The organism is Prevotella sp. tf2-5, from assembly GCF_900115435.1.
Taxonomy (GTDB): Bacteria; Bacteroidota; Bacteroidia; order Bacteroidales; family Bacteroidaceae; genus Prevotella.
The window spans coordinates 57,672-248,002 of record NZ_FOWK01000005.1; the positions used below are offsets into that span (position 1 = coordinate 57,672).

Genomic DNA, 190,331 nt, shown 5'->3' on the forward strand with positions numbered 1-190,331 from the left:
CAACAAGCATCACCCATACAGGCGTTACAACAACAACGGCTGCTGCTCGAGCTGGAGTACCAGACGGAAAAAGAGACTTTCCGCAAGCAGACCGAGGAGATGGGTGTGCAACGAAAGGTAAAAAGGGGGGATGCATGGTATCCCCTGAAGGTCGACAAGAGTTATTATAACTCGTTGAACCAACTCGCCGTTGAGGTGATCCGCACTTCCGATCAGGAGATAGAACATACTTTCGAGTTCGGAAAGACCGTCATGTTCTTCTCCTGTGAGGACAACAAGATCAAATACCTCCCCTTTACGGCTACTGTCAGCTATGTGGATGGAGACCGTATGGTGTGTATCATCCCCAACAACGGATACCTGGTCACTCTGCAGAACACACAGAACTTGGGGGTGCAGCTATCCTTCGACGAGACTTCTTATCGACTCATGATGGAAGCCCTCGACCGTGCCATCAAGGGAAAAAGTCGTTTGGGCTATCTACGTGACCTCTTCTACACCCATCAGAAGGCAGAGACTTTTGTCTTTCCTCCCATGCATTTTCCTTATCTGAACCAGACACAGGAAGATGCTGTCAATATGGTATTGAGGGCTAAGGATGTCGCCATCGTCCATGGTCCTCCTGGTACTGGTAAGACGACAACCCTCGTAGAAGCCATCCGTGAGACACTGATGCGTGAGAGTCAGGTGCTGGTATGTGCACAGAGTAATATGGCTGTCGACTGGATCTCTGAGAAACTGGTTGACAGAGGTATCAATGTGTTACGTATTGGCAACCCTACCCGTGTCAACGACAAGATGCTGTCATTTACCTATGAGCGACGCTTCGAGGCGCATCCTGACTACCCCCATCTGTGGGCGATCCGCAAGGCTATCCGGGAACTGCGAGCCCATCGTAAACGAGGGGATGAGAAATTCCATCAGAAGCTGGAGAGTCTGAAAGGCAGAGCCACAGAGCTGGAGATTCGCATCAACAACGAATTATTCGGAGAGGCACGAGTCATCGCCTGTACCTTGGTAGGAGCCGCCAACCGCCTGTTGGACGGACAGAAATACGGCACCTTGTTTATCGACGAGGCAGCACAAGCTTTAGAGGCTGCCTGTTGGATTCCTATTCGCCGTGTCAGTCGTGTCATCCTTGCAGGTGACCATTGTCAGTTGCCTCCCACCGTCAAGAGCATCGCTGCCCTGAAGGCAGGACTCGACAAGACCCTCATGGAGCGTATCGTGGAGATGAAACCAGAGGTCGTTACCTTGTTGAAGATGCAGTATCGTATGAACGACGATATTATGCGTTTCTCTTCGAACTATTTCTATGACGGACAGGTAGAGAGTGCCCCGAATGTAAAGTATCGCGGCATCCTCGACCTCGATGTAGCAATGGAATGGGTTAATCCCTCAGAGAACTCGGAGTACTCAGAGTACTCTGATAAATCCTTCAAAGAAACCTTCATCGGGGAGTCGTTCGGACGTATCAACAAAGACGAGGCAGAACTGACCCTCAATACCCTCCAACAGTATTTCGAGCGTATCAGTAAACAACGCCTATTGGATGAGCGTATCGATGTGGGGATCATCTCACCCTATCGTGCCCAAGTACAATACCTCCGTCGGTTGTTGATGAAACGTGAGTTCTTCAAGCCCTTCCGTCGCCAGATCAGTATCAATACCGTGGACGGTTTCCAAGGACAAGAGCGAGATATCATCGTCCTCTCCATGGTACGCTCGAATGACGACGGACAGATAGGCTTCTTGCGTGACCTTCGTCGTATGAACGTCGCCATAACCAGAGCCCGCATGAAAGTCATTATCCTCGGGGATGTTGCCACCTTGACCCGTCATCCGTTCTATCGACAGCTTTGGCAATATATCCAGTCACTTTCTAACGCATAGCGAGAGCTTTGTTCTCTGCTGCCTCCATCATTTCACGCTCCCCAGGACCCTTGTCGTTGATTCCACAAAGGTGAAGGATACCATGAATGATGACACGATGCAATTCCTCATCATACTCCTTATGAAAGAGCTCGGCATTGGAGCGTACAGTATCCAGTGAGATAACGAGATCACCATTGAGCACATCACCCTCGTCATAGTCGAAAGTGATGATATCCGTATAATAGTCGTGGCCCAGGTACTGCCTGTTGACCTCCAGGATATGCTCATCATCACAGAAGAGGTAGCCCACCTCTCCCACTTTCTTCCCATAGGTGGCTGCTACCCGACGAATCCAGGCGGTCGTCTCCCGACGTTTGATATTCGGGAAACGGACATTCTCTATGTTATATGTTACCATAGTTTCTTATTAGCAGATTGGGCTTCTACTATCACACGGCGGAAATTCATTCCCCATATTTTCTTGATTTCCGCATCTGAATAGCCTCGTTTCAGCAACAGACGTGTGAAGTTGATGACCTCAGAAGCGTTGGCAAAGCCGCGAATACCACCATCGCCATCGAAGTCACTACCTATTCCGACATGGTCAATACCCATGATCTCAATAGCATGTTCCAGATGGGCAATGGCATCCTCAACGGTTGCCTCTCCATCAGAACGCAGGAAACCATGATAGAGCGTTATTTGCATGACACCACCCTTCTCAGCAAGAGCACGCATCTGGTCGTCTGTGAGGTTACGGGGATGGTCGCAGAGGGCACGACAGTTGCTATGGCTGCACACAATAGGATATTTGCTCATCTTCAGGGCGTCATAGAAACTTTTCTCGGAAGCATGGCTAAGATCCACCACAATACCCAACTTGTTCATCTTCTTGATGACTTTCTCACCAAACTTGCTGACGCCATTATGCGTCTGGTTACCTTTTGCGGAGTCACAGATGTCGTTGTCGCCATTGTGACAAAGCGTCATATACACAATACCACGATCTGCAAAATGCTTCAGGTTGTCCAGGTTGCCATCAAGGGCTATACCGTTCTCTATGCCCAACATGATGGTCTTTTTATGAGCAGACTTATTATATAAAATCTCCAAAGGATTTCTTGAAATAGTCAGATCTTCCTTATGCTGCTCGACAATCTCTTCTATCTTGTCGAAAATCTGATCAGCATAGGCTGTAGGATTCTCTGTAGGCTGAGGAAGGTAGGCTACCATGATGGTAGCATCCAGACGCCCCTCCGTCATCTTATGCAAATCAACAAGTATCCGTTCGTCACGACTGCTGAAATCAATATTCTGGGGGAAGAACATCGGGGTATCACAATGGGAGTCAAGCGTCACCATTTCGTCATGAAGGCTGCAAGCCTCACGGAACAACGCTGCCTCATGGATGAGCCACTCAAAAACAGGCAGTCCGTCAGCAAGACACTCAGGATGCCACTGCACACCCATGATGGCTTTGAACTCCGTACTCTCCATTGCCTCGATGATACCATCCTCTGACTTCGCTGTGACACGGAAACGTTTTCCACAGTCACATACAGCCTGATGGTGGAAGGAGTTGACGCGGAGAGGACTCTGGTCTGTGACCTCTGGATAGAGCTGGGAGAGGATAGAGTCTTTCTCTAAGAGTACCGGATGGGTCGCCACACTACGTTCCTCCGTCTGGGAATGGTTAATAGTGGCGATATCCGTGATGTCCTGTTTGACCTTTCCGTCCAATGCCATAGCAAGGGTCTGGATACCACGACAGATGCCCAGCATCGGGATCTGACGGTTATAGGCAAGACGGGTAATAAACAACTCTGGAAGGTCACGCTCCTCGTTGATCTCTCCCAGTTTGGGATCAGGCTCTTCATTCGCATAACGGGGGTCATAGTCACCACCGCCACTGAGTATCAGAGCATCAATATTCTCCAGCGTATTGATGATCACATCTGTATCAGCAACAGGTGGAATAATAACAGGTACACCTCCTGCTTTAACGACAGACTTATAATAACCTTCTGCCAGTTTACTGGTCAGGTCACCATAATTACCTGTGATACCAATAACAGGACGTTTTGTTGCCTCAGGAAATGTCGCATACACTCGTTGAGCCAATTGCGACTGCCAATCAAATGGATTCATAGTCTATTCACTTATACTAACAGGTATCTCACGTTTGATACTCTGTTCCAAAGAGATCAAGGTCTCTGTAGCGACAACACCAGGAATATCTTGCAGACGACCATTGAGCAGATGCATCAGTTGTTCATTGTCACGGGCATACAGTTTCACCATCATAGTGTATGGTCCTGTGGTGAAATGACATTCCACAATCTCAGGGATATGCTGGAGACAGTCTACCACATCCTTGTACATAGAACCACGCTCCAACGTTATACCCACATAGGTACAGGTGCTGTATCCCAGACTCTTAGGATTGACATCGAACCCACTACCCATAATCACATTAGCTTCTATCAAATGCTGTACTCGCTGATGTATGGCGGCACGTGACACACCACATTCTGCTGCTACATCCTTGAAAGGGATGCGTGCGTTTTTCGACAGAATATTCAGGATTTTCTTGTCGAGCTGATCAATTTTTTCTGTTGTTGCCATATTAAAAATAAGGTCTTTGTTTACAAACTGTAAGCAAAAGTAGGTATTTTTATCGATATGAGCAACATTTTGACAATAAATTTGCAGTATTTTAAACAAAAAGAGCAGATTTTTGTCTGCTCTCCTTGTTTTTTATTTATCTATAATCTCCAAAAGTTCTATTTTGAAGATGAGCATCGAGAACGGCTTGATATCATTGCCAGCACCATTTTCACCATAGGCAAGTTCATAGGGGATATACACCTCCCACTCTGAACCGAGAGGCATGTGGGTAAGTGCCTCCGTCCATCCTTTAATGACTTGGTTGCAACGGAACTCTGTAGGTTGACCACGCTGATAGGAGCTGTCGAAGACATGTCCGTCGACAGTACGCCCCTCATAGTTGACCTTCACTTTCTGCGAGGATGTAGGAAGTGCTCCCTTGCCTTCTTTCAGAACCTTATACTGGACACCACACGGCAGAGTCTTCACGTCCTTCTTCTTGGCATTCGTCTTGAGGAAATCCTCACCGGCCTTCTTGTTGTCACCGTATTTGAGCAGTGCCTGCTCCGTCTTCACTTCTTTCATGAGGGTCTGGGCTTTCTCATTAGCCTCCTTTACCGTCACCAGTCCACCTCTTCCATTGGTACCACTGATAAAGCCTGACAAAAAGAGGTCTGTGGAGATACTCTTGGTGGAGTCGTTGCCATAGATCTCCTTATTGATACCCGGCAGCATCTGGTTGGCTATCTGCTGACCAATCTGCGTACCCATAAAATACGCTGCTTTGTGATGGTCACTACTACTGGCAAACGCCTCACGAAGTCCCAGTATGAAGTCGTCCATACAGTCGATATCCATATGCTGGCGGTTCTTCAGGTAGTCTAGCAGTCCCTGTGTCTGTGCCATACCGACGAAATAACTCAGCGAGTCGATACGGGTATTTAACTGCTGTGCCTTTACACTATTGAAAGTAGCACCCACCATAAGGGTGAGTGCTACCAAGATGATTTTTCTCATCGTTTACTTTCTTTTAGGATTAACCTCCAACAACTCTATCTTGAAAATAAGCATAGAGAAAGGCTTAATGTCATTACCCTGCTGACGTGGACCATAGGCAAGTTCCTGGGGAACATATACCTCCCATACAGAACCAGCGGGCATGTGGACGAGAGCTTCTGTCCATCCTTTGATAACCTGGTTGCAACGGAACTCTGCCGGCTCACCACGCTTGTAAGAACTGTCGAATACGGTACCGTCAAGCAGACGACCCTCGTAATTGACCTTCACACGAGAAGTGTCAGCTGGAATAGCACCATTACCCTCTTTGATAACCTTGTACTGTACACCACCAGCAAGGGTCTTCACACCCTCTTTCTTGGCGTTCTCTGCGAGGAATTTCTCACCAGCAACCTTGTTGGGACCAAACTCCTTCTCCATGTTCTTAGCCTTGATAGACTGCATCAGTCTCTGGGCAACCATCTGGGCGGAGTCAACAGTCATAAGACCACCCTTTCCAGTAGTACCACTAATGAAACCTGCCATGAAGTTCTTCAGAGAAATGGTCTGGGTAGAGTCATTGCCGAAAAGATCATGGTTGATACCCTTTACCATCTGGTTGCTGATCTGCTGACCAATCTGAATACCAGCATAATAAGCTGCCTTCTTCTTATCATCACCAGCATTAGCACCCTCGTTGAGACCCTTGATAAACTCGTCCATATAGGCGGTATCAATGTCCAGACGATTCACGAGATAATCTTTCAGACCATTTGTCTGAGCCATACCAATAGCATAGCTGACAGTATCAACATCACTCTTCAGGTTAGCCTTAGGAGTGCCATTGCCGCAAGAGAACATCGTGGCTGCGGCTACTGCTGCAATAGCAGCAAAAGTAAACTTTCTCATTTCTTTTTTTATTATTTCAATATTTCGATATTACATCACTTGAATCAACTCTACGTCGAAGATAAGAGCTGCGAATGGAGGGATAGAAGCTCCTGCGCCACCCTCTCCGTAAGCAAGACGGTAAGGAATGAAGAAACGGTACTTGGCACCTTCCTGCATCAACTGCAGACCTTCTGTCCATCCGGCAATCACCTGCTGCAGTCCGAAAACGGCAGGTTCACCACGCTCAACACTACTGTCAAAGACGGTACCATCAATAAGGAATCCCTCATAATGACACTTCACACTGTCTTTTGCAGTAGGTTTCTTACCATTACCTTCCTTCAGTACTTGATATTGCAGTCCACTCGGCAGGGTAATCACACCGTCTTTCTTGGCGTTCTCGGCGAGGTATTTCTCACCAGCTTCCTTATGAACCTTGCCTTGCTCGGAACGCTGCTTGTTGATCTTTTCCTCTTGAGCAGCGAAATAGTCCTGTACGATCTGCTGTGCCTCCCGATGAGATACCTTCAAGTCATTGCCTGCTATCACATCCTTGATAGCTGTAGCAAAATCATCGATATTTAACTCAGCAGCACCCATCTGGGCTAATTGACGACCTATGCCCAGACCCAGCGCATAACTAATTTTATCCATTTTCTTTCTCTATAATATTATTAATGTAAACTACTTGTTGATTTTTTCCTGGAAAGAGGTGGGTCGTGGTCCATAAACCACCTTACGCTCCTCTATACGCTTCTTATAGTCCATGATTTTCTGCATCTCACGCTTTAAACCTGCGTTATCTTCTTTTAACGCATCATTCTCTGCTTTCAGTTGCTGAATCTCTTCCTGAGCTTCCCGGTATTTTTGCTGAGACACACAAGAACCGAAACCCAGAGCCACAATGACGGCAGAGAGAGCCAGATTGACAAAACAACGAATCTTCTTCATAACTCAAGCGCTTGATGATTTCGGGTGCAAAGGTACTATTAAGCGAGGACAAAACAAAGAAAATTAATGAAAAAAAGATTATTTAACGGTCAGACTCGGCTCTTGGATGCGTTTTAGATGACAGAGGATGAGGTTACCGTTCCCATCCCGCAGGTGCATACCATTCCCCTGACAGTATCGCCAATAGCGACAATCCTTACATTCACCTTTCCGCATCCATTCACGGTTACGATAGGGCATATAGCGGTTCTCCCACACTTCCATAAAGTCGTCCTCATAGATATTGCCCTGATGATAGTCGGCACGGATACTGGCACAGGCAGCGATGGAACCGTCTGCCATCACAGAACCTACCGTCACCCCTGCCTGACAATTGAAGAACAACTCACGGACCTCACCCTCATAACGTCCGAGGAAGCCCTCACAGCCATAGGAAACATGAATCCTTCCCTCCTGGCGAGTCTTACGGATGAAATCAAGCATCCCACGATATTGCTCATTACTAATCTGCATCACCGGGTCGTTGGCGGCACGTCCAACAGGAAAGATAGAATAGATTCGCCAATAACCGATGCCCTTACTGATAAGATAGTCACGGATAGCCGGTAACTGCTCATAATTACGTTGGTTGACACAGGTGACGACATCAGAAGCAATCTGCGGATGCTGCACGAAGAGATCTAAGACCTGATCGACCATCTGGAAACTCTGGGGATGACGACGCATCCAGTTGTGGTTCTCCTCCAGACCGTCCATACTGACAGTGATACTATGCATCCCTGCCTTCCGCAACGACTCAAAACGCTCTGGGGTCAGGATGAGTCCGTTAGTCACCATACCCCAGGGGAAGCCCCGTTCGAAAATCTCTTTTCCACAAACTTCCAAGTCATCACGCAACAACGGTTCTCCTCCTGTGATCGTCACAAAAACCCGATGTGGATCGGCCCTGCCGGCAATACTATCAAGCACATGGAAAAAATCCTCACGTGGCATGTCCTTGACTTCCGACAGTTTCCTGCAGTCACTACCGCAATGGCGGCAATTCACATTACATCGCAAGGTACATTCCCAGAACAACTGTCTCAAGGGATGTTCCTTGAGGATATTCCGACTCATCAGAGCCGCCGCCTCCAAAGCAATGCGCTTGCGTAAGGTTAGTTCACTCATCCTTTTTAGAGAAGACAGAATAAAGTTTGCTCTTGCCGTCTTCCATGACTACATTATTTTAGCTTGATCTCATTATTCTCCAATGATTCAATGATAGCAAGCGACTCGATACGATGAATACCGTGATCCTGCAAAACCTTTCTGCCATGCTGGAACTCCTTCTCGATGATGAACCCCATGCCGACGATGGTGGCTCCTGCTTGCTGGCACAAGTCAATGATACCCAGTCCGGCATTACCATAAGCCAGGAAGTCGTCAACAAACAACACATTATCCTCACTGGACAGGTATTCACAACTTACCATCAGGGGATATTCACGTTGCTTCGTAAACGAGCGGACCGTAGACACATAGAACTCACCCATCGTTGAGGGCTTTTTCTTCTTGGCGAAGACAACAGGCAACTCCATCAGATAACCCAGCATGACAGCTGGAGCGATACCCGACGCTTCCACAGTAATGATCTTATTGATGTCCTCGTCGGCAAAGCGTCGGATGAACTCAATAGCGATCTGCTTCATCAGGTAAGGATCCATCTGATGATTGATGAAACGGTCGACTTTCAAGATGCCACCATCCAGGCAGCGTCCGTCTTGCATAATTCTGTCACGTAATACTTTCATGAGCTTTTCTGTTTAATTTTGCAAATTTAAAAAATATTTCTCAATTCTCAATTGCCAACTCTCAATTATTTATTATTTTTGCAAAAAATCTAAATATAAAGGCTTATGAAGAAAATTGTTGTTTTGACTGGTGCCGGTATGTCGGTAGAGAGTGGACTGAAGACTTTTCGAGATGCTGACGGACTATGGGAGAACTATCCTGTGGCAAAAGTAGCGACTCATGAGGGATGGGAGGCGGATCCTACCTTGGTGACCAATTTCTATAATATGCTGCGTAAAAAATGCATCGGCACACAACCCAATGAGGGACACCGTCTGGTGGCAAAACTGGAAGAGAAATACGATGTGACCGTTGTCACCCAAAATGTCGATAATCTCCATGAGATGGCTGGTTCATCGAAGGTCATTCACCTGCATGGTGAACTGATGAAGGTATGCTCCAGCCGTGACGTGGATGACCCCCGTTACCAGATCACGCTGACACCTGAGAATTGTGAGGTAGAGCCTGGCACGAAGGCAGGTGACGGTTCCCTGCTCCGCCCATTCATTGTCTTCTTCGGTGAGGGTGTTCCCATGATCAGTGCTGCAGCCGCCGAGGCCATGAAGGCAGACATCTTCATCATCATCGGCACCTCCCTCAACGTCTATCCTGCCGCTGGATTGGTACAGTATGTGCAACCAGGAGTCCCCATCTACCTCATCGATCCCAAACCTGTCTCCGCTGGTGCTAATGTTCAACAAATCCAAAAGGGAGCCAGTGAGGGCATGAAGGAACTTTCCGCCTTGTTGATGAAATAACAAAAACCCCTGCCACGCAGGGATTTTTGTTTTGGACATTTTTGAATATAGAATTTAAATCTCGGTTCGGTCTGATAAGGAAAAATACTCGTCGCATCATTAGTTCGGAATATGGTTCTTGTACACGGTGCAAAGATACGACTAATTTCATAAAAAAAGAAAAATAATGCGGGATTTTTCGTTTTATCAATTAATAATGTGTACCTTTGCAGCCGCATTTGGCATTGCGACTGCGAAAGCAGGCTATACCACAGTTGAAAACAAGATATTCTGCATTCGTTTTGCACTGCCTTTGCACCCTTTATTTATTTTAGATGTTTTTTTACAAGATGAACGTAATTACGAAAAGTATTCAATTGCCTGATGGAAGAACCATCACCATTGAAACCGGGAAAGTGGCAAAGCAGGCCGATGGAAGTGTTATTCTCCGTATGAACAACACCGTGCTGCTGGCTACTGTTTGTGCCGCAAAAGATGCAGTTCCCGGAACAGATTTCATGCCTCTGCAGGTAGACTACAGAGAGCAGTATGCCGCCGCAGGACGTTTCCCCGGTGGTTTCACCAAGCGCGAGGGTAAGGCTTCGGACAATGAGATTCTCACCAGTCGTCTGGTCGACCGTGTGCTCCGTCCCCTGTTCCCCTCCAATTATCACGCAGAAGTATTTGTCAACGTGATGCTGCTCAGTGCCGATGGTGTTGACCAGCCTGATGCTCTTGCCGGCTTTGCCGCATCCGCAGCGTTGGCATGTTCAGATATCCCCTTCGAGTGCCCCATCTCTGAGGTTCGCGTGGCTCGTATCAATGGGGAGTATGTGATTGATCCTACCTTCGAGCAGATGAAGGAAGCCGACATGGATATCATGGTTGGTGCCTCTGCTGAGAATATCATGATGGTAGAGGGTGAGATGAAGGAGGTCAGCGAGCAGGATATGATCGGTGCCCTGAAAGCTGCTATGGCAGCCATCAAGCCTATGTGTGAGTTACAGACCGAGCTGAGCAAGGAGCTGGGTGTGGATGTGAAGCGTGAGTACGACCATGAGGTCAACGATGAGGAGCTACGTGAGCGTATGAACAAGGAGCTGTACCAGCCCGCCTATGACGTGACGAAGCAGGCTCTTGAGAAACATGCCCGTGCCGAGGCTTTCGAGAAGATCCTCAATGACTTCAAGGAGAAATATGCTGCCGAGCATGCTGACCTGACAGAAGATGAGCTGGAGGAGAAATATGCCATGATGGAGCGTTACTATCATGATGTGGAGCGTGACGCCATGCGTCGTTGCATCCTCGATGAGGGTATCCGTCTCGATGGTCGTAAGACAGACGAGATCCGTCCTATCTGGTGTGAGGTGTCTCCACTGCCCATGCCTCATGGAAGCTCTATCTTCACCCGTGGTGAGACACAGTCGTTGACAACGGTCACCCTGGGTACTAAGCTCGATGAGAAACTCGTGGATGACGTGCTCGACAAGAGCTACCAGCGTTTCCTGTTGCATTATAACTTCCCACCGTTCTGTACGGGAGAGGCTAAGGCACAGCGTGGCGTCGGTCGTCGTGAGATCGGTCACGGTCATCTCGCATGGCGTGGTCTGAAGGATATGATTCCCGCAGACTTCCCCTATACCGTACGTGTCGTATCACAGATCCTGGAGTCTAACGGTTCCTCTTCTATGGCTACCGTATGTGCCGGTACCCTCGCCCTGATGGACGCTGGTGTTCCTATGAAGAAACCCGTCTCTGGTATCGCCATGGGTCTGATCAAGAACCCAGGTGAGGACAAGTATGCCGTACTGAGTGATATCCTCGGTGATGAGGATCACTTGGGTGATATGGACTTCAAGACCACTGGTACCAAGGACGGTCTGACCGCTACCCAGATGGATATCAAGTGTGACGGTCTGTCTTTCGATATCCTGGAGAAAGCGCTGATGCAGGCAAAGGCTGGTCGTGAGCACATCCTGAAGTGCATCACAGACACCATCGCCGAGCCACGTCCGGAGCTGAAGCCACAGGTACCACGTATCGAGGCCTTCGAGATTCCGAAGGAGTTCATTGGTGCGGTGATTGGTCCTGGTGGAAAGATCATCCAGCAGATGCAGGAGGATACTGGTGCCGTCATCACCATCGATGAGGAAGACGGAGTTGGTAAGATTCAGGTCAGCGGTCCTAACAAGGAGGTCATCGACGCCGCTATCGCCAAGATCAAGGCTATCGTCGCCATCCCGGAGATTGGTGAGGTCTACGAGGGTACGATCCGCAGCATCATGCCTTACGGCTGCTTCGTAGAGTTCATGCCTGGCAAGGACGGTCTGCTCCATATTTCAGAGATTGACTGGAAGCGCCTTGAGACTGTCGAGGAAGCCGGTCTGAAGGAAGGTGACAAGATCACCGTTAAACTGTTGGAGATTGACCCGAAGACAGGTAAGTTCAAGCTCTCTCATCGTGTACTCGTTGAGAAGCCTGCCGACTATGTAGAGCCTCAGCAGCGTCGTCGTGAGCGCCCGGAGCGTGGTCCACGTCCAGAGCGTGGCGAGCGTCGTGAGCGTCCGGAGCGTGGTGAGCGCCGCCCCCGTCCGGAGCGTCGTGAGCGCCCTGAGCGTAACGAGGAGTACCATGAGCCCAGCAATGAGCCTAAGGACTTCACGGATGCCCTTGACAAGATGGACTTCTAAACAGAAAACCTAATATTAAAAAGAGGTCTCAGCCCCCACGGTTGGGACCTCCTTTGACTAAAAATCACTTATGGAACAATCATTTCAGTATCACATTTTCTCACCTTACAGGGTATGTCCCTTAGGTGCCCATGTAGACCATCAGCATGGACTGGTGACCGGTTTTGCCATTGACAAGGGTGTTGACCTTTGGTTTAATACGCGCGAGGACAGCCTCGTGCAGTTGTCGTCAAAAACTTTTGAGGGCGACGTACAGTTTCATGTGAATACCCCCTCGCAGGTGAAGGAGCACCATTGGGGCGACTATGCCCGTGGTGCTAAATATGCGCTGAGGAAACGATTTGAGTTGAAACGAGGTATCGAGGGTGTGATACAAGGCTCCCTTCCTGTGGGTGGGTTGTCATCCTCCGCAGCAGTGCTGATAGCCTATGTGATGGCTTTCGCCAAGGCGAACGATATCGTATTGCAACCTTTCGAGGTGGTGAAGATCGCCTCAGAGGCAGAACGGGAGTATATCGGACTGAACAACGGTCTGCTGGACCAGGCTTGTATCGCACTGGGTAAGAAAGACGGACTGCTGTTCCTCGACTGTGACACCAACGACTATCGTATCATCAAGCGGAATGCGGAGATGCCCGACTTTGAGATCGGTATCTTCTTCTCTGGACTGACCCGTTCTCTGGTGAACTCCGACTATAACCTGCGAGTCTATGAGTGTAAGACGGCGGCATGGAATATGCTTGCCTATACCGAGCAGCCCTTGAAGACCTTCGACAAGACCTTCCTACGTGACATCCCCAAGTCGACATTCGACAAGACACGTATCGCCATGCCTGCGCGTTTTGCCCGTCGTGCCGAGCATTTCTACTCAGAATACAGAAGGGTGCGTCAGGGTGTGACAGCATGGGAGACAGGTAACCTGAAACTCTTCGGCAAGCTGTCCTTCGACTCCTGTGAGAGCAGTATCCATAACTATGAGTGTGGCAGTCCTGAGCTGATCGCTATCTATGAGATCATGCGCTCACTGCCTGGTGTCTATGGCGGCAGGTTCAGTGGCGCCGGTTTCAAGGGTGCTTGTATCGCCTTGGTAGACCCGGCTCATAAGGAGAATATAGAGAAAGAGCTTACCCGTCGTTATCTGGAGGAGTTTCCTGAGTATGAGAAGACCTTTAAAGTCTTCTGGGTCCGTCCCGACAACGGTGCTCGCTTTGTTTAGTTGAGAATTAAAGTTAAGAGTGATGAAGAATATCGTGATTGCGGCAGGATATGCCACCAGACTGGGGGAGTTGACGAAGAATTTCCCGAAGCCCCTGTTGAAGATAGGAGAGAACACCATCTTAGGACGTATGCTTGATGACATCGATCAGATTCCAGAGATTGACGAGCATATCATTGTGACGAATCATAAGTTCGCACCCATCTTCGAGGAATGGAAAACGACGCAGCGTTATACCAAGCCCATTACCATTATGGATGACGGTACCTCCACCAACGACACACGCTTAGGTGCTGTCTGCGACTTGCTGTTTGCGATGGACAAGCTCCATATCGATGATGATATGCTTGTCGTTGCCGCCGACAACCTGTTGTTCTTTTCCTTCCAGGAGTTTGTCGACTTCGCCAAGGGGAAACAGACCTCCTGTATCATGTGCCACGAGCAACCCAGTATCGAGAAACTGCAACGCACAGGGGTCATCGTGGTCGATGAGCAGATGAAGGTGCTGAACATGGAGGAGAAGCCACAAGAGCCGAAGAGCCACTGGGCAGTACCACCTTTTTATATATATATGAGGAAAGACCTCGACCTGGTGCGCCATTCTGTAGAGAACGGCTGTGGCAAGGACGCCCCGGGTAACCTCGCCCATTATATGGTCGACCATACCACGATGCATGCGTGGCAGATGACGGCGGGACGTTTCGACATCGGCAGTCTCGACACCTATTACGAGGCGGTGGAGAAATTCGGATAGAGACCCTCTCCTAACCTCCCCCTGTTGAGGGGGAGGATACTATGGTCATTGGAAATTTTCTGTTTTCAATGACCAATTTTCATTTATTATTTAGATAAATTTCTCACACTCGACAAAAGAAATCGATTTCTTTTGTTGTCGTTTAATCGAAATTATGTACCTTTGCACTCGAATTATCAAGGGGTGCCGTCTGTTGGCGGCTGAGATGATACCCTCTTAACCTGATGCGGGTCATACCGACGTAGGGATGATAGAGTTCGAGATTCAAGATAACACCCCCTTTTTGTAGATGAAAGATTAAAAATTAAAAATGAAAGATTAAAATGAAAAAAGGGATGAAGAAATGGTGCTTTTTAGGTCTGCTGGGAACTGTGATGACAGTACAGGCAGAGGAGATGGACTCACTGAAAAATGTGGAGTTACAAGACGTACAGGTGGTGGCGACACGTGCCACCAAGAAGACACCGATGGCGTTCACCAACATGAACAAGGAACAGTTGAAGGCTGTCAACTACGGACAGGACGTACCGTATCTCTTGTCGCTGACACCCTCAGTGACGATGACTTCCGACGCGGGTAACGGTATCGGCTATACGTCCCTGCGTGTCCGTGGCACAGACCCCAGTCGTATCAATATCACCGCCAACGGCATACCGATGAACGACGCCGAGAGTGCCCAACTGTACTGGGTGAACATGGGCGACTTCGCCTCCAGTGTGCAGTCGATGCAGATCCAGCGTGGTGTGGGTACCTCCACGAACGGTGCCGGTGCCTTTGGTGCCACCATCAATATGCAAACGGAGAACATCGGTACGGAACCGTTTGTGGGCATTGACCTCAGTGCAGGTTCTTACTATAGCCATAAGGAGACCCTGCGTTTCGGCACAGGACTGCTGGGCGGACACTGGGGCATCCAGGGGCGTCTCTCCAATATCGGGTCGAAGGGTTACCTCGACCGTGCCTCGACCAAGCTGAACTCCTATTTCCTGCAGGCAGGCTACTTCGGCGACAATACCATGGTGAAGTTCATCACCTTCAATGGTGTCGAGGAGACCTATCATGCCTGGAACTACACGTCGAAATATGAGCAGGCGTTATATGGGCGCACCTATAACTCATGTGGTGAATACTATGACGAGGACGGTAACACCCGCTATTATGACAACCAGACGGACAACTACCACCAGCAGAACTATCAGCTCATCTGGAACCAGCGCCTCTCTGACGTGCTGAACCTGAATGCCGCCCTGCACTATACCAAGGGTGACGGCTACTATGAGGAGTATAAGCGTAAACGCACCCTCCTTGAGTATGATCTGGACCCGCAGGAGACCTGGGAGAAGAGCGACTTGGTGCGCCAGAAGAAGATGGATAACTACTTTTATGGGGTGGTGGCATCACTGAACTATAACAATCGTAAGAACCTGCAGGCTACCTTTGGCGGTGGCTGGAACAGGTACAACGGTGACCACTTTGGCTATGTGACCTGGGTGAAGAGCCCTGTGGCTCCCTTGCAGCCTAACCATAAATACTATGACGACAATACCAAGAAGACCGACTTCAACGTCTATGGCAAGGTGACCTATGACTTCCTGCCCGGACTGAACGCGTATGTCGACATGCAATACCGTCATGTGGGTATCAAGATGGTGGGTCCCACGGACGAGATCAACTGGAATACCAATAAGCGTATTGTCTATGATATGAAGGTGTCGTATGATTTCTTTAATCCTAAATTCGGACTGAACTATGACATCACCTCCAACCATAAGGTTTACGCCTCCTACGCCATTGCCCATAAAGAACCGACCCGCAACAATTTCCAGAACAGTCTGAACGCCGAGCTGGACCAGCCCAAGGCTGAAAGACTGAACGACCTGGAGGTGGGCTATAAGTATCAGAGTCAGCTGTTTACGGCAGGTGCCAACCTCTATTGGATGAACTATAAGGACCAGTTCGTGCTGACAGGTGAGATCGACAAGATCGGTGAGGCTATTACACGTAACCTGCCCGACAGCTATCGCCTGGGTGTGGAACTGGAGGCTGCCCTGAAACCCGTGGACTGGTTCCGCTGGGATGTCAATGCCACTTGGTCGAAGAATCGTGTCAAAGGGATTACCGTGCAATTGATGGATGGCGGTGTTGCCGACCTGGGTAACCAGCCACTGGCTTTCTCACCTGACTTCATCCTGAACAATATCCTCACTTTCAGCTATCGTGGACTGAAAGCCAGTGTCCAGAGCCAATATGTCAGTGAGCAGTACATGACGAACACCGGTTTCAAGAGCTACCAGACACAGGATGACAACGGTCAGCTCATCAATGTGGGCATGATGCTGGAAGGACATTTCACGACGAATGTAGACCTGAGCTATAACTTCCGGATGCCCAAGCTGGGTATGAAGGATGTCACGGTGGGCTTGACACTCTATAACCTCTTCTCGGCAAAGTACGACAACAACGGTTGGGCAGCCCCTGCCTTTGTCAAACAAGGCGACAAAGTGATTGCCACAGGCTGGGGAGAGAGTGATCAGTATGAGGCAGGCTTCGCCCCCTCGGCACCTTTTAACCTCATGGCTCATCTGTCGGTTAATTTCTGATGATAGACTGGTTAGACATATTCACAACGGTACTCGGGCTGGTGTATATCTGGCTTGAGTATCGTGCCAGCATCTGGCTGTGGCTGGTGGGCATCGTCATGCCCGCACTCGATGTCGTGCTCTATTGGCGGCACGGACTCTATGGCGATGCCGGGATGGCTGTCTACTATACCCTTGCCGCCTTCTACGGTTTTGTCTTCTGGCGATTCAAGAAGACCAGGAAGGAGCATAAGCCATTACCGATCATCCACATGCCCCATCGGTATTACCTGCCAGCGACCGTCGCCTTCTTGGTGGCATGGGGTGTGACATACTATATTCTCATCACATGGACGAACTCCACCATCCCTGTCCTCGACGCCTTTACCAACGCCCTCTCCTTTGTAGGACTCTGGGCTCTGGCACGTAAATTCCTGGAACAGTGGCTGTTCTGGATTGTCGTCGATGCCGTATGCACCTACCTCTATATCACCAAGGGGATTCCCTTCAAGGCTGGTCTCTACGGGCTGTATGTCGTCATCGCCATTGCAGGCTATTATAAGTGGAAGAAGATGACAAAGATTACCAAATATGAACTTAACAATGTTTGATGCCGTCATCTTAGCCAACGGGTCGTTCCCGACGCACCCTGTTCCATTACAGGTATTGCATACGGCAGGTCATGTCGTCTGTTGTGACGGTGCCATCCGGTCATTCCCTGACGCGGATGTCGTCATAGGGGACGGTGACTCCGTACCGGCACAGTATCACGACCGTCTGATACAAATTGACGAACAGGAGGACAACGACTTGACAAAGGCGACGCGCTATTGTGTCGCACAGGGGTGGCGGAGGATAGCGTATCTGGGATGCACGGGCAAGCGGGAGGACCATACCCTAGGGAATATCTCGCTGCTGGTGCGCTATTTCCGGGAATACCAAGTGGAGGGGACGATGTTCACCGACCATGGGTTCTTCACACCGGCAAGAGGCATCAGGACTTTCGAGTCGTTCCCCCATCAACAGGTCAGCGTCTTTAACTTCGGATGCGTGGCACTGTCGTCGGAGGGCTTGAAATGGCAATGTTATCCCACCACGGAATGGTGGCAGGGAACGTTGAACGAGGCATCAGGAGCCACCTTCACCATCCACGCCGACGACACCTTTCTGGTCTTCCAGACATATTCCGCCAAGTGACGGATAAGCGCTGCGGCTGTTAGAAATTCTTTCTCACCCCCTGCCACTCAGGGAACTTCATCTTCAGGTACTCATCATCGAGGAAGAGGGCAGACTGTCCCACTTGTCCCTTTAACTGCCAGTCGAGCCACTTCACCACTGCCTTGGCATAGTTGCCGCCATGCTTCTCATAGTAGGTGCCGCTATGCCCGTCCTTTGAGTTCAGCATCACTACAGGGATATGGTCAGCGATACGCTCATAGTCTTTCTGCGCATTGGCATAAGCGATGTCTGCTGGACCGCCGATCATATAGAACATCGGCTGATGCAGATTCTTCAGCGACTCTTTCGACGCCCCCATCATCTCCATGTCACCGATGCCTGTGTTCAGCATCACACAGGTCTTCAGACGAGGGTCGTAAGCCACTGCCAACACCTGGGCACCGCCGCACGACTGTCCCATGGCTGCCACATGGTCGAGGTCGAGACAGTGATAGTATTCCGAGCCTGCGGCAGCGTTCTGCTCTGTCAACCAATCGAGCACCTCCAGCAGCATCTTAGGATAGGTACTGAACTGCGGGGCGGCAGGCTGTTTCTTACCCTTCTTGGCTTCTGTCGCACGCTGCTTCGCCTGTTCCTCCTGACGGGCCTTGAGCTCCTCTGGGGTTAAGGGCATGATCTTCTCGCCGTTAGCCATCACCACCTCACCCTTGGTCTCAGGATAAGCCGCCTTCAGCACCCCTCTCCACTGTGCCATCACGTCTGCCTCGTCATATGGTCCGATAGCCGCGGCGACATAGCCATGGGATGCCACCTCGCTCAGCAACAGACGCATCTCCACGTTATGATTAAAACAAGCACCGTTGGCATAGACGATCACAGGCAGGGCACCGTGCTTTGCCACCACTTCCTTCAGGTTCTGTGGACGGTACACCGTGAAGCCCGGACAGGAAGCGTCTCCCACCACCTCAGACTTGAAAGGTCCGGTACCTCCTTCTTCCACCACCTGTTTCTGAACTGTCTGGGCATTCATCATCCCCATACTCATTGCGATCATCATTGCCGTCATCAGTCGTCTCTTCATTTCCATATTCACCTTGTAATTTGATTGTACTAACACTCGTGCAAAATTAATATATTTAACACGCCATGTCAATAATTTGGCGGATATTTTCTGTGAAAATCTGTTAATAAAATGCGAATTTCTTGTTAATTTGTGTTAACATATTCTTAGCATTTGATAGTAGTATCTACTATCCCTTATTCCAGTATCTATCATCGCTGATTCCAGTATCTATCGAGGGCGATGGCAGATACTACTATACCCTTTTGTAGGCTATTCCAATGGAGGGATTACAGATATTGCCTGTGTGTGTTGTATCCGAACGAACGAACAGTTGAACAGTTAATGAAAAACAAATTCCGCAACTGCGTATATTTATTGTATATATATTATATATTATATATATATTGAATATATATATAATATATAGATTTCTATTCAAACTAAAATTAAAAAAAATAACTGTTCAACTGTTCGTTCGTTCGCTCTAGAGGCAATTTTGTAATTTTTCTACCCATACGGATTTGGTTGACTCTTCTCTCTGAGAACAGTTGACTACTTTCACTGGAGAGGTTGACTCTTTTCCTAAGAACGTAGACTTCGTACAGATATTGTTTACTCTTCATCTGCTTTGTGGTAGCTCATGCAGTATACCCTTCTCTTACAGCCCCTCCGAGGGAGAGTTTCCGTTGAAATGGGGGATTTTTGACCTTCGTCGAAGGTACTCACGCTTGAGAAAATCCAAATAAAATTTGGTTTTCTTCTCGCTTATTAGATAAATTTCTCACACTCGACAAAATAAATAAATTTCTTTTGTTCTCGTTTAATCGAAATTTTCGTACCTTTGCACCTTCGGTCGAAGGTAGGCGGCACCTCGAAAGAAAAAATAAATGCATTTATTTTGTTCTTTGCTCGGTTAATCGTAACTTTGCACTCGAATATTCAACCATTGCGATGAGAAAGATAGAGGAAATAACAATGAATATTAAGAAAAACTTTTTCGCGCCGTTGGCCTCGGGGCTGGGCGCAATGCGACGGGCAGCCATGCTGCTGCTAGTGATGATGCTCACGACTGCGACGGCATGGGCGCAGGGTCCGTGGCAGCCGGGTCAGGAGACCAGTGGTTCGTGTGGATATAACTTGACATGGGAGTTGACCGGCGAATCCCCCAATTACACCCTCACCATCACCGGAACAGGGGCTATGGCGGATTATGCATCTTCTTCCGACCAACCGTGGAAAGATTATCGTTCTTCTATCAAAACTGTCGTCATCGGGGCTGGTGTGACGAGCATTGGCAATTATACCTTCGCATATTGCACTGGTCTGACATCAATTGAAATCCCTGCCAGCGTGACGAGCATCGGTGGGAGTGCCTTCTGGAATTGCTCTTATCTGGCTACAGTCACTTTTGCTGAAGATTCGCAGTTGACGAGCATTGGTAATAATGCCTTCAATAACACAGGTCTGACATCGATTAATATCCCTGCCAGCGTGACGACCATCGGTAATAATGCCTTCCGTAATTGTAGTGGTCTGGCTACCGTCACTTTTGCTGCAGGTTCGCAGTTGACGAGCATTGGTAATATTGCCTTCAATTACACAGGTCTGACATCGATTAATATCCCTGCCAGCGTGACCAGCATCGGCAATGGTGCCTTCATAAATTGTAGCAATTTAGAAGCAATGACTGTGGATGGAGAGAATGCGGTCTATGACTCTCGCGACAATTGTAATGCGATTATAGAAAAATCGAGCAACACATTGATAGCGGGATGTAAAAACACGACCATCCCTGACGACGTGACGATCATCCGCGATTATGCCTTCAATGGTTGTACAGGTCTGACATCGATTGAAATCCCTGCCAGCGTGACGAGCATCGGTGGGTATGCCTTCTATGGTTGTACAGGTCTGACATCGATTGAGATCCCTGCCGGCGTGACGAGCATCGGTGTTTCTGCCTTCGAAGGATGCTCTGGTCTGACATCGATTGAGATCCCTGCCGGCGTGACGAGCATCGGTGGGAGTACCTTCTATGGTTGTACAGGTCTGACATCGATTGAAATTCCCGCCAGCGTGACGACCATTGGTAATAGTGCCTTCCAGAATTGCTCTAATCTGGCTACTGTCACTGTTTATGCCCCATCTTGCACTTTAGGTGATTTTGCCTTTAGTGGATGCGACAAATTGGCAAATATCTACGTGTTCAGCGACTTAGTGGACACCTATCAAATAAAGAAAAACTGGAAAACCTATGCAGGCAAAATCAAGGGAATAACTGGTGGATATTGCGGCACAACTGATCATGAGACAGACGTGGTATGGGTGTTGACCGGCGAATCTCCCAATTACACCCTCACCATCACCGGAACGGGGGCTATGGCGGATTATGTTCCTTCTGATCAACCGTGGAAAGATTATCGTTCTTCCATCAAAACTTTCGTCATCGGGAATGGAGTGACGACCATTGGCAATTTAGCCTTCGGTAGATGCACAGGTCTGACATCTATCAATATCCCCTCCAGCGTGACGAGCATCGGCTGTTATGCCTTCTATAATACTAATCTGACATCGATTGAGATCCCTGCCAGTGTGACGAGCATCGACTATGAAGCCTTCAGTGGTTGCACTGGTCTGACATCAGTCACATTTGCTACAGGTTCGCAGCTTACGAGCATCGGTGATGCAACCTTCCAAAGTTGCTCTAGTCTGACGTCGATTGAAATCCCTGCCAGCGTGGAGAATATCGGCGATCAGGCCTTCGATAATTGCTCTAGTCTGACGTCGATTATCATCCCCGCCAGTGTAACGAGCATCGGCGATCATGCCTTCGATAATTGCTCTAATCTGGCTACGATCACTGTTTATGCCCCGGATTGCACTTTAGGCGGTTCTGCCTTTAGTGGATGCAACAAATTGACAAATATCTACGTGCTCAGCAACAAAGTGGTCTCCTATAAGTCTGCTTGGAGTGCCTATGCAGACAAAATCGCCGTCATATTCGACGGTACATCGACTACCACGGTGAACTTCGACAATGATGTGACGGTGAATGGTGTACTCTACAACCGCACATTTACTGCCAGTAAGCCATCCACGGTGATGCTGCCGTTCTCGCTTGGCGAAGGACAGATGCTGACGGGCGGCACACTCTACAAGTTCACGGGTGTTACGAAGAATGAAACGACAGGCAAGTGGGAGGCAACGATGACCGAAACGGCTACGCTACAGACAAACACGCCGTATCTGCTGCTGCCAGACGAAAACCTGACGGACGGAAAAGTGACCTTTAATCTCAACAATGGTACAGTGACACTCAACACCAATGGCGGTGGCAACCGCGTGACAGCTGACCCTGGCAGTCACTGGAAGTTCAAGGGAACGTATGAATATATGAAGTGGACTACCGACACCAACGACCCGGACTACAATGCCGATCGTAAAGCGGAGATTGGCCGTGCCTACGGTTTTGCAGGTGTGGCAAAAGATGATATCAACGTGGGCGACTTCGTGAAGGTAGCCAGTGGTGCTAAGATTCGCCCGATGGGTTGCTACCTGCTGTGGAACGACACACCTAATGCGTCCCGTGCCGCAGCACGTAGTGCCGCTACGGAGGAACTGCCACAGAGCATTACCGTACGTCTGGTCAGCGCTGATGGAGAGGTAACGGGTATCGGCGAGATTGACACCAAGACGGGCGAGATGACCTTCGACAGTGAGGCATGGTACACGCTGAATGGTGTGCGCCTGAGTGGCAAGCCCACCAAGAAGGGACTGTATATTTACAATGGACGTAAAGTCGTAGTGAAGTAATGTAACAACGTAATAATGTAACAATTATGAAGAAGATATACGAGAAGCCATCGGTTATGGTAGTGAAGCTACAACACCATGTTTGTCTGCTTCAGGAAAGTAAACCAGATGGTGTGAAAGAATTCGACGACTGGCTAGATTGATCCAACCTCACACGGGGACAGTCCTTGTGAGCTAAGGGGTGAACAAATCGTTCACCCCTGGTGGAAAACAAAAACATGTAGAAGGGCTTAGGCGTAGGCTCACAACGTTTTGAGGGTATCTGCAACATTTTTTTCCACAAGAAGTGTCTGATATCGAAAATTTTATCTAATTTTGCAGCAGATGAAGAGAATAACAGAAAACCAGTCGCGTCATTCGCTGACCACACAAATTGTTTTGTGGGTGGTCGGCTTCGTGTCTGTGCTCTTCGTCACCGCCCTCTTTATCATGTTCCATCATGCCCGTAAGTCGATCTATCAGGAGGCAATGGAGAAGGCACGTCAGACGCTGCGCACCACAGAGTTGCGCATCGACAATACGCTGAACGAGGTGGAGACGGCGACACGCAGTATGCACTGGACGATAGAGAAGCGTCTGAACAGACCGGAGATCATGGACAGTCTCTGTCGGCAGCTGTTGAGAGAGAACCCCCACATCCAGGGGTGTGCCATCGCCTTCGAGCCGGGTGTCTATCCGAAATACGGCACTTACTATGAGGTGTTCGGCTACCGCAGCCAAGCAGACTCGACACAGATACAGGTGACGGTGAACGCCGGCAAGCAGCCATATACCCGGGAGAAATGGTATTTCGTACCTTTGCATCATGAGAAACCCATCTGGATAGACCCTTATGTCGACACGGAGTGCGGAGAGACAACCATCGTCACAGCCTATGGTATGCCGTTGCACGATAAAGACGGAGAACTGGTGGGTGTGCTGTCAGCACATATCTCGATGAAGTGGTTTGCCGACCTGGTGCTCTCGCTGAAGCCATTCCCTAACTCACACGCCTTGGTGATGGGTACCGACGGACACCTGATCATACACCCTGACAATACACTCAAGGAGCATGAGGCGTTCTTTGCAGATGCCTTCAACGATCCTACCAGCGACGGACATCTTGCAGCCATCTCCATGAAGACGGGACATATCGGACATAGCCAGATGCGTATTGACGGCACACAGAACTTCATCTTCTATCATCCCTTTGAGAATGCGGGATGGAGTGTCGCCATCGTATGTCCGGAGAGTGACATCTTCAGTTCCTACAACTCACTCCTGCGCTATACAATCATCATCAGTCTCAGCGGTCTGTTGTTACTCGCCCTGTTCTGTCTCTTCATCAGTCACCACCAGTTGAAGCCGTTGCAGCAACTGGTAGACGCTGCCCACCAGATGGCTACCGGACAGATGGACGAGCCCGTGAAGGTAAGTCACCGCACCGACGAGGTGGGATATGTGCAGAACACGTTCCGGCAGATGCAGGAGAGCATCACTCAGCATATCGCACATATCACGCAGCTGACCGATGTGCTCCGCCAGCGTAACGAGGACTTGAAACTGGCTTACGAGCAGGCTCGTGAGAGTGACCGCATGAAGGATGCCGTCATCCTGAATATGAGTGACCGTATGGAACAGTCGGTGAAAGCTATCCACGCCACCGTCGCTGAGTTCCGCCAGCATGCCGTCGACATGGATGCTGAGGAATGCCGGCACATGGCTGACAAGATACAGCAGCATACCCATACGACCACCGAGTTGTTGAGTAACCTGCTCAGCATCGCTGACAAAAAAGAGGAGGAGAGCGTATGATAGAGATGAGGAAACATATCCGCCAGTCGCTGTCCATCAAGCTCAGCCTCTATATCCTGTTCGTCGTGGTACTGGTGTTCTCGCTGTCGCTAGGATTCCTCTACTGGCAGTCACGTAACATCATCCGGGAAGAGGCGATAGACGAGGCATCACACGTGCTCGACAACACGGCGCTACGCGTCAAGGGATTCATGGTGGAGGTGGAGACAGCCACACGTAACATCATCTGGCTCGTCAACCTTCACCAGCATGACAAGGACTCCCTGCTGAAATTCAGTCATCGAATCGTCGCCAACCACCCTAACACGAACGGCTGCTCCATCACGATGGAGCCAGACTTCTTCCCTGGTGACAGCTACGGCTTTTCAGCCTATTCCGTCCGTCTTGAAGAACAATCGGCTACTGGGAAAGACTCTGTGGTCACCGTCCGGGAAGAGGACTACGACTACTATAGCAAGGTGTGGTATAAGACACCCCGACAGAAAAGGGTAGCCTGCTGGGTGGATCCCTTTGACGACTACAATGCCGGGACACTGTCAAGTCCGGAGATGATAGCGTCCTATTGTATCCCACTCTATGACGACAATGAGAAATTCGTTGGTGTCATCTCCACCGACCTGTCGCTGAAGAGACTCACAGAGACCATCACGGCGGAGCATCCCTATGAGAACTCCTATTTCATGATGCTGGGAGCCGACGGACACTATTTCGTACACCCGGACACCACGAAGCTCCTCAAACAAACCATCTTCACCAATACCGACCCCAGGGAGCATACCGATATCGTGGCACTGGGATACGAGATGATCAACGGACGGACAGGACATATGGATGTCAACATCGACGGTAAGTCGCATATCGTGCTCTACAGACCCCTTGAAGGCACCCAGTGGAGTGTCGCCCTCGTCTGCCCCTCCAACGAGCTGCTGCGCGGCTACAACAGTCTGAACTATATCCTGCTGCCCCTGCTCGTCATCGGTCTGCTGTTACTGGCAATGGGATGCCACCGTATCGTGAAACACTTCATACAGCCGCTGGGACTGCTCGCCGCCGAGTTGCGACAGATCGCCCATGGTGACTATGAGAAAATCCTGCCGACCAGTCAGCGTACCGACCTGATAGGTCAGCTGCAGAATAATTTCTGTCATATGCGACGGAGCATCAGCCAGCATATCCACGACGCGGAGAATACCAAACAGGAGACGGAACAGCGCACCTCAGAACTGGAGCAGGCGACACAGCTGGCACGTCAGGCAAGTGAGCAGAAGACACAGTTCATGCAAGACATGTCACACCAGATACGTACACCCCTTAACATCGTCCAAGGCTTCTCACAGGTGTTGCGGGACGGTGGTGAGATGATGGGAGACGACGAGAAACGGGAGATGGCAGAGACGATGTACGTACAGACTAACGCCCTCGACTATATGGTGAGCAAGCTGCTGACCGTCTCACTGATCGAGAGCCAGAAGACCATCAGCACAGACGATACCGTGGGCTGCAACGACGTGGCGCGTGAGGCTTTCGAGAATGCCAGCAGTCTGACAACTCATACCGTAGAGATGCGTCTCGACAGCCATGTGGGTGACGAGGTGACCGTCCAGACCAACCGACATCATCTGCTCATTGCCCTCACGGAACTGCTCGTCAATGCCCTGCATTTCACCAACGAGGGTGTCATGACCATGCGTATCGAAGCCACCGACACGATGATGAACTTCACCATAGAGGACACAGGACCCGGTATTCCTTCCGACAAGGCTGACTTCGTCTTCGAGAAGTTCACCAAGATTGATATGTTCACCGAGGGACTCGGTCTCGGACTGTTCCTCTGCCGTCGTGTCATCATGCTGATGGGCGGCACCCTCACACTCGACCCCGGATATACCAACGGCTGCCGGTTCATCGTGAGTATCCCATTAAAACAAATTTAATACAGACTATACAATGAAAAGAATCTCAATGATGACGGCTCTGCTGCTGATGGCGGTCATGAGCCTGCAGGCACAGAGCCTCCAAGGGAAATGGACGGCAAACGTAGAGAAAGACGCTGATGGCGACACCTCTAAGTTAGTCCTCATATTCAACCAGGGGAATAAGGCACAGATGGAGATGCAGATGGAGCATAACGAGCCAGAGGTCGGCTCTTTTACATGCACCATGATTCTTCCCGGGACCTATCAGCAGAAAGGTAATAAGGTGACACTGAACTACCAAGTCAATCAATCCACTGTCAGACTGGACAAGATGAGACTTGTGGGGGAGTACGCACAAGCGATAGAGAAGAACCCGGAGACGAAAAAGGCTGTGGAGAGTATGATGCAGGAAGAGATGGACAAGGAGATCAAGAAGCAGTTCAAGGATGAGGTGCCCTTCGACGGAGAACTGACCATCAAGAAACTGACCAATACCACATTGGAGCTGGATGACGACGGAGACACCATGGTGTTTACCCGTGTCCACTAATACCCTGAGATGAAAGAAAATATCAACAGCTTCGAGATCATGGCGCCCGTGGGGAGCCGCGACTCCCTTGCCGCTGCCTTGAAGGCAGGGGCAGGAAGCGTGTATTTCGGTGTGGAGCAGTTGAACATGCGCTCACACTCCGCTAACCATTTCACCATTGACGATCTGCGTGAGATTGCCGCCACCTGTAATGAGTATGGGGTGAAGAGCTACCTCACCGTCAACACGATTATCTATGGCGAGGATATCGAACTGATGCACCAGATCATCGATGCGGCTGTCGAGGCAAAGATCTCTGCTGTCATCGCCTGTGACATCGCTGTGATGACCTACTGCCGGCAGAAAGGCATGGAGGTACACCTCTCCACCCAGTTGAACATCTCGAATATCGAGGCACTGAAATTCTACGCACAGTTTGCTGATGTCGTCGTCCTTGCCCGCGAGCTGAACCTCGACCAAGTGGCAGAGATCTATCGTCAGATAGAGGAACAGCATATCTGCGGACCGTCAGGAGAGCAGATCCGCATCGAGATGTTCTGTCATGGCGCCTTGTGTATGGCTGTCAGCGGCAAGTGCTATATGAGTCTTGACAACACAGGACGCTCCGCCAACCGTGGGGAGTGCATGCAGATCTGTCGACGCTCCTATGTCGTCACGGATCGTGAGACAGGAACAGAACTGGAGATAGACAACAAATACATCATGAGTCCGAAGGACCTGAAAACCATCCGTTTCATCGACCGTATGATGAGGAGTGGCGTGAGGGTCTTCAAGATTGAGGGACGAGCCCGTGGTCCGGAATATGTGATGACCGTGGTACAGTGTTATAAGGAGGCGATACAGAGTGTCATCGATGATACCTTTACGGAAGAGAAGAAGGACGCATGGGACGAGCGCCTTGCCACCGTCTTCAACCGCGGGTTCTGGGACGGCTACTACCAAGGACAGAAACTGGGTGAGTGGAACAAACACTACGGCTCGTGTGCCACAGAGCGCAAGCAGTATGTGGGCAAGGGTGTGAAGTATTTCTCCAAGCTCGGTGTCGCTGAGTTCACCTGTGAGGCCTGTGAGTTCTCTGTGGGTGACAAGATGCTCATCACAGGACCTACCACCGGTGCACTGTACGTCACCGTCGAGGAGATCCATGATGACACCCACGCTGTGCAGACCGCACAGAAAGGCACACGCGTCAGTATCAAGGTTCCGGAGAAGGTGCGCCCGAGTGATAAACTTTTTAAAATAATAACGGAAAAATGACAATTAACGAGATACAAGACGAGATTATAGAGGAGTTCTCTGGTTTTGACGACTGGATGGACAAGTACCAGCTGCTCATCGACTTAGGTAACGAGCAGAAGCCGCTGGACGAGCAGTACAAGATCGAGAGCAACCTGATAGACGGGTGTCAGAGCAGGGTATGGCTGCAGGCTGACTATCACGACGGTGTCATCGACTTCACAGCAGAGAGTGACGCACTGATCGTGAAGGGTATCGTGGCACTGCTGATCCGTGTCCTCAGCGGACATACCCCTCAGGAGATCCTGGACGCGGACCTCTATTTCATTGAACAGATCGGTTTGAAGGAACACCTGTCACCCACACGCAGCAACGGTCTGCTTGCCATGGTGAAACAGATACGGATGTATGCCCTTGCCTTCAAGGCAAAGGAAGGTGCTTAATCCTTGTTCTCGTAAGCGTCGATTTTCCTCAGGTAGTACGCCCGCACATCCTTCCAAAGATAATAAGGTGCCGTCGTACTCTCTATAGGCAGTGTCGCCTCCTGCTCGTTGAGCAGTACCTTCACCATGACATCCTTGTCGAATGGATCCTGACGATAGAACACAAACTGGATGTTGGATGCCATCGGGAATACCATACAAGCCCACCAGCCATGGGACTCCAGCTCTTCCAAGTCGTTCGTCTGATAGCCGAAATGATTGAGTTCCAACAGGCATGTCAGGGGTAATATGATGGTCTCATGACCATAGCGCAGTTGTGCACCGGGTTTCCTCAGCTGTATACAACTGTCTGCCTCCTCGATGATCTTACGGAGGAGACAACGCTGGGTATAGGGCTGGTTACCACCGTTCAGCAAGGAGGGACCATACATAAAATACCACCAGGCATTCTCGTTCTGCCAGAACTGGTGGATATCCTCGTAAGTAAACAAGTCCAGAAAACTAGTCTTGCTCGACATCCGTGTGTTCTGCTGGATCAGCGCCGTCTTCAACAGGTAGTAGTTCAGCCACTTCTCACTGATGTGCTCTCTCACATAAACAGAGTCGTTGAACAACAAAGACAACAGGCGGGGATTATGCTCACGGCTACTGCAATAGGCGTCAAAAGCCTTCTTAGTCTCAAAGGTCATCATACTGTCACGCAACAGCTTGTCCTGATGGTTCAGATACCACATGTCGTGTCGCGACGCGTCCATCTTCACTTGTAGTTTGGGATTCCGTGCCAGCATGGCGTGAATGGCGGAACCCATGGAGAGGATACAACGGGTGACAATGGTACTCTTGGCATCGACATGAGCCTTGCCCTCGAAGACCTCCGGAAAGCGTTTCATCATCCGTTGGGCTATACGGCGGTGCTGTTGTCTGCCTAAGTCTGTAAGGTCGCCCCAATGTCCCTCCGCGTCCTGGATGATCGCTATCAACTGTTGCAGGACCTCCTTTCCTGTGGGTGTCAGTTTTCCCAGCGAGTCAGCTTTCGCCATCATCTTATAGGGGATGTCATAAGCCTTGCGATCACTCAGGTAGCGAGAGCCGTGACGACCGTAGTGACTGATATAGAAAGGGCGTTTCCCTGCTGGTGGAGGAGTGTTCTTTATAGACGGGCTGTCGGGATAGATACAATAGTTACTGGCAGAGAGACGACGGTCCATACTGATGATATCGAAGGCAGAGTGCGACTGGGCATAGCTGCTTGTCACCATGCCCCATAGCATGATGACCACCAACCATAAGCGGCTAAGCGTCAGCTTAGTCTTGGTAGGCATCGAGTTTCTTGAGATAGTAATCACGTACATCACTCCATTTGTAATAAGGTTTCTCATCACTCTTGACAGGAAGGCTCACCTCGTTCTCGTTCAGCAACACTTTAACGAAGACATCCTTGTCCTGGACGTTCTTCCTATAAAAGATGATCTGGATATTACCCGCCATCGGTATCACCTTGAAATTAACCCAGTCCTTACGCTCCAGCGCACCCAGGTTGTCAGTCTCCACCCCATAGTTGTCCAGCTCCATCAGACACGCCAGTGGCAAGATATTCGTATCATGTCCAAAGCGCAGCGATGCACCAGGTTTTTCCAACATGATACAGCTGTCTGCCTCCTGGATCATTTTCCGCAACAGGAAACGCTGACCATAAGGTTGTTTCCCGCCATTAAGCGTATAGGCACCATACTTGATATACCACAGCATATTATTCACCTTCCATGTCTCATAGATGGCTTCATCGGAGAAGAGGTCATAGAGTGTGATTTTCTTGCGTGATTCCGTATTCTGGATGTTAGAGGCAAGGTTGAAGAGCAGTATGGAAAGATTGCTGACATCGATGCTGTCACGGACATATTGCTGGTCGTTAAACAGTTTTGTCATCAGCTCCTCATGATGGTTATACTTGTCGACATAAACCTGATAGGCAGCCTTGACGACAGAGTCCATCCTGTGTGCTTTCAGCGCCTTATCATCATATTTCATATAATAGACATCGGCAGCAGAGGCATCATGACGGATACGGAGGCGAGGATTCATCGTCACCAGTTGTGACAAGGCATTCTCCATAGAAAGGATACAACGGATCACAGGGGTGCTCTTGGCATCGATACAGGGGGAGCCCTCGAAGACCTCCGGGAAGCGCTCGAACATCCTTTTGGCGATTTGCTGATGCTGTCTGGCACCTAATGGGGTCAACTCTCCCCAACGGAGGTCAGCCTCCTCCTTCAGTATCGCCACTCGTTGCAGCACATCTTTTCCTAAATCGGTGAGCTTCCCCAGTGAGTCAGCTTTCGCCAAGACAGCATAGGGAGTATAGTATTGCTCCTTAGAGGTGCAGAACCTTGACCCATGACGACCATAATGACTGATATAGAACGGTTTCATACCTTCCGGTGCCTCTGTCAACCGAACCTGCTGCGGTCCTGGATAGGCATAATGGTTTGACGCAGAACAATGGATGTCTCGTTGTATTTCCTCTTCGGCAGTACGGTAGACTTGGGCATTTAGTTCTGCGACAACACCTAAGAAGGTGATGGTTAATATCAGTTGTTTCAAAAGTTTCGTCATCATTTTGAGTTTGCAAAGATAATCATTTTTGTTCAGAAAGTTGTAATTATTATCCTATTTTCTTTGTTTTTTATCATTTAATCGCTATCTTTGCGGATAATTATATAGATGGACGGAAGACATGGCAAAGAATCAGCAATGGCAAGATGACGACTGGCTGCTCCTGATGCAATTGTATCTGAAAAAGCCTGTGGGTATAAAACCGATGTATAGCAAGGCGATGGTGGATCTTGCTCTGGAGATACATATCGCACCACAGATCTTGTTTAAGAAGATGTGTGAGATTGCCAACATGGAGACACCCCGTATCGAGCGTATCTGGCAAGAATACAGCAAGAATCCCAGTCGACTGAAACGGGCGGTGAGGTTATGGCGTCAGATGCGAGGATTCGGAAATAACCTTTTCTACGAAGGGGTGGATATCCAAGAGACCTTCGAGCGTGACTTCCGACCAGTCTGCGAGGACAGTCCTGTCACTCCTATCATGTTGATCATCATACTCGACCAGTATTTCCGACTAACACCTGTCACGATGGTTCCGGAGACACCAGAGATACGACAGATAGGGAGCCTGATGAAGATCTCTACCAAAGAGATTGTCGATATCATGGTCCTTTTCCAGCATTGTGACCCTTATCTCAGGAGGAAAGATACGGTGACCAGTCCGCTCTTCCCTGCCTGTCAGGAGATATGGCAACGCTATGGTAACAGCGACACCGAACAGTTGGCGTCTTATGCACAACAACTGAAAGAATACTTTAAATAATTGTCGCGAATGATAATTATTTCGTAATTTTGCAGACGAAATGGCGCAGGAGCAGATTCAGGAACAGCAACAGACCCTGGCGTTAAAACAGACGCAGAGTATCACGCAGCAGCAGTTGTTGCAGGCGCAGCTGATAGAGCTGCCCATCACACAACTCATAGAGCGTGTCAATACGGAGATGGACGACAATCCTGCCTTGGAGTTCAACACTGGTGACGATTCAGATTATTCTGAGTTCTCAGAGGATTCCGAGTACTCAGAAAACTCCGAATCCTCCGATGACTATGAGAAAGATGAGAGGCAGTCGGCTCTGGACGCTGCCTTGGAGAATATCGGCAGGGACGACGAGGAGCTGCCTGTATATCAAGGAGGACAGGATTACCATGAGGAAAGGGAGGAGATGGTGTATGGAGCATCACAGTCGTTCTATGATCAACTCAAGGAGCAGATGGGTGTCATTGACCTGGACGAGCGGCAGCGTGATATCATGGAATACCTCATCGGTTCCCTGGACGACGACGGTCTCCTTCGTAAGTCCCTTGACAGTATCAGCGATGAGCTTGCCATCTATCACGCTATCGACGCGACACCCCAAGAGATAGAGTCCGTGCTGCATTATCTGCAGGAGTTCGACCCTGCGGGTATCGGAGGACGCTCCCTGCAAGAGTGCCTGACCCTGCAGATACAACGTCGCCAACCCTCACACCTTCGTGACTTGATGCTGAAGGTTGTCCAAGACTATTTTGAGGCTTTCACCAAGAAACACTGGAAGAAAATCCAGCAAGCACTGGGGCTCACCGACCTGCAGGCTGACGCACTGATGAAGGAGCTACGGAAACTCAACCCCAAACCCGGGGCTTCCTTAGGAGAGACGGTAGGACGTGCCATGCAGCAAATCACACCAGACTTCATCGTTGACACGCAAGATGATGGTACTGTCACCTTCCAACTGAACACAGGAGAGATACCAGAACTGCATGTTTCTCCGTCCTTCACGGAAACCTTGAAGGAGTATCAGGACAACAAAGAGCATATGAGTCGTCAGATGAAGGAAGCATTGCTCTATACCAAGAAGAAGGTGGATGCCGCCATGGGGTTCATAGAAGCCATCCGCACACGTCGTCAAACACTGACTATGACGATGAGAGCTATCATCCAGTGGCAGCACCGTTATTTCGAGGAGGGTGACGAGGCGTTGCTTCGTCCGATGATCTTAAAAGATATCGCAGAGAAGACAGGGCTCGACCTGAGTACGATCTCACGTGTCAGCAACTCCAAATACGCACAGACTCGCTGGGGCACGTTCCCTTTGCGTCATTTCTTCAGCGACAGTTACGTGACTGCGGAGGGTGACGAACTCTCCACCAGAGAGATCAAGGCGACTTTGCGTGACCTCGTTGATGCGGAGGACAAGCAAAAACCTTTGAGCGACGAGGCTTTAGGCAAGCTCCTAGCAGAGAAGGGATACCCCATTGCCCGTCGTACCGTGGCAAAATACCGCGAACAGTTAGGAATACCCATCGCAAGACTAAGGAAATGAGACAGCGGCAACAAATCATATTGATAGCGCGGGTGATCAGCATACTCTTCACTCCCTTCTACCTCCCTATCATTGGACTGATAGCCCTATTTACTTTCAGTTATATGAGTATTTTCCCATGGGCATATAAACTGCAGGTACTTATCATGGTCTATCTGTTTACCATCCTGCTGCCTTCCCTGATGATTCACTTCTACCGTCGTTATCAGGGATGGAGCCTCATCGAACTCGGACAAAGGGAGCGGCGTATGGTGCCTTACATCCTTTCCATCGTTTGTTATTTCACATGTATCTATATCATGGAGCGTCTGCATATGCCCCATTTTATGATATCTATAGTCATCGCGGCACTGATGGTACAGATTATCTGTGCACTGATTAACGTATGGTGGAAGATCTCCACCCATACTGCGGCCATCGGTGGTGTGGGCGGAGCACTCTTCGCCTTCGCCGAATATCTGGACTTCAATCCTGTTTGGTGGTTATGTGTCGTGTTTATCGTAGCAGGTATCTTAGGCACCTGTCGCATGGTGCTCCGCCAGCACTCCCTCTCACAAGTCGTCGGTGGCTTCTGGGTCGGTTTTGTGTGCGCAGCCATTGCGATATTGTTCATATAAATTTTAAAAATAGAAAATATGAATCCAATTGTCAGCATTATCATGGGTAGTACCAGTGATCTGCCCGTTATGGAGAAAGCCTGCAAGTTACTTGATGAGATGCAGGTACCGTTTGAAGTCAATGCCCTCTCGGCACATCGTACCCCAGAGGAAGTAGAGAATTTTGCCCGTAACGCTAAAGGACGTGGTATACGGGTGATCATCGCCGCCGCAGGTATGGCGGCGGCACTTCCCGGAGTCATTGCCGCCAGCACCACACTGCCTGTTATTGGTGTCCCTGTCAAGGGAATGCTCGACGGACTTGACGCTCTGCTCAGCATCATCCAGATGCCCCCAGGCATCCCTGTCGCCACTGTTGGAGTGAATGGTGCACAGAATGCCGCTATCCTTGCTGTCGAGATGCTCGCCCTTAGTGATGAGGCTGTCGCACAGCGATTGAGCGACTATAAGAGTAGTCTGAAGGAGAAAATCGTGAAAGCAAACAAAGAACTTGCCGAAGTAAAGTATCAATTTAAGACAAACTAAATGGCTTATCAAAGAAGAAAGTCTTCCGTCACCCATGTCGGCAATATAGAGATAGGTGGTAACAACCCTATTCGTATCCAGTCGATGGGAACAGTGGATACCAATGACACCGAGGGGTGTGTGGCACAGGCGAAACGTATCATTGATGCTGGTGGTGAACTGGTGCGTTTCACCACGCAGGGTACCCGTGAGGCAGAGAACATGAAAAATATCTCAGCACGTCTGAAAGAAGACGGCTACCAAACTCCATTGGTCGCTGATGTGCATTTCACGGCTCATGTCGCCGATGTCGCTGCCCAATATTGTGAGAAGGTACGCATCAACCCAGGCAATTACGTAGATCCAGGACGTGTCTTCAAACATCTGGAATATACCGATGAGGAATATGCCGCCGAGTTGAAGAAGATTGAGGCGAAGCTCGTACCGTTCCTGAATATCTGTAAGGAGCATCATACGGCAATCCGCATAGGTGTGAACCATGGTTCTCTCTCCGACCGTATCATGTCACGCTATGGTGACACCCCAGAGGGTATCGTGGAAAGCTGCATGGAGTTCTTGCGTATCTGCAAACGGGAAGCCTTCAACGATATCGTTATCAGTATCAAGGCAAGCAATACTGTCGTGATGGTCACCACGGTCCGCTTGTTGGTGAAGACGATGGACAAGGAGGATATGCATTATCCGTTGCACTTAGGGGTGACAGAGGCTGGCGAAGGCGAGGATGGAAGAATCAAGAGTGCCGTGGGTATCGGAGCCTTATTGACAGAGGGCATCGGCGACACCATCCGTGTGTCTCTCTCCGAAGAGCCAGAGTATGAGATTCCCGTTGCCCGCAAGTTGGTGGATCTGATTCCTGAATGTACACTTTTGCGTGAAGAGGCAGAAAAATCCATTAAGGATGATACCATCACCCTCCATATCGACGAGTCTGACTGGGAGACCCTCCAGTTAAAAGCCGCTATGGCAGTCGGTGCCCTGCTCATCGACCGCAAGGCATCGAAACTGGAAATCACTTTGAAGAGCGGTAGCAAACTCTCAACTCTCAACTCTCAACTCTCAACTCTTTCGGATGCCATCCTTCAGGCTGCCCGTATTAAATTCACTAAGACAGAATATATCTCCTGTCCGGGTTGTGGGCGTACCTTATATAATATACAGGAAACCATTGCCCGCATCAAGGCAGCCACCAGTCATCTGGTCGGTTTGAAGATCGGTATCATGGGTTGTATCGTCAACGGTCCCGGTGAGATGGCGGATGCTGACTATGGCTATGTGGGAGCAGGAAGAGGAAAGATCAGTCTGTACAAACAGAAGGTCTGTGTGGAGAAGAATATCCCAGAAGAAGAAGCGGTAGAGAAGCTATTGGAACTGATCAACAAAGACCTTGGTTAGTATATAAGAAGAAACCCTGTCGGACTGGTGTTCAACAGGGTTTCTTCCTTCTTTAATTCTCAAAATAGTAAAGGAAGGAGGCAATGCCCTCAAGGGCTGGTTTCCGCTGTCCCTCTATCTCAATGAAGAATTTGATCTCTGCCTTGCAGATTCCACGTAAGTTCTGTATGTTGTGCAACTTAGTAACTAATCGCACACGGCTACCAGTAATCACTGGTTGTCCAAAGCGCATTTCGTTCATGCCATAGTTAACCAGCATCTTGATGTTGTGAACCTCAATGATCTGATCCCACATATAAGGCAGCAGGCTCAACGTCAGGTATCCATGTGCGATGGTACTCTTGTATGGACTCTCTTCTTTGGCACGATTCACGTCAACATGAATCCATTGATGATCCAGCGTGGCATCCGCAAACAGATTGATACGGTCCTGGTCCACCTCCAGCCATTCGGAGGTACCTAATTCCTCACCCAGATGGGCGGCAAACTCGTCATAAGAGTTAATGATTAATTTTCCCATAGTTTTAAAATATATAAAATATGATGCAAAGGTACTCAAAAACTTTAAACTTTAAACTCTAAACTCTAAACTTTTTTGTATCTTTGCAAACACTTAGACGAAGCCCTGATAGTTAAATGGATATAACAAGGCTCTCCTAAAGCTTAGTTCCGAGTTCGATTCTCGGTCGGGGTACTATGAAAGCAATAGAAATCAGAAAAGTCAATAACTTGGAGGACTTAGAGCAATTTGTCCAGTTCCATTATGACTTATATCGTGGATGCCCGCAGGCTGTCCCGTTTCTATACTCAGACGAAATGAATACTTTGCGGCGTGACCGGAACGCATGTTTCGAGTTCTGCGAAGTCGATTATTTCATGGCTTTTCGCGAGGGTAAGATGGTAGGACGTGTGGCTGCTATCATCAACCATCGTGCTAATGAGCGATGGCAACGTAAGGAAGTACGCTTTGGGTGGCTCGACTTTATAGAGGATATAGAAGTATGCCGCACCTTGATTAACCAGGTGATTACCTGGGGGGAAGAGAGGGGCATGACAGAGATCGCTGGTCCGCTGGGCTTTACCGATATGGATCGTGAAGGCTTACTGGTGGAGGGCTTTGAGCAGGATGCTACGATGTACATCAACTACAATTATCCTTATTATGTCCAATATATAGAGCAATTAGGCGGTTTTCAGAAAGACAATGACTATATGGAGTATCGGGTGAAAGTTCCTGAGAAAGTTCCTGATAAGTTCCATAAGATTGCGGAGATGATCCGCAGCCGCTATAACCTTCACGTAAAAAAATACAGTCGTCAAGAGCTTCTCTCTAAGGGAAAGGGTAAGGAGATCTTCGATGTTATCAATGCGACCTATAAAGACCTCTATGGCTATTCCCAACTCTCTGAGAAACAAATCAGCCAGCTTGTTGACCAGTATATCAAAGTTGCTGACCTCAATTTGATAACAGCCATTGAGGACTGGAATACTCCTGAGCATAAGCTGGTGGGGTTTGGCATTACCTTCCCCTCATTCAACAACGCATTAAGGAAGACACGAGACGGCAGACTCCTTCCCTTTGGATGGTGGCATATCTTTAAAGTTCTACAATGGCATAAGACAGATGTGGTTGACTTACTGCTTATCGGGGTTCTTCCTGAATATCGTGCCAAAGGTGCCAACTCCTTGATCTTCGACGACCTTATCCAATGGTTCCAACGCTATGGCTTTAAATGGGCAGAGGCAATGCCCCAGATGGAATCCAATGAACATATGAGAGGACAATGGCAATACCTGGAGGCTACCCAGCATCGTCGTCACCGTTGTTACCGAAAGTTACTATAAGAAAACTAAAAACAAAATATAAATTACAACTATGATACAAACAGTCGTTAAGCGCGATGGGCGCATTGTGGGATTCAACGAACAGAAAATCATGGCTGCCATTCGCAAGGCGATGCTCCATACTGACAAGGGAGAGGATGAGCGATTGCTGCAGACCATCACCGACCGTATTGCCGCTAAGGGTAATTCACAGATGACGGTTGAGGAGATTCAGGATGCCGTGGAAATGGAACTGATGAAGAGTGCGCGAAAAGACGTGGCACAACGCTATATCGCTTATCGTAACCAGCGCTCCATCGCCCGCAGGGCAAAGACCCGTGACGTGTTCCTGGATATTGTGAACATCAAGAACAATGATGTCACACGTGAGAATGCGAACATGAACGCCGACACTCCTGCCGGTATGATGATGAAGTTCGCCTCAGAGAGTACCAAACCGTTTGTCGACGACTATCTGCTCTCACCGGAAAGTCGTGACGCTGTGGAGCATAACTACCTGCATATCCATGACAAGGACTATTACCCCACGAAGTCACTGACCTGTGTGCAGCACCCGCTTGACAATATCCTGACACAAGGTTTTATCGCAGGGCATGGCGCCAGTCGTCCTGCCAAACGAATCGAGACGGCGGCAGTGCTTGCTTGTATCTCTCTGGAATGTGCCCAGAACGAGATGCATGGTGGTCAGGCTATTCCCGCCTTTGACTTCTATCTCGCTCCTTATGTCCGCTGTTCTTATGTAGAAGAGTTGAAAGCCTTGGAGGACCTCAACGGGGAGGACTATAGCTCCTTGTATGACGAGGTGCTCATGGACTATATCAAACAACCTCTTGACAAGTTGACGGGTATCGACCGTGTCCGCCAGCATGCCATCAACAAAACGGTGGGTCGTGTCCATCAGGCGATGGAGGCTTTTATCCATAATATGAACACAATCCACTCCCGTGGTGGTAATCAGGTGGTCTTCTCCAGTATCAACTATGGTACGGATACCTCTGCCGAGGGACGTTGTATCATGCGTGAGCTGCTCAACAGCACGTATCAGGGAGTGGGTAATGGTGAGACCGCGATCTTCCCCATCCAGATATGGAAGAAAAAGAGAGGTGTCAACTATCTCCCGCAGGATCCCAACTACGACCTCTACCAGTTGGCTTGTAAGGTGACGGCGCGTCGTTTCTTCCCGAACTTCCTGAATCTTGATGCCTCATACAATCAGGATAGTGAGTGGCGTGCCGACGATCCTAAACGTTATATCCATGAGGTGGCTACCATGGGGTGCCGCACCCGTGTCTTCGAGAACCGCTTTGGTCCCAAGACATCCATCGGTCGTGGTAACCTCTCGTTTACTACGATTAATATCGTACGTATCGCCATTGAGTGTATGGACGTAAAAGACAAGGAGGCACGTATCGCCAAGTTCTTCGCGAAGCTTGACGAGTTATTGGAGACAGCAGCCAAACAGTTAGATGAGCGTTTCCAGTTCCAGAAGACCGCCTTTGTCAAACAGTTCCCCTTGTTGATGCGCAGCCTGTGGATTGGTGCCGACAAGCTCGGTCCTAACGACACCATTGAGCGTGTCATCAACCAAGGTACACTGGGTATTGGCTTCATAGGTCTCGCTGAGTGTCTGGTAGCACTTATTGGTAAGCATCATGGCGAGAGCGAGGAGGCTCAGGAGCTGGGACTGAGGATTATCAGTTATATGCGTCAGCGTGTCAACGATTTCAGTGAGCGTTATCAGCATAACTATTCTGTCCTTGCCACCCCGGCAGAGGGACTCAGTGGTAAGTTCACCAAGAAAGACCGTAAGGAGTTCGGCGTGATCCCTGGTGTTACCGATCGTGACTATTACACCAACTCCAATCACGTTCCTGTATATTATAAATGCTCTGCCCGCCATAAAGCGGAAGTAGAGGCTCCCTATCATGAGCTGACTCGTGGCGGTCATATCTTTTATGTGGAGATCGATGGCGACGCCACCCATAACCCTCAGGTCATCATGAGTGTGGTGGATATGATGGATAAGCTGGATATGGGTTATGGCTCTGTCAACCATAATCGTAACCGCTGTATGGACTGTGGCTATGAGAACGCGGCTCCACATTTGGAGAAATGTCCTAAGTGCGGTAGTACGAATATTGACAAGCTGCAACGTATCACAGGCTATCTCGTAGGAACCACTGATCGTTGGAATCATGGCAAGCTCTGTGAGCTCAATGACCGTGTGACCCATATCGAGGGCTCCCAGCAACAGAATCTCTTCTAAAAACTATAGTTCCTATAGTAACTATAGTAACTATATAACTATGATCTCCGTATTAGATATCGTAGAAGACACAATGGTAGACGGTCCGGGATTCCGGACCTCTATCTATTGTGCCGGTTGCCGTCATGCATGTCCTGGATGCCATAATCCACAATCATGGGACTTCAGTGGTGGTCATCCGATGTCGACAGAGCAGATCATGCGTATCATAGAGGCTGACCCTTATGCCAACGTGACGTTCTCCGGAGGTGACCCGATGTATCAGCCTGAGGGATTCACAGAACTGGCACGTACCATTCGTCAGCGGACATCGAAGGATATCTGGTGCTTTACTGGTTTCACCTTTGAGACACTGATAAACAACCCCCGCCATCGCCAGCTGCTGGAGCTTATTGATGTATTGGTTGATGGTCCTTTCATCAAGTCATTACGTGATGAAAGCCTGTTGTTCCGAGGAAGCAGTAACCAGCGGCTTATTGATGTTCCTGCGTCACTGAAAGCGGGGAAAGTAGTGCTCTTCGAGCCTGATGTGTGATTACTTCAGGTATTTCTCTATATCCTGCTCCACATTATTAAGCTCCAGGTCACGAGCGACGATCTTCCCTTGTTTATTGACGACGATGACGGAGGGAACGACAAACAGTCCGAGCTGTTGCACCAATGGTGTCTCGAACAGTTTCCCATCCCACACGACAGCCCAGTCAAGGGTGTCCCTGTCAACTCGTTGCTGCACCTCTTTCTTGGCACCATCCAAACAGATGCTGACAAGAGAGAGCTGGTTGGGGTATTTACGCTGGAGCCGGCGTAACCGACGCTGAATCTCCGTACTAGGATAGTTCCATGATGCCCATGTGGTGATTACTCCCACCTTTCCTCTCATCTCACCGCTGCTGATCTTTCTACCCTTGAGATCCGTAGCCGTAAATGAAGGAAGAGCGACTTGCAGCCGACTATTCTTCAGTCCCTCAAGTTGTTTGCCCAACTTTCGCAGTCTTCCATTATCCGGGTCGGCTTTCAGCATCAGGGCTGCCAGCCGCTGTCCTTCTGAATAGTTTGGCTCCTTCACTGACACAAAGTATTTGTCAAGTAAATACATGCTGACGATAGAGGTGGGGTTCTCCTCTATGAACTGGGCGATGGCACCGGGAATCTCCGGAGGAGTCAGTTTGTTGACACGGGCACGTAACTTGGTCAACTCGTCATTCTCATCGGTTCCCTTGATGGTCATCTCCTTCAAATGGGTGGCGTCACCCTTGATCTCCACCTCTTCACCTGGTGTGGCGAACACTGCCTGCTCACTGAAGTTCGGGAAGACGATGATCAGCGTCACCATATTACGTACTTCCTTCTCATAGGCGAAACGACCGTTCCGCACCTTGATGGTGTCCACTCCGACAAAGCCACCGTCAGGACTGTATATCAGGAACTCACCCTGGTTGATATTACGCAGACGACCAGACAGGCGGAACTTATTCCCTTCTGGTCCGCAAGACAAGAGTAAAAAGGTAAAAAGATATAAAGGCAGATAACACATCACCTTCTTAAGAAATCCTATCGGCTGCAGTCTTTCCATCTCCTTTTACCTTTTTACGTCCTTACGCTTTATTTTTGTACCTTTACCAGCTCCAGGTCCTTGTCGGCATAAGTCTTGAGCCCGGGGTTCTTCTGCAGTGCACTACGCAGGAAAGAAGCTGCCGCGTCATAATTCTCCTGACGAGCCTGTACGATGGCTGCGAGATAGTCTGTGATACCGTCAGGGTTCTTGATATTCTTCAAGGTCTGCTGGGCACGGGCATAGTCTTTGTTCAACAACTGGGCGAGTGCCGCACTGTTGCTGGGACGATAGCCGAAGTCCTGCTGGGCAAGGGCATAGTTACCTTGTGCCAGGTGCAGGTTTCCTAAAGCCTCAGCAAGACCAGAGGCACCCGAAGACTGGGCTATCAGGTTCTCGGCAGTCTGGACATCTCCTTGTTGCAGTGCCATCAGTCCGAGGTTAGCACTGGTCTCTGGCAATTTCTGGACAGCCTGTGCCTGTTGGAAATAACGTTTAGCCTCCTCGTAATTACCCTGTTGCATAGCAAGGGTACCGAGGTTGTTATAGGCTCTTGCATCCTGTGTATACAGACGGGCAGTGGTTTTCAGGATATCCTCTCTCTCACGGTCTGTGTTAGCGATGGAGGCAGCGTAGATCAGTTCCTCCACACTGAGTTTCGAGGCATCCTGTTGATACTGGTTGAAAATCTGCTCGTCGTCACGACCGATCACCTCATAGTTAATGGTCATACGGGCACGACGTAACTCTGGCAAAACGCCCTCGGCGAGCTCACGGAAGCCCTGACTCATATTCTTGATCTGTTGCTCACGCTCCTGAGGATCCTGGTACATGGAGAGGACACGCAGGATGACATCCTTATCCTGTATGTTACTTGCCTTCACCAACTCTTGGAAACCCTCCCAGTCCTGGGCGGTATACTCGGAGCTGATACCACCTTCCAGGTTGGCATTCTTCAACTGCTGGCGTACATAACTCTCGGTGTTCTGCTGACGTTTGTTAGCAAGCTGCTCATTGAGTTTCAGACCACCATCAGGAGAGGCATAGGCAGAGATCTCCACATTAGAGAGGTTCAGTCCCTCCTGGTCACGGGCAATCTGCTGTAACAGTTTCACGAAATCCTGGACGGAGTTCGACTGCAGCTCACTCTTGCGCAGCTCTGCCTGCTGGATAAGGAACTTCACATTGGCGTCGAGCTTCTGCTCTGTGATACGCTGGAAAGCATCAGGAGCCACACAGGGCTGTGCACTGCTGACGGTCTGATGGTAGAGCTCACTGGTGGCGATGACACCCGTAGCGACCTTCACGGCAGGCACTTTCACTTCCTTTTTACCAACCTTGGCGTCGAAAGTCAGGAAGAGGTCGCTCTGCTGCATCGCTGCCTCATAGGGGAATGCCGTCTTCATCGTGTAATGTCCTCCTAACAGGTAGGAAATCGTCTGGTCGTTACCCATCACCTTCTCACCTTGGAAAGTCGCTGACTGTCCTTTCAATGCCTGCTGCACTCCGTTCTTGGTGTAGCGCAGCTCGGGTGTCACAGTAACCACCGCCTTACGGTTCATATACTGTTCCGGGAACATACCGTTGATGGTAGCCTGCACTTGTCCGCCCTCTGTCTCTAACGGATTAGGAACCACCTTAAAATTATCGGCGGAGAGAGACTTCAGTCCACCACCACAGGATGTCAGCATAGCGACAGCTACAGCTGACAAAATCATTGTCTTTTTCATCTTCGTTACCATTTAATGTTGCAAAGGTACGAATAAGTGAGTAAAATGCCAAATTAATTTGAGCATTTTCGAACGTTAGTACCTTCGACGAAGATCAAAGGTACTAACTACCACCACCGGAATCCCAAATCGGGTAATTGCTATCATCGAATGAGCCTTTTAATGGACTTGTGAGCAGACAAAAGGAACTATTCTTAAACAGAACCACCTGGGTTGTAGGCTTTTGATATCTCTTTTTCATCTTTGCGTCCTCCATGCTTTATTTGCTTACATATTTCCTGCCATTCCAGATATAAACACCCTTTTTAGGCTTGCCTGGCAACAGACGACCGTTCAAGTCATAGTAGTGCTCTGTACCGTCAGCGTCGATGGTGCGTATCTGCTTGATGTCGGTTATTTCTCCATCGTCGATGGCCATGTTCAACTCGCGGGCACCAGCCGAGGTAGCTTGGAAGTAGGCACGATAGGAACCGATGAAGGCTTCCTCCACACCGTTTGGCACCTTATGCCACTTGCCGTCTCTCTGCAGGATGTAAGTAGGCTTGTCTGCATCGTAGAGCTGTGCGTTCGGAATCTTGACCAGCGTACCCTTGAATTCATAGCCACTGATGGACCCACTGTTCGTACCGCCCGTCTGACCTTTAGTAAAGGATACACTGGCGGTTGTCGAAAGGCTTGCCGTACCGCTGCTGACCACCACATAGTAGGGTTTGTTAGCCCCCATGCTGCCACCCTCCACTTCCTCGAAGGTGATGGTCGTGACTCCTGCTTCAACCGCTGAGGTTGAAGGCATATAGACCTTCACATTAGCGTCCGAGAGCGTCAGGGCGTATGGCAGACAGACGGTATAGCCGCGAGGAGTGTTTACAACATTGTCGCCGTCTTGCTGGGCGTAGGGTACGAGTATGCGATCATTAGTAACACCATTGGGTGCCGTAAAGTCCGTCTTGGGACAGAAGTCCACACCGTCAGTCAGCGTGATGGACTGCTCACCCTGCTTGCCCTGTGCCGTACTGCCAATAATCACGTTGTGACCATATTTTGAATCTGCCAAGGTGTGTTCTTCTGGCAGATAGATGAGCACTTTCTCGGGCACATTGGTAAAGAAACCGGTGGCATCCGCCCCACGGTTAGTGTTCCATACTGTAGTCCAGTTGGTACACTTTCTCAGGTCGAGATACTGCAGGGCGGTATTGTTATTGAACGGCGATGGATTCTGTGCACCATCCCGCAGCGTTTCAGGCATGATGATGCCCGTCAGCAGGTTGCAGTCCTCAAAGGCCAACTTGCTCACGGCCTCCACATTATAAGGATAATTATATTTATCTTTAATCGAAGATGGCAACTCCAACTCGCCAGCCTTTTTGACAGGACAGCGCAACAGTTCCCATGCATCAGAAGATGGGTTTGCTATCGATGTCCATTTACTGTAGAGCAAGTTGTCAACTACTATCATGTTCGCGTTGTTTTCATTTACACTGATGGTGGTGAGCTTAGGGCACTTTTTGATCATCTCTCTCCCAGGGTTACTAGGGTAAAGTTGGGTATTAACAGCTCCTACCTTTGATCCTAACGCCAGACTCGTCAGGTTGGGAAGATCTTCAAAATAGCAGGCTCTCACATTGTTGCCAATGGTGATAGAAGTGATGGTCTCGTTGCCGCTGAATGCCTTTCTGTAAACCCAATCCACAGGAGCATTGTTTATAGCGTCTGGAATAACAACGGCGCCTCCCGCACCTTGATAGCCTATGACATCATAGTTTGATATATTTCCCCCATCGTAGTTGGCTTCATACACCACACCGTTGTTATCAACGACAATGCCCGTGTCATCCACGTAGATTTTAAGTGCCGATGGTATGGGGTAACGGTCGCCATTACTGAAGTAATACCATTTCTCGGTACCCAACGTGCTCTTCATGCCCTCGCCAATAGAAACCGTTGCAGGACAGTAGGTGATGGTGGCGTTATTCATGCCCACGCTGACCAAGTTTGTGTTATTATAGGATACAGCATAGCAGCGGGTAATGGTTATGGCATGCTCGCAGCCACCCACCAAACCTGTTTTCTTGCCAAGGATAATGGATGTCGAGCCGCAGTCCGTGATCTCGCCATCGTGCATGTTACCCACTATTCCGCCCGACCAGCCATCAGCACCCGTATCGTTATCGTCTTGACTGGCTCTCACCGTGCTCGTGCCCCAAACCTGACAATCCTCTATCGTGCTGTAGGCATCGTCGCTCGACCTGCCCATCACACCGCCAGCGCTGCTTTTGGCTGTAATCGTAGCATTGTTCACCATGACCTGCCCCACATAGCAGGAGCCGCCATATACCCAGCCCACTGCGCCACCGACATATTTTCCGTCGGTACTGATGTTAGGTCCAGTGATTTGCACATTAGAGATATGCGCATTGATGACCAATCCGAAGAGCCCTCGATAGTCGTAGGAGGTCCCCGTGGTTTTCAGACCGCTGATGGTATGGCCCTGACCATCGAAGCGCCCCATAAACGGATGAATTTGCGAGTTGTCCGCACTGGCACACCCGATGGGCTCCCAGTTGGCGTCATTGCTAACGTCGATGTCGTCGGCAAGACGGATAGTGCGCCCCTCGTAGGTGTAACCAATTTTCACCTGGTCGGATATCTGGCGCAACTGATCGGCTGTTGTGACAACGATGTCGCTGGTGGTTTGATCTTGCTGCATGGGGTACACATGTGCCCATTTGGTGAATCCGCTGATATACATCTCATTCGTCATCTGCTGTGCGGTCATTCCTTCGTATGTTTGAGCATTCGTCCCATCATTGCCCACAGCGTCAAGGTTGCACTTAGACTGGTTCCAGTAATTGCTATATGCCACATTAGTAATTGTGTTGTGTATATCATATTTGCCAATGACGGCTCCCTTGACGGCTTCTCCGTTTCCACTGACAGTAGCATCCACCCAGTTTTTACATATTGTGAACGAATAGTAACCTTCAGTCCCTGCACTTACCATTCTTCCCACCAAACCACCGACATGGTCCCCTTCTTCAATCTTTACCGTCGAGTTCTGCACATAGTTTTTCTCGATGGTCAGGTTGGCTTGAATGAAGCCGATAAGACCGCCTGCATGGTCGTCCTTGGCAGTGACGGAGCAATTGATGACGCGGTTTCCGGAAATCTTTGTTTTGTTTATGTCCAAAGTGTTGATACCTCCTGCAATGCCGCCCGCAGTATCGTCGAGGGTTCTAATGGTGCTATTGATAACAGCACAGTCATAAAAATCACAGGCTCCATAGCCTATGATACCTCCGGCATATTCGATGTCGCCTGTCACACTGCTGTTCATCACACGGCAATTGCTGATGACGCTATTGGGACGGTTCGTGCATATATCAACATCGCCACAGATGACTCCGCATGCATTCCTGTCTGTTAAATCATCATAGTCACCTATTTCTATAGTGTAGTTGTCCACTATGAGATTTTGGATACGCGCATATTTAATCTCAGAAAAGAGACCGTTATAATGATTAAACACAAGATTAGCTGTTTCAGAAAAAGCCTTGCCGTTGCGTATGATGTGGTTTTGTCCGTCGAAACAAACCATGACATCACCTGTTCCATAGGCGTTTCCACCGTTTCGGGCTATCTGAAACTTATAACCACCCAAGTCGATATTGCAGTCCAAGCAGACGTTCCTTCCACTAAAAGCGCTACTGTTATATAAGTCATAGGCATATTTTGCCAGCTGTGCGGCATTCGTAATGTAGATCAGACCGTTCTCATCAACGTAATTCATCATCGACTTGCCGTCCCACAGGCTGAAACCGTCCCAGGTAGTAATGTCATAACTATCCACCGATGTATATTTCATATCATCTGGTACGTCGGCTCTCACTGTCTGTACACCTGCCGTCATCAACAGCAGCAGTATCAGTAATAAATTGCTTCTTTTCATAGTTTTTGGTTTGTTATTTGGGTGCAAAGATACGAATAAGTGAGTAAAATGCCAAATTTCTTCGCTCATTTCTAATATTTTAGGTGCTCAGGCTAGTACTCGTAGTCTTTGAGCATTTTCGAACGTGAGTGGTTTCCGAGAAACGACCTCGATATATGAAGGCGGCACCTCCTGCCCTCGAAGGTGCCGCCTTCGACCGTTGAAGGTGCCGCCTTCGACCCGAGGAAGCGGCACCTTCGAGGGCAGGAGGTGCCGCCTTCGTAAAACACCCCTGTTAGTTGCTTTTTATTCCAATATCTCCTATCTCAGTAAATTCACTGAATTTGGTGAGTAAATTCACTGAATTTACCGAGTAAACACACTGAATTTACTTTCATAGGAGATACTTCTTCGTAACCGTTATCTCTTTCCCCTGATAGTTAATAGTGGTGGACTTGCCGTTGGGCATGGTGATGACGAACTGGCGGTGCTGGGGCATGGTACGGAAGGACCCTTGACGCTCCCCGACGGTCAGTTGCTGTTGATGCTCATCCCATTGGAAGGTGATGCGTGAGCAGGCTCCCTGCTCATACTCATTGGTATATCCGTCATCCTCATAGAGCGTATATGTCACGTCAGCACCGGGATATACCCTTATCTCCAACGGGGTATGCAAGGTTTTGGAGGCGACATAAGGATCAACGGCGAGCGGAAGGATGCTGCCACCACGCACAAAGACAGGGATATGAGCCTTGTCGACAGAGGTGGTGACGGTTTGTCCACCGTCATAGTACTGGTTTGTGCGATAGTCATACCACCCTGTCACACTCTGGGGCAGGTATGTCCTCCATGTCGTCACCCCTGGCTCCGTGACAGGACTGACGAGGAGAGACTTGCCGAACATATACTCATGGTCCTGTCGTAACGCCTCCTCATCATGGGTGAAGTCGAAGACCAGCGGTCGCATGAAGGTGGAGCCCTCGTTGGTGACTGCCGCTGCCTCCGTATAGATATAGCTCTGCAGGCGATAACGCTCCATCAGACACTCCTTGATGATATCCTGAGCCTCCTTGCCGTAGTTCCATGGCTCCGTATTACTCATATAACCATGTACCCGCATCAAGGGCAGGTAGACGGCAGTCTCTATCCAGCGCAGCATCCGCTCGATATAGTCCTGGCTGGTATACTGGTCGCCAGGGCGGAAGAAACCGCCAGCGTCATACGTCCACCAAGGGATACCGGCAGCCTGCATGCCCAGTCCTGCCGTCAGTTGCCGACGGAACGTCTCCCAGTCGTTGCCCACGTCACCAGACCACAGGGCAGAGCCATAACGCTGGATGCCAGGGAATCCGCAACGAGTCAGGATCATCGGACGTTTCAAGGGCTGGTCATGACGCAGTCCCTCATAGACGGTCTTGTTGACCAGCAGGGGATAGACATTACGAACCAGTTCCCCACTCCATCTCCCGTTATTCACCCGTCGTCCCACCAGGTCGTCATTCTCCGGTTCAGTGGCGTCCTGCCACCAGGCGCTAATACCTATCGGCAGCAGACGCTCACTGAAGTTACGCCAGTATGCCTGTGCCGCTGTCGGAGAGAAGAAGTCTATCCAGTCGGTACCCGGGATATAATGTCCCTCCTGCACCATCTGCTTTCCCACCTCCGAGTTCTTGTCGATCTTCGACCATACGCTGAGCATCAGTTTGACACCCCTGTGGTGCAGACTGTCCGTCATCAGGTGAGGATCAGGATAATGGTCCTCATCGAAGCGCATGGAGTTCCATCCATATTTCCCCCAGTACTGCCAGTCCTGCACGATGACATCAAGAGGCATCTCCTCCCTCTTGAAGCGGTCGACGGTCTGCAGGATCTCATCCTGGGAATGGAAACGCTCCCGGCAATGGATATAACCCGTCGCCCAGCGTGGCATCAGCGGAGCCTTGCCGGTCAGCTCCCGATAGGAAGAGATGATCTCGTCAGGGGTACCGATGAACACGGTATAGTCCACACATTGTGCGATGGGTGACTGGAACACCGTCTCATCAGTGACAGGACGGTAGTAGACGACAGGCTGGTCACCCTTCGACAGCTCCGCCATCAGACGGTGCTTTCCCTTTTTGAGATGTACGATGGCTGAGGCGGTAGGCGGCAACCAAAGGTTCTGCATGTCGATGACCACCTGTCCGTCGATAGTGAGATGGTGGCGGCGAGCCATCTTCTGTCCTACGTCGAGGAGCAGGGCATAGTCGCCCTCTTTCTTGACGGAGAGCGTCGTCCCGTAGATATACTGTTCACGGACCTCCTGTCTGCCACCCTCCGTAGAGGTGACATTGACGACCTGTCTGTTTGCCGTCCGCTGGTTCTTCTTACGTCGGAGAGTCACACTTGCCGCACCAGGGTTAAACTCCGTGAGTCCGTAGTTGTTCCATAACAGTCCGTAGCCCTTGCTGGAGATCAGCATGGGGATGGATATCTGTGTGTTGACCTGTGTCAGTCGGCGGGAGAGTCCTCGGATGTTATGATGTCCGTCCTGAAACTGTCCAAGACCATAGAGATACTCGTCCTTCGGTGAAGCGACGGCAAGAGTAGCCCCTCCGTTCTTCAGCTGATGACGGGTAGCCTTGAACACCGGTCTGCCGTCAGGGGTCTTGACGACGACGATGCCCTGGGTGTTGTCCACCTCCACCTGGAGGTCGTTGTCCACCTCCTGATGGCTCACATACAACCAGTCGGGCAGTGTATCCTGTACAGCCTTCTCAGTATATTGGACACGCACGGCATTCCTTGCCACTTTCTTGACAGTCACCTGACCTTTCCCGAACGGTGCCATAGCACAGAACAGGCACAAAGATGTAAATATGTTCATGGTTTAAAGTTGATGGTTGTCACTCAACGGGAGCTGGAGCCTTCACCTTGTCAGCAGGCTCAGCGGACTCCGTTTTCTCTGCGGGCTCAGTCTTCTCCGCAGGCTCCTGCTTCTTGGGGGCAGACTGCTCCTTATGCTTCACCGTACTGTCGCCCTTTGCCTTCTCAGGAGAAGCCCCTGGGCGGTGCCACTGCTGATGGAGGAAGCGGAGGTAAGAGCCATAGGTATGGCTGCTGTATGCCTTGAAGATATTGTTGGCGAAGAGGATATCCGTAATCTTGTTCTCCGCCACATAAGCGATGATATCCTTCGTGAAATAGCGGGAGTCGATGACATGCACCTCCTCGAAAGAGAAGAACAGGTAGCCTGGCAGCATATTACCGAAGCTGTCCTTGAGGATGATCACTCGACGACCGTTATGGGTAGAGGTACGCACCTGTGTCAGTTTGGTGTCACCTCCCATCATTGTGCAGTAGGCGCCTCCGTGTCCGTCCTTGAACTTAAAGAAGAAAGGAGCCGTGAAGGGCTTACCCTCCCCCGTCACCTGATAGTTCTTGTTGATGGTATAGTTGGTATAGGTCGTGGTGTACTCCACCCCTTGAGGGACATAATAGACGAAATCCTCCGGGGCATTCTTGATGGAGATATCCTTCGAATAGCCATACATACTGCCCACATAACCGTGGGTGACCCGTCGCTCGTAATGGGAGAGGTCCTTGAAAGGAACACCAGCCACACGGGCGAACTCCTGTGCGGCATAATAGCCGCCGAGGGGTGACCAGTGGTGGTCGGTACGCAGGTAGATATCCTCGTTGGCATGTTTTCCTAACGTCGTGTACACATCAACCGGTTTCACCCCGGGGTCGAGGTGTGCCACCACATTACGGATGGTGGGCAGCTGCTGGTTGGTACGCTTCTTCGCTTTGTCGGGGCAATAGAACTCGACAGCGGTGGGGATCACCATACAATAGACATTCACCTTGTCACCAAACACCTCCTTATACTTATTGGCAGCCTGTGCGTAACCCACACACCCCTTGGGACCACCGCCATACGCCATCAGGGCACGTACCTTATCGCCCTTACCAACGATGATGATACCCGCATTAGCTATCTTCGCATTCTCATCAGCATTGATATGGTTCTCATACTCGTCGATGGTCATACTGTCCTTGGGCTCAGGACTGTTGGCTGCCGTTTTCCCATTTCCTTCCTCTCCTTCTCCTTTCTCCAGTTCCATATCACCAGCCTGGAACTTCACATTATCCTCTGAAGGAGCGATGGCGATGAGGTCCTTGACCTGCATACTGAGTGTCATGAACACATCACGGAACGGTTCGCTGTCACTGAACCACGTAGAGACATCACTCGTAAACGAGCCGTCGGCAAGACGCTCCCATGAGAACTCCGGGAAGGTGGCGAGCTCACGTTTCTCCAGCTCCGACACCGTGCTGCGCGGAAAAGTGTCGAAGACCACGGCAAAGGCGAGGAAGACGAGGGCGATGACGGCAATATAGATATAATGTTTCATGACTTACTGCTCCAGATAACGGTTATACGCTTGATGGGTGACTGCCGAATAGGCATGCCCCGCATTATTGGCGAAAAGGATATCGGTGACATCATTCTTCTGCACATAATGCACAATATTCTTCGTGAAATAGCGACAGTCCACCACATGGATCTCCTCGAAGGAATGAAACAGATAGGCAGGGATAGCATTGCCATAGCTGTCTTTCAGGATCAGCAGGCGACGACCGTTCCGCGTGGAGGTCTTCACCTTCGTGGTATTCAGGTCACCATGCATAAAGGTCATATAGGCGGCACTGCTGCCATCCTCATAGTCGTAGAAGAAATGACCCTCCTCGGGGGCTTTCTCGCTGACCACCTTCCGGTTCTTACCTAACTGGTAGCGGATATATGTGGTGGTATAGTCGACATCCGTCGGCACATAATACACAAAATCCTCCGGGGCGTTCTTCACCGCCGCATCCCTTGAGAAACGGTACATCGTACCCACATAGTCGTGAATGACATGCTTCTCGTACGTCGACAAGTCGGCAAAGGGGACACCGGCAAGGGAGGCAAACTGCTGGGCGGCATAATAGGCGCCTAAGGGAGCCCAGTGGTGGTCGGTACGTGAATAGATATCCTCGCCGGCATGCTTATCCATCGTGTCAAAGAGATCGATCGCCTTCACGGAGTCAGACAGTCTTCCATAGATATTACGGACCGTGCTGCGCTGGTCCTTAGTCCATTCCTTAGCCTCATCAGGACAGTAGATGGCGACAGCTGTAGGGATTATCATACAATACACATTAACGGCATCCCCGAAAGTCTTCTTATACCTGTTGACGGCATCCGCATAGCCCTGTCCGCCATCCAAGGAACCACGGAACGGCTCAAAGGCTCGCACATGCTCCCCACTGCCTACTATGATAATCCCCGAACGGGTCAGACGTGCCTGCTCGGCAAAGACCATCACAGGAATCATCAACAACAAACCAATCCATCGAAGTGTCTTATAATATTTCATCATTCTTTATTTTATCTAGAATCTTGTATAAATAAACGCATTATTCGTGGCACCCACCAACAGGGCGGTGCTGAGTATCAGAATACCTACCGACAGGATGATACGAGAGGTATAGATGACCATCGTCCTCAACGGTGAGTCGCCCAGCAGGCGGTCTGTCCACTCCCCTACCGTCGTACGGACAGGCAGACAGAAGAACAGGGCGATGACCCACAACCAGAAATTGTCAAGCAACGCACTCTCGTCGACAAAGTCATAGAACGAGGTGACGTTACCGAAGAACGCCTGGAAGAAGACAATCATCTGGTCGAAGTTGTCGAAATAGAAGATGCCCCATCCCGCGATGACCAGCAGCATACTATAGATATGCAGGAAGACAGCAGGGATTCGGTCGTGAACTTTCAATAACGTGTATTTCTCCAGCATGACGATCAGTCCGAAATAGACACCCCAGATGATGAAGTTCCAACTGGCTCCATGCCACATACCCGTCAGGAACCACACCACGAGGATGTTCACTGCCTGATGGTGACGATTGCCACCCAAAGGGATGTATACATAGTCACGGAAGAAACTACCTAACGAGATATGCCATCTGCGCCAGAAGTCAGTGATGGAGTTACAGCAATACGGATGGCGGAAGTTCTCGTTGAAATGGAATCCCATACAACGTCCCAGTCCTATCGCCATATCAGAATAACCTGAGAAATCGAAATAAATCTGCAGGGTAAAGGCGACTATACCGATCCATGCACCAGCCATCGTCAGCGAGTTCAGTCCGTTTACCAGGAACTGGTCAGAGATCTCCGACAACTGATTGGCAAGAATCACTTTCTTACCCAGTCCGATGAGGAAACGGTATAGTCCGTCCGAGAAATCGGCAGCGTTCACCCGACGGTGATGTATCTCGTCAGCCACCGTGCCATAGCGGACGATAGGTCCTGCTATCAGCTGCGGGAACATGGAGATATACAGCAGTAGGTCAGGAAAGCGACGCTGCACCGGTGACTCCCTACGATAGACATCTATCAGATAAGAGATAGACTGGAAGGTATAGAAGCTGATACCTATAGGCAGTGCGATATTCGGTTTTGCCACTTCGATACCCATGTCACACAGACACTGGGCAAAGAATCCCAGGTATTTAAACGTGCCGATGATGGCGATATTGAGTATCAAGCCTATCACCAGGATTGCCTTGCGATACTGTTCCGAACGGTCGATGCCTAAGCCCACCAGGTAATTCACGAAGACACAGAAAAGCATCAGGAACACATAAACAGGCTCGCCCCATGCATAGAAGATGAGGGAGAAACATACCAGGATGAGGTTCTTCGCACGATTGCTGTGCGTAGCCTCATCCGACAGGCATTTCTGGTCTACCCATGTGGCTATAAGGTAGCACAGCAGGAAGGCAGGAAGGAATACAAAGAGGAAAAAAAGATCCGAGAATACCATGTCACTATCTTATTGTTGCAGCAACTTCTGCACTTGTTCATAAATATATCGTCCTAACACTCTCGCCCCCTTCACTGTGGTATGTACACCGTCCTTCGAGTATCCTGCACGAATCATATCAGGACCATAGAAAACGTCATACGCTTTGTCCAGGCGAATGCAGTCCAGCCCCAACACTTCCGCACAACATTGGATATGGGTACCCACGTCATGCTGGTCATTTAAGTCTGTCTTATTATTCTGTGGGGGTGTTATCAGGATGATACGTGCTTTTGGAAAAGCCTCCTTCAATAGCTCACAATCATAGCATACACATTGTGACAACTGCGTCAGCTCTGAAGGTTTGTAATTAGAGATAGTCGTTACAGGATACTTATAGATATCAGAGGCTCTTAACTTCAAACAGTCTGGTCGTTTGTCAGCAAACCACAGGTCGTTGGTGCCTGCCATGATCAATATCAGATCAGGAGTCGGCTGCTCCCCTGACAAGACAGCGGTCAACAGACGCATCGCCTGGTTATAGACAACGTTATTGTCACCCAACACACCGATATTCTCCTCCATGTCAAGAACAGTATTCGGAGTATGTGTCCATGTAGCCCCGCTGCGGGCATAACTACGACACGACTTCGGTTTTGCGAAATCCTTAAACCATTTGTTCCATCCCTGGGGCTTGTCACAGGCATCACCTCCTATGAAAGTATTGGAATCACCTAATAAGACGACATGACAGGGTAGCTGTGCATGTATCGCTCCACACAACCACATACCCCATAATATCAACAATCCTATTCTTTTCATTTTCAAGACTATACCTTTTTCGGGGTGCAAAGGTAATAATAATAATTGATATACATATCAACAGGTTCGGAAAATTATCGCTCATAGTCCAATTCCCGCTCCAACTGGTCAGTACGGTGCTGGAACTCACGATAGGCGTTGGAAAGGTCGGTCTTTGTGATGTCTATGGTCGTATTGACAGGTCGCCAAGGGTCTTTCAGTGTGTGCTGAAACAACCACTCGTACGTCTTGCTGGTATAGAAATAACGTGCCAAAGCACCATGGGAGGCACCAGGAAGCCATTCATAGCGTAAACGACTGGTGATACCTAAGGTCTTCATACCTGCCACCACCTTCTGTGACTCATGGACGGAAACGGCACGGTCGGCAGTGCCATGGACAATCCACAAGGGCAGTTCTCCCAATCCACGGTAGTCTTTCAAGGTACTACCCCCGCAAAGGGCGACGGCAGCTGCTATTTTATCAGGATAGGTTCCTGCGAAGTCCAGCGTACCATAGCCTCCCAGGCTCATTCCCAGCACATAAACCCTTGACTCGTCGAAGACATAGTGTAATTTCATCCATTCCAATATCTCGTTAAGCTTATGAGGGTTCCACCATCCTCCCGGGTTCTGGGGAGCGACGATCAGGGCAGGAATCATAAGTCCCATCTGTGCCGCATCAATAGAGCCATAGCGCAACACACGGTTGAGGTCATGCCCACAGAGACTGGCTCCATGCAGGAAGATAATCAGCGGGGTCGTCTCTTGTGTATAATAATACTCCTCTGGTGTATATACCCAAAAGTTATAGTTGCCCTTGATGACTCCTTTCTTTGCCGACAGCAGGTCATACTGGGCGTAAGAGGAGAGAGGAGCGAGAAGGGAGGAGAGTAATATAAGTACTAATAGCTTTTTCATTGGATGATGAATTTATAGATTTTATTCCCACGACAACCTACGACCGCCGTGTTACCGATGGCAATGGGTGATGACTCGAAATTGGAGCCTACCACCTTCTTGCAGACCACCTCACCCGTCTTACCGCGGATGATACGGATGATGCCAGAAGCATCACCGGCAAAAATAAACAACTCGTTTTTCTCGTTATAGAACGGGATTGGTGACGACCATGCGAACTGTCCATAAGGCACAGTATAACGGATGGAGCCATCTTTCGTGCTGAAGGCTGTCAACTCACCAGCAGACTTAGCGGCACCATTACGACAGATATTCGCGAAAATCATGTCCTGACAGTCACCACCTCCTATCAGCGGACTCGCATACATTCCACCGTCAAGGGTCTTACCCGGCAGGTTAATACGCCGGCAGGGGATCTTCTGTTCCCATACCAACGAACCATCTAGCCCGTTAAGCTTGATGAAATGACTGATACCCGACTCCCCTTGCTTGTCTACCTCACAGGCTGTATATAAATAAGGTGTTCCATTCTCCTCACGGCACACCATCGTGCCATCGGAGTCATCGTGGTTGTTATAATACCATACGGGGCGCATCGTGTTGAGGTTGATACAAATGACATTTCCCTTGTTATCTGAGAATGCCCCATAGTTACGATAGACACATAAGCTCGACTCGATACCTGGTGCCATACCGCCAACCTTATAACGCATGACACTCACACGGCGAAGGGAGCCTTGGCTGCGCTCATACTTATACACACTGCCATTCTCACCACACCAGAACAGATAGCCTCCTGCCACGATGGCATTTGAGTCAAAGGCATTCCATCCACGCCATGCCTTCGGGTCAGGACCGAAGAAGAAGGTACGCTCATGTTTCAGCAGATCAAACGCCTGACAACCAAAAGGTCCTGCCTGGCGGGGCACACCTTGTCCGACATAGAGATTATAGTATTCCGGATCAAGGGAGACTGTCCCTTTCACCACATTCCCCAAGTCGAGGGGCTCACGTGATGCCTTTCCCGTCTGGTAATTGATGAAATAGCCCTTTCCACAGAGCGAGCCGACGATAATCTCTTCGTTGCCGAAGTCTGGTGTCAGTCCTGGTGATGACTTCTTGAACAATGCCGTCTGCTCATCTGTCCAGTGTATATAAAGCGGTTGCCCTGTCCATCCGGAGCCTCCCCCCCAAGTGCCGAAACGGGTATGGGTAGTGTCATAGGCTGTGGCAAACTCCCAGGCAATGATGACAGTATCGGGCGTACCCTTTACCCTACCCCCGAAGCTGGCGTCCCTATGCAGGTTCTTACGGAAAGCGAAGATACCATTCGCTTTCTCATAACGGTCGTCTAGATCTTTGAGGTCGGCAGGAAGAGAGTCCCCATGATCCACGATATACTCCACGCTCTTCACAGAAGCATAAGAAGTATCAGGATAGAATAGTTGTGCTATGGGGACCTCTGTCTCTGTCGAATCTGGTGTTACGGCAACAGGGGTCTTCTTCCCTGTGCATCCTGTCAAGAAGAACAGACAGGCAACGATGATATGTACTTTTTTCATTTTTTCTTGTTTTCTGAGCCTACCACCACAGAGTCTTGCCATTGCGGGATAATCGACTCACCCGTAGTGGACTCCAGCTCTATCTCTGGAAGCTCATAGTCTTCAGGTTTATAGGGAACCTCTGTTGGTTTCCGATAGACAGATACCTCTACTATCGCCACCCCTTGTGAGAGGATACCCAGTTCTCGTGCAGCACGAATCGACAGGTCGATGATACGTCCTTTCATATATGGTCCGCGATCGATTACCTTCACAATTACTTCCTTGCCATTGGCTGGGTTCACCACTTTCAGCAGGGTACCGAACTTATGACTCTTGTGAGCGCATACCAAACTGTCGTTATATAGCCGTTCTCCACTTGCCGTTTTCCTGCCGTCCCATTTACGGGTATAGAATGTCGCTTTCCCTCGTTGTTGGGCAAAAGCGTTTTCTCCCATATTTATTAGCAGGAAAAGGAATAGTAATATCTTCATCATAGGCGTTTTGATTGCTACAACGGCACAAAGATACAAATTATCTGGTAAAATACCTTGATATTTTGCAACTTAACACGATTGTTAGCAATTTTTCAATGTTCAACGGATAGGCAACTCCCCTTTCCGCTTCTTAATTCTCTGATAGGCTCCCTCTTTCTCGTCAGTTGTCATCTCCACATTCCTGTCGACAGGACGCTGTGGTTCGACGAGTGTATGCAGGAACAACCAGTCATAAGTGTCGGAGAGATAGAAATAGCGTGCCAGATCACCATGGGAGGCGCCACGTACCCAGTCATAACGCAACCGCTGGTCGATATGGCGTGCCTTCATCTGGTCGACGATTTTCTGTGACTCCTCCACCTTCACCGCCTTATCGGCAGTACCATGGATAATCCATAGAGGGAGTTGTCCCAGTCCGTCATAATTTCGTAACGTACTACCTCCGCAGAGTGCCATGGCTGCGGCTATCTTCTCAGGATAAGTACCCGCCATATCAAGGGTACCATAGCCACCGAGACTCATACCTATCACATATACTCTTTGCGGATTATATACATAATGTTTCTGAAGCCATTCCAGAATATCGTTCAACTTACGTGGTTCCCAATGACCCTTGGGATTCTGAGGAGCGACGATTATAGCAGGAATCTCCAATCCCCTCTTTACAGCATCCAAGGGTCCATAGCGCAGGACACGATAGAGGTCGGTACCCCTCAGACTTGCTCCATGTAAGAATAATATCACAGGTGTCGTCTGTTGGTATATCTTATAGTCCTGTGGGGTGTACACCCAGAAAGCATAGCCGTCACTGGTCACTGGAGACTTTGCCTCCAGCAAGTCGTTTTGTGCCTTCAAATGACACGTCGACACGACTAAAAGAAAGAATAACAGGAATGTTCTCATGGCACAAAGATACAAAAAAATGATGACCATCTGCCTCTTTTAAATTTTATTTGCTATATTTGCAAACGAAAAGTCTATAAAACAATGAACCTCATCTTGAAATTCATCCTCCGAACTGTTAAGGTAATAGCAATCATTGCCGTCATTTTTGTCGTTTTAATCGTCTCTGCCGTCAGTCTTATTAATTCCTCGTCAATCCAAGACCGCTTATTGGCGTACGCCACTGAAATGCTGCAGGAGAAACTGCAGACAAAGGTGGAGATTGACAGTATCCGTATCGGTTTCTTCTCTGATGATATCCGAATCTATCATCTGATGCTGGAGGACCAGCAGCAACGACCCATGCTCCAGATGAAACAACTGAATGCCGAGATCAAGATGATGCCACTGCTTTTCTCTAAGGAAGTCATCTTAGAGGAAGTAAAACTCATTGGGCTACACGCCAAACTCTATAAGCCTTCGTCTCCCGACAGTGTGGCAAATTACCAGTTCGTCCTGGATGCTTTCAAACCTTCCGCTAAAAAGGAGAAAGAAAAGAAAAAAGAGGAGAGTGACAAACCTAAGAAGAAATTCTCCCTTGATCTCAACAACCTGATTATCGAAGATGTCGACCTTGTCTTTAACGACAAACATGCCTCTCTGGGATCCCTGCGACTGCATAAGAACTGGAAGGGAAGATACTCTGGAGAACTAAGACAGGTGGAAAGCTCATGGGTGCATATCAAGAAACGCGACTCCACACGTGTTGACAACCACCTGCTTGTCGATGCCATCACTTATGAGGAAGTCAATGACAACAAACGTACCATCGCCATTGACAGTGTTCACTGGTCCACCGACAACCATCTGCCCCATAAGCGAGTCAACAAACCCAAAAGGGGCTGGTATGACAATGGTCACATGAATGTGGTGGCACATCTTAAAGCGGAGTTGACTCATGCAGACAAAGACAGCATCTGCGGCAAACTCCTTGAGTGTGATGTCAACGACATCGCTTCTGGACTGCATATCACCGATCTCCATCTGGGATTCAAACAACAAGCGGAGAAATTGTACATCAGCGATGCCGTAGTATGTATGAAGAATACCAAACTTACTTTTGCGAAGGGCGAGATACAGCTGCCCAGTAAAAAACAAGGACGCCCCTTCCTCTTCCACACCTCTGATATTACAGGTACCACCCTGCTCACTGATATCTCCAAGCCTTTCGCCCCCGTCCTGAAAAACTTCAAACTGCCACTCTGGCTCAGTACTAAATTCAGTGGAACCGACAGTACACTCGTTTTCCGCGATGTCATCGTCAAAACTACCGACAACAAATTGCAAGTCAGAGCCGACGGTGGTATTGAGGGACTCAAGGATAAATACAAGCTCAATGTCCATTTCAATATTCATAAGACAACTGTACAGGGAAACTCCAAGGAGCGAATCATCAACCAGTTCACCGTCAGGAAGTTCATGATGAAACAACTACATACCTTGGGTACCATCCACTATACTGGCTCTTTCAATGTGTTATATAAGAAAGTACAATTCCGGGGTACATTAGGTACGGCATGTGGCAGTCTTAATTTCGTCTTCCAACTGGACGGACTCAATAAATACCTGACGGGACATGTGAAGACGCGGGACTTTGAGCTAGGAAAGGCGATGGACTACCCAGGACTTGGCAAGACCTCCTGCAGTGCAGGCTTCCGTTTCGATATCTCCAAACCTCGTACGGCACAGATGCGTCGCCTTAAGGGTGGCAAACTACCTATCGGTCAAGTCGATGCCCTCGTCGAAGAGTCCAGGCTTGAAGGCATCAGGTTCAGCAATATCGCTGCCCATATCGTGAGCGACGGTGCTATAGCCGAGGGTAAGATCAATATGAAAGGTAAACTTGCCGATATCCTCTGTTCTTTCTCCTTCACCAATACCGATGAGATGAAAAAGACAAAGATCAAACCCGGTATCCGCTTCCATCTCTTCGACAAGAAGAGCGACGAAGAGAAAGCGGCGCAAAAGGCAGAGAAGGAAAAGAAGAAAGCGGAGAAAGCGGCTCTAAAGGAACAGAAGAAAGCGGAGAAAGCGGCTCTGAAGGAACAAAAGAAAGCAGAGAAGGCTGCCAAAAAAGAAGCAAAAAGACGAGAGAAAGAAGCTAAGAAACTGGCAGAAAGTCAAGCACAATAATTAAAAATTTATACGAAATGAAAAGAAATTATATTCTCTTAACCATGACACTCATATTGTTGTCATGCGGCAACAAGAAAGCACCAGCAGAAAGAGGTGCAGACTCCTTGACAATCGCTAAGGACAGCTTGGTCGTCGAGACCTCACAGGAAAAAGATCTTGCGTTTGAAAAGTTTTTTGAACAACTGTCTTTTGACAACTTCGTTGACCTTCTCAAAAACCCTTACAAAGAGACTGCAGAGAAATGTGGACTATCCTTTCTTTTCCATGAAGACATGGAGGTCGCTGAGGAAGGAGACGCAGATGGAAGTTGTAGCTTCTACGGATGGGGAATCGAGAAAGTAGAGAAACTGGAGAATGGCTATCATATCATCTGTACCTCTGACCATGCTTGTTATTTCTACTATCAGGAAGACACTTCCAAACAGGCTGCTATGTGTTTCAAAAACAAGGATGATGCCAACCGCTTCATAGAGAAAGCACTGGCTTACGGACTCGTCGACATGAATGGCAGCTATCATATCGCTGAGGAGAAACTTCCCAACGGGACGGTAAAGGTAGACTCATTCAGGGATTACCAGATTATTACCGAGATGATGAAGCCCGAGAAAGACGATGAGTTTCATCAAGGGTTCTATGTCATCCGCTTCTATTATTTTTCCTGAAATTTGCTTACAGCCTTCTTATACTCCTTCTGAGCCTTCTTCATCTGGGTAATAAATTCCTTGCTACCCTGTAAGGCACAAAAACCAACGCTGGCAGCAGTACGACTGGCATCGACATCACTCTGCCAATGGGCACCTACGATGACACGGCTGTTACAATAGTCCCAGCCACGACTGAAAATCAGGGATGCACGCTCTGGCGCAATTTGCGCCAATAGCAATGAGATGGTCCATCCACGCAGACTATGACCAGAGGGATAGCTACCATCTCCTCGTAATTTGTTCTCCTCATGTGAGGGCATTGATTCGTCATAACGATCAAAAGGACGTTGGCGCTTATAAAATGCCTTTGTCTCTTTGCGCATGGGGTCTGTTGTGGCAAGACTCGTCTCCATTAATTTCCATATTTCTGGAGTATTAGTCTCATTGATCTCCAGTCCAAAGGCATCTTTCCACTGTAAGTAAGCTTTGGCATGATCATCCCATTCGGCATCAGCAATCGCCTGTGCCAGCCTTTTCTCATTCTGTCGCTGCCGTTTTCCCCAACAATAGCGTACTATATCATTAGAGAATTCTGGACTGTCAAAAGCGGGTGGGGCTGGCATGATGACAAACAGGTTTGGCAACTGGTTGAGCTCCAAATATGGTACGGTTTTCTCTTGAGCGTAAGTATTTGTTACCGTCATCATGACAGCTACCATCATGATGAAACACTTCCCTTTTTCTATTATTCTAATCATAACTACAAATATTTTTGCTGCAAAGATAATCAATTTCTGTTATTTTCTGTTGCAAATCAGTGATTTATCTTTGAAAATGCGTATCTTTGCACCGTATTAATACGCAAACATTATGAAAATAGCATTAATCGGCTATGGTAAAATGGGTAAGATGATAGAACAAATCGCCCTCGACCGTGGCCATGAGATTGTAAGTATCATTGACATTGACAATCAAGAGGATTTTGACAGTGACGCCTTCAAAAGTGCAGATGTTGCCATAGAGTTTACTGCACCACAGGCTGCATACGGTAACTACCTCCGAGCCTTCAAGCACAACGTAAAAGTGGTCTCTGGTTCCACAGGTTGGATGAAAGAACATGGTGATGACGTTCGTCGTATGTGTTCTGAAGAGGGACAGACACTTTTCTGGGCTTCTAACTTCAGTATTGGCGTTGCCATTTTCTCCGCCGTCAACCGATATCTGGCGAAGATAATGAACCAGTTCCCACAATATGATGTGGAGATGGAGGAGACACACCATGTACATAAACTCGATCATCCCAGTGGTACCGCTATCACTCTTGCCGAGGAGATTGTAGAGAACATCGACCGTAAGGAGGCGTGGAAGGAAGATACCACAGATCCTAAATATCTACGTATCGATCATATCCGTCGAGGCGAGGTGCCGGGTATTCATACCGTCCGTTACGACTCAGATGCCGATTTAATTACTATTACCCATGATGCGCATAGTCGTAAGGGATTTGCCTTAGGTGCTGTCTTGGCTGCTGAATATACGAAAGAACATCAAGGACTGCTCACCATCAGTGATATGTTTAAATTTTAAAACTTAGGTTAATATCAGCATAAGATGCAACTTACAGCCGTATAATTGCGTCATATCTATGCAAATTGGTTTTTAGCAATGGAAAAAAGGGAAAAGAAAAAACTGAATATGAAAGTCCAGTGGGCGAAGTTTATTGTCGTACTGGTACTCTACCTGCTGTTCCTCTATTGGGTAAAGTCATGGTGGGGATTGCTCGTCGTACCGTTTATCTATGATGTCTATATCTCCAAGAAGATACGATGGCAATGGTGGAAAGACGCTGAAGGACCTATCAAGTTCGTGATGTCATGGGTAGACGCCTTGGTATTCGCTCTCGTCGCCGTCTATTTTATCAACCTGTTCTTCTTCCAAAACTATGTGATTCCCTCTTCGTCACTGGAAAAATCATTATTGACGGGCGACTACCTCTTTGTATCGAAGGTGAGCTATGGACCACGTATCCCAGAGACACCATTGACGATGCCCCTGACACAGCATACCCTTCCTCTATTCCAGTGTAAAAGCTATATTGAATGGCCCCATTGGGACTATCGCCGAGTGAAAGGTCTGGGAAAGGTGCAGCTGAACGATATAGTCGTGTTCAACTATCCTGCTGGTGATACCATATGCAGTGCTCCACAATACCAGCCATACGACTTCTACCAGATGTGTTACTCACTGGGATATCAGATGTATCCACAACGTCCAAACCCAGACTCCTTGTCACAGGAAGACTTACCCAGATACTTCAATGCTATCTATCAGGCAGGACGTAGTGAGATTATCCGCAACCAAGCAGAATATGGTTTGATTGACACCCGTCCGACAGATCGTCGTGAGAATTATGTGAAACGTTGTGTGGGATTGCCAGGACAAACCCTCCAAATCAAAAATCATATCATATACCTTGATGGCAAAGCAAATAAAGAACCTGATAACGTACAATACACTTATAAGGTAAAACTTCGTGAGCGATTGGATGATGATGTCATGAAAGACCTGGGTATCACGATGGAAGACCTTACCTCACTAAATACTACAGGGTATATGCCTTTGACTAAATTTGCCGTTGCAGAACTGAAACGACGTGAACTGGTGGAGAGCATTGAACTGAATACCGATGCCAGTGACTTGGATATCTATCCACTCAATGGTAATTTACACTGGACCCGCGACAATTATGGTCCCATATGGATTCCTGCAAAAGGCAAAAGCATTCAACTGACAATGGCTAACCTACCTATCTATGAACGCTGTATCCGTACCTATGAGGGAAATACATTAGAGGTGAAAGACGGAAAGATCCTGATTAATGGTCAAGTAGCCACCTCTTATACTTTCAAACTCGACTACTACTGGATGATGGGCGACAATCGTCATAACTCTCTCGACTCCCGTTACTGGGGCTTTGTACCAGAAGACCATATCGTGGGTAAACCCATCTTCATCTGGTGGAGCAGTGATCCTGATCGTCATGGCTTCTCTGGGATCCGTTGGAACAGATTGTTCCGTTTTGTAGATAATATCAAATAACATGTCAGGCTGGCTAAGGTTCGTGATAACACTTGCAACAGCCTTCGTGCTGGTGCTTGCTTTCCGTGCTTTGGCTTTTTCTGTCTATACCGTAGAGGGCAAAGGACTACAACCCCTCTATATCTGTGGCGACCGACTATTGGTCAATCGTTGGAGTTATGGCTTACGCATCAATGGCAATGGTATGTTGCCTTATAGCCGTTTGCTACGTAAACCCGTCAACAAAGGTGATATCGTCGTGTTTGACCTACCTGGTGACTCTATAGAGGGAGAATTTGTGGCACGATGTAAAGCAGTACCTGGGGATACTGTCCGCCTGAAGGATGGTATCGTTGTTGTGCCTGGGTTGAAAAATTGTGCAGATGCAGACTACTATTGGCTTGAATCTATCCATCCTAAAAATCCCGCTGACTCACGGCATCTGGGATTCATCTCTGAACGGAACATCATTGGAAGGGTGGTAAACATCCTCTATCATCACGATGACAACAAGAATTACCTTGAAGGGTTTCGTAAGGAAAGGATTTTCCAATGAGCACAGTACTCCTTCAGACTACCTATTTCGGACCTGTTCAATGGTATCAGAAACTGGCTCGTTACAACCATTGTCTCATTGAGCAATACGATTCTTATCAAAAACAGACCTATCGGAATCGATGTGTCATTGCTACGGCAAACGGACTGCAAACCCTCACCGTTCCTGTTGAACATCATTCTCAACTCTTTAAAGTTGCGGATAAGAATACTGAGTTCGGGAATGCTCTCAGCTCTCAATTCGTAAAAGACCTGCGCATCAGTGACCATAACCAATGGCGTCGTGTTCATTGGAATGCATTACAAAGTGCCTATAGTGAGAGCCCCTTCTTTGAGTATTATGCGGATGACATCCGTCCCTTCTTTGAACAAAAGTATGAGTTTCTTATTGACTTGAACGAGGCTATCCGCCAAAAAATCTGTGAGCTGATTGATATCCAGCCTCATGTGGAACACACTAAAGAATATCTGTCAACCACCAACTGCCAACTATCAACTATCTATGATTTCCGAGAAGTCATCCACGCAAAACATCCGCTAACAGATGCTGACTTCCAACCTCGACCCTATTGGCAAGTATTTCAACACCGTTATGGATTCCTGTCCAACCTCTCCATCCTCGACCTCCTTTTTTGTATGGGACCTGAAGCAGTATTTTACCTTTAAGCAGTATGGGAGAAGAAAAGAGTCCAGCGATAAAGATTACAGCCCACAAAATTTCCCAAAACCTCTGAGAGATAGACTATCAATACCTCTGTTTGTAATACCTGTTCGGCAGGAGAGACAAGGAAATAAAAAGCATCTGCAATACTATGGGCGAATCCACAAAGAATAAAGACAGGTACACCAAACACCAAAGGCAACATCTTCCCTTTTCTGGCAAACTCTACCGCCGTCGTCATTATGAATCCACATCCAATAGCCAGCAAGAAACAAGCTAACGGTCCCTTTGTCAATCGTCCTGCCAAAATCTTCGATGCAGGCTCAATACAGTCGGGCTGTGCATAAGCGATGAGCCATGCCGTAAGCAGACAGCCGATAATATTTCCTATCAATACCATTACCAGCATCGACCAGTCACCTTGTCGACGGATAAAGCCAGCAGTACCGGTATAAAGTTTAAGACCGTAATAGACAACGGTCGTCAATCCGAAAGCAAATAATACTGCACCAGCTACCCCTCCTACTCTGAGGTTTACCACACAACCTATCGAGATACAGATACCAGCAAGAATAGCCAGTGGTAGGATATCTCTAAACAATTCTAACTTCTTCATATCATTCTTCTTTTATCCTATTGAGTTGCAAAGTTACGACTTTTACCATAGAAACTATTATATTTCAAAAAACTTTTGTAAATTTGCACGCAAATTCCTAAAGGACAAAGTAATACGAGAGTATGAAAGAAAACAAAGCACTTATAGCACACCTCTCCATGTTTGGAGCATGTGCAGGATGGGGACTGATGGCACCCATTGGTAAAGATGCCATGACCAATGGTTTCGATGGTATAACCATGGTTACCTTTCGTGTTGGTGGAGCTTGTCTGCTCTTCTGGATTGCCTCTCTCTTTGCCCCTAAGGAACATGTTCCCCTTCGCGACAAACTCATGTTCATTGGAGCAGGATTGTTTGGGTTGTTATTCAATCAATGCTGTTATACAATAGGACTTAGTATTACCTCACCTATCAATGCCTCCATCGTGACAACCTCTATGCCTATCTTCGCCATGCTCTTATCAGCATTGATACTAAAAGAGCCTATTACTGGAAAGAAAGCGATTGGTGTCTTGATGGGATGCTTTGGGGCTTTGACTTTGATACTGACCTCTGTCACACATGAAAGTGACAAGGTAGGTAACATTTATGGTGACCTGCTTTGTCTTTTCGCCCAATTTTCTTTCGCACTCTATCTGGCCCTTTTCAATCCACTGATCCGTCGCTATAATGTATTCACTATTAACAAATACATGTTCTCTTGGGCAACACTCATACTGCTGCCTTTAACCATTTCCCATGTAAGTGGAGTTCTCGCAGAACCTATTCCTGTAAAAACATGGATAGAAGTAGGCTATGTGGTGGGGATTGGTACTTTTCTAGGTTATATCCTTACCATGATAGGACAGCGCATCTTACGCCCTACCGTAGTATCTGTATATAATTATGTACAACCCGTTGTCTCTGTGATAGCAACGATACTGATGGGTATTGGTATCTTGAAACCCACCCATGCACTTGCCGTTATCCTGGTATTCTCTGGAGTATGGCTGGTGACGAAATCAAAATCAAGAAAGGATTTGGAAAAGGAAAAGGCATAAAAACAAATACAATTATTTTGTTCTTTTCTCGCTTATTCGTACCTTTGCAGCATGATATTGAAATACGACGTATTGGTTATCGGAGGTGGACATGCTGGTTGTGAGGCAGCTTGTGCCTCAGCCAACATGGGAGCAAAGACATGTTTGGTGACGATGGACATGAATAAGATCGCACAGATGTCATGCAATCCAGCCATTGGTGGTATTGCCAAAGGACAGATTGTACGAGAGATTGATGCCTTAGGTGGACAGATGGGACTCGTGACAGATGCCACAGCGATCCAATTCCGAATGCTGAACCGCAGCAAAGGGCCTGCCATGTGGAGTCCCCGTGCCCAGTGTGACCGTGGCAAATTCATCTGGCAGTGGCGCAGCGTCCTTGACCATACCGACAACCTCGATATCTGGCAAGACCAAGCAGATGAACTGTTAGTTGAGTCTGTTGCTGTGTCACAACAACAAGCAAAACAAGTGGTCGGTGTGAGGACTATCTGGGGCGCAGAACTACGTGCTAAGGCGGTCATCATTACTGCTGGCACATTCCTCAACGGACTGATGCATATCGGACGCAAGATGGTCCCTGGAGGACGTATTGCCGAGCCTGCTGTACCTCATTTCACAGAGAGTATCACACGCCATGGTATCCGTTCTGAACGTATGAAGACCGGAACACCTGTGCGCATCGACAAACGCTCCGTTCACTTCGAGGATTTGGAGATACAGGAGGGGGAGCATGACTTCCACCAGTTCTCCTATATGAGTGAGCCACGTCCACTGCCCCAATTAACCTGTTGGACATGTAATACTAATCCAGCTGTCCATGAGACACTTCGTTCAGGGCTGAAAGACTCTCCGCTTTATAATGGTCAGATACAGTCGATAGGACCACGTTACTGTCCCTCTATAGAGACCAAACTTGTCACCTTCCCAGAAAGAGAGCAACACCCGTTGTTCCTCGAGCCGGAAGGAACAGATACCAACGAGCTATACCTGAATGGTTTTTCATCATCCCTCCCTATGGACATACAGATAGCGGCACTGAAACATATCCCTGCTTTTAGAGACTTGAAGGTCTATCGTCCTGGTTATGCCATCGAATATGATTTCTTTGACCCCACTCAACTCAACCATTCATTAGAATCAAAAGTCATTTCCGGATTATTCATGGCTGGACAGGTTAATGGTACCACTGGTTATGAGGAAGCTGGAGGACAAGGTATTATTGCTGGTATCAATGCAGCACTGAAGGCTGGTTCTGCCGGTTGTAATGACACAACAACAGAGAATACTTTTATCCTACACCGAGACGAAGCATACATTGGGGTATTGATTGACGACCTAGTGACAAAAGGTGTCGACGAGCCCTACCGTATGTTTACATCTCGTGCTGAATACCGCATTTTATTACGACAGGATGACGCTGACGCACGTCTGACTAAAAAAGCCTATCAGATAGGTGTGGCAAAGAAAGATCGTTATGATTGGTGGGTGCAGAAAAAGGAACATATTGAAGAAATCGAGAATTTCTGCAAAGAATATCATATCAAACCTAAGGCTATCAATGGCGCATTGGAGGCATTAGGTTCTACCCCACTTGTCTACGGTTGTAAACTGGAAGACTTAATAGCTCGTCCTGAACTGAATTTCGAAAAATTACAGGAGATCATCCCTGAATTAAAAGAAACACTAAATCGTCCGAATCAACGGAAAGAGGAAATCACAGAGGCTGCCGAAGTACATATTAAATACAAAGGCTATATAGAACGCGAAAAAATCGTTGCCGACAAGATGCATCGGTTGGAGGACATCAAAATCAAAGGACACTTCAACTACAACGAAATACAACAACTCAGTACAGAGGCACGACAGAAATTAACTGCTATTGATCCTGAAACACTCGCACAAGCAAGTCGTATTCCAGGAGTGTCACCCAGTGACATTAATGTCATACTAGTGTTAATGGGAAGATAAAAACATATCATGGACATCGTGTAAGAAACTATGTTCCACGTGAAACATTAAATCATAAAACAAAAGTAACAATAACATAAAACCAAAGTATTATGAACAACAAGACACTGATGGACAATCTGCGATGTATTCAAGATTTTCCAAAAAAGGTATCAACTTCAGAGACGTGACAACCCTCTACAAAAATGCAGAGTGTATGAAAATTATGGTCGATGAGATGTATGAACTCTATAAGGACAAGGGAATCACTAAAATTGTCGGGGTGGAATCACGAGGTTTCGTCATGGCTGCCGCATTAGCTGCAAAGATGGGAGCAGGTGTAGTACTGGCAAGAAAACCAGGAAAACTACCTGCAACAGTCATCAAGGAGTCATTCACCAAGGAGTATGGAGTGGACATCGTAGAGATGCACATCGACTCTATCGATGAGAACGATGTCGTTTTGATCCACGATGACTTGCTTGCGACTGGAGGTACTGCACTTGCCACCTATAAACTCGTGAAACACTTCCACCCCAAAAACATCTATATGAATTTCATTATAGAGATTACAGACGAGGGATTGCACGGCAGAGACAAATTCAAAGGCTTAGTAGATGTTACTACCTTGATGGTTGTCTAACGTTCCACGTGAAACATTTGGCATGACAAAGGAAGAGAATGAGGAAAGGCTGAAGAGGCTCAAGAGCATTGTGAGTGCCCTGCCTGAGAAACCTGGCAGCTATCAGTATTACGATGCTGAGGGAACAATCATCTATGTGGGTAAGGCAAAGAACCTGAAGGCACGAGTCTCTTCCTATTTTCATACAGAAGTAGACCGTTTCAAGACGAAGGTACTGGTATCAAAAATACATGATATCAGTTATACAGTAGTGAATACTGAGGAGGATGCATTATTATTAGAAAACTCGCTCATCAAGAAGTATAACCCACGTTATAATGTACTCCTGAAGGACGGCAAGACCTATCCGAGCATCTGTGTCACAAAAGAATATCTGCCACGCATCTTTCCTACCCGTACCATCAACAAAAAATGGGGCACCTACTATGGGCCTTACTCACATGTAGGAAGTATGCATGCAGTATTAGACCTGATCAAGAAACTCTACCATCCAAGAACCTGTAAGTTCCCAATTACAAAGGAGGGTATAGAACAAAAGAAATATCAGGTTTGTCTCGAATACCACATTAAAAACTGTGGTGGACCATGCGTTGGGAAACAACTTTTGGATGATTATCAGAAGAATATTGAGCAGGCAAAGGAGATATTAAAAGGAAACACCCGTGTGGTGCTTCGAGCTTTGAAAGACGAGATGCTACAGCTTTCCGAGCAACTCCGTTTTGAGGAGGCAGAAGAGGTAAAGAGACGTTATCTACTCATTGACCAATTCGTATCTAAAAGTGAGGTCGTCAGCCATACCATCAACAATGTCGATGTCCTCACCATCACCAATGACGAGAAAATCGCCTTCATCAATTATATCCACGTCTCCAACGGTTCTATCAACCAGAGTTTTACCTTTGAATACAAGAAAAAACTCGATGAGACAGATGAGGAACTGCTACAATTAGGAATTGTAGAGATGCGAGAGCGATTTCAAAGTAATGCAAAAGAAATCATATTACCGCAGGAGATCAACCTCAACTTAGAAGGAGTCACCATTACAGTACCCCAAAGAGGAGATAAAAAAACGCTTTTGGACCTTTCTTTAATGAATGGTAAACAGTATAAGTTCGACCGACTGAAACAAGCTGAGAAGCTCAATCCGGAACAGAAATCCGTGCGTTTGATGAAAGAGTTACAAGATTTGTTGCATCTCCCCAAGATGCCATACCAGATAGAATGTTTCGACAACTCAAATATCTCAGGTTCCGATGCAGTAGCGGCATGTGTCGTCTTCAAGAAAATGAAACCCTCAAAACAGGACTATCGTAAATACAATATCAAGACGGTAGTGGGACCAGATGACTATGCTTCAATGAAAGAAGTCGTATGGAGACGGTATCACCGTCTGCTAGAAGAAGAGCAACCCCTACCCGACCTCATCGTCGCTGATGGTGGAAAAGGACAAATGGAAGTGATACGACAAGCTGTAGAGGATGAGTTGGGACTCAATATCCCCATTGCAGGACTTGCCAAAGACGACCGCCATCGCACCAATGAACTACTCTATGGTTTTCCTCCACGAGTGATAGGAATCAAAGATACATCTGAATTATTCCGTGTACTTACCCACTTACAGGATGAAGTCCATCGTTTCGCCATCACTTTTCATCGAGAGAAGCGTTCTAAGCACGCCTTACACTCTGAGCTGGATGATATCAAGGGCATCGGTCCAAAAGCCAAGGAAACCCTTTTAAAAGTCTTTAAAAGCGTGAAAAGAATCAAGGAAGCAGAGCTGTCAGCACTAACAGAAACACTTGGTACAGCTAAAGGAAAGATAATCTTTGACTACTTTCATAAATAGCGTTAAATGACACACTAATTCATAGATTTTACGTACCTTTGCATTATGAGAATAGTCATTCAAAGAGTAAAGCATGCCAGTGTGACGATTAATGATGTCGTACATTCAAGTATTCAACAGGGATATTTGATACTGTTAGGCATCTGTGAAGAAGACACAATGGAGGATGTGGACTGGTTAGTGAAGAAGGTAGTAGGGCTTCGTGTCTTCGACGATGAGAATCATGTCATGAACCGTTCCATTATGGATATCGATGGAGAGGCTTTGGTCGTCAGCCAATTTACACTCTACGCCAGTTATAAAAAGGGCAACCGTCCCTCGTGGTTCCGTGCAGGCAGTCATGAGCACTCTATCCCACTCTATGAAGCGTTTTGCAAGCAGTTAAGCGATACTTTAAGAAAACCTGTAGGCACAGGAGAATTTGGTGCAGACATGAAGGTAGAACTCTTGAATGACGGACCAGTTACGATATGTATGGATACTAAAAACAAAGAGTGATATGAAGAAATATTTAAGGGAAATAGAGGTAGCAGGATGCTTGTTAGTCATTATCGGAGTCATCCTGAATCTGTTTTTAGGTACGGGCTATGCCGTAGGTCCCTGTGCTATAGGATTATTACTCTGGCTGATTTGCTTTATCTACAGAGCATTCCATTGGAAGGAGTATGAGCGTGAGAACAAGCAAGGAATTGTGATTATCATCATTGCAATCTTTATATTAATTCTTCAAATGATGATGAGACAATGACGATACGAGAGGCACAAGAGACGGTAGACCAGTGGATTAAGACCTACGGTGTTCGTTATTTCTCCGAACTGACGAATATGGCAGTGCTGACGGAGGAAGTGGGTGAACTGGCACGTGTCATCGCACGAAAATATGGTGATCAGAGCTTCAAGCCAGGAGAGAAAGACAACCTTGGGGAAGAAATGGCAGACGTGGTATGGGTACTACTTTGTCTAGCCAACCAAACAGGTGTCGACCTTACTGACGAGTTACAAAAAAGTATTGAGAAGAAGACATTGCGAGACAAGGAGAGACATTTGAGTAACGACAAACTAAAATAGAGAAATATGACAGAACATCATCATCACGAGCACGACCATGAGTGCTCTTGCGGACACGACCATCATCATCATGATGAGCGTCCGGAGAATATGTATGAGCAGGCTTTGAACTTATATGACTGTAATCTCTCTGACGAGCAAGTCAGAGAAACAGTGAGGAGAATCATTGCGGAGAAAGTACATGAGAATGATACCCTAGAGGTCAAGAAATTCCTGATGGGCAGTGTGGAGCTGACAACATTGAAGACGACAGACTCTGAGGAGAGTGTGATGGCATTTACAGAGAAAGTCAATCAGTATGAGGACACCTACCCTGACCTCCCTCATGTCGCCACCATCTGCGTCTATCCTTGTTTTGCCAAGACAGTAGCAGAGACTTTGGAGGTTGGTGGTGTCGAAATCGCCTGTGTATCAGGCAGTTTCCCATCTTCCCAGACCTTTCCGGAAATCAAGATTGCCGAGACAGCATTAGCCATCAAGGATGGAGCAACGGAGATAGACATGGTATTACCTGTAGGGAAGTTCCTCAGTGGTGATTATGAGGATGTCGCAGATGAGATTGCAGAGATGAAGGCTGTCTGTGGAGAGCGTAAGATGAAAGTCATCTTAGAGACAGGTTGTCTGAAGACAGCAAGCAATATCAAGAAAGCAGCTATTCTCGCCATGTATGGTGGTGCCGACTATATCAAGACCTCTACAGGTAAGTTAGAGCCTGCGGCTACCCCAGAGGCAGCTTACGTCATGTGTCAGGCTATCAAGGAATACTTCACCAAGACGGGTATACAGATTGGTTTCAAACCTGCCGGTGGCTTGAATAGTGTGATGGACGCACTTATCTACTACACCATTGTGAAAGAAGTATTAGGAGAGAAATGGCTGACCAATCAGTGGTTCCGCATGGGTACCTCCAGACTGGCAAACCTGTTACTCAGTGAGATTGTTGGAGAAGAGACTAAATTCTTCTAAGTAAGATAAGTCAGGATTATCTTCAAAAGACAGGGAGTCTCAAATTGTCCCAAGGCTTGGAATAAACAAAGATCAATATTCCTTAAAGACTACGCTCTATCACATAATCCACATAGGCAGTCAAGGCATCCTTGATTGCCTTTTCCTTGACGCTGTTTTGGATATAGTCCATGCAAATTTGACTGAATTCCTGCATACGCTGCTCCGCATATTCTATGCCACCCTGCTGTTTGGTAAACTCCACCAGAACAGCAATTTCATCCTGATTGATAGTACCTGCCTTCACTTTCTTGGCGAGAGTATTCATCGACTCAAAATTTGCTTTATTCAGGGCATAGATGACAGGTAGTGTCAATTTACCTTCAGTCATATCGTTACCAGTGGGTTTACCAATCTCCTTAGAGTCATAATAATCGAAGATATCATCACGAATCTGGAACATGATACCCAAGGTCTGTCCGAATTTTGCGGCTTTTGCCACTTCCTCATCAGAAGCTCCAGCGGAAATGGCACCGATAGCGGAACAAGCCTCAAACAAAGCAGCCGTCTTCTGGTTGATAACCTGGTAATAAACCTCCTCACTAAACTCCTGGTTCTGGATATTCGACAATTGCAAAATCTCACCGGCTGCCAAGATACGACCTAACTCAGCAAGATATTCCACAATTTGCTGATTACCAGTATTTGACACTTTCAATAAAGCTGTCGAGAGGATATAGTCACCCACCAATACAGCAACCTTATTATTATAAGTGGCATTGACAGAAGCCTGTCCACGACGCTCCTCACTCTCGTCTACCACGTCATCATGAACCAGCGATGCCGTATGCAGCAATTCCAATCCCACAGCAGCATATTGCGTCACATTGGATATCCCTCCATAGTTCTTAGCCATAAGCAAAATCAACATAGGACGCATACGTTTTCCACCACGCTGACGGATATGTGACAAAGCCTGCGAGAGTAATCCATTATCATGTAACAAACTTGAGTTGAACAACTCGATAAAATCGTTCAAATCCTTCTCTATGGGCTGCTTAATAAGTGACAAATAATCCATTTTCATTGAAATTTGTTACAAAAATAGTGAAAATATCGGGATATTGAAAAATATTTTAGTAATTTTACGCAGAAAATAAACAATGTTATGGATAAACTCTTCCTTTTAGACGCTTACGCACTCATTTACCGGTCGTATTACGCCTTCATCAAAAACCCACGTATCAACTCGAAAGGTTTAAATACATCAGCCATTGTAGGATTTGTCAATACCCTGCAAGAAGTACTGACCAAAGAACAGCCAACACATTTGGGTGTTGCCTTTGACCCTCATGGACCTACGTTCCGCAGTGAGGCTTTTCCAGCCTATAAAGCACAGCGAGAAGCAACTCCGGAAGATATCCGTAAAGCCGTACCTATCATCAAAGACTTGTTGAGAGCGTGGAACATCCCTATCCTACAGGTAGACGGCTATGAGGCTGATGATATTATTGGTACCCTTGCCACAAAGGCAGGAGCAGAAGGAGTGACAACCTATATGCTGACTCCTGATAAGGACTATGGACAACTGGTGTCAGAAAATGTCTTTATCTTCCGTCCTCGTCATGGTGGCGGCTATGAGACCATGGGAATAGAAGAAGTAAAGAATAAATACGGCATTCCATCGACAACCGCTGTCATCGATCTCCTTGCTTTGATGGGAGACTCTGCTGACAATTTCCCTGGTTGTCCTGGTGTTGGTGAGAAAACTGCTGTCAAACTCATAGACCAGTTTGGTACCATAGAGAATATGCTCGAGCATACGGACGAGATCAAGGGAGCACTCAAGACAAAAGTCGAGGAACACATAGATGATATTAAGATGTCGAAATTCTTAGCAACCATCAAAACAGATGTTCCCATTGAACTTAATCTTGCCGAATTGAAAATCTCCGAGCCAAACGAAGAGGAACTTGGAAAACTTCTAGAAGAATTGGAGTTTAAGAGTCTTGCTAATAAGATTCTTAAAAAAACTGAAAAAATATCAATTCCTGTAAACGGACAACTCGATTTGTTTGCAGAATTTGCACACGAGGGGTCGAAAGAACCAGAATTTTCGAATTTAGAGACGTTAAAAACGACTCCTCACGATTACCAACTAATTGATAATGAGGAAGATTTAAGAAAATTATGTGACTTTTTCTTAACAAAAGAAATTCTCAGTCTAGATACAGAGACCACTTCAACCAATCCTATTGATGCAGAATTGGTAGGATTGAGCTTCGCAGTGGAAGAACATCATGCCTATTATGTCCCTATCCCACCCCAACGGGAGGAAGCACAGAAAATCGTGGAAATTTTCCGACCTGTTTATGAGAATGAAGAAATATTGAAGGTAGGTCAGAATCTAAAATATGACCTTGAGGTACTTCACAACTATGACATTGAGTTGAAAGGTAAGATGTGGGATACGATGATCGCCCATTACCTCATCCAACCAGAGCTTCGTCATAACATGGACTATATGGCAGAGATTTATTTGCACTATAAGACAATCCATATTGATGAGTTGATAGGACCAAAGGGTAAAAACCAACGCTCGATGCGCGACTTAGATCCTCAGCAAATATATGAATATGCCGCAGAGGATGCGGATATCACCCTACAGTTAAAAAACAAGCTGGAACCAGAACTGAGAAAATATGATTGTGAGAATCTATTCTATCAGATAGAAATGCCTTTGATGCCCGTCTTAGCAGAGATGGAGATGAATGGTGTTTGTCTGGACACAGCATCACTTGCTGAGACATCTAAACAACTTACCACCCGTATGAATGAGATAGAACAGCGCATCTATGAACTCGCTGGTCAATCATTCAATATCGCATCACCTAAACAAGTAGGTGAAATTCTCTTTGACAAACTTAAGATTGTGGAGAAAGCAAAGAAGACAAAGACTGGTCAGTATGTGACTTCTGAAGAAGTATTGCAACAACTAAGAAACAAACATGAGATAGTTGCTGATATCCTGGAGCATCGCGGACTGAAGAAACTCATAGGAACCTATATCGACGCACTTCCCAAATTGATTAACCCACGTACGGGACATATCCACACCTCTTTTAATCAGACCATTACAGCAACAGGACGACTGTCTTCCTCTGATCCCAATCTGCAGAATATACCTATCCGCGGTGAGGATGGAAAAGAAATCCGTAAGGCATTTATCCCCGAGCCCGGATGTCTGTTCTTCTCTGCAGACTATAGTCAGATAGAACTTCGTGTGATGGCACACTTATCAGGTGATGAGAATATGATCAACGTATTCCGTGAGGGTAAGGACTTACATGCGGCAACTGCTGCGAATATCTATAAGAAAGATATCTCAGAAGTAACCCGTGATGAGCGAACCAAATCAAAACGAGCCAACTTCGGTATTATCTATGGTATCACTGTCTTTGGACTTGCTGAGCGTCTGGATATTCCTCGTGATGAAGCTAAGATGCTGATTGATGGTTATTTCGATACTTTCCCACAGGTACATGATTATATGGAGAAAGCAAAAGAAATAGCTCGTCAACAGGGATATGTCACTACCCTATTTGGTCGTCGACGTTATCTTCCAGATATCAACAGCGCTAATGCTACCGTTCGTGGTTTTGCAGAACGTAATGCCATCAATGCACCCATCCAAGGTACGGCAGCTGATATTATCAAAATAGCAATGATACATATCTTCCAACGATTTAAAAAAGAACATATCAAGAGTAAAATGATTCTTCAGGTGCATGATGAACTCAACTTCTCCGTTTATTTAGAAGAGAAGGAAAAGGTTGAAAAAATCGTCCTTGAGGAAATGCAGAATGCCTTCGATATGAAAGTTCCTTTAGTAGCAGACTCCGGCTTCGGTGAAAACTGGCTGGAGGCACATTAAGAATAAAATATAATAGTTATAGAGTTGAGAAAGGTTAGAACGATAGAGATGCAACGTCTCACAATAGAGGAGTTCAGGGAGGCTGACAAACTTCCTCTTATTGTCGTACTTGATGATGTACGATCTATGTATAATATAGGTAGTGTTTTCCGTACCTGTGATACATTTAGGGTGGAAGCATTATACCTTTGTGGAATCTGTCAGACCCCACCTTCAACAGAGATACACAAGACGGCATTAGGAGCTGAGGATTCTGTCTCATGGAAATATTTCAAAACTACCCTGGAAGCAGTTGCGGAATTAAAAAAAGAAGGATACCAAATACTATCCATAGAACAAGTAGAGCATTCTACTAAATTACAAACCTTCGTACCACAAAAAGGACAACGATATGCTGTTATTCTTGGTAATGAGGTAAAAGGTGTACACCAAGAAGTAGTGGATATCTCAGACGGATGTCTGGAGATTCCACAATTAGGTACCAAACATTCTATGAATGTCAGTGTCACAGCAGGAATAATTATCTACAAATTTGCTGAGACACTAATACTACGACGGTAAATAAAGTGTGGATAAAGTAGTGGATAAAGGTGTTTATAACTTGTGAAGTAATTCACATAACATCCTTATCCACTACTTTGTCTATGGATAAAAAGAATAAATCATCACTTTCTAAGTAACTTTTCCACCCTTTTTCGCTGAAAAAAGATATAAACTTATTATATTTGCACCAGAATTGAGAATTGTGGATAAACTACTTAGTGACCTCATAATCAATAAGAAAGTATCAACAATAGTTGTGAATGACTGAATATTATAAGTGAATAAACTGTCTGGCAAGAAAATAAAGAAAAAGTTTTGCACTTATCAACGGCATATCATACTACTCATTTCTATTTAAAAGAAAAAATAAAAAGAAAATAAAGATAATATGATGTTGAAAAAGGAGTGGATCAAACAGGGATTTATTGATGAGCCAGTGGCTGAGGGTATAGATCTGAAGACAGAGATTCGTCGTCTTTGTAAAGAGAAGGATGCGATTATCCTCGCACATTATTATACCATTGGTGACATACAGGATATTGCCGACTTTGTTGGCGACTCTCTTGCCTTGGCACGTAAGGCTGCAGAGACTGATGCCAAGATGATGGTGATGTGTGGTGTGCATTTCATGGCAGAGACCTGTAAACTATTGTCTCCAGATAAAACCGTGCTATGTCCTGACCTAAATGCCGGTTGTTCATTGGCTGACTCCTGCAATGCGGAGGATCTGCGTAAGTATAAAGAGGAGCATCCGGATTATCAGGTCATCAGCTATGTCAATACCACTGCTGCAGTCAAAGCATTGACAGATGTGGTTGTTACCAGTGGTAATGCCAAGAAGGTTGTAGATCAGTTACCTCAAGATGCCAAGCTTATTTTTGGTCCTGACTATAACCTTGGTAACTACATCAATGAGGTGACCGGTAGGAAAATGCTGTTATGGAATGGTGGCTGCCATGTCCATGAGCGTTTCTCAACCACAAAGATCCTTGAGTTGAAAAAACAATATCCTGATGCTATCGTCATGGCTCATCTGGAGTGTAAAGGACCTGTTCTTGCTTTAGCTGATGTGAAAGGAAGTACGGCTACGATGCTGAACTATGCGCAGCAGAGTGATAAGAAGCAGTTTATCGTCGCCACAGAAGCCGGTATTCTGCACGAGATGCAACGAACTTGTCCAGACAAGGAATTTATCCCCGTGCCTCCAGAAATCAGCGAGAGCGGCTTAGAATGCAGTTGTAACGAGTGTCAGTATATGAAGATGAACAGTCTCTTGAAGATTTACAACGCTTTGAAGTACGAATGGCCCTCCGTTGAGGTAGATCCCAAGATAGCAAAAGAAGCAGTAAAACCTATTGAGAGGATGCTCCAATTAAGTTAATATGCCAGATGTTAGTGTCATAGTCCCTATATATAATTCTGAAGATACGATAGCTGTATGTATTCAGAGTATATTAAGTCAGACATTTACTAATTTAGAAATTATTTTAGTAGATGATGGTAGCTCGGACAAAAGTGGGAATATCTGTGATGACTATGCAATAAAGGATAATAGAATACTTGTTATTCATCAACCAAATCAAGGAAGATCAAGAGCACGTAGTGTGGGAGTAGAGAATGCTCATGGGGAATGGATTTTTTTTGTAGATTCGGATGATACATTACCAGAAACAGCAATCGCTCTTTTATATGAGAAGACAGATAGTAATACAGATATTATTTTAGGTAATGGATATACTTTACTAAATGAGCATCGAGATGTAATTCCAATATCTAATTTCAGACATTTAGCAGTTAGAGGTGAAGGGACAATTGGAGTTCCTTGGGGTAGCTTATATAGAAAGGTTATCGTTACACCTTATTTATTTGACTTACCATGTCATATTATTAATGGTGAGGATTATATATTTTGGTTACGATTAGTATTCTTGACAGATAGACCAGTAAAAATAGTTTATCAGTCAGTATATAATAAAGGAGAGGAGCATACCAGTAATATTTTTAAATGGACGGCTGATTATTGTTATGAATTGAATGAATATAGGAAGTCAGCTATACCTCAAGATCAATACGATGAATATTTACCTGATATGATTCAAGATCGTATAGCAAATATGTTTGCCGTAGCAGTATGTCAATCTAGAAAAGAATGGAAAAATAGCAAATACTACCTAGATATTCTTTGTGATATGAAATTACTTCATAGCTCTTTTAGTATCAAACAATTATTATTCTTACATCTCCCTTCTTTAAAGTTAAGAAAATTTTGTTCATATATAAGTAGTAAGACATGAGAAATATTAAAAAGAGTTGTGATAATACTTATGTTTATTATATGACATTGTTTTTCTTGGCAATGTTATGGTTACAGTTATTTGACTCTTTTACATTAAGTGACGATTTAGCATATCATTTTGTATGGCAAAAAGATGAAGGACAAGCATTACAAGTGATTAGGAATTTCAATGATTTAATTAATTCACAATTAGTACATTATCAAATATTAAATGGTCGTTTAGTAGTGCATACTATAGCACAATTCTTTTTATCTTTTACACCTCCTTTTATATATCAATTTTTGAACGCTTTACTATTTGTGCTTTTATTATATTTAAGCGTTCGGATTATGCATCTTTCAAAATTTAAGACGTTTGCAAGTATATTAATGTGTTTTCTATTATTTGTTGTATTTAGTGGATTTCGTACTGCTATATTATGGAGTATGGGGTCATTCAATTATCTATGGGTAATAGTTTATACACTTATTTTTTTACTTTACTTGAGGAAGTTATATTTTACAGATAATAATAGACTATTTTTTCATATAATAGTATCCCCTTTATCTATTTTTATAGGTTGTAGTCATGAAGGATTGTCTTTGCCTATATCAATTACTTTTTTTACTTTTATTATTGCAAAGAGAAAACAAATTCTTCATCAAGCTATTTTCCTTTATATATGTTGGTATATTATCGGAACTATATTATGTGTTATTTCACCAGGGATATGGAATCGTGTTGATGGAGGTATTCCTATGTATAATCGCTTATTAAGTGGTTTGATTAATTTGATTTCAAATGTTCGTATAACATGGTTACTTGTTATTACATTATTAATTTTATTCAAGCGTAATAAGTTAGAATTTAAAGCTAAACTTTATCAATACCGTTATGTATATCTTTGCTTATTTTTTTCATTAGGTATTGTGACAGTATGTGGAACCAATTTAGAAAGAGTGGCATTCTTTACTGATTTTATGGCTATGTTACTTTTAGTAGAATTATGGTCAGTATTGTTGTCTTTAAAATGGCAGCGATATATTATTATTTGTTGCAGTATTTTGATGATTCTGTTTTATATTCCTGCTGTTGCTGTGAGAGAGGAAAATAAAAGAAATTGTGATTATATGAAGCAACAAATGTCTGAACCAGAAAGAGAATTAATAGCAGTTCGTCAACCTATTAAAGGTGAAAATCATATAATGGATTTCTTTAGGGAAAGGTATGTAAATCCTTCGGCAGAATTTGGTTTTTATTGCTGTTATATGGGATTTAATGCTCAAGATATTAATATGAGACAAGCGGCAACTTTATATGGAAAAAAGAAAATGATATTTCTTCCAGAAGATGTGATATTAAAGATAAAAAATGATAGTACAGCTTATCAAGATTATCAATTGGACACGCATAAAAATTTATTCATTTGGAAACTCCAAGAAAACAAATCTGTTTCAAAGATTGTTTTTTATTTAAAACCTGAGGACATATCAAGTTTGCCACTTCCCCAGCGTCTGTTAGCGTATAAGGATAGTATATATGAGTTGGATGACAACTTCCATTATAGTGTAATCCATATCAATGACCGTTACTATCTAGTGTTTACTCGTCCAACTACTAATATTTATCGGCGCATAGATAACATTAAATATTATTAGTCATTAAACTTGTTATCGTAAAATAACGTGAGTTCGACGAATTCTTTACTAAGAAATCATAGCAGATATTTTCCAAGAAAAGGGTGTGATGATGTTAAAATACTGATAGCCAGATTTTTGCAAATTCTCACACCCTAAAACATAAAAAATACTGTATGGAAATCCATCGAACTCACGTTACTTGTATTCCCTTACAAAATATCCAGGGCGTTTCTTTGTCTCATTGAAGATGTGGCTGAGATATTCGCCGATGATACCCAAGGCAATGAGTTGAATACCGCCAAGGAAGAGAATGGTGACTATAAGGGTGGGATAGCCTTGTACAGGATCGCCATAAAGAAGAGTCTTAATAATGATATATACCAAATAAAGAAAGGCTAGCAGTGATATAATGATGCCGAAGATAGATGCAAAGCGTAGTGGCGTGGTGGTAAATGAAGTAATACCTGTCAGTGCTAGATTCAATAGTTTGTAGTAGTTCCATTTGGTTTTCCCATGTTTGCGTAGGTTTTGCTGATAGCTGATACCAATTTTTTTAAAACCTATCCAACTGAACATACCCTTGTTGTTTCTGTCTATTTCTCGCATCTCTCTCAGTGCATTGATGCATTTACGGTCTAATAGACGAAAATCACCAGTATCTTTTTGTATGGGTATATTGGTAGATTTCTGCAATATTCTGTAGTATAGTTTGGATGTCTGTTGTTTCAGCCACGGTTCATCTGATGTCTGTCGCTGGGCATAGACATCGTCATATCCTTCTTCCCAGTATTTTAGCATTTCAGGTATCACATTGATGGGATGCTGCATGTCAGCGTCAATAATAATGACAGCATCACCTTTTGCATAGTCGATACCAGCCATGATGGCTAACTCTTTTCCATAGTTACGTGAAAGGTCAATGTAATGGTATTTTTTATTTTCATGGTGCAGTTTTTGCATCATTAGTAATGTATTATCTGTACTGCCATCATTAATCAGTAAGAACTCCCATTCGTAGTCAGGATTATCTTTAATAACCTGATTCATACATTTCTTTATTTCCTCAAATGATTCAGATTCATTGTAAGCTGGTATAAGAATAGTAATACTTTTCATACTTATTTATTCATATTAAGAACCTTATAAAATTTACCATTATCAAATTTATAAATAATAATGCCCTTTTGATGGGTTTTATTAATTTCCACGCCTCTTAAATTGTAATATTTTACATTCTTTAATTCTGTTTGTTGGATAGATGAAACTTCTATATTTGATATATTGGTTATGATTGATTTTATGTTTTCATCAAGTAGTTGAATATGATTATTGTACCATTGCTTTTGTTGTTGCACATTTCTGGCTATATTTGAGTATGTATAATTAAATCTTCTATTGTATAGTAATATTGAGGCATCCAAAGCTTTGCCTTCATCACTATCTGCATATTTGTTCAAAAAAGAAATAATATGATTTACGATATTTTGCTTTTTACTATTCCATAAATTGGTGTATGTTTCTGCAAAAGCATGGTGGTTATTATTAAATAGGGGATAAAAATATTCGTTCTCTTGAGTATGTAATGTTGAAAAACTACCAGGCGTAATTTCATTGCTAGAGTCAAAATCCCATACACACGGGAGTTCCAATTTACTATTATCTGTATTATCGTATTTTTTTATATACATATTTGAACCCCATGAGTCTCGTGTACCAACTATGTCATGTACGAGAATCCATTTTGCAAATGATGTCAAGTCAATAAATGATTCATAGTCTCCATCAGCAAGACTCTCCTCCATAGATTCCAAATATTTTTTGATATATGATTCTTGTTCATCATTAACATCATCTGAATCAGGATATTTCCAAGTCCATCTATATACATTGTCACCTTGGTACCACTTAGAAGAAAAGAATTTATCTTCTTTCCACCAATATGGATCTTTTTCTATAATATATCCTGTTTCTTTATCACATTTTATACGACATGATTCATTTCGTTTCATGGTTTCCATCAGAAGATAGCAACCACGATAATCACCATTAATGATAACATTACAAGGGACATAAGCAGAGGTCCATTCAAGATCTAATAATTGACTTATTTGAAGACCTACAATAGTATTAAGAGAGACAGCATCCTTTAGTAGTCTCCATTCTTTATCTTTATATTTATTATCATCTCCTCTGCATAGCATGTCTGCTGCGTTTTCGAGTTTCAGTTTATATGGCATGTTAAGAGGATTGGAGAAATAAGCAGTAGTATTACCATTAATTCTTATAGTTGCCCCAGAAACTTTTTTGATATATTCTCCACTGTCATATAAGATTTGTCTATTTTTGCTGATGACGATCTGGCATGGTACTTTATTTTTATAAGTCATATTGTAAGTACCAGGAAATAATGGTGATTCAATAATAGTGCCTTCTGGTTCTTCATGATTATTAGTTGTAATTTCTATTACGTGTAATCCCGCTTGTTTTACCTCATCAAGTGAAATAACCGTTTGCGATGTAATAGGAAGAACCCCCCAAGTATTTGTAATCAGAGAGAATACGATGATTTTGATACTCTTTTTCATTGTGTTATTATTTATTTTATGACATCAACGTTATCATGATTTATAATCCATACACAGTCGATAGAATCCTTTAAGAGTACTTTAGAAGCCAATTGTTTAGCATGTTTCACAGCATCTAATGAATGAACAATGGTAGTGTCTTTTATCGTTTTTGGCCATTGGTAATTCGTTTCGTATTGCGATGCCAAGCCCCACCCAAAAGCCTCATAGGGTATTACACAGAATGATGATAGTTTAGGATATTCATCTTCAATGATAATCACATATACAGACTTGACAGGCTTCCCCGTCTTTCGAATGGCTTCTTGAGCCATTTTTTTGCCTATTCGTCCTGATTTGATAGACGCATTGACAAGATGGATATCTATCATGACAGCAGACAAACAGAATAGTAAAAACGTAATGATGACGGACTTTCTATGCTCCATATAACAATCTATCGAATAGGCTATTAATATAGTCAGCATAGCCAATCCTGCATAGGTGTGCATCATACTGAATACAGTACTGATATGTGGTGCTACAGCAATGATCATGCAGAACATAGTGCATACCATCTTCTTATTTAGGAATTGTCTGCTTTTTTTAATAAAAATGTAGTAAAGGAAGGGTAATGATAATGCAAAAGTAAAGATTGCAACAATCAAGTTCCGACTAGGCTGATGAAGCAAGTATATGTAGTCAACAGTGATGAAAGTAGTAAAAAGAAACTTAATAATGTTCTTGATTACTTTTATGATATCTGGTTCGTAATCTGGATGGATAATAATCTCTCTTGGAAGTAAAAAAATGGCAAGTCCGTAGACTGCTATAACTCCTAATCCTATTAAAAGATCCCTTTTTAGTCTTTTTTGATTAATTAAGTCAAAACCATAAGTTAAAACAGGTCCTATCAATGCCCACATCAAACCATTTTCTTTAAACCATGTAGCAATGAATAGCATACAAATCCATGCAACATATTTTCCTTTTTCCAGTTTAACATAAAACAGAAATGAGATAATTCCGCATAATAGTGCATATACTTGATTCATGCTGTCTACAGCAGTAATTGTAGCCATCGTAGATGGTGTAATAAAAAAATATACTGTTGTTATGTTCTTTGAAAATGTGGTAAATTTTAGTGTAGAAAGAAGTTTGAATATCAGTATGGCACATATTGTATGTCCTATTACAATAAAATAATGGTTTAGTATAGGGTATAGTACTTGTGGATTTGTTCCTAATATATAACCCATCATTGCATCAAAAGGTCTCCAATGATAGCCATAGAACAGGAATCTTTCCTTAATAAAGAAGGGATTAAAATCAGGTTTAATAGTTGTTGCCCAATCATCGTGTGTAGGTAGAACAGGTAAGATAGTCTCAAGCCATAATGGTGTCAACATAATGACAAGAATAATACTCCAGTATATACTGATGAATATTTTGTATTTATTCAGTTGACAATGGCAATCTTGCATACTGTACCTTTCTTTCCATCATTTGTGGCAGTGATAACGTTATAGATACCACTGGCAACGCGATTTCCTTTTTTATCTTTACCATCCCAGGTAAAAAGTCCACCATTGCTACGTCCTTCAGTAATTAGGAAACCTGCGGCATTCGTAATTTTTACATCAGCATTGTAAGTAAGACCAGTAATGGTAATAAGTCCTGTATATTCTGGAGTAACAGGATTTGGGTATGCCCATACGTTGTCTTTTTCCATACTCTCAGACGGTGTTGTGGCATCACTCATATACGAGCATAGTCCTTTATCTGTACCAAAGAATACCTCACCAGAGGAAGAATGGATGACAATAGACATGACAATATCTGACAATAAGGGACTATTTTCTGTCGTAAAGTGCTGCACTTGCGTCATGTTATCAGCACTAATCAAATAGACACCATTACCATTGGTACCAAACCATTTGCGTCCTGCTTTGTCTATAGCAATGCTCAGAATGTCAATACCTGATAGCAGATAGTCAGCATAGTCGGTACCATCATTGCGTGGTACCTTTATTTGAGTAAAAACGGTACCTTCATCATTGATTTCTGTTCTTTCCAACACTAGAGGACCGACGTTGGTTCCTATCCAGATATTTTTTTCTAAATCTTCCACAACACATCTTACACCTCCTCCTACAGCAACATCCATACCATCTTGATTAATGAAACTCTCGTAGGCTATGATAGCGTCTGTTTGGGTGTTGTATTGATAGAGGGCAGGAACAGTCCAGTTATTATTACAAAACCACATCGTTCCCTGACTATCAAACATCATTTTACAGAGTTCGGCATTACTTCTGTTTGGTATGGAACTATTAGTATTGAGTTTCATCAATTCTTTGTGGTTGAGTTTAGTAAAGTAACCGTTGCTGAGTTTGACAAGAGCAGTATTTGGTGCAGAGCTATTAAGGATCCAGACATTTCCTTCTTGATCAAACTGTACGCCTGTGACTATTTGGTATTCCTTTTCTTTACCGTCAAAAGGCTCTATAGGACTGTTGTTATGGTCATAGTATTGTGTGAATTGACCATTAATATATTCATAGAGTCCATTTCTGGAGCCTGCAAGGACATGATTCTGGTTGGATGGGTCTATATCAAAACAGAAAGAACCTGTGTATGAAACACCAGTCGTTTCACTGATGCCTTCATGTTGATAGATAGTCCATTCTTTATTACTCATTTCTAACACTTGAATAGGAACACCATGATTATAGTTACCATTAGCTGTATACAAATTATCATTGAAAAGTTTCATATATCCAAAATAATTGTATTTCGGTCCTCCAGGATTCAGTGTCTTCACTAACTCAATATACTTGTCATAGTCGGAATTGTCTTCCGCTGGTAAGTCTGTGGGATATTCTGGATGATGAGGCGTATAACTGTCACTGATCTCAGCTCGTTCCATATTAACTTTGACAATGCCGAAACCACAGATCAGGTAGGCATACACCCCCTCAATAAGAATACTGTTAACAGTCTTATCACCAGTAATCGCTTTCGTATAGAGATCGCTGATATTGATAATGTCTCCGTCCGTTTCTACCAAATCGATATTTGAGTTTTGATATACTACAATCAGTCGTTTTGCCTCAGGACACCATTTGATATGTCTGATATCAGTATCACTTAACCCATTGGCTTTATCATAGGTATAGATACTCTGGTCATTGAGATTATATTGATAGAGATCATTGCTTGCCATGACGAAAAGCTCATCACCAGCTTTTTGTATTTCTTGTATATCACTATATGCCATATAGGCTTTCCATGTACCAATTTGCGCCATTGACCATTGACCATTGACCATTGACCATGCCAATAATAATACAAAAGTGATAAGCTTTTTCATAATCTACAATGTTTTCAAATAATCGGCAAGTTTCTGTGTGGCTCGTGCCCGGTGACTTATTTTGTTCTTGATATCGGCACCTAACTCAGCAAATGTCTTGTCATAGCCCTGCGGTTGGAAGATAGGGTCGTAGCCAAAGCCCTCCCCTCCCCTTTTCTCACGGATAATGTCACCCTCGACAATACCTTCAAACTGACTGACTTTCTTGATGCTGGTACAACCACATGGACACACGTCCTTTTTTTCTATTAACGCAATAACGGTGCGGAATCGTGCCTTGCGGTTGTTATTATTTCCTAATTCACGCAGCAAACGTGCCATATTAGCCTCTGAGTCGTGCTCAAGGGTATCTGAGGTGTCAAGATGTTCCAGACTGGCATATCGTGCACTATACACACCTGGCGCTCCATTCAGAGCGTCCACTTCCAGTCCTGTGTCATCGGCAAAACAACTCACATGGTAATGGTCATAGACATATTGTGCTTTTTGGAGGGCATTCTCCTCCAATGTCTTACCAGTCTCGGGAATATCCTCATGACATCCAATTTCTTTCAAGGAAACCACCTCATACTTATCTCCTAAGATACTCCTGATTTCCTCAAGTTTGTGTTGGTTGTTCGTTGCGAATACTATCTTCATTTTTTTTAATAAACTTATCTTCTTTAATCTTTACCCTCATCTCATCGAATCCCTCTCCGTAGACACCAATAACACTTGACTGGCTGACAAAGGCGTTAGGGTCAATCATCTTGATGAGTCGGAAAATATTGATGCTCTCATTCTTCTTAGCAAGGATACAGAGAACCTTACTTTTCTTACCAGTATACCAGCCATGACCGTCAAGGATAGTCACCCCATGATTCATCTGAGTACCGATAGCGTTGGCGATCTCTTGCCATTTGCTGGAGAAAATAAAGAACTGTACGGACTGCCGGCGGGCATTCATCACATAGTCAAGTGTATAGTTCTCCATTGCCATCACGCAGAAGCCGAACATTACTTTATGTGCCCGCTCCAGATAAGTACCAAATTGTGGGAAAAACATACAAGAGCCGATGATACAAAAGTCTGCGGCGATGAGCACGTTACCTAGTGAGACATTGGGATGAAACTTATTCACAGATGCGGCAATGATATCGGTGCCACCTGTTGAGCCATTATGTGTGAACACAGTGGCAAGGGCAACACCCGTCAGGACGCAGCCTATAATCATTGACATAAAGTCCTGTCCCTCCCCCATCAGTTTAAATGGTAGTCCGTTTTCCTGTTTTGGAATCAAGTCTTGTGCTATCATCAACATAAAATAGAGTGTGAAGATGGCAAAGATGGTCTTCATCAGGAATTTCACACCCAGGATCTTGAGGGCTGCTATCAGCAAAAGACCATTGATGATAATATATGTGTTCTCCAAATGGAATCCTGTGGCATAGTAAATGATAGCAGAGAGACCAGTCACTCCGCCAGCCACAATCTGGTAAGGCATCAGGAATACAGTGAAGGCAATGGTATAGATGAAGAGGCCAAGGGCTATGAAAAGATAGTCCTTGGCTTCATTCAATATCATCTTATGTTGTGCTGTCATTTCTTAAATACGATATTCACCATACGCTTCGGGACGATGATAACCTTCATGATCTCACCCTCAATATATTTCTTGGCACGGTCATCGGCAAGCACGGTCTGTTCAATAGTCGTATTATCTGCATCGGCAGGGAATTCCATGTCGAAGCGAGTCTTACCATTGAAGGCGACACCCAGTTTCACACTATTCTCCACCAGGTACTCCTCATTCCAAACAGGCCATTTCGAATCGCAGACACTACCCTGCTCTCCCAGTGCCTCCCAGAGCTCTTCAGCAATATGAGGAGCAAAAGGAGCGATGAGGATCACCAGCGTCTTCAACGCCTCACGACTCTTACACTTCTGCTGAGCCAGTTCGTTGACACAGATCATAAAAGCAGAGATAGAGGTATTGTAAGAGAAGAGTTCAATATCCTGTGAAACCTTCTTGATGAGCTTATGAACACTCTTCAAGGCATTTTTCGTAGGCTCACTATCGTCAACCAGAAGTTTGCCTTCTGCATTGTCACGAGCGTTGCCATAGAACAATGCCCAAAACTTCTTCAGGAAGCGGTGACATCCGTCAATACCGTTGGTATCCCATGGTTTCGACTGCTCCACAGGACCCAGGAACATCTCATAGAGACGCAAGGTGTCAGCACCATATTTCTCTACGATCATATCTGGGTTCACCACATTGAACATCGATTTCGACATCTTCTCAATAGCCCATCCGCAGATGTATTTACCATCCTCAAGGATAAACTCCGCATGATTATATTCCGGACGCCAGGCCTTGAAGGCATCCAAGTCGAGGATATCATTTGATACGATATTCACATCCACATGGATAGGTGTGGTCGTATATTTCTCCTTCAGTCCGAAGCTGACGAACTTACCCTTGTCAGCACCCTCATCCTCAATGCGATATACAAAATTAGAGCGACCTTGTATCATTCCCTGGTTGACCAGTTTCTTGAAAGGTTCGTCCTCACAACTGTAGCCGGAGTCATACAAGAACTTATTCCAGAAACGAGAGTAAATCAGGTGACCAGTGGCATGCTCTGTACCACCCACATAAAGGTCGACGTTGCGCCAGTACTCATCAGCATCACGACTGACGAGAGCCTTCTCATTCTTAGGATCCATATAGCGCAGGTAATACGCGCTGGAACCTGCAAAGCCTGGCATGGTATTTAACTCCAGTGGGAAAACAGTCTTATTGTCTATCTCGTCTTTCGATACTACCTTGTCGAACTTGGTGTCCCATGCCCACATCTTAGCACGTCCCAATGGTGGCTCACCAGTCTCCGTCGGCTTATACTCGTCAATCTCCGGAAGTTCCAGGGGCAGGCATTCCTTAGGGATCATATAGGGCATGTCATCCTTATAGTATACAGGGAATGGCTCACCCCAGTAACGCTGGCGGGAGAAGATAGCATCACGCAGACGATAGTTGACTTTCACACGTCCTATCCCCTGCTCTGTCACGAATTTCTTGGTAGCGGCAATAGCCTCCTTCACAGTCAGTCCGTTGAGACTGAATTTCGCAGAGGCGGAGTTACACATGATACCTTCCTTGGCATCATAACTCTCCTCAGAGACATCAGCACCCTCTATCAGTGGGATGATAGGCAAATTAAAGTGCTTGGCAAAGGCATAGTCACGAGAGTCATGGGCAGGAACCGCCATGATAGCACCAGTACCATAGCCTGCCAATACATATTCAGCTATCCAGATGGGAATCTTTTCGTCATTAAACGGATTGATAGCATAGCTTCCGGAGAACACTCCCGTTACCTTATGGTCCATCTGACGGTCACGCTCTGTGCGTTTCTTCACATAGTCGAGATATTTTTCAACTTCTGCTTTCTGCTCTGGTGTGGTGAGTTCGGCTACGAGATCACTTTCTGGAGCCAGTACCATAAACGTAACACCAAACATGGTGTCGGCACGGGTGGTGAAGATGGTGAAATGCTTATCACTATCCGCAACCTTGAACTCTACCTCTGTACCCTCGGAGCGACCAATCCAGTTACGCTGTGTCTCCTTCAGGGATTCTGTCCAGTCAATCTCCTCCAGTCCGTCCAACAGACGCTGTGCATAGGCTGACACACGAAGGCACCACTGGCGCATCTTCTTCTGTACCACAGGATAACCACCACGTACGCTGACCCCGTCAACGACCTCGTCATTGGCAAGAACAGTACCCAGTTTCGGACACCAGTTCACCATTGTGTCAGCCAGGTAGGCGATACGGTAATTCATCAGCACCTCTTGCTTTTTCTTCTCAGAGAAATTTGCCCATTCTGAGGCGGTAAAATGCAGTTCTTCCGTACCCAAGGCACCACAATTCTCTGTACCCATCAATTCAAAATGCTCAATGAGTTTGATAGTGGGTTGTGCCTTTTGTGACGAAGTGCTGTAATATGATTTGAACATCCGCTGGAAAGCCCATTGTGTCCACTTATAGTAGATAGGGTCACAAGTGCGTACCTCACGCTCCCAGTCAAAAGAGAACCCGATTTTGTCCAATTGTGAACGGTAGCGGTCGATGTTCTCGAAGGTTGTTTTCTCAGGATGTTGACCTGTCTGAATGGCATATTGCTCAGCAGGGAGTCCGTAGGCATCATAGCCCATAGGATTCAGGACGTTAAAACCCTGTTGACGCTTAAAGCGCGCATAGATATCCGAGGCGATATAACCTAGTGGATGACCCACATGAAGACCAGCTCCGCTGGGGTAGGGGAACATATTCAGAACGTAGAATTTCTTCTTCGTCGGGTCTTCTGTCACGCGATAGGTTTTCATCTCCACCCATCGCTTCTGCCATTTCTGCTCAATGTCTCTAAAGTTGTATTCCATAATTGATATGTATATTATTTTTTGCAAAGATACGATAAAGTGAGCGAAAATGCAAATTTATTTGCAATTTTTGCCCATTCGCCAAAAATTAGTTATCTTTGCAAGTCATAAGTGGATTGGAAAAAGAGAAAAAGATGGCAAAGAAGGAGCTGACACCGATGATGAAGCAATTCTTCGACCTCAAGGCGAAACACCCTGAGGCTGTATTGTTGTTTCGTTGCGGTGACTTCTATGAGACATATTGTGAGGATGCTGTCACGGCAGCCCAGATATTAGGCATTACCCTGACCCGTCGTAACAATGGAGCAGGGGTGAGGGGTGACGAGATGGCAGGATTCCCCCATCATGCCCTTGACACCTATCTTCCTAAGCTGATCCGGGCAGGTAAGCGTGTTGCCATCTGTGACCAGTTGGAGGATCCTAAGCTCACCAAGAAACTCGTGAAGCGAGGTATCACCGAACTCGTGACTCCTGGTGTGGCGATGCAGGATAATGTCCTCAACTACAAAGAGAACAACTTCCTTGCCGCTGTCCATTTCGGGAAAAGCTCCTGTGGTGTGTCTTTCCTCGATATCTCCACGGGTGAGTTTCTGACAGGGGAGGGTACTTACGATTATGTGGAGAAGTTGATGGGTAACTTCCAGCCTAAGGAGGTGCTCTACGACCGTGAGCGTAAGCATGACTTTGAGAAATATTTCGGTACCCGCTATTGTACCTTTGAGTTAGACGACTGGGTCTTCACAGAGCAGACGGCAAATCAGAAACTGTTGAAGCACTTCCGTGTGAAGTCACTGAAAGGTTTTGGTGTCGACCACCTGAAAAGTGGTATTATCGCCTCTGGTGCCATCTTACAGTATCTGGACCAGACACTGCATACCCAGATCGCTCATATCACCTCCCTTGCCCGCATCGAGGAGGAGCGTTATGTCCGTCTGGATAAGTTCACAGTCCGTTCCCTCGAACTTGTCAGTACGATGCAGGAGGGTGGCAAGTCTTTGTTGGATGTCATCGACCGTACGGTATCACCCATGGGCGGTCGTTTGCTGCGCCGTTGGCTGGTATTCCCGTTGAAAGATGTCAAACCTATCAACGACCGTCTGGACATTGTGGACTATTTCTTCCGTGACCCGGAGTTCCGTCAGTGTATCGACGACCAACTGCAACGCATCGGTGATCTGGAGCGTATCATCTCCAAGGCTGCCGTGGGACGCGTGACCCCTCGTGAGGTCGTCCAGCTGAAAGTCGCCTTACAGGCGATACAACCTATCAAGACAGCATGCCTCCATGCCGATAACGAGTCGTTGCGCAGGGTGGGGGAGCGATTGAGTCTTTGTGAGGAGATCCGTGACCGTATTGAGCGGGAGATTACTAATGATCCGCCTCAGCAGGTGGCAAAGGGTGGTGTCATCCGTGATGGTGTGAATGCCGAGCTTGACGACCTCCGTCATATTGCTTATTCGGGTAAAGACTACCTGCTGCAGATTCAGGAGCGTGAGACGGCGGCAACGGGTATCGCCTCTTTGAAGATAGGTTATAATAATGTCTTTGGGTATTATCTGGAAGTACGTAACACCTATAAGGACAAGGTTCCTGCTGAGTGGGTGCGTAAGCAGACTCTCGCCCAGGCGGAGCGTTATATTACCCAGGAGCTGAAAGAATACGAGGAGAAAATCTTGGGTGCGGAGGAGAAAATCCTCTCTTTGGAGCAGCAACTTTTCAACAATCTGGTCGTCGCCTTGCAGGAGTTCATTCCTCAGGTGCAGACCAATGCCAATGTCATCGCCCACCTCGACTGTCTCCTGTCAGCCGCGAAGACCGCCTCGGAGAACCACTATATCCGTCCGCAGATTGACGAGAGTAATATCATTGATATCAAACAAGGACGCCATCCTGTCATTGAGACACAGCTGCCCCTTGACGAGCGTTATGTGCCCAATGATGTACTATTGGACGGCGACCATCAGCAGATCATCATCATCACAGGTCCGAATATGGCAGGTAAGTCGGCATTGCTGCGCCAGACAGCCCTTATCACCTTGCTGGCACAGATAGGTAGTTTCGTACCGGCGGAGAGTGCGCGTATAGGACTGGTAGACAAGATCTTCACTCGTGTGGGAGCTTCTGATAACATCTCTTTAGGTGAGTCAACCTTCATGGTGGAAATGACGGAGGCGTCGAATATCCTGAATAATGTCACCCCGCGCTCTTTGGTGCTCTTCGATGAGTTAGGACGCGGCACCAGTACCTACGATGGTATCTCCATCGCCTGGGCGATAGTGGAATACCTCCATGAGCATCCCAAGGCACAGGCTCGCACCCTTTTCGCCACCCATTATCATGAGTTGAACGAGATGGAGAAGAATTTCAGTCGTATCCGCAACTACAATGTCAGTGTGAGGGAGGTGGAGGGTAAGGTTATCTTTTTGCGCAAACTGGAGAAGGGTGGCTCCGAACACTCCTTCGGTATCCATGTCGCGGAGATTGCCGGTATGCCTAAGTCTATTGTCAAACGTGCCAATGTTATCCTTCATCAGTTGGAGGCAGAGAATGCCCAAGTGGGGAAGGCAGGCAAGCCGACAGCGGAGATCGCCCAGAGCCGGGAGGGTATGCAACTCTCTTTCTTCCAGTTGGAAGACCCGGTACTCTGTCAGGTCCGTGATGAGATATTAGGTTTGGATGTCAATCACCTCACTCCCTTGGAAGCCCTTAACAAACTCAATGACATCAAGAAGATCGTCAGTGGCTGAGACTGTCTTTGTGGTAACGGCGGATGAGCTCGGCAAAGAGCGGATTAGCGGATAATATCTCCACATTACCTGTCATCAGTAACTGCTTACGGGCACGGGTCATCGCGACATTCAGTTTGCGGTCGATGACTTTGCCGTTCTCCTCGAAACAGTTGGCGGTCAGGAAATCGAGCTGGTAAGGATGCTGGATAGTGAGACTATAGATGATGACATCACGTTGGCTGCCCTGATAGCGCTCTACGGTATCGATGGAGATATCCAACAAAGCGGGAATCCCCAAAAGCTCTATCTCATGACGGATCATTGCTATCTGGTTACGATAGGGTACGATAACCCCTACTGTACGGTGGATATCAAAATGCTCACCATATTGGCGCCAGATACGTTTCAAGAGGTCTGCGACGAGATGTGCCTCCTCGGAATTGACCTTGTCGCTGAGAGAAGCCTCACCCGCCGTCCTCATTCCCCGTAGCCTCATTCCCGAACTGTGTTCGCCTACCCGTAGCCTTTCCTTCAGAGAGGGAGCTTTTGAAGAAGGGAAGAAGATGACGCGATGTTGTTTGAGCAGGTCATCAAGTTCATCGTTAGAGGGTAGGGGATAGTCCAGTTGTGACTCCTCCTGGTGTGGACATGGCACAGGCTGTAGTTGTTCCTGGGCGTAGAACATCTCGTTAGGGAAGGCGGCGATGTCAGGATGCATGCGTCCCTGACGTTTCAGGATAGCCGTGAAGGCTGTACGTCCTGCCTCTCTTTCTATACGTAGCAAACGCTCGAATAACGACAACCGGCAAGAAGACAGCCGTGGGTCGTCATCGGGTTGTTGTATCACGGCAGGCAACTGTTTATGGTCGCCTATCAGGATAAAACGGTCTATCTGGGGGGAGGCGAGTATTCCGATGACGTTGGGATCCAGGATCTGAGAGGCCTCGTCGATGATACATAAGGAGAAATGTTTCAGTTGGAAGAGGAATGGTCGTGAGAGCATGGTGGCTGTCGTGCTGACCACTACTCTCGTATCGATGATCCGTTGTCGCACCTCGTCCATGCGGAGACTTGTCCCCATGAGTTGGTCTAGCAGATGGTCGGTAAAACGAGGGTCACAGGATGTCTCGCTGCCTTGTCGGATATAATCAATTCCCGCATCTGTCAGCATCGCGCAGATCTCGTCCACCGCACGGTTGGTGTAGGCAAGGATGAGAGCGGAGACCCCCTCTGACTCCCCCTTAGGGGGAGAAACGAGTTCTTCTTCTACCAAGAATCTCAGTGCCATTGAGGTCTTGCCAGTGCCTGGAGGGCCTTGGAGGATAAAGTAATCTTGTGCCTGTTTTGCTTTCAGCAGGATATCATCATAATGTGGATGATAAGAACGTGAGAGTTTAAGTGTCTTGTCACTATGAGGCTCTCTTTCACCAAGGAGCAAGGAACGTCGTTCCGGGGATGCCGTACAGAAGGCTTGTAAGGAACGGATGGCGGAGGTGCTGCCACGGTCAGAGAACGAGGGCTCGATGGCATAGGTGGTGTCCTCGAAGACTTCCGGATTCTGCTGTCCGTCATTCAGCCGTACCGTCACCTCATGATCGCTCAACCGTTCGATGACTCCTTTATACAAGATGGAGGCACATACCTTGGGCTCTCCCTCGTAGGCATAGAGACACACCATGTCGTTCCGACGGAAATTGGGAAGGAAGTCATCACCCATATCGGGAATGGAGAATGTCAGACGGTCATAACCACTGAAGGCGGACGACATCTCCTTGTGCAACATCCGTAACCCGTAGAAGATACATCCTGTATCACGTTTCTCTGTCAGTGGCATGTTCCACAGGTTGGCGACGGCACCCCCTTGTCCTTCCTGCGTACCGACTTTCTGTGCCAGCTGTTCCCGATAGACGAAGGAGAGCATCCGCTCCACATATTCCTGTTCTGTGGCGGAGAGCGCCTTCAGCCCCTCTATCTGTGGCATGATGTCCTTGAATCCCTCTTTTGCCATCTTGAATTCCTGTGCCACGATCTGGTTACGCAGACGGATGGCGTCATGGAAGAGTTTCTGGTAGTAGTTGACCACCAGCAGCCCCTGTTTGGCGGGATAGCGGGAATAGAGCAGGCGGATATCCACCTTATCGGCAGACAGGTGGAAGTTATAGCGTAGGATACCATAGTAAAGCAACAGCTGCACATAATGTGCTTCCGCATAGAGATGGGAGGCGATAGGGGTAGGGTTCGAGGAATGTTCCAGGTTCCAGTTCTTCCCAGACTTCTGCTCCACCAACAAGTGCTTGTCACTCGTCATCAGGTCGACACGTCCCTGCAGTCCTAAATGCTCACAGACGAAGGAGGGCTCTAAAAGAAGTAAGAAGTGAGATGTATGAGGTAAGAGTTGGGTGACCGCCTCCTTGATATTTTCCACTTGTCGGTAGGCGTCTTCCTTGAACTGCCGGGCATTGAAATTCGGACATGTGCAGAACTGCAGGACCTGCTCACGGAAGGAGTGGCGGATGGTGTCGTTGGCATGGAAGTCCGACTGATTGATGATGTCGTCCAAGGCTGCCCCCGCGAAGTTACCCAACAGGATGGGTTGAGTGTTTGCCTGTGGCTTGAAACGCCCCAAGGTATAGGCGATGGGACGGTGCTCCTTGTCAGAGAAACAGGCGGCAAGCGAGGAGATGTCCACGAGGAAGTCCGGCTCCACCACAATGAGCTTGGGCTGGATGGTCTGTCCCTCCCGATGACAGTCCAGCAGGTTAAGCTGCATACCTTCTGTCAACAGGGGACGTAGTGTCTCATCGTCTGTCTGGATACACACACTACCGTCATCTGTCGTCGCATAGATATATTTCTCGTCCCAGTATGACACCACACAACGGACATACTGTTGGTTGATCTGAAACGTGAGGTTCGTGGGACGACCCATAGTGGGAATACGGGTCACCAGCTCATGGGGGATATCCTCTGAGAAGACAGCGGAGATAAAGAGGGCAAGGGCACGCACGTCATAACGGAGATCATCACGGGTCAGCACACTGTCTTTCCTGTTGGAATGCCGTCGCATGGTCTGGACGGCGATACGGTCGGCAATACCCATCCCTGCTTCCTTACACAGATAATCGGTCTGTGCCATCAGGTTACCGAAACCCTTTCCGCTGCCTCTCAAAGCCTCCGCACAGGCAAGTACCAAAGTCTCATGCATATAGCGCAGCACAGCAGCCGAAGGCTCTGCCTGTACGATCTCCATACAACGCTCAAAGAGTTCCGTGACTTTCATGCCTGCGAAGTTACGAAAATTTTTTCACTTTTCGTTCGCACTTCATCAAAATTTTGTACCTTTGTCGCGGAATAATGACGAAAGGTTATAATAGTTACTAGACAATGAATTCAAGAAACATCCTCTCAGCGGTCTTCCTGCTTCTTTGCATGATGGCATGTCGTCAGCAAATGCCCAAGGCATACGTTACGGAACTGGACAGTAACGACAGCCTCTCCATCGTGATGGGCGACTCTAAGATGATAGACTATCATAGTGAGCGCCTCGGCATCGACATCACCTATCCCTCCTTCCTTCGCCACCAGTATCTGGAGGAGGACCAGATGGAGGTCTTTATGAATGAGGATGTCTCCCTCTCATTCATGGTGAAGCATTTTGATGATGAGTTCAGCCGCTCCCCCGGACAGGATATGATGGGTATGGGCGCGGAGCTGCTGGAGGCTGGTGACGACTACTCCATTCACACAGGGCAGGACGGTGATCTCGAATATTATGGTAAAGTCCTTGACGACAGTCTTCGCTTCATCACCGTCATCCTCCGTTACGACCCCCGCCATGCTGAGGCTGTCGAGCCCCTCAAAGAATTAGTGCGCGACTACCACCTGTGAGACCTGTCAAGTGCAATCGCCGTTGCATCCTCAATGCAACGGCAAAGGTACAACATTCCCATTGCGGTCTACGAATTTTTAAGTGACTTTTTTTATTTTTTGAAAGTGGTCACGAAGGTCATTAAGGTCATTTGTCATTAAGGATTTCGGATTTTTACTAAAATAAGTATAATAATATATATATTATATATAATATATATATTATTAACCAAAAAACACCCATTTTCAAAACTCTTAATGACAAATGACCTTCGTGACACTCATGACACCCTAATCAAGACAATCAACCAAATCATTAACCCTTTAAACACACAAAAACTATGAGTCAGAAATTTATCAAGCAACAGAACACGAACCCTCGCTCCTCCGCTTGCGGTAAGTACTTCGCCAAAGCTGTCTACGACAAGAAGTAGCTGGTCAAGGATGTGGTCTTCGAGGAGACGCACGAGAACACAGTGGAGTGTTTGGCAATATTCGTCATCAGCTCTTCGCAACACAGGTCAATGTCGAACATCGTGTCGCGCTTTACGTTCATCATCTCCATAAAATTATGCATGTCGTTCAGTGCCGCGTACACGTCATCACCCTGATAGCTCACCGAACGGTCGAAGGTATAGTTCATCGAGTCTGCTGTATGTGCCAACTGCGTGGCAGCCGCCGTCAGCATTGCCGCAAACACAAAGTTTATCAGTGCCTTGGATACAACAAACTTATTCCTTTTCCGTTCGCTCATACCCGTTTCTGGTTCTTAAAAATCCTTCCAGAAGGTGGAAGGATTATTGGTTACTCTTCTACAGAGAACTCGTCTTTGCCGACACCACAGACGGGGCAAACCCAATCCTCGGGGATATCCTCGAATGCTGTTCCTGGCTCGATGCCACTATCGGGATCACCTACTTCGGGGTCATACACGTAACCACATACGTCACAAACATACTTTTTCATCATACAATCATTTTTAAGTTATACATGAGGTTTTTTGGATAATATCTGATCGATACGCTCCACGATGGTCGTGGGAGCGATACGGTTCATACAAGCATAATCGCCACGCCGGCAACTCTTCTGTCCGTAGATACTGCACGGGCGACAGTCGAGCGGGGTCTGGATGATATTGTCAGGATCCTGGTTCCAGCCCATAAACCCCGCATAAGGATGAGTAGCGCCCCACACACTGACGACAGGAGTGGCTACAAGAGAAGCAAGATGCATATTGGCAGAATCCATGGAGAGCATGACATCCAGCTGACTCATCAGGATAAGCTCCTCTTTGATGGTCTCCAAATCCTTCTTGACATACACACATTGTTGATAGCGTGAGCACCACTCCGTAAACTGCTTATCCTCACACTCCCCTTTGCCAAACAGGAAAATCCTGGCGTCGGGGTATTTCTGTATCAGCAGCTCTATCACCTGCTGCATCAGGTGAAGCGGGTATACTTTCCCCTGATGGGCGGCAAAGGGGGCAATACCGATATGGTGCCGGGTGTCGGGCGTTGAGAACTGAAATTGGTCTGGCAACAAACTCAGGTCTCCCCCACCTTCCGGGTAGATGGAATGGAAATCAACCTCGACAGGGAAGCCGAGCCGAGCCAGCACATCCGCATACTTCTCGAAGGAAGTAGGTTGCTGGACAAGTTGTTTGTTGGTGCCGGAAGTCAGTTGGCGGCGTCCTTTCCTGTGCTTGTTGATATGCGCCACCTTATAGTTGCCGAGATTAAAGCGCATCCGCAGGAACTCCGAGCGTAACACGCTATGGAAGTCAGCAATATGGGTAAACTGCTTGGCAGCCAGTCTGCGGAAGAGCATGTTCAGTCCTTTGATACCATGATACTCCCGCTTCAGGTCTGCCTCCATAAACCCCACGTTAGGTGCGAGGCCCTCAAAGAAAGGACGGGCAAAGCGGCGGCTCAACACCGTGATCCTCACATCAGGATACTGATGAGCCAAGGAATATACCACAGGTACTGTCATGGCGACATCCCCCAAGGCAGAGAAACGGATGATGAGGATATGATTTTTTTTCACTCTACCTTATTTGTTTTTATAGAATACCGGGTTTGTAGAAGGATCGTTATACATCTTCATCTGTCTATAAACCTTCATGTATTTCCTTCCTGCCTCAATATCCTCGAGCAGCTGGTCGATGGATGTGCTGAGGTCTTTCTGCTGTTCCTTCAACACCTCCAACTTCGCCTTGCATTTAGCAATATGCGCTGCGTCAGCATCCTGACGGTCCACCTGCTCTTGCATATGCCATATCTTCAAGGAAAGGATAGACAAGCGGTCGACAGCCCATGCGGGACTCTCCGTATTCAACCTTGCGTCAGGCAGTGGTTTCACGTCTTGATACACCTGTCGGAAATAAGAGTCTATCTCCTCCACCAAGTCCGTACGGTCCTGGTTACTATGGTCGATACGGCGTTTCAGCGCGAGGGCTTCCACCGGGTCAATATGAGGATCACGGATGATGTCCTCCAAATGCCACTGGACGGTATCTATCCAGCATTTGATATAGAGATCGTGCTCAATACTCTCCCGCTCATAAGGATTAGAGATAGGAGTATCCACATTGTCTTTCAAGTGATAATCACGAATCGCCTGATTGAAAATTATATTTGCTTTTTCAGTAAATGACATCTGATCGTATGATTATAAATATGTATTATGGGTGCAAAGATACGAATAAGTGAGCAAAAAGCAAAAGGATAGTCCATAATTTAAATTAATTTTATAACTTTGCAGTCGATATGAAAATAGTTGTTGACGATAAGATTCCCTATATTCAGGAGAAACTGCGACTCCTGGCAGATGAGGTATGTACGATGAGAGGAGCCTCTATCGGTGCTGACGATGTCAAAGACGCCGACGCGCTGATAGTCCGCACCCGCACCCGTTGTGACGAGACCTTGTTAAAGGACAGCAAGGTGCGGTTTGTAGCGACAGCCACCATCGGTTTTGACCATATCGACACTGCCTACCTGGAGCGTGCGGGCATCGCATGGACCAGTTGTCCGGGATGTAATGCCGCCTCTGTGGCACAATATGTGGAGTCGTCCCTATTACTATTGCAACAAGAAAAGGGACTATCTCTTCATGAAGCCACCATCGGTATTGTAGGATGCGGACATGTTGGCTCTAAAGTCAGAATGGTCGCCGAACGCCTGGGGATGCGTGTCCTGATATGTGACCCGCTACTGGGGAATCCTGATTTCGTCCCTTTGTCTGTCATTGAGCAGGATGCCGATATCATCACCTTCCACGTGCCACTGACACGTCAGGGAACCTATGCCACCTGGCATCTGGCGGACGACTCCTTCCTCCATCGTTTACGGAAGGTCCCCTACCTCATAAACACCAGCAGAGGCGAAGTGGTTGATAATACCGCCTTGCTCAAAGCCATCCAGGAGGGCAGGGTTCGTGACGCCGTTATTGACGTATGGGAGGGTGAGCCTCTTCTGAATGAGGATCTCCTTCAGCATGTCTTCATCGGTACCCCTCATATCGCCGGCTATTCCGCTGATGGAAAGGCGAATGCCGACAATATGGTGATAAACGCCTTATGCCGGCATTTTGGCTTGCCACTTCCCGACCGTGTGAGACCTCCCAAACTGCCCGCTGGTTTCCATTATACGGGTAACCCCCTTGAACTGTATAATCCCATGAGGGATAGTGAGGCGCTGAAAAACAACCCGTCGGGATTTGAGGAATTACGCAACAACTACCCCCTTAGAAGAGAGTATTTTGATGTGTGAGGTTGTCAAAAGAGCCCTTTACGACACTATTTATTGCACAACATAGGGTGGTTTGTGCAAAAGTTAGCGTATTTTTACTAAATTTATTTGCGTAAGTCAATAAAAATTCGTTACTTTGCACCCGCTAAGCCACATTTTGTGGTCGCACACATCTAAATAGGAATCATTTTATTAACATTTAAAGTAAAAGATTATGTCAGAAATTGAAAGCAAAGTAAAGGCTATTATCGTAGACAAACTTGGTGTTGACGAAGCAGAAGTAAAGCCAGAGGCAAGTTTCACTAACGACCTTGGCGCAGATTCACTGGACACTGTTGAGCTTATCATGGAGTTCGAGAAGGAGTTCGGAATCTCTATTCCCGATGACAAGGCCGAGAAGATTGGTACTGTTGGCGACGCTATCGCATACATCGAGGAGAACGCGAAATAAATTCATTTAGAATTGAAGGATTGAAGAATTGAAGAATTGAAGTTCGGGGCTTCATCCTGAATTCATTTTTCAATTCTTCAATTTTTTAATTTTATAATTTTATATTTATGGAATTAAAAAGAGTAGTAGTAACTGGACTTGGTGCTGTTACACCGCTTGGCAATAATCCTGAGGAGACTTGGGAGAACATGCTGGCAGGTAAGAGTGGCGCAGCCCCCATTACCCTTTTCGACGCTTCTAAGTTCAAGACACAGTTTGCCTGTGAGGTCAAGAACTTGAACGTGAATGATTTTATCGACCGCAAGGAAGCCCGTAAGATGGACCGTTATACCCAGCTTGCCATCATCGCCGCCAAACAGGCAGTAGAGGACAGTGCAATGGATCTGGAGTCAGAGAACAAAGACCGTATTGGCGTTGTCTTTGGCGTCGGTATCGGTGGTATTAAGACTTTTGAGGACGAGGTGTCTTATTATGGTGTTCATCGTGAGGATGGACCGAAGTTCAACCCCTTCTTCATCCCTAAGATGATCGCCGACATCGCCGCAGGTCAGATTTCGATTATGTATGGTTTCCATGGTCCCAACTATATCACCTCCTCCGCCTGTGCCTCTTCTTCCAACGCACTGGCTGACGCCTTCAACCTGATTCGTCTGGGTAAGGCAAACGTCATTGTCGCCGGTGGTGCGGAGGCAGCTATCTGTGAGACTGGTGTGGGTGGTTTCAATGCCATGCATGCGCTGTCCACTCGTAATGATGAGCCAGAGAAGGCAAGTCGCCCGTTCAGTGCCAGTCGTGATGGTTTCATCATGGGTGAGGGCGCCGGCTGTCTGATCCTGGAGGAACTGGAGCATGCCAAGGCTCGTGGTGCGAAGATTTATGGTGAGATGGTTGGTGCTGGTATGAGTGCCGACGCCCACCACATCACAGCTTCCCATCCAGAAGGACTGGGTGCCAAACTGGTGATGCAGAATGCCCTAGAGGATGCTGGTATGAAGCCCGAGGATATTGACTACATCAATGTTCATGGTACCTCCACCCACGTTGGTGATATCTCTGAGGCAAAAGCCATCAAGGAGGTATTTGGTGACGCAGCTTATAAGTTGAACATCTCCTCTACCAAGTCCATGACGGGTCACCTGCTGGGTGCCGCTGGTGCTGTAGAGGCTATGGCAACACTACTCGCTGTGCAGAATGACATCATTCCTCCCACGATTAACCACGAGGAGGACGACAAGGACGAGGAGATCGACTACAACTTGAATTTCACCTTTAACAAGGCTCAGAAGCGTGAGGTTCGCGCAGGACTTTCCAACACCTTCGGTTTTGGTGGTCACAACGCCTGTGTAGTATTCAAGAAGTATGCTGAATAACTCGAATTTCTTTGATAGAATAAGGCTCCCTTTCCGCAAGGAGAAGGAGCTTTATTCATCTTTATACCGTGTACTGGGATTCTATCCTCGCAAAATCGACCTGTACAAGCAGGCGCTGATGCACAAAAGCATCAAGAAGCGTAACAACAAAGGACGTCCTCTGAACAACGAGCGACTGGAGTTCCTGGGTGATGCGATTCTTGATGCCGTGGTGGGAGACATCGTGTTCCGCCATTTTGAAGGCAAGCGTGAAGGATTCCTTACCAATGCCCGTTCCAAACTCGTACAGCGTGAGACCTTAGGTAAACTCGCCAAGGAGATGGGGATTACCGACATGGTGATGCGTGATGGTCAGGCTACATCGCATAACAGCTACCTGGGGGGCAATGCTTTTGAGGCATTGGTCGGTGCGATATATCTTGACCGTGGGTATAGTGCCTGTATGAAATTTATGGAGAAACGCATCCTTACGCAACTGATTAATATTGACAAAGTCGCTTATAAGGAGGTCAATTTCAAGTCCAAGCTCTTGGAATGGAGCCAGAAAAATCGCATTAATATTGAGTTCCGACAGTTGGAACAGTCTCTTGATGAGCATAACAGTCCCTTCTTCGTCTACCAGATATTGCTTGAGGGTGTGGAAGGCAGTTCCGGGAAGGGCTATTCCAAGAAAGAGAGTCAGCAGCTAGCTTGTAAGGAGACGCTCCAGCGTCTTCGTCGTGAGCCACAGTTCATTGACGCCATCTTTGCGGCAAAGGGAGAGCGTACCAAGATGGAGGAAGAGCCCGTCAGTGTTCCTGAGGAAATCGCGGAACCCCTTACAATAGCCCAAGAGCCCGTTCCTGATGCCCCCCAGTCTCCAGCAGAGGATAACGACGAGTTTACCCTTGACGACATCACTGCCACTCCCCAAGAGAAGACCCGTGAGGAGATCATTGCCGAGGCAGAGGAAGCTGCTTTTGCGGAAAATGGCTGACACGCTCCATCACCTGATACTGGTTATCAAAACATGCTTACAAAAAGGTTAGTTTTGTAAGCATGTTTTTTTACTCCTCTCCGCCTGCAGGTTGATATCCCTGGTTCTGTTGAGGTTGTTCGTTCTGTGGCTGTTGCTGCTCATTTCCCGGCTGCAGTTCCTCCCGCTCGCCACGACGACGCTGGTTGTTCATATTACCGAAGTTCCAAGTGACCTGGATATTGACATTCGGGTCACGCCAGTTCTTTTGGTGACGCCAGAACGTCTCACTCTCGGTATAGTTCTCCCAATGACGTGTATTGAAGACATCACGCCAGTTGATAGCGACAGCGATGGTCTTATTGAAAAAGTTCTTACGGAAACCGAGGTCGAGGGAGGCATTAGGCTTGCGATAGCCCTGTGTGATGACCCCACGAGAACGATAGTTACCCGTCAGCTGCAGGGAGATATCATAAGGCAGGATGAGGGATGCCAGCATACGGGCATCCCATGAGAAGCTCTTGTCGCTCTCACCAGTGACCGTCTGTCCGTCAATCACATAGGAAAATCCATCAAGCTTGTTATAATAACCATTAACGGTCGTAGTGAGGTCGAGGATACGGAACAGTTTGTTCTTGCCAATCAGCTCGACACCCAGACTCTGTCGCTTGGTGAGATTCATTGTCGTCATATACATCATCCCATCGTCAACATTCTGATAACGGATGCGTTGCATGACATCCGTCGTAGGACGATAATAGGTGGAAATACTGAGCGTATGCTCCTGCCATGTCTTCAAGAAGTTGAGGGAGATAGAATGGGTGTATTCCGGTGTGAGCTCCGGGTTACCGAACGACACCATCGAGGCATCACTGGTATTACGGAAAGAATTCAGTTGTCCTCCCCATGGACGACGCAGACGATAGGTATAGTTCAGTTGCAACTGTGCGCTCTCCGTCAGCTCATAATTCAGGAACAGCGAGGGGAAGAGCTTGAAGAAGTCTTTCTTGTAAGGTGCTTCTTTCGCGGCAGTACCATGCTCCTGGGCATAGTCATAACTCTCGGTGTTCACCTTCCAATACTCCCCGCGCAGTCCCGCCATGACCCCCAACTTACCAATCTTGGTGTTGACAGTGGCATAGAGGGCATGGGTGTCCATCGAGTATATAAAGCGGTTGTAGTACAACTCGTCCTCCATGAGATGAGTACCCTCCCAATTATCCGCCATCCAGGATTCCTGTGGCGTGTTCTCGTGCGACCAGCGTCCGTTATAGCCAGCCTCCAACTTGAAATGCTCTGAAATCTGGTTCTCATAGTCGAGTTTCACCTCCCATGAGCGGTTACGGACATGCATGGGGCGGTACTGATAGGTATAGGCGGTATGATGATTGGGCACATCAACATACCAGACGGAGTCCTGATAGATATTGTCATTATCACTCATCCAGCGGTTATACTCAGCATGGGCGGTGAGCTTGTGCGTATCAGAGAAACGGTGCTCATATCCCATTTCCGCATGATACATGTGCATCTTGCCATCCCCACTGTTACGACGGAACATCTGGTAAGAGTCCGTTGTGGCTCCGATGGTACCATAATGATAAGGAGTCGTCGTAAGGTTGTCATGTTTACCCTGAAGTGTCATACCACCCAGAGAGAGGTCGTCATTCTTGGTGAAATGCCAGGTGAGTCCCAGACGGGCAAAAAGTCCTCCTCCCTTGTTGGTGTTGTCACTCTCATAGTTCTGGTACTCATTGGTTTGTTTATAATGCTGTTCACTCTTACTTCCCCCATTGTTCCTACGACGGCGATAACCGAGGTTGGCAAAAGCGTCAAAGACACCACTGGAGTAATTGATATTACCACTGGTATTCCATCCTCCATGAATATTGGCACCAGCACGCAAGGAACCATAATAGCCTCCCTTGCGGTCACGTTTCAACACAATATTGATGATACCGGCAGAGCCCTCTGGAGAATATTTCGCGGAAGGGTTATCAATGACCTCGATACGCTCGATGCTCTCCGCGGGAATCTGTTGCAGGATCTCCGCACGGTTATCTGTCGTCAGACCGCTCGCCTTACCATTGATCCACACCTCCACACTGCTGTTTCCACGGAGGGAGATCTCACCATCCGTCGTCACCTCCACACTGGGGATATTCTCCAGTAGGTCACTTGCGGAACCTCCTGCCGCCGCTAAGATCTGATCAACGGAGAACACCTTACGGTCAACTTCCAGTTTCATTTGTGAGCGTTGACCTGTGACTTGTACCTCTCCCAGCACCTTGGCATCCTCGGAGATATACAACGCATTATAATGCTGCTGGCGATTCTTTGCTGAGATCGTGAACTGGCGTGTCAACGTCTTGTAGCCCACAAAAGACACCTGCAACTGATAAGTGCCGTCTTTCAGACCAGAGATAAAAAACTGACCTCCGACATCCGTAATGGCGCCTTTCACCAATTTTCCCGCTGGTGTCTCGACCACCACATTCACAAACTCCATGACCTCATCGGTCTGCTTGTCTAACACTTTACCTTTTACGGATCCCTGCGCAAAGGCTGTTACTGTCCCTATTATTATAAATAAGGTGGAAATGAGAATTCTACACATACCCCTTTTTGACGTATTCCCATTGGAATGGTTTAATCTAGTATGTGACTTTTTTCATAGAATCATGACAATAAGCAACTATATCTGTCCTGCCTCCACCATAAGAACCACACGTTCTGTAAGGCGGTCGATACCCTCTGGGTCATATTTTTTCTTCAGGCTGGCACCAAAGGCCCAGGCGAAAGCCTGATAGAAGCCTGCACGAACTGGTCCCAGGAAAGCCTGTATCAACTCATAACCAGAAGAATTGCTCTCTCTATAAATCAACTTGATGAGCAGTTTCCCTTGTGAATAAGTCAGTTTCTTCATTCTCGGCTTATATTCCTTCATGATACTGCGTTCCACCAGTTTCATGTGTGCATCCCTCGATTTCTGGTCAGGCAACGTCTCAAGGAACTCCGCCGTCTCCATCATGATAGCTCGTGCCTCCTTGGCAATGGGCAAAACAATCTTTACGTTTTTGACAAGACGGTTATATGCCTGTTGTTGTTTCTTGCTACTAAACGAAATAGGGGGATAGACATAGACATTATTCATTTCCATATACTGGATACTGTCACCATTCTCCAGCACTTTACCTACCTTTACCGTCGGCACGAAGGTAGGACTGTCGAAGTCTATGTCTTGTCTCTTCTGATTATTTTGAGCAAAACAACCTGTTGTCACCAGAAACAGGGAGAGTGATACCCACAGGCGTAAAATCGTCCCCCCTCCGAAGAGGACGTCCCACTGTCTCTTGATGAGCTCCTTTGGCTCAATACCTGTCAGCACTTTTACCTTTTGAAAAAACTCCCTATTCATTTGTCAGAGTGCAAAGATACGGATAATGTTCGAAAAAATCAAGATTCTCTTGGTTTTTTGCTCACTTAATCGTATCTTTGTAGGCAAATTCATTAATAGACATATAAAGATGAGAAAATATCTGATGGCTGCCATTGTCCTGTTAGGCATGGCATCATGTAGTGAGAAGAAATTCCATGTAGAGGGTAATATCACCAATGCCAAGGACTCCATGCTCTACTTCGAGAACGTAGGACTGGAGAATATCAATGTCCTTGATTCTGTGAAACTTGGTGACGACGGCGCCTTTGCCTTCGCACAGCCCCAGAACGAGGCTCCTGAGTTCTACCGCCTTCGTATCGCCGACCAGATTATCAATGTGAGTATCGACTCTACTGAGACGGTGACGATCAAGGCACAATATCCGCAGATGGCAACTCAATATGAAGTCAGCGGAAGTGATGACTGCGCGAAGATTAAAGAGTTGACTTTGAAACAGATTGACCTGCAGAACCGTGCCATTGCCATATCACAGAACGACGCACTCAGCATTGACGAGTCGAACGACAGTATCCTGAAGATGATCAGTGACTATAAGCAGGACGTAAAAAACAACTACATCCTCAAGGAGCCAAACCGTTCCTACTCCTATTTCGCTCTTTTCCAGGCGATTGGAAACATGCTGATCTTCAATCCCCGCTCCAACAAGGACGACATCAAAGTGTTTGCCGCCGTCGCTACCAGCTGGGACACCTATCATCCTAATTCCGAACGTGGTGCCAACCTGCATAACATCGCCATCGAAGGTATGAAGAATGTACGCATCACAGAGGCTAATGCCGCTAAAAGAATTGATGTCAGCAAGATATCAACCACAGGACTCATTGATATTGCCCTTTATGATAACAAAGGACAGCTACGTCATCTGACAGACCTGAAAGGAAAAGTAGTATTACTCGATTTCCACCTTTTCGGACTGGAGAACTCACCCGAGCGTATCCTGTTGCTGCGTGAGCTTTACAATAAGTATCAGGCACAGGGATTGGAGATCTATCAGGTGGCACTTGACGCTGATGAGCACTTCTGGAAGCAACAGACGGCAGCACTGCCCTGGATCTGTGTTCGTGACCCGCAAGGTATGGATTCCGAGACACTGATTACCTATAACATTCAGGGACTACCTGAATATTTCCTGATCACCCGTGACAACTCGCTCTATAAGCGTAGTGGACAGGTGAAGGATATTGAGGCAGAAATCAAAAGTCTGCTGTAGAAATTGAACATTGAGAGCTAAGAGACTGCTACTGCTTGGAGTGTGGCTTTTGAGTCTTACGACTCATGGGCAGACAAAAGGAGGATTCTCACTGGAGCAGAAAAACGACACCTTGTCAGTACTGACACTGAAGACGGACTCTACCTGCGACCATTGGGAACTTCCTTATCCCGTCTACCAATTCTGCACGGGTGATGTGGATGGTGACGGGAACGTGGATGCGATGGTGGGTGTAGTGAAGAGCACTCGTTACTTTCAAGAGAAGGGACGGAGAATCTTTATCTTCAAGAATTACCACGGACTGGTACGTCCACTATGGATGGGGTCGCAGTTAGGAGGTATTCTGGAGGACTTCCGTTTTACAGACGGAAAGATACGAGGTCTGGAACGCACAACAGACGGGAGATATGTGGTGGCGGAATACCGCTGGGCACATTTCGGTATGGGTTTCGAACGTTTCCTCACCAAGAACAGCGGTCAAGAAGAAGCCATGAAAGTTTTCAATCAAGACTAAATAAACCTTTTTGCCTATGAAAAAAATACTATTAACAATGATGATGATTGCCTTCACTTGGGAGGTAAGCGCACAGGAATCTCATCCTGTCATCATTCCAGGAAAGGGACACATTGACGTGGAGCAACTCAACAAGAAATTGCCTCTTAACATCAATGTCGACAATCTCTCGATTGCGGAGATACGTATTCTACGCAATGCCGTATCAGCACGACAGGGGTATTGTTTTATGAACGGTGACCTACGTGGTATCTTCGGAGCTACCTCATGGTACACTCAGAAAATGGAGGACCGCTTTTGGAAAGAGGAAAACGGAAAGGCAGCTCCTATCAAGTACACTGCCGCCGAACAGGCTTTCGTCCAGAAGTTGAAAAAACGCGAGGATTTTTTGAAGACCAAGAATAACGTGGCTCCTTCCGGGATGATGGTTAACATGGAGAACATCATCAACTCGTTCCAACTGGAATCCTTCGACCAGCGACTCTATAATGCCATTGGCAAAAACGGCTTTGCCATTGTTCCTGGTGAAGAAGACCAGCTCTTCCATATCTACGAGCGTAACGACTATCGACAGTTCCCCAGTTTCGTCACCACTGATCTCTACCTCCAGGCTTTTCATATGTTTTTTGACTGTCTGTTGAAAGAGACGGAAGAGCAGAAATTCTCACCCATGGTGACTCTTTTCGTGAAACAGAACTACGAACAGATGATGCAGCTTGCCTCTACCACCACAGATGCGAAGATCAAGGCTGCCGCAGAACATAACGCTGCCTACTATGCGATCGCTTATGAACTGAACACGGGAAAATCGCTGCCTGTGCCTGCCTCATTCTCAGAATTGGTGAAAGAGGAAATCAATCATGTGAATGCCTCTGAGACAACAAGTTCAGAATTCCTTGGCTATACAGAAGCCAGAAACATGCCGATGTTCATTTACAACATCTACCGTCCTCGTGGTCATTATACCCGCAATGAAACACTGAAACGCTACTTCTGTGCAATGATGTGGCTGCAGAACGCCCCCTTCGGAACAGACAAAGACGATCAGCTAGAACAAGCCCTTTTGTTGGCTCAGACCATTGGCGGCAATGCTCAACTGACAAAGCAGTACAAAGACATAACGGAGCCTATTACCTACCTGATGGGCATGCCCGATGATGTCAGCATCCTACAAGTTTATGCGGAGATACAGAAGAGCGGCAGTACTGTCAGTGAACTCATCAATGACAAGAAAAAGTTCGATGCTATCCGCAAAGCGTTGGAAGAGCTGTCGAAGAAACAGTCTATCATCAAGCCTAAGTTCCAGGCTTCCAGCCCCTTTAAGATTTGCTTGATGCCCCAACGTTATATGCCAGACAGCGAGGTATTACAGGAAATGGTCGATTATGAAAGTACGCCAACACTCCGTGACGTACCCAAAGGACTTGATATTCTTGCCTCCATCGGTATCTCCTCTGCTGAACGTATCCTTATCCAAGAGCTCAAAGAACAGGAGAAATGGAACAAATATACCAGTAACCTGGAACAGATGAAGAAGCGGATGGGGGAGATTGACTGGAACCAGACGGTGGCAAACAAATGGATTGCTTCCTTGAAGGATGTCAACAGCAAGAACGCACAATATCCAAAATTCATGTTGTCACCACAATGGGACAAGAAGAATCTGAATACCGCCCTGGCCTCATGGGCAGAACTAAAACACGATGCTATCTTATATGCCAAGCAGCCGATGGGAGCAGAGTGTGGTGGCGGTGGTCCCCCCGAACCTTATGTGAAAGGTTATGTGGAGCCCAATATCGCCTATTGGACAAAAGCCATCGAACTCATCGATGCCACGATGGATGTGTTGAGACGCTTTGATCTCGTCACAGAAAAAGGAACGACAGCTGCCACCGACTTACGTGAACAGGCTGAGTTCCTGTTGAACTGCAGCAAGAAAGAACTGGCTGGCAAAAACCTGACAGAACAGGAATACCGTCAGATAGAGACTATCGGTTCCACCTTTGAGAATATCACCCTGAACCTCATCAAAGAATCTGACCAGTTCTTAATGGGATGGAGCAATGTGAATGGCGCTGACAAGAAGATTTCCGTCGTTGCGGATGTCTATACTGCCAATTCCTATAACAACCCCGATAAGTCTGTGTTATACGAGGCTGTGGGTCCTGCCCATGAGATTTACGTGGTCGTTGAACTGGATGGCTATCTCTACCTCACCCGTGGTGCCGTCTTCTCGTATCGCGAGTTCCAGGAGGATATCGCTGCTCCACGAAAGACCGATGAGGAGTGGCAACAGGAATTGCAGACACAACCAGACAAGGGTATTCCTAATTGGATGAAGGAGATCATCGTACCCTTGGGAGGAAAGAGTCTGGATAACGAGCATATTTTCTATAGTTCAGGATGTTAAATAGCCTGCTCTTCGCCATGCTGCTGGCGAGTGACTCACTCTCCATCACGTTTACTGGCGACGTATTACTCGACCGCGGTGTTCGGCAATTTGTCGAACACCGCAGTGTCGATAAGCTTTTCTCACCTTTTGTGGACTCTGTCTTCCAAAGCAGCGATCTCGTCGTCGCCAATTTAGAATGCCCTGCTACTAAGATCCGGCAACCAGCCTTCAAACAATATATCTTCCGTGCGGAACCAGAATGGCTACAAACCCTCAAAGCACACGGCATCACCCACTTGAATCTAGCCAACAACCATAGTGTCGACCAAGGGAGAATCGGACTTGCCGATACAAAAAAGAACATTCAAGAGACTGGCATGATCCCGGTAGGCGCTGGGGACAACATGCAGGAAGCGGCACAGCCTGTCCTGTTAGCCTCAACCCCCAGAAATGTTTATCTGCTGACTTCTTTGCAGATGCCTCTGGAAAACTTTTCTTATCTGCCAGATAAGACATCTGTCAGCCATGAGGATCTTGACTCATTAAAGACAAGGGTGCGACAGTTGAAAGAAACAGACCCTTGCTGTTATATCATCGTATCCCTCCACTGGGGTGGCGAGCATACCCTAAGACCTGTTCCCTTGCAACGCCAACAGGCTCATCAACTGATAGATGCGGGTGTAGATGCCCTTATCTGTCATCACACCCATACCTTGCAGACCATCGAGCAATACCAAGGAAAACCTATTTATTATTCCATTGGCAACTTCATCTTCGATCAGAAGAAGCCTATCAATAGTAAGGCTTGTATGGTGAAGGTCACAATAAAAAAAGAATCGTCCCATATCGAGACGATTCCTATTGTCATTCGCAACTGCGTACCAGAAAAACCCTAAAAGCTACGCAACCACGCTTTTAGCTCCAACATCATTTCATAATGGTAAAGGAACGACTGTAAGCTGCCAAAACCATGACCACCAGAAGGATATATGTGCATAGTAGCTGGTACCTTATGCAGACATAGCTCCTCGTAGTAACTGATACTGTTTAAAGGTGACACAGCTTTGTCGTCATGGGCAAGTACTATAAAAGCACGAGGGGTAGAGCCGCTGACATGCTGCTCATTACAGAATTGGTTCATCAACTTGCGTTTGGGTTTCTTTCCTAACAGGTTCTCACGGGAACCTTTGTGGGTAATACCTTGTTCCATTGTAATGACAGGATAGAAAAGGATTTGGAAATCTGGAGCGGCATCACCTGAGGAATGTGTGGCGACAGTAGAAGCAAGATGCCCTCCTGCCGAGAATCCCATGATACCTACCTCTTTCGGGTTGATGTCCCAAGCTACCGACATCCTACGCACCAGACGCATCGCCTCTTCCGCATCTTCAAGAGGAACCTGCCAGACCCCATGTGGCATACGGTATTTCAAGACGATAACAGCTATCCCTTGTGCGTTAAAGAAAGGAGCCCACGACGTTCCCTCCTTCTCAAAGGCAAGATGCTGATAGCCACCACCCGGACAAATGACGACAGCACGCCCTGTTGCCACATTTTTTGAGGGGAGGAAGACCGTTACCTTTGCCAAATCGTTAGGATCACCATTGGAAGTCTTAGGGGCAGAGGACCACAGATCCATTTCCAAACCCTGCTGTGCGTAAGTGAAAGAGGAAATAAAAAGCAATGCCCAAATCAAGAATGTTTTCTGTATTTTCATAATTTCTTATCTTTGATGCTTGCAAAGATACAAAAAATCATTATCTTTGCATCATCTAACGACTAAAAACTTTAAATGATGTATAAACGAATTCTAACATTGGCTGCACTTGCCTCACTCACCTGGAGTGTACAGGCAAAAGTGAAATTATCACATCTTGTTGGCGACAACATGGTAATCCAACAACAAACAGACGTCCGTCTTTGGGGCTGGGCAAAACCAAACAGTACGGTGACAGCAACAACTTCCTGGAGTCAGGAAAGAAGTACTGCGAAAGTTGGTAAGGACGGACAGTTCCTGTTGACTGTCAAGTCGCCTAAAGCATCTTATACCCCACTGAGTATTACCTTCAACGATGGTGATGGTGAGGTTACTATTAATAATGTTCTCGCAGGCGAGGTTTGGGTTTGCGCTGGTCAGTCTAATATGGAGATGCCTGTCAAGGGCTTCGGCATGTGTCCTGTGAAGGATTACAACTACCATGTACTGGATGCTGTTAACTCCAAGGGCGTCCGTAGTATTAAGATTCCTAGTGTAATGGCAGCAAAACCGCTTAACGACGCACAGTGTGAGTGGCGTGTCTGCTGTCCTAAGACAGTTGGTGAGTTCTCTGCCACTGGATACTTCTTTGCTCGTCTGCTCAATCGTACCCTTGATATCCCCGTAGGTATCATCGAAGCTAACAAAGGCGGCTCACGTGTAGAGAGCTGGTTGACGAAAGAGAATCTGGAGAAATATACCAACGACCCCACAGACTCCGTAGAGATTTGCAAGAAATGGTCAGAATGGGACTACCACCGTTCGCTTCTATGGGGCAATGGCACCTTTAACCCCATTCTGAACAGTACTGTAAAGGGTATCATCTATTATCAGGGGTGTTCAAATGTTGGTGACCCTGGCGACCAGTATTCTCAGCGTATGAAATTATTGGTAGAACAATGGCGCAGTCAATTCAAGCTCGGAGAGATTCCCTTCTATTTTGTTCAGATTGCTCCCTGGGCATACGATAACGGTGATGCCAACGCTATCAGTGGAGCTTTGTTGCGCGAACAACAATATAAGGCATCTTTGATTATTCCCAACAGTTCACTGATATGCACCAACGACCTCGTCTATCCCTATGAATATTCCCAGATTCACCCCGCTCAGAAACAACAGGTCGGTGAGCGTCTTGCATTTACGGCACTGCATCGTGACTACGGTTATGAGACCATTCAGTATAAAAGTTCCTCATACAAGGATATGACTGTTAAAGGTGATACCATCCTCATCCACACACAGGACAATTACTGGTGTGACGCCCCCTTCGAGCAGATGGAAGGCTTTGAGATTGCCGGAGAGGACAAAGTGTTTTATCCTGCCACCGCCTCTCATTTCTGGAAACCAGGTGGCGGATATTGGAATGAAGGGATTGCCATCACATCACCTAAGGTTAAGAAACCTGTTGCTGTACGTTACTGTTTTAAGAATTTCCAAATTGGTAATGTGAAAAATGGTGGTAACCTACCCCTTTTCCCATTTAGGACAGACAATTGGTAATGGAACATCCCTTAGAGAAATTCGCTTACTGCCCTCTTTGCGGTAGTAAGCATTTTGTTATCAATAACTTCAAGAGCAAACAGTGTCAAGACTGTGGCTTCGTCTATTATGCCAACCCATGTGCCGCTACCGCAGCCTTTATTGTCAACGACAAAGAGGAAATGTTGGTTGTCCGCAGGGCTAAGGAGCCAGCTAAGGGGACACTTGATCTACCAGGTGGTTTCGTGGATATGTACGAGACGGCAGAGGAGGGCATGCGCCGCGAGATTAAGGAGGAGACTGGTCTTGAAGTTGATAACATAGAATATCTCTTCTCTAGTCCTAATGTCTATATGTATAGTGGGTTAGGTGTCCACACCATCGATATGGACTATTTAGTACATGTCCCTAACGATTGTCTTGTACATGCTGATGACGATGCAGAAGCGTGCCTATGGATTCCCATTCAAGACATCCATCCCGAAGAGTTCGGACTCCTCAGCATCCGTCATGCCGTGGAACGATTCATCACCCATCATCGAAAATCAAAAATGAATCTATAAAAGGAAGAGCCTCTCTAAGAGAGGCTTTTTATTTTTAACTATTCTTCAATCGTTAATAAAAGCAAAAAACTACTATATATATAAGGTGTAACCAAAACTTTTCTCTACTTTTGCAGCCCGAAACGGAAAATTATTAAGGGCAATAAATAACTATTTAAGATATGCAAAAGAATTTAGTGATTGTAGAGTCGCCTGCCAAGGCTAAGACAATCGAAAAGTTTTTAGGTAACGATTTCAAGGTCATGTCCAGTTACGGACATATCCGTGACCTGAAGAAAAAGGAGATGAGCATCGACACTACGACGCTCGAACCCGAATATGAGATTCCTGAAGAAAAGGAGAAACTCGTTAAGGAACTGAAATCCAACGCCAAGAAGGCAGAGAAGATATGGCTCGCATCCGATGAAGACCGTGAGGGAGAAGCCATCTCATGGCATCTGTGTGAGGTATTAGGATTGGATGAGGAGAAAACGAACCGTATTGTGTTCCATGAGATTACCAAACCAGCCATCTTGGAGGCGATAGAGCATCCACGTCATCTGGACATGAACTTAGTGAACGCCCAACAGGCTCGTCGCGTCCTTGACCGTCTGGTAGGCTTTAAGCTCTCCCCAGTGTTGTGGCGTAAAGTCAAGCCAGCCCTCTCAGCCGGACGAGTACAGAGTGTCGCTGTCCGCCTGATTGTAGAGCGTGAGCGAGAGATACAGAATTTCAAAAGTGAGTCTTTCTATAGTGTGAATGGTATCTTTGCCATCACCAATGCAGACGGCTCCCAGACAGAGGTAAGAGCATTGCTCGGTACCCGCTTCAAGACCCATGAGGAAGTAGAGTTGTTCCTGGAGAAATGCAAGGAGGCGACCTATACCGTCGAGAGTGTCAGCAAGAAGCCCATGAAGCGTACTCCTGCTCCTCCTTTTACAACATCTACGCTCCAGCAGGAAGCTGCACGTAAACTGGGATTCACCGTCAGTCAGACGATGATGATTGCCCAGCATCTGTATGAGAACGGACGTATCACTTATATGCGTACTGACTCTGTCAACCTCTCTGCGCTCTGTATCAATGCCAGCAAGGAAGAGATCAAGAGTCTCTATGGTGAAGAATACAGTAAGTCACGCCAGTACCGTACCAATGCCAAAGGTGCCCAGGAGGCGCATGAGGCAATTCGTCCTACCTATATGAACCAGACGGAAATAGAAGGTACTGTTCAAGAGAAGAAACTCTATGACCTTATCTGGAAACGTACTATTGCCAGTCAGATGACAGACGCAGAGATTGAGAAGACAACTGTCAATATCACTGTCAGCGGTTCTAACGAATTGTTTGTTGCCCAAGGTGAGGTCGTTAAGTTCGATGGTTTTATCAAAGTCTACCGTGAGTCCCTTGACGATGAGGAACAGCAAGAAGAAGAGTTTAGTCACATCCTCCCCCCATTGAAAAAAGGACAAGAACTCACTCGCCGGGAGATACAGGCCACAGAGCGTTTCAGTCAGGGACCTGTCCGCTATACGGAGGCTTCTTTGGTACATAAACTGGAGGAATTAGGTATTGGACGCCCGTCTACCTATGCCCCCACCATCTCCACTATCCAACAACGCGAGTATGTCCACAAAGGCGATAAGAAAGGAGAGGAGCGTACCTATACGATTGATGTGTTGAAGGGCAAGCAAGTCAAGCAGTCTGTCCGCAAGGAGATGGCTGGCTCCGACAAGGGCAAACTCTTACCTACCGATATCGGAATTGTTGTCAATGACTTCCTCATGGAGCATTTTAAGGATATCATGGACTACAACTTCACGGCAAAGGTGGAGCAAGACTTCGATAAGATTGCGGAAGGCAAGGAGAAATGGACAAGTATGATGAGACACTTTTACAAGAGTTTCGAGCCTAACGTAGAGCAGACACTAAATGCCCGTCAGGAACATAAGGCAGGAGAGCGTCAACTAGGTATCGATCCCAAGAGCGGTCGCCCCGTCTTTGTCAAAATTGGTCGTTTCGGTCCTGTCGTCCAGATAGGTTCCGCTGATGATAATGAGAAACCACAATTCGCACAACTGCCCAGTGAACTGAGTATGGAGGCGATGACAATGGAAGAGGCTTTGGAACTCTTCAAACTTCCTCGTACCGTGGGAGACTTCGAGGGATCTCCTGTCGTCATCGGCACAGGTCGTTTCGGACCCTATATCCTCCATCAGAGGAAATACACCTCATTACCAAAGGGTACAGATCCTATGGCAGTCACCTTAGACGAGGCTGTCGCACTTATCAACGAGAAGCGTCAACAGGAGGAGAAGCGTCATTTGAAGACCTTCATAGAGGACAGCAAACTGGAGGTCATCGATGGTCGTTACGGTCCTTATATCTCCTATGACGGCAAGAACTTCCGTCTGCCGAAGAATCTGCACCAACGCGCTGCCGCACTGACCTATGAGGAGTGCATGACTATCATCAACACACCAGTCAAGAAGAAATGAGACGCATTATCCTCATTGGTTACATGGGGTCAGGGAAGACCACTATTGGCAAGGCGCTCTCCAAAGAGACAGGTATGATGTTCTATGACCTGGACTGGTATATTGAGAGCCGGATGCGCAAGACGGTGGCACAAATCTTCAAAGAGCGAGGAGAAGAGGGATTCCGCAAGATTGAGTACAGTATGCTTCATGAGGTAGCAGAGTTCGAGAACGTCATCATCAGTTGCGGAGGCGGTACACCCTGTTTCTTTGACAACATGGATTATCTAAACCAACAAGGTGACGTGTGTTACTTGAAAGCCACCCCCGAGGTTTTGTATAACCATCTTTTGATGGGTAAAATAGAGCGTCCGCTGATTAAAGGGAAGAGTCCTGAGGAACTGATTACCTTTATCACAGAGCAGGTAGCGAAACGTGAAGAGTTCTATACCAAGGCACACTACACGCTTGACGTCAGCCTGATGGACAATTATGAGAAGATACAAATCAGCGTAGAGGCACTGCGCAACCTATTAAAATTATAACCATAGGAACAATAGTCAATATAGGAACTATTAAAATAAAGAAGATGAAGAAATGGACGATTGAAGACTCCAAGGAGCTTTACAACATCAATGGATGGGGAACCAGTTACTTTGGCATCAACGACAAAGGAAATGTCTATGTGACTCCATGTAAGGACGGTACGCAAATTGACATCCGCGAGGTGATGGACGAGTTAGCACTGCGTGATGTCCAGTCCCCTGTGTTGCTACGTTTTCCTGACATTCTCGACAACCGTATCGAGAAGACATGGAGTTGTTTCAAAAAGGCTGCAAAGGAATATGACTACAAGGGTGAGAACTATGTAGTCTATCCTATCAAAGTCAACCAGATGCAACCTGTTGTCGAGGAGATTATCTCTCATGGACGTAAGTTTAACTTAGGTCTGGAAGCTGGCTCTAAGCCAGAACTGCATGCCGTTATTGCTATGCAGTGTCAGAGTGACTCCATCATCATCTGTAATGGGTATAAGGACGAGAGTTATATAGAACTCGCATTATTGGCGCAGAAAATGGGTAAACAGATCTTCATCGTCGTGGAGAAGATGAACGAGTTGGAGATCATTGCCCGTGAGGCAAAGAAACTCAATGTACGTCCTAATATCGGCATCCGTATCAAACTCGCCTCTTCCGGTTCCGGCAAATGGGAGGAGAGTGGAGGTGATGCCTCTAAGTTCGGACTGACGAGTGCAGAACTCTTAGAAGCTCTGGAACTGCTTAACAAGAAAGATATGCGCGACTGCCTGCGTCTCATCCATTTTCACATCGGCAGTCAGATCACAAAGATCCGCCGTATCCAAACCGCTTTGCGTGAGGCTTCACAATTCTATATCCAGTTGCATAAGATGGGCTATAATGTAGACTTCGTGGATTGTGGTGGTGGACTGGGTGTCGACTATGACGGAACGCGCTCTCCATCGAGCGAGAGCTCTGTCAATTACTCTATCCAAGAGTATGTCAACGACTGTATCTATACTTTCGTAGATGCTGCCAACAAGAATGCATTGCCTCATCCCAATATCATCACAGAGAGCGGTCGCTCTCTTGCTGCCCATCACTCCATACTAGTGATGGATGTGCTGGAGACAGCCTCTCTGCCAGAGATGCCTGAAGAGTTCGAGCCCGATGAGAACAGTCATCAATTAGTAAAAGACCTTTATGAGATATGGGACAACCTCTCCCCTCGTAACGTGTTGGAAGACTGGCACGATGCGGAACAGATCCGTGAGGAGGTGCTCGACCTTTTCTCGCATGGTATTGTCGATTTGAAGACACGTGCTGAAATAGAGGCAATGTACTGGAGTGTATGTCATGAGATCCACGCACTCGCCAAGAGTCTGAAACATATCCCCGAGGAACTGATGAAGATTGACAAGCTGCTGGCAGACAAGTATTTCTGTAACTTCTCACTGTTCCAGAGCCTCAGCGACTCGTGGGCGATAGACCAGGTCTTCCCCATCATGCCTATCCAGCGTCTTGACGAGCGTCCCACCCGTAACGCCACTATCCAGGACATCACCTGCGACAGTGATGGTAAGATAGCTAACTTCACTACCAATCTCCACAACACACACTCCCTGCCAGTGCATTCTCTGAAGAAAAACGAGACCTATTATCTGGGAGTATTCCTCGTAGGAGCCTATCAGGAGATACTTGGTGATATGCACAACTTGTTTGGTGACACGACTGCCGTACATATCTCCGTGAAGGATAATGGCTACCATATCGACCAGATTATCGACGGCGAGACAGTGGCAGAGGTATTGGAATATGTACAGTATCAGCCCAAGAAACTCGTTCGCCAGTTGGAGATATGGGTGGCAAAGAGCGTAAAACAAGGAAAGATTACCTTAGAAGAGGGCAAAGAGTTCCTGAACAACTATCGCAGCGGACTCTATGGTTATACTTATTTGGAATAACGTAATTCCGAGATATCGAGATTCCGAAACATCAAAAAGAAGATGAAAGAAAAACTAACAATAGTGAAAGTGGGAGGAGCTGTAGTCGAGGATGATCTACAGCTCTCTCAGCTGTTAAAGGACTTCAGCGCCATTGAAGGACGAAAGGTCCTGGTACATGGTGGAGGACGTAAGGCGACCAAGATGGCGGAGCGTCTGGGTATCGAGACACAGATGATCAATGGTCGTCGTATCACAGATGCCGATATGCTGGAGGTCGTCACGATGATTTATGGTGGACTGGTGAACAAGAACCTGGTGGCACGACTACAGGAAAACGGTGTCAATGCCCTTGGACTCACTGGTGCTGACGCTAATGTCATCAGAAGTCATAAGCGTCCTCTGAAAAATGGGGTTGACTATGGTTTTGTAGGCGATGTGGAGGATGTCGCACATGAGACATTAGGACATCTGATCGAAGCAGGCATCACTCCAGTGATGGCACCCCTTACCCACGACGGCATGGGACATATCCTCAACACCAATGCTGACACGATTGCCTCTGAGACAGCAAAAGCACTGGCGAGAATCTATGATGTGACACTCATCTTCTCATTTGAGAAAAAAGGGGTACTCAGCAATCCTGACGATGACGAATCTGTCATCCCTGTGATTACTCCTGAGGATTTTGAGAGATACAAGGCAGACGGCACCATCTCTGGTGGTATGCTTCCTAAGATTGAGAACGCTTTGAATGCCGTAGACGCTGGTGTCTCCAAGGTTATCATCACCCTCGCCACTGCTATTGACGGTAAACACGGTACTGTCATTAAGACAGTGCATGATTGATACTTACCCATTCTCAAATGCCAACGACAAGTTTCCAACACGACATCCTGCCGTTGAAAGACAAGCTCTTCCGACTGGCACTCCGCATCACCCTCAATCCTGCGGAGGCAGAGGATGTGGTACAGGAAACGATGGTCAAGGTATGGAATCGTCGTGACAGTTGGGGAACAATTGACAATATCGAGAATTTCTGTCTAACCATTTGTCGTAACCTCGCGGTGGATAAGACACGTCACATGGGCAACCAGACCCTCTCACTGGAGACGGAGATGGAGCCCTCGGACAATAGTCATCATGCCAACCCTGAGGAGCAAGTCATCCAACAAGACCGTATCCGACTGGTACGACAGCTCATTGACCAGTTGCCAGAGAAACAACGCAGTTGTATGCAGTTACGTGACATAGAAGGTAAGAGTTATAAGGATATTGCCACTATTCTCCAAATCACGGAAGAACAAGTGAAAATAAACATTTTCCGAGCCCGTCAGACAATCCGGGAACAATTCAAGAAAGCAGATTCTTAAAATTTTTTTCGTTCTCCTGTAACTTTTCCCCTCGTCATTCGTCTTTTATAATGTAGGGGTTAAAAATCCCAGACGAAAAATGGATTACAAATACATCGAACAACTCTTAGAACGCTATTGGGCAGCAGAGACGACCCTTGAGGAAGAGGGCATCCTGCGTACCTTCTTCAGCCAGAAAGATATTCCTGCTGAGATGATGCCCTATCGTGACCTCTTCGCCTATGAGACGACAGAGTCAGAGAACCACCATCTGGGTGAGGATTTCGATGCACGTATTCTTGCCATGATTCAGGAAGAAGCACCAGCCACCGTAAAGGCTCGTGAGATCTCTATGAGACAGCGTTTCATGCCACTCTTCAAGGCTGCAGCTGTCGTAGCCATCATCCTGACGATAGGAGGTGCTTTACAACGTCCATGGGATGCTAGCTGGAACGATCCACGTATCGAGTATGCCAATAGCTATTCCCTGCAGGTTGACTCTGCTGATGTGACACCCATGCAGGCTGAGAACATCACAGACAGCCCTGTTGACACCGCCAAGGTTATACCAACAGCGGTAGCCAAGGATTAACGAAGAATTTTTTCTATGCTTTCTCTATAATAAATATCATGTTTAGTTAAAACACAGAAACTGTGAAGTTTCTATTCTCTCAAATTTTTCATAACATACTAACGATAGCGGACTGCCAGTCATCGGTTGACGAGCAGTCCGCTGATTTTTTATCCATAATATCCCTTACACAGCCCTCCTCATCCTCAGATGGAGTTGGTAAAGGGCTGGGAGACAGATGAGGAGGGAGAAGAATACAGCAAGGTAGACATGGAGCTCAGAACCTTTGAAGATATCGATAAGCTTCATGTCCTGATCTGGATAGGCACGGAAGAGGATATAGGCAACAGAGTTATTCGCCCAGTGGTATGCCATACCTGGGAGGATAGAGCCGGTACGCCAATACATCCACCCCAACAGAAATCCTGCGAGGAAGGCATATGGCATCTGTGCAGGATTCATGTGAATCAGGGAGAAGAGTACTGCAGAGATCATAATAGGACCTACGGGTTGGCGATTGTTCCATTCTAATAAAGTACGGAGGATAGCACCACGGAATACTATCTCTTCTGCCAAGGGAGCCAGCAAGCCAATAGCAAGATAGCCCCAGTAGTTACTCAACAACTGCTCCTGCTCGTTTTCTATCCAGTTGGGTAGTTCTGGCATGTTCTCTTGCAACCATGTCATAGGAATAACCATTCCCAAGGCTGCCAGAACAGCCCACATCATGACATCCCACTGTTTGGTGAGCAGCCAATTGGGGGATATCTCCGCCCATCGTGCTGATAGGAAGATAATAATTGTCAACAAACTGAACACGGCTATGGTCGCGACCAGTTCCATCACGGTGATATCCGTTCCCCCTACTACCTGTTGCCAAACAAAATGCACCACAATACCAGCCATCGCCTGGATGGCTACAAATATCAGGGCATATACAAACGCATTTATAATATTCTTCATAACTTTAAACTCTCCACTCTCCTTCTGTCTTCCTCCAACTGTACCTTCAATTCCTCTTTACTATCGAAACGACGCTCGTCACGCAACCGTTCTAAGAACTCCACGGTGATAGTCTGTCCATAAAGGTCACCTTCATAGCCGAGGATATAAACCTCCATCGTTTGCTCATGCTCCCCGAAGGTAGGACGAGTACCGATATTCATCATCCCCCTGAGTATCTTACCTCTTCCCTCATCCATCACACATCTTACCGCATAGACCCCAGGAGCAGGGATGAGCTTACGACTGTCTATAGGTTGTAAGTTGGCAGTGGGAAAACCTAATGTCGTACCGATATGCTCGCCACTCACCACCTTTCCTGTGATGCGGTAAGGATAGGTGAGTGCCTCAGCGGCTTTCCTGACATCCCCCTCCTCCAGAAATCTCCGGATGACGGACGAACTAACCTCAGACAGATGACTGCTGCCAAATGATAGTTGACAATTTGCTGAAGGCAGTTGTCTTACCTTGACACCTATCTCCTCACCATAACGCACATAGTCCTCGAAGGTATCGTTGCGGTTATGTCCGAAACGATTGTCATAGCCTGTCATCAGTACTTTCACACCCAGTCTGTTTACCATCAGCGACATGAATTCACGAGCCGACAAAGCTGCCATCTCTTTGTTGAAAGGCAGTATCACGCAACGGTCGATGCCCGTTTCCTCTAAGAGCCCCATACGTTCCTCGAAGGTTGTCAACAGCTGAGGCTGCCAATCTGTATGTACTACTTCACGAGGATGGCGGTCGAACGTAATGACAGTCGTGGAGAGTCCATGCGCCTTGGCATAGTCACAAACATGACGAAGCACAAAGCGATGCCCCCTGTGCACCCCGTCAAACATACCGATGGTTGCTACACAAGGAACGATAGCACAACAGCCTTTTTCTAATATCAGTCTCTCCATTATGGAGGGCAAAATTACAAAAAAATATCTGAATAGTTGCATTTTTAAAGAAAAAGCATTACCTTTGCACCGGTTTTTCGGACTTGTAGCTCAGTTGGTTAGAGCAACAGACTCATAATCTGGAGGTCCCTGGTTCAAGCCCAGGCTGGTCCACACTAAAAATCAAGCACTTACGAGTTTCTCGCAAGTGCTTTTTTAATGTCTGCGTAAACAATGCGTAAACAAACTATTTCAGTCTCCGCTTTTCGGGCACCCAGTATCATAGAGTATCTATGATGCATTTTAGTCAGAATGGCCCTCAATATGCACAGAACAAATACGACGAGAAGCTGCAGAAGGCTTACATGAAATATAAATAGCAAGAATCTTATATAACAAAAAAGGAAGGACAAAACCCATATTGAAGTTTTGCCCTTTCTTTGTTATAAATAATTATGTACGATACTAACGTCATTTGTCGTCTGGCATATCGTCTTTTTCAATATTGGGATAGCCCAATTCTTTCGCACGTTTGGGATTGCGCTTAATCCATTCGCGCAATCTCTTGGCGTGCTCTTTGGCATTGCTTTTATGGCAGCGTCTGATATAGAACTGAAACCACAACCCAAAGATGACAAAGCCAACCAGAACGATTAATGCTATTATTTGAATTATACTCATAGCCCATCAGATATTATTCCAGCCAATCGTCATAGTCTGGTATCTCATTGGGCGGAGTAGGCTCTGGATCTGTATAACTACCACTACCAGCCAGCAACTGCATCCGATGCGTCAACCGTATAGCTCTACAAGTAGGCTTCACATATTTCTCTTTTTCCATTGTATGTACTATTTACTTTATAATTACTTTTCTTCCGTTATTAATATATAAGCCGCTCTTGCTTGGCTTTCCGCTAAGACGAACACCGTCTATTGTGTACCATCCGTCAAATGTAACGTCACCTGTCTTGGTGTCAATCTCACCGATACTGGTAGTCTCCCCATTGGCTCCTACAAGTTTGACAGTGATGCGCTGTGGCAGTTCTACTTCGTTAGAGGCAGAGCGAGTCATTCTTCGGGCAGAGGCAGAATTAGGTTCCTGCTCTGAGTCCTCAGGCTTAACCCACTCTAAATAGCATGACGTAGGACGAATCTTTGCGCCGCTCTTCACTCTCACGAAGTCGCCGGCCACGACGAGTTGTTCGTCCACCTCCTTGGTCGCTCCTGCGAAGCCGTACACCTTGCCGATTTCTTCGGAGTTCTCGCTGTCGCTCCAGTAGCGAGGCTGGTAGGTGCCTTTGAAATTCCATTTGTTCCACGAATATGTGCCATCACTGCCGTCGTACTCGGTCTGCTTGTTACCGCGTTCGTAACCCTCAGTGAAGATATCGAAGCCTTGGTAGTAGTCGTCCCCATTAGTGAAGTAGAGGTATTTAGCGTCCTCACCAGGCATGAAGAGATACGGCGTGTTGGCCTTCATCGTGGTCTCAGTCGTTTCGTTAGAGCCTTCCACGCCCACTTCCTTCATCACGGCAATCCACATGTTAAACGGCACTTCCTCAATGCCTGCGAACTCGTAGAACTTTCCCTCCGAAATGTTGTCATATTCACCCCGCCTGATATCGTTCTTCGTGAAGTCGAACGGCAGCATGATGGTCACGGCCTTGTCTCTGGTGAACGGACGGTTGTAACGCAGGTAATTTGTCCTCTGTTTCGTCTTGACATCCTTGATGCCGAGCGGCATGTCATCGTACTCGATGATGTAGCTCTTCTCCCCGCTGTAGCTGTACGTCTCCACTAGGTCACCGTATGTCGGCGTATAGTACTTGCCGTCGAAGACCATGGTGTGGCCATAGACCTTCAGGAAGCCGTGGTCGGTCGGGGTGCCAAAGTGGGCGAAATTGTCGGGAGCGTCGGCCGATTCCACAGCGGGCGAGCCTTGCTTCAGGAAGTGCGTGGCGACGAAGAAGCAGTTTTTCAGCGTGCCCTCGCCTTGGTTGTTGCTGCGGTGGAAGAACGTGCTGTTCTTGTTGTTGTCATATCCCCACAGCAGTTCGCACTTGTTGCCATTGTTGTCGTACTGGCCTTCGATGAAGAGGCAGTCTTCCAGTATGGCATATCCGTACTGTGACATGGCACCGATGAATCCGCCGCAGCCATAAGTCTGGTTCCAGGTGTTCGGGTTGTAGATGAGTCCGTCGAACACGCAGCCCGTAATGTGGCATTGGTTGTAATGCGAACTCAGGAGACCCACGAAGCCGCCGATTCCGACGTTCGCGCTGAGGGTATTGCTGTCGAAGGTGGTGCTGATTTGGGTGCTCACGTGGCAGTCGCGGATGGTGAGGTTGCCGTTAGCACTGCCCACCAGACCGCCCAAGTAGGAATTGGTGCCGCCCTCAATCAGTCCCGTCACGTGGAGGTTACTGATGGTGGCGCCGTCGGTGTTCTGGAAGGGAGCGGTGTACATGGCATCGGCAGTGCGGTTGAACGTCAGCGTGTTGCCCTTGCCGTCGAACGTTCCTTTGAACGGATGCACCATGCCCGCCATCGTTGTCACGCTGATGTTGGCGGCGAGTTCTACGGTCTTTCCGCTAAAGCCGTCGAGATTGGCATCATACTGTATGCGCTGACAGAAGTAGTTCCAGCCGTCGGCGTTCTTGATGGTGTAGGTGTCGCCGTCCTGCGCGAAGTTGTCGGCATTCATCGGGAACGTGAACGTGGCACCGAGGGTGACGTTCTCATTGGGCATGGCGAACGTGTAGGTGTTGTCGCCGTTGTCGGTGATGCCGCTGCCGATGCTCAGGCTTGTGTTGTCGCCCGTCACGGTCAGCGTCGTCAGGCTCTCGCCCATCTTCGGTGTGAAGGTGACGGTGATGTTTTCGCCCGCCATGGCTCCTGTCTTGTTAACGCTGAACTGCGGGTAGTCGTTGGTAATATAGTGTCCCTCAATGACGCTGAAATTCGTGGTCAGCACATAGTTCGTGCTGTTGATTCTGACGGTGGCGCGGGCAGTGTAGTTGCCTGCGACATAAGGTGCGGACGTTGTCCAACTGCTGCTGCCTTGCGGAGCGTATTCGACGGTACATGTGGCTCCGAGTTGCGTGTCCTCGTTGAAGTCGCTTACCGCCGGGGTAATCGTTGCGTAAACGGGACGAGATGGTTCGGCCATGCCGTCGGCGGCGTTAAGCGTTAGCGTGAAATGATGACTGGCACCGTACAGGGCCACATGGTCGGCATCGGTGCTGGTGCAGGTGGCAGTCAGCATGCTACCGCTGGCAGTGATAGATGATGAAGTGAACGTATGCCCGAGGTCAGCCTTCTGCTCCTTCACCAAGGTCACCTTGATGCTGCCATTATTCATAAAGTCAAAGCGCTGATTGGATACATTTCCTGATGCAGTCTTGACGAAAGTGAACCTCAGATAATTGCTGGTGTTTACGTCTATTTCGCCCGTGAAGGTGACGCTACTGCCAGATGTGTCATCCGTTGACGCAAAGTAATCACTGTTCCCGTTTTTCAGATTCGCTGTGCCGTTGCTTACGGAAAGACTCATGCCAGCAGGACTGAAGTTAATGTTATTGATCTCGACCTTAGTCACCTTGCCTGTGAGATACGGGAAGGTTACTTGAAGCTGGTTTTCAATGGCTTTGTGGAATAAGTAGTACCCGGCACTTCCCCATAGATTCCAACCAGGAGTGCCAGTCCATGTATAGCGCATCGTATTGCCGTTACTGACAAAGTCGGCAGAGTTTCCAGATATAGTGTATTGCATACTGCTTTGGTCAGACATGTTCCACGTCAATTCCACCTTGGGCGTTGCCTCCTTGAACTGCAACTCGCCAAGCTGGAATGTACCGTTGTTTCGTCTTGTTGCCTCGAAGCGGAAATACTTGTAGGCTTTCGTGTTGCTTTCGATGCTGAATTCCTTCGAGGTGCGGTCGGCCTCTGGCAGTTGGTCACCGTTGCTGTTGTCAACGGTTGCAATAGTAGTCCACTCGTCGGTCTTGTTCAGTTTCGCCTTGATAGTCCACGTTGCTGGATTGTAAGCAAAGGAGTAATAATCACCCGTCCAGAGAATATACTTCTTGGGGACGAAGGCACGTGAGTAATGAAACTCCACCCAGGGATTGGCTTTGCTGAGGGAGTAAATCGTGCTTGTGTTTCCGTCCACCAAATTACCATAGTCATACGCTGGATCCCAGTTCGTCGCCTGCCCGTCATCGACGGTAGGCACCTCAGTGACAAGGTCGTAAACTGCTGCTTCCTGCGCCCACGTCGTCTGCGCCATCGTGAGCATAGCGGTGAGGGTGAGGATAAAATTGAATATTCTTTTCATTGTAATTCTATATCATTATTTGTTGTAGACAATAAATGTGCTGTATAAGGAGAGAAACATATTTGTACTGATTATTTTCATAGATATAATCAGGAATGTAAACCGTGTCTCCCTCTTCAGAAGGGAAAAACGTAAGTGATAGACCGATGACACCTGATGATGGATCGTAAAAAGGAGCAAAGTTAAAAACATCTGGATCATCAACGATGGTCGCATTTGCACTCAACGGTATGCCGAGCAGTACCGTGAGAAAAAGAGAATAAATGAACTTTCTCATAATGGTCAATTTTTATTTTATTGTATTCTGTTATCACGTAACTATCTATTGCAACCACTCCTATTATTCTTTGTTTTGCCTTTCGGCATTCTGTGGTCTTTATCAAGAATATCCGCAATTCTATTGCTCTAAATGAAAGTTTGTCCCATTCGTCTCTTTCTAAGAGACGTAGAGCAGTAGAAATACCCGAAAAAAAGGTCTATCTGGCAGTTTTGTTTATCAATTTGCTAAACAAAGTGTCAAAATGAGTGTCAAAATGCAACTTTTCTTTTATAATAATGTGTGTTTTTAAGAAAAAAGTGTATCTTTGTACCCAAATATCCGTCTCTTAGAAAGAGATTGAGAAATTTGCTAAACAAATCCTTGTTTACAACAATCCCAGAATCATCTTGTTTGCTTTATCAACAACCGACGTTTCCAGTGAAGCGAGGTATATTTGTGTCGTTGCTTCTGAGTCATGACCCATTCCTTCGCTGATTACTGACAAAGGCACATTCTTCGCTTTGGCTGCACTCGCCCATGAATGACGAGCCACATACATGGTGAGTGGTCGTTGGAGTTGAAGCATTTCCGAGAGGTCTTTCAAGTGGTAGTTGACTAAGTGAAGAGCATTGTCGTACTGTTTCCTTTCGTTACCTTGTTTTGTAATGATAGGGAGAAAGAAATCTGTCTTGTTTTCAGGGTATTTGGCTATGATTTCAGTCATACACTTTTCCCACTTGATACTCAGCTCCTGGCCTGTCTTTCGTCTTCGATAAGTCAGGATTCCGTTCTGAAGGTCGGTCTTTTTGAGATAAGCCATATCCACGAAAGACATTCCTCTGGTATAGAAACTGAATAGGAACATGTCACGTGCAAAGTCCAATGAAGGTTTCATGGATAAGTCCAACTCCTTTAGGGCTTTAATTGCCTTGATAGGTATAGCTCGTTTCACGGTCTTATCCACTCCCGTATAGACGTGACGGAAGGGATATTGCTGTGCTGTCAATCCTTTCTCCACTGCACGATTATAGACAGCCCGAAGGTTACGCATATAGAACGAAATGGTGTTCATGCGTACCTCTCTGGTTTTCAAGTAGGCTTCATACATGAGCATCATGTCAGATGTGATACCGTCCAGAGGAACATCCTGCTCGTCCCGGAATGCCATAAAGCTTTTAAGCGTGGCAGTATAGGTCTCGGACGTGCGTACTTTACCCAACTGTTTCAGTTGAGCTATGACACCATGCATAAAGGTAAAGAGGGAGGACTCCTTGGTCAGTTTATGGAACATGGTAATCACGTCGTCTGCCGTGAAGCGATGACGCTCCGTGTCCAACGAGCGGACAACCTTTTCCAGACGGGCCACATCCCATGCCAAACGTTCCTGAATGCCAAGCAAGTGGTTTGAGCGGTTGCCATTTACAATAACGCTTTCCGACTCTGCATCCCATTCCTCAGCAAGAACTTTATAATCAGTATTCAACTGACGGACTACTCGGTTGTGGATAATCTGGAAATAGAGACCTCCCTCCTTGCCATCCACTGTGGATGGTCTGAATTTTACCTTTATTGATGTCATAGGCATACCCTTCGTTTTATATTCCTGAGTGAATAAGGATGGCATGATACATCTGGTGCATCCTGGCATTGTCAACAGCCATGATACAAGTCAGAAAAACAGAGACAAACCAGACACTCACCATGATAATGATAAGCCAGTGCTTGAAATAAGAGGATGTGAAGAAACATTTGATATGATACCAAGGCAAGTGGAGGAATAGGTATGCAAACATCCCCTTTGTTGACTGAGGCTGCTGTGGTTTCAAAACTGTTTCTGTAGGTAACGGTTCATGGATGACCACAGTCGTAACGGGTGATGTAGCGGTATTGCGGTTCTTAATGATTTCCATTGCTTCAGTCAAAAGGGCTTGATATTTATTCAACAATTCCTCCGCTTTCGCCAATTTGTTATTCTCTTCACCATCTACTACAATCTCTGCTTTATTCTCTTTGAAATACTTCACTAATGCCTCATGGATAGCACTGGTAGCATTGAACTGATGCCTGAGAAAGTTGTATTCGCTGTCAAAACCATCTTTTTGAGCTATTACTCGCAGATAGCCGTTCTGCTGGTTGATAAGCCCAGCAAGATTGTCTATTTTTGAAATAAGTTCATCAAACGAGGTCGTTGGCTCGTCCTTCAATGGAGTGAGTCTGTTTTTTGCCATAATTTATCTTTTACGTTTACGCGGTATATAATTGTTTTTCTTATCTCTATCCTTGTCCTCGTCGTCATCGTCCTTGGAACTGGAACCGCCTCCACCACTAGATGATGGTACGATATGCGGCTGCAACAGCATTTCTGCTGCGGCTGCACCGATGACATTGGCAGTCTCCAAGAATTGATTGATACTGTCGAAGCTCAGCGAATGGTCTATCTTTCCACCTGCAAAGGTGACGTTGCTTTCGTTGTCGGTGAAGGTCACTCCGCAAACGCTGCCATCGCTGTCTCGGACAAAATCCAGTGAAATGCCCTTGGGTGAGAGTACCTTGCACAAATCTTGCCATGAGCTACAACTTTTCAGGGATGCGTTTACCTCATCATAGATACGATACTTGATGACATCCTTGCCCTTCAGACGTTCACGACGAACATTCTTCTTGCCCTTGCCAAAGGTGAGTCCGTACTCTCTGGTCAAAGCCTTAGTAATGGCGGCAGACTTGCGGAAGTTACAGTCTCCCATAATGGCATCACCATCGTTATTGACTCTGTTATAGACAATGTGAACGTGAGGATGTGGTTGATCTTGGTGACGGAACACGACGAACTGCGTGTTGACGATTCCCATCCTCCGCATATACTCTCGGGCAATCTCTGCCATCAGGTCATTATTCACCTTTTCCTTATCGTTAGGCGAGAAGCTGAGTGAGATATGACCGACGAAGTTTTTGACTCCAGGATGGGCTTTTGCCTGTGCCTTGAAACTGGCAGTGATAGCGGCATTGGAAGTAAGACTTACTCCATAGGATGCCACTACTACTGCATCCTTCTTCACTATGTCGTTGGCATAGTTGACCAGTCCACCGAAGTTGTTTCCTGTATGAATCTTTGCTATCATAGTTTATTGTTCACTTATCTGAATTAGTATTTCATTGATTTTATTTGCCAGTTGCTGTATACGTTCTTCCACCTCGGAGAAGTTATGGATGTGTGCCTCATGTGCCAACTGATTCAAGTTGTTCGCCATGCCTGCAAGGGAGCGAAGCAATGATGTTTCCTCTTTGGTAAAGGGTTCCTTTACATAGCCGTTGACAGTTAACTCGTAAACCAGCGTAGAGAGGGACATGCCTGTACGCCTACGTTTGTTCAACAGTTTCCTGTAGCTTTGTTCGTCGAAATAGACCTTGACAGGATGAAGCCGCTGCTCGTTTTCGGGCTTCCTTGGACGACCGCCTTTGTTTGGGGGTGGGGTATTCATATTTCCGAAGTGTTTAAGTGAGACATCTGGCATTTTCGGCTTTCAGTGCCGTGGTTTAGTGGGACACAAAACCTATACTTGCTCCCCCAACCCCTAAAAAACATCCTAACGTTTCTGAACGATGCCGTGTGGGGTGTCAGGTCACGCAATTGGGCTTTTTTCTTCTCGTCTGCTGAGGACGAGTTTGTGAAGATGATGATGTTTGTCATTGTTATAAAAGATTTTTTGCCAATCAAAAGAAAAATAAAAACGCTTTTCGACTACTGTCCTGCCGTTGATAGTTGTTGTATTTTTGTTGAGCGATTACTTGTCTGTAACCTATTGATATAATATCTTTTATTATAAATCTTCATCGAATCAACAAATCAACAACGCAATGGTTCCAAGAAATCCCGTTGGACGGTGTAGTACCTACCAGTTCGTTGAACAGCCATATAGTTTGTGGCATTGGTATAGTCGATGTTGTAGGTCGTATAACGGTAGGCATTGGCAGCTGGTTGCAGTTGCCAGCGTTCCTTCAGAACCTTCAGAATTTGCCACTTCTCAATCTTAACATGCGTGTTCAACAGGAGTGCATGAATATCATTGGGACAGAAACAGTATTGTGTCAGGTTGTTCCGTTCCATCACATCCAGACAAAGTTCCACCATATCCAGTTCGGCACGTGGTCGGTTGTGGCGAATGATGTTGTCAAGAGCATCCGTATGGATAAGCGCAGGATTGAACCACATTCGGCTTTCTTTTTTCGTTGACAACACTCTTTCGTGTTTCAAGTGGAACAGGAAGTGAGGAACCTCTGCTTCAAGATGTCGCAGGAAATCAGGGTCATCATTTTCCAACGGCTCCACCTTACGAACCCAATAACGGATTTCCTCCGGGTCAATAATGACTGGAAAGGATTCATTATTGGAACACAACACGAACTTGGCAAAGAACTGAACCTCGTTTCTGTCCTTTCCTTTGGCTTCCATCTTATAGGTAAGAGCTGTACTCAGGTTCTTCAGTCGCTCGGAATCTTCCCTGCGACTTAACAATACCTCATCTACAAGGATTAGTAACTTACCTGCCCAGTCTGCATTGAACTGGCTGCGAAAATCCTCATTCGTGTTGAACGTGACATTGTCTTGAAAGATCAGTTTAAGGAAATTGAGGAAAGAGGTCTTGCCAGTATTACGCTCCGTAGAGACCAACAGGAGAACTGGAAGTTTCTGAGTCGGCTTCTCGTAAAGGATTTGCAGGTAATCCATCCCCAACTCATATTGTTCGCCGAAAATGTGTTCCATCAGCGATTTGATACGAGGGAACGGACCTGCTTCAAGTTGGTGTGTGATTGGTTCATACAGGTTGTAGAAAGTTCCAACCTCTCTGTTATAATCCAGATGATTGGGAACCGTACAGAAGCCATCGAATTTTGGTATATCGGCTATAAAGTTCTTGCCGTAGTCCTGTCGTAGGGCTTCGATGCTCCACGGAATACGTCTCTTTACGGTTTCCCCATTGACCAGCGGCTGGTCCACTATCTTGTAATAAGTAGTGCCAACACGAATAAACTCGTCATTCTGTTCCATAGATTATTCTTTCTTTTCTTTGTTGGCTTCTGCTTCCTTTGCCAATGCAAGTGCCATGTCTGCATCAACAATAATCTTGCGTCCTATCTGGGTGATAGCCGCATCAATGATGCCGCTTCGCTTGATACGATTGGCGGTTGGTACACTGCACCCAAACACCTGGGCTATGCCCTCTATACCATAGAAGGTGCGTTTCTGTACAATAGGTGTTTGTTCGTTTGCCTTTGCCTCCATGCTGCTGTTGAGCAAAAAGGTCAGTTCCTCGCCCGTCATCATGGCGATGGGCTTCTGGAGGAGTTGTTTGATGTCAAATTGAGTTGTCATAAAATTTATTATTATTAGAAATTATACATCTGAGGCATTTTGAGCCTCGTTTACATTCTCTGAAATCAAATTCTACGGCAAAGGTACTATGGAACAAAAAGGTTGTCGGTCGGCTTTATTTGCAAGAAATAAAACCGACCGACTTTTAACTAAACAGGAGGAAAATATGGGGGCTCAACCGACTTCAATGAAGATTTGAGTCCATTTATCGATAATACGTTTGGCTCGCTTATAGCTGTCACCATAGGGCGAAGAGTTGAGTGTGAACATCTTCAGCTCACCATATCGCTTCTGCGGAATATCATGACCAGTATGCTGTCCTGTGAACTGTTCAATGGCTCGGTGAAAGGTCATATAGGGGATGCTCGCTTCTATCTTCCTTGCACGTATCAAGGCACAAAGCAGATAAGCAAGACAAATACCATCTGTATTCTCGTCAAGAAACTGGCATGTCCTTTTCTTTAGAATTGCAACGTCACCAATCAGAATTTCATCCAACGTGCGGATAGACTTCTTTTTCCCTCTCTTCCCTTTTGCCTTGTGCAGAGCTAACATGACATCCTTCCAGATTTCCGGGTGGCAATCCTCAACTGCATTCTCCCAAGAAGCTTTGGTGTCAGTTCCCATTTCCATGCTATGATGAACGAGTATGTGGATGCAGTTGTGAACCAATGTCAATCCGCTCTCATCTACCTCTTCTTTGGTCAAGATGGCATTGAGGATTTCCATCATTAGAACAAGCCCATGGTCAAACACCACGAAGTAGTACATACAATAGGCCAATGTGTCTCCTTGGTTTATAATCCTGTCATAGAGATTCGCCAGGAACTTTGGCAAGAACACGGCATGAGAGAGTATGAAGATGTCAGCGAAGAAAGACAAAGAATGGTACAGCTGCTTGCGCTCCAATTTGCTGAGCAACATACAACCATTGGAGTTTTGTGCGAGTTTATCCAACTGCTCGATGAAATGTGTTCTCATGTTTTGTGGCAGACGGTTCCATATTTCAACTGGTGTGCCAGACTTGACCATCAACAATCCCTTTTGGCATGACTTATAGATATCCACCTTTCCCGTCTTCAGATTGATGCCTAACCCTAACTGGCGGTTGACGATGCATTGGGCAATCTTCTCGGTATGTTCGCCTGCCCACTGAACATTTCCAGACATCATGCGCTGGAGTTGGGATGGATTCTGTGTGAATAAAGTAAGGAACCAGTCATAGAAGGACTGCGCTTCTGGTGGAACGCAATCCTTCATCATGGCATACATGTTATACAATGTGGTGAAATCACCTTCTGCCACTTTGCCTATTCCTCTTTTGAAGTCAGCATAGACAGCTTTATTCTGGTTCTTCCATGTGTGGATGAACTGGTCTGTTTTCTCTTTTCTCAGCGAGAAGTCTGGCAATATCTTTGAAAAATTCAACTTAAACATAACTTTGTAGATTATTGGTTAGACGACTTCAGTTTACTCAGGAGTTGAGACAGGTCATCCTCCGAGAGCTCTGCCAATTCTGCAAGCAGTTTTTCACGCTTGGAGCGCTCCGTGTTCAGATCCAATAGCTTGGAGTTGTATTCCATCTGTTTCTCCAATGGATATGTATCAAGATAGATATGTGTGATGGCATGTTCACCAGTTGAGTGTCCCATGCTCTCTGAGATGTAATCCACTTCCACACCTGCGTTATGAAGGTTGGTGGCAAAGGAGTGGCGACACCAAGTTCCAGATGGCTTGATGGACTCGTCCCATTGAAGAACCTCATGACAGACATTGTCCATCCTTTCCCTTACATTCTTATTCTCCTGTTGCGTTCTCTTCCTGCGGTCTTCCTCGGTTTCTGCACCATTGAATATCTGAGGGAACACATAGCCGTCACGTGTAGGTGGTGCTGCTATCTCATCAAGGATGCGCTGTAAAGGTTCGATGATAGGAATGATGACCTCAGAACCGTTGGCACTGGTCTTTTCCGTCTTCTTACGGTTGAAACGGAATGCCTTGCCTTCATTCTGGAAATAGTAGTTGTCGTATTTCAATCGGGCTGCATCTGCCATGTTGAATCCGTTGCAGAGATATTGCACCAGAAACAGGCCAAGCGAAAAATGCACTGATGCTGTATATGACTCGCCCCAATGCTCTGGGTATTGCTTTGAAATAAAGAGATTGTAGAGTTCTGTCATCTGACAGACACGGAGATAGCACTTGCGCCTTTTGGCGCTTGGAGGAATGCTGACAAGTCCCTTCTCTTTTTTGTTTGAGAACGGATAAGGCACTTCTTTGAGGAAACCTTCGCGAATACAGGTGTTCCATACGGCACGACACGCACGAAGATAGATTCCAGCCGTTGTGTCGCTGATTTTACCTATGAGCTTGCCGCCTTTGCCTTTCACGCCATGCTTCATGCCATCCTTCCACTTCTGTATCTCAGCAACACTGATGTTAAAGCCCGTAATGGCATCATACCCCATTATCTTGCGGAATGACTTTAAGGCATATTCGTAATTCTGCCCAGTTGTAAACTGTGTTCCTCCATCATTGGTTTTGAGGTCGTGGATAATCTTCTCCCAAATACTCATGAAGGAACGGTCATCTTTCGTTTGAAGGGATGTGTTGCCTGTGGTGACAGCCACACGTACCATCTCATAGGTAAACAAACTTCCTTTGTTGAGTTCTGCAAGCAGGTTTTTGTACTTGGGAACGATGGTCTCTCGCCACATACGCTGCTCACGGTAGTTTTCGGATGCGCTCTTTGTGGCGTTGCAGATGTCGGAGAACTGTTTTTCGGTGTAGGTACTACCTACAACATAATAGAAGAACTTGCGATCAATAGTGAAGCGCATGGCCAATGGGAACTCTGTCGCATTCTTCCTCTGTGTGCGACAATCGAGAACCAAGGAAGCGGAACAATTACGCTCCTTGATAACGGGTAATGATTTTGTTAATTTCATGTCTGAAATGTTTTTAATGAATTAAACATGTTTGTTCTCACGCTTGCAACCATTTCAGTACACGTATATATATACAAAAACAGCTGCGTTTGACCATTGCCGAAGCAATAATCAAAAGCAGCTGTGCAATCTTGGCATCTCCTGTCGCTGTATGGGAACCGGGCTTATGCTAATCGGTCTCACCCCCTGAAGAGCCTCTTGTGTGAAGTTGAATGAAGTATCTTCCGACTAATACTTCCTCCACACTATGATTCATCGGAATGGATTTTAACCAGTCCACGTTCTGGCAAGCAGACTCACTTTCCTGTCAAAACAAGAAGAGCAACATTTCGTTCATGGTCTGCTCTAGATGCTAATGCGATGCAAAGGTACTCTATTTATTTCAATTATTCCTGTCTATCCGCATAAAAGTGAGTGCCTTTGAGTATCTTTAACCTTCATACTTGGATAAAGTATGAAATTATACTCGGAGACAATTTACACTTTTCTGAATAGATCATCTGCTGTTATCTGTTTATTTACCTTCCTTGCGTACATATTGTTATGAAGTCCGAAAGGTGTTACATAAACTATTGAAAAAGACTTCTTGGTGGATGTGACCTTCCTAAATGTACGGAGCCTTTGCTCAACATGGCTGGCATAAGCTTTTGTTATCTCGTATTCTCCGCTTGAATATTTCATTTCACACACGCTTACAGTCTTATCATTCCTGTCAATAAGTAAGTCTATCTGACCACCAGTTTTCATGTCTTCGTCTGCGTTAACATCATTAAGCACTGCTTCCGATGGACGGTAAGCCCATGAACATGGCGAATAGAATGTTCCACTTATGCCTAAAGCGTTTACGATTTGTTCGATGTGATGCAGGCATACCGTTTCAAAAGAATAGCCAGACCATGCTGCATATTCAGGTGTACCTATCTTCTGGAGCCAATAGTTCTTTCCAACATTACTTTTATCTTTCATAAAGTGAAGATAGAAGAGAGAGAATTGGTCTGTGAGCTGAAACATTTTGTTCTTCTTCTCTTTGCCAAACGGGTAATATGAGCGTATGAATTCACATGTTTCCAATTCTTTGAGCAACGTAGTGAAATTTCCATTATTAAGTACTTTAGTCTTGTTGATTAGCTCCAAACGCGTCATTCCTTTCCTAGCACTGCTAAGTGCATTTATAACAGCAATATGGTTCTCTGCCTTTTTGAATAGCGAGTTATAGAGCCTATTAAACTCATCAGTCAGTTCTCCCCCGTTAGTAAAACACAAGCTATTGATATTCTCAGCCACGCTTTTGTCTTTGTCAAACAATGATAAATAGTAGGCCACACCACCAACAGCCATATAGCAGTCTATCATTTCAGGACGCTCATAGTTGAAACCTCTACTTTGGAAATATTGCTCCATCTCTTCAAGACAGAACGGAGATATCAGCATTTTGTGAGTTACACGGTTATGTAGCCCTCCTCTGGAGTTTATCAGTTTATTCAGCATCCATGAGGTGGCAGAACCACAAACTATTAGTTTTATGTCCTTACGATAGTATGCCCAGTTGTTCCAAAAATGTTCCAATGCCCCAAGGAATCTGGATTTCTGTGTGTCAAGCCATGGCAGTTCGTCAATGAAGATGATTTTTGCACCACTTCCCAGCTTCTCAATATTTTTAGAGAGCATGCGAAATGCTTCTGTCCAATTCTTAGGCACACGATTGTCGTCAAAGAAATCCGACAGTGCATATGAAAAATTCAACAACTGCTCTCCAAGACGAGCATTTTCCTTACCAGTCATTCTGAAGCAGAATTGACCCTCCAACAGTTCTTTGATAAGGAATGTCTTACCAACGCGCCGTCTACCATAGACAGCAATAAACTCTGACTGTTCCGAAGAAAGATATTTCTTCAGTTCCATTATCTCTTTTTCACGGCCTACAATTGAATTTTCCATCTTATAGCATTTATATTTTGGCGCAAAGTTAATAAAAATATTAGATTATGCCAAATAATAATGCTATATTTTGGCGCAATCTATGCAAAATATTGAGATTATGCCAAGATATAGTACTATCTATTGTGGCAAGACTAATATACCATTTGGTAATTTGGCTTTCTTTTGTTTGGTCATTTGGCAGAGTTTTGTTCGGTGATTTGGGACAAATTCATTCGGTCATTTGAAACCTCCAGATTGTAGTCTGTTGCTTTTAACCATCTATTATGCCCCAAATTCTGCGTAAACAATGCGTAAACAAACTATTTCAGTTAGGGGTATTTTGTGAGTTTCAGTGAAAATCATAAAAATGTAACTCATTGGATATCAGTATAGTTACAAATTATAGACTATCACGGAATATCATTATATTGGTCTCATAATCTGGAGGTCGTAGGTTCAAGCCCTACCTGGTCCACACCAGTAAGCAGTTGCGATTTTCGTGACTGCTTACTTCTTTATAAATGTTAAAAGCCGCAAGTTTATCGGTAAAATCTTTGTTTTTACCAAATTAATGATTATCTTTGCAAATAGACAGTTAACACCTTCGGTGTTTGCGCAAACAAGCGCACTCTAGGCTTATATGTTTATAAGGATACCATAACCCTTTTTTATTATTTAACAACACAAAGATGATGAATAAAAAGTTTTTGATAAAAGGCTTCGCCGCATTAGCACTTGTTGCCTCCATTAGCAGTTGTACGAAGGACGTGACTGCAATGAGTCAGGGCGAGATCAACACGAAGTCGAAAGAGAATGCTGAGCTTCAGCTCGGTTTGAGTATTCCTAACGGTCAGACTTGGGACATGGCGTCTCAGGTGACTACGAATATCGCAGTTAACTTAGGTTTGGATCAGTCTTATACGGTGGGTATCTATGACAAGAACCCCTTGTATAACAAGAATGCGAAGTATTACACCCTCAAGGAAGTTCATGAGGGAGGAACACTTAACACCTCACTGACCATTCCCTCCAACCAGTCAATGGTTTACATTACCGTTTACGACAGCAAGAATCGCAGTGTCGTTCATACAGCACATGTAGAGAACGGACAGATCAATGCTAACATTGGCGGTGGTGCCGCAGGCAGTCGTTCTATGCGTGCCGCAGAGGATGCCAGTAAGTATCCTGAGTATGTGGAAACATTAGATTATTATCTGAACCCCATCAATGGACGTAACCGCTGGGATGGGTGGAATTTAGATCCAGCTAATCTTGAGGAGATCTCCATCGACGGGATGAAGTCATATACTGCTCTCACCGATGCTATTATCCTGAATGATACAAAAGATGGGAATCGTACATTGACCGATGAGAACGGTGACCATTTCCCAGGAGGAAACGTTGATGGTAGGCACTATCGCGTGGCTGCCAACACAGAGGTTACAGAGGTGTTCCATATAATCGGACATACTACCATTGTCAATAATAGTGTCATCTATGTCGAGGGTACCCTTCACCTGAATGGTAACACACTATATGGTCCAACAATTGTTGTGGCTGATGGTGGTAAGATTATCCTTGATGGTGATACCAATATGAGCAGGACAGCACGTCTCATTGTGATGGCAGGCGGATCTGTTGAGGCTGCTAGTGGCGTTACTCCTACATTTAACGTTAATAGCGAAGATTATAGTGGTCTAAATGTCATTACAGATGAATCGATTCTTAACAACAGTAATGTTGGTGCACCATGCTATAATGCTGGTACCATAGCGTTTAACGGTGAGTTTAACATCAATGGTTGTGATTTCTATAACAAAGGTACCATTACCGTCGACAAGCTCCGCAACACTTGTGGTGGTTTCTATACCAACTTTGGTCATATTACAGCTCGGACCAACAACGATGCGGAAGACGATGCTTTCAACTCTTTAATTGTAAATGGCTGCTATCTCCATTACACGGAGGACGCTGGTGTAGGTCCTTTGACACTATTGGACCACAGCCGCTTAGATTGTGATGGGCAGTTGTATATGTGTGCACCCTCAAGAAATAATTGCATCATGTATAATTATAGCATGATAGACGCTGGGTCTATCAAATGCAATCAAGTGATCTATACTGGTCCGACAGAAGAAAATTCCTTCGCTATTGTTAAGACTGGAAGTTTCTATGTAAGTTATGCTAACGATATCAACGCACTTAACAATGTGTACTTTGATATGGAGAATACCGAAGAGTTCTATTTATATGATTCTGATGGGAACGTAACGAAAGAGGATCTTACCAACAGATGGGGCGCCGCTTATCATATCCTGGGTGGATGCACTCCTTTTGGACTCTATTTTTGCGCAGCACCTATAACCCACTGGACTAGCGAGGACAGCTCTGCCCTGATCATCCCTGATGGCGATTGTACTGGCAAGGGTAACAATCCCGGTGGTGACGATGGTGAGATATTTGGTGATCCCGTCGTTTACACCTATGCTTTCGAGGATCAGACCGCTAATACAGACTATGACATGAACGATGTCGTGCTGAAGGTCAGCTACAAAGTGAAGGAAGAAGGAACCGGTGAGAACGCAGGTAAGGTGATTTACGACACCAACACACTTGTCGTGAAGCTCGTTGCCGCTGGTGCTACCTATAATATCAAGGTGAAGATTGGCAACACCTATCTCTTCGGTGGTCAAGAGATTCACGACGCACTGGGTGTGGATAGAGGTGTGATGGTGAATACCGGCAGGTCTACACCAGTAGCTCCTATCTCTGAGGAGATAAATATTCCTGCAGGCTTTACAGGTGACTTTACTCAGCTGCCTGTGTCTATCGAGGTGCTGAGCACGAATACCACTTACGCCTATCCTAACACGGATGAGTATCCACATGCCATCATGGTTCCTACAGACTGGGCTTGGCCTACTGAGCGTACCATCATCACAGAGGCTTATCCTGGCAACGGTACAGCGACCATCACGACAGAGAGTGGTGCTGAGTTCCTCATCAACTCGTTCTCCGCATGGGCTGCTACTCCTGCTGCACAGCGTGCGACAGTGCTTGGTGACATCAAGTGGTATGAGACAGCTGCTGCTCCAGGCAAGACCATGACCAACAATTAATTGGGTTCATCAGACTCAATCCCTGGATTAACCATATCAGTAAGCAGTCGCGATTTTCGTGACTGCTTATTCTTTTATAAATGTTAAAATTTTAAAGTTTGTCGACAAAATCTTTGCATTTACCAAATTTCTATCTATCTTTGCAATCAACTATTGACTTATATAATTGATGTTTGCGTGAACAGACACACACATTAAGCTGATAAGAATAACAATAAACATGTTTAATAATTAATAATTACACTAATGATGAACAAGAAGTATTTGATGAGAGGCTTTGCCGCATTGGCACTCGTTGCTGGCTTCAGCAGCTGTGTTAAGGATGTGGACGGCACAAGCCAAAAAGAGATTGATGATCGTTCTAAGGAGAATGCTGAGATGCAGCTCGGTATCTCGATTCCCGATGGACAGACTTGGGACATGGCTTCACAGGTAGAGGCTAATGTAACAGTAAATGGTGACTATGGTGCAAAGTACACTGTCAGCATCTACGAGAACAACCCATTTATTAACAACACTGCTGTTGTATTAGGTAAGGCAGAAACTGTTAGTGGTGGTACAGCCAGCACCAGTTTCACATGTCCTGATGCCACAAAATCTGTTTTTGTAGCTATCAAGGATGAGAAAGGCTATTCTTATGTAAAGCCTGCCGCAGTTGTTGATGGTAAGATTGAGACCACCTTTGGTGGTGAGGCCGCTGCTGGTGCTCGCTCTATGAGAGCTGCAAACAGGAGTGCTGCTGATGATTTTGTAGTTAATGTTCGCACTATGCCTAATCTCTCTACTTATATTGATGATGCAGTAGCAATCAACGATGAGAATAACACAACAGATCCTGCTAACACGGTTCATCACTATCTGATTCCTGAGGGAACGACTTGGAGTAAGAATATTCCTCTTATTCAGTCTGGTAGTGGTATTTCTGTTTATGTACAGGGTACACTGAACATTAATGCCGAGCAGCGTGTAAATGGTGGTTGCGTATTCATCGTTGGTCCTAAGGGAAAAGTGAATATTGCAAACGGACAAAAGCTTGTTACCAATGCAAACAACGAAGCAGGTACTGTAGGTAGTTTCTATGTATATCCTGGTGGTGAAGTAAAGGGTGACAGGTTAGAGTTCGCTAACGGAACAGGTTCTTACAACTACAATGGTGGTACAATTGATGTTACTACTATCAATAACAATGGTGGTACACTTTACAATGCTGGTATCATAGAGGCAGACTACATGCTGGGTGGTGCTGGTCTGAGCATCTATGAAAATGCTGGTAAAGTTCACATCGGTGAGGCTCCCAAGGGTTCTAGCACAGCAAATACCCGTATCCACAACAACTGCTGGTGGGAATGCGATGGTACACAGGCTTGTCGCAATATCCAGCAGGGAGCTGGTGCTTACATCAAGGCTAGCAACTTGGACATGTCTAGCTCTCAGGACGGAACAAGTGATGTTGCTTACATCTGGGCTAAAGGGAATTCTCTGATTGCTATTTCTGGAAATGTTTCTTTAAATGGAGTTGACATTGTTGGACCTACAAGCAGCGATTATGCTTATATTCAGTTTGGTAAAATGACTTACGTTAATCATACTGGTGGTACGAATAGTAATTATGGTGTTGATAAAGTTACGCTTGGAGCTATCCAAAACAATGTCCGTATCAGTGTTGATACACCAGAGGTAGATAATAATGTTTATACTTTTACTCCATATGAGAAGTTAATCAATCTCCTTAATGGTACTTTCATGTATGCAACAGAAGAAAGAGATCAAGAATGGGGACAGTGGCACACAAATACTCCTGGCGAACAAATTGGTAATGGCAATGCCGTATTAGTTGCTAAAGGTCAGGTTAATGATGTGAAGACAGAGTCCGAGTGCTCTCCTGGTATCGATATCGTTCCTCCCACACCTATCTACGAGGAGCTGAAGGTTTACACCTACGCTTTCGAGGACCAGACTGTTGGTACTGACTACGATATGAACGATGTCGTGCTGAAGGTCAGCTACAAAGTGAAGAGCACCAATGCTGAGACTGGTGAGGTTGAGTACGACAAGACCAAGCTCGTAGCTACGCTGGTTGCCGCTGGTGCTACCTATAATATCAAGGTGAAGATTGGCAACACTTATCTCTTCAACGAACAGGAGATTCACGAAGCACTGGGTGTTAATCCAGGTGTGATGGTGAATACAGGTAATGGTAAGGCTCAGACAGCAACTCCTGTCTCTAGCGAGATTACTACTCCTACAGGACTTGCTGACGAAGATGGAAATATTGACTTCACCCAGCTGCCTGTAACTATTGAGGTTACAAGTACTGGCAAGAATTACTCTTATCCTAACACAGATCCGTATCCACATGCTGTGATGATTCCTGTTGACTGGAGATGGCCGCTGGAGCGTATCATCGTTACAGAGGCTTATCCTGGCACATCAAACGCAGATAAGGTTACTATCGATGGCGTTGATTATCCAGTGAACTCATTCGACGCTTGGGCAGCTACTCCTGCCGCAGATCGTACTCCTGCCATGAATGGCTGGTACAACAATCCTAATACTGGTTTGACGATGACTAATACATCGGCTGCCACCAACAATTAATTGAGTACATCAAATACTTAAATAATTTACTTGGAGAGTGGGGTATCTATGCGAATAGGTACCCCACTTCTTATCTTATTTAATGAATCAATAGGGAGGAGTTACCGTATTCCAATACCTGGAATAACGTGTTCCAATGCTTAGGATGTGAAATCGGGATAAAGGGGAACAAGTGTTCCATAGGGTGGAACAAAGTGTTCCATGGCATGGAATAAAGTGTTCCATGGGGTGGAACAAACTCGAAGGTGCCGCCTGTTATTGTCTTTAGCGGCAACTAGCGGCAACGATTTTTCGCCCTTGTCACCTGTAATCGCCTGTCAATCAAACAGTTTTGCAAGGCGGCAACGGTAACAAGGGTTTTTAAAAATACATGTAGGGAGTAATCCTTAATACACACCTCCGTCAGCAGGATAAAATTGGGAGTAAGGACCGAGACAGCCCAGCTGAATCCGTTATATGTGAGAAAAATTGGAGAAAAAATAAATGAATTTATTTTGTTCTTTACTCACTTATTCGTAACTTTGCAACAGAAATATTATCTAACTACCACAATTATGGAAACAAGGAAGTTCAAACAAGTTCCCTCGATTAATCGAGTTGGTGAGCGGAATCCAGCGATTCCAAAGCCTGTTGTCGTCAATTGCGGAAAGAAAAAATCAACTAATCATGGACGTACTATTACCCGCACCATGCGCTCAAATTCACGCACCATTGGTGCTGGAGAACCCATCAACTGGGACGAAGTGTATAGTGGATGCTAAAGTGGACACAGGTTCTTTTGCTACTGTCATTTCATCTACTACTCTGGAAAAGCTCGGATTAATTCCATTTACTGAAGACTGGGTGGAACTCGCAAACGGCGATCCTGCCTTAAGCAAGGTATGCATGTGTCGTTTACATTTGTCAGAAGACCAAGAGATGATAGATCTTCCGATTTATGTGATGAATAGTGATAATGAGCAAGCCCTGCTTGGTATGGATGTTCTGTCCCTGGGTGATTTTTCCTCGACTCATTATGATGATCCGCATGGTCATCATTGGCAAAGATTTCAATTTCAATTGCTGGATGACGAGTGGTTGGTATAAACTATTTTGCTTATCATATAAAAGACTAGCGGTTGACTTCAGTCAACCGCTATTTAATTGAAGTCGTAAATCCTTAATACACACCTCCGTCAGCAGGATAGAGATACCAGTCACGCGCTTTCGTACGGTCGAGGATCCACTCGCCGAAGGAATGCTCCCGCTCCTGGTAAGCACCAGAGATAATCGTGTTCTTATACATACCTATAGCCTCCTCCTCGACAGGATAGCGGTATTGGGAGTAAGGAACGACGACAGCCCAGCTGAATCCGTTATTATAACTCTGGGCGGCACCATTGTAGTATTTGTAGAGTACCTCCTCCAACTTATAGGTAAAGCTATGTATCTCCCAGAAGTGGTCGCCATCGGTACCATATTGCACCATGATGAAGGGGTCAAGTTCCGCAAGGGTGAAGTTACGAGCCTCGAACTCACTGTCAAAGGTGAAGGTATAGGTGACGGTCTTTGCGGGCTGCTTGGCACTGGTGCTGCTGGGATCGACCACCGTATTGAAATAGCGGCGATAGACGGAGCCGTCCTCTCCCAGTTTGTAGATGGCGAGATGGGCATCGTCGAAGAGGTTGATGACAAACTCATCGTTGAGCGACCTCTGGAAGTCTGTCCACTCCCCGGGGAAGTACTTTCGTGGCTGCTCAGGAGCGTTCATAAAGGTGGATTTCGGGTTACGCTCCACCTGGTCTTTCACCAGCGCATACCGACTTCCGACCCAACGGATGGCAGCACCTATCTGGGCAGGTGTAGAAGAAGTGCCTATCCAGCCCACTGCGTGGAGCGTGACATGCACATCAACCGTCGTCTCACCAGTAAGCTCCTTCGTCAGACTCAGCACCAGGTCGTTATAATCCCAGTCGCCGGGGTTGGGGTAGTTAGCCTCGAAACCATACACCAACTTCTGTGGGACGACCGCCTTCGGGGTACCCGAAGGAAGGGTGTTGACAAGATCTATCTCACCTCCTATCTTACCCTTCGTCAGAGAGATGTAGTTGCCATACCTGTCAAGGACGGCGACATAGACGGATGAGATATGGGAAGGAGCCAGATACGTCATGTTCTTACTGATGGTAGAGGAGGTGAACGACTCTGCCAGTATCTCTACGTCCGACTCGTCGAAGGGGTTGCCGGAGAGGATCAGCAACTTATGGGCGTCGTTGACATTACCCTTGATAAAGGTGTTTGTCACACTGGTGAGCAACCAAGTATGCGAGCCGTCGATCTGGTCCACAGGGAAGGTACCCTCCAACTGGTCCTCATAGCCATAATATTTAAACTTGTCACGTATGCAACCACTCAAAGCAGTAGTGAATGCTGCTATAATTAATAAGGTGTAGGTTATGTTCTTTTTCATGCCTTTATGCTTTTGGGGTGTAAAATTACAAAAAAGGATGGAACTTCGAACTATTTCACAGACAAAATATGGTTTTATGCAAACGATTCTGCACGATTTAATATTATTTAACACTACAACTACATCCTTTTCTAAATAAATAATGTATTTTTGCAACGTATTCTCTAACAGTGAACAAAATAATTATATTTATAATCATTAAAAATTTAGGAAGATGAAAAAGTTATTTTTGATGGGTTTTGTAGCCCTCGGACTCGCTAGTTGCGTTAGCGACAAGGAAGTAGCTCCACAGACTCAGGATCAGAAGTACGAGAAGGCTTTTGAGGCTCTTGTAGGTGGACAAGTTAATCCCAATGTAAACTGGGGATTCAATGATCAGACTCCTCTGCAGTTTGACGCTGACGGCAAACTGATAGGTGGAGTGCGTGGCAGTGATGATAACGGTACAGAATGGGGTAAATATGTAGAAGTACCAGAGCCCCTGACAGACGCTCAAAAAGAAGTTGTAAGAGATTGGTTCCAGACACATCGCTATGTTGAAGGTGTTGCTGTTAACTGGAGTGACTTCTTCGTTCAGCAGGTTTATAAAGGTGGTGATCATCCAACAGCAGATTGCCCAGAGAAATATGAGGCAGAAGACGGTAACTTGTATACTGGCTCAAACCAAATGGATAAGTTGACATGTGGTACCAACTCCGAGCATATCAACAACTTCAACAATGGCTATGGTTCTAATAAGCCCAACATCTGCTATGGTTACAGACCTGCGGCTTATGAGAACGAAGATCTCAACAACCGTGTAGTAAGGGGTGAAGACAATATCAACTTTAAAGTAAATGCCTCAACAGAGTGCTTCGGTTATTATAATTCAGCTAGTAGCCAGCAGCGAAATGACAAATTTGTTATCATTCCTGGTGATTGGATTGATGAAAGTGTTGCCGGTATGTGGTTTGTAGGACTTGACTTTGAGGGTAAGTTAAAGACTGAAGCAGGTGCAAACCTGAATCAGGCCATTACCGCCGACGGTTATTACAGCGATTGGATTGTACGTATTACCCCAGGACTCTATAAAGATGCAGATCGTGTCTTCGCTGAGGACTTGATTGACAGCAGTCTTGAAAAGGTTGACGTCAGCGACTGGGACTTCAACGATGCAGTATTCGATGTACGCTTTGTATGGGAAGGTTCAGATAAATATGCTCTTATAACACTTTGGGCAGCTGGTGGTACCAAGGACCTGACTGTTGCCGGCAAGGAAGTTCATGAGTTGTTTGGCAAGTCTACTGGTACGATGATTAACACCAACGCTAATGGTGGTGTAGATGGTCTGGCTCCTGTTATCTTCCGTGTGAAGACTGACGCTACAAATGCTATCAACATTCCTGTAAAGGTTAATAGAACAATTGAGTTGGAGGCAATAACAGGTGAGGCTACCCAGAAGATGGCTGTTGCTTATGGCACTAAGTGGATGAAGGAGCGCAAGATTATCACCGGTAGCTATACTGAGTTCCAGAAATATGTTCGCACCGACAATCCTAAGGATTGGTATAAGACTGTTACCAACGAAGGTGACCTTTATACTTCAAACATTAGTGTTTGGAAATATAAGAATTAATCCGAACCCATCAAATACAATCATAAACAATCTTTTTGAAGGAGTGCCTGCGTGATGCAGGCACTCCTTTTTTTGCCTTATTATTGTCAATTAACTCAGTAGTATCTTTGGCTTCGTCGAAGGTACTTACGTTCGAAAAATTGCAAATAAATTTGCATTTTCACTCACTTATTTGTACCTTTGCAGAATGCAAGACGACGAAAGGAAAATCGACAGTTATAAGACGCTGAAAGTCTATCAGAAGACTATCTGCGTCTTCGATATTACTTGCTATTTCGTTGAGCGATTCCTCGATCGAGGACATGATCGCACCGTTGACCAAATGCAACAGGCAGCCCGTTCGGGTAAGCAGAATATCGTGGAAGGATATAGCGATGCCGAGACGCTGGCTATGCTGCATGGCTACATCAAGTTTATCAATCGGAAAAAACAATAGACTATGGTACTGAATTATATATGGGTCGCTTTCTTCCTGCTTGCCTTCGTGATAGCAGTGGTGAAGCTGATATTCTGGGGAGACATGGAAGTGTTCCCCGCGATGATGGACTCCACGTTCTCATCCTCAAAGACAGCGTTTGAGATCTCGTTAGGACTGACCGGTGTGCTGGCGCTATGGTTAGGTGTGATGAAAGTCGGTGAGAAAGGAGGTGTTGTCAATTTCCTGGCTCGTCTCCTGGCACCCGTTTTCTCCAAGCTCTTCCCAGACATCCCCAAGGGTCACCCGGTGACGGGCTCTATCTTCATGAATATCGCCGCCAACATGCTAGGACTCGACAATGCAGCGACACCCCTCGGACTGAAGGCGATGGAACAGATGCAGGAGCTGAACCCTAAGAAAGACACAGCATGGAACCCGATGATCATGTTCCTCGTGCTGAACACCAGTGGACTGACCCTCATCCCCGTCTCTATCATGGTATACCGTGTACAGATGGGAGCGCAGCAGCCTACGGACATCTTCATGCCCATCCTGCTCGCCACCTTCTTCTCGACACTGGTGGGTATCATCGTCACTTCCCTCTTCCAGCGTATCAACCTCCTCAACCGCACCATGCTGTTGACACTGGGTGGCGCCTGTGCCGCGGTGGCTGGTATCATCTGGGGCTTCTCGCAGATGGACAGCGAGACGATGAACAAGGTAAGTACTACTGTGGCGAATATCCTGTTGATGACCATCATCGTGAGTTTCATCGCAGCAGGTGTGCGGAAGAAGGTGAATGTATACGATGCCTTCATCGAAGGAGCGAAAGACGGGTTCAACACGGCAATCCGCATCATCCCCTACCTCGTGGCTATCCTCGTGGGCATCGGAGTGTTCCGTGCCTCTGGTGCTATGGATATGCTGATAGGTGGCATGCGCTGGTGTGTGGAACTGACAGGTGCCAACGCCCAGTGGGTGGACGCGATGCCCACAGCACTGATGAAACCCCTCAGCGGCTCTGGTGCGAGAGGTATGATGGTGGATGCCATGACAACCTATGGCGCCGACTCGTTCGTTGGTCGCCTGTCGTGTGTGTTCCAAGGCTCCACAGACACCACCTTCTATATCCTCGCCGTATACTTCGGCTCTGTGGGTATCGCCAAGACCCGCCATGCCGTAGCCTGCGGCTTGATAGCCGACCTGGCAGGTGTCATTGCGGCGATAGCGATTTGTTATTTATTCTTTGGATAGGAACTATAGGGACTATAGGAACAATAATAAAAAAATTATGGGAAAACTCACAGCGATCTTTAAGGACACAGCCATCTACGGGCTCTCGAGCATCATCGGGCGCTTCCTGAACTACCTGCTCGTCCCCCTGTATACGGCACAGTTGTCGGCAGCAAGTGGCGGCTATGGTGTCATCACGAACATCTATGCCTATGTGGCATTGGTGCTGGTGCTGCTGACCTTCGGTATGGAGACCACCTATTTCCGTTTCACCAACAAGACACACACCGACTCCAATACCGTCTATTCCACTACCCTCATCAGTGTGGGTACCGTCTCTCTGTTGTTTGCCATAGTGGTATTGCTGTTCCTCTCACCCATCAGTCAGGTGATGGGTTATGGCAAGCATCCGGAATATGTTGGTGTGATGGCAGTGACGGTGGCGATTGACGCTTTCCTCTGTATCCCCTTCGCTCACCTGCGCCAGCAGAAGAAAGCACTGAAGTTTGCGGCACTGAAACTGTTGAATATCATCGTCAGCATCCTCTTGAACGTCATCTATTTCGCATGGCTCGACGGCAAGGACGTGGGTTATGCGTTCTATATCAACCTGGTCTGTACGGTAATGCTTGCCGCTTGTCTGATCACAGAGTATGCTGGTTTCCGTTGGAAGCTCGATACACAGTTGCTGCGCACGATGCTCAACTACTCATGGCCCATCCTCGTGCTGGGTGTCGCCGGTATCCTGAACCAGACAGCCGACAAGATGCTGTTCCCATATATATATAAAGGTGAGGACATGCAGACACAGCTGGGTATCTATGGAGCTTGTTCGAAGATCGCGATGATTATGGCGATGATCACACAGGCGTTCCGCTTTGCCTATGAGCCCATCGTCTTTGCAGGAGTCAAGGACAAGGGACAACATGAGATGTATGCGCAGGCGATGAAATATTTCATCATCTTCACCCTCCTTGCCTTCCTGGTGGTGGTGGGTTATATGGATATCCTGAAATACATTATCGGTGCCGACTACTGGACGGGTCTGCGTGTGGTACCTATCGTGATGGCTGCAGAGATCATGATGGGCATCTATTTCAACCTGTCGTTCTGGTATAAGGTCATCGACAAGACCATCTGGGGTGCTGTCTTCTCCGGTATCGGCTGCTCCGTACTCTTATTGGTCAATATCATCTTCGTACCCCAATACGGGTTTATCGCCTGTGCATGGGGTGGCTTCGCCGGCTATGGTGTCGCTATGATTATCTCCTATTTTGTAGGACAGAAATACTATCCCATCAACTATCCGCTGAAGGAGATCGCCATCTACCTGCTGCTTGCCTTCGCCATCTATGAGATGATGCAGAAACTCACGGAATGGCATGTCGCCTTGTCGCTGACTGCTAATACCATCCTCATAGGTATCTTCGTCGCCTATATCATCTGGAGAGACTTGCCACTGGACGGAATATTGAGGAGATTAAAGATTAAAAATTAAAGATTAAAAATTAAGATTTAAAAATTAAAGATATGAAGAAATTATTATTAAGTCTGATGTGTCTTTGCTCCCTTGGAGCCCATGCCGATGAGGGTATGTGGACGCTCTACAATCTGCCTAACGCCATCTTCGAACAGATGAAGCAGTATGGTTTCCAGCTCCCTATGGATCAGCTTTACCAGAGTGACAATGCCGTGAAGAACGCGGTCATCAACTTTGGAGGCTACTGCTCGGGTGTCGTGGTATCACCCGACGGACTGGTATTCACCAACCACCACTGTGGCTTTGAGTGTATCCGCAGCCATTCTACTGTCGAGCACGACTACATGCTGAATGGTTTCATCGCCAAGTCATACGCTGAGGAACTTCCTAACGAGGACCTCTTTGTGAGTTTCATGGTGGAGCAGAAAGATGTGACGGACTCCCTCAACAGTCTCGGACTGAGCAGTCTGCCTGTCGAGAAGGTGAGTGACTTTGTCGACTCTGTCGAGAACGCATGGAGCAAGAGTATCCGTCAACAGGACTCTACCCTCCGTGTGGAGGTGAAACCTTTCTATGAAGGCAACAAATACTATCTGACGACCTATCGTGACTTTGAGGATGTCCGCCTGGTATTCTCCGTTCCTAAGTCGATGGGTAAGTTCGGTGGTGAGACAGACAACTGGATGTGGCCCCGCCAGACCTGTGACTATAGTGTGTTCCGTATCTATGCCGACCCCAAGACCAACGGTCCTGCCAAATACTCCAAGGACAATGTTCCCTATCATCCCAAATCATGGGCAAAGGTGTCTATGGACGGTTATAAGCCTGGCGACTTCGCGATGATCATGGGTTATCCCGGCTCTACCAGCCGCTACCTCAGCAGCTATGGTATCAAGGAGCGTCATGATGCCATCAATGCTCCCCGCGTACAGGTCCGTGGTGTCAAACAGGAGATCATGCTGCGCCATATGCGTGCTGACGAGGCTGTACGTATCAAATATGACTCTAAGTATGCCAATAGCTCTAACTACTGGAAGAACTCCATTGGTATGAACAAGTGTATCGACTCCATCGGACTCATCCAGCAGAAGCAGGAGTTTGAGATGAGACTGAGACAGTGGCAGGAGGAGACAGGGTATCTGAAAGGACAGCTCGACTTCGACAAGATGGCAGAGCTCTACCAGAAACGGCTCGCACTGACTCGTGTCCGCACCTTGTTCACGGAGACCTTCCTTGCGCAAGACCAGTTAAGTGCCCGTGCATGGAAAAGCAACTGGGGCATGAAGGTGGAGGGTCCTGAGGATCAACCCAAGAAACAGTATATCCAGTTCGACGATAATAGTGAGGAATGGGACGAGGCAACGGACAAGGAGATGCTCGCCGCCTTGTTGAAGAACTACCGCACACAGATGACCAATGCTGATTATCTTCCTGCTTTCTATCAGACTATTGACAAGAAATTCCATGGGGACTATACAGCCTATGTCAACGCGCTCTATAAGAAATCACAACTGATGAAGAACGGGAAACCTATCTATGTCAACAAGAAGAGCTATCAAAAGGACATGGGTGTGCAATATGGACTCGACCTCACAGAATTGCTTGCCAAGATAGGGGCAGACAGAAAACAACTGAGCTACGATATCGCAGAACAGGAGAAATGGCTCTGTGCCGCCAAGCTACGTATGGAGCAGGACCTGCCAAACTATTCTGATGCTAACTTCACCATGCGCATGACATACGGACAGATTGGGGAATACACCTTAGGAGGTCGTCCCTCCGGCTATTATACAACAGCACGCAGCCTGTGGGAGAAGATGCAGAAGGCTGATGACAACTTCGAGTATTTCGCAGAACCAGTGATGCACGAGCTGTTGTCGGCAAAGGACTATGGTAAGTATAGCGACCCGCTGACGGGTACCCTGCAACTGTGTTTCCTGTCGAACAACGATATCACTGGTGGTAACTCCGGTTCCCCTATCTTCAACGGCAAGGGCGAACTGCTGGGTCTTGCTTTTGACGGCAATTGGGACTCACTGGCAAGCGATATCTTCTTCGACCGTCAGTTGGCACGTACCATCAATGTCGACGTGCGTTTCATGCTCTATATGATGGACCGCTGGGGACATGCCGACCGATTATTGAAAGAAATCGGGGTTCAATAAAGAAAATGGGGTAACGACTTGTTACCCCATCTTTCTTTTCTTATTTCTTCTTCCTTGGCTTGCGGATAGCCCATCCTTCCTCACTGAAGTCAGGAACATTTCCTTTCAGTTTCATCCCCTTCGGATTAAGGAACTGCATCCACTCGTCCTTGCTGAAGGTTGTCTTCTTGGGTTCTTTGGGACTGGTACTTCTAGATTTTCTAGAGTCTCTAGATGATCTAGATGTTCTAGATTCATCCGCATCATTACAACGGACATCACGCCCCTTGTAATTCTGTCCATTCACGAATTTCATCACACGCTGGGCATCCTCCTCAGGAACCTCAAAATAGGACATGGTGGTCAACAAGTCGATATGTCCCACCTCCACATGACCTTTCACATTCTTATTGAGGAACTGCATCAGTTCACCAGGATAGAACCCGTCTTTCTTACCAAGGTTGATAAACAAACGACGGTAACCTGCTTCTGGTTTGCGGGAACCTCCCTCACGTTTCTCGCCACGCTTACCACGTTCCCGCTTCTCGCCACGCTCTTTCTTAGCACCTACAGGCTCTATCTCTGGTGCGTCGGCATAATATGCGAGGAAACGACCGAACTCCATAGAGACGATCTTCTTGATGAGGTCTTCCTTGTCGATATACTCGAAATAACGGTCGATGTCCTGCATGAAAGGCGCAATCTGCTCCTCGTCCACATCCGCCTTGACAATCTGGTCCATCACCTTATAGAGCTGTTTCTTACAGATCTCCTCGGCAGAGGGTATCTTCCCCTCTTCGAAAGCCTTACCAATCTCTTTCTCTATATTACGGATCTTATGTTTCTCACGAGAATGCACGATACTAAGAGAGGTTCCTTTCTTACCAGCACGCCCCGTACGTCCCGAGCGATGGGTATAGTTCTCGATATCATCAGGCAGTCCGTAGTTGATGACATGTGTCAGGTCATCAACATCCAAGCCACGTGCTGCCACATCGGTAGCCACCAGCAGCTGTACAGTATGCTGACGGAACTTCTGCATGGTAAGGTCACGCTGCTGTTGACTTAGGTCTCCATGCAGGGCCTCCGCATTATATCCGTCACGAATCAGTTTGTCTGCCACCTCCTGTGTCTCAAGCTTCGTACGACAAAAGATAATCGCAAAAATACGAGGGTAGAAGTCTACTAGTCGCTTCAATGCAAGATACTTGTCTTTCGCATTCACCATATAATAAATATGGTTCACATGCTCAGCACCCTCGTTACGGCTTCCCACTACGATCTCTTTGTAGTCATGGAGGTAACCTTTGGCGATACGCTCTATCTCCTTACTCATCGTAGCGGAGAAAAGCAGGGTGTTACGCTCTGTGGGTACCCCCTCCAAGATAGCGTCAATACTCTCTGAGAAGCCCATATTCAACATCTCGTCAGCCTCGTCGAGTACGACATTATACACATCTTCTAATTTGGCAACCCCACGATTCATCAGGTCTATCAACCGACCAGGTGTTGCCACGATAATCTGTACACCCTTGCGTAAAGAGCGAATCTGTTGCTCAATAGAGGCACCACCATAGACCGCCTCTATATGTATACCCTCCATGTACTTAGAGAAATCACGCAAGTCGTCCGCAATCTGCAGACAAAGCTCACGGGTAGGACTCAAAATGAGTGCCTGTGTCTCCTTGCGGGAGGTGTCAACACGTTGTAATACGGGAATACCAAATGCTGCCGTCTTACCCGTCCCCGTCTGGGCAAGGGCGATTACATCATTCTGGTTACCAAGTAAATAAGGGATTACTTCTTCCTGAACAGGCATAGGCTGTACAAAACCCATCTCCTCAATAGCGTGGCGAATCTCTTCGCAGACGCCTAATTCTTCAAATGTCTTCAAATCTAATGTTTTATAAATCGGGGACAAAGGTACGAATAAAAAGTGGGAAAATATAAAAGTCTCTCTTTTTTATATTTTTTTAGATATTCTATAGTTATTGTTTTCGGGAAATTTATTACCTTTGCAACCGAATTCGGTTCCCCAAAACGGGAAACTTTTCAAATCAAAAAACTAAAAAAGTTGTCCAAAAAGGAAAACTTTCCATGAACACAGAGTAATTAAAAACTTGATAATACATATAACAATGGAGATTAAAAACTTTACCATCACAAAACGAGACGGTTCTAAAGACCAGTTCTCATTAGACAAGATCATGAATGCGATCCTGAAGGCATTCGACAGTGTTGAACAACCCACTGACCTTGGAGCTATCTCTAAGATTCTCAGTCGATTAGATATTCGTAACGACATTACTGTCGAGGATATTCAGAATCAGGTAGAAGAGGCTCTGATGCATGAGGGCTACTATAAAGTGGCAAAGTCTTTCATGCTGTATCGCCAGGCTCACTCTGAGGATCGTGAGACACTTGCCAAGTTGCAGTTCTTGTCTGAATATTGCGATTCTGTGAATGCCGCCACTGGTTCAAAGTATGACGCAAATGCTAACGTGGAGCACAAGAACATTGCAACTTTGATTGGCGAGTTACCTAAATCCAACTTCATCCGTCTGAACCGCCGTCTGCTGACTGACCGTATCAAGAAGATGTATGGCAAGCAACTCGCTGACGAGTATATTGACAAGCTCACACACCATTTTATATATAAGAACGACGAGACGAGTCTTGCCAACTACTGCGCCTCTATCACGATGTATCCATGGCTCATCGGAGGTACCATTTCCATTGGTGGTAACTCCACAGCTCCTACCAACCTGAAGAGCTTTTGTGGTGGTTTCGTAAATATGGTGTTCATGGTATCCAGTATGCTGAGTGGAGCGTGTGCTACCCCAGAGTTCCTCATGTACATGAACTATTTCTTAGGCAAGGAATATGGACAAGACTATTATAAGCGTTCTAACGAACAAGCTGACCTCAGCCTGAAAAAGCGTACACTCGACAAGGTCATCACCGACTATTTCGAGCAGATTGTCTATACCTTGAACCAACCGACTGGTGCCCGTAACTATCAGGCAGTATTCTGGAACGTTGCCTATTATGACAAATACTACTTTGAGAGCATCTTCGGTGAGTTCTACTTCCCCGATGGCTCTAAACCTGACTGGGAAGGATTGTCCTGGTTGCAGAAGCGTTTTATGAAATGGTTCAACCAAGAGCGTACAAAGACCCTGCTGACCTTCCCTGTAGAGACCATGGCGCTGTTAACCGACAAGAACGGTGAGTGTCTGGATAAGGAATGGGGCGATTTCACAGCGGAGATGTATGCTGAAGGACATTCTTTCTTCACCTATATGAGTGATAATGCCGACTCACTGAGCTCCTGCTGTCGTCTGCGTAATGAAATTACAGACAACGGGTTCAGCTACACACTGGGTGCAGGTGGCGTATCAACGGGATCCAAGAGCGTGCTCACCATCAACCTTAACCGTTGTATCCAGTACGCTGTCAACCACAAGATAGATTACCTGGAGTACTTAGGTGGCGTCATTGATCTCTGCCATAAAGTACAGATGGCTTATAACGAGAACCTAAAGGAGTTGCAGGAGCATGGCATGCTGCCCCTTTTCGATGCCGGCTATATCAACATCAACCGCCAATACCTGACCATTGGTATCAACGGACTGGTAGAGGCTGCTGAGTTCATGGGACTGAAGATCACTCCTAACGATGACTACCTGCACTTCGTACAGGGCATTCTCGGACTTATCGAGAAATACAACAAACAATATCGCACAAAGGAGGTGATGTTCAACTGTGAAATGATTCCTGCTGAGAATGTGGGTGTGAAACACGCCAAGTGGGACCGTGAGGATGGATATTTCGTACCACGTGACTGCTACAACAGTTATTTCTATGTCGTAGAGGACGACTCGTTGACCATCATCGATAAGTTCAAGCTCCATGGCGCACCTTATATCGAGCACCTCACTGGCGGCTCTGCTCTTCACATGAATCTTGAGGAGCATCTCAGCAAACAGCAATATGCACATCTGTTGAAGGTGGCTGCTCAGGAGGGTTGTAACTACTTCACGTTCAACATCCCCAACACGGTATGTAATGACTGTGGACATATTGACAAGCGCTATCTGAAGGAATGTCCCCACTGTCATTCCAAGAACGTGGATTATATGACACGTATCATTGGCTATCTGAAGCGTGTCAGCAACTTCTCACAGCCTCGTCAGGAAGAGGCAGCACGCCGCTTCTATGCACATGCGAAGAGCGAGGTATAACAGTATCGTCAAATGCTAAAATACGTCAACACTGGCATCGTATTCCAAGAGATACCCGATGAAGTGACACTGGCAATTAATATCTCTAATTGCCCGTGTCGCTGTCCGGGTTGTCATAGCCATTATCTTTGGGAGGATATCGGGCTACCCCTGGATACGGATGCCATTGATGACTTCGTGAGGAAATATGGTACAGACATCACCTGTATCGCCTTTATGGGGGGAGACGGTGATCCAAAAGGAGTCAACCAACTGGCTCTCTATATCCATGAGACCTATCCTGAGTTCAAGGTGGCATGGTACAGTGGTCGTATCCGTATCACCTCGGCTATCTGTAAGACAGATTTTGACTATATCAAGATAGGACCATATATCAAACATCTTGGACCGTTAAAACAACCTACTACCAACCAACGGCTTTATCGCCAGACGGAGAACGGAGAGTGGGAGGATATCACCAATCGCTTTTGGAAGAAATAAACAATCATGAAAATTTGTATCTTTTGTTCCGCTAACAAAGACATAGACCCAGACTTCTTTACACTCACAGAAGAGTTGGGACGTTGGGCAGCAAAGCATCATCACTCTATCATATTTGGTGGGGTCAACCAAGGATTGATGGAGTGTGTGGCAAAAGGAGCTCATGAGGCTGGCGGACAAACCATCGGTATTATTCCCAGAGTTGTGGAACAGTCAGGACGTATCAGTGACTTTGTGGACGTGGAGATACTCTGTGATAACCTTAACGACCGCAAGCAACTGATGGAGGATAAAGCGGATGTTTTTATAGCTTTACCAGGAGGTATCGGCACACTGGATGAGATTTTCACCGTGGTAGCCTCAGCAACTATCGGATATCATGACAAAAAAGTGATACTCTACAATATGAAAGGATGTTGGGATTCGCTAATTGCCCTCCTGGATGATCTGCAAACCCGTGGCTTCACAAGAAAGAAATGGGAAGACCGGATACGGATTGTTCATTCTCTAGAGGAAATTGATCAACTACTGAATAATTGAACCCTTTGTATAAACCTGCCATAAAATATAATTATGAAAAAAATACTATTATTAGCGACCCTCCTGACCTTAACCCCTACTCTGTTGGAGATGAAGGCAGATGATTATGCGACCCTGCACGAAGAGAAGATACAGAACCCGATGCTATGGGCTGACGTGCCCGACCCAGATGTCATACGAGTGGATGACACCTTCTATATGGTGTCTACTACGATGCACCTGATGCCAGGGGCACCTATCATGGCTTCAAAAGACCTGAAGAACTGGGAGACGATCGGCTATATCTTCGACAAACTGACGGACTCACCCAAATACGATCTGCAGCAAGGAACAGTATATGGTCGAGGACAATGGGCAACCTCCCTCAAGTATCATCATGGAAAGTTCTATGCTTTGTTAGCTCCCAACGAGCGAGGAACAATGGGTGACACTTATATCTTCTCTGCTGAAAAAGCAGAAGGGCCTTGGACTATCGTATCCCGTATGCGCCATTTCCACGACTGCTCATTGTTCTTTGATGACGATAATCGAGTCTACGTCATCTATGGCACAGGAGAGTTAATGGAACTGAAACCCGATCTGTCGGATGTCATCGAAGGCACCCACCAACAGATCTTCCAACGTGAGGAGGATGAGAAAGGGCTGTTAGAGGGTAGCAGGATGATTAAGCACAATGGCAAGTACTACCTCTTGATGATTTCCCATACCTATGCTCCTGGCAGGCATCGTCGTGAGGTCTGCTACCGAGCCGACGACATCCATGGTCCATATGAGAAACAAGTCATTTTAGAGAGTGAGTTTGGTGGCTTCTCTTACGAGGCACAGGGGACGATTGTGGACACCCAAGATGGCGACTGGTATGGTATTATATTCCAAGACCGTGGTGGAGTAGGACGTGTCCTGACTCTTATGCCTTGTCGTTGGATTGATGGATGGCCGATGCTGGGTGACGAGAACGGGAAAGTACCTGACGCCATACGCCCCCTGAGAAGCAGTCAACCTACTACTGCCATCGTGAAAAGCGACGGTTTCACTGCAGACAGACTCGGACTCCATTGGCAATGGAATCATAACCCCATCGATGCGGCATGGTCACTGACAGAGCGTCCTGGGTTTCTCAGATTAAAGACCAATCGTATCGTCAAGAATCTCTATCTTGCACCTAACACCCTGACTCAACGTATGGAGGGACCTACTTGCAGTGGCAGTATCGCCATAGATATCTCAAAGATGAAGGATGGCGACTGTGCGGGACTTGCTGCTTTCAATAGTGATACTGGTGCTTTGATGGTTAAGAAAAAAGGGAAGAAACTCATACTGGAAATGCAGGAATTATCCGTCGCACTCACAGAACGTGACAAAGAAGTGACATCTGTCACAGAGAAAATCATAGAAAGTGTGTCTCTCTCCTCCCCCCTTTCTACTCTATATCTCCGTATCGATGCCGATTTCCGTCCTGTCAACGGTCACGGAAAGGATATCGCCAATTTCTACTATAGTCTGGATAGAGAACAATGGACGAAGATCGGTACAACAGACTACCAGTTACGCTTCGATTGGCAACGCTTTTTCATGGGTACGAAATTCGGCATTTTCTGCTATGCTACGAAGAAACCAGGAGGCTATATAGACATTGATAAGTTCTGCTATGAAAAAGGAAAACCATAGAAATAAAAAGACCTTTGCAAAATACTATCTGCAAAGGTCTTGCTTTTGAACCTAGTACCCAGACCCGGGCTCGAACCGGGATGGGTTGCCCCACTGGTGTTTGAGACCAGCGCGTCTACCGATTCCGCCATCTGGGCTCAAATGCGGGTGCAAAGTTACAAATAATTCTTGAGAATCCCTCCAAGAGAAATAAAAAAATTTTATTTTTCTTTATTTTTCTGATTTTTCTTGGTTCATCCTCTTATTTTTTGTATCTTCGTAGCATCATATGCAAACACCATCTAATTCTTATGAAAATTGACAAGGAAAATTATTGTATCATCCTAGCCGGAGGAAAAGGGAAACGCCTATGGCCCTGTAGCCGCAACGAGAAGCCCAAGCAATTTATCGACTTTTTTGGAGTCGGTCGTACACAACTTCAACAGACTTTCGACCGTTTCATCAAAATACTACCCAAGGAGAATGTCTTTATATGTACTAATAAAGAGTATGCTCCTATCGTCAGAGAACAACTGCCTGCTTTGCATGAGGAAAATCTGATGATTGAACCTGTTAACCGTGGTACAGCACCAAGTGTAGCATGGGCAACGATGAGGGTATGTCGAAGAAACCCGCAGGCAAACATCATTGTCACCCCCAGTGATCAACTGGTTCTAAACGAAGAGGCTTTCTATCAGAATCTTGAAGAGTCTTTCTATTTTGTCTCGCGACATGACAACCTGTTGGTACTAGGGGTACAGCCATCGCGTCCGGAGCCTGGCTATGGCTATATCCAAAAGGGTGATTTCATCCAACCCGAACGAGCGAAGGTTGCTAAAATCTGTACTGTGAAGTCATTTGTTGAAAAACCAGAACGTGACTTCGCACTAATGTTTATGAATAGCGGAGAATTTCTTTGGAACACAGGTATCATCCTGTCTAATGCCCAATATTTGAACTTATGTTTCCGCCAGCTGTTCCCAGAAGTACTGAATCGTTTTGACAACAGTCGGACGGATATCACTATTGAGGAAGAAATGGCATTTGTCTATGAGATTTATCCCTCCTATCCCAACCTGTCCATTGACCAGGGAGTACTGGAACATGGGGAAAATGTGTGTGTCATGAACTGTGACTTCGGATGGGCAGACCTGGGGACATGGCATGCTCTATACGAATACCTAAGCAGAGGAGAAGGTGATAACGTCATCGTTGACTCAGAGGTGATGATTGAGGATTCGCATAACAACGTCATCAAATTGCCAAAGGGCAGACTAGGTGTTATTAACGGACTCGACGGATATATCGTCGCAGAGAACGAGAATGTTCTGTTGATTTGCAAGAAAGGTGATTCCTCTGCGCTCGTCCGCAAATATGTGAATGAGGTGCAAATCAAATATGGGGATGAGTATGTGTAGACTCCCCCTAAACAGGGGGAGTTAAGAAGGTCAGATCAAAATGCCTTTTGTATTTTAGCAGCTATTTCCTTGAATTCCTCTTCAGAGAGTTTCAGTTTCTCCTTGCGGAAATCTGCATCCGCCTCACTCTGCATTGGGATCAGGTGTATATGGGCATGTGCTACCTCCAAGCCTAGTACGACCTGTGCCACTTTACGACAGGGAAAAGCTTTCTTGATAGCGATAGCGACACGCTTGGCAAACTGCTGATAACGTGCCAACTCATCATCATCCATATCAAAGAAATAGTCTATCTCACGACGGGGAATTACCAATGTTTGCCCCTTTACCAACGGGTTGATATCCAGAAAAGCGTAGAACTCATCGTTCTCCGCACATTTATAACTAGGAATCTCGCCCGCTGCGATTTTAGAAAAAATATCCATCTTTATTTGATTTATTTAGCTCTATATTATGCAATAGAAATATTGTCAATACGAAGCTTGATGATGCCACGAGGAATCTGTATCTCCACCTCATCACCTACTTTCTTTCCCAGCAAGCCTTGTGCAATAGGAGTCTTGATAGAAATCTTACCAGCACGCAGATCTGCTTCATTCTCGCTGACGATAGTGTATGACATCTTCGACTTCGTAGTGAGATTTGTCATCTCCACCTTCGTAAGAATCTGCACAGAGTCAGTACTCAGTCGAGAGGTATCCACAATTTTCGCCTCTGAAATTGTCACCTTCAACTGGTTGATCTTATCCTCTAAATGAGCCTGAGCCTCTTTCGCAGCGTCATACTCACTATTCTCACTCAAGTCGCCCTTCTCGCGTGCCTCTGCAATGGCTGCAGAAGCCTTAGGACGTTCCACCGCTTCCAGGCGGTGCAGTTCGGCCACCAACTTATCGTAGCCTTCTTGTGACATATAAGCCATACTTATCTAATTTTTAAATGTTCAAAAAAATAAAGAATTCCGACGCTGTTGTTGTCGAAATCCCTAGCGATTAATATGTTTTGTTTTCGACTGCAAAGATAGGTATTTATTTGCAATCAACCAAATTTTTTCGTGGAAAATCCTTCTTTGGAGTTGATTTATATCAAGAAAGTGTGCGGGCACAGGAAAAAATCCCTTTCAGAACTTGCAGATTTTCAGAATGTTCGTATCTTTGCATCGTGTTTTTCATAGTATTAGATTTAAGGTTAACAAAGATTTTTAGGAACTCAGCGGAGTTCCATTTTTTTTGCCCTTAAGCGAAGTACCACATAGATAACGATACCCGTCAAAAATCCCGCAATGGCGTCAATAACATAATGTGCATAGATATAGACGGTGGAAAAACACATCAATATAAAGAAAGGAAGCATAGAGAAGAAGAGTCCCTTACTACGAGTGTGGGCTGCCAAAAGCATGATCACAGTGGTCACCCCCACATGACTGCTGGGGAAGGCTGCTGTAGGACGTTCACCAGCATCATGGGTGATATCCAACAGATGATGGAATAATCCGTCACTCCATCCTGGTGATGCCATCCGCTCACTATGTGTCAGGAACCAATCCGTCAGATTGGGGAATATTCCTGCTGCTATCTTGTCTGTACCTACTGCTAAATAATAGAATTGCGGACCCGTGACAGGAAGAATGACAAAGATGCTGTAATAGACAAAAAAAGATGATATCAACACATAAGAAGCCATCCCGAATTCCTTATAGCGACGGAAAAAATAATAAAACAAGATGGTGACCATCAAGGGGAAATAACTGACATAGCCTAAACACATCAACTCGGAGAACCAGCCCCAAGGACATACCTGTGAGAACAACAAGGCTGGCTGACAGCCAAACAATTGTTGCTCCCATCCTGCAAAGAGATGGTCGAGATTGGGAAGGACACGGTTGACCTCATAGGTATCGGGATAAAACCACGACAACGTAATCATTAACGCCAACACTCGTAAGAGACGTGTCAGTTTGCATGGTCTCCAACAATAGAGCATCCACATCGCAATAATGAGGAGAACCACTTCCAGACGCATCACCAACATCTGTATAGGATGCACCTGCCTATCCCAGAAACAAGCCATCAACAAGATGGTATAGGCGATATAGACGAAGATGAATATCTCGACTGCCCAGAGGGATTTGGTGGAGGAAGGAGTGTGGAGAGAAGAGGATGTCATAGCCAGTGATTTTCTTTGTACCATTGGATGCTGCGCCGAACACCCTCTGCAAGTTTGACTTTCGGATCATAACTCAGTTCCTGACGAGCTGGTTGGATATCGCAACGCCAGTTACGCTGACGGAGAATATTAAACTTATCATTATTCAATACCGACATCTTACCTGTTTTCTTACCCCACCAGTCGCCAACGCTGGTGATGATACGTAACAGCCAGATGGGAGCCGTCACGCGGATCCACCAAGGTTTTCCTAACTCTTTATGGACCAGATCGCTGAAGGTCGCTGACTGGTAGACCTCACCGTCAGAGAGGAAATATTTCCGCCCTATCTCCCCTTTCTCTAAGGCGAGGAAGATGGCCTGTACCACATCAGTGACATAGACAAAGGTGATGTCCTGACACTGGAAGCCCACAGCAAAGTCCATATGATTCTTGATACTTTGTATCTGCAGGAAATAATCTCGTTCACGAGGACCATAGACTCCTGTGGGACGGAGGATGATGTAGGGGAAAGGTGAGTGGAGGGTGTCCAAGAACTTCTCTGCCTCTAATTTACTCTTCCCATAGGCAGTATTCGGCTTAGCCTCATCACTCTCACGAATCTCATCATAGGGCTGTTGCTCACGAATCGCACCCATAATACTAAGGCTACTGATATATACGAAACGCTTCAATCCTTTCTGTGTAGCTATCAGTGCTTGTACGAAAAACCTAGTTCCCTCTGTATTGATCCGGAAGAAATCCTCTATATGCAGACATTTCGTAGCTCCTGCGGCATGCACCACATAATCGAACTCATACCCATTCAATTGTGCCTCTAACCGCTCTTGTGACGAGAAATCCAGTTCGATGAAGTGGATACGCTCATCCTGCAGGAAAGCTTTCGAGCTGGATTTGCGAATTGCCGCCCATGTCTCAAAACCCCTTTTTAGTGCTTCCTCCACGATAAAAGAGCCTATAAATCCACTTGCACCAGTGATAAGTATCTTCATTTTATGAATATTTTGCATGCAAAGGTACGATTAAATGAATACAAAAACAAAGAATTATCTTCTTTTTTGTTGAATGTGAGTACCTTCGCTTATTTTTTATGAGCAAAGGTACACATTTTTATTAATTTATTTGTATATTTGCCACAAAGAAACCAAAACAATAGATACTATGAGTAAAAAGAAAGGTGGAAAGAGAGTCACGAAGAGACAGATGGTGGAATTATTACAGACCTTCTTCCAAGAACATCCTAACGAGATTTATTCGTTCAAACAGATTTTCCGTGCCCTGAAGCTAGATACACATCCCGCCAAGATGCTTGCTATCGACACGATGGACGAGATGACATGGGACGACTATCTTACCAAGACCTCTGATAACTCGTTTCGCCTGAACTTGAAAACACAAGTACAGGAAGGAACATTTATCCGTAAGGCTAACGGCAAGAACTCATTCCAACCTGACGATGGTGGTAAACCCATCTTCATCTCAGAGCGTAACTCAATGTTTGCTCTTAATGGAGACCGGGTGAAGGTGACCATGATGGCTCGACGACAGAACCATATCAAGGAAGCGATGGTGGTAGAGATCCTGTCGCATAAGATGGATCAGGCGGTTGGGAAGCTACAAGTGGAGAAAGACTTTGCCTTCCTCGTCACAGAAGGAAATATCTTCGTACATGACATCCTCATACCCAAAAAGAAATTAAAAGGTGGCAAGACGGGTGATAAGGCTGTAGTAAAAATCACCCAGTGGCCCTCGAAGGAGTCGAAGAATATCGTGGGCGAGGTCATAGATGTCTTAGGAAAGGAAGGTGACAATAATGTAGAGATGCATGCTATTCTTGCCCAATACGGACTACCTTATAAATATCCGAAGAATGTCGAAGATGCTGCTGAGAAGATAGAGCCAGGTATTACCGAACAAGAAATCAAACGCAGGGAAGATTTCCGTGATGTCTTCACCTGTACCATCGACCCAAAGGACGCCAAGGATTTCGACGACGCATTGAGCATCCGTCCGGCAGGCAAAGGGCTCTGGGAGGTTGGTATACATATCGCCGATGTATCTCATTATGTCAAAGAAGGTAGTATCATCGACAAAGAGGCGGTGAAGCGTGCCACAAGTATCTACCTCGTCGACCGTACTATCCCGATGTTACCAGAGCGTCTGTGTAACTTTATTTGTTCTCTGCGCCCCGATGAAGAGAAACTGACCTACTCCGTCATCGTAACCCTCGATGAAGAGGCAAACATCAAGAAAGGACATATCGCCCATACCGTGATTAAGAGTAATCGACGCTATGCCTATGAGGAGGTGCAGGATATTTTAGAAAGTCAGAAGTCAGAGGTAAGAGGTAAGAAGACGATATCTGATGACCCCTATACTAATGAGTTATGCACCCTCGACCGTCTTGCCAAGAAACTGCGTGAGAAGCGTTTTAAGGGAGGAGCTGTGAAGTTTGACCGTGAGGAGTTACATTTCGATATCGACAAGGACGGCAAACCTGTTCGTGCTTATTTCAAGAAGTCGACAGATGCTACCCAACTCATTGAGGAGTTCATGCTGCTCGCCAATAAGTTTGTCGCAGAGAGTGTGGGTAAGGTGAAGAAAGGCACCAAGGCAAAGACGCTGCCTTACCGTATCCATGACCAACCTGATCCTACCAAACTGGAGACATTGCGTGAGTTTGTGGTGAAATTCGGATATAAGATGAAGACTTCAGGTACGAAGGGAGCTATCTCCAAGAGTCTCAACGCACTGATGGACGGTTGTCAGGGAAAGAAGGAACAGAAACTCATTGAGACCGTAGCACTGCGTGCCATGATGAAGGCGAAATACTCAACCCATAACATTGGTCACTATGGACTTGCCTTCGATTACTACACCCATTTCACCTCCCCTATCCGTCGTTATCCTGACACCATGGTACACCGTCTGTTGACCAAATATCAGGATGGTGCCCGTAGTGCTAATCAGGATAAATACGAAGAGTTATGTGAGCACTGTTCCGATATGGAGTTAGTGGCACAACAGGCAGAACGCGATTCTATCAAATACAAAATGGTAGAGTTTATGGTAGATAAGGTGGGAGAGACTTATGATGCCCATATCAGCGGTATCCAGTCGTACGGTATCTATTGTGAGATTGACGAGAACCACTGTGAGGGTATGGTACCGATGCGTGACCTAGACGATGATTACTATGAGTTTGACGAGAAGAACTACTGCCTGATAGGTCGCCGCCACCACCACAAATACCAATTGGGTGATTCTATCCGCATCAAAGTCGCCAGAGCCAATATCGAGAAACGCCAACTCGACTTCTCGTTGGCTGAGGATTGAGGACACACATTTATGAGAACGATAGGAATAATGATTGGACTGTTACTTGCCACCATGGGGGCAGAAGCAGACAATTGGCCTGACGGTAGTAGGATGGATGACTGGTTCCTACAAAGCGGGAAGGTGGACGTGGCTCAGTTAGGAAGACAGTATGTCATCACTGACTATGGGGTGTCAACAGATAGTACGCTGGTACAGACAACTTTGATACAACACGTCATCGACCTTTGTGCTGACAAAGGAGGAGGTGTCGTAGTCATACCAGAAGGAACCTTTCTTTCTGGAGCACTCTTTTTCCCACAAGGGACCCATCTGCATGTCATAGGGCGACTGAAAGGCAGTGACCGTATAGCAGACTTCCCCGTCATGCTGACTCGTATCGAAGGGGAAACATGTAAGTATTTCCCTGCATTGGTCAATGCCTATGAGGTAGATGGCTTTACGATTACAGGACATGGTACTATTGATGGCAACGGTCTCCGGTACTGGCAGGATTTCTGGCTTCGGAGACAGTGGAACCCAGCATGTACAAATAAAGACAGTCAACGTCCACGACTGACCTATATCGCGAACTCAAAGCATGTCACGATACAGGATGTACACCTAGTCAATTCTCCTTTCTGGACCAATCATGTATATAAGAGTCATCATATACGTTTTATAGACTGCTATATCTATGCGCCTACAGAGGGGATATGGGAACAAGATGCCGCCAAGGGGGCTCCAAGTTCGGATGCCATTGACATTGACGCTTGTACGGATGTGGTGGTCAGAGGTTGTTATATGCATGTCAACGACGATGCCGTGGTACTGAAAGGCGGCAAAGGCACCTGGGCAGACATGGACGCTACGAATGGTGATAACCAAAGGATACTGATAGAGGAGTGCACCTATGGACGGGTACATGGCTGTCTGACATTAGGCTCAGAATCCCTCCATAATCGGAATATCATTCTTCGCAGGTGCAAGACGACTAATGCCGACCGTGTGCTATGGTTGAAGATGCGTCCTGACACGCCCCAGCATTATGAGTATATCACTGTGGAGAATATCACAGGACATGGTGGCAGATTCCTGTTCGTTCATCCATGGACACAGTTTTATAAACCAGAGAAGAGGGATGATATGCCCCTCTCCCAATGTAACCATATCGTGATGCGGAACATACAGGTAGAGACACCTGTCATGCTGGACGTAGAACCATCGGACAAATACAAGCTCACCGATTTCTGGTTAGAAGGAAGACAGGTATACTAACTATTACTTGTAACTTTATCGCCAAATGAAGAGACTCGCATTATTTCTTTTGACCGTTTGCCTTGTGACATGCCAAAAAGCCCCGAAGGTGGTATTTACCGATGAGGTACTACTGCCCATGACACCTGTCAAGGACCAAGGACAAACGAACCTCTGCTGGGCATACGCCATGCTCTCCACCATAGAGACGGAGCATATCGCACGAGGTGACTCTGTGCATCTCTCCCCTTTCTATATCGAGAGGGTAGTTAAAAGAAAACAACTACGAGGCATGGGCGCTACCCTGCTGAATATCATCAGGAGACACGGTATTGTCAGCTACGATGCCTATCCCGACACCTCCTACCACCATTTACCAGCTCCTCGCTGGGTCTTTATGTTAGGAGCCCGTTATACTCCGTTGGAGTTTGCACATAGTGTCTGTGCCCCTGACGAGTATATTGCCTTGACAAGCAACGAGAACTATCCCTATTACAAGGAAGTGGTACTCGACCTGCCGGACAACTGGGAGCATAATTCCTTTTTGAATATCCCCAAGGACTCATTGCTGGCGCATGTCGAGCGAGCCATCCGCAACCGTCATGCCGTATGCTGGGAAGGAGATACGCATGAGCGAGGTTTCTCGTTCGAGGAAGGGATTGCCGACCGTCACAACCATTCTGCTCCCACCGACAACCACTGTATGGCGATTGTAGGAATCGCCCGTGACCCACAGCATCGCCTGTTCTTTACGATGAAGAACTCATGGGGCACCCATAATGCTTACAATGGGTTGATGTATATGTCTGCGGAATACTTAAGAGACAAGACGGTGGCGGTCTTTATGACGAAAGAAGCCTACGGAATTCCATAGGCTTCTCTGGTCTCAAGTTTCAGGATATATGCTTATTTGTTCAGTTTCCAAGTGACTCCGTCCTTGGTGTCCTTGACTTCGAAGCCGGCAGCAGCGAGGGCATCGCGAATCTGGTCGCTGGTAGCCCAGTCTTTGTTGGCCTTTGCCTTGGCACGCAGGTCGAGCACCATGTCCACTACTTTTCCGAAAGCTTCCTCACGGGCATCACTACCATTTCCTTTCTCCTCTTTGAGTCCCAGGATATCGAAAGCGAAGAGACGCATGGTCTCTGAGAGTTCCTTCAGACAATCGGCACAGATGGTAGCCTTGTGGTCAACAAGTTTATTGATGACGGTGCAAGCCTCGAAGAGATAGCTCAGCACCAGAGGTGTGGCAAAGTCGTCGTTCATGGCGTCGTAGCACTTCTCGCGCAGTTTTTTGACGATCTCGGATATCTCCGAGTTCTCTGAGTTCTCTGAGGGAGTTATCCTCTCCAGGTCGCTGATAGCGTTCATCAGTTTCTCGTAACCCTTCTCGGCAGCCTGTAATGCCTCGTTGGAGAAGTCGACGGTTCCGCGATAGTGGGCTGAGAGCACGAAGAAACGGATGGTCATGGGTGAATAGGCTTTCTCCAGCAGTGGGTGATTACCCGTAAAGAACTGCTCCAGGGTGATGAAGTTATTATATGACTTACCCATTTTTTGACCGTTGATGGTCAGCATGTTATTGTGCATCCAGTACTTCACAGCAGGATGGCCCATCGAGGCCTGCGCCTGTGCTATCTCACACTCATGGTGTGGGAACACCAGGTCCATGCCGCCTCCGTGGATGTCGAACATCTCACCTAGATACTTACGTCCCATGGCTGTGCATTCGCAATGCCAACCGGGGAATCCGTCGCTCCAAGGTGAGGGCCAGCGCATGATATGTTCCGGCTGAGCTTTCTTCCACAGGGCGAAATCGGCTTGGTTGCGCTTCTCGCCAACACCTGCCAGCTCACGGCTCTCGTCCTTGATGTTCTCCAGTGATCGACCGCTCAAGATTCCGTATTTGAATTTCTTGTTGTAAGCCTCGATATCGAAATAGACAGAGCCGTTCGACTCATAGGCAAAGCCGTTGTCGAGAATCTGCTGAACCAACTGCTGCTGTTCGATGATGTGCCCGGTGGCATGAGGCTCGATAGAGGGGCGCAGCACGTTTAGCGCGTCCATATACTGATGGTAACGGTTGGTATAGTACTGGGCTATCTCCATCGGCTCCAACTGCTCCAGTCGTGCCTTCTTGGCAATCTTGTCCTCACCCTCGTCAGCGTCATGCTCCAGATGTCCTACATCCGTGATATTACGGACATAACGCACCTTATAGCCCAAGTGCTTCAGATAACGGAACACCAAGTCGAAGGTAATGGCAGGACGGGCATGTCCCAGATGGGGGTCACCATAGACGGTAGGACCACAAACATACATACCCACATGAGGTGCGTTGATAGGCTCGAAACGCTCTTTCTGTCGAGTCAGTGTATTGTAAATAACTAATTTCGATTCCATACTATTTTCATTAAATCGGTGCAAAGGTACAAAATAATTCTTAATTCTTAATTCTTAATTCTTATTTTATTAGTACCTTTGCAACCAAATTATGAAATAATTTAGAAAGAAATGGCTTATACACGTATGACCGCTGCAGAGGCTGCAGCATTGATTAAGAATGGCGATAACATCGCTATGAGTGGTTTTACACCTGCTGGTGTGGCAAAGGCTACAACCAAGGAACTGGCGAAGATTGCAGAGGCAGAGCATGCCGCAGGCAGAGAGTTTAAGGTAGGTATTTTCACTGGTGCGTCGACGGGTCAGTCGACAGATGGTGTGCTTGCCAACGCACAGGCTATCAAGTACCGTGCTCCTTACACCACGAATCCTGACTTCCGCAAGCATGTGAATATGGGTGAGATTCCTTATAACGACTTGCATCTGAGTCACATGGCACAGGAGTTGCGCTATGGTTTCTATGGTGATGTGGACTGGGCAATCCTGGAGGTCTGTGATATTGAGGAGGTCGGCAACGACTATCATGTCTATCTGACCGCTGCTGGTGGTATCTCTCCAACGGCTGCGCGTCTTGCCAAGCATGTCATTCTGGAACTTAACTCGTTCCACAACCCCAATGCGAAATATCTTCATGATGTTTATGAACCATTGGATCCTCCTTATCGCAAGCCCATCCCCATCGTGAATGTGAGCGACCGTATTGGTGTGTCTTATGTCTCTATCCCCAAGGAGAAGGTGGCTGGTGTCGTAGAGTGTAACATTCCTGATGAGGCTCGTGCCTTCAAGGACAGCGACCCTGTGACAGACAAGATTGGCTACCTGACTGCTGAGTTCCTCGTGGAAGAGATGCATAATGGACGTATCCCCAAGGAGTTCCTGCCTTTGCAGAGTGGTGTGGGTTCTACAGCGAACGCCATCCTCGGTGCACTGGGACAGGATAAACATGTTCCCGACTTCAATATCTATACAGAGGTATTACAGGATGCTGTTGTAGAGATGATGCTGCACGGTCGTGTGAAGGATGCCTCCGCTTGCTCTCTGACGGTCTCCAACGACTGTCTGATGCAGGTTTACGATAACATGGACCACTTCAAGAAGCACCTGACACTGCGTCAGAGCGAGATCTCCAACAGTCCTGAGGTCATCCGCCGACTGGGTGTTATCGCCATCAATACCGCTATCGAGTGTGATATCTATGGTAATGCCAACTCCACCCATATCAGTGGTGTGAAGATGATGAATGGTATCGGTGGCTCTGGCGACTTCATCCGCAATGCTTATCTGAGTATCTTCACTTGTCCTTCTACAGCAAAGGGTGGTGTGATTTCCAGCATCGTTCCTTTCGTCAGCCACCAGGACAGCTCTGAGCATGATGTGAATATCATTGTTACAGAACAGGGTATTGCCGACCTGCGCGGCAAGGGTCCTGCCCAGCGCGCTGAGACGATCATCGAAAACTGTGCTCATCCCGACTACAAGCAGTTGTTATGGGACTACCTGAAGATTGCCAAGATGGGACAGACACGCCATAACCTGCCTGCCGCCTTCGCCATGCATGACACACTGGCTCGTAAGGGCGACATGCATCTGACAGATTTCTCAGAATACCTTAAATGAGTATTACCAGTTTAGTAAGATTTGTTTTCGAGCCCCGTATGCGGGCTTTGGAAAAGCATCAGACACAAGGTGAGCTGTTGCAGCGGACGGTTTTGAACCACCTGGTGCAGACGGCAAAGGACACGGAATACGGAAGGAATCATGCCTTTGGTGGCATCAAAGGCTATGAGGACTTCGTCAGACACTGTCCTGTGAACACCTATGAGGAGTTGAAGGGGCAGATTGACCGGATGCGTCATGGAGAGGCTGACGTGCTATGGAAAGGCAAGGTTCAGTGGTATGCTAAGTCCTCTGGCACGACGAATGACAAGTCGAAATTCATTCCCGTCAGTCCTGAGGGCTTGCAGAAGATTCACTATGCCGGAGGGTTCGACTCTGTGGCACTTTACCTGCGTAACAACCCGAAGTCCCGTTTGTTTGACGGACGCGCCTTGATATTAGGTGGCAGTCATGCCCCCAACTATAACCTGCCAGGCTCACTGGTAGGTGACCTTAGTGCCATCCTCATCGAGAATATCAACCCGCTTGCCAATCTTGTACGAGTACCGAAGAAGCAGACTGCCTTGCTGCAGGACTTTGAGGTCAAGAGGGAGCGCATAGCCCGTGAGGCGATGAACAAGAACGTGACGAATATCTCCGGGGTGCCCTCATGGATGCTCTCCGTACTGAACTGTATGATGGAGATCACGGGGAAGACGCATCTGGAGGAGGTATGGCCTAACCTGGAGGTGTTCTTCCATGGAGGTGTCGCCTTCACCCCTTACCGCAAACAGTATGAGCAGTTGATCACGTCACCCAGGATGCACTATATGGAGACTTATAATGCCTCAGAGGGTTTCTTCGGACTACAAGACGACCCTGCCGACAAGGCGATGCTGCTGATGCTCGACTATGGGGTGTTCTATGAGTTCTCTGAGCTCTCTGATTACTCTGAGAACGCTGAGAATGCGAAAATCGTACCCCTTTGGGGAGTCGAGAAAGACAAAAACTATGCCATGCTGATCTCCACATCCTGTGGTCTATGGCGTTATAAGATTGGAGATACCATCCGTTTTACCTCCACCAATCCCTATAAGTTCGTCATCACAGGACGTACCAAGAGTTTCATCAATGCCTTTGGCGAGGAACTCATCGTCGACAATGCCGAGCAAGGACTCTCCTATGCCTGTCAGCAGACGGGTGCGGAGGTGCTGGAATATACCGCTGCCCCGGTGTTCATGGATGCGAACGCGAAATGTCGTCACCAGTGGCTCATCGAGTTCTCGAAAGCACCTGCCGACCTCGCACAATTTGCCCGCTTGCTGGATCAGAGGCTACAGGAGGTGAACAGCGACTACGAGGCAAAGCGTTATAAGGATATCACGCTACAGCCCCTGGAGCTGATAGAGGCGCGGACGGGTCTTTTCAACGACTGGTTGAAGCTTCGTGGAAAACTGGGAGGACAGCATAAGGTGCCTCGTCTGAGCAACTCCCGTGAGCATATCGAGCAACTGCTTTCGCTCAACATGAAAAAGCAATAATTATATAATGTGGAAATGATGAAGAGGAGAGGAAATCTTTTAATTATTACATTTTTCCATTTTATCATTGCAACCATCATTGCAAGCTGCGCCCGTATGGGACAGCCCGACGGAGGATGGTATGACGATGAGCCTCCTCGTATCATCGGCTCCACACCAGAGGATGGCGCCACAGGAGTAAAGGAGAAGAAAATCACCATCCAGTTTGATGAGTATATCAAGGTTGACAATGCCACAGAGAAAGTCATCGTGTCACCTCCCCAGCTGGAGATGCCGGAGATCAAAGTGGCTGGTAAGAAAATTGTGGTGGAGCTGAAAGACACGCTGAAGCCTAATACCACCTATACCATCGACTTCAGTGACGCTATCAGCGACAATAACGAGGGCAATCCCCTGGGCAACTATACCTTCACCTTCTCCACTGGAGAGCAGATAGACACCTTCGAGGTGGCGGGTAATGTGCTGGACGCCTCGAACCTTGAACCCGTGAAGGGTATTCAGGTGGGACTGTATGACGACCTCAGCGATACGGTATTCAGGAAGAAGCCCCTGTTACGTGTGGCACGTACTGACGGACGAGGACGCTTCGTCATCAAGGGTGTCGCCCCTGGTGAGTATCGTGTCTATGCCCTGCAGGATGCTGACGGTAACTATATGTTCAACCAGAAGAGTGAGATGATTGCTTATTCTCACCAGACCTACCAGCCCTCCTCAAAACCTGATATCCGACAGGATACTATCTGGAAGGACACCCTGCACATCGACAATATCATCCAGGTGCCATATACCCATTTCTATCCTGATGACATCGTGCTGCTGGCGTTCCAGGAGATACAGACAGACCGTTATCTGCTGAAACAACCAGAGCGTAAGGACCCGGACCGCTTCACCCTCTATTTCAGCTATGGGAATCCCCAGTTGCCAGAGATCAGGGGACTGAACTTCAACGAGCAGGACGCCTTCGTCTTGGAAGCCAGTGAGAAGAAGGACACCCTCACCTATTGGTTGAAGGACACCACCCTTGTTAACCAGGACACCCTGCGCATGGAACTGAGTTATCTCATGACAGACTCCGCGGGAATACTGGTCACACAGGTGGATACTGTGGATGTCCTGGCAAAGACGAGTTATGAGAAACGACAGAAGGAGCTGAAGAAGTCCATCGAGGAATGGGAGAAGAAACAGGAAAAGCTGAAGAAGCGTGGAGAGCCCTATGACAGTATCATGCCCCCAAAGCCCCTGGAGGTTAAATATAATGTGAGACAACAGATGGACCCTGACTATATTACGACCTTTGAGATGCCGTCACCCCTCATCCATTGTGACTCGTCAGCGATCCACCTCTATACAAAGATAGACAGTCTGTGGTATAACACTCCCTTTGAGTTCCACCGAAAGGACTCCACCCTGCGGGAATATGTGTTTGTCGCGGAATGGCAGCCGGACACAGAGTATAGTCTGGAAATCGACTCCGCTGCCTTCGTGGATATCTACGGACTTGCATCGCCAGCCTTTAAACAAGGTATCAAGGTGCGCTCGATGGATGAGTATGCCACCTTGCTGATGCAGCTGAGTGGAAAGAACGATACCACGGTGGTGGTGGAACTGCTCGATAAAGGTGACAAAGCCCTGAAGCAAGTAAGGGCTCTCAATGGGAATGCCGAATTCTTCTACCTGTCACCGGGGAAGTACTACATCCGTGCGTTCATCGACCGTAACGGCAATGGTCAATGGGACACTGGTAACTATGATCAGGACTTACAGGCTGAGGAGGTCTATTACTACCCCAACAGCATCGAGTGTAAAGCTAAGTTTGATGTCACACTGCCCTGGAACCTGACGGGTACGCCACTGACACGACAAAAACCTGACGCCATCACAAAACAGAGACCTGACAAAGAGCAACAGAAACTGCGTAACCGTAATGCGGACCGTGCCCGTGAGTTAGGGATAGAATATGTCAAAAAAGAAACCGTAAAATAGATAAAGAATCATGAAACGACTGCTTTTGGTATTATTTACGTCATGCGCCATGCTGACTGCCCATGCCCAATGTGGTACAGAGAATACAGCTTTTAAGTCTGGGGAGTTCCTCTCCTATGATCTTTACTTCAACTGGAAATTCGTATGGATGAAGGTGGGTACGGCGTCTATGTCTATCGTACAGTCGACCTATAATGGCAAACCTGCCTTCCGTAGTAGTCTGATCACAAGGGGTAACAGCAAGCTCGACAACTATTTCGTCATGCGTGACACCCTGTTGTGCTATACCAACCTAGACCTCTCCCCGCTATATTTCCGTAAAGGTGCCCGGGAGGGGAAACGCTATTATGTGGATGAGCTGTGGTACACCTATCCCAATACCAACTGCCACCTGCGGATGCATCGTATCGACCACGACGGTGACGTGCATTGGAAAGATGCGGAGTATAAGGACTGTATCTACGACATGATGAGTATCTTCCTCCGTGCCCGTAACTTCGATGCCTCCAAGCTGAAGGTCGGAGAGAATATCCCCATGCCTATCAGTGATGCCCGCCACCTGTCTAACTCGTGGCTGAAATTTACCGGTAAGACGACCATCAAGATGCGCAACAGCAGTGCTAAGTTCCGCTGTCTCACCTTCTCGTTTATCGAGCGTGAGGACGGCAAGAACCATGAGCTGATCCGTTTCTTCGTCACCGACGACAAGAACCACCTGCCCGTACGCCTCGACCTCTTCCTGTCGTTTGGCTCCGCGAAATGCTACCTGACAGGATTCAAGGGCTTGCGTAACGACATGACCTCAAAGGTGGAATAGGTTAAAAGTCGGGAGCCTGTGCCTCGATACAACGGAGGTTACGTGCCAGCTGCTCTGTAGAGCTGGCTCCCACGAGGACGGAAGTCACACCTTGTTGTTTTAAGATCCAGGCGAGTGCCATCTCCGCGAGGCTCTCGCCTTTTTGTTGCGCCTCCTCGTTCCATTGGCGCAGCTGCTGCAACAGCTCCGGTGTCAGCATCTCTTCCCTGAGGAACATACCCTTTGCCATACGGGAGTCCTTGGGGATACCGTTCAGATAACGGTCTGTCAGCATACCTTGCGCAAGGGGTGAGAAGGCGATGAATCCTACTCCTGACTCATGACAGAGTTGCAGGATACCCTCGTTGATGGGTGCCTGGTTGAGCATATTCAGTTTCCCCTGGTATATCAGCAGGGGAGTGTCGTGCTGCTTGAGATACTCTATACCGAAACGCAACGGCTCCAAGGGCCAGTTGGAGATTCCCACATAGAGCGCCTTGCCGGCTCGTACGATATCCACCAATGCCTGCAGCGTCTCCTCCAACGGCGTGTTAGGGTCGTAGCGATGACTATAGAACAAGTCGACATAGTCCAGGTGCATGCGCTTGAGACTCTGGTCCAACGAGGATATCAGGTATTTACGGGAACCCCAGTCTCCATAAGGACCGTCCCACATCCCATAGCCTGCCTTGGTGGAGATAAACAACTCGTCACGATAAGGACGCAGGTCGTCGTCTAAGATATGTCCCATCGTCTCCTCGGCAGAGCCCGCAGAAGGACCGTAGTTATTAGCAAGGTCGAGGTGGGTCACTCCATGGTCGAAGGCATAGCGCACGATCTGTCGGCTACGCTCATAAGGATCCACACTTCCGAAGTTATGCCACATACCCAGGGACACCTTAGGCAACAACACTCCTGAGCGTCCGCAACGCTCATACTGCATCCCGTTCTCATAGCGATGCGCGTCAGCAAGATATTTCTCCATATCCAATATAGTTTTTGGTTCCTGGGGACAAAGGTACGATTAAGTGAGCAAAATGCCAAATTTATTTGAGCATTTTCAAACGTGAGTATCTTCGAGCAAAGATCAAAGGCAGTTCAAACCAAGCAGAGAACAAAACAAATCCATTTAGTTTTCTTTCGAACGATGCCTTGTATAAGGGTTGTTGGTTACTGGTGACGGGGTGTTAGTGCCTACCTTCGAGGGAGTTAGGTACGCCCTTTCAACCGTTCGGCTATAGCCAAAAGACTGAACGGCTCCAGCCAAACAACTGAATGCCTATAGCCGAAAGCAAACCGCTCAAAAAACTGTCGCTGTCTGGTGAAAGAAATAAAAGGATTTCTTTTGTATTTTGCTCGGTTTCCACTACCTTTGCAGACATGAAACAGTTGGGGTATCTTCTCTTCTTTTATGTCATCGTGCTGGCAGGATGCAACAGGCAGTCTGCTTACGAGCGGCTATTGGTTGAGGCAGACAGCCTGATGGAACAGCATACTGACTCTGCCCTCCATGTTCTGGAGAGCATCCCCGATATCATGGACAAGGGCGACGAGTCAAGCCGTGCCTACTATACCCTGCTGCTGACACAGGCAAGGTACAAATGCTATCAGCCTGTTCCCGCTGACAGCCTGATGCGCTCGGCTGTCCGATATTATGAGCAGAACGGTAATCCGTCCCTGCTATGCCGAGCCTACTATTATCTGGCAATGCCCCTCTATGAGCAGGGAGAGCATGAGGAGGCACTGCTATTACTAAAAAAAGGAGAGGAGCATGCCGTTCGCAACCAAGACCTGCTTTATATGGCAAAATATCATGAGAGCCTTTGTATGGTGAACGACCGTGCCAAATGCTATGACCTGATGCTGAAGTATGCGGAGCAAACCTTTTCTGATGCTGTTCTTTTGAACGACACGGCGATCATAGCGCGCAGCCTGTCTTATGTTTCCATCGCCTATTACAGATTAGGTCAGCGGGAGAGGGCGAGAGACCGCATACTGGAAAGCCTCTCCCATATTAATAATATGGATGATGAGGGTAAGGCATATATCCTAACTAATGTCGGTAGTTTATCATACCAATTCGGTGATAATAATATAGCAAAGGAGTATCTGTTAGAATCTATAGAGATATATCCAATGCCTCATACCTATGCAGAGTTAGGAAACATCTATGCAGACGAGGGTAATAAGAAAGAGGCGGAAAAATGCTGGCAAGAAGCCTTGAAGACCAGTGATAGCCAAACTATCTTGAATGTCCTTCCGTCTATTCAAAAACGCTATGAGCAGCAAGAGGACTACAAATCTGCAATTAATATATCCAATCGGATCTATCGGATTAAAGACTCCCTCAACCAAGTCTCTGAGCAGGCGACTATTGCCGAGATACAACACAAATACGACCACCAGGTGGTGGAGAACAAATACTATAAGACACTGACTTGGCTGTTTGGCTCCATTCTCCTGCTGGTTTCCATATCCATCGGCTACTATTTCTATCATCGCAGGACTGTCAGAAGATATACCAGCCAGATTAGTGCCAATGAAGAGGCGATTCGCAATGCCCAACAGAGAATCACCTCACTGGAAAGCATGGACGGAGAGCATCATGAGGAGATCATGGCATTAAATGCTCAAATCAAAATGATACGTCAGCAGACCAATGAACAATTGGGACGGGGCAAGGAGGTTTACGATTCAATTACTGAAGGGCAAAAACTACAGTCTGTCCATGACGAGCACTGCCTGATAGAATACTATTCTGTTCTCCGCTATGAGACCTATGACGCATGGATGAACGAGTATCAGGACTTAACCTCACGCCTGCTCACCTATCTTATACTAAAGGACATGAACAAGTCTGATGCCGAGATTCAAGAAACGCTCAGCATCACCAACTCATCCCTTCGTTCCATCAAGACACGGCTAAAAGCACATCTAAGACACTCATAATAGCCTCTATTTTGCTGCATTTTAGGGGATCTGTCTCTCCTCGTTTCGCACGTTATCGTCTGTTTTACAGGCAGTTAACCCCATTTTAACATTGCAGCACCTCCACGAAACAAAAGCCCTATAAATTTGCAGAAGTCATTCTCTGTTTCTAATTTTGCTGCCAGAAATCAATACGACTACAAAATGAAAACAAGAATGATGAAACTGCTTATGGCAGTATTGACACTGAGCATGCCCATGCTTCAGAGTGAGATGTGTGCAGATACTATTTTGGTGGAGGATTATATCAGCAACCGACATGGTATCTCTCTGTTATTAACTCTCAAACAGGACAAATTATGACCTCAAAAACCGTTACTGGTTCAGATACAACTGTTAATATCAGTAGTTATAGTTCTGGTTTGTATATTGTGAGAGCCATACATGATGGAAATATATATAGTGCAAAATTTATTAAATAAGCCTGTAAACACTTGATGTTTAAAATAATAATACTATCTTTGCAACATAATAAATAACTTACAACAATGAGAACAAATCTGATAATATTTTTTTGTGCTTTGTTTGCTTTTACACTGACAAGCTGTAGTAGTGACGATGATAATAATAACGAACCAAAAGACGCACTCGTGTCTTTTGCAAAGACAGGATGCAAGACAATAACATCCTTGCGTTCGGGAACTGGTGAAGACGATATCGCAAGTATCTTAGGAGAGGAATCGGTTGTGTATGAAGGAACATCAGACAACTGCCTTTTCATTAAACACAATAATGTCATATTCTCATGTGAAGCAACAATTACCGTATCAGCTACAGTGGAAGGTAATGTTATCACATTGAAGGAAAACGGAACGTCAGAAACCAACTGTCTTTGCCCTTATGACTTGACCATAAAGGTTGGGACATTGTCTGAACGTACGTATAAAGTGGTTTTAATAACAGAAGGTCTGGAGCGTACCTCATTTACTATCAATTATTCCCCAAAGATAAGTGGAAAAGTCAAAATAAATGATTGAGTAAGGCTCACAAGGGGACTGTCTCTTTGTTTGAGACTTGAGGTTCTTGCTCTGGCAAGCGACTTCGTCGATGACTCAATGATCCACTTTCCTGTCCATTTTATTATATGCTAGAAAAGAAATACTCACAGGGGTTCCCTTGTGAGTATTTCTGCGGATGAAATTAAGTGACAGAGGAGTGACATAGAAGGGACAGCATATTCCACCCTTTGGCGACGGAATAGCGGAGAGTGTCCCGATCGTCGGCAGACAGACCGCACTCCACACTTGCCATGGCAAGAACGAGCTCACACCAGACAATCTTGGTCTCAGACTTCATCGGGGGCAGGGGGACATCGGAGTGTCCCCTTGTGAGCAAGAACCAGGTGATGCTGGTGCATATCACCCCGTCGGGAAAAGGGTTGCGGGTAGTCTTCAAGGCAGATATAGCCGTCGGTGACCTCAGTGCCAACCAGCACCATCTTGCCACCCTATTAGGTGTGGAGCCTGACGAGGCCTGCAAGGATGCCAGCCGTGCGTCCTTCTCTCCACAACAGGAGGAAATCCTCTATATCAACGACGCCATCTTTGACTATCAGGACGACGAGTTTGAGAAGCTGTTCGGAGAGCGGTATAGAAAGGGGATGTTAGACGGAAGGTGTAAGATGGATGAGGGAAGATGTAAGATGGATGAGGGAAGAAATCTGCCTGCCGTCATCGACGGACAGCCATCCTACAAAGGTATTCCCTTTGGTGACATCATCAACGAGTACTGGCGAAGGACAGGTGGTGTGCCTGTGGATGGGGAGCGTAACGTACGACTCCATAAACTTGCGGTCAATCTTCGTGCCATCATGGAGAACAAGCCTCAAAGGATATTAGAGGTGCTTCCCCGACTGGGGTTGTCAGAGGGTGAGGTGCTACGTGTCGCTGAGTCCGCTTGCAAAGAAGAACCCAAGGACTTCACCTATCTTCTGAAAGGGATTGTCAAGGACTTGATGGAAGAGAGGAATATGGTGGATGACGAGCCTGAGACACCTCCAGAGATGCCGAAGAAATTACCGAAGCTCATTCAGCTCTTGATTTCCCGCACTCCTGATGTCTATAAGCCTGCAGTGGCGCATGCCGTCTTCCCTTCTCTTGCCGCCCATCTCTACAAGGTACGCTTCCGCTATATAGATAATGTGTTGCATGAGGCGACCCTCATGAATGTCTTGATGGCTGGCACGGGTGCTGGTAAGGATTGTATCTCGCAACCAATTAACTACATCATGGCGGACATCCGTAAGCGTGACGAGGAGAACCTGCAGCGTGAGAAGCAATGGAAACAGGAGGTCAATTCGAAAGGTGCCAACAAGGACAAGCGTCAGCGTCCCGAAGGGCTCATCATCCAAGAGGTGGATCCTGACATGACGAACCCTGCCTTCGTGATGCGTATGGCAGAGGCAGACGGTCATTTCCTCTACACCAAGATGAACGAGATAGACCAGTTTGACGCACTGCGTGGCTCCGGCAAGGGCGGTCAGCAGTTCCAGATCATGTGTCTTGCCTTCGACCCTGGCAACCGCTACGGACAGACCCGTGTGGGGACAGGCTCGGTGACGGAGAAGGTATGTATCCGCTTCAACTGGAATGCGGCGACGACCATCAACAAAGGTCAGCGTTACTTCCGTAACGTCCTCACGGACGGACCGATCAGTCGTATCAACTTCTGTACGATACCTGAACGTGAGATTGGTGCGGAGATGCCAGTCTATGGTACCTACGACGCTGCCTTTGAGGAGGAGCTACGCCCCTACATCGAGAAACTGACGAAGGCTGTCGGGGAGGTGAACTGTCCACAGGCTTTCAAACTCGCCCAGAAGATGGTGGAGGAGAATGCGGAGTTCTCTTTATTGAGTCAATCAAGGGTTTATGAAAACCTCTCCTTCCGTGCCAATGTCATCGCATGGCTGAAAGGTTGTCTGCTGTATGTCGCCAACGACTGCAAGTGGGATAAGTCTATCGAGGACTTCGTGCGCTGGTCGTTCCACTACGATATGTGGTGTAAAATGCAATTCTTTGGAAAGGCAATTGAAAATGCGGATTATATAGAAGACAAACCCAAGAAGGGACCTCAAAACCTATTGGAATTGTTACCTGAGAGATTCACATTAGAGGACGCTGCTAATATGCGTCGTCAACAAGGATTGAACGGGAAAAGAACTGCACAAATGATTAGTGTATGGAAAGCTAGAGGGCACGTATTTCAGATTTCAGATTTCAGTTATCAAAAATCAAAAAAATAAAATCATCATGGAACTAATATTAGAAAGATTCATAAAAACAGAAGAATGCACAGTCGGTCGACTGAGCATCATCAACAGAACATTCGACGAGTACCTGGGTCGTGAGGATAAGGAGTTTATATGTGACACCTTGGAGCCGCCCATCAAGAAAATGGGGAAAGACCCTGATTATGTACGGCAGTTCAAATCAGCTATGCCCCCAGGACGTTATCCCGTAGTCATCAGACATTCTGAGTCCTTCGACCTCTGTCTGCCCTTGGTGGTAGGGGTCCCTAAGATGACGAGCAAACAGGTGTTCTTCCAAATCGGCAATTCCGTCGAGGAAATCGAGGTAGGGCTGATACCTGGTGCTTATCGTGGTGACGGAAAGATGGTTGCCTCTCGCAACATGATCTTCACACTCAAGAAACTCATCTTCCAGGCGAAAGAAAGGGGAGAAGGAGTGTTTCTCACTGTCGTGAGAAAAATTAAAGATGAAAAATGAAAAATTAAAGATTAAAAAATTATGAGTACAAAAAAACAAGCAAGAGGATTGCGGAACAATAACCCGCTGAATATCATCAAGAGTAAGTCACAGATATGGTTGGGGGAGACCAACCTCGGAGGTGAGACTCACTTCTGTCAGTTCTCATCCATGCAGTATGGGTTCCGTGCAGCCCTGAAACTGCTACGGACATACTACACCAAATATGGGTGCATCACCATCCGACAGATCATCTGTCGGTGGGCACCCGAGACGGAGAATCAGGTGGAGGCGTATATCAAGACGGTATGCAGGATCACCCAGATGGGTGCCGATGTCCCCCTGCCCCCGATGAAGACAGAGACCAAGATTGTCTGGTGTGAGCTCGTCCTTGCCATGGCAAGTGTGGAGTGCGGTCTAAGTGCCGACGATCGTGACACCCTCCGCTATTCCGTCGCCAAAGGTTGGAATATGCTGTTTTAAAAGTTCATAATAATTAAGTGTTTTGTGAGGAGTATCATTCCCCTACGTCGTGAGACGTGGGGGAATTTTCATTAATAATGCTCACAGGGGGGCACCCTTGTGAGTATGCAAAATTAATAAGAAGTGGGCAATAATCCAAATTATTAAGCATAAAAGCATTGTCGATTCAGAAAAATATCGTAACTTTACAGCGTAAAATTGCATAATAACGATTAGGAAGTATAGTTATGAATACAGTGTCACTAAATAATTTGTGGAGTTATCTGCAGGGGCTTTCGCTCTCAGCAAGCAATCAACGCTGGCTGGCAAACCACTTGATAGAGGCTGCCGAGAGCGTGGAAAAGAAGCAACATAAGGGAAATCTCATTTTTCCCAAAATACCCAAGGACTATAAGCCTACTGGTGATGACACCAGCAGAGTTTGTGCAGAAAGCTAAAGAATAATAGAAGCATCGATGCAGACAAAGTGTGTGACATATACATCTTTTAACTCGGATTATTTGGCTGTTCCAAATAATTCGCTAACACACACACAGCAGACTTACTCACCTCTATAAATATACGCCACATCCGCGCACGAATATACGGCTTTTCTTGCTTTCCGGCAAGAGAAGCCGCATTGTTTTTTATCCCCATCGCAATAATTTTTAATTCACCAATATTAATCACAAAACAAAAAACAACAATGAAGAAAAGACAGTATGAGAAACCTTCGACGAAGGTAGTAGAGTTGCAGTATCAGGGGCACCTGCTGCAAACCAGCGGTCAGTTGATCATTCCCGACAACTATCCTGAACAGCCCGATCCTTTCGTTTTCTAATTCCCCCAGTGTTTAACCATTTAACAAGAAGACAACAATGAAAATTACGAAATTATTCTTTATGGCTGCACTGGCACTGACATTTGCCGCCTGCAGCAACGATGACAACGACATTCAGAGTCCCGTCGAGCAGCCTGCAAAGGCAGAGGGCATCACCATCACCACCACACTGGCTCCGAAGACTAACGGTGCCACCAACCGCGCCGTAAGCGAGGGCACTAACGAGATTGTGGTCGAGTGGGCAGTGAATGAGCATATCGCTATCCTCTATACGAAGGACGCAACCCCGTACGCAGCCGATGCCACCATCACCGCAGTTGACGGCTCGGGCGCAGCCACCATCACGTTCACCGTGGAGGCCGGCACGCCCGACAACACCGCCTGTACGCTGGTCTATCCGCTCTCTGCAGCCAAGGATGACCACACGGGCGTGAAGGATGCCGCCACGCTGCTGGCCGATCAGGACGGCACGCTCTCGGCCAACCTCGACGTACGCGTGGGCGCAGGCACCATCCAGACCACTACGCCCGGCCTGACGGTCACCACCGATCCTGCAGCGCAGTTCTCCATCTTCAAGTTCACGATTCAGAATATCAGCGCTGCAGCCAAGAGCGCAACGGAGTTCAAGGTCAGCGACGGCTCTGGCAACGTGATTACCACCGTTACGCCTACCGATGCCTCTGGTGAATTGTATGTAGCTCTGCCCGTCATGGCTGCCGGAACCTACTGGTTCAACGCCACCATTAACAGCAATCCCTACATTGCCAAAGCTACTGTCGGCACGGCAACAACAGCAGGCAATTATTACCAAAGCACGGTGAAGATGGCAACCATTGGCGACGTGATTCTTTCTGACGGCAAGTTTGCAGCACGGTCATCTACAGGAACGAAAGTGGCCATGATAGCCTATTTGGGTAGCGAGACAGGCGAAGCCGCTCCTTGCAACCATGGCTTGGCTCTGGCACTGAGCGATGAGAATAGTGGTAATACTTGCAAGTGGAGCACTTCGAAGACTAAGGTACACACGTATAACACCACGAATAGTAATAATTTCACCAGCGAGAGCGGCCTGCAGTACAATGATGCTACTCACAACTCCGACACTTATCCTGCCTTCAAGGCTGCGATAGCCAATAACAGTACTGCAGCGCCTACGGGCTGTTCTGCATGGTTCCTGGCTTCAGGCTATCAGTGGAATAAGATGATTAATGCTTGTAAGAATGTATTAGGCACCAAAAATAACTATCAGGATTTGCGCAACGGCTTCAATGGCATCTCAGGCGCTAGTAACTTGCAGTCGGCCTGCTACTGGTCAAGTACGGAGTACAATGACAAAAGGGCGTGGGACTTAAACTTCATCAATGGCAATTGGTCCGACGACAAAAAGGACGACGCCTACACCTGCCGAGTTCGTGCCTGCCTCGCTTTTTAACCTATTTATCGATTTGCCAATTTATCTATTTTAGCCGCGACAGCGGCTGCGCGATAGTCATGGGGACAGGCACCCTGTGCGATAAGAAAACAACAGGAGGGCGGTGCAGCCGCCACGGCGAATGGCACGGCCCTCCTTCTTTTTGCACCCTGATTTATAGACTTTTGTCGATATGAATATGAACCTGCTGTGTGTCATCTTGTTCGCCGTCGTGCTGATGCTTGTGGGTGTGTGCCTCTGGCAGCGACGAGTCATTCATAACAAGAACCGCGCAATTGTAAAATTCATCGATGAATCCATCAAGTACAAGAAACTATACTACAGTCTGCTAAATCAGATTAATCGGGCTAGATCGGGGACACACGGGGGCAGTGACCCTCTGTGCGATTAGAAACTCAACAGGAGGGCGGTGCCACCGCGACAGCGGCACGACCCACCTTACTTCTAAACGTAGCCCCCAACTTACTAGACACTCAGGGACTGGTACCTGTCTCACTTGGAAAACAATGATGATGGCTCGGGCCCCGAATCATTCAGAAAAGACCCTTGTGAGTAACTGTTCGTTGTTGCCATAACTCTTCTTTTTATGGCGCAACGATGACAAGTTTAATAGGAAATTGCTACTTGATTCTCTTTTTCATGCTCACAGGGGGATGAAGTGAGCATTTTATTGTAGCCATGGATATTGCTGGTATAAACGTGCTGTCATTTCTTCGGAAGATACCCAATCACTCCAATCACCATTCTCGGCCTTTTCAATGAATACTTCTGCCTCGTCTATACGGGCATTCAGTTCTTCCATTGTGTAAGGACCGATGCCTGGATCATAGTCATCCGACATGATTGGGTCGTCATCTATGACAGCACCTTCATAGCCGCTGCCAGTAGCTTTATATTCAACTATTGGTTCGCTGGCTATGCCAGTGTCTTCTTCTACGAATCGTTGATAATTGTTCTCTTCCATAGTTCTTTGCTTTTTATGATGCAAAGATACAATGTTTTTCCGATTTAGCAAAACATTCCAATCAAAAACTTG

General features: G+C 46.7%; 159 protein-coding genes, 3 tRNA genes, 1 pseudogene and 1 riboswitch (1 of these 164 only partly in view). Of the genes and pseudogenes, 93 read left to right on the plus strand and 70 right to left on the minus strand.

What is annotated here, in order from left to right; translation table 11 throughout:
• Positions 1–1,893, plus strand: partial view of an AAA domain-containing protein gene (locus tag BM257_RS06750; protein WP_092070111.1) — the 3' portion only. 6 nt of this gene lie to the left of the window's left edge; only the last 1,893 of its 1,899 coding nucleotides appear in the window; its start codon lies off the left edge, out of view; its stop codon occupies positions 1,891–1,893.
• Here BM257_RS06750 and ybeY read toward each other — a convergent pair.
• The 9 genes from ybeY to xpt all read right to left on the minus strand — a co-directional run bounded on the left by ybeY (position 1,883) and on the right by xpt (position 9,110).
• Positions 1,883–2,293 (minus strand): rRNA maturation RNase YbeY, encoded by a 411-nt coding sequence (gene ybeY / locus BM257_RS06755; protein ID WP_092070114.1) that lies wholly within the window; start codon positions 2,291–2,293, stop codon positions 1,883–1,885. The genes BM257_RS06750 and ybeY overlap by 11 nt on opposite strands.
• Positions 2,287–4,023 carry a membrane dipeptidase gene (locus BM257_RS06760; protein ID WP_092070117.1) on the minus strand — a complete coding sequence of 579 codons (1,737 nt, stop codon included), beginning with the start codon at positions 4,021–4,023 and terminating at the stop codon, positions 2,287–2,289. Before BM257_RS06760 ends, ybeY begins: the two co-directional genes overlap by 7 nt.
• 3 nt (positions 4,024–4,026) lie before the next feature.
• The gene (locus tag BM257_RS06765) at positions 4,027–4,500 is read right to left on the minus strand and encodes an Lrp/AsnC family transcriptional regulator (protein ID WP_092070119.1); all 474 of its coding nucleotides are present in this window, start codon (positions 4,498–4,500) and stop codon (positions 4,027–4,029) included.
• Between the two features lie 132 nt (positions 4,501–4,632).
• On the minus strand, positions 4,633–5,499 hold the full coding sequence (locus BM257_RS06770) for an FKBP-type peptidyl-prolyl cis-trans isomerase (RefSeq protein WP_092070122.1): 867 nt from the start codon (positions 5,497–5,499) through the stop codon (positions 4,633–4,635).
• A gap of 3 nt (positions 5,500–5,502) precedes the next feature.
• Positions 5,503–6,387 (minus strand): FKBP-type peptidyl-prolyl cis-trans isomerase, encoded by an 885-nt coding sequence (locus BM257_RS06775; protein ID WP_092070125.1) that lies wholly within the window; start codon positions 6,385–6,387, stop codon positions 5,503–5,505.
• Between the two features lie 30 nt (positions 6,388–6,417).
• On the minus strand, positions 6,418–7,023 hold the full coding sequence (locus BM257_RS06780; protein WP_092070128.1) for an FKBP-type peptidyl-prolyl cis-trans isomerase: 606 nt from the start codon (positions 7,021–7,023) through the stop codon (positions 6,418–6,420).
• A gap of 30 nt (positions 7,024–7,053) precedes the next feature.
• Positions 7,054–7,320 (minus strand): FtsB family cell division protein, encoded by a 267-nt coding sequence (locus BM257_RS06785; RefSeq protein ID WP_092070131.1) that lies wholly within the window; start codon positions 7,318–7,320, stop codon positions 7,054–7,056.
• Positions 7,321–7,398: 78 nt separating this feature from the next.
• Complete coding sequence (locus tag BM257_RS06790; RefSeq protein ID WP_092070134.1) at positions 7,399–8,487, minus strand: TIGR04133 family radical SAM/SPASM protein; 1,089 nt, start codon at positions 8,485–8,487, stop codon at positions 7,399–7,401.
• A gap of 53 nt (positions 8,488–8,540) precedes the next feature.
• Entirely contained in the window at positions 8,541–9,110 is a 570-nt protein-coding gene (xpt, locus tag BM257_RS06795) for a xanthine phosphoribosyltransferase (RefSeq protein WP_092070137.1), read from the minus strand.
• A 105-nt stretch (positions 9,111–9,215) separates the two neighbouring features.
• On the opposite strand from xpt, the gene BM257_RS06800 reads away from it, so the two are divergent.
• The 7 genes from BM257_RS06800 (at position 9,216) to BM257_RS06830 (ending at position 18,323) form a co-directional block, all read left to right on the plus strand.
• Complete coding sequence (locus tag BM257_RS06800; protein WP_092070140.1) at positions 9,216–9,908, plus strand: SIR2 family NAD-dependent protein deacylase; 693 nt, start codon at positions 9,216–9,218, stop codon at positions 9,906–9,908.
• Between the two features lie 329 nt (positions 9,909–10,237).
• Entirely contained in the window at positions 10,238–12,577 is a 2,340-nt protein-coding gene (gene pnp, locus BM257_RS06805) for a polyribonucleotide nucleotidyltransferase (RefSeq protein WP_092070534.1), read from the plus strand.
• Between the two features lie 70 nt (positions 12,578–12,647).
• Positions 12,648–13,793 (plus strand): GHMP family kinase ATP-binding protein, encoded by a 1,146-nt coding sequence (locus BM257_RS06810; protein ID WP_092070143.1) that lies wholly within the window; start codon positions 12,648–12,650, stop codon positions 13,791–13,793.
• Between the two features lie 22 nt (positions 13,794–13,815).
• Positions 13,816–14,547 (plus strand): nucleotidyltransferase family protein, encoded by a 732-nt coding sequence (locus BM257_RS06815; RefSeq protein ID WP_092070146.1) that lies wholly within the window; start codon positions 13,816–13,818, stop codon positions 14,545–14,547.
• A 169-nt stretch (positions 14,548–14,716) separates the two neighbouring features.
• Positions 14,717–14,812: riboswitch (TPP riboswitch) on the plus strand.
• Positions 14,813–14,882: 70 nt separating this feature from the next.
• Positions 14,883–17,147, plus strand: a complete 2,265-nt coding sequence (locus BM257_RS06820) for a TonB-dependent receptor (RefSeq protein WP_092070537.1) — start codon at positions 14,883–14,885, stop codon at positions 17,145–17,147.
• Positions 17,147–17,737 (plus strand): nicotinamide riboside transporter PnuC, encoded by a 591-nt coding sequence (gene pnuC, locus BM257_RS06825; protein WP_092070149.1) that lies wholly within the window; start codon positions 17,147–17,149, stop codon positions 17,735–17,737. The genes BM257_RS06820 and pnuC overlap by 1 nt, the downstream gene beginning before the upstream one ends.
• Positions 17,718–18,323 carry a thiamine diphosphokinase gene (locus tag BM257_RS06830; RefSeq protein WP_255405610.1) on the plus strand — a complete coding sequence of 202 codons (606 nt, stop codon included), beginning with the start codon at positions 17,718–17,720 and terminating at the stop codon, positions 18,321–18,323. Before pnuC ends, BM257_RS06830 begins: the two co-directional genes overlap by 20 nt.
• 19 nt (positions 18,324–18,342) lie before the next feature.
• Here BM257_RS06830 and BM257_RS06835 read toward each other — a convergent pair whose 3' ends face one another.
• Positions 18,343–19,392, minus strand: a complete 1,050-nt coding sequence (locus BM257_RS06835; protein WP_092070155.1) for an alpha/beta hydrolase — start codon at positions 19,390–19,392, stop codon at positions 18,343–18,345.
• 951 nt (positions 19,393–20,343) lie between these two features.
• Between BM257_RS06835 and BM257_RS06840 the strand changes: the two genes are divergently transcribed.
• From BM257_RS06840 to BM257_RS06865, 6 genes are all read left to right on the plus strand, one after another.
• Entirely contained in the window at positions 20,344–23,181 is a 2,838-nt protein-coding gene (locus tag BM257_RS06840) for a leucine-rich repeat domain-containing protein (protein ID WP_177216041.1), read from the plus strand.
• 324 nt (positions 23,182–23,505) lie between these two features.
• Positions 23,506–24,975, plus strand: a complete 1,470-nt coding sequence (locus tag BM257_RS06845) for a PDC sensor domain-containing protein (protein WP_092070161.1) — start codon at positions 23,506–23,508, stop codon at positions 24,973–24,975.
• A 5-nt stretch (positions 24,976–24,980) separates the two neighbouring features.
• Complete coding sequence (locus tag BM257_RS06850; RefSeq protein ID WP_177216042.1) at positions 24,981–26,909, plus strand: ATP-binding response regulator; 1,929 nt, start codon at positions 24,981–24,983, stop codon at positions 26,907–26,909.
• Positions 26,910–26,922: 13 nt separating this feature from the next.
• Positions 26,923–27,441: a hypothetical protein gene (locus BM257_RS06855; protein WP_143096789.1), complete on the plus strand. Its 519-nt coding sequence runs from the start codon at positions 26,923–26,925 to the stop codon at positions 27,439–27,441.
• Between the two features lie 9 nt (positions 27,442–27,450).
• Positions 27,451–28,698: a U32 family peptidase gene (locus BM257_RS06860; protein WP_092070170.1), complete on the plus strand. Its 1,248-nt coding sequence runs from the start codon at positions 27,451–27,453 to the stop codon at positions 28,696–28,698.
• Positions 28,695–29,120: a SufE family protein gene (locus BM257_RS06865; RefSeq protein WP_092070172.1), complete on the plus strand. Its 426-nt coding sequence runs from the start codon at positions 28,695–28,697 to the stop codon at positions 29,118–29,120. Before BM257_RS06860 ends, BM257_RS06865 begins: the two co-directional genes overlap by 4 nt.
• Here BM257_RS06865 and BM257_RS06870 read toward each other — a convergent pair.
• Positions 29,117–30,499, minus strand: coding sequence for a histidine-type phosphatase (locus BM257_RS06870; protein WP_255405611.1), 1,383 nt, complete (start codon positions 30,497–30,499; stop codon positions 29,117–29,119). The two genes, BM257_RS06865 and BM257_RS06870, sit on opposite strands and share 4 nt — an antisense overlap.
• Positions 30,426–31,736 (minus strand): histidine-type phosphatase, encoded by a 1,311-nt coding sequence (locus BM257_RS06875; RefSeq protein ID WP_255405612.1) that lies wholly within the window; start codon positions 31,734–31,736, stop codon positions 30,426–30,428. Before BM257_RS06875 ends, BM257_RS06870 begins: the two co-directional genes overlap by 74 nt.
• 118 nt (positions 31,737–31,854) lie before the next feature.
• On the opposite strand from BM257_RS06875, the gene BM257_RS06880 reads away from it, so the two are divergent.
• From BM257_RS06880 to ispG, 5 genes are read left to right on the plus strand one after another with little or no spacing between them, the layout of a single operon-like run.
• Positions 31,855–32,499 (plus strand): hypothetical protein, encoded by a 645-nt coding sequence (locus BM257_RS06880; RefSeq protein WP_092070178.1) that lies wholly within the window; start codon positions 31,855–31,857, stop codon positions 32,497–32,499.
• A gap of 40 nt (positions 32,500–32,539) precedes the next feature.
• Positions 32,540–34,039, plus strand: a complete 1,500-nt coding sequence (gene rpoN, locus BM257_RS06885; RefSeq protein ID WP_092070181.1) for an RNA polymerase factor sigma-54 — start codon at positions 32,540–32,542, stop codon at positions 34,037–34,039.
• Positions 34,036–34,656, plus strand: coding sequence for a phosphatase PAP2 family protein (locus tag BM257_RS06890; protein ID WP_092070184.1), 621 nt, complete (start codon positions 34,036–34,038; stop codon positions 34,654–34,656). The genes rpoN and BM257_RS06890 overlap by 4 nt, the downstream gene beginning before the upstream one ends.
• A gap of 18 nt (positions 34,657–34,674) precedes the next feature.
• Positions 34,675–35,181, plus strand: a complete 507-nt coding sequence (gene purE / locus BM257_RS06895) for a 5-(carboxyamino)imidazole ribonucleotide mutase (RefSeq protein WP_092070187.1) — start codon at positions 34,675–34,677, stop codon at positions 35,179–35,181.
• Positions 35,182–36,573, plus strand: a complete 1,392-nt coding sequence (gene ispG / locus BM257_RS06900) for a (E)-4-hydroxy-3-methylbut-2-enyl-diphosphate synthase (RefSeq protein WP_092070190.1) — start codon at positions 35,182–35,184, stop codon at positions 36,571–36,573. It begins immediately after the preceding gene.
• A 52-nt stretch (positions 36,574–36,625) separates the two neighbouring features.
• On the opposite strand, the gene BM257_RS06905 is transcribed toward ispG, so the two are convergent.
• Positions 36,626–37,093, minus strand: a complete 468-nt coding sequence (locus BM257_RS06905) for a MaoC family dehydratase (protein WP_092070193.1) — start codon at positions 37,091–37,093, stop codon at positions 36,626–36,628.
• 102 nt (positions 37,094–37,195) lie between these two features.
• Between BM257_RS06905 and BM257_RS06910 the strand changes: the two genes are divergently transcribed.
• The 4 genes from BM257_RS06910 (at position 37,196) to nrdG (BM257_RS06925) (ending at position 41,219) form a co-directional block, all read left to right on the plus strand.
• Positions 37,196–37,267, plus strand: a tRNA-Arg gene (locus BM257_RS06910).
• A gap of 2 nt (positions 37,268–37,269) precedes the next feature.
• Positions 37,270–38,418, plus strand: a complete 1,149-nt coding sequence (locus tag BM257_RS06915; protein WP_092070196.1) for an N-acetyltransferase — start codon at positions 37,270–37,272, stop codon at positions 38,416–38,418.
• Between the two features lie 31 nt (positions 38,419–38,449).
• Positions 38,450–40,684 (plus strand): anaerobic ribonucleoside triphosphate reductase, encoded by a 2,235-nt coding sequence (locus BM257_RS06920; RefSeq protein WP_092070199.1) that lies wholly within the window; start codon positions 38,450–38,452, stop codon positions 40,682–40,684.
• Between the two features lie 40 nt (positions 40,685–40,724).
• Positions 40,725–41,219 (plus strand): anaerobic ribonucleoside-triphosphate reductase activating protein, encoded by a 495-nt coding sequence (nrdG, locus tag BM257_RS06925; RefSeq protein ID WP_092070202.1) that lies wholly within the window; start codon positions 40,725–40,727, stop codon positions 41,217–41,219.
• Here the strand turns inward: nrdG (BM257_RS06925) and BM257_RS06930 are convergent, their stop codons facing one another.
• The 12 genes from BM257_RS06930 to BM257_RS06985 form a co-directional block, all read right to left on the minus strand.
• Positions 41,220–42,257 (minus strand): TlpA disulfide reductase family protein, encoded by a 1,038-nt coding sequence (locus tag BM257_RS06930; RefSeq protein ID WP_092070205.1) that lies wholly within the window; start codon positions 42,255–42,257, stop codon positions 41,220–41,222.
• A 29-nt stretch (positions 42,258–42,286) separates the two neighbouring features.
• On the minus strand, positions 42,287–43,966 hold the full coding sequence (locus BM257_RS06935) for a tetratricopeptide repeat protein (protein WP_092070542.1): 1,680 nt from the start codon (positions 43,964–43,966) through the stop codon (positions 42,287–42,289).
• A gap of 259 nt (positions 43,967–44,225) precedes the next feature.
• Complete coding sequence (locus BM257_RS06940) at positions 44,226–47,912, minus strand: hypothetical protein (protein WP_092070208.1); 3,687 nt, start codon at positions 47,910–47,912, stop codon at positions 44,226–44,228.
• Positions 47,913–48,285: 373 nt separating this feature from the next.
• Positions 48,286–50,757, minus strand: a complete 2,472-nt coding sequence (locus BM257_RS06945; protein WP_092070211.1) for a glycoside hydrolase family 31 protein — start codon at positions 50,755–50,757, stop codon at positions 48,286–48,288.
• Between the two features lie 19 nt (positions 50,758–50,776).
• On the minus strand, positions 50,777–52,288 hold the full coding sequence (locus tag BM257_RS06950) for a DHHW family protein (RefSeq protein ID WP_092070214.1): 1,512 nt from the start codon (positions 52,286–52,288) through the stop codon (positions 50,777–50,779).
• A gap of 3 nt (positions 52,289–52,291) precedes the next feature.
• On the minus strand, positions 52,292–53,296 hold the full coding sequence (locus BM257_RS06955) for a DHHW family protein (RefSeq protein ID WP_255405616.1): 1,005 nt from the start codon (positions 53,294–53,296) through the stop codon (positions 52,292–52,294).
• 12 nt (positions 53,297–53,308) lie between these two features.
• Positions 53,309–54,751 (minus strand): MBOAT family O-acyltransferase, encoded by a 1,443-nt coding sequence (locus tag BM257_RS06960; protein WP_092070217.1) that lies wholly within the window; start codon positions 54,749–54,751, stop codon positions 53,309–53,311.
• Positions 54,752–54,760: 9 nt separating this feature from the next.
• Positions 54,761–55,552 (minus strand): SGNH/GDSL hydrolase family protein, encoded by a 792-nt coding sequence (locus BM257_RS06965; RefSeq protein WP_092070219.1) that lies wholly within the window; start codon positions 55,550–55,552, stop codon positions 54,761–54,763.
• 74 nt (positions 55,553–55,626) lie between these two features.
• Positions 55,627–56,451: a carboxylesterase family protein gene (locus BM257_RS06970; RefSeq protein ID WP_092070222.1), complete on the minus strand. Its 825-nt coding sequence runs from the start codon at positions 56,449–56,451 to the stop codon at positions 55,627–55,629.
• Positions 56,448–58,013 (minus strand): PQQ-binding-like beta-propeller repeat protein, encoded by a 1,566-nt coding sequence (locus tag BM257_RS06975; RefSeq protein ID WP_092070225.1) that lies wholly within the window; start codon positions 58,011–58,013, stop codon positions 56,448–56,450. Before BM257_RS06975 ends, BM257_RS06970 begins: the two co-directional genes overlap by 4 nt.
• Complete coding sequence (locus BM257_RS06980) at positions 58,010–58,489, minus strand: septal ring lytic transglycosylase RlpA family protein (RefSeq protein WP_092070228.1); 480 nt, start codon at positions 58,487–58,489, stop codon at positions 58,010–58,012. The genes BM257_RS06975 and BM257_RS06980 overlap by 4 nt, the downstream gene beginning before the upstream one ends.
• 99 nt (positions 58,490–58,588) lie before the next feature.
• Positions 58,589–59,392: a carboxylesterase family protein gene (locus BM257_RS06985; protein ID WP_092070548.1), complete on the minus strand. Its 804-nt coding sequence runs from the start codon at positions 59,390–59,392 to the stop codon at positions 58,589–58,591.
• An 84-nt stretch (positions 59,393–59,476) separates the two neighbouring features.
• Here BM257_RS06985 and BM257_RS14805 point away from each other — a divergent pair, with 84 nt between their 5' ends.
• Complete coding sequence (locus BM257_RS14805) at positions 59,477–61,564, plus strand: AsmA family protein (RefSeq protein WP_177216043.1); 2,088 nt, start codon at positions 59,477–59,479, stop codon at positions 61,562–61,564.
• A gap of 17 nt (positions 61,565–61,581) precedes the next feature.
• Positions 61,582–62,229 (plus strand): hypothetical protein, encoded by a 648-nt coding sequence (locus tag BM257_RS06995; protein WP_143096790.1) that lies wholly within the window; start codon positions 61,582–61,584, stop codon positions 62,227–62,229.
• Here the strand turns inward: BM257_RS06995 and BM257_RS07000 are convergent.
• The gene (locus tag BM257_RS07000; RefSeq protein ID WP_092070234.1) at positions 62,217–62,969 is read right to left on the minus strand and encodes an acid phosphatase; all 753 of its coding nucleotides are present in this window, start codon (positions 62,967–62,969) and stop codon (positions 62,217–62,219) included. The two genes, BM257_RS06995 and BM257_RS07000, sit on opposite strands and share 13 nt — an antisense overlap.
• A gap of 112 nt (positions 62,970–63,081) precedes the next feature.
• Here BM257_RS07000 and dapB point away from each other — a divergent pair, with 112 nt between their 5' ends.
• The 4 genes from dapB to BM257_RS07020 all read left to right on the plus strand — a co-directional run bounded on the left by dapB (position 63,082) and on the right by BM257_RS07020 (position 66,510).
• Positions 63,082–63,798, plus strand: coding sequence for a 4-hydroxy-tetrahydrodipicolinate reductase (dapB, locus tag BM257_RS07005; RefSeq protein WP_092070237.1), 717 nt, complete (start codon positions 63,082–63,084; stop codon positions 63,796–63,798).
• Positions 63,799–63,876: 78 nt separating this feature from the next.
• Positions 63,877–65,310: a signal peptidase I gene (gene lepB, locus BM257_RS07010; RefSeq protein ID WP_092070240.1), complete on the plus strand. Its 1,434-nt coding sequence runs from the start codon at positions 63,877–63,879 to the stop codon at positions 65,308–65,310.
• 1 nt (position 65,311) lies between these two features.
• Positions 65,312–65,845, plus strand: a complete 534-nt coding sequence (gene lepB, locus BM257_RS07015) for a signal peptidase I (protein WP_092070243.1) — start codon at positions 65,312–65,314, stop codon at positions 65,843–65,845.
• A complete protein-coding gene (locus BM257_RS07020) occupies positions 65,842–66,510 on the plus strand; it encodes a WbqC family protein (protein ID WP_092070246.1) in 669 nt (222 codons plus the stop codon). The genes lepB (BM257_RS07015) and BM257_RS07020 overlap by 4 nt, the downstream gene beginning before the upstream one ends.
• Here the strand turns inward: BM257_RS07020 and BM257_RS07025 are convergent.
• Entirely contained in the window at positions 66,507–67,121 is a 615-nt protein-coding gene (locus BM257_RS07025; RefSeq protein ID WP_092070249.1) for a formate/nitrite transporter family protein, read from the minus strand. The genes BM257_RS07020 and BM257_RS07025 overlap by 4 nt on opposite strands.
• Positions 67,122–67,243: 122 nt before the next feature.
• Here BM257_RS07025 and BM257_RS07030 point away from each other — a divergent pair, with 122 nt between their 5' ends.
• The 8 genes and pseudogenes from BM257_RS07030 to deoC all read left to right on the plus strand — a co-directional run bounded on the left by BM257_RS07030 (position 67,244) and on the right by deoC (position 74,634).
• Entirely contained in the window at positions 67,244–68,161 is a 918-nt protein-coding gene (locus tag BM257_RS07030) for a DMT family transporter (RefSeq protein ID WP_092070251.1), read from the plus strand.
• 51 nt (positions 68,162–68,212) lie between these two features.
• On the plus strand, positions 68,213–70,132 hold the full coding sequence (gene mnmG / locus BM257_RS07035; RefSeq protein WP_092070254.1) for a tRNA uridine-5-carboxymethylaminomethyl(34) synthesis enzyme MnmG: 1,920 nt from the start codon (positions 68,213–68,215) through the stop codon (positions 70,130–70,132).
• Between the two features lie 92 nt (positions 70,133–70,224).
• Positions 70,225–70,754 (plus strand): annotated as a pseudogene (locus BM257_RS07040) (adenine phosphoribosyltransferase).
• Between the two features lie 22 nt (positions 70,755–70,776).
• Positions 70,777–72,600: an excinuclease ABC subunit UvrC gene (gene uvrC / locus BM257_RS07045; RefSeq protein ID WP_092070257.1), complete on the plus strand. Its 1,824-nt coding sequence runs from the start codon at positions 70,777–70,779 to the stop codon at positions 72,598–72,600.
• 45 nt (positions 72,601–72,645) lie between these two features.
• Positions 72,646–73,098, plus strand: a complete 453-nt coding sequence (dtd, locus tag BM257_RS07050) for a D-aminoacyl-tRNA deacylase (RefSeq protein ID WP_092070260.1) — start codon at positions 72,646–72,648, stop codon at positions 73,096–73,098.
• 1 nt (position 73,099) lies between these two features.
• Positions 73,100–73,348 carry a hypothetical protein gene (locus tag BM257_RS07055; RefSeq protein WP_092070263.1) on the plus strand — a complete coding sequence of 83 codons (249 nt, stop codon included), beginning with the start codon at positions 73,100–73,102 and terminating at the stop codon, positions 73,346–73,348.
• Complete coding sequence (locus BM257_RS07060) at positions 73,345–73,668, plus strand: nucleotide pyrophosphohydrolase (protein ID WP_092070266.1); 324 nt, start codon at positions 73,345–73,347, stop codon at positions 73,666–73,668. Before BM257_RS07055 ends, BM257_RS07060 begins: the two co-directional genes overlap by 4 nt.
• Positions 73,669–73,674: 6 nt before the next feature.
• Positions 73,675–74,634, plus strand: coding sequence for a deoxyribose-phosphate aldolase (gene deoC / locus BM257_RS07065; RefSeq protein WP_092070269.1), 960 nt, complete (start codon positions 73,675–73,677; stop codon positions 74,632–74,634).
• An 82-nt stretch (positions 74,635–74,716) separates the two neighbouring features.
• Here deoC and BM257_RS07070 read toward each other — a convergent pair whose 3' ends face one another.
• Positions 74,717–75,694: a polyprenyl synthetase family protein gene (locus BM257_RS07070; protein ID WP_092070272.1), complete on the minus strand. Its 978-nt coding sequence runs from the start codon at positions 75,692–75,694 to the stop codon at positions 74,717–74,719.
• 87 nt (positions 75,695–75,781) lie between these two features.
• Here BM257_RS07070 and polA point away from each other — a divergent pair, with 87 nt between their 5' ends.
• The 5 genes from polA to BM257_RS07095 all read left to right on the plus strand — a co-directional run bounded on the left by polA (position 75,782) and on the right by BM257_RS07095 (position 83,024).
• Positions 75,782–78,547 carry a DNA polymerase I gene (gene polA / locus BM257_RS07075; RefSeq protein WP_092070275.1) on the plus strand — a complete coding sequence of 922 codons (2,766 nt, stop codon included), beginning with the start codon at positions 75,782–75,784 and terminating at the stop codon, positions 78,545–78,547.
• Between the two features lie 24 nt (positions 78,548–78,571).
• Complete coding sequence (locus tag BM257_RS07080) at positions 78,572–79,108, plus strand: RNA methyltransferase (protein WP_092070278.1); 537 nt, start codon at positions 78,572–78,574, stop codon at positions 79,106–79,108.
• 373 nt (positions 79,109–79,481) lie between these two features.
• Positions 79,482–80,471: a quinolinate synthase NadA gene (gene nadA / locus BM257_RS07085; RefSeq protein ID WP_092070550.1), complete on the plus strand. Its 990-nt coding sequence runs from the start codon at positions 79,482–79,484 to the stop codon at positions 80,469–80,471.
• Position 80,472: 1 nt separating this feature from the next.
• On the plus strand, positions 80,473–81,384 hold the full coding sequence (locus BM257_RS07090; RefSeq protein ID WP_092070284.1) for a glycosyltransferase family 2 protein: 912 nt from the start codon (positions 80,473–80,475) through the stop codon (positions 81,382–81,384).
• Positions 81,381–83,024, plus strand: a complete 1,644-nt coding sequence (locus BM257_RS07095; protein ID WP_092070287.1) for a DUF3329 domain-containing protein — start codon at positions 81,381–81,383, stop codon at positions 83,022–83,024. The genes BM257_RS07090 and BM257_RS07095 overlap by 4 nt, the downstream gene beginning before the upstream one ends.
• Positions 83,025–83,201: 177 nt before the next feature.
• On the opposite strand, the gene BM257_RS07100 is transcribed toward BM257_RS07095, so the two are convergent.
• From BM257_RS07100 to leuS, 7 genes are read right to left on the minus strand one after another with little or no spacing between them, the layout of a single operon-like run.
• Complete coding sequence (locus BM257_RS07100) at positions 83,202–84,122, minus strand: glycosyltransferase family 2 protein (RefSeq protein WP_092070290.1); 921 nt, start codon at positions 84,120–84,122, stop codon at positions 83,202–83,204.
• 2 nt (positions 84,123–84,124) lie between these two features.
• Complete coding sequence (locus tag BM257_RS07105; protein ID WP_092070293.1) at positions 84,125–85,591, minus strand: CotH kinase family protein; 1,467 nt, start codon at positions 85,589–85,591, stop codon at positions 84,125–84,127.
• Positions 85,592–85,602: 11 nt separating this feature from the next.
• Positions 85,603–86,979 carry a hypothetical protein gene (locus tag BM257_RS07110; RefSeq protein WP_143096792.1) on the minus strand — a complete coding sequence of 459 codons (1,377 nt, stop codon included), beginning with the start codon at positions 86,977–86,979 and terminating at the stop codon, positions 85,603–85,605.
• Between the two features lie 50 nt (positions 86,980–87,029).
• Positions 87,030–88,943, minus strand: coding sequence for a type IX secretion system anionic LPS delivery protein PorZ (locus BM257_RS07115; RefSeq protein WP_092070300.1), 1,914 nt, complete (start codon positions 88,941–88,943; stop codon positions 87,030–87,032).
• Between the two features lie 3 nt (positions 88,944–88,946).
• Positions 88,947–89,582, minus strand: coding sequence for a non-canonical purine NTP diphosphatase (locus BM257_RS07120; protein WP_092070302.1), 636 nt, complete (start codon positions 89,580–89,582; stop codon positions 88,947–88,949).
• Positions 89,542–90,525: a YitT family protein gene (locus BM257_RS07125; protein WP_092070305.1), complete on the minus strand. Its 984-nt coding sequence runs from the start codon at positions 90,523–90,525 to the stop codon at positions 89,542–89,544. Before BM257_RS07125 ends, BM257_RS07120 begins: the two co-directional genes overlap by 41 nt.
• Positions 90,522–93,368, minus strand: coding sequence for a leucine--tRNA ligase (leuS, locus tag BM257_RS07130; RefSeq protein ID WP_092070307.1), 2,847 nt, complete (start codon positions 93,366–93,368; stop codon positions 90,522–90,524). Before leuS ends, BM257_RS07125 begins: the two co-directional genes overlap by 4 nt.
• 134 nt (positions 93,369–93,502) lie before the next feature.
• Between leuS and mutS the strand changes: the two genes are divergently transcribed.
• Complete coding sequence (gene mutS / locus BM257_RS07135) at positions 93,503–96,115, plus strand: DNA mismatch repair protein MutS (RefSeq protein WP_092070309.1); 2,613 nt, start codon at positions 93,503–93,505, stop codon at positions 96,113–96,115.
• On the opposite strand, the gene BM257_RS07140 is transcribed toward mutS, so the two are convergent.
• On the minus strand, positions 96,105–99,377 hold the full coding sequence (locus tag BM257_RS07140) for an AAA domain-containing protein (protein ID WP_092070312.1): 3,273 nt from the start codon (positions 99,375–99,377) through the stop codon (positions 96,105–96,107). The genes mutS and BM257_RS07140 overlap by 11 nt on opposite strands.
• 104 nt (positions 99,378–99,481) lie before the next feature.
• Between BM257_RS07140 and BM257_RS07145 the strand changes: the two genes are divergently transcribed.
• Positions 99,482–99,985, plus strand: coding sequence for a hypothetical protein (locus BM257_RS07145; protein ID WP_143096793.1), 504 nt, complete (start codon positions 99,482–99,484; stop codon positions 99,983–99,985).
• A 397-nt stretch (positions 99,986–100,382) separates the two neighbouring features.
• Here the strand turns inward: BM257_RS07145 and BM257_RS07150 are convergent, their stop codons facing one another.
• From BM257_RS07150 to BM257_RS07165, 4 genes are read right to left on the minus strand one after another with little or no spacing between them, the layout of a single operon-like run.
• Positions 100,383–100,718, minus strand: coding sequence for a hypothetical protein (locus BM257_RS07150; RefSeq protein ID WP_143096794.1), 336 nt, complete (start codon positions 100,716–100,718; stop codon positions 100,383–100,385).
• 50 nt (positions 100,719–100,768) lie between these two features.
• A complete protein-coding gene (gene rd / locus BM257_RS07155) occupies positions 100,769–100,930 on the minus strand; it encodes a rubredoxin (RefSeq protein WP_092070321.1) in 162 nt (53 codons plus the stop codon).
• Between the two features lie 18 nt (positions 100,931–100,948).
• Positions 100,949–102,013: a glycosyltransferase family 9 protein gene (locus BM257_RS07160; protein WP_092070324.1), complete on the minus strand. Its 1,065-nt coding sequence runs from the start codon at positions 102,011–102,013 to the stop codon at positions 100,949–100,951.
• 6 nt (positions 102,014–102,019) lie between these two features.
• A complete protein-coding gene (locus tag BM257_RS07165) occupies positions 102,020–102,625 on the minus strand; it encodes a DUF4254 domain-containing protein (protein WP_092070327.1) in 606 nt (201 codons plus the stop codon).
• A 110-nt stretch (positions 102,626–102,735) separates the two neighbouring features.
• On the opposite strand from BM257_RS07165, the gene BM257_RS07170 reads away from it, so the two are divergent.
• The 4 genes from BM257_RS07170 (at position 102,736) to rnc (ending at position 106,516) form a co-directional block, all read left to right on the plus strand.
• Positions 102,736–103,740 (plus strand): 4-phosphoerythronate dehydrogenase, encoded by a 1,005-nt coding sequence (locus BM257_RS07170; RefSeq protein WP_092070330.1) that lies wholly within the window; start codon positions 102,736–102,738, stop codon positions 103,738–103,740.
• A 193-nt stretch (positions 103,741–103,933) separates the two neighbouring features.
• Positions 103,934–104,170, plus strand: a complete 237-nt coding sequence (locus tag BM257_RS07175; RefSeq protein WP_006947693.1) for an acyl carrier protein — start codon at positions 103,934–103,936, stop codon at positions 104,168–104,170.
• 107 nt (positions 104,171–104,277) lie between these two features.
• On the plus strand, positions 104,278–105,540 hold the full coding sequence (gene fabF, locus BM257_RS07180) for a beta-ketoacyl-ACP synthase II (protein WP_092070332.1): 1,263 nt from the start codon (positions 104,278–104,280) through the stop codon (positions 105,538–105,540).
• Positions 105,530–106,516: a ribonuclease III gene (gene rnc, locus BM257_RS07185; protein ID WP_092070335.1), complete on the plus strand. Its 987-nt coding sequence runs from the start codon at positions 105,530–105,532 to the stop codon at positions 106,514–106,516. Before fabF ends, rnc begins: the two co-directional genes overlap by 11 nt.
• A gap of 70 nt (positions 106,517–106,586) precedes the next feature.
• On the opposite strand, the gene BM257_RS07190 is transcribed toward rnc, so the two are convergent.
• Both BM257_RS07190 and BM257_RS07195 read right to left on the minus strand, forming a co-directional pair.
• Positions 106,587–109,112: a TonB-dependent receptor gene (locus BM257_RS07190; protein ID WP_092070338.1), complete on the minus strand. Its 2,526-nt coding sequence runs from the start codon at positions 109,110–109,112 to the stop codon at positions 106,587–106,589.
• A 78-nt stretch (positions 109,113–109,190) separates the two neighbouring features.
• Positions 109,191–109,913, minus strand: coding sequence for a DUF4294 domain-containing protein (locus tag BM257_RS07195; RefSeq protein ID WP_092070341.1), 723 nt, complete (start codon positions 109,911–109,913; stop codon positions 109,191–109,193).
• Positions 109,914–110,022: 109 nt separating this feature from the next.
• Here BM257_RS07195 and BM257_RS07200 point away from each other — a divergent pair, with 109 nt between their 5' ends.
• From BM257_RS07200 to BM257_RS07215, 4 genes are read left to right on the plus strand one after another with little or no spacing between them, the layout of a single operon-like run.
• Positions 110,023–111,165: a TlpA disulfide reductase family protein gene (locus BM257_RS07200; RefSeq protein WP_092070344.1), complete on the plus strand. Its 1,143-nt coding sequence runs from the start codon at positions 110,023–110,025 to the stop codon at positions 111,163–111,165.
• 10 nt (positions 111,166–111,175) lie between these two features.
• Positions 111,176–111,679, plus strand: a complete 504-nt coding sequence (locus BM257_RS07205) for a hypothetical protein (protein WP_369821312.1) — start codon at positions 111,176–111,178, stop codon at positions 111,677–111,679.
• A gap of 16 nt (positions 111,680–111,695) precedes the next feature.
• Entirely contained in the window at positions 111,696–114,089 is a 2,394-nt protein-coding gene (locus BM257_RS07210; RefSeq protein WP_092070347.1) for a DUF3160 domain-containing protein, read from the plus strand.
• Positions 114,083–114,967, plus strand: coding sequence for a CapA family protein (locus tag BM257_RS07215; RefSeq protein WP_092070350.1), 885 nt, complete (start codon positions 114,083–114,085; stop codon positions 114,965–114,967). Before BM257_RS07210 ends, BM257_RS07215 begins: the two co-directional genes overlap by 7 nt.
• Here BM257_RS07215 and BM257_RS07220 read toward each other — a convergent pair.
• Positions 114,964–115,788, minus strand: coding sequence for an alpha/beta hydrolase (locus tag BM257_RS07220; protein WP_092070353.1), 825 nt, complete (start codon positions 115,786–115,788; stop codon positions 114,964–114,966). The genes BM257_RS07215 and BM257_RS07220 overlap by 4 nt on opposite strands.
• A 78-nt stretch (positions 115,789–115,866) precedes the next feature.
• Between BM257_RS07220 and BM257_RS07225 the strand changes: the two genes are divergently transcribed.
• The 8 genes from BM257_RS07225 (at position 115,867) to BM257_RS07260 (ending at position 124,727) form a co-directional block, all read left to right on the plus strand.
• Entirely contained in the window at positions 115,867–117,327 is a 1,461-nt protein-coding gene (locus BM257_RS07225) for a sialate O-acetylesterase (protein ID WP_092070556.1), read from the plus strand.
• The gene (locus BM257_RS07230) at positions 117,327–117,869 is read left to right on the plus strand and encodes an NUDIX hydrolase (protein ID WP_092070356.1); all 543 of its coding nucleotides are present in this window, start codon (positions 117,327–117,329) and stop codon (positions 117,867–117,869) included. The genes BM257_RS07225 and BM257_RS07230 overlap by 1 nt, the downstream gene beginning before the upstream one ends.
• Positions 117,870–118,030: 161 nt before the next feature.
• Complete coding sequence (gene topA, locus BM257_RS07235) at positions 118,031–120,343, plus strand: type I DNA topoisomerase (RefSeq protein WP_092070359.1); 2,313 nt, start codon at positions 118,031–118,033, stop codon at positions 120,341–120,343.
• Complete coding sequence (locus BM257_RS07240) at positions 120,340–120,867, plus strand: shikimate kinase (protein ID WP_092070362.1); 528 nt, start codon at positions 120,340–120,342, stop codon at positions 120,865–120,867. Before topA ends, BM257_RS07240 begins: the two co-directional genes overlap by 4 nt.
• 44 nt (positions 120,868–120,911) lie before the next feature.
• Positions 120,912–122,804: a biosynthetic arginine decarboxylase gene (gene speA / locus BM257_RS07245; RefSeq protein ID WP_092070365.1), complete on the plus strand. Its 1,893-nt coding sequence runs from the start codon at positions 120,912–120,914 to the stop codon at positions 122,802–122,804.
• 42 nt (positions 122,805–122,846) lie between these two features.
• Positions 122,847–123,632, plus strand: a complete 786-nt coding sequence (gene argB / locus BM257_RS07250) for an acetylglutamate kinase (RefSeq protein ID WP_092070368.1) — start codon at positions 122,847–122,849, stop codon at positions 123,630–123,632.
• A 17-nt stretch (positions 123,633–123,649) separates the two neighbouring features.
• Positions 123,650–124,156, plus strand: a complete 507-nt coding sequence (locus BM257_RS07255; protein ID WP_092070371.1) for an RNA polymerase sigma factor — start codon at positions 123,650–123,652, stop codon at positions 124,154–124,156.
• 79 nt (positions 124,157–124,235) lie between these two features.
• Positions 124,236–124,727, plus strand: a complete 492-nt coding sequence (locus BM257_RS07260) for a hypothetical protein (protein ID WP_092070374.1) — start codon at positions 124,236–124,238, stop codon at positions 124,725–124,727.
• Positions 124,728–124,892: 165 nt separating this feature from the next.
• On the opposite strand, the gene BM257_RS07265 is transcribed toward BM257_RS07260, so the two are convergent.
• Positions 124,893–125,669, minus strand: coding sequence for a CPBP family intramembrane glutamic endopeptidase (locus BM257_RS07265; RefSeq protein WP_092070377.1), 777 nt, complete (start codon positions 125,667–125,669; stop codon positions 124,893–124,895).
• Complete coding sequence (locus BM257_RS07270; RefSeq protein ID WP_092070380.1) at positions 125,666–126,616, minus strand: bifunctional riboflavin kinase/FAD synthetase; 951 nt, start codon at positions 126,614–126,616, stop codon at positions 125,666–125,668. Before BM257_RS07270 ends, BM257_RS07265 begins: the two co-directional genes overlap by 4 nt.
• A 79-nt stretch (positions 126,617–126,695) precedes the next feature.
• On the opposite strand from BM257_RS07270, the gene BM257_RS07275 reads away from it, so the two are divergent.
• A tRNA-Ile gene (locus tag BM257_RS07275) sits at positions 126,696–126,769 on the plus strand.
• A 122-nt stretch (positions 126,770–126,891) separates the two neighbouring features.
• A complete protein-coding gene (locus BM257_RS15295) occupies positions 126,892–126,975 on the plus strand; it encodes an N-acetylmuramidase domain-containing protein (protein ID WP_369821313.1) in 84 nt (27 codons plus the stop codon).
• Between the two features lie 91 nt (positions 126,976–127,066).
• Here BM257_RS15295 and BM257_RS07280 read toward each other — a convergent pair whose 3' ends face one another.
• From BM257_RS07280 to BM257_RS07340, 13 genes are all read right to left on the minus strand, one after another.
• Complete coding sequence (locus BM257_RS07280) at positions 127,067–127,276, minus strand: hypothetical protein (RefSeq protein WP_092070383.1); 210 nt, start codon at positions 127,274–127,276, stop codon at positions 127,067–127,069.
• A gap of 13 nt (positions 127,277–127,289) precedes the next feature.
• Entirely contained in the window at positions 127,290–127,436 is a 147-nt protein-coding gene (locus BM257_RS14810) for a hypothetical protein (RefSeq protein ID WP_177216045.1), read from the minus strand.
• Between the two features lie 12 nt (positions 127,437–127,448).
• On the minus strand, positions 127,449–130,931 hold the full coding sequence (locus tag BM257_RS07285) for a hypothetical protein (protein ID WP_143096795.1): 3,483 nt from the start codon (positions 130,929–130,931) through the stop codon (positions 127,449–127,451).
• Positions 130,932–130,938: 7 nt separating this feature from the next.
• Positions 130,939–131,208 carry a hypothetical protein gene (locus BM257_RS07290; RefSeq protein ID WP_092070389.1) on the minus strand — a complete coding sequence of 90 codons (270 nt, stop codon included), beginning with the start codon at positions 131,206–131,208 and terminating at the stop codon, positions 130,939–130,941.
• Positions 131,209–131,575: 367 nt separating this feature from the next.
• Positions 131,576–132,769 (minus strand): site-specific integrase, encoded by a 1,194-nt coding sequence (locus BM257_RS07295; RefSeq protein ID WP_092070559.1) that lies wholly within the window; start codon positions 132,767–132,769, stop codon positions 131,576–131,578.
• Positions 132,770–132,785: 16 nt separating this feature from the next.
• Positions 132,786–133,418, minus strand: coding sequence for a hypothetical protein (locus BM257_RS07300; protein ID WP_092070392.1), 633 nt, complete (start codon positions 133,416–133,418; stop codon positions 132,786–132,788).
• Positions 133,419–133,421: 3 nt separating this feature from the next.
• Complete coding sequence (locus BM257_RS07305) at positions 133,422–134,309, minus strand: relaxase/mobilization nuclease domain-containing protein (RefSeq protein WP_092070395.1); 888 nt, start codon at positions 134,307–134,309, stop codon at positions 133,422–133,424.
• A 3-nt stretch (positions 134,310–134,312) separates the two neighbouring features.
• Positions 134,313–134,669 carry a MobC family plasmid mobilization relaxosome protein gene (locus BM257_RS15140; RefSeq protein ID WP_255405624.1) on the minus strand — a complete coding sequence of 119 codons (357 nt, stop codon included), beginning with the start codon at positions 134,667–134,669 and terminating at the stop codon, positions 134,313–134,315.
• Positions 134,670–135,034: 365 nt separating this feature from the next.
• Complete coding sequence (locus BM257_RS07320) at positions 135,035–136,237, minus strand: primase-helicase family protein (RefSeq protein WP_092070401.1); 1,203 nt, start codon at positions 136,235–136,237, stop codon at positions 135,035–135,037.
• 3 nt (positions 136,238–136,240) lie between these two features.
• Complete coding sequence (locus BM257_RS07325) at positions 136,241–136,561, minus strand: DUF3853 family protein (RefSeq protein ID WP_092070404.1); 321 nt, start codon at positions 136,559–136,561, stop codon at positions 136,241–136,243.
• Positions 136,562–136,735: 174 nt separating this feature from the next.
• Positions 136,736–137,998: a DUF6043 family protein gene (locus BM257_RS07330; protein ID WP_092070407.1), complete on the minus strand. Its 1,263-nt coding sequence runs from the start codon at positions 137,996–137,998 to the stop codon at positions 136,736–136,738.
• Positions 137,999–138,009: 11 nt separating this feature from the next.
• Positions 138,010–139,509, minus strand: a complete 1,500-nt coding sequence (locus BM257_RS07335; RefSeq protein WP_092070410.1) for a tyrosine-type recombinase/integrase — start codon at positions 139,507–139,509, stop codon at positions 138,010–138,012.
• A gap of 477 nt (positions 139,510–139,986) precedes the next feature.
• The gene (locus BM257_RS07340; protein WP_092070413.1) at positions 139,987–141,447 is read right to left on the minus strand and encodes an AAA family ATPase; all 1,461 of its coding nucleotides are present in this window, start codon (positions 141,445–141,447) and stop codon (positions 139,987–139,989) included.
• Positions 141,448–142,118: 671 nt separating this feature from the next.
• On the opposite strand from BM257_RS07340, the gene BM257_RS07345 reads away from it, so the two are divergent.
• From BM257_RS07345 to BM257_RS07355, 4 genes are all read left to right on the plus strand, one after another.
• Positions 142,119–144,548: a DUF4842 domain-containing protein gene (locus BM257_RS07345; RefSeq protein WP_092070416.1), complete on the plus strand. Its 2,430-nt coding sequence runs from the start codon at positions 142,119–142,121 to the stop codon at positions 144,546–144,548.
• A gap of 246 nt (positions 144,549–144,794) precedes the next feature.
• Positions 144,795–147,146 (plus strand): DUF4842 domain-containing protein, encoded by a 2,352-nt coding sequence (locus BM257_RS07350; protein ID WP_092070420.1) that lies wholly within the window; start codon positions 144,795–144,797, stop codon positions 147,144–147,146.
• A 554-nt stretch (positions 147,147–147,700) separates the two neighbouring features.
• Entirely contained in the window at positions 147,701–147,907 is a 207-nt protein-coding gene (locus BM257_RS14815) for a hypothetical protein (protein ID WP_177216046.1), read from the plus strand.
• A complete protein-coding gene (locus tag BM257_RS07355; RefSeq protein ID WP_177216047.1) occupies positions 147,897–148,232 on the plus strand; it encodes a retropepsin-like aspartic protease in 336 nt (111 codons plus the stop codon). The genes BM257_RS14815 and BM257_RS07355 overlap by 11 nt, the downstream gene beginning before the upstream one ends.
• 73 nt (positions 148,233–148,305) lie before the next feature.
• Here the strand turns inward: BM257_RS07355 and BM257_RS07360 are convergent, their stop codons facing one another.
• The gene (locus BM257_RS07360; RefSeq protein ID WP_092070426.1) at positions 148,306–149,595 is read right to left on the minus strand and encodes an LruC domain-containing protein; all 1,290 of its coding nucleotides are present in this window, start codon (positions 149,593–149,595) and stop codon (positions 148,306–148,308) included.
• A gap of 214 nt (positions 149,596–149,809) precedes the next feature.
• On the opposite strand from BM257_RS07360, the gene BM257_RS07365 reads away from it, so the two are divergent.
• The 5 genes from BM257_RS07365 (at position 149,810) to BM257_RS07385 (ending at position 156,506) form a co-directional block, all read left to right on the plus strand.
• Entirely contained in the window at positions 149,810–151,210 is a 1,401-nt protein-coding gene (locus BM257_RS07365; RefSeq protein ID WP_092070429.1) for a hypothetical protein, read from the plus strand.
• A 187-nt stretch (positions 151,211–151,397) separates the two neighbouring features.
• The gene (locus BM257_RS07370; protein WP_092070432.1) at positions 151,398–151,646 is read left to right on the plus strand and encodes a four helix bundle protein; all 249 of its coding nucleotides are present in this window, start codon (positions 151,398–151,400) and stop codon (positions 151,644–151,646) included.
• Between the two features lie 3 nt (positions 151,647–151,649).
• A complete protein-coding gene (locus BM257_RS07375) occupies positions 151,650–152,882 on the plus strand; it encodes a nucleoside recognition domain-containing protein (protein WP_092070434.1) in 1,233 nt (410 codons plus the stop codon).
• Between the two features lie 37 nt (positions 152,883–152,919).
• Entirely contained in the window at positions 152,920–154,359 is a 1,440-nt protein-coding gene (locus BM257_RS07380) for a lipopolysaccharide biosynthesis protein (protein WP_092070437.1), read from the plus strand.
• A gap of 32 nt (positions 154,360–154,391) precedes the next feature.
• The gene (locus BM257_RS07385; RefSeq protein ID WP_092070441.1) at positions 154,392–156,506 is read left to right on the plus strand and encodes a S46 family peptidase; all 2,115 of its coding nucleotides are present in this window, start codon (positions 154,392–154,394) and stop codon (positions 156,504–156,506) included.
• A gap of 40 nt (positions 156,507–156,546) precedes the next feature.
• Here BM257_RS07385 and BM257_RS07390 read toward each other — a convergent pair whose 3' ends face one another.
• Positions 156,547–158,379, minus strand: coding sequence for a DEAD/DEAH box helicase (locus BM257_RS07390; RefSeq protein ID WP_092070444.1), 1,833 nt, complete (start codon positions 158,377–158,379; stop codon positions 156,547–156,549).
• A 244-nt stretch (positions 158,380–158,623) separates the two neighbouring features.
• On the opposite strand from BM257_RS07390, the gene nrdD reads away from it, so the two are divergent.
• From nrdD to BM257_RS07410, 4 genes are read left to right on the plus strand one after another with little or no spacing between them, the layout of a single operon-like run.
• Positions 158,624–160,729, plus strand: coding sequence for an anaerobic ribonucleoside-triphosphate reductase (gene nrdD, locus BM257_RS07395; protein WP_092070447.1), 2,106 nt, complete (start codon positions 158,624–158,626; stop codon positions 160,727–160,729).
• A 12-nt stretch (positions 160,730–160,741) separates the two neighbouring features.
• A complete protein-coding gene (gene nrdG, locus BM257_RS07400; RefSeq protein WP_092070450.1) occupies positions 160,742–161,209 on the plus strand; it encodes an anaerobic ribonucleoside-triphosphate reductase activating protein in 468 nt (155 codons plus the stop codon).
• A gap of 6 nt (positions 161,210–161,215) precedes the next feature.
• A complete protein-coding gene (locus BM257_RS07405; RefSeq protein WP_092070453.1) occupies positions 161,216–161,749 on the plus strand; it encodes an LOG family protein in 534 nt (177 codons plus the stop codon).
• A 33-nt stretch (positions 161,750–161,782) separates the two neighbouring features.
• Positions 161,783–163,417: a glycoside hydrolase family 43 protein gene (locus tag BM257_RS07410; protein ID WP_092070456.1), complete on the plus strand. Its 1,635-nt coding sequence runs from the start codon at positions 161,783–161,785 to the stop codon at positions 163,415–163,417.
• Between the two features lie 55 nt (positions 163,418–163,472).
• Here the strand turns inward: BM257_RS07410 and BM257_RS07415 are convergent.
• Positions 163,473–163,554, minus strand: a tRNA-Leu gene (locus BM257_RS07415).
• A gap of 153 nt (positions 163,555–163,707) precedes the next feature.
• Between BM257_RS07415 and BM257_RS07420 the strand changes: the two genes are divergently transcribed.
• Positions 163,708–164,814, plus strand: a complete 1,107-nt coding sequence (locus BM257_RS07420) for a mannose-1-phosphate guanylyltransferase (protein WP_092070459.1) — start codon at positions 163,708–163,710, stop codon at positions 164,812–164,814.
• A 35-nt stretch (positions 164,815–164,849) separates the two neighbouring features.
• Here BM257_RS07420 and BM257_RS07425 read toward each other — a convergent pair whose 3' ends face one another.
• The 4 genes from BM257_RS07425 to BM257_RS07440 form a co-directional block, all read right to left on the minus strand.
• Positions 164,850–165,239, minus strand: a complete 390-nt coding sequence (locus BM257_RS07425) for an HIT family protein (protein ID WP_092070462.1) — start codon at positions 165,237–165,239, stop codon at positions 164,850–164,852.
• Between the two features lie 26 nt (positions 165,240–165,265).
• The gene (gene greA, locus BM257_RS07430) at positions 165,266–165,733 is read right to left on the minus strand and encodes a transcription elongation factor GreA (RefSeq protein WP_092070464.1); all 468 of its coding nucleotides are present in this window, start codon (positions 165,731–165,733) and stop codon (positions 165,266–165,268) included.
• Positions 165,734–166,020: 287 nt separating this feature from the next.
• Positions 166,021–167,001 (minus strand): phosphatase PAP2 family protein, encoded by a 981-nt coding sequence (locus BM257_RS07435; RefSeq protein ID WP_255405627.1) that lies wholly within the window; start codon positions 166,999–167,001, stop codon positions 166,021–166,023.
• A complete protein-coding gene (locus BM257_RS07440; protein WP_092070467.1) occupies positions 166,974–167,969 on the minus strand; it encodes an NAD-dependent epimerase/dehydratase family protein in 996 nt (331 codons plus the stop codon). Before BM257_RS07440 ends, BM257_RS07435 begins: the two co-directional genes overlap by 28 nt.
• Positions 167,970–168,138: 169 nt before the next feature.
• Between BM257_RS07440 and rnr the strand changes: the two genes are divergently transcribed.
• From rnr to BM257_RS07455, 3 genes are read left to right on the plus strand one after another with little or no spacing between them, the layout of a single operon-like run.
• Complete coding sequence (gene rnr, locus BM257_RS07445) at positions 168,139–170,313, plus strand: ribonuclease R (RefSeq protein WP_092070470.1); 2,175 nt, start codon at positions 168,139–168,141, stop codon at positions 170,311–170,313.
• Positions 170,314–170,325: 12 nt separating this feature from the next.
• Positions 170,326–171,570, plus strand: coding sequence for a glycoside hydrolase family 28 protein (locus BM257_RS07450; RefSeq protein WP_092070473.1), 1,245 nt, complete (start codon positions 170,326–170,328; stop codon positions 171,568–171,570).
• Positions 171,571–171,595: 25 nt separating this feature from the next.
• Entirely contained in the window at positions 171,596–172,423 is an 828-nt protein-coding gene (locus BM257_RS07455) for a C1 family peptidase (protein ID WP_092070476.1), read from the plus strand.
• A gap of 32 nt (positions 172,424–172,455) precedes the next feature.
• On the opposite strand, the gene cysS is transcribed toward BM257_RS07455, so the two are convergent.
• Complete coding sequence (gene cysS / locus BM257_RS07460) at positions 172,456–173,949, minus strand: cysteine--tRNA ligase (protein WP_092070478.1); 1,494 nt, start codon at positions 173,947–173,949, stop codon at positions 172,456–172,458.
• A gap of 111 nt (positions 173,950–174,060) precedes the next feature.
• On the opposite strand from cysS, the gene BM257_RS07465 reads away from it, so the two are divergent.
• Genes BM257_RS07465 through BM257_RS07480 form a run of 4 tightly spaced genes read left to right on the plus strand, consistent with a single transcriptional unit; the run spans position 174,061 to position 179,886 of the window.
• Complete coding sequence (locus tag BM257_RS07465) at positions 174,061–175,566, plus strand: succinate CoA transferase (protein WP_092070480.1); 1,506 nt, start codon at positions 174,061–174,063, stop codon at positions 175,564–175,566.
• A complete protein-coding gene (locus BM257_RS07470) occupies positions 175,563–177,086 on the plus strand; it encodes a GH3 auxin-responsive promoter family protein (protein ID WP_092070483.1) in 1,524 nt (507 codons plus the stop codon). Before BM257_RS07465 ends, BM257_RS07470 begins: the two co-directional genes overlap by 4 nt.
• A 15-nt stretch (positions 177,087–177,101) precedes the next feature.
• Entirely contained in the window at positions 177,102–179,069 is a 1,968-nt protein-coding gene (locus BM257_RS07475; protein ID WP_255405632.1) for an Ig-like domain-containing protein, read from the plus strand.
• A gap of 10 nt (positions 179,070–179,079) precedes the next feature.
• Positions 179,080–179,886 carry a DUF3108 domain-containing protein gene (locus BM257_RS07480; protein WP_092070489.1) on the plus strand — a complete coding sequence of 269 codons (807 nt, stop codon included), beginning with the start codon at positions 179,080–179,082 and terminating at the stop codon, positions 179,884–179,886.
• A 1-nt stretch (position 179,887) separates the two neighbouring features.
• Here the strand turns inward: BM257_RS07480 and BM257_RS07485 are convergent, their stop codons facing one another.
• Entirely contained in the window at positions 179,888–180,850 is a 963-nt protein-coding gene (locus tag BM257_RS07485; RefSeq protein ID WP_092070492.1) for an aldo/keto reductase, read from the minus strand.
• Positions 180,851–181,245: 395 nt separating this feature from the next.
• On the opposite strand from BM257_RS07485, the gene BM257_RS07490 reads away from it, so the two are divergent.
• From BM257_RS07490 to BM257_RS07500, 4 genes are all read left to right on the plus strand, one after another.
• Positions 181,246–182,814, plus strand: a complete 1,569-nt coding sequence (locus BM257_RS07490; RefSeq protein WP_092070495.1) for a tetratricopeptide repeat protein — start codon at positions 181,246–181,248, stop codon at positions 182,812–182,814.
• 195 nt (positions 182,815–183,009) lie between these two features.
• A complete protein-coding gene (locus BM257_RS14820) occupies positions 183,010–183,156 on the plus strand; it encodes a hypothetical protein (RefSeq protein WP_218154498.1) in 147 nt (48 codons plus the stop codon).
• Positions 183,153–183,275 carry a T9SS type A sorting domain-containing protein gene (locus tag BM257_RS15300; protein ID WP_092070498.1) on the plus strand — a complete coding sequence of 41 codons (123 nt, stop codon included), beginning with the start codon at positions 183,153–183,155 and terminating at the stop codon, positions 183,273–183,275. The genes BM257_RS14820 and BM257_RS15300 overlap by 4 nt, the downstream gene beginning before the upstream one ends.
• 66 nt (positions 183,276–183,341) lie before the next feature.
• Positions 183,342–183,830 carry a hypothetical protein gene (locus tag BM257_RS07500; RefSeq protein ID WP_092070501.1) on the plus strand — a complete coding sequence of 163 codons (489 nt, stop codon included), beginning with the start codon at positions 183,342–183,344 and terminating at the stop codon, positions 183,828–183,830.
• A 163-nt stretch (positions 183,831–183,993) separates the two neighbouring features.
• Here BM257_RS07500 and BM257_RS14825 read toward each other — a convergent pair whose 3' ends face one another.
• The gene (locus BM257_RS14825) at positions 183,994–184,149 is read right to left on the minus strand and encodes a hypothetical protein (protein WP_177216049.1); all 156 of its coding nucleotides are present in this window, start codon (positions 184,147–184,149) and stop codon (positions 183,994–183,996) included.
• Between the two features lie 346 nt (positions 184,150–184,495).
• Between BM257_RS14825 and BM257_RS07505 the strand changes: the two genes are divergently transcribed.
• The 5 genes from BM257_RS07505 to BM257_RS15145 all read left to right on the plus strand — a co-directional run bounded on the left by BM257_RS07505 (position 184,496) and on the right by BM257_RS15145 (position 187,863).
• On the plus strand, positions 184,496–186,097 hold the full coding sequence (locus tag BM257_RS07505; protein WP_092070568.1) for a hypothetical protein: 1,602 nt from the start codon (positions 184,496–184,498) through the stop codon (positions 186,095–186,097).
• Between the two features lie 7 nt (positions 186,098–186,104).
• On the plus strand, positions 186,105–186,581 hold the full coding sequence (locus BM257_RS07510) for a DUF5675 family protein (RefSeq protein ID WP_092070504.1): 477 nt from the start codon (positions 186,105–186,107) through the stop codon (positions 186,579–186,581).
• 21 nt (positions 186,582–186,602) lie between these two features.
• Entirely contained in the window at positions 186,603–187,043 is a 441-nt protein-coding gene (locus BM257_RS07515) for a hypothetical protein (RefSeq protein WP_092070507.1), read from the plus strand.
• 227 nt (positions 187,044–187,270) lie between these two features.
• Positions 187,271–187,480, plus strand: coding sequence for a hypothetical protein (locus BM257_RS07520; protein ID WP_092070510.1), 210 nt, complete (start codon positions 187,271–187,273; stop codon positions 187,478–187,480).
• Positions 187,481–187,728: 248 nt separating this feature from the next.
• A complete protein-coding gene (locus tag BM257_RS15145) occupies positions 187,729–187,863 on the plus strand; it encodes a hypothetical protein (RefSeq protein ID WP_255405634.1) in 135 nt (44 codons plus the stop codon).
• Between the two features lie 52 nt (positions 187,864–187,915).
• Here the strand turns inward: BM257_RS15145 and BM257_RS14560 are convergent, their stop codons facing one another.
• The gene (locus BM257_RS14560; protein ID WP_143096797.1) at positions 187,916–188,119 is read right to left on the minus strand and encodes a hypothetical protein; all 204 of its coding nucleotides are present in this window, start codon (positions 188,117–188,119) and stop codon (positions 187,916–187,918) included.
• Between the two features lie 240 nt (positions 188,120–188,359).
• On the opposite strand from BM257_RS14560, the gene BM257_RS07525 reads away from it, so the two are divergent.
• Complete coding sequence (locus BM257_RS07525; protein ID WP_143096798.1) at positions 188,360–189,295, plus strand: hypothetical protein; 936 nt, start codon at positions 188,360–188,362, stop codon at positions 189,293–189,295.
• A gap of 667 nt (positions 189,296–189,962) precedes the next feature.
• Here the strand turns inward: BM257_RS07525 and BM257_RS07535 are convergent.
• On the minus strand, positions 189,963–190,331 hold a 369-nt coding region (locus BM257_RS07535; RefSeq protein ID WP_218154499.1), incomplete at its 5' end, for a hypothetical protein.

Excerpts from the sequence above, each read along its gene's own strand:
- BM257_RS07330 (WP_092070407.1), bottom strand. The coding sequence starts at position 137,998 with ATGTTTAAGTTGAATTTTTCAAAGATATTGCCAGACTTCTCGCTGAGA.
- BM257_RS07055 (WP_092070263.1), top strand. The coding sequence starts at position 73,100 with ATGAAGAAATATTTAAGGGAAATAGAGGTAGCAGGATGCTTGTTAGTC.
- BM257_RS07375 (WP_092070434.1), top strand. The coding sequence starts at position 151,650 with ATGGTACTGAATTATATATGGGTCGCTTTCTTCCTGCTTGCCTTCGTG.
- BM257_RS07455 (WP_092070476.1), top strand. The coding sequence starts at position 171,596 with ATGAAGAGACTCGCATTATTTCTTTTGACCGTTTGCCTTGTGACATGC.
- BM257_RS07090 (WP_092070284.1), top strand. The coding sequence starts at position 80,473 with ATGCCAGATGTTAGTGTCATAGTCCCTATATATAATTCTGAAGATACG.
- BM257_RS06765 (WP_092070119.1), bottom strand. The coding sequence starts at position 4,500 with ATGGCAACAACAGAAAAAATTGATCAGCTCGACAAGAAAATCCTGAAT.
- BM257_RS07350 (WP_092070420.1), top strand. The coding sequence starts at position 144,795 with ATGATGAACAAGAAGTATTTGATGAGAGGCTTTGCCGCATTGGCACTC.
- BM257_RS06965 (WP_092070219.1), bottom strand. The coding sequence starts at position 55,552 with ATGAAAAGAATAGGATTGTTGATATTATGGGGTATGTGGTTGTGTGGA.
- BM257_RS07490 (WP_092070495.1), top strand. The coding sequence starts at position 181,246 with ATGAAACAGTTGGGGTATCTTCTCTTCTTTTATGTCATCGTGCTGGCA.
- ybeY (WP_092070114.1), bottom strand. The coding sequence starts at position 2,293 with ATGGTAACATATAACATAGAGAATGTCCGTTTCCCGAATATCAAACGT.
- BM257_RS15295 (WP_369821313.1), top strand. The coding sequence starts at position 126,892 with ATGCATTTTAGTCAGAATGGCCCTCAATATGCACAGAACAAATACGAC.
- BM257_RS06835 (WP_092070155.1), bottom strand. The coding sequence starts at position 19,392 with ATGGAAATGAAGAGACGACTGATGACGGCAATGATGATCGCAATGAGT.
- BM257_RS07200 (WP_092070344.1), top strand. The coding sequence starts at position 110,023 with ATGAGAAAATATCTGATGGCTGCCATTGTCCTGTTAGGCATGGCATCA.
- BM257_RS07260 (WP_092070374.1), top strand. The coding sequence starts at position 124,236 with ATGGATTACAAATACATCGAACAACTCTTAGAACGCTATTGGGCAGCA.
- BM257_RS07470 (WP_092070483.1), top strand. The coding sequence starts at position 175,563 with ATGAGTATTACCAGTTTAGTAAGATTTGTTTTCGAGCCCCGTATGCGG.
- BM257_RS07500 (WP_092070501.1), top strand. The coding sequence starts at position 183,342 with ATGAGAACAAATCTGATAATATTTTTTTGTGCTTTGTTTGCTTTTACA.
- dtd (WP_092070260.1), top strand. The coding sequence starts at position 72,646 with ATGAGAATAGTCATTCAAAGAGTAAAGCATGCCAGTGTGACGATTAAT.
- BM257_RS07115 (WP_092070300.1), bottom strand. The coding sequence starts at position 88,943 with ATGAAAAAGCTTATCACTTTTGTATTATTATTGGCATGGTCAATGGTC.
- mnmG (WP_092070254.1), top strand. The coding sequence starts at position 68,213 with ATGATATTGAAATACGACGTATTGGTTATCGGAGGTGGACATGCTGGT.
- BM257_RS06875 (WP_255405612.1), bottom strand. The coding sequence starts at position 31,736 with ATGATGACGAAACTTTTGAAACAACTGATATTAACCATCACCTTCTTA.
- BM257_RS07070 (WP_092070272.1), bottom strand. The coding sequence starts at position 75,694 with ATGGATTATTTGTCACTTATTAAGCAGCCCATAGAGAAGGATTTGAAC.
- BM257_RS07410 (WP_092070456.1), top strand. The coding sequence starts at position 161,783 with ATGAAAAAAATACTATTATTAGCGACCCTCCTGACCTTAACCCCTACT.
- lepB (WP_092070240.1), top strand. The coding sequence starts at position 63,877 with ATGGAAAAAAGGGAAAAGAAAAAACTGAATATGAAAGTCCAGTGGGCG.
- BM257_RS07515 (WP_092070507.1), top strand. The coding sequence starts at position 186,603 with ATGAGTACAAAAAAACAAGCAAGAGGATTGCGGAACAATAACCCGCTG.
- BM257_RS07425 (WP_092070462.1), bottom strand. The coding sequence starts at position 165,239 with ATGGATATTTTTTCTAAAATCGCAGCGGGCGAGATTCCTAGTTATAAA.
- BM257_RS06810 (WP_092070143.1), top strand. The coding sequence starts at position 12,648 with ATGGAACAATCATTTCAGTATCACATTTTCTCACCTTACAGGGTATGT.
- purE (WP_092070187.1), top strand. The coding sequence starts at position 34,675 with ATGAATCCAATTGTCAGCATTATCATGGGTAGTACCAGTGATCTGCCC.
- BM257_RS06850 (WP_177216042.1), top strand. The coding sequence starts at position 24,981 with ATGAGGAAACATATCCGCCAGTCGCTGTCCATCAAGCTCAGCCTCTAT.
- BM257_RS07170 (WP_092070330.1), top strand. The coding sequence starts at position 102,736 with ATGAAAATAGTTGTTGACGATAAGATTCCCTATATTCAGGAGAAACTG.
- BM257_RS07225 (WP_092070556.1), top strand. The coding sequence starts at position 115,867 with ATGTATAAACGAATTCTAACATTGGCTGCACTTGCCTCACTCACCTGG.
- deoC (WP_092070269.1), top strand. The coding sequence starts at position 73,675 with ATGACAGAACATCATCATCACGAGCACGACCATGAGTGCTCTTGCGGA.
- BM257_RS06955 (WP_255405616.1), bottom strand. The coding sequence starts at position 53,296 with ATGATGAAATATTATAAGACACTTCGATGGATTGGTTTGTTGTTGATG.
- BM257_RS15145 (WP_255405634.1), top strand. The coding sequence starts at position 187,729 with ATGAAGAAAAGACAGTATGAGAAACCTTCGACGAAGGTAGTAGAGTTG.
- BM257_RS07020 (WP_092070246.1), top strand. The coding sequence starts at position 65,842 with ATGAGCACAGTACTCCTTCAGACTACCTATTTCGGACCTGTTCAATGG.
- BM257_RS07220 (WP_092070353.1), bottom strand. The coding sequence starts at position 115,788 with ATGAAAATACAGAAAACATTCTTGATTTGGGCATTGCTTTTTATTTCC.
- BM257_RS06880 (WP_092070178.1), top strand. The coding sequence starts at position 31,855 with ATGGCAAAGAATCAGCAATGGCAAGATGACGACTGGCTGCTCCTGATG.
- BM257_RS06915 (WP_092070196.1), top strand. The coding sequence starts at position 37,270 with ATGAAAGCAATAGAAATCAGAAAAGTCAATAACTTGGAGGACTTAGAG.
- BM257_RS07505 (WP_092070568.1), top strand. The coding sequence starts at position 184,496 with ATGGATGAGGGAAGAAATCTGCCTGCCGTCATCGACGGACAGCCATCC.
- dapB (WP_092070237.1), top strand. The coding sequence starts at position 63,082 with ATGAAAATAGCATTAATCGGCTATGGTAAAATGGGTAAGATGATAGAA.
- pnp (WP_092070534.1), top strand. The coding sequence starts at position 10,238 with ATGAACGTAATTACGAAAAGTATTCAATTGCCTGATGGAAGAACCATC.
- rnr (WP_092070470.1), top strand. The coding sequence starts at position 168,139 with ATGAGTAAAAAGAAAGGTGGAAAGAGAGTCACGAAGAGACAGATGGTG.
- rnc (WP_092070335.1), top strand. The coding sequence starts at position 105,530 with ATGCTGAATAACTCGAATTTCTTTGATAGAATAAGGCTCCCTTTCCGC.
- BM257_RS07335 (WP_092070410.1), bottom strand. The coding sequence starts at position 139,509 with ATGAAATTAACAAAATCATTACCCGTTATCAAGGAGCGTAATTGTTCC.
- BM257_RS14805 (WP_177216043.1), top strand. The coding sequence starts at position 59,477 with ATGAACCTCATCTTGAAATTCATCCTCCGAACTGTTAAGGTAATAGCA.
- BM257_RS06855 (WP_143096789.1), top strand. The coding sequence starts at position 26,923 with ATGAAAAGAATCTCAATGATGACGGCTCTGCTGCTGATGGCGGTCATG.
- BM257_RS07140 (WP_092070312.1), bottom strand. The coding sequence starts at position 99,377 with ATGAAAGTCACGGAACTCTTTGAGCGTTGTATGGAGATCGTACAGGCA.
- BM257_RS06950 (WP_092070214.1), bottom strand. The coding sequence starts at position 52,288 with ATGAAACATTATATCTATATTGCCGTCATCGCCCTCGTCTTCCTCGCC.
- BM257_RS06860 (WP_092070170.1), top strand. The coding sequence starts at position 27,451 with ATGAAAGAAAATATCAACAGCTTCGAGATCATGGCGCCCGTGGGGAGC.
- BM257_RS07150 (WP_143096794.1), bottom strand. The coding sequence starts at position 100,718 with ATGAGCGAACGGAAAAGGAATAAGTTTGTTGTATCCAAGGCACTGATA.
- BM257_RS07165 (WP_092070327.1), bottom strand. The coding sequence starts at position 102,625 with ATGTCATTTACTGAAAAAGCAAATATAATTTTCAATCAGGCGATTCGT.
- greA (WP_092070464.1), bottom strand. The coding sequence starts at position 165,733 with ATGGCTTATATGTCACAAGAAGGCTACGATAAGTTGGTGGCCGAACTG.
- BM257_RS06785 (WP_092070131.1), bottom strand. The coding sequence starts at position 7,320 with ATGAAGAAGATTCGTTGTTTTGTCAATCTGGCTCTCTCTGCCGTCATT.
- BM257_RS07105 (WP_092070293.1), bottom strand. The coding sequence starts at position 85,591 with ATGAAAAAGAGTATCAAAATCATCGTATTCTCTCTGATTACAAATACT.
- BM257_RS06960 (WP_092070217.1), bottom strand. The coding sequence starts at position 54,751 with ATGGTATTCTCGGATCTTTTTTTCCTCTTTGTATTCCTTCCTGCCTTC.
- BM257_RS07475 (WP_255405632.1), top strand. The coding sequence starts at position 177,102 with ATGATGAAGAGGAGAGGAAATCTTTTAATTATTACATTTTTCCATTTT.
- BM257_RS07120 (WP_092070302.1), bottom strand. The coding sequence starts at position 89,582 with ATGAAGATAGTATTCGCAACGAACAACCAACACAAACTTGAGGAAATC.
- BM257_RS14560 (WP_143096797.1), bottom strand. The coding sequence starts at position 188,119 with ATGCTCATTCACTGCCCACTCGACCACAATCTCGTTAGTGCCCTCGCT.
- BM257_RS07480 (WP_092070489.1), top strand. The coding sequence starts at position 179,080 with ATGAAACGACTGCTTTTGGTATTATTTACGTCATGCGCCATGCTGACT.
- BM257_RS07325 (WP_092070404.1), bottom strand. The coding sequence starts at position 136,561 with ATGACAACTCAATTTGACATCAAACAACTCCTCCAGAAGCCCATCGCC.
- BM257_RS07465 (WP_092070480.1), top strand. The coding sequence starts at position 174,061 with ATGGCTTATACACGTATGACCGCTGCAGAGGCTGCAGCATTGATTAAG.
- BM257_RS07435 (WP_255405627.1), bottom strand. The coding sequence starts at position 167,001 with ATGGTACAAAGAAAATCACTGGCTATGACATCCTCTTCTCTCCACACT.
- BM257_RS06870 (WP_255405611.1), bottom strand. The coding sequence starts at position 30,499 with ATGAGAAACCTTATTACAAATGGAGTGATGTACGTGATTACTATCTCA.
- BM257_RS06840 (WP_177216041.1), top strand. The coding sequence starts at position 20,344 with ATGAATATTAAGAAAAACTTTTTCGCGCCGTTGGCCTCGGGGCTGGGC.
- BM257_RS06775 (WP_092070125.1), bottom strand. The coding sequence starts at position 6,387 with ATGAGAAAGTTTACTTTTGCTGCTATTGCAGCAGTAGCCGCAGCCACG.
- BM257_RS07025 (WP_092070249.1), bottom strand. The coding sequence starts at position 67,121 with ATGAAGAAGTTAGAATTGTTTAGAGATATCCTACCACTGGCTATTCTT.
- BM257_RS07305 (WP_092070395.1), bottom strand. The coding sequence starts at position 134,309 with ATGATAGCAAAGATTCATACAGGAAACAACTTCGGTGGACTGGTCAAC.
- BM257_RS07405 (WP_092070453.1), top strand. The coding sequence starts at position 161,216 with ATGAAAATTTGTATCTTTTGTTCCGCTAACAAAGACATAGACCCAGAC.
- BM257_RS06905 (WP_092070193.1), bottom strand. The coding sequence starts at position 37,093 with ATGGGAAAATTAATCATTAACTCTTATGACGAGTTTGCCGCCCATCTG.
- BM257_RS07095 (WP_092070287.1), top strand. The coding sequence starts at position 81,381 with ATGAGAAATATTAAAAAGAGTTGTGATAATACTTATGTTTATTATATG.
- BM257_RS07510 (WP_092070504.1), top strand. The coding sequence starts at position 186,105 with ATGGAACTAATATTAGAAAGATTCATAAAAACAGAAGAATGCACAGTC.
- nrdG (WP_092070450.1), top strand. The coding sequence starts at position 160,742 with ATGCTAAAATACGTCAACACTGGCATCGTATTCCAAGAGATACCCGAT.
- speA (WP_092070365.1), top strand. The coding sequence starts at position 120,912 with ATGAAGAAATGGACGATTGAAGACTCCAAGGAGCTTTACAACATCAAT.
- BM257_RS07340 (WP_092070413.1), bottom strand. The coding sequence starts at position 141,447 with ATGGAAAATTCAATTGTAGGCCGTGAAAAAGAGATAATGGAACTGAAG.
- BM257_RS07215 (WP_092070350.1), top strand. The coding sequence starts at position 114,083 with ATGTTAAATAGCCTGCTCTTCGCCATGCTGCTGGCGAGTGACTCACTC.
- BM257_RS06845 (WP_092070161.1), top strand. The coding sequence starts at position 23,506 with ATGAAGAGAATAACAGAAAACCAGTCGCGTCATTCGCTGACCACACAA.
- BM257_RS14825 (WP_177216049.1), bottom strand. The coding sequence starts at position 184,149 with ATGAAGTCTGAGACCAAGATTGTCTGGTGTGAGCTCGTTCTTGCCATG.
- BM257_RS07195 (WP_092070341.1), bottom strand. The coding sequence starts at position 109,913 with ATGAATAGGGAGTTTTTTCAAAAGGTAAAAGTGCTGACAGGTATTGAG.
- topA (WP_092070359.1), top strand. The coding sequence starts at position 118,031 with ATGCAAAAGAATTTAGTGATTGTAGAGTCGCCTGCCAAGGCTAAGACA.
- BM257_RS06930 (WP_092070205.1), bottom strand. The coding sequence starts at position 42,257 with ATGGAAAGACTGCAGCCGATAGGATTTCTTAAGAAGGTGATGTGTTAT.
- BM257_RS06820 (WP_092070537.1), top strand. The coding sequence starts at position 14,883 with ATGAAGAAATGGTGCTTTTTAGGTCTGCTGGGAACTGTGATGACAGTA.
- BM257_RS07360 (WP_092070426.1), bottom strand. The coding sequence starts at position 149,595 with ATGAAAAAGAACATAACCTACACCTTATTAATTATAGCAGCATTCACT.
- BM257_RS06980 (WP_092070228.1), bottom strand. The coding sequence starts at position 58,489 with ATGATGAAGATATTACTATTCCTTTTCCTGCTAATAAATATGGGAGAA.
- BM257_RS06935 (WP_092070542.1), bottom strand. The coding sequence starts at position 43,966 with ATGAAAAAGACAATGATTTTGTCAGCTGTAGCTGTCGCTATGCTGACA.
- BM257_RS07440 (WP_092070467.1), bottom strand. The coding sequence starts at position 167,969 with ATGAAGATACTTATCACTGGTGCAAGTGGATTTATAGGCTCTTTTATC.
- BM257_RS07230 (WP_092070356.1), top strand. The coding sequence starts at position 117,327 with ATGGAACATCCCTTAGAGAAATTCGCTTACTGCCCTCTTTGCGGTAGT.
- cysS (WP_092070478.1), bottom strand. The coding sequence starts at position 173,949 with ATGGAATCGAAATTAGTTATTTACAATACACTGACTCGACAGAAAGAG.
- BM257_RS06975 (WP_092070225.1), bottom strand. The coding sequence starts at position 58,013 with ATGAAAAAAGTACATATCATCGTTGCCTGTCTGTTCTTCTTGACAGGA.
- mutS (WP_092070309.1), top strand. The coding sequence starts at position 93,503 with ATGGCAAAGAAGGAGCTGACACCGATGATGAAGCAATTCTTCGACCTC.
- BM257_RS07370 (WP_092070432.1), top strand. The coding sequence starts at position 151,398 with ATGCAAGACGACGAAAGGAAAATCGACAGTTATAAGACGCTGAAAGTC.
- BM257_RS06995 (WP_143096790.1), top strand. The coding sequence starts at position 61,582 with ATGAAAAGAAATTATATTCTCTTAACCATGACACTCATATTGTTGTCA.
- BM257_RS07450 (WP_092070473.1), top strand. The coding sequence starts at position 170,326 with ATGAGAACGATAGGAATAATGATTGGACTGTTACTTGCCACCATGGGG.
- BM257_RS14810 (WP_177216045.1), bottom strand. The coding sequence starts at position 127,436 with ATGGAAAAAGAGAAATATGTGAAGCCTACTTGTAGAGCTATACGGTTG.
- argB (WP_092070368.1), top strand. The coding sequence starts at position 122,847 with ATGAAAGAAAAACTAACAATAGTGAAAGTGGGAGGAGCTGTAGTCGAG.
- BM257_RS07365 (WP_092070429.1), top strand. The coding sequence starts at position 149,810 with ATGAAAAAGTTATTTTTGATGGGTTTTGTAGCCCTCGGACTCGCTAGT.
- BM257_RS07265 (WP_092070377.1), bottom strand. The coding sequence starts at position 125,669 with ATGAAGAATATTATAAATGCGTTTGTATATGCCCTGATATTTGTAGCC.
- BM257_RS07485 (WP_092070492.1), bottom strand. The coding sequence starts at position 180,850 with ATGGAGAAATATCTTGCTGACGCGCATCGCTATGAGAACGGGATGCAG.
- polA (WP_092070275.1), top strand. The coding sequence starts at position 75,782 with ATGGATAAACTCTTCCTTTTAGACGCTTACGCACTCATTTACCGGTCG.
- BM257_RS07380 (WP_092070437.1), top strand. The coding sequence starts at position 152,920 with ATGGGAAAACTCACAGCGATCTTTAAGGACACAGCCATCTACGGGCTC.
- BM257_RS06790 (WP_092070134.1), bottom strand. The coding sequence starts at position 8,487 with ATGAGTGAACTAACCTTACGCAAGCGCATTGCTTTGGAGGCGGCGGCT.
- BM257_RS07295 (WP_092070559.1), bottom strand. The coding sequence starts at position 132,769 with ATGACATCAATAAAGGTAAAATTCAGACCATCCACAGTGGATGGCAAG.
- BM257_RS07110 (WP_143096792.1), bottom strand. The coding sequence starts at position 86,979 with ATGTTGACACCATTATGGCTTGAGACTATCTTACCTGTTCTACCTACA.
- BM257_RS07420 (WP_092070459.1), top strand. The coding sequence starts at position 163,708 with ATGAAAATTGACAAGGAAAATTATTGTATCATCCTAGCCGGAGGAAAA.
- BM257_RS07520 (WP_092070510.1), top strand. The coding sequence starts at position 187,271 with ATGAATACAGTGTCACTAAATAATTTGTGGAGTTATCTGCAGGGGCTT.
- BM257_RS07000 (WP_092070234.1), bottom strand. The coding sequence starts at position 62,969 with ATGATTAGAATAATAGAAAAAGGGAAGTGTTTCATCATGATGGTAGCT.
- BM257_RS07345 (WP_092070416.1), top strand. The coding sequence starts at position 142,119 with ATGATGAATAAAAAGTTTTTGATAAAAGGCTTCGCCGCATTAGCACTT.
- BM257_RS14815 (WP_177216046.1), top strand. The coding sequence starts at position 147,701 with ATGGAAACAAGGAAGTTCAAACAAGTTCCCTCGATTAATCGAGTTGGT.
- nrdG (WP_092070202.1), top strand. The coding sequence starts at position 40,725 with ATGATCTCCGTATTAGATATCGTAGAAGACACAATGGTAGACGGTCCG.
- BM257_RS07190 (WP_092070338.1), bottom strand. The coding sequence starts at position 109,112 with ATGTGTAGAATTCTCATTTCCACCTTATTTATAATAATAGGGACAGTA.
- BM257_RS07290 (WP_092070389.1), bottom strand. The coding sequence starts at position 131,208 with ATGAGAAAGTTCATTTATTCTCTTTTTCTCACGGTACTGCTCGGCATA.
- BM257_RS07100 (WP_092070290.1), bottom strand. The coding sequence starts at position 84,122 with ATGAAAAGTATTACTATTCTTATACCAGCTTACAATGAATCTGAATCA.
- BM257_RS07320 (WP_092070401.1), bottom strand. The coding sequence starts at position 136,237 with ATGGAACAGAATGACGAGTTTATTCGTGTTGGCACTACTTATTACAAG.
- ispG (WP_092070190.1), top strand. The coding sequence starts at position 35,182 with ATGGCTTATCAAAGAAGAAAGTCTTCCGTCACCCATGTCGGCAATATA.
- leuS (WP_092070307.1), bottom strand. The coding sequence starts at position 93,368 with ATGGAATACAACTTTAGAGACATTGAGCAGAAATGGCAGAAGCGATGG.
- BM257_RS06800 (WP_092070140.1), top strand. The coding sequence starts at position 9,216 with ATGAAGAAAATTGTTGTTTTGACTGGTGCCGGTATGTCGGTAGAGAGT.
- BM257_RS14820 (WP_218154498.1), top strand. The coding sequence starts at position 183,010 with ATGATGAAACTGCTTATGGCAGTATTGACACTGAGCATGCCCATGCTT.
- xpt (WP_092070137.1), bottom strand. The coding sequence starts at position 9,110 with ATGAAAGTATTACGTGACAGAATTATGCAAGACGGACGCTGCCTGGAT.
- BM257_RS07255 (WP_092070371.1), top strand. The coding sequence starts at position 123,650 with ATGCCAACGACAAGTTTCCAACACGACATCCTGCCGTTGAAAGACAAG.
- BM257_RS07145 (WP_143096793.1), top strand. The coding sequence starts at position 99,482 with ATGAATTCAAGAAACATCCTCTCAGCGGTCTTCCTGCTTCTTTGCATG.
- BM257_RS07385 (WP_092070441.1), top strand. The coding sequence starts at position 154,392 with ATGAAGAAATTATTATTAAGTCTGATGTGTCTTTGCTCCCTTGGAGCC.
- nadA (WP_092070550.1), top strand. The coding sequence starts at position 79,482 with ATGTTGAAAAAGGAGTGGATCAAACAGGGATTTATTGATGAGCCAGTG.
- BM257_RS07210 (WP_092070347.1), top strand. The coding sequence starts at position 111,696 with ATGAAAAAAATACTATTAACAATGATGATGATTGCCTTCACTTGGGAG.
- BM257_RS06865 (WP_092070172.1), top strand. The coding sequence starts at position 28,695 with ATGACAATTAACGAGATACAAGACGAGATTATAGAGGAGTTCTCTGGT.
- BM257_RS15140 (WP_255405624.1), bottom strand. The coding sequence starts at position 134,669 with ATGAATACCCCACCCCCAAACAAAGGCGGTCGTCCAAGGAAGCCCGAA.
- BM257_RS06945 (WP_092070211.1), bottom strand. The coding sequence starts at position 50,757 with ATGAACATATTTACATCTTTGTGCCTGTTCTGTGCTATGGCACCGTTC.
- BM257_RS06770 (WP_092070122.1), bottom strand. The coding sequence starts at position 5,499 with ATGAGAAAAATCATCTTGGTAGCACTCACCCTTATGGTGGGTGCTACT.
- BM257_RS15300 (WP_092070498.1), top strand. The coding sequence starts at position 183,153 with ATGACCTCAAAAACCGTTACTGGTTCAGATACAACTGTTAATATCAGT.
- fabF (WP_092070332.1), top strand. The coding sequence starts at position 104,278 with ATGGAATTAAAAAGAGTAGTAGTAACTGGACTTGGTGCTGTTACACCG.
- uvrC (WP_092070257.1), top strand. The coding sequence starts at position 70,777 with ATGACAAAGGAAGAGAATGAGGAAAGGCTGAAGAGGCTCAAGAGCATT.
- nrdD (WP_092070447.1), top strand. The coding sequence starts at position 158,624 with ATGGAGATTAAAAACTTTACCATCACAAAACGAGACGGTTCTAAAGAC.
- lepB (WP_092070243.1), top strand. The coding sequence starts at position 65,312 with ATGTCAGGCTGGCTAAGGTTCGTGATAACACTTGCAACAGCCTTCGTG.
- BM257_RS06760 (WP_092070117.1), bottom strand. The coding sequence starts at position 4,023 with ATGAATCCATTTGATTGGCAGTCGCAATTGGCTCAACGAGTGTATGCG.
- rd (WP_092070321.1), bottom strand. The coding sequence starts at position 100,930 with ATGAAAAAGTATGTTTGTGACGTATGTGGTTACGTGTATGACCCCGAA.
- BM257_RS07030 (WP_092070251.1), top strand. The coding sequence starts at position 67,244 with ATGAAAGAAAACAAAGCACTTATAGCACACCTCTCCATGTTTGGAGCA.
- BM257_RS06890 (WP_092070184.1), top strand. The coding sequence starts at position 34,036 with ATGAGACAGCGGCAACAAATCATATTGATAGCGCGGGTGATCAGCATA.
- BM257_RS07300 (WP_092070392.1), bottom strand. The coding sequence starts at position 133,418 with ATGGCAAAAAACAGACTCACTCCATTGAAGGACGAGCCAACGACCTCG.
- BM257_RS07270 (WP_092070380.1), bottom strand. The coding sequence starts at position 126,616 with ATGGAGAGACTGATATTAGAAAAAGGCTGTTGTGCTATCGTTCCTTGT.
- BM257_RS07060 (WP_092070266.1), top strand. The coding sequence starts at position 73,345 with ATGACGATACGAGAGGCACAAGAGACGGTAGACCAGTGGATTAAGACC.
- rpoN (WP_092070181.1), top strand. The coding sequence starts at position 32,540 with ATGGCGCAGGAGCAGATTCAGGAACAGCAACAGACCCTGGCGTTAAAA.
- BM257_RS06920 (WP_092070199.1), top strand. The coding sequence starts at position 38,450 with ATGATACAAACAGTCGTTAAGCGCGATGGGCGCATTGTGGGATTCAAC.
- BM257_RS07280 (WP_092070383.1), bottom strand. The coding sequence starts at position 127,276 with ATGAGTATAATTCAAATAATAGCATTAATCGTTCTGGTTGGCTTTGTC.
- BM257_RS07125 (WP_092070305.1), bottom strand. The coding sequence starts at position 90,525 with ATGACAGCACAACATAAGATGATATTGAATGAAGCCAAGGACTATCTT.
- BM257_RS06830 (WP_255405610.1), top strand. The coding sequence starts at position 17,718 with ATGAACTTAACAATGTTTGATGCCGTCATCTTAGCCAACGGGTCGTTC.
- pnuC (WP_092070149.1), top strand. The coding sequence starts at position 17,147 with ATGATAGACTGGTTAGACATATTCACAACGGTACTCGGGCTGGTGTAT.
- BM257_RS06985 (WP_092070548.1), bottom strand. The coding sequence starts at position 59,392 with ATGAGAACATTCCTGTTATTCTTTCTTTTAGTCGTGTCGACGTGTCAT.
- BM257_RS07285 (WP_143096795.1), bottom strand. The coding sequence starts at position 130,931 with ATGAAAAGAATATTCAATTTTATCCTCACCCTCACCGCTATGCTCACG.
- BM257_RS06940 (WP_092070208.1), bottom strand. The coding sequence starts at position 47,912 with ATGAAAAGAAGCAATTTATTACTGATACTGCTGCTGTTGATGACGGCA.
- BM257_RS06780 (WP_092070128.1), bottom strand. The coding sequence starts at position 7,023 with ATGGATAAAATTAGTTATGCGCTGGGTCTGGGCATAGGTCGTCAATTA.
- BM257_RS06970 (WP_092070222.1), bottom strand. The coding sequence starts at position 56,451 with ATGAAAAAGCTATTAGTACTTATATTACTCTCCTCCCTTCTCGCTCCT.
- BM257_RS07175 (WP_006947693.1), top strand. The coding sequence starts at position 103,934 with ATGTCAGAAATTGAAAGCAAAGTAAAGGCTATTATCGTAGACAAACTT.
- BM257_RS06815 (WP_092070146.1), top strand. The coding sequence starts at position 13,816 with ATGAAGAATATCGTGATTGCGGCAGGATATGCCACCAGACTGGGGGAG.
- BM257_RS07240 (WP_092070362.1), top strand. The coding sequence starts at position 120,340 with ATGAGACGCATTATCCTCATTGGTTACATGGGGTCAGGGAAGACCACT.